Source organism: Dokdonia sp. Asnod1-B02 (assembly GCF_045063955.1).
Lineage (GTDB): Bacteria > Bacteroidota > Bacteroidia > Flavobacteriales > Flavobacteriaceae > Dokdonia.
The window spans coordinates 633,813-864,498 of record NZ_JBEFNW010000002.1; the positions used below are offsets into that span (position 1 = coordinate 633,813).

The 230,686-nt window shown below is 37.8% G+C and carries 187 protein-coding genes, 4 tRNA genes and 3 pseudogenes (1 of these 194 running past the window's edge); 111 read left to right on the plus strand and 83 right to left on the minus strand.

The annotated features are described in order from the left end of the window. Positions 1–144, minus strand: the start of a protein-coding gene (locus ACJJVU_RS02965; protein WP_405222138.1) for an SCO family protein. The gene continues 561 nt to the left of window position 1, outside the view; only the first 144 of its 705 coding nucleotides appear in the window; its start codon is at positions 142–144; its stop codon lies off the left edge, out of view. Between the two features lie 143 nt (positions 145–287). Here ACJJVU_RS02965 and rseP point away from each other — a divergent pair, with 143 nt between their 5' ends. From rseP to ACJJVU_RS03015, 10 genes and pseudogenes are all read left to right on the plus strand, one after another. Beyond that, positions 288–1,595 (plus strand): RIP metalloprotease RseP, encoded by a 1,308-nt coding sequence (gene rseP, locus ACJJVU_RS02970; RefSeq protein ID WP_405227444.1) that lies wholly within the window; start codon positions 288–290, stop codon positions 1,593–1,595. A 715-nt stretch (positions 1,596–2,310) separates the two neighbouring features. Then, positions 2,311–5,754, plus strand: a complete 3,444-nt coding sequence (locus ACJJVU_RS02975) for a beta strand repeat-containing protein (RefSeq protein ID WP_405222141.1) — start codon at positions 2,311–2,313, stop codon at positions 5,752–5,754. A 77-nt stretch (positions 5,755–5,831) separates the two neighbouring features. Next, a pseudogene (locus tag ACJJVU_RS02980) lies at positions 5,832–6,485 on the plus strand (Calx-beta domain-containing protein); the annotation flags it as partial. A gap of 57 nt (positions 6,486–6,542) precedes the next feature. Continuing rightward, positions 6,543–7,238: a gliding motility-associated C-terminal domain-containing protein gene (locus tag ACJJVU_RS02985; protein WP_405227447.1), complete on the plus strand. Its 696-nt coding sequence runs from the start codon at positions 6,543–6,545 to the stop codon at positions 7,236–7,238. 55 nt (positions 7,239–7,293) lie between these two features. Then, on the plus strand, positions 7,294–8,241 hold the full coding sequence (locus ACJJVU_RS02990; protein WP_339846537.1) for a type IX secretion system membrane protein PorP/SprF: 948 nt from the start codon (positions 7,294–7,296) through the stop codon (positions 8,239–8,241). Positions 8,242–8,276: 35 nt separating this feature from the next. After that, the gene (locus ACJJVU_RS02995; protein ID WP_405222144.1) at positions 8,277–10,226 is read left to right on the plus strand and encodes an OmpA family protein; all 1,950 of its coding nucleotides are present in this window, start codon (positions 8,277–8,279) and stop codon (positions 10,224–10,226) included. Positions 10,227–10,680: 454 nt separating this feature from the next. Then, positions 10,681–11,040: a BlaI/MecI/CopY family transcriptional regulator gene (locus tag ACJJVU_RS03000; protein WP_405222147.1), complete on the plus strand. Its 360-nt coding sequence runs from the start codon at positions 10,681–10,683 to the stop codon at positions 11,038–11,040. A gap of 2 nt (positions 11,041–11,042) precedes the next feature. After that, positions 11,043–12,638 (plus strand): M56 family metallopeptidase, encoded by a 1,596-nt coding sequence (locus ACJJVU_RS03005; protein ID WP_405222150.1) that lies wholly within the window; start codon positions 11,043–11,045, stop codon positions 12,636–12,638. A gap of 3 nt (positions 12,639–12,641) precedes the next feature. After that, a complete protein-coding gene (locus ACJJVU_RS03010) occupies positions 12,642–13,844 on the plus strand; it encodes a tetratricopeptide repeat protein (RefSeq protein WP_405222153.1) in 1,203 nt (400 codons plus the stop codon). Between the two features lie 84 nt (positions 13,845–13,928). Then, the gene (locus ACJJVU_RS03015; RefSeq protein ID WP_186439089.1) at positions 13,929–14,390 is read left to right on the plus strand and encodes a hypothetical protein; all 462 of its coding nucleotides are present in this window, start codon (positions 13,929–13,931) and stop codon (positions 14,388–14,390) included. 26 nt (positions 14,391–14,416) lie between these two features. Here ACJJVU_RS03015 and ACJJVU_RS03020 read toward each other — a convergent pair whose 3' ends face one another. Together ACJJVU_RS03020 and ACJJVU_RS03025 are read right to left on the minus strand one after the other, a co-directional pair. Next, positions 14,417–15,553, minus strand: a complete 1,137-nt coding sequence (locus ACJJVU_RS03020; protein WP_405222156.1) for a glycosyltransferase — start codon at positions 15,551–15,553, stop codon at positions 14,417–14,419. Between the two features lie 3 nt (positions 15,554–15,556). Further along, positions 15,557–16,516, minus strand: a complete 960-nt coding sequence (locus tag ACJJVU_RS03025) for a lysylphosphatidylglycerol synthase domain-containing protein (RefSeq protein ID WP_405222159.1) — start codon at positions 16,514–16,516, stop codon at positions 15,557–15,559. Positions 16,517–16,559: 43 nt separating this feature from the next. On the opposite strand from ACJJVU_RS03025, the gene ruvC reads away from it, so the two are divergent. From ruvC to pbpC, 6 genes are all read left to right on the plus strand, one after another. Next, positions 16,560–17,114, plus strand: a complete 555-nt coding sequence (ruvC, locus tag ACJJVU_RS03030; protein WP_405222162.1) for a crossover junction endodeoxyribonuclease RuvC — start codon at positions 16,560–16,562, stop codon at positions 17,112–17,114. A 16-nt stretch (positions 17,115–17,130) separates the two neighbouring features. Then, the gene (gene hemW, locus ACJJVU_RS03035) at positions 17,131–18,264 is read left to right on the plus strand and encodes a radical SAM family heme chaperone HemW (protein ID WP_405222165.1); all 1,134 of its coding nucleotides are present in this window, start codon (positions 17,131–17,133) and stop codon (positions 18,262–18,264) included. An 81-nt stretch (positions 18,265–18,345) separates the two neighbouring features. Further along, positions 18,346–19,104: a cyclase family protein gene (locus ACJJVU_RS03040; RefSeq protein WP_405227450.1), complete on the plus strand. Its 759-nt coding sequence runs from the start codon at positions 18,346–18,348 to the stop codon at positions 19,102–19,104. Continuing rightward, complete coding sequence (locus tag ACJJVU_RS03045) at positions 19,104–19,418, plus strand: antibiotic biosynthesis monooxygenase (RefSeq protein ID WP_298329736.1); 315 nt, start codon at positions 19,104–19,106, stop codon at positions 19,416–19,418. The genes ACJJVU_RS03040 and ACJJVU_RS03045 overlap by 1 nt, the downstream gene beginning before the upstream one ends. 212 nt (positions 19,419–19,630) lie before the next feature. Further along, positions 19,631–25,222 carry an alpha-2-macroglobulin family protein gene (locus ACJJVU_RS03050; protein ID WP_405222168.1) on the plus strand — a complete coding sequence of 1,864 codons (5,592 nt, stop codon included), beginning with the start codon at positions 19,631–19,633 and terminating at the stop codon, positions 25,220–25,222. A gap of 2 nt (positions 25,223–25,224) precedes the next feature. Further along, a complete protein-coding gene (gene pbpC, locus ACJJVU_RS03055) occupies positions 25,225–27,594 on the plus strand; it encodes a penicillin-binding protein 1C (RefSeq protein ID WP_405222171.1) in 2,370 nt (789 codons plus the stop codon). A gap of 3 nt (positions 27,595–27,597) precedes the next feature. Here pbpC and ACJJVU_RS03060 read toward each other — a convergent pair whose 3' ends face one another. The 5 genes from ACJJVU_RS03060 to ACJJVU_RS03080 are packed head-to-tail and all read right to left on the minus strand — an operon-like array spanning position 27,598 to position 29,976. After that, on the minus strand, positions 27,598–28,080 hold the full coding sequence (locus ACJJVU_RS03060) for a YciI family protein (RefSeq protein WP_405222174.1): 483 nt from the start codon (positions 28,078–28,080) through the stop codon (positions 27,598–27,600). 1 nt (position 28,081) lies between these two features. Continuing rightward, positions 28,082–28,549 (minus strand): CYTH domain-containing protein, encoded by a 468-nt coding sequence (locus ACJJVU_RS03065; RefSeq protein ID WP_405222177.1) that lies wholly within the window; start codon positions 28,547–28,549, stop codon positions 28,082–28,084. 23 nt (positions 28,550–28,572) lie between these two features. Next, a complete protein-coding gene (locus ACJJVU_RS03070) occupies positions 28,573–28,950 on the minus strand; it encodes a VOC family protein (protein WP_405222180.1) in 378 nt (125 codons plus the stop codon). A 5-nt stretch (positions 28,951–28,955) separates the two neighbouring features. Further along, positions 28,956–29,324: a VOC family protein gene (locus tag ACJJVU_RS03075; protein WP_405222183.1), complete on the minus strand. Its 369-nt coding sequence runs from the start codon at positions 29,322–29,324 to the stop codon at positions 28,956–28,958. Next, entirely contained in the window at positions 29,308–29,976 is a 669-nt protein-coding gene (locus ACJJVU_RS03080; protein ID WP_405222186.1) for an NAD(P)H-binding protein, read from the minus strand. Before ACJJVU_RS03080 ends, ACJJVU_RS03075 begins: the two co-directional genes overlap by 17 nt. Before the next feature lie 57 nt (positions 29,977–30,033). Between ACJJVU_RS03080 and dinB the strand changes: the two genes are divergently transcribed. After that, the gene (gene dinB / locus ACJJVU_RS03085; RefSeq protein WP_405222189.1) at positions 30,034–31,146 is read left to right on the plus strand and encodes a DNA polymerase IV; all 1,113 of its coding nucleotides are present in this window, start codon (positions 30,034–30,036) and stop codon (positions 31,144–31,146) included. On the opposite strand, the gene ACJJVU_RS03090 is transcribed toward dinB, so the two are convergent. From ACJJVU_RS03090 to ACJJVU_RS03115, 6 genes are all read right to left on the minus strand, one after another. Continuing rightward, positions 31,143–31,577: a YybH family protein gene (locus ACJJVU_RS03090; RefSeq protein WP_405222192.1), complete on the minus strand. Its 435-nt coding sequence runs from the start codon at positions 31,575–31,577 to the stop codon at positions 31,143–31,145. The two genes, dinB and ACJJVU_RS03090, sit on opposite strands and share 4 nt — an antisense overlap. Positions 31,578–31,629: 52 nt before the next feature. Then, on the minus strand, positions 31,630–32,733 hold the full coding sequence (locus ACJJVU_RS03095; RefSeq protein WP_405222195.1) for a DUF4407 domain-containing protein: 1,104 nt from the start codon (positions 32,731–32,733) through the stop codon (positions 31,630–31,632). A 213-nt stretch (positions 32,734–32,946) separates the two neighbouring features. Further along, positions 32,947–34,218, minus strand: coding sequence for a mechanosensitive ion channel family protein (locus tag ACJJVU_RS03100; RefSeq protein WP_298352644.1), 1,272 nt, complete (start codon positions 34,216–34,218; stop codon positions 32,947–32,949). Between the two features lie 85 nt (positions 34,219–34,303). Next, on the minus strand, positions 34,304–36,391 hold the full coding sequence (locus ACJJVU_RS03105; protein ID WP_405222199.1) for a M56 family metallopeptidase: 2,088 nt from the start codon (positions 36,389–36,391) through the stop codon (positions 34,304–34,306). Further along, on the minus strand, positions 36,388–36,759 hold the full coding sequence (locus ACJJVU_RS03110) for a BlaI/MecI/CopY family transcriptional regulator (RefSeq protein ID WP_405222202.1): 372 nt from the start codon (positions 36,757–36,759) through the stop codon (positions 36,388–36,390). The genes ACJJVU_RS03105 and ACJJVU_RS03110 overlap by 4 nt, the downstream gene beginning before the upstream one ends. A 263-nt stretch (positions 36,760–37,022) precedes the next feature. Beyond that, entirely contained in the window at positions 37,023–38,411 is a 1,389-nt protein-coding gene (locus tag ACJJVU_RS03115; RefSeq protein WP_405222205.1) for a dipeptidase, read from the minus strand. A gap of 287 nt (positions 38,412–38,698) precedes the next feature. Here ACJJVU_RS03115 and ACJJVU_RS03120 point away from each other — a divergent pair, with 287 nt between their 5' ends. Together ACJJVU_RS03120 and ACJJVU_RS03125 are read left to right on the plus strand one after the other, a co-directional pair. Then, on the plus strand, positions 38,699–40,084 hold the full coding sequence (locus ACJJVU_RS03120; RefSeq protein ID WP_405222208.1) for a cell wall anchor protein: 1,386 nt from the start codon (positions 38,699–38,701) through the stop codon (positions 40,082–40,084). A gap of 166 nt (positions 40,085–40,250) precedes the next feature. Further along, a tRNA-Leu gene (locus tag ACJJVU_RS03125) sits at positions 40,251–40,332 on the plus strand. A 146-nt stretch (positions 40,333–40,478) separates the two neighbouring features. Here ACJJVU_RS03125 and ACJJVU_RS03130 read toward each other — a convergent pair. Continuing rightward, positions 40,479–41,423: a carbohydrate kinase gene (locus ACJJVU_RS03130; protein ID WP_405222211.1), complete on the minus strand. Its 945-nt coding sequence runs from the start codon at positions 41,421–41,423 to the stop codon at positions 40,479–40,481. Further along, positions 41,413–42,761 (minus strand): annotated as a pseudogene (locus tag ACJJVU_RS03135) (sugar porter family MFS transporter). Before ACJJVU_RS03135 ends, ACJJVU_RS03130 begins: the two are co-directional and overlap by 11 nt. A gap of 275 nt (positions 42,762–43,036) precedes the next feature. Between ACJJVU_RS03135 and ACJJVU_RS03140 the strand changes: the two are divergent. The 3 genes from ACJJVU_RS03140 (at position 43,037) to ACJJVU_RS03150 (ending at position 47,196) form a co-directional block, all read left to right on the plus strand. Further along, positions 43,037–44,077 (plus strand): LacI family DNA-binding transcriptional regulator, encoded by a 1,041-nt coding sequence (locus ACJJVU_RS03140; protein ID WP_405222214.1) that lies wholly within the window; start codon positions 43,037–43,039, stop codon positions 44,075–44,077. A gap of 81 nt (positions 44,078–44,158) precedes the next feature. Then, on the plus strand, positions 44,159–44,815 hold the full coding sequence (gene pgmB, locus ACJJVU_RS03145) for a beta-phosphoglucomutase (RefSeq protein ID WP_405222217.1): 657 nt from the start codon (positions 44,159–44,161) through the stop codon (positions 44,813–44,815). A gap of 89 nt (positions 44,816–44,904) precedes the next feature. Beyond that, a complete protein-coding gene (locus ACJJVU_RS03150; RefSeq protein WP_405222220.1) occupies positions 44,905–47,196 on the plus strand; it encodes a glycoside hydrolase family 65 protein in 2,292 nt (763 codons plus the stop codon). Positions 47,197–47,272: 76 nt separating this feature from the next. Here the strand turns inward: ACJJVU_RS03150 and ACJJVU_RS03155 are convergent, their stop codons facing one another. From ACJJVU_RS03155 to ACJJVU_RS03195, 9 genes are all read right to left on the minus strand, one after another. Beyond that, positions 47,273–47,878, minus strand: coding sequence for a DUF4230 domain-containing protein (locus ACJJVU_RS03155; RefSeq protein WP_405222223.1), 606 nt, complete (start codon positions 47,876–47,878; stop codon positions 47,273–47,275). Positions 47,879–48,048: 170 nt separating this feature from the next. Further along, a complete protein-coding gene (locus tag ACJJVU_RS03160) occupies positions 48,049–48,618 on the minus strand; it encodes a pentapeptide repeat-containing protein (RefSeq protein WP_405222225.1) in 570 nt (189 codons plus the stop codon). A 1-nt stretch (position 48,619) separates the two neighbouring features. Further along, the gene (locus tag ACJJVU_RS03165; protein WP_405222228.1) at positions 48,620–49,510 is read right to left on the minus strand and encodes a GyrI-like domain-containing protein; all 891 of its coding nucleotides are present in this window, start codon (positions 49,508–49,510) and stop codon (positions 48,620–48,622) included. A gap of 11 nt (positions 49,511–49,521) precedes the next feature. Beyond that, complete coding sequence (locus tag ACJJVU_RS03170) at positions 49,522–50,874, minus strand: vanadium-dependent haloperoxidase (RefSeq protein ID WP_405222231.1); 1,353 nt, start codon at positions 50,872–50,874, stop codon at positions 49,522–49,524. After that, positions 50,874–54,113 carry a VCBS repeat-containing protein gene (locus tag ACJJVU_RS03175; RefSeq protein ID WP_405222234.1) on the minus strand — a complete coding sequence of 1,080 codons (3,240 nt, stop codon included), beginning with the start codon at positions 54,111–54,113 and terminating at the stop codon, positions 50,874–50,876. The genes ACJJVU_RS03170 and ACJJVU_RS03175 overlap by 1 nt, the downstream gene beginning before the upstream one ends. Positions 54,114–54,116: 3 nt before the next feature. Beyond that, complete coding sequence (locus ACJJVU_RS03180; RefSeq protein WP_405222237.1) at positions 54,117–57,455, minus strand: CRTAC1 family protein; 3,339 nt, start codon at positions 57,453–57,455, stop codon at positions 54,117–54,119. Between the two features lie 5 nt (positions 57,456–57,460). Continuing rightward, positions 57,461–60,745 carry a VCBS repeat-containing protein gene (locus ACJJVU_RS03185; protein ID WP_405222240.1) on the minus strand — a complete coding sequence of 1,095 codons (3,285 nt, stop codon included), beginning with the start codon at positions 60,743–60,745 and terminating at the stop codon, positions 57,461–57,463. Positions 60,746–60,827: 82 nt separating this feature from the next. Beyond that, on the minus strand, positions 60,828–62,444 hold the full coding sequence (locus tag ACJJVU_RS03190; RefSeq protein ID WP_405222243.1) for a RagB/SusD family nutrient uptake outer membrane protein: 1,617 nt from the start codon (positions 62,442–62,444) through the stop codon (positions 60,828–60,830). A 17-nt stretch (positions 62,445–62,461) separates the two neighbouring features. Continuing rightward, on the minus strand, positions 62,462–65,596 hold the full coding sequence (locus ACJJVU_RS03195) for a SusC/RagA family TonB-linked outer membrane protein (RefSeq protein WP_405222245.1): 3,135 nt from the start codon (positions 65,594–65,596) through the stop codon (positions 62,462–62,464). Positions 65,597–65,921: 325 nt separating this feature from the next. Here ACJJVU_RS03195 and ACJJVU_RS03200 point away from each other — a divergent pair, with 325 nt between their 5' ends. Continuing rightward, entirely contained in the window at positions 65,922–67,364 is a 1,443-nt protein-coding gene (locus tag ACJJVU_RS03200) for an alpha-amylase family glycosyl hydrolase (protein WP_405222248.1), read from the plus strand. Next, the gene (locus ACJJVU_RS03205) at positions 67,357–68,598 is read left to right on the plus strand and encodes an NAD(P)/FAD-dependent oxidoreductase (RefSeq protein WP_405222250.1); all 1,242 of its coding nucleotides are present in this window, start codon (positions 67,357–67,359) and stop codon (positions 68,596–68,598) included. The genes ACJJVU_RS03200 and ACJJVU_RS03205 overlap by 8 nt, the downstream gene beginning before the upstream one ends. Before the next feature lie 2 nt (positions 68,599–68,600). Here ACJJVU_RS03205 and ACJJVU_RS03210 read toward each other — a convergent pair whose 3' ends face one another. Continuing rightward, complete coding sequence (locus tag ACJJVU_RS03210; protein WP_013750940.1) at positions 68,601–69,077, minus strand: TspO/MBR family protein; 477 nt, start codon at positions 69,075–69,077, stop codon at positions 68,601–68,603. Positions 69,078–69,172: 95 nt separating this feature from the next. Here ACJJVU_RS03210 and ACJJVU_RS03215 point away from each other — a divergent pair, with 95 nt between their 5' ends. Genes ACJJVU_RS03215 through ACJJVU_RS03225 form a run of 3 tightly spaced genes read left to right on the plus strand, consistent with a single transcriptional unit; the run spans position 69,173 to position 72,161 of the window. Then, positions 69,173–70,255, plus strand: coding sequence for a diphosphomevalonate/mevalonate 3,5-bisphosphate decarboxylase family protein (locus tag ACJJVU_RS03215; RefSeq protein WP_405222253.1), 1,083 nt, complete (start codon positions 69,173–69,175; stop codon positions 70,253–70,255). A 30-nt stretch (positions 70,256–70,285) separates the two neighbouring features. Continuing rightward, positions 70,286–71,224, plus strand: a complete 939-nt coding sequence (locus ACJJVU_RS03220; RefSeq protein ID WP_379952819.1) for a mevalonate kinase — start codon at positions 70,286–70,288, stop codon at positions 71,222–71,224. Positions 71,225–71,255: 31 nt separating this feature from the next. Continuing rightward, a complete protein-coding gene (locus ACJJVU_RS03225; RefSeq protein WP_298329635.1) occupies positions 71,256–72,161 on the plus strand; it encodes a geranylgeranylglycerol-phosphate geranylgeranyltransferase in 906 nt (301 codons plus the stop codon). Between the two features lie 89 nt (positions 72,162–72,250). Here the strand turns inward: ACJJVU_RS03225 and ACJJVU_RS03230 are convergent, their stop codons facing one another. The 3 genes from ACJJVU_RS03230 to aspS all read right to left on the minus strand — a co-directional run bounded on the left by ACJJVU_RS03230 (position 72,251) and on the right by aspS (position 74,723). Next, positions 72,251–72,442, minus strand: a complete 192-nt coding sequence (locus ACJJVU_RS03230) for a cold-shock protein (RefSeq protein ID WP_013750944.1) — start codon at positions 72,440–72,442, stop codon at positions 72,251–72,253. Positions 72,443–72,533: 91 nt separating this feature from the next. Continuing rightward, positions 72,534–72,800 carry a hypothetical protein gene (locus tag ACJJVU_RS03235; RefSeq protein ID WP_035335508.1) on the minus strand — a complete coding sequence of 89 codons (267 nt, stop codon included), beginning with the start codon at positions 72,798–72,800 and terminating at the stop codon, positions 72,534–72,536. Between the two features lie 165 nt (positions 72,801–72,965). Continuing rightward, the gene (gene aspS / locus ACJJVU_RS03240) at positions 72,966–74,723 is read right to left on the minus strand and encodes an aspartate--tRNA ligase (protein ID WP_339846657.1); all 1,758 of its coding nucleotides are present in this window, start codon (positions 74,721–74,723) and stop codon (positions 72,966–72,968) included. Positions 74,724–74,940: 217 nt separating this feature from the next. On the opposite strand from aspS, the gene ACJJVU_RS03245 reads away from it, so the two are divergent. After that, positions 74,941–75,714: a DUF3050 domain-containing protein gene (locus tag ACJJVU_RS03245; protein ID WP_405222259.1), complete on the plus strand. Its 774-nt coding sequence runs from the start codon at positions 74,941–74,943 to the stop codon at positions 75,712–75,714. A 79-nt stretch (positions 75,715–75,793) separates the two neighbouring features. Here ACJJVU_RS03245 and ACJJVU_RS03250 read toward each other — a convergent pair whose 3' ends face one another. Beyond that, positions 75,794–76,540 (minus strand): uroporphyrinogen-III synthase, encoded by a 747-nt coding sequence (locus tag ACJJVU_RS03250; protein WP_013750948.1) that lies wholly within the window; start codon positions 76,538–76,540, stop codon positions 75,794–75,796. A gap of 23 nt (positions 76,541–76,563) precedes the next feature. Further along, the gene (locus tag ACJJVU_RS03255; protein ID WP_405222263.1) at positions 76,564–77,223 is read right to left on the minus strand and encodes a DUF4271 domain-containing protein; all 660 of its coding nucleotides are present in this window, start codon (positions 77,221–77,223) and stop codon (positions 76,564–76,566) included. A gap of 109 nt (positions 77,224–77,332) precedes the next feature. On the opposite strand from ACJJVU_RS03255, the gene ACJJVU_RS03260 reads away from it, so the two are divergent. From ACJJVU_RS03260 to ACJJVU_RS03270, 3 genes are read left to right on the plus strand one after another with little or no spacing between them, the layout of a single operon-like run. Next, on the plus strand, positions 77,333–78,055 hold the full coding sequence (locus ACJJVU_RS03260; RefSeq protein ID WP_405222266.1) for a polyprenol monophosphomannose synthase: 723 nt from the start codon (positions 77,333–77,335) through the stop codon (positions 78,053–78,055). A 2-nt stretch (positions 78,056–78,057) separates the two neighbouring features. Continuing rightward, complete coding sequence (locus tag ACJJVU_RS03265; RefSeq protein ID WP_339846665.1) at positions 78,058–79,398, plus strand: dihydroorotase; 1,341 nt, start codon at positions 78,058–78,060, stop codon at positions 79,396–79,398. Beyond that, positions 79,398–79,913: a DUF4296 domain-containing protein gene (locus ACJJVU_RS03270; RefSeq protein ID WP_405222269.1), complete on the plus strand. Its 516-nt coding sequence runs from the start codon at positions 79,398–79,400 to the stop codon at positions 79,911–79,913. The genes ACJJVU_RS03265 and ACJJVU_RS03270 overlap by 1 nt, the downstream gene beginning before the upstream one ends. On the opposite strand, the gene ACJJVU_RS03275 is transcribed toward ACJJVU_RS03270, so the two are convergent. After that, positions 79,897–81,024 carry an NAD-dependent epimerase/dehydratase family protein gene (locus tag ACJJVU_RS03275; RefSeq protein WP_405222272.1) on the minus strand — a complete coding sequence of 376 codons (1,128 nt, stop codon included), beginning with the start codon at positions 81,022–81,024 and terminating at the stop codon, positions 79,897–79,899. The genes ACJJVU_RS03270 and ACJJVU_RS03275 overlap by 17 nt on opposite strands. On the opposite strand from ACJJVU_RS03275, the gene tyrS reads away from it, so the two are divergent. Next, positions 81,024–82,319, plus strand: coding sequence for a tyrosine--tRNA ligase (gene tyrS / locus ACJJVU_RS03280; RefSeq protein ID WP_298329596.1), 1,296 nt, complete (start codon positions 81,024–81,026; stop codon positions 82,317–82,319). The genes ACJJVU_RS03275 and tyrS overlap by 1 nt on opposite strands. Positions 82,320–82,419: 100 nt before the next feature. Here the strand turns inward: tyrS and ACJJVU_RS03285 are convergent, their stop codons facing one another. After that, entirely contained in the window at positions 82,420–82,869 is a 450-nt protein-coding gene (locus ACJJVU_RS03285) for a YHS domain-containing (seleno)protein (protein WP_339846677.1), read from the minus strand. Between the two features lie 63 nt (positions 82,870–82,932). Beyond that, positions 82,933–83,910: an acyl transferase gene (locus ACJJVU_RS03290; RefSeq protein WP_405227453.1), complete on the minus strand. Its 978-nt coding sequence runs from the start codon at positions 83,908–83,910 to the stop codon at positions 82,933–82,935. A 315-nt stretch (positions 83,911–84,225) separates the two neighbouring features. Here ACJJVU_RS03290 and ACJJVU_RS03295 point away from each other — a divergent pair, with 315 nt between their 5' ends. Both ACJJVU_RS03295 and ACJJVU_RS03300 read left to right on the plus strand, forming a co-directional pair. Further along, a complete protein-coding gene (locus ACJJVU_RS03295; RefSeq protein WP_298329587.1) occupies positions 84,226–84,909 on the plus strand; it encodes a response regulator transcription factor in 684 nt (227 codons plus the stop codon). Then, entirely contained in the window at positions 84,909–85,964 is a 1,056-nt protein-coding gene (locus ACJJVU_RS03300; RefSeq protein ID WP_298329585.1) for a cell wall metabolism sensor histidine kinase WalK, read from the plus strand. The genes ACJJVU_RS03295 and ACJJVU_RS03300 overlap by 1 nt, the downstream gene beginning before the upstream one ends. Before the next feature lie 111 nt (positions 85,965–86,075). On the opposite strand, the pseudogene ACJJVU_RS03305 reads toward ACJJVU_RS03300, so the two are convergent. Beyond that, a pseudogene (locus tag ACJJVU_RS03305) lies at positions 86,076–86,558 on the minus strand (glycosyltransferase); the annotation flags it as partial. A 506-nt stretch (positions 86,559–87,064) separates the two neighbouring features. On the opposite strand from ACJJVU_RS03305, the gene trmB reads away from it, so the two are divergent. The 7 genes from trmB to ACJJVU_RS03340 all read left to right on the plus strand — a co-directional run bounded on the left by trmB (position 87,065) and on the right by ACJJVU_RS03340 (position 91,784). After that, positions 87,065–87,739, plus strand: coding sequence for a tRNA (guanosine(46)-N7)-methyltransferase TrmB (gene trmB, locus ACJJVU_RS03310; protein WP_298329583.1), 675 nt, complete (start codon positions 87,065–87,067; stop codon positions 87,737–87,739). A gap of 9 nt (positions 87,740–87,748) precedes the next feature. Continuing rightward, entirely contained in the window at positions 87,749–88,378 is a 630-nt protein-coding gene (locus tag ACJJVU_RS03315) for a LysE family translocator (protein WP_298329580.1), read from the plus strand. Then, the gene (locus ACJJVU_RS03320; protein ID WP_405222279.1) at positions 88,375–88,725 is read left to right on the plus strand and encodes an MGMT family protein; all 351 of its coding nucleotides are present in this window, start codon (positions 88,375–88,377) and stop codon (positions 88,723–88,725) included. Before ACJJVU_RS03315 ends, ACJJVU_RS03320 begins: the two co-directional genes overlap by 4 nt. Before the next feature lie 168 nt (positions 88,726–88,893). After that, a complete protein-coding gene (locus tag ACJJVU_RS03325; RefSeq protein ID WP_405222282.1) occupies positions 88,894–90,030 on the plus strand; it encodes a P-loop NTPase in 1,137 nt (378 codons plus the stop codon). A gap of 2 nt (positions 90,031–90,032) precedes the next feature. Next, positions 90,033–90,275, plus strand: coding sequence for a NifU family protein (locus ACJJVU_RS03330; protein WP_108877190.1), 243 nt, complete (start codon positions 90,033–90,035; stop codon positions 90,273–90,275). Positions 90,276–90,350: 75 nt separating this feature from the next. Next, complete coding sequence (locus tag ACJJVU_RS03335; RefSeq protein WP_339846697.1) at positions 90,351–91,403, plus strand: NAD(P)/FAD-dependent oxidoreductase; 1,053 nt, start codon at positions 90,351–90,353, stop codon at positions 91,401–91,403. Between the two features lie 51 nt (positions 91,404–91,454). Next, positions 91,455–91,784, plus strand: a complete 330-nt coding sequence (locus tag ACJJVU_RS03340; RefSeq protein WP_298329566.1) for a 2Fe-2S iron-sulfur cluster-binding protein — start codon at positions 91,455–91,457, stop codon at positions 91,782–91,784. A 43-nt stretch (positions 91,785–91,827) separates the two neighbouring features. Here ACJJVU_RS03340 and ACJJVU_RS03345 read toward each other — a convergent pair whose 3' ends face one another. After that, entirely contained in the window at positions 91,828–92,724 is an 897-nt protein-coding gene (locus tag ACJJVU_RS03345) for a serine/threonine protein phosphatase (RefSeq protein WP_405222287.1), read from the minus strand. A 94-nt stretch (positions 92,725–92,818) separates the two neighbouring features. After that, a tRNA-Pro gene (locus ACJJVU_RS03350) sits at positions 92,819–92,893 on the minus strand. Positions 92,894–93,030: 137 nt separating this feature from the next. Here ACJJVU_RS03350 and ACJJVU_RS03355 point away from each other — a divergent pair. Then, positions 93,031–93,477, plus strand: a complete 447-nt coding sequence (locus ACJJVU_RS03355; protein ID WP_298329561.1) for a hypothetical protein — start codon at positions 93,031–93,033, stop codon at positions 93,475–93,477. A gap of 74 nt (positions 93,478–93,551) precedes the next feature. After that, positions 93,552–93,626, plus strand: a tRNA-Pro gene (locus tag ACJJVU_RS03360). A gap of 162 nt (positions 93,627–93,788) precedes the next feature. Here ACJJVU_RS03360 and ACJJVU_RS03365 read toward each other — a convergent pair. The 14 genes from ACJJVU_RS03365 to ACJJVU_RS03430 all read right to left on the minus strand — a co-directional run bounded on the left by ACJJVU_RS03365 (position 93,789) and on the right by ACJJVU_RS03430 (position 105,168). Further along, positions 93,789–94,730, minus strand: a complete 942-nt coding sequence (locus ACJJVU_RS03365; protein ID WP_405222289.1) for a DUF3078 domain-containing protein — start codon at positions 94,728–94,730, stop codon at positions 93,789–93,791. A 154-nt stretch (positions 94,731–94,884) separates the two neighbouring features. Next, positions 94,885–95,841: a DUF3078 domain-containing protein gene (locus ACJJVU_RS03370; RefSeq protein WP_405222292.1), complete on the minus strand. Its 957-nt coding sequence runs from the start codon at positions 95,839–95,841 to the stop codon at positions 94,885–94,887. 65 nt (positions 95,842–95,906) lie between these two features. Beyond that, on the minus strand, positions 95,907–96,416 hold the full coding sequence (locus ACJJVU_RS03375) for a DUF2480 family protein (RefSeq protein WP_405222295.1): 510 nt from the start codon (positions 96,414–96,416) through the stop codon (positions 95,907–95,909). A 66-nt stretch (positions 96,417–96,482) separates the two neighbouring features. Next, complete coding sequence (locus tag ACJJVU_RS03380; protein ID WP_013750977.1) at positions 96,483–96,800, minus strand: DUF59 domain-containing protein; 318 nt, start codon at positions 96,798–96,800, stop codon at positions 96,483–96,485. Between the two features lie 87 nt (positions 96,801–96,887). Continuing rightward, on the minus strand, positions 96,888–97,313 hold the full coding sequence (locus ACJJVU_RS03385) for a SufE family protein (protein ID WP_013750978.1): 426 nt from the start codon (positions 97,311–97,313) through the stop codon (positions 96,888–96,890). A 2-nt stretch (positions 97,314–97,315) separates the two neighbouring features. Continuing rightward, entirely contained in the window at positions 97,316–97,744 is a 429-nt protein-coding gene (locus ACJJVU_RS03390) for an META domain-containing protein (protein ID WP_298329549.1), read from the minus strand. Between the two features lie 43 nt (positions 97,745–97,787). Continuing rightward, positions 97,788–98,264 (minus strand): GNAT family N-acetyltransferase, encoded by a 477-nt coding sequence (locus ACJJVU_RS03395; RefSeq protein WP_405222298.1) that lies wholly within the window; start codon positions 98,262–98,264, stop codon positions 97,788–97,790. 107 nt (positions 98,265–98,371) lie between these two features. Continuing rightward, entirely contained in the window at positions 98,372–99,586 is a 1,215-nt protein-coding gene (locus tag ACJJVU_RS03400; RefSeq protein ID WP_405222301.1) for an aminotransferase class V-fold PLP-dependent enzyme, read from the minus strand. 124 nt (positions 99,587–99,710) lie between these two features. Then, the gene (gene sufD, locus ACJJVU_RS03405; RefSeq protein ID WP_339846715.1) at positions 99,711–101,024 is read right to left on the minus strand and encodes a Fe-S cluster assembly protein SufD; all 1,314 of its coding nucleotides are present in this window, start codon (positions 101,022–101,024) and stop codon (positions 99,711–99,713) included. 81 nt (positions 101,025–101,105) lie between these two features. After that, positions 101,106–101,858 (minus strand): Fe-S cluster assembly ATPase SufC, encoded by a 753-nt coding sequence (gene sufC, locus ACJJVU_RS03410; RefSeq protein WP_013750983.1) that lies wholly within the window; start codon positions 101,856–101,858, stop codon positions 101,106–101,108. Between the two features lie 23 nt (positions 101,859–101,881). Beyond that, a complete protein-coding gene (locus ACJJVU_RS03415) occupies positions 101,882–102,301 on the minus strand; it encodes a hypothetical protein (protein ID WP_405222303.1) in 420 nt (139 codons plus the stop codon). 3 nt (positions 102,302–102,304) lie between these two features. After that, positions 102,305–103,192 (minus strand): N-acyl homoserine lactonase family protein, encoded by an 888-nt coding sequence (locus ACJJVU_RS03420; protein ID WP_405222305.1) that lies wholly within the window; start codon positions 103,190–103,192, stop codon positions 102,305–102,307. Between the two features lie 48 nt (positions 103,193–103,240). Continuing rightward, positions 103,241–104,686, minus strand: a complete 1,446-nt coding sequence (gene sufB / locus ACJJVU_RS03425; protein ID WP_108877176.1) for a Fe-S cluster assembly protein SufB — start codon at positions 104,684–104,686, stop codon at positions 103,241–103,243. Between the two features lie 152 nt (positions 104,687–104,838). After that, the gene (locus ACJJVU_RS03430; protein ID WP_013750987.1) at positions 104,839–105,168 is read right to left on the minus strand and encodes an iron-sulfur cluster assembly accessory protein; all 330 of its coding nucleotides are present in this window, start codon (positions 105,166–105,168) and stop codon (positions 104,839–104,841) included. Between the two features lie 493 nt (positions 105,169–105,661). Between ACJJVU_RS03430 and ACJJVU_RS03435 the strand changes: the two genes are divergently transcribed. Together ACJJVU_RS03435 and ACJJVU_RS03440 are read left to right on the plus strand one after the other, a co-directional pair. Continuing rightward, entirely contained in the window at positions 105,662–106,939 is a 1,278-nt protein-coding gene (locus ACJJVU_RS03435) for a ribonucleotide-diphosphate reductase subunit beta (protein WP_298329525.1), read from the plus strand. Continuing rightward, positions 106,940–108,730, plus strand: a complete 1,791-nt coding sequence (locus ACJJVU_RS03440; RefSeq protein WP_298329522.1) for a ribonucleoside-diphosphate reductase subunit alpha — start codon at positions 106,940–106,942, stop codon at positions 108,728–108,730. It begins immediately after the preceding gene. A gap of 135 nt (positions 108,731–108,865) precedes the next feature. Here ACJJVU_RS03440 and ACJJVU_RS03445 read toward each other — a convergent pair whose 3' ends face one another. Then, positions 108,866–111,247, minus strand: coding sequence for an alpha/beta hydrolase family protein (locus ACJJVU_RS03445; protein ID WP_405222311.1), 2,382 nt, complete (start codon positions 111,245–111,247; stop codon positions 108,866–108,868). 85 nt (positions 111,248–111,332) lie between these two features. On the opposite strand from ACJJVU_RS03445, the gene ACJJVU_RS03450 reads away from it, so the two are divergent. From ACJJVU_RS03450 to ACJJVU_RS03460, 3 genes are all read left to right on the plus strand, one after another. Beyond that, positions 111,333–113,384: a TonB-dependent receptor family protein gene (locus tag ACJJVU_RS03450; RefSeq protein ID WP_405222313.1), complete on the plus strand. Its 2,052-nt coding sequence runs from the start codon at positions 111,333–111,335 to the stop codon at positions 113,382–113,384. Between the two features lie 4 nt (positions 113,385–113,388). Then, entirely contained in the window at positions 113,389–114,147 is a 759-nt protein-coding gene (locus tag ACJJVU_RS03455) for a sulfite exporter TauE/SafE family protein (protein ID WP_405222315.1), read from the plus strand. A 75-nt stretch (positions 114,148–114,222) separates the two neighbouring features. Then, a complete protein-coding gene (locus ACJJVU_RS03460) occupies positions 114,223–115,284 on the plus strand; it encodes a ThuA domain-containing protein (RefSeq protein ID WP_405222317.1) in 1,062 nt (353 codons plus the stop codon). Between the two features lie 16 nt (positions 115,285–115,300). On the opposite strand, the gene ACJJVU_RS03465 is transcribed toward ACJJVU_RS03460, so the two are convergent. Then, a complete protein-coding gene (locus ACJJVU_RS03465) occupies positions 115,301–115,522 on the minus strand; it encodes a hypothetical protein (RefSeq protein WP_013750994.1) in 222 nt (73 codons plus the stop codon). Between the two features lie 268 nt (positions 115,523–115,790). Here ACJJVU_RS03465 and thiL point away from each other — a divergent pair, with 268 nt between their 5' ends. After that, complete coding sequence (thiL, locus tag ACJJVU_RS03470; protein ID WP_405222320.1) at positions 115,791–116,843, plus strand: thiamine-phosphate kinase; 1,053 nt, start codon at positions 115,791–115,793, stop codon at positions 116,841–116,843. Here thiL and ACJJVU_RS03475 read toward each other — a convergent pair. Both ACJJVU_RS03475 and ACJJVU_RS03480 read right to left on the minus strand, forming a co-directional pair. Next, positions 116,840–117,094 (minus strand): hypothetical protein, encoded by a 255-nt coding sequence (locus ACJJVU_RS03475; RefSeq protein WP_298329502.1) that lies wholly within the window; start codon positions 117,092–117,094, stop codon positions 116,840–116,842. The two genes, thiL and ACJJVU_RS03475, sit on opposite strands and share 4 nt — an antisense overlap. A 174-nt stretch (positions 117,095–117,268) precedes the next feature. Continuing rightward, the gene (locus tag ACJJVU_RS03480; protein WP_405222324.1) at positions 117,269–118,057 is read right to left on the minus strand and encodes an alpha/beta fold hydrolase; all 789 of its coding nucleotides are present in this window, start codon (positions 118,055–118,057) and stop codon (positions 117,269–117,271) included. Between the two features lie 35 nt (positions 118,058–118,092). On the opposite strand from ACJJVU_RS03480, the gene brnQ reads away from it, so the two are divergent. After that, the gene (brnQ, locus tag ACJJVU_RS03485) at positions 118,093–119,367 is read left to right on the plus strand and encodes a branched-chain amino acid transport system II carrier protein (RefSeq protein ID WP_405222327.1); all 1,275 of its coding nucleotides are present in this window, start codon (positions 118,093–118,095) and stop codon (positions 119,365–119,367) included. On the opposite strand, the gene ACJJVU_RS03490 is transcribed toward brnQ, so the two are convergent. Continuing rightward, on the minus strand, positions 119,364–120,020 hold the full coding sequence (locus ACJJVU_RS03490) for a hypothetical protein (RefSeq protein WP_298329493.1): 657 nt from the start codon (positions 120,018–120,020) through the stop codon (positions 119,364–119,366). The two genes, brnQ and ACJJVU_RS03490, sit on opposite strands and share 4 nt — an antisense overlap. 99 nt (positions 120,021–120,119) lie before the next feature. Here ACJJVU_RS03490 and ACJJVU_RS03495 point away from each other — a divergent pair, with 99 nt between their 5' ends. Further along, the gene (locus tag ACJJVU_RS03495; protein ID WP_405222330.1) at positions 120,120–121,445 is read left to right on the plus strand and encodes an aspartate kinase; all 1,326 of its coding nucleotides are present in this window, start codon (positions 120,120–120,122) and stop codon (positions 121,443–121,445) included. 84 nt (positions 121,446–121,529) lie between these two features. On the opposite strand, the gene ACJJVU_RS03500 is transcribed toward ACJJVU_RS03495, so the two are convergent. Beyond that, positions 121,530–122,822: an aminopeptidase P family protein gene (locus ACJJVU_RS03500; RefSeq protein ID WP_405222333.1), complete on the minus strand. Its 1,293-nt coding sequence runs from the start codon at positions 122,820–122,822 to the stop codon at positions 121,530–121,532. A 213-nt stretch (positions 122,823–123,035) separates the two neighbouring features. Between ACJJVU_RS03500 and ACJJVU_RS03505 the strand changes: the two genes are divergently transcribed. The 4 genes from ACJJVU_RS03505 (at position 123,036) to ACJJVU_RS03520 (ending at position 129,751) form a co-directional block, all read left to right on the plus strand. Then, the gene (locus ACJJVU_RS03505) at positions 123,036–125,906 is read left to right on the plus strand and encodes a WD40/YVTN/BNR-like repeat-containing protein (RefSeq protein WP_405222336.1); all 2,871 of its coding nucleotides are present in this window, start codon (positions 123,036–123,038) and stop codon (positions 125,904–125,906) included. A 398-nt stretch (positions 125,907–126,304) separates the two neighbouring features. Further along, complete coding sequence (locus ACJJVU_RS03510; RefSeq protein WP_108877161.1) at positions 126,305–126,973, plus strand: succinate dehydrogenase cytochrome b subunit; 669 nt, start codon at positions 126,305–126,307, stop codon at positions 126,971–126,973. An 11-nt stretch (positions 126,974–126,984) separates the two neighbouring features. Next, positions 126,985–128,997 (plus strand): fumarate reductase/succinate dehydrogenase flavoprotein subunit, encoded by a 2,013-nt coding sequence (locus ACJJVU_RS03515; protein ID WP_405222339.1) that lies wholly within the window; start codon positions 126,985–126,987, stop codon positions 128,995–128,997. A gap of 7 nt (positions 128,998–129,004) precedes the next feature. Then, a complete protein-coding gene (locus ACJJVU_RS03520) occupies positions 129,005–129,751 on the plus strand; it encodes a succinate dehydrogenase/fumarate reductase iron-sulfur subunit (protein WP_108877159.1) in 747 nt (248 codons plus the stop codon). A gap of 267 nt (positions 129,752–130,018) precedes the next feature. Here the strand turns inward: ACJJVU_RS03520 and ACJJVU_RS03525 are convergent, their stop codons facing one another. Beyond that, positions 130,019–130,171, minus strand: a complete 153-nt coding sequence (locus ACJJVU_RS03525) for a hypothetical protein (protein WP_013751007.1) — start codon at positions 130,169–130,171, stop codon at positions 130,019–130,021. Positions 130,172–130,457: 286 nt separating this feature from the next. Continuing rightward, positions 130,458–132,698, minus strand: a complete 2,241-nt coding sequence (locus tag ACJJVU_RS03530; RefSeq protein WP_405222343.1) for an inorganic phosphate transporter — start codon at positions 132,696–132,698, stop codon at positions 130,458–130,460. A gap of 321 nt (positions 132,699–133,019) precedes the next feature. Here ACJJVU_RS03530 and ACJJVU_RS03535 point away from each other — a divergent pair, with 321 nt between their 5' ends. Then, on the plus strand, positions 133,020–133,385 hold the full coding sequence (locus ACJJVU_RS03535) for a toxin-antitoxin system YwqK family antitoxin (RefSeq protein ID WP_041295652.1): 366 nt from the start codon (positions 133,020–133,022) through the stop codon (positions 133,383–133,385). Between the two features lie 94 nt (positions 133,386–133,479). On the opposite strand, the gene ACJJVU_RS03540 is transcribed toward ACJJVU_RS03535, so the two are convergent. Together ACJJVU_RS03540 and ACJJVU_RS03545 are read right to left on the minus strand one after the other, a co-directional pair. Then, positions 133,480–136,314 carry an outer membrane beta-barrel protein gene (locus ACJJVU_RS03540; RefSeq protein ID WP_405222346.1) on the minus strand — a complete coding sequence of 945 codons (2,835 nt, stop codon included), beginning with the start codon at positions 136,312–136,314 and terminating at the stop codon, positions 133,480–133,482. 84 nt (positions 136,315–136,398) lie between these two features. Then, a complete protein-coding gene (locus ACJJVU_RS03545; RefSeq protein ID WP_405222349.1) occupies positions 136,399–137,661 on the minus strand; it encodes a hypothetical protein in 1,263 nt (420 codons plus the stop codon). Between the two features lie 247 nt (positions 137,662–137,908). Between ACJJVU_RS03545 and dgt the strand changes: the two genes are divergently transcribed. After that, a complete protein-coding gene (gene dgt, locus ACJJVU_RS03550) occupies positions 137,909–139,240 on the plus strand; it encodes a dGTP triphosphohydrolase (RefSeq protein ID WP_405227459.1) in 1,332 nt (443 codons plus the stop codon). A gap of 53 nt (positions 139,241–139,293) precedes the next feature. On the opposite strand, the gene ACJJVU_RS03555 is transcribed toward dgt, so the two are convergent. Continuing rightward, positions 139,294–141,057, minus strand: coding sequence for a 1-deoxy-D-xylulose-5-phosphate synthase (locus tag ACJJVU_RS03555; protein ID WP_405222352.1), 1,764 nt, complete (start codon positions 141,055–141,057; stop codon positions 139,294–139,296). Positions 141,058–141,110: 53 nt separating this feature from the next. On the opposite strand from ACJJVU_RS03555, the gene ACJJVU_RS03560 reads away from it, so the two are divergent. Continuing rightward, entirely contained in the window at positions 141,111–141,560 is a 450-nt protein-coding gene (locus ACJJVU_RS03560; RefSeq protein WP_108877153.1) for a nucleoside deaminase, read from the plus strand. 60 nt (positions 141,561–141,620) lie between these two features. On the opposite strand, the gene ACJJVU_RS03565 is transcribed toward ACJJVU_RS03560, so the two are convergent. Together ACJJVU_RS03565 and ACJJVU_RS03570 are read right to left on the minus strand one after the other, a co-directional pair. Continuing rightward, entirely contained in the window at positions 141,621–142,391 is a 771-nt protein-coding gene (locus ACJJVU_RS03565; RefSeq protein WP_405222355.1) for a TIGR03915 family putative DNA repair protein, read from the minus strand. 1 nt (position 142,392) lies between these two features. After that, positions 142,393–143,679, minus strand: coding sequence for a putative DNA modification/repair radical SAM protein (locus ACJJVU_RS03570; protein ID WP_405222358.1), 1,287 nt, complete (start codon positions 143,677–143,679; stop codon positions 142,393–142,395). A gap of 169 nt (positions 143,680–143,848) precedes the next feature. Between ACJJVU_RS03570 and ACJJVU_RS03575 the strand changes: the two genes are divergently transcribed. After that, positions 143,849–144,808, plus strand: coding sequence for a carbon-nitrogen hydrolase family protein (locus ACJJVU_RS03575; RefSeq protein WP_405222361.1), 960 nt, complete (start codon positions 143,849–143,851; stop codon positions 144,806–144,808). Between the two features lie 61 nt (positions 144,809–144,869). Here ACJJVU_RS03575 and ACJJVU_RS03580 read toward each other — a convergent pair whose 3' ends face one another. Further along, positions 144,870–145,493: an ExbD/TolR family protein gene (locus tag ACJJVU_RS03580; RefSeq protein ID WP_405222364.1), complete on the minus strand. Its 624-nt coding sequence runs from the start codon at positions 145,491–145,493 to the stop codon at positions 144,870–144,872. A 323-nt stretch (positions 145,494–145,816) separates the two neighbouring features. Here ACJJVU_RS03580 and ACJJVU_RS03585 point away from each other — a divergent pair, with 323 nt between their 5' ends. Genes ACJJVU_RS03585 through ACJJVU_RS03600 form a run of 4 tightly spaced genes read left to right on the plus strand, consistent with a single transcriptional unit; the run spans position 145,817 to position 149,674 of the window. Then, on the plus strand, positions 145,817–146,707 hold the full coding sequence (locus ACJJVU_RS03585) for a pseudouridine synthase (RefSeq protein ID WP_298329443.1): 891 nt from the start codon (positions 145,817–145,819) through the stop codon (positions 146,705–146,707). 6 nt (positions 146,708–146,713) lie between these two features. Next, positions 146,714–147,433: a glycosyltransferase family 2 protein gene (locus ACJJVU_RS03590; RefSeq protein WP_405222367.1), complete on the plus strand. Its 720-nt coding sequence runs from the start codon at positions 146,714–146,716 to the stop codon at positions 147,431–147,433. Then, positions 147,426–148,046, plus strand: coding sequence for a lipid-A-disaccharide synthase N-terminal domain-containing protein (locus tag ACJJVU_RS03595; RefSeq protein WP_035335594.1), 621 nt, complete (start codon positions 147,426–147,428; stop codon positions 148,044–148,046). The genes ACJJVU_RS03590 and ACJJVU_RS03595 overlap by 8 nt, the downstream gene beginning before the upstream one ends. Further along, positions 148,043–149,674, plus strand: coding sequence for an ArnT family glycosyltransferase (locus tag ACJJVU_RS03600; protein WP_405222371.1), 1,632 nt, complete (start codon positions 148,043–148,045; stop codon positions 149,672–149,674). Before ACJJVU_RS03595 ends, ACJJVU_RS03600 begins: the two co-directional genes overlap by 4 nt. Before the next feature lies 1 nt (position 149,675). Here the strand turns inward: ACJJVU_RS03600 and ACJJVU_RS03605 are convergent, their stop codons facing one another. From ACJJVU_RS03605 to ACJJVU_RS03620, 4 genes are read right to left on the minus strand one after another with little or no spacing between them, the layout of a single operon-like run. Further along, positions 149,676–151,112, minus strand: coding sequence for a mannosyltransferase (locus ACJJVU_RS03605; protein ID WP_405222374.1), 1,437 nt, complete (start codon positions 151,110–151,112; stop codon positions 149,676–149,678). Continuing rightward, the gene (locus ACJJVU_RS03610) at positions 151,109–152,599 is read right to left on the minus strand and encodes a cellulose synthase family protein (protein ID WP_405222377.1); all 1,491 of its coding nucleotides are present in this window, start codon (positions 152,597–152,599) and stop codon (positions 151,109–151,111) included. The genes ACJJVU_RS03605 and ACJJVU_RS03610 overlap by 4 nt, the downstream gene beginning before the upstream one ends. Beyond that, positions 152,596–153,306 carry a glycosyltransferase family 2 protein gene (locus tag ACJJVU_RS03615; protein WP_405222380.1) on the minus strand — a complete coding sequence of 237 codons (711 nt, stop codon included), beginning with the start codon at positions 153,304–153,306 and terminating at the stop codon, positions 152,596–152,598. The genes ACJJVU_RS03610 and ACJJVU_RS03615 overlap by 4 nt, the downstream gene beginning before the upstream one ends. Positions 153,307–153,310: 4 nt before the next feature. Continuing rightward, positions 153,311–153,793, minus strand: a complete 483-nt coding sequence (locus ACJJVU_RS03620; protein ID WP_298329424.1) for a toxin-antitoxin system YwqK family antitoxin — start codon at positions 153,791–153,793, stop codon at positions 153,311–153,313. 67 nt (positions 153,794–153,860) lie between these two features. Between ACJJVU_RS03620 and ACJJVU_RS03625 the strand changes: the two genes are divergently transcribed. Together ACJJVU_RS03625 and ACJJVU_RS03630 are read left to right on the plus strand one after the other, a co-directional pair. Further along, positions 153,861–154,973, plus strand: a complete 1,113-nt coding sequence (locus ACJJVU_RS03625; RefSeq protein WP_405222383.1) for an NAD(P)/FAD-dependent oxidoreductase — start codon at positions 153,861–153,863, stop codon at positions 154,971–154,973. Positions 154,974–155,056: 83 nt separating this feature from the next. After that, a complete protein-coding gene (locus ACJJVU_RS03630) occupies positions 155,057–155,515 on the plus strand; it encodes a hypothetical protein (RefSeq protein ID WP_013751029.1) in 459 nt (152 codons plus the stop codon). Here the strand turns inward: ACJJVU_RS03630 and ACJJVU_RS03635 are convergent. Further along, on the minus strand, positions 155,499–156,455 hold the full coding sequence (locus ACJJVU_RS03635) for an ABC transporter ATP-binding protein (RefSeq protein WP_405222386.1): 957 nt from the start codon (positions 156,453–156,455) through the stop codon (positions 155,499–155,501). The genes ACJJVU_RS03630 and ACJJVU_RS03635 overlap by 17 nt on opposite strands. An 89-nt stretch (positions 156,456–156,544) precedes the next feature. Between ACJJVU_RS03635 and ACJJVU_RS03640 the strand changes: the two genes are divergently transcribed. From ACJJVU_RS03640 to ACJJVU_RS03650, 3 genes are all read left to right on the plus strand, one after another. Beyond that, the gene (locus ACJJVU_RS03640) at positions 156,545–157,516 is read left to right on the plus strand and encodes a type I phosphomannose isomerase catalytic subunit (protein WP_405222389.1); all 972 of its coding nucleotides are present in this window, start codon (positions 156,545–156,547) and stop codon (positions 157,514–157,516) included. A 110-nt stretch (positions 157,517–157,626) separates the two neighbouring features. Beyond that, on the plus strand, positions 157,627–158,853 hold the full coding sequence (locus ACJJVU_RS03645) for a metallophosphoesterase (RefSeq protein ID WP_405222391.1): 1,227 nt from the start codon (positions 157,627–157,629) through the stop codon (positions 158,851–158,853). Between the two features lie 63 nt (positions 158,854–158,916). Continuing rightward, positions 158,917–159,216: a co-chaperone YbbN gene (locus ACJJVU_RS03650; RefSeq protein WP_298329410.1), complete on the plus strand. Its 300-nt coding sequence runs from the start codon at positions 158,917–158,919 to the stop codon at positions 159,214–159,216. A 5-nt stretch (positions 159,217–159,221) separates the two neighbouring features. On the opposite strand, the gene ACJJVU_RS03655 is transcribed toward ACJJVU_RS03650, so the two are convergent. The 3 genes from ACJJVU_RS03655 to ACJJVU_RS03665 are packed head-to-tail and all read right to left on the minus strand — an operon-like array spanning position 159,222 to position 164,164. Next, complete coding sequence (locus tag ACJJVU_RS03655) at positions 159,222–159,887, minus strand: polysaccharide deacetylase family protein (RefSeq protein WP_405222394.1); 666 nt, start codon at positions 159,885–159,887, stop codon at positions 159,222–159,224. After that, positions 159,888–160,832, minus strand: coding sequence for a TerC/Alx family metal homeostasis membrane protein (locus tag ACJJVU_RS03660; RefSeq protein WP_339846809.1), 945 nt, complete (start codon positions 160,830–160,832; stop codon positions 159,888–159,890). It lies immediately after the preceding gene. An 8-nt stretch (positions 160,833–160,840) separates the two neighbouring features. After that, the gene (locus tag ACJJVU_RS03665; protein WP_405222398.1) at positions 160,841–164,164 is read right to left on the minus strand and encodes a protein O-mannosyl-transferase family; all 3,324 of its coding nucleotides are present in this window, start codon (positions 164,162–164,164) and stop codon (positions 160,841–160,843) included. A 253-nt stretch (positions 164,165–164,417) separates the two neighbouring features. Here ACJJVU_RS03665 and ACJJVU_RS03670 point away from each other — a divergent pair. Further along, positions 164,418–164,490, plus strand: a tRNA-Gln gene (locus tag ACJJVU_RS03670). Between the two features lie 221 nt (positions 164,491–164,711). Beyond that, complete coding sequence (locus tag ACJJVU_RS03675) at positions 164,712–164,981, plus strand: Rho termination factor (protein WP_405222401.1); 270 nt, start codon at positions 164,712–164,714, stop codon at positions 164,979–164,981. Positions 164,982–165,080: 99 nt separating this feature from the next. Here the strand turns inward: ACJJVU_RS03675 and ACJJVU_RS03680 are convergent, their stop codons facing one another. Continuing rightward, on the minus strand, positions 165,081–165,914 hold the full coding sequence (locus ACJJVU_RS03680; RefSeq protein ID WP_298329399.1) for a universal stress protein: 834 nt from the start codon (positions 165,912–165,914) through the stop codon (positions 165,081–165,083). A gap of 214 nt (positions 165,915–166,128) precedes the next feature. On the opposite strand from ACJJVU_RS03680, the gene rimP reads away from it, so the two are divergent. From rimP to infB, 3 genes are read left to right on the plus strand one after another with little or no spacing between them, the layout of a single operon-like run. After that, positions 166,129–166,593 (plus strand): ribosome assembly cofactor RimP, encoded by a 465-nt coding sequence (gene rimP, locus ACJJVU_RS03685; protein ID WP_339846815.1) that lies wholly within the window; start codon positions 166,129–166,131, stop codon positions 166,591–166,593. An 11-nt stretch (positions 166,594–166,604) separates the two neighbouring features. Further along, positions 166,605–167,837, plus strand: coding sequence for a transcription termination factor NusA (gene nusA, locus ACJJVU_RS03690; RefSeq protein ID WP_298329393.1), 1,233 nt, complete (start codon positions 166,605–166,607; stop codon positions 167,835–167,837). A gap of 52 nt (positions 167,838–167,889) precedes the next feature. Further along, complete coding sequence (infB, locus tag ACJJVU_RS03695; protein WP_405222406.1) at positions 167,890–170,709, plus strand: translation initiation factor IF-2; 2,820 nt, start codon at positions 167,890–167,892, stop codon at positions 170,707–170,709. Positions 170,710–171,034: 325 nt separating this feature from the next. On the opposite strand, the gene ACJJVU_RS03700 is transcribed toward infB, so the two are convergent. Beyond that, the gene (locus ACJJVU_RS03700) at positions 171,035–171,430 is read right to left on the minus strand and encodes an SPOR domain-containing protein (protein WP_035335615.1); all 396 of its coding nucleotides are present in this window, start codon (positions 171,428–171,430) and stop codon (positions 171,035–171,037) included. A gap of 221 nt (positions 171,431–171,651) precedes the next feature. Here ACJJVU_RS03700 and ACJJVU_RS03705 point away from each other — a divergent pair, with 221 nt between their 5' ends. The 22 genes from ACJJVU_RS03705 (at position 171,652) to ACJJVU_RS03810 (ending at position 205,575) form a co-directional block, all read left to right on the plus strand. Further along, positions 171,652–172,950, plus strand: coding sequence for a c-type cytochrome (locus ACJJVU_RS03705; RefSeq protein ID WP_405222408.1), 1,299 nt, complete (start codon positions 171,652–171,654; stop codon positions 172,948–172,950). Between the two features lie 89 nt (positions 172,951–173,039). Further along, on the plus strand, positions 173,040–176,111 hold the full coding sequence (locus ACJJVU_RS03710) for a TAT-variant-translocated molybdopterin oxidoreductase (protein ID WP_405222410.1): 3,072 nt from the start codon (positions 173,040–173,042) through the stop codon (positions 176,109–176,111). 31 nt (positions 176,112–176,142) lie between these two features. Continuing rightward, positions 176,143–177,906 carry an NrfD/PsrC family molybdoenzyme membrane anchor subunit gene (nrfD, locus tag ACJJVU_RS03715; RefSeq protein ID WP_405227462.1) on the plus strand — a complete coding sequence of 588 codons (1,764 nt, stop codon included), beginning with the start codon at positions 176,143–176,145 and terminating at the stop codon, positions 177,904–177,906. A gap of 6 nt (positions 177,907–177,912) precedes the next feature. Continuing rightward, complete coding sequence (locus ACJJVU_RS03720) at positions 177,913–178,443, plus strand: DUF3341 domain-containing protein (RefSeq protein WP_298329377.1); 531 nt, start codon at positions 177,913–177,915, stop codon at positions 178,441–178,443. 9 nt (positions 178,444–178,452) lie between these two features. Next, positions 178,453–179,148: a cytochrome c gene (locus ACJJVU_RS03725; RefSeq protein ID WP_298329375.1), complete on the plus strand. Its 696-nt coding sequence runs from the start codon at positions 178,453–178,455 to the stop codon at positions 179,146–179,148. Between the two features lie 32 nt (positions 179,149–179,180). Further along, entirely contained in the window at positions 179,181–180,572 is a 1,392-nt protein-coding gene (locus ACJJVU_RS03730) for a quinol:cytochrome C oxidoreductase (protein WP_405222413.1), read from the plus strand. A gap of 28 nt (positions 180,573–180,600) precedes the next feature. Next, on the plus strand, positions 180,601–181,683 hold the full coding sequence (locus ACJJVU_RS03735) for a cytochrome c oxidase subunit II (protein ID WP_405222416.1): 1,083 nt from the start codon (positions 180,601–180,603) through the stop codon (positions 181,681–181,683). A gap of 37 nt (positions 181,684–181,720) precedes the next feature. Further along, on the plus strand, positions 181,721–183,544 hold the full coding sequence (locus ACJJVU_RS03740; protein WP_405222419.1) for a cbb3-type cytochrome c oxidase subunit I: 1,824 nt from the start codon (positions 181,721–181,723) through the stop codon (positions 183,542–183,544). Positions 183,545–183,709: 165 nt separating this feature from the next. Further along, positions 183,710–184,732: a Holliday junction branch migration DNA helicase RuvB gene (ruvB, locus tag ACJJVU_RS03745; protein ID WP_298329362.1), complete on the plus strand. Its 1,023-nt coding sequence runs from the start codon at positions 183,710–183,712 to the stop codon at positions 184,730–184,732. Between the two features lie 113 nt (positions 184,733–184,845). Further along, on the plus strand, positions 184,846–186,171 hold the full coding sequence (locus ACJJVU_RS03750; protein WP_405222422.1) for a cytochrome P450: 1,326 nt from the start codon (positions 184,846–184,848) through the stop codon (positions 186,169–186,171). A 2-nt stretch (positions 186,172–186,173) separates the two neighbouring features. Then, on the plus strand, positions 186,174–187,103 hold the full coding sequence (gene queG, locus ACJJVU_RS03755) for a tRNA epoxyqueuosine(34) reductase QueG (RefSeq protein WP_405222425.1): 930 nt from the start codon (positions 186,174–186,176) through the stop codon (positions 187,101–187,103). Between the two features lie 122 nt (positions 187,104–187,225). Then, positions 187,226–188,563, plus strand: a complete 1,338-nt coding sequence (locus ACJJVU_RS03760; RefSeq protein WP_405222428.1) for an MFS transporter — start codon at positions 187,226–187,228, stop codon at positions 188,561–188,563. Between the two features lie 61 nt (positions 188,564–188,624). Then, positions 188,625–189,578: a carbohydrate kinase family protein gene (locus tag ACJJVU_RS03765; RefSeq protein ID WP_405222431.1), complete on the plus strand. Its 954-nt coding sequence runs from the start codon at positions 188,625–188,627 to the stop codon at positions 189,576–189,578. Positions 189,579–189,665: 87 nt separating this feature from the next. Beyond that, positions 189,666–191,969: an NADP-dependent malic enzyme gene (locus ACJJVU_RS03770; RefSeq protein ID WP_405222434.1), complete on the plus strand. Its 2,304-nt coding sequence runs from the start codon at positions 189,666–189,668 to the stop codon at positions 191,967–191,969. A gap of 231 nt (positions 191,970–192,200) precedes the next feature. Continuing rightward, a complete protein-coding gene (gene ruvA, locus ACJJVU_RS03775) occupies positions 192,201–192,782 on the plus strand; it encodes a Holliday junction branch migration protein RuvA (protein ID WP_405222437.1) in 582 nt (193 codons plus the stop codon). A gap of 7 nt (positions 192,783–192,789) precedes the next feature. After that, entirely contained in the window at positions 192,790–200,262 is a 7,473-nt protein-coding gene (sprA, locus tag ACJJVU_RS03780; RefSeq protein ID WP_405222440.1) for a cell surface protein SprA, read from the plus strand. 104 nt (positions 200,263–200,366) lie between these two features. Continuing rightward, positions 200,367–200,747, plus strand: coding sequence for a glycine cleavage system protein GcvH (gene gcvH / locus ACJJVU_RS03785; protein ID WP_405222443.1), 381 nt, complete (start codon positions 200,367–200,369; stop codon positions 200,745–200,747). Then, entirely contained in the window at positions 200,740–201,129 is a 390-nt protein-coding gene (locus tag ACJJVU_RS03790) for a VanZ family protein (protein WP_405222446.1), read from the plus strand. Before gcvH ends, ACJJVU_RS03790 begins: the two co-directional genes overlap by 8 nt. A 59-nt stretch (positions 201,130–201,188) precedes the next feature. Then, positions 201,189–201,917, plus strand: coding sequence for an energy transducer TonB (locus ACJJVU_RS03795; protein ID WP_405222449.1), 729 nt, complete (start codon positions 201,189–201,191; stop codon positions 201,915–201,917). Between the two features lie 161 nt (positions 201,918–202,078). After that, the gene (locus tag ACJJVU_RS03800) at positions 202,079–202,870 is read left to right on the plus strand and encodes an energy transducer TonB (RefSeq protein ID WP_405222452.1); all 792 of its coding nucleotides are present in this window, start codon (positions 202,079–202,081) and stop codon (positions 202,868–202,870) included. 99 nt (positions 202,871–202,969) lie between these two features. After that, entirely contained in the window at positions 202,970–205,099 is a 2,130-nt protein-coding gene (locus ACJJVU_RS03805; RefSeq protein ID WP_405222455.1) for a gliding motility protein RemB, read from the plus strand. Positions 205,100–205,161: 62 nt separating this feature from the next. Then, positions 205,162–205,575: a hypothetical protein gene (locus ACJJVU_RS03810; protein ID WP_405222458.1), complete on the plus strand. Its 414-nt coding sequence runs from the start codon at positions 205,162–205,164 to the stop codon at positions 205,573–205,575. A gap of 69 nt (positions 205,576–205,644) precedes the next feature. Here ACJJVU_RS03810 and ACJJVU_RS03815 read toward each other — a convergent pair whose 3' ends face one another. Beyond that, entirely contained in the window at positions 205,645–206,019 is a 375-nt protein-coding gene (locus ACJJVU_RS03815) for a glyoxalase (protein ID WP_405222461.1), read from the minus strand. 8 nt (positions 206,020–206,027) lie between these two features. Further along, positions 206,028–206,912 (minus strand): MBL fold metallo-hydrolase, encoded by an 885-nt coding sequence (locus ACJJVU_RS03820; RefSeq protein WP_298329322.1) that lies wholly within the window; start codon positions 206,910–206,912, stop codon positions 206,028–206,030. Positions 206,913–206,987: 75 nt separating this feature from the next. Between ACJJVU_RS03820 and cyoE the strand changes: the two genes are divergently transcribed. From cyoE to ACJJVU_RS03865, 9 genes are all read left to right on the plus strand, one after another. Next, positions 206,988–207,959 (plus strand): heme o synthase, encoded by a 972-nt coding sequence (cyoE, locus tag ACJJVU_RS03825; protein WP_013751072.1) that lies wholly within the window; start codon positions 206,988–206,990, stop codon positions 207,957–207,959. Next, positions 207,960–208,541, plus strand: a complete 582-nt coding sequence (locus ACJJVU_RS03830; protein WP_298329316.1) for a cytochrome c oxidase subunit 3 — start codon at positions 207,960–207,962, stop codon at positions 208,539–208,541. 120 nt (positions 208,542–208,661) lie between these two features. Further along, positions 208,662–209,639: a cytochrome c oxidase subunit 3 gene (locus tag ACJJVU_RS03835; RefSeq protein ID WP_339846862.1), complete on the plus strand. Its 978-nt coding sequence runs from the start codon at positions 208,662–208,664 to the stop codon at positions 209,637–209,639. 25 nt (positions 209,640–209,664) lie between these two features. Further along, positions 209,665–210,048, plus strand: coding sequence for a cytochrome C oxidase subunit IV family protein (locus tag ACJJVU_RS03840; RefSeq protein ID WP_298329310.1), 384 nt, complete (start codon positions 209,665–209,667; stop codon positions 210,046–210,048). A 129-nt stretch (positions 210,049–210,177) separates the two neighbouring features. After that, positions 210,178–210,861, plus strand: coding sequence for a hypothetical protein (locus tag ACJJVU_RS03845; protein ID WP_405222467.1), 684 nt, complete (start codon positions 210,178–210,180; stop codon positions 210,859–210,861). Between the two features lie 13 nt (positions 210,862–210,874). Then, a complete protein-coding gene (locus tag ACJJVU_RS03850) occupies positions 210,875–211,609 on the plus strand; it encodes an SCO family protein (protein WP_298329305.1) in 735 nt (244 codons plus the stop codon). Positions 211,610–211,612: 3 nt separating this feature from the next. Further along, positions 211,613–212,158, plus strand: a complete 546-nt coding sequence (locus ACJJVU_RS03855; RefSeq protein ID WP_405222470.1) for a DUF420 domain-containing protein — start codon at positions 211,613–211,615, stop codon at positions 212,156–212,158. Next, positions 212,159–212,437, plus strand: coding sequence for a hypothetical protein (locus ACJJVU_RS03860; RefSeq protein ID WP_405222473.1), 279 nt, complete (start codon positions 212,159–212,161; stop codon positions 212,435–212,437). 154 nt (positions 212,438–212,591) lie between these two features. Beyond that, entirely contained in the window at positions 212,592–215,093 is a 2,502-nt protein-coding gene (locus ACJJVU_RS03865) for a TonB-dependent receptor domain-containing protein (RefSeq protein WP_405222476.1), read from the plus strand. 101 nt (positions 215,094–215,194) lie between these two features. Here ACJJVU_RS03865 and ACJJVU_RS03870 read toward each other — a convergent pair whose 3' ends face one another. Further along, positions 215,195–217,414 carry a TonB-dependent receptor gene (locus ACJJVU_RS03870; RefSeq protein WP_405222479.1) on the minus strand — a complete coding sequence of 740 codons (2,220 nt, stop codon included), beginning with the start codon at positions 217,412–217,414 and terminating at the stop codon, positions 215,195–215,197. Between the two features lie 94 nt (positions 217,415–217,508). After that, positions 217,509–217,892: a hypothetical protein gene (locus tag ACJJVU_RS03875; protein WP_405222482.1), complete on the minus strand. Its 384-nt coding sequence runs from the start codon at positions 217,890–217,892 to the stop codon at positions 217,509–217,511. 325 nt (positions 217,893–218,217) lie between these two features. On the opposite strand from ACJJVU_RS03875, the gene ACJJVU_RS03880 reads away from it, so the two are divergent. From ACJJVU_RS03880 to tsaB, 7 genes are all read left to right on the plus strand, one after another. Further along, complete coding sequence (locus ACJJVU_RS03880) at positions 218,218–218,919, plus strand: ABC transporter ATP-binding protein (RefSeq protein ID WP_298329288.1); 702 nt, start codon at positions 218,218–218,220, stop codon at positions 218,917–218,919. Continuing rightward, the gene (locus ACJJVU_RS03885) at positions 218,912–220,156 is read left to right on the plus strand and encodes an ABC transporter permease (protein WP_405222485.1); all 1,245 of its coding nucleotides are present in this window, start codon (positions 218,912–218,914) and stop codon (positions 220,154–220,156) included. The genes ACJJVU_RS03880 and ACJJVU_RS03885 overlap by 8 nt, the downstream gene beginning before the upstream one ends. A gap of 101 nt (positions 220,157–220,257) precedes the next feature. Then, positions 220,258–221,517: an ABC transporter permease gene (locus tag ACJJVU_RS03890; RefSeq protein ID WP_405222488.1), complete on the plus strand. Its 1,260-nt coding sequence runs from the start codon at positions 220,258–220,260 to the stop codon at positions 221,515–221,517. Positions 221,518–221,539: 22 nt separating this feature from the next. Beyond that, positions 221,540–222,709, plus strand: coding sequence for an efflux RND transporter periplasmic adaptor subunit (locus tag ACJJVU_RS03895; protein ID WP_405222491.1), 1,170 nt, complete (start codon positions 221,540–221,542; stop codon positions 222,707–222,709). Between the two features lie 139 nt (positions 222,710–222,848). Further along, the gene (locus tag ACJJVU_RS03900) at positions 222,849–224,306 is read left to right on the plus strand and encodes a TolC family protein (RefSeq protein ID WP_405222494.1); all 1,458 of its coding nucleotides are present in this window, start codon (positions 222,849–222,851) and stop codon (positions 224,304–224,306) included. 5 nt (positions 224,307–224,311) lie between these two features. After that, the gene (locus ACJJVU_RS03905; protein WP_405222497.1) at positions 224,312–225,598 is read left to right on the plus strand and encodes an efflux RND transporter periplasmic adaptor subunit; all 1,287 of its coding nucleotides are present in this window, start codon (positions 224,312–224,314) and stop codon (positions 225,596–225,598) included. Positions 225,599–225,601: 3 nt separating this feature from the next. Continuing rightward, a complete protein-coding gene (gene tsaB, locus ACJJVU_RS03910; protein ID WP_405222500.1) occupies positions 225,602–226,279 on the plus strand; it encodes a tRNA (adenosine(37)-N6)-threonylcarbamoyltransferase complex dimerization subunit type 1 TsaB in 678 nt (225 codons plus the stop codon). 76 nt (positions 226,280–226,355) lie between these two features. Here the strand turns inward: tsaB and ACJJVU_RS03915 are convergent, their stop codons facing one another. From ACJJVU_RS03915 to ACJJVU_RS03930, 4 genes are all read right to left on the minus strand, one after another. Continuing rightward, positions 226,356–227,174 carry a mechanosensitive ion channel family protein gene (locus ACJJVU_RS03915; RefSeq protein ID WP_298329268.1) on the minus strand — a complete coding sequence of 273 codons (819 nt, stop codon included), beginning with the start codon at positions 227,172–227,174 and terminating at the stop codon, positions 226,356–226,358. Between the two features lie 143 nt (positions 227,175–227,317). Beyond that, positions 227,318–228,163, minus strand: coding sequence for a mechanosensitive ion channel family protein (locus ACJJVU_RS03920; protein ID WP_298329265.1), 846 nt, complete (start codon positions 228,161–228,163; stop codon positions 227,318–227,320). A gap of 66 nt (positions 228,164–228,229) precedes the next feature. Next, a complete protein-coding gene (locus tag ACJJVU_RS03925; protein WP_405222504.1) occupies positions 228,230–230,269 on the minus strand; it encodes a thioredoxin domain-containing protein in 2,040 nt (679 codons plus the stop codon). A gap of 148 nt (positions 230,270–230,417) precedes the next feature. Then, positions 230,418–230,621: a dodecin family protein gene (locus ACJJVU_RS03930; RefSeq protein WP_013751093.1), complete on the minus strand. Its 204-nt coding sequence runs from the start codon at positions 230,619–230,621 to the stop codon at positions 230,418–230,420. Positions 230,622–230,686 lie beyond the last annotated feature (65 nt).

Below are 230,686 nucleotides of genomic sequence, written 5' to 3' on the forward strand. Positions count from 1 at the left end.
GAGTTCTTTGTCAACCATATCTGGTTGGTAGACCGGTAAAGTAGGAGCTACTTTGAGTTGGCTATATATTAAGGTCATAATAATGACAGAAAGAATACCAAGGGTAATAAACAGTGTTTTATAGCGAGCTAGATGATGTGCCATAGTGCATTTTTTTACAAAGTTACAATCCAAGTGGCAGTTATATAAAGTATGGCTTGAAAAATGCTATCCTACGCGCATATAACTTTAGTATGCGCATCTAAAAGCCTATTTTTGTGCGTTCAAAATTTGACTTATATCCTTCTATGGAGACTTTTATACAGATTGCCCAGTTTACGCTTGCTATTTCTATCCTTGTAATTTTACATGAATTTGGTCACTTTGCACCAGCTCGTTACTTCGGGATTAAAGTGGAGAAATTTTTTCTCTTCTTTGATGTAAAGTTTGCATTGTTCAAGAAAAAAATAGGAGATACTGTTTATGGAATCGGCTGGCTTCCACTTGGAGGTTATGTGAAGATTGCTGGAATGATTGATGAGAGTATGGACAAGGAGCAAATGGCAAAAGATCCAGAACCTTGGGAGTTTAGATCAAAACCAGCATGGCAACGTCTTATTGTGATGATAGGTGGTGTGACGGTAAATGTCCTTCTTGCATGGTTTATTTATAGTGCAATGCTTGTGTATTATGGTGATGAGTATGTGCCTGCAGACCGTCTTAAGTATGGTATTGCTGTAGGTGAAGTAGGAGAGGAGATAGGATTGCGCAACGGTGACCAGGTTATAAAAATAGACGATAAAACGGTAACTCGTTTTGACGATGTACAGATTGATATTCTTTTAGGCGATAATGTTACTGTAGTGCGTGATGGTAATGAACTTACATTCCCTATCCCAGACGAAGCAAAAAAATCTGTACTTGATGCAGAGGAGCGTTTTATAAGACCACGTTTTAGTAATACAATAGGTCTTGTGGCGAAAGACTCAATAGCTTATAATAATGACGTTCTTGTAGGTGATAAAATTGTAGCTATTAATGGAAATGCTATTAATGAGTGGACGGAGTTTCAATCTATTTTTGATCAAGCAAAAGGTGGAGATGTTGCTATGACACTTGATAGAGACGGGCAACGTATAGAGAAAACCTTTGCAGTGGGCGAGGGGCGTTCCTTTGGAGTAGGTGCAAACGTAGAGGAGTTGCTAGTAAAAGATGAGTATAGTATAGGAGCAGCAATTCCTGCTGGTCTTACTAAAACTTGGGACGTACTTTCTAAACAAGTGCGCCAGTTTAAATTAATCTTTAATAGAAAAGTACAAGGTTACAAGAAAGTAAAAGGTCCTATAGGTATTGTAGAGATGATGGCGCCAGAGTGGGACTGGTATAAGTTCTGGGGATTCACAGCGATGTTTTCTGTTTGGCTTGGTTTTGTAAATATTCTTCCTATTCCAGCACTTGATGGAGGTCATGTTATGTTTTTATTATATGAAATGATTTCTGGAAAGGCTCCTTCAGAAAAAACATTGGAAAGAGGTCAAATTATTGGTTTTGTCATTGTGATGGGATTAATGGTTGTGATTTTTGGAAATGACATTTGGAACCTGATTAAAGGATAATTTTATTACGCTTTCGCGAAAATTTGATTCATAATTTTATTCTATTACCTTGCTATTTTTGAATAGTAAAAAATTATGCAGACGTAATTTTGATTGCCCTCAGGACTTGTTTTAGGGTGTTTTTCGGAAATCATGAATACACACTTGTCTTTTTGAATATCTATCCAGAAAAGCCCTTAAAATCGTTATTCTTCTTTTTTTTTAAAAATTTACAATTTTAAGCTAAACTCTTTTTTTGCTTAAACATAATGAAAACGCTTTTTCAATAAAGCGTAATTGTATGTTCATTATTGGATGAAAATCTGTTAATTATCTTCAATATTCACGCTCTTTACCTCGCTGACTGCTAGAATATTAACATATTTTAAGAGGCCATTTTTATATCGTTTTGGGGTGGTTTTTTAGAGCGTGAAGCCGCTTATCCCTTATCTGCACTGATGTTCAGAGAATTAGATAAATTAACTAATCTTATTTTTCCAAAACCTTAGCGCAATTTATTGCGTACATAGGTGGAAATGTGTTGTTGAAAATTTTAATTGTTTATAACGTGTGTATAACATCGAATTATTTGCTTCGTTAATCGAATTTTTGGTGAAGATACGTAGTTCTGAAATCCGTTTTTTAAGTCCATTGTATTTTTGTAATGGTTTTTATAGTTACACCCCATTAATTGCAACTAAAACAGAAAGCTTATGCTTTCAGCTATCTATAGTTTATGATAAAATTTACTCTTAAGCATTTAAATAATGTAATCGTAGTCCTTCTAGTAGCCTTCGGAGGATTATTTCTTAGTGGAGACATCCACGCTCAGTCTGTTGCGAGATCGTGCGATGATGATCCTATTGTTTTAACATCTGCAGATTTCATTGGAGCAAACGCTACTGTAGAATCAGAGGCTGGTTCAGCAACGGTGGTTGAAGTAGGTGATATCTTTCGATTTAATGATGTATCTGCTGGTATTGACTGTTTAGTCTCTGTAGATGCCTTTATTAATGGAGCTTCTATTAATAGTATAGATAACCTAGATGCTACAACGGGTGCTATTGGTGGTTTTGATAGAGCCTTTCAGCCGGTTATTGAGGGAGATCCTGGGGTTAATGGGCAAGAGGTTGTTTTTACATTCAATTTTGTAGTAGCAAATACTAATATTAGTCAGGCAGTATCGGTGTATCTTACGGCATTAGACCTAGATAGTAATGTTGCTGGGGATGTTGAGAGAGTTAAGTTGGAGATTCCTGATGCTTACTATACAAATGGTGCAAATTCTCAAATTAATATTACACAAACACCTACACAAATTATAGGTGAGTCTAATGGGTCTGGAATTGTTAATGGTATTAATGTAGATGATTCTTATTCATTTACAGGATATTATAACTCGTTCTCTTCTATTGAATATACGATAAGTAAAGATGGTTATAATGGAGGTTTAGGTTTTGAAGATAGACAGTTTTCTTTATTATTTGAAGATGTGCCGTACAGTCCTGAAGAGTCTGTACTTCTTACTAATCCTATTATTTGCGGTCAAGTTTTTGTAGACGGTGCTCCCAGAGCAGGCGTTGCTGTTAATCTTACGGGAGATTCAACTCAGACGACTACGACAGATGCAAATGGTCAATATAGTTTTACAGTTTCTGGTAATGGTAATTTTACCATAACAGAGACAGATTTGTCTGGTACTGTGTCACTAAGTGATGTGGATGCGGGTAATGATAATATCATCAATGTTGCGATTACTAACTTCGAATCTTCTCAAGAAAATGATTTCTTTGATTCTATATTGGTAAGTGTTGGTGATGTAACGGTAGTTGAAGGTGATGATGGTTCGACGGTTGTTGCAAATTTCCCTGTGACTTTAGGTGCGCCAGCAGATGTAAATACAACTGTGACTTTTACGGTTTCTAATGGTACAGGTACACTCGGTGATGCAGATTATGTGGCTCCTACAGTCTTAACAGTGGTTATACCAGCTGGACAGACAAGTGGAGTATTTCCTGTTACTATAAATGGAGATGATAAGATTGAAAATAATGAGCAATTTTCGGTTAGTATAGCTAGTGTGTCTAGCGGAACAATCAATCCAGCAGCAAATACTGGAGTGGGGACTATTACTAATGATGATACTCCTGGAGTTGTATCAGTATCAACGGAAGAAGAATTAGAAGGTACTTCATTAGTACATGATGTTGTTGTTACTGAGAGTATTGTTGCTGAAGTATATCCATTTGTTATCTCAAATAACAGTACTGAGGATGAGGATTACACGCTACCAACAAGTGCAGAATTCACTAACGGTGTTGTGTTAAATAATGATGGTACGATTACAGTTCCTGCTGGAGTTACTGATTTTACAGTTACAGTACCAACAACTGACGATGCAATTGATGAAGAAGCTGAAGTTTATGATCTTACTGTTGGCGGAGTAGCTGCTACAGGAACGATTACAGATAATGATGATACAGTTGTAAGTATTGATGATGTGGTTGTTGTTGAAGGTGATGCTGGAGCTGTGAATGCAGATTTCACAGTATCCCTAACAAACCCTGCAGATACTGCAACTACGGTGACTTTTACGGTGACAGATGATAGTGCTGAGAATGCTGGTAACAGTGTTGAGGGAGGTAATGATTATGAGGTGCCTACTACTTTAACAGTAACTATACCTGCTGGTGAAACAGAAGGAACGGTAACGGTTGTTGTAAATGGAGATGAGACTGTTGAGGCAGATGAAGATTTCTTAGTAACCTTAACAGCTACGGACAATGGAACAATCACCACTACTGTTGGTGATAATATAGGAACTGGAACAATAACAAATGATGATGCTACAGTTGTAAGTGTTGGCCCAGTAACGGTAATAGAGGGTAATGACGGAACTACGGTTTTGGCTGAATTCCCTGTAAGCTTAACTTCGCCTGCAGATACCGATACGGTAGTAACATTTACAGTTACAGATGGATCAGGAACACTTGGTGGTGCAGATTATGTAGCACCAACGGAATTAACGGTAACAATCCCTGCTGGACAAACTACTGCGGTATTCCCAGTTACAGTAAATGGAGATGATGTTGTAGAGTCTGATGAAGAATTTACAGTAACGATTGTAAGTACAACAAATGGAAGTATCGATCCTTTAGCGTCAACTGCAAAAGGAACGATTACAAATGATGATACTGCTGGTGTAGTATCGGTATCAACGGAAGAAGAATTAGAAGGTACTTCATTAGTACATGATGTAGTAGTTGTAGAGAGCGCAGATGCTGAAGTATATCCATTTGTTATCTCAAATGATAGTACTGAGGATGAGGATTACACGCTACCAACGGATGCGGAATTCACTAACGGTGTTGTGTTAAATAATGATGGTACGATTACAGTTCCTGCTGGAGTTACTGATTTTGCAGTAACAGTACCAACAACTGACGATGCAATTGATGAAGAAGCTGAAGTTTATGATCTTACTGTTGGCACAGTAGCTGCTACAGGAACGATTACAGATAATGATGATGCTGGTGTAGTGTCGGTATCAACGGAAGAAGAATTAGAAGGTACTTCATTAGTACACGATGTAGTAGTTGTAGAGAGCGCAGATGCTGAAGTATATCCATTTGTTATCTCAAATGACAGTACTGAGGATGAGGATTACACGCTACCAACGGATGCGGAATTCACTAACGGTGTTGTGTTAAATAATGATGGTACGATTACAGTTCCTGCTGGAGTTACTGATTTTGCAGTAACAGTACCAACAACTGACGATGCAATTGATGAAGAAGCTGAAGTTTATGATCTTACTGTTGGCACAGTAGCTGCTACAGGAACGATTACAGATAATGATGATGCTGGTGTAGTGTCGGTATCAACGGAAGAAGAATTAGAAGGTACTTCATTAGTACACGATGTAGTAGTTGTAGAGAGCGCAGATGCTGAAGTATATCCATTTGTTATCTCAAATGACAGTACTGAGGATGAGGATTACACGCTACCAACGGATGCAGAATTCACTAATGGTGTTGTATTAAATAATGATGGTACGATTACAGTTCCTGCTGGAGTTACTGATTTTACAGTAACAGTACCAACAACTGACGATGCAATTGATGAAGAAGCTGAAGTTTATGATCTTACTGTTGGTGGAGTAGCTGCTACAGGACGGTAGACGGAACAGTAACAAGTGGTAACACTGATAATACAGATCCAAGTGGAACAGTAACACTTACAGATAACGATGGTGCACCAACAGTGACTATCGAAGATGTAGTGGTAGATGAAGATGCTGGTACAGTAACAGTTCCTGTAACCTTAAGTAACCCAAGTGATGAGGATACAGTTATCGAGATTGTAACTACGACTGGTACTGCTGGGGAGGATGATTACACAGAAACTATTGTTACAGTAACGATTCCTGCTGGAGAGACTACTGGTGAAGTTGTGATTCCTATTACGGATGATACATTAGATGAAGACGATGAGATCTTCACAGTAGACGGAACAGTAACAAGTGGTAACACTGATAATACAGATCCAAGTGGAACAGTAACCATTACAGATAACGATGCTCCGGTTACAACACCTAATTTAGATCTTGTTAAGGTGGGCGTTTTAAATGACTCAAATGGTAATAACGTAGTTGATGCTGGTGATACTATCACTTATACTTTAACAGTTACAAATAATGGAAACGAAGACCTTACTAATGTTATCGTTGTAGATCCATTAATCATTATCAATGAAGGTCCAGTTGCGGTATTAGCAATAAGTGAGAGTGCTACGTTTACTGGAACATATACAATCACTCAAGGTGATATTGAAGCTGGAGGAGTTGTAAACGTTGCAACTGCAGAAGGAACTGATCAGGCGGGTAATACAATTACAGATCAATCTGATGATCCAACTGATACAACAAACGTAGATGTTGATGGTGATGGAGATTTTGAAGATCCTACAGTGACTATCTTAGATCAGTCTCCAGATATCATGATTACTAAGAATGGAGTTTTCCAAGATTTTAATCAAGATGGGTTTGCAAATGCAGGTGATCAGATACTTTATACCTTTGATGTTATTAATACTGGTAACGTGATATTGAATGATGTTATAGTAACAGATGAGATGGTAGAAGTGATAGGTGACGCAGTAAGTTTACTTCCAGGTGAATCAGTTACCTTTACAGCAGTATATATTATTACTCAACAGGATGTTAATAACGGTGAGGTTGTAAACACTGCACTAGCGATTGGATTAACTAATGACGGTCTAGAAATATCAGATGTATCTGACGATGTAACAGACACGACTGGTGATGATGATCCTACAGTTACTGTACTGAGCCAAAGTTCTGGTCTTATCTTTAACAATGGTATCTCTATGAACGGAGATGGTCGTAACGACTCATTCAGAATACAAGGAATAGAGAACTTCCCAGAAAATAGATTAAGAATCTTTAATAGATGGGGTGTAGAAGTATATAATGCAGAAGGATATGGGTCTGATGGTAAAACTTTCATAGGATTATCAGAAGGTAGAACTACGATATCTCAAGATAAGTTCTTACCTGTAGGAACGTATTACTGGATACTAGAATACGTTAATTCTGTAGGAGAGACTATCAATAACTCTGGGTATCTATACTTAACTAGATAAATAATTTTAAATCGTTGAGTGCATTACGCACTCAACGATTTTATTAGATGTATATATGAAAAATATAATATTAACAGTTGCTTTCTTAGCAATACTAGTACTAAGTACATTTACGCTAACTGCACAACAAGACCCGCAGTATACTCAGTATATGTACAATACAGTTGCTATTAATCCAGCTTATGCTGGAAGTAGAGGTGTTACGAGTATTGTGGGACTTCATAGAAGTCAGTGGGTTGGTCTTGAAGGTGCTCCTAGAACGCAAAGTTTAAGTATTCACTCACCTATAGGCGAAGGTAAAGTAGGGTTAGGATTATCTATAGTAAATGATGCATTAGGACCAGCTCAAGAAACGTACATTGGTGCAGACTTTAGCTATACAATAAATACTTCAAATTCAGGAAAATTAAGTTTTGGATTGAAAGCGGGAGGTCACGTTTTAGATGTAGACTTTTCTAAATTGTCATTGTTTGATGTTACAGACCCTAGATTTTCTCAAAATATAGATAATAAAATTTCTCCTGTAATTGGTGCTGGATTATACTATCATACAGATAGATTTTATGCTGGTTTAAGTGCGCCTAATCTAATTCAAACCGAGCATTTTGATGAAAGTAATAACAGTAATTCCGCTAGCTTTATTGCAGAAGAGCGTATCCACTATTATGGGATAATGGGATATACTTTTGATATTAACGACCAACTTAAATTTAAGCCTAGTACTCTCGTAAAATTAGTTGCAGGTGCGCCACTTCAAGTAGATCTTACAGCAAACTTTCTTGTAATGGAAAAATTACACTTAGGAGCAGCTTACAGATGGAGTGCCGCATTAAGTGGTCTGGTAGGTTTTCAAGTTTCAGATAGTATGCTTATAGGTCTCGCTTACGATCGTGAGAGCACAGACCTTGGAGAGACTGTGTATAATGATGGGAGTTTCGAAGTTTTTCTTCGTTTTGAACTCTTTAATGAGTATGATAGAATGCTTACCCCTAGATTCTTTTAATACGTATACTCTAGCAGTATATCTAATTTGATTACATGATGAAAAATATAATTTGTTTTTGCCTTAGCCTCCTATTCCTAGGAGTTCTTACAGTAAATGCTCAAGAAGGAAAAATTGATAAAGCAGATAAAAAGTTCGATCAATATGCCTTTGTAGATGCTAGAAAGATATATTTGGAAGTAGCAGAGAAAGGATATAAATCTGCCGATCTTTTTCAAAAGATAGCAGATAGTTATTACTTCAATGCAAAGTATGTTGAAGCAGAAGTATGGTACAATAAACTTGTAGGTAACTATGCAGAGGAAATAAAACCAGAATACTATTTCCGTTTTGCACAAACCTTACGTGCACTTAAAAATTATGACCGTGCAGATGCAATGATGGCTAAGTTTAATGAGGTTAATAGTAATGATTTAAGAGCAGAGCTCTTTACAGAAGAACCTAATTACCTTAGTAATATTGATTACAAAAAGAGCAAATATACTATAGAGGATATACGTAGCATAAACTCTAGATACTCAGATTTTGCACCTACAGAATATGAAGGTAAATTGATTTTTGCATCATCACGTGATACTGGTGGTACAACAAAGAAAATACACAAATGGAATAACGAGCCTTTCTTAGATTTATATGAATCAAGAGTAGGTGAAACTTCGGGTTCATATAGTAAGCCAAAAACTTTTAGCAGAGAACTCAATTCAAAATTTCACGAGAGTACCACTACGTTCACAAAAGATGGTAATACTGTTTACTTTACTAGAAATAATTTCAATAAAGGAAATTACCGTAAGTCAAAGAATGGAACGAACAAGCTTAAAATTTATAAGTCTAAAAAAGAAAACGGTAAATGGTCTACACCTGTAGAAATGCCATTTAATAGTGACGAGTATTCTACAGCACACCCTACACTTAATGCAGATGATAGCAAACTATACTTTGCATCAGACATGCCTGGTACCGTAGGACTTTCAGATATATGGGTTGCAACAGTAAATGAAACAGATTCTGTAGGAACACCTATAAACTTAGGACGTCCTATAAATACAGAAGGAAGAGAGACTTTTCCATTCATGAGCTCAAAAGGAGTATTGTACTTTGGATCAGACGGTCATCCTGGATTTGGAGGTCTTGATGTATTTGCAACAACGCCTAGAACAAATAGTAATGAAAAAGAGGTTATTAGCAATATAGGTGAGCCTATTAATAGTTCTTTTGACGATTTTACTTTTATATTGAATGAGAATACGCAAGTAGGTTACTTTGCTTCAAACCGTAAACGTGGTCAGGGAAGTGATGATATTTATAAGTTCTTAAAAGAGGAAATACCATGTGATATTAAACTAGTGGGTGTTGTCACAGATAAAGATAGTGGCAATCCTATTCCAGAAGCAACAGTCCAGCTTATAGATAGTGAAGGTGAGGTAATTGAGGCGGTTCAGGCAACAGCTGCAGGAGCATATGCATTTGAGGCAACATGTGTTACGCAGTATGTTATACGCGCTTCAAAAGAAGAATATAGTACTGCAGAGGCTATAACTACAACTCCAGATGTAACAGGCACACTTACAAACGACTTAGTATTGAGCCTTCTCCAAAAACCAATCAATGTAGGTGATGATCTTGCAAAGGTTTTAGAACTCAATCCTATTTACTTTGATTTCGATCGATTCAATATTCGTCCAGACGCTGCGCTTGAATTAGAAAAAGTAATAGCAGTAATGCGTGAGTATCCCACTATGGTTTTAGATGCAAGATCTCATACAGACAGTAGAGGTAAGGATTCTTATAACCTAAGCTTGTCAGATAAGCGTGCAAAATCAACAGTTGCATATATTATTGAACAAGGCATAAGCTCTTCTAGAATCACCGGACAAGGTTATGGGGAAAAGCAACCAGTAAATACATGTTCTAACGGAGTTAAATGTTCAGAAGAGGAGCATCAACTTAACAGACGTTCAGAATTTATAGTGATAAAGAACTAGTCTTTAGTTTCTTTTCTTAATACAAAGTCCCCTTTTCTTTTGAAGAGGGGGCTTTTTTTATTTGTACGCTTTCGCGAAAGCGTTATATAAACCAACCTAGTACTTCACTAGACGATGTATTTTCATTATATAGAAATCTGTCAAAGAGAAATCTTCACTCAAGAAGGTTTTAAGCCCATTTAATGAAGTTGAAGGTGGTCGAGCTATCAATTGTCGTAATCTATGAGTAATGTCACAACGAGCGTCCTACTAAGCCATAGAGGATTAGCATTCTGCTGCACATAGCTTAAAATTTATTTTTCAATTATCTAATTGCTGATAGTAAGCCGAAAAGCATATTTTTAAAATGTTAAACTAAAACATTAGTTTAAACTAATGTTTTAGTTATATTTGAGTAATTAATAGAAATAAGGATTATAAGTTATTGTGATCTAAAGGAATACAAAGCTCGACTATGAAACAACTTACAAAGGCAGAAGAAGAGGTGATGCAGCTATTATGGGTAGCCAAAAAAGCAAATGTCGCAACTCTTATTGATAAAATGCCAGCGCCAAAACCAGCATACAACACCATCTCAACAATCATAAGGATATTGGAGAACAAAGGTTTTGTAGGCCATGAGAAAGAAGGAAGAGGATACCTCTACTATCCCTTAGTTACAAAAGAGGTGTATAGCAATGATTCTATGCATAAAATGATGGATAGCTATTTTAATGGAAGTTTTAAAAGCATGGTGAGCTTCTTTGTAAAAAAGAATGATGTAGGTGTACAAGACCTAGAAGCCATACTCAAAGAAATTAATAAAAACGACTAGTCATGATAGCATATGTAGTCCAAGTCATCTGTTTTCAAGCAATATTCTTAGCAGTGTATTATCTCCTATTAAGAAAGGAAACCTTCTTTGTATATAATAGAATTTACCTTCTATTGACACCTCTCATAGCGCTTTTATTACCATTTATAAAAATTGCAAGTTTACAAACCGTAGTTCCCGTAGAGGTGATGTCTGTCATGTTACCAGAAGTAGTAATAGGTGAAGCAACTACGAGCCAAACAGAACATACAAACTCCTTTGTCATTCCGTGGTTGAGTATTTACTTCGTAGGTGTGGCAGTAAGTGCATTATTTCTTGTGATAAAAATCAGAAGTTTCATTAACTATTTATCGTTTAAACGACGTGGTGAACACATCATTAACGTCCCTAACAGTACAGAAGCTTTTACCTTTTTTAAGTACATATTTATTGGAGAGGATATAGATACGCTTTCGCGAAAGCAAATTCTTACCCACGAACAGATACACGCAAAACAGGGTCATACTTGGGATCTTATCTTTTTTGAGATCATGAAAATTATCTTTTGGTTCAACCCACTAATATATTTTAATCAAAAGCTGATAAGTACCGTACATGAATACTTAGCCGATCAAAAAGCAACAGCAGCCACGTCAAAAAAAGCATACTACGAAGAGTTATTAAATACTGCCTTTGGCACTAACAACCTCTCTTTTACAAATACATTTTTCAATCAATCATTAATCAAAAATCGAATCATTATGTTACAAAAATCAAAATCAAAAAAGAGTGCATTAATCAAGTATGTCGTTATAGTGCCTCTTGTGCTAGCAATGCTAGTGCAAGTTTCTTGGGCACAAAATTCTGAACAAAAAAGTAGTAATAAAAATTTTACATTAATTGTGTCAAAATTTGAGAACGGTAATGGCTTATATAGTGTTATAGTTACAGATTCTACAAAGCTTTCATCTAATGAAATGAAATTTATTAAGGAACTTCGAGATGATAAATCACTAGAAATTAATGATATCGTAGAACAAGTAAAAAACAAAGGGGGCAACGAACAGGATGGTACTGGCCCCAATATATTGTTGATGATGTCTTTAAAAGAATCAGTAACCAAACTTGCAGAAAGGTATAATATAAAGGCCTACACTTTTGAGGAGTTAAAGGAAATGAGAAAGGGAGATCCTAGCTTTGCAGCTTCAGGAATTTATTCCTCTGAAGAAGTAGAAGTTGTCGAAACTCAAGAGGAACTCGAAATACCATTTGCAGTTATAGATAATGTCCCTACTTACCCTGGTTGTAATGAACTAGAAGGGAATGAAGATAAAAAGACATGTATGTCAGATAAAGTCTCAAAATATGTAAATGCTAATTTCAATACAAGTATTGCAAAACCACTAGGTCTTACAGGAGTTAATAGAGTGTTTGTGTCATTTAGAATTAATAAAAGGGGACAAGTAGATAATGTTAAAGCACGCGCATCACATCCAGATATAGCAGAAGAGGCCAGAAGAGTTATTTACAACCTACCTCAAATGAAACCTGGTAAACACAATGGCGAAGAAGTTGGTGTTCTGTATAGCTTACCTATTACGTTTAAAATAGCGGAGTAACCTATGAGAAAACTAATTATACTTTTAAGTATCATAGCATTTTCAAAAGCCGGAGCACAAGCTCCGGCTTTGGCTATTGCAGATAGTTTATATGCTGTGGGAGATTATACAAAAGCAATTGCTCAGTATGAATCTATAAAAGATCCTTCGGCTAGAACATATTTGCAAATAGCAAGAGCCTATAACGGTAAAGGAGTGAAAACTGACGCGCTTTTGTATTATAAAAAGTCGTTAGAGCTTAATGACAGGCAACCCATAGCTCAAACAGAGTACGGTAGACTATTACTGTCAAAGTCAAAGCATCATCTTGCAGACTCAATTTTTTCTGATTTGGCAATGAGATACCCTACCAATCCTGAGTATTACTATCAATGGGGACGAGCGCTTAAAAAGACCGCGGTAAAGGATACCTTAGTTTTAAATAAAAAAGTAGATGATGAAAAGATAGACACTTCAGAAAAAGCTTTTGCAAAGGCAGTACAGCTAGATTCTACTCACCAAAATGCCATGTATGAACTTGCATTACATCATTTAAGTCATAAAGAATACGATGTCGTAGAAAAGATTTCTGAGAAAGCACTTGAGAGTTACTCAGATAATATTAAGATAGCTAATATTCTAGCTCAAAACTATTACATAAAAGGATGGTGGGTTGAGGCCATAGCGTGGTTTAATAAATTACTAGATTTAGGTATGGATACTGCGTTTGTGAGAAATAAACTAGGGCGTGCCTACTACGAGAAAAGAATGTATCCAGAGGCTATAGAAGCTTATGAAAAAGTACTCGCTTATGATGACGAAGACTGGGGTACACTTATAACCCTTGCTAGGTTATATAACTTTAACAGAGAATACGATAAGGCCGTTGATTATTCGACCAAAGCGCTTAGGTATAAAGATTTGCCGCTTGATGATGTGTACTTTACATTAGGTAGAGCTTACGAGTTTAAGAAAGAGTTCACTAAGGCAATGAAGCACTATCAACTAGCAGTTAAAGAAGATCCTGATAACCTTGATGCCGTATATGCCATTGCCGTAGCAGCCGATAATTATTATGAAGATAAGGAAAAGGTTGTCCAATTGTATGAGAAGTTTGTGGCTCAATCTGAAAAATCAAAATCAAAGCCATATTTGATAAGAATAGCTAAGGAGAGAATTGTAATCCTCAAAAGAGAAATTTTTGAAGCAAAAAAAGCGCAGGACTAACCCTATTTACAGCACTTTTAAACGAGATTTAAAAATCGTACTTTCGAAGTACGTATGAGAGGCTTATTACATCGTGGTTTAGTAATGATTACAGCAATAGCTGTAATGACTTCTTGCGACCGTATAGAAACAAAGAAGATCTCATCTTCGGAGTATCTTTCAGAAAGCTGGAAGGCCATAGATCTTCATAAAGTGGACGGGTATCCTACTTTTGATACATGTAGTTCACAAGCAGAAGGGGAGGCGTTGAGAGTATGTTTTGAAGAGACAGTAACGAGCACGTTTTATGAGTCTTTTGGTAAACACACGATTGTTGTAAATAGAGTACTCAACGATACGATTGTAGTAAACTTTGTGGTGAATGAAAAGGGTAAATACTGTATTGATACCCTTGCCATTACGCCAGAAATTCGCGCAGAAATCCCAAAACTAGAGCAGTGGATTCATGAAGCGGCCAAACAACTTCCTCAAGCTAAAGCAGCCACAAAACAAGGGGTTCCTGTAAAGACAAAATTTAAAATTCCCGTAGTACTCAAGGTGGAGTAAATAACTTTAGATAGTGTTGTCGGCTATTATTTTGTGTAGATCCTATCTTTCCATTGGTAACTACTAGTAATTGATTTTATGGCTATATAAGAACTTAAAAACGGGTAACAAATCATCACGATTGGATACCATTTTAAGTAGGAAAGTTTCTTGTAAAACTGTGCTTCGGTTGAGATGAGAATTCCATCGGCGATTATTTTGAGTAACAGTGCGATGATAATTAGAGATTGGGTTTCCGCTTTCGCGAAAGCGAGATAAATCAAACCTAAGCCACTCATAAGATTAACGCTCACGACCAATAAACCCATAAGTTTTGAGAACCAAAACGTGAAAGCGCTAGACTTAGCTGCCCATCGCGTGCGCTGCGCTATAAATGTACTCCACAACTCTTGTGGCTGTGTGATTACAATGGCATCTTGAGAGCGTAGATAGCTTATCTTATCTTTAAACCTTTCTTGAAATTTTTCTAGTAAAAAATGATCATCGCCACTAGCTATATGATCATTATTAGAAAATCCTTGCACTTTTATAAAGGCATCTTTATCATACGCAAGGTTTGCTCCGTTACATAAAAAAGGAAGACCAAAATAAAAGCTTCCAGCGGTTGCTCCCATTAGACTTAAAAAGTCAAGTTGCTCATATGCAGTTAAGAAAGAAGGACGCGCCGTGGTAGCGATAGCAACCGGCATAATGACCATAAATGATTGCTCTTGTTGTATCGTAGCATCTAGTGTGGCGAGCCATTGTGTTGGGACGTAGCAATCTGCATCTGTAGTAACGATCCAGTTATGTTGAGCCTTGTTAATGGCGGTTTGCAGCGCATCTTTTTTTGGTGAGGCTGTAGTACGCACGTTGTTTATAATGCTCACATTAGAAATAGGATTATTCTTGAGGCATTGATCTATAACCTCAAGGGAGTTGTCTGTAGACTCATCATTTACAAGAATAAGTTCCCAATTATGAGATGGGTAATCTATGGCGGCTAGTGAGGTTAATAATCGTGGGAGGTTCTTAGTTTCATTTCTAAAAGGTACAATTACCGTAAATCCGTTTTCATGCACTGTAGTACGATTATTAAAAGTACCAGCATACGTTGTTTTAATGGTGAAGCCAAGTATGATAATACCGTAAAAAATAAAAACGAAAAGCAGTATCCAGATCATTTATTATAAGGCTACGCTTGAGCGCTTTTTATTTTTAAATAGGTAGATAGCTCCTGGCAGAAGCGGCAACACGACATTGCACAACCACATGATGAGCACGGTGCTTAACACAATTTCTTCCGGTACAAAATACCAGCCAAAAACAAGTACAGCAACTCCGCCGCGCACCAAAACATCAAGTAGTTGCATCACGGGTATTACAGAACTTAAAATATACATTGCAGCGATACACGACATGGCAAATACGTAGGGGATATCTGCTCCCAACATCAGTAGAATAATATAAAATTGATGTGCAAATATCGCATAACGTATAAAGGAATATAAGCGAGTCTTGCGTTTGATATCTTTAGGTATAGCCTTCCAGAAGCTTTTGATTTTATACCATGCATTTCCTTTTAATGACCAATTAAAACGCTTGAGAACTTTTGGTAATATTTGATAAAGTACCAGTGTCATAAAAATACTTAGACCCCAGAAAAAGATTGCAGTGCCACTTGTAAATAACGCTAGTATACCTAAGCCTACAAAACCTACAACAAGCGTTACCAGCAGCTGGTACATGTTTCCTATAAAATTTAAGAAGAGGGTTTTTTTGCGTTGCTCTTTTGGGTAATACAGCGCTTTGGCTCCATAATCACCCGCTTTTGCTGGAGTTACAAAACCAGCAAGATGAGCAGTAAGGGTTTGTTGTACGCTTTCGCGAAAGCTTAACTGGCTAAAGTAACCTACTAAAACTTGCCATTTTTTAAACTCAAAAAACCAATTGGCAACCGTAAATAATAGTACTATTATAATATAGAAATATAACAATGACGTGTTTATTTCAGAAAGTTGAAACTGGAGATTAATTAGTGCGCTTCGGTTGAGTTTGCTATAAATAAAATATCCAGCGAGTACTACAATGAGAATCTTAAGAGTCGCCCAGAGTAATTGCGTAGCTTTGTGAGATAATCTAGGCATTCATTTCTTTGTTAAGGATGAGCACAAAGTAACAATAAAAGCATTGGCAGACGAAAGAATCATATTAGGGATTGATCCAGGAACCACAATTATGGGTTTTGGACTCATTAAAATAGTGGGAAAGAAGATGGAATTCATGCTGCTTAATGAGTTGTTGCTTCAAAAGTATAATGATCCTTATGTAAAACTCAAACTTATTTTTGAGCGAACTATCCATTTAATTGACACCTACCACCCAGATGAGATTGCGATAGAGGCGCCATTTTTTGGAAAGAATGTACAAAGTATGCTCAAGCTAGGTAGGGCACAAGGTGTTGCGATGGCTGCAGGATTATCTCGTGAAATCCCCATCACAGAATATCTTCCTAAAAAGATAAAAATGGCAGTTACTGGAAACGGTAATGCAAGTAAGGAGCAGGTGGCAAGAATGCTGCAATCATTACTCAAACTAAAAACCTTGCCTAAAAACCTAGACTCCACAGACGGACTCGCAGCCGCAGTCTGTCATTACTATAACTCTGGTAAAGTAGAAATAGGTAAAAGCTATTCTGGCTGGGAGAGCTTTGTAAAGCAGAATGATAAGCGGGTTAAGAAATAATATTCTTTTAGAAATTATGGCATCCATCTACATTCACATACCATTTTGCAAGCAAGCATGTCACTATTGTGATTTTCACTTTTCGACCACCATGGGTAAAAAGGAGGAAATGATAACGGCAATCATAAGCGAACTTGAGATGCGTAAAGCCGAGTTTGAAAATGATGAAGTGTCTAATGTTTACTTTGGTGGAGGGACACCTTCTGTTTTGAACACTGAGGAGATTGAACAAATTATAGATGCCTGTTATAAGCATTATACGATTGAAGAAGATCCAGAAATTACCCTAGAAGCAAACCCTGATGATCTTACTCCAGAGAAAATAAGCGAACTAGCCGCGTCAAGAATTAACAGGTTGAGCATAGGCGTACAATCGTTTTTTGAAGAAGATCTCAAATTAATGAACCGTGCCCATAATGCTCAAGAGGCACTAGACTGCCTGAGATTAACTAGAGCAAGCTTTCCTAATAGTTCGCTCGATCTTATTTACGGAATCCCTGGGATGACTAATGAACGATGGGAAGAAAATATTGATCAAGCGTTAAAACTTAATGTACCTCATATATCTGCATACGCACTTACCGTAGAACCTAAGACAGCATTAGAAAACTTTATCAAAAAAGGAATTGTTCCACCCGTAGAGGACGAGGTTGCTCAAGAGCATCATGAGCTTTTAATACGTAAAATGGAAGAAGCAGATTATGAGAACTATGAGTTTTCAAACTTTGCAAAGCCTGGTTTCCACTCTAGAAACAATACGGCCTACTGGCAAGGGAAAAAATACATTGGGATAGGCCCTTCTGCACATAGTTATGATAATAATCGTCGCGCGTGGAATGTTAATAACAACCCGAAGTACATAAAAGCAATCACTGCTGGAGAGTTGCCACAAGAGGTGGAAGAGCTCTCACTTACAGATCAATACAATGAGTATGTGATGACTAGATTGCGCACGCAGTTTGGGGTATCACTCATAGAGATAGCCACTTTATATGGCGAGAAGTACAAAGACTATTTTGTTGAGTATTCGCAAAAGCATGTAGAAGAACACCTCTTGTTTATGGAAGGCGATCGTGTGTATGTTTCAAAAAAAGGGAAATTCTTAAGTGATGGTATTGCAAGTGACTTATTTATACTCAACTTAAAGTAGCATAGCTTGTAGCAATGAGCTTAATGAGTCTAGGTAAATCACTTGAGTATTTTTATCTTTAGTTTTCTTTGGAACTACTATATGCTGGCAAAAATCACTCATAATAAAGAAACCTTTACGGTAGACCTTTTAAAACCTATTGATCTCTCGATTCCTCTTACATCTAAGAAGAATCCGCTGGCTTGGTATATTGATCCGCCTACGTTTGAGACAGTCACAGATGGCGATTGGGTAGGTAAAGTGAGTGAAGGTGGTGATGTGAATTTTACCACTATTACTTTTAATCCGCACGCGCACGGAACCCACACAGAGACCGTTGGCCATATTACAGAGAAGGTACACAGTATCAATAAAAATCTCAAAACTTTCTTTTTTGTGGCAGAGGTGATTACAGTAATTCCTGAACCCTTAGATAATGACGAAGACGATTTTATACTAAGAGATAAGCAGTTCCACAGTATACTTAAAGGGAAATCTCCAGAAGCTTTGGTCATACGCACACTGCCTAATGCACGCGAAAAGAAATCAATGAATTGGTCTCACACAAACTGGCCGTTTATAGAAGAAAAAGCAATGGTACGCTTTCGCGAAAGCGGAATCAAACACCTTCTCATAGATCTTCCAAGTGTAGATAGAGAAAAAGATGGCGGTGCTCTTAAAGCACATCACGCCTTCTGGAATGTAGAAGAAAATATACGCCTGGATGCCACCATTACAGAGATGATTTATGTGCCGCACAAAGTGGCAGATGGTAGGTATTTACTCAATTTACAAATTGCTTCTTTTGAGAATGATGCCACACCAAGCAAACCCGTGCTGTACAAAATAGAAACCGAATAATGCAAGCACCTTACTACGCTGTAATTTTTACATCTACACAAACCAGTAGCACAAGAGGCTACAAGCAAGCCGCAGATCTTATGGAAGAGCTGGCGGCAACAATGCCTGGTTTTCTAGGAGTAGAGGGCGCTAGAAATGATAGCGACCATCTCGGGATTACTGTTTCTTACTGGAAAACATTAAAGGATATCGCTCACTGGAAAGCACAAGCAGAGCATCAAGGTGCCCAGCGCATGGGTAAATCAGATTGGTACGACAACTATACAGTGAGAATTTGCAAAGTAGAACGCGAGTACTCTTTTGATAAAAGTTAAAATCCTCCTAAAAGTTAATTGCCTTATACTAGTTGTTTTAACATTTCCGTTGAACAAGTAACCACACTACCAGAATTCTATATCAATCAGTCACTAACTTGTTTAATATGAGCTGTTTTCGGCTTAAATTTAAGCACTCATTATTTAAGCGATTTACGTTTTTTTATCAATGAGTAAACATTAGTTTTGGGCACCTAACACAATCACTATCAATGCGTAAAAACCATCTACTCGCCTTTCTCGCCGTACTACTAATTGTCATTTCTTGTGATAAAACTCCATCTGCAACAGATAACCTTTTTAAGTTTAAAGACTATATTTCATACACAACAGAGGGGCGCCAGTCTGTAAAGAGTACTATAAGAGTGGAGCTAGCAAAGGCACTCACGCAGTTTGAGCTAGATCAAGAAATACCTGCAGATATATTAAAAATAAGTCCAAGTGTCTCTGGAAAGTTAACCGTGCGTAACCAGCGATTACTAGAATTTGTGCCTAGTGAACCACTAGAAGCAGATGTGGAGTATGAGGTGACTGTTTTTCTAGACAAACTCTATGATGATCTAGAAAAAGGGATGGATGAATTTCACTTTTATTTCAAGACTATCACGCCAGATTTTAAAGTGAATCTGCGTGCATTACAGTCGTATAGTAAAGAATATAACTATCTAGAAGGACAGATAGAGGGAAGTGATGATATCGCTTTCGCGAAAGCGCAACAACTCATAAATGCTACACAAAATGGAAACGCACTATCTATCAAATGGTTTAGCCAAGATGCTTATGCTAGATTTCATTCCTTTAGAATAGACAGTATCTCTAGAGCCGAAGAGGACTCAAAAATTGAAATATCATGGAATGGTAAAGCGATAGGAGCAAAAGAAACTAAAGGAGAAAATACCGTAGAAATCCCTGGTCGTAATAACTTTAAAATTATAGGTATTGATCAAACTAGAGGAGCAAATGCGTCATTAGCAATTAACTTTTCTGACCCTATACAAGACAAGCAAAATTTTGCCGGACTGGTAACTATCCAGCAAGGTGGTAATCTTCGTTTTGAGGTAAATGGTAATGTACTTACCGTATATCCAGAGACTAAAATTGTAGGAAATGCACTGGTTGAGGTTTTTGAAGGTATTAAAAGCACAGATGGATATAGGCTTAAAGAGCAGTTTCAAGAATCAATAAGTTTTGAGCAGGTAAAACCTGCTGTGCGCGCTATAACTAACGGGGTGATTTTACCTAATTCAGCAAGTACTCCTTTTTATTTTGAAGCCGTAAGCTTGAGCCACGTAGATGTAAGAATCATTAAGATTTTTGAAAATAATGTGTTACAGTTTTTACAAGATGGACAACTCAATGATGCAAGTACCTATAACCTAAAAAGAGTAGGTCGCAGGATAGCAAAGAAGACCATACAAATAGCAAATAAAGAAGACCTAGATAATGGGCAGTGGAAAGCTCATGGTATTGATCTATCAACGGTGTTTAAGGCAGATCCAGGAGCACTATATCGTATAGAGATAAGTTATAAACCAGCATACGCAATCTTTGAGTGTACAGATGATACATCTACCGCTGTAGATGATGATAGCTATGATGATTATTACTATGAAGAAGATTATTATGACAACTCAAATACAGAAGCAGAAAGTGCAGATGAAGATACGAGAGAGGAACAATACTGGGATAACCGTATCTATAGATGGCGTAAGCAAGTGTATAACTGGGAGCAAGAAGATAATCCTTGCCACCCTGCTTATTATCAAGAAGGAAGATTTATCAATAGCAACCTGCTAGGTTCTGACCTTGGTCTTATTGTTAAGAAAGGAAAAGACAATTCTTACCTTTTTGCAGCGGCAGATATTATTACAACTACCCCAGAAGCAAATACAAAAATCACATTATATAACTATCAGAAACAAGCTATAGGTACTGTAACTACAGATGCGACAGGTATAGCAAGAGTTACGCCAAAAGGTTTTCCTGTGTTTGCCATAGCAGTAAAGGATAACAATTATGCATATTTAAAACTAGAAGACGGGCATAGTTTGTCTATGAGTAAGTTTGATATTTCTGGTAACCAGTTAGAAAAAGGTCTTAAAGGCTTTACATATTTAGAACGCGGTGTGCATCGTCCAGGAGATACGATACATCTTACATTTACACTAGACGATAAAGCAAATCCATTGCCTAAAGATCATCCAGTAAAACTTGAAGTTACAGACCCTAGAGGGAAGTTGATGTACAGAAAGGTACTCACTAGTAAAGAGGGAACATCTCAAAATAATGAACGCTCGCTTAATAATTTTTACTATTTCCCTGTCCCAACAACACAAACGGCTCCTACTGGAAATTATAATGCGACCATCTCTGTAGGAGGAGCAACATTTTATAAGTCTCTTAAAGTAGAAACTATAAAGCCTAACCGACTCAAGGTTAATTTAGAATTTAAGGATGAAATACTAGATGCCAGTGGTAGTATAGAAGGTACTGCAACCGTAAAATGGCTCCACGGAGCACCAGCACGCAATCTCAAAATTGTAAGTGACGCTACCATCCGCAGTTCAAATAGCGGTTTCAAGAAGTTTCCTAAATATAATTTTTATGATCCTATCCGTCGTTTTGATGAGGTAGAAATTAATGTGCTAGATGGTAAACTAGATAATGAGGGAAGTACTAAAATCAATAAGAAATTAGAACTCAGTAAGCGCGCTCCAGGAATGCTTAAAGCTACGTTTGTGACAAAGGCCTATGAAGGTGGTGGTGATTTTTCACTAGATGTCGTTAGTAAAGATGTCTCGCCTTTTGAGCATTTTGTAGGCTTACGCTCACCAGAAAGTAGAGCCTACGGCAGCTACTATACAGATGAGAATACAGCATTTGATCTTGCGACAACAGATGCACAAGGAAATCCAGCGGGCAATCGTAAGCTGGAAGTAAAAGTCTTTAAAATGGAATGGCGCTGGTGGTGGAATCGTAATAATGATAATTACTCAAGCTACGAGACAGGAACAGTGCACACGCCCGTGCAAAACTTCACAGTTACTTCTGGAGCAAATGGAAAAACAAGTTTTAATGTAAATATCCCAGAAAAAGAAAGCGGTCGTTATCTCATTAGAATTTTAGACCCAGAGAGTGGTCACGCTACGGGACGCATCGCATATTTCTATAGAAACTGGAGTGGTTTACAAAGTGATCCTGAGAGTGCAAAGATGCTCGTATTTTCTGCAGACAAAGAGAAATATAATGTAGGAGAAAAAGCCATCATTAAATTCCCGTCATCATCGGCAGGAAGAGCGCTCGTAAGTATTGAAAATGGTACAAGCGTACTAGAAACGTACTGGGTAGATGCGGTGAAAGGAGAAACAGAAGTACGCATTCCTGTTACCTCAGAGATGGCTCCTAATGTGTATGTAAACATTGCATTATTGCAGCCCCATGAACAGTCGGCAAATGATTTGCCTATCAGGTTATACGGTGTGATTCCGTTGCTTGTGGAGGATGTTAATACGGTGTTACAACCACAAATATCCATGCCAGATGTTCTCAAGCCAGAGGAGAATTATACGATAAAGGTAAGTGAGAAAAACAGCAAAGCAATGACTTATACCATCGCTGTGGTAGATGATGGCTTGCTGGATCTTACGAGATTTCAAACACCAGAGATTCACAAGCATTTTTATAGTAGGGAAGCGCTCGGAGTAAAGTCGTTTGACATGTATGATTATGTAATCGGTGCATACTCGGGTAGTGTAGATAATATTTATGCAATAGGTGGAGGTGATGCAGGAAGTGCTGCCAAAAACCGAAAAGCAGAACGTTTTAAACCCGTTGTTAGCTTTTTAGGTCCTTTTGCTTTAAGCGAAAACGAAACAAAATCACACACTATAAAAATACCAAATTATGTAGGCTCTGTACGTGCGATGGTGATTGCTGGAGATGCCACAAAAAGCGCCTACGGTAAATCAGACAAAACGGTGGCTGTGCGTAAACCATTGATGGTGCTAGGTTCGCTTCCGCGAAAATTATCTCCGGGAGAGCACGTGACTTTACCCGTTACCGTGTTTGCCATGGAAAGTAAAATCAAGCAGGCTAAGATTACGATAAAAACTTCTGAAGCTTTTAAAGCGTCTGACGGGAATGTGAAAACGGTAAATTTCACGCAAGTGGGAGAAAAAATAGTGCCATTTGAGTTTGATATGCAAGCCGCAACAGAAGTGCAAACGGTACAGATTATTGTAGAAGGTCACGGAGAACGTGCAACCTATGAAGTAGAAATCGATGTAGAAAATCCAAACCCTATCACGCAACAAGTAACCGATTATGAACTAGACGCTAGCGGAGATCTTACCATTGATTATTCAACCTTTGGTGTAGCAGGAACAAATGAATGCGCTTTAGAATTTTCGACATTACCACCTATGGATTTTACAAAGCGTATGCAATATTTGATACGCTATCCACACGGTTGTGTAGAGCAAACTACGTCTGGCGTATTTCCGCAATTATTCTTGAGTGATATTTTTGATCTGACTTATGAGCAAAAAGCCGAATCACAAGAACACATCAAAAATGGAATTACCCGTCTAGGAAGATTCCAGAATGCAGATGGAGGTCTTGGTTACTGGCAAGGAGAATCAGAAGCAGATGACTGGGGCACAAGTTACGCAGGTCATTTTATGATAGAAGCACAAAAGAAAGGCTATGCATTGCCACTTACTTTTATGAGTAACTGGTTGCGTTTCCAGAAAAAAGCTGCCCGCGAGTGGCGATCAGGGCAGTATGCCTATAATGCCACCTTAATGCAAGCGTATCGTTTATATACCCTTGCTCTAGCTGGACAACCAGATCTTGCGGCAATGAACCGCTTGCGCGAAAACGGAAACCTATCAAACGAGAGCAAATGGAGACTAGCAGGAGCCTATGCACTTGTGGGGCAGGAGAAAGTAGCTCGCGAACTAACAGTAACGGCAAATATTGATTTTAAGCCCAAAAATTATGACTACCACACCTATGGTTCTGTGTATCGTAACAGAGCGATGGCACTAGAAACAATGGTGGTTATGAATGATGCTAAGCAAAAAGAATTGGCTATATCAATTGCCAAAACGCTAGCGTCAGATAGATGGTTGAGTACGCAAGAAACAAGTTATGCGTTACTCGCTATGGCAAAAATGGTGACTAAAAACGGTGGTAAAGCCATGCAGCTGTCTATTATGAAAAACGGTAAGGAAGTGGTGATAAACACGCCACAAGCCATAGCGCTCAGAGATCTTAAGACACAAGATGGTAAGAATAGCATCACACTTAAAAATCAGAAAGAAAATACTGTGTTTGTGCGCTTAGTACAGAGCGGAAAATTACCACTAGGTAAAGAGCTTACAGATAGTAAAAATCTGAGAGTGAATACCACCTTTGTGGATGGGTCAGGAAATCCTATTGCGATTAATAAGCTACGTCAAGGAGAGGAGTTTACTGCAAAAATTACAGTAAGTAATAACAGTCGCGACTATGTAGATAATATCGCGCTCACACAAATCTTTCCAAGCGGGTGGGAAATTGTAAATACACGCTTTACAGATGCACAAGGCGGTACAGAAGGCAGCGCACGCTACACAGATATAAGAGATGATAGAGTCAACTTTTATTTTGATATGAGTAAAGCCAGCACAAAAACGTTTACGGTACGTCTCAATGCAAGTTACTTAGGTACGTATTACTTGCCGGGCACTCAGGTAGAAGCAATGTATGATGCAAATTATTATGCAAGAAACCAAGGTAATTGGGTATTGACTGAGAAGTAGTAATGACCAAAACCTCCATCATACAGTTTTTAAAATCTCATAAAGTCAAGCTCATTATATTGACGGGATTTTTTATGTATTGGTTGTTCTCCTTGCCTTCACCATTGTTTGAAGATCCGCATGCGACGGTGGTGGAGAGTGCAGAAGGTGAATTACTGGGTGCGCGTATTGCGGGTGATGGGCAGTGGCGTTTTCCTGCGCTAGAAAGCGTTCCTGTAAAGTTTGAGAAGTGTATTCTTCTTTTTGAAGATGAGTACTTTTATACGCATCCCGGGTTTAATCCCGTGGCTATGGGGAAGGCAATCTGGGGAAATATCACCACAGATAAGCGTCGTGGTGGCAGTACCATTACACAACAAGTAATTAGACTTTCTAGAAAAGGAACAGAACGTTCTTACATGGAAAAGCTAGTCGAACTCATAAAGGCAACAAGGCTCGAAGCTGGATATGCTAAAGATGAGATTCTTAATATGTATGCGACCTATGCGCCTTTTGGCGGTAATGTGGTAGGATTAGAGACTGCCGCTTGGCGATATTTTGGACTTCCAGCAGATCGTTTGAGCTGGGGGCAAATGGCTGCCCTAGCTGTTTTACCTAACAATCCTAGTATGGTGCGACCGGGTAAAAATGAGGTTACGCTTTCGCGAAAGCGTGATGAACTCCTTAAAAAACTCTGGGAAACTGGAGAAATAGATGAGATAACCTATGAGTTGTCACTCCTTGAAAAACTCCCAGGAAAACCCTATCCATTACCACAACTAGCGCCACACCTGGTAGAGCGAATAAAACAAGAGTCTGAAGGAAAGCGCATCCAGACCACTATAAAAGCACCACTGCAACGCTCATTAAATAGACTGGCCAAAGAGCATTACGGACAGTTAAAGCAGAATGAAATTTACAACCTTGCCATGGTTGTGATAGATGTAAATACTAAGGAAGTAGTGGGTTATGTGGGAAACGCACCTACAGATGCGGCACATCAAAAGGATGTTGATATTGTAACAAAGTCACGAAGCACAGGAAGCACGCTGAAACCTTTTTTATATGCCGGAATGCTAGATGAAGGTATGCTCTTACCTAAAACGCTGGTGGCAGATATTCCCACGAGTATTAATAATTACCAGCCACAAAACTTTAATAATGAATACAGTGGCGCAGTAGCTGCAGATGTTGCTTTGGCTCGATCGCTTAATGTTCCTGCTGTGCGTTTGTTACGACAATACGGTCTTGATAAATTCTATGGCAATCTTAAGGAAATGAACCTAGGCGGAATTAATAAACCGGCTTCTCATTATGGACTTGCTATGATACTAGGTGGTGCAGAGAGTAGCCTGTTTGAGTTGACAAAAACCTATGCAGGAATGGCAAACACGCTGCATACATTTAATAAGTCGAGTAGTGAGTACTCGGCGTCTTCATTTGAGGAATACACGTTGCGCAAGGGTTGTGCTACCTGTGATAAGAAAGAAGAGAGTTTGCATAGTGAGCCAAGTGTCTTTTCTGCTGGAGCAATATATAATACGTTAGAAACTTTACGTACGGTAAATAGGCCTAATGGTGAGGAGAACTGGCAGTTTTATGAAGATGCGCAGCCCATAGCTTGGAAAACTGGGACAAGTTTTGGCTTTAAAGATGCCTGGGCAGTTGGTGTTACACCTCAATATGCCATAGGTGTTTGGGTGGGAAATGCAGATGGAGAAGGCAGACCAGGCATCACGGGTATTCAAGCAGCGGCTCCATTGTTTTTTGATATACTTCGTAGCTTACCCATGAGCGGTAATTGGTTTGACACGCCTTATGATGCTCTTGCCGAAATAAATGTATGCACAAAAAGCGGAATGAAAGCGAGCGTCTATTGCCCGCTTACAGAAAGTATTCTGGCTCCTGTTGCTGGAAAGCATAGTGCTGCCTGTCAATACCATAAACAGGTATATGTAGATCATAGTGAGACCTATCGCGTTAATTCTGATTGTTATGAACTCGATAAAATGAAGGCTAAGAATTACTTTGCGTTACCGGCTTCATTAGCTTTTTATTATTCAGCAAAGCATCCAGATTATAAAGAGTTACCACCCTATCTCCCTAATTGCGGATTCTCAGGAGAGCAACCGATGGTTTTTATATATCCCAAAAATAACGAAGGCGTTATTTTACCTAAGAATTTTGATTCGGAAATAAATGATGTGGTGCTTAAAGTAGCTCATCGCAATCCAGAGACGAAGCTCTTCTGGTATTTAGACAATAACTTTATAGGCAGTACAGAAGTTTTTCATGAACTAGCCATTGCACCAGAAGTAGGAAATTATACACTCACCGTAGTAGATGCTCAGGGTAATGAACTCAAGAAGCAAGTTGAGGTTTCTAGAGGGTAATGTCTATCTCAAAGCAAAGCCTTTTCCAGCCCAAAGCGGTTTTATGTCAACCACCAGCTTGCCACTTTGTACTGCGGGATCTAGGCGTACTAGACTATCTGCTGTAGCAAGGTTTGGGACATTGTAAATTGTAATTCCCTGTGTAATACCTAAGCTATCTTCTAGAGGTCCAGATATATCTGCATAGCCTAACTCGTACATACGACCTAGATGTGCGCGGTGTCCTTTTTGAATTTTTGAAGCTTCTTCCTCATCTTGTGATCTATTAGGTCCCGTATTGAGAAAAGCTAGAAAATACTTTTGCATAATTACCGTGTCCTGAATATCATTATCGTAATAGTCGAATATCTCAAAACCATTGGCTTTAAGATCTGCAATTTGTTGTGCTTTACTAGGTGAAGCTGCGACTGCGCTAGTGTTTGTCTCAACCTTAGATTGACAACCTAATAGTAGTACGAGTACTAAGAAAGTGAATGTAATTTTCATATTACCAGGTTTTAAATGGATTCTCAGATAGCTGCGAGTTGTAATATTTGTTATCTCCTGTCACTTCGCTGTCTATCCATTCTGGTGTTGTAAAATCTTCTTTTTCAGCGTTGAGTTCTATTTCGGCAACGGTGAGTCCTTCGTTTTCTCCATAAAACTCGTCTATTTCCCAAGTGTGGTTACCTACAGTATACTCGTAACGTGTTTTATCTATAACTCCAGGAAGACATAGTGATAGAAGCGTTTGCGCCTTATCTACTGCGATTTCTTCTTCTACTTCTACACGCGTAGTACCGCTATCGTTTGATTTTCCTTTAATCGTAAGAAAGCCTTTCTCGCCTTTAATTCGCACTCTAACAGTTCGCTCAGGATCTGTACTTAGATATCCTTGAGTAATGCGAGTTGCCTTTTGAGCAACATCTTTAAAAGCTGCTGAGGTTACTAGGAATTTTCGTTCTATTTCTAACATAATATTGCTGTTATATCTAGCCTTTAGTTAATGCGCCACGGCGGATTTTTGCGATTATCACCAGCGTAGTAAAGAATAATTTGATTTCCATCTGGATCCTTAAGTCTTGCCTCTCGCCACAACCACGACTGATCTGTGGGCAATAGGTCAAAAGTAACATTCTCCCCTTGTAATCGTGACACTTCTTGGTCTAAACGCTCTGTTTCAAAATATACCGTTACTCCAGCACCTGCAGGTAGCTCATCTACAAGATGTATAGAAAACGTAGCATCTCCCTCCAAGCACTCAAAGCGTGCATAATGTGGCAAGGCTTTTACAATAAGACGCAATCCCAGTTGCTCATAAAAAGAAATGGAAGTTGCAAGATCTAGTGACGGTACGGTGATTTGGTTGAGGTTCATAGCGTTTATTTTTGCCAGGGAGTTATGGTCGTAGGGGTGTCCTTTTGGTAAAGCACCACATTATTCCCATCGGGATCTTGTAGTGTTAAGTCCTTTCCACCCCAGTCTCTGTATATGGTGGGGCTGAGTACGCTTTCGCGAAAGCGTAATTCAAACACCTCAATACCGTCTGTTTCAAAATAAACGGTTACTGGTTGTTCTGGAAGTTTGGGATTATAATAAGCTGTAAAAATGACTTCGTGCTCCTTGTTTTCAAAATGTGCGTGATGCTGAGGCTCGTGTTCAATAAGTTCCATACCAATGCCTGTATAAAACGCAATCGCGGCTTTAAGGTCTTGGGAGGGAACGGTGATGTGGTTAAACGTGGTAGGCACTGCTTAGTTCTTTAATCTCAATATTTGTGATGTCTGTGTGGGTTACTGTTTGTTTTGCAAGTTGTGCCATTGCTCTAGCAATATCTTTTGCTTGTGTAGACTTCCACTTTTTGAGCGGTCCCACCATAAAAAAGTCCATAACGGCCATCATCATTTTAAGAGCTTTCTCGCCTTTGCGAGCGTCATCTGGGCGGCCATTTATAAAAGCAGGTTTAAGAATGTGCGTGTTCTCAATGCCTACCTTACTCAAGTCGCGCTCCATCTCACCTTTTGTACGCACATAGAAAAACGGACTCTTAGCCGAAGTTCCCGCAGAAGAAATAACCATATAACTTGCTATCCCGTGTTGCTTTGCCAGTTGCGCCGTTTCAATCGGGATGCCGTAGTCTATAGCTTTATATTTCTCCCTGTCTGGCGTTTGGGCCTTCGTTGTGCCTATGCAGCAAAAAATAACATCACCTGTAAATTGCTCCTTGAAGGTACTCGTGTTTAGTAAATCACAAATAATCTCTTCTACTTTGTCGTGTGTAAAAGAGGTAGGCCGCCTTGTAAAAATTTTCACTTTAGAAAATGCTGGGTCTTTTATGACTAACTCTGTTAAAAGTCCGCCAGTAAGACCTGTGGCGCCGAGTATGATTGCTGTTTTAGACATACTCAAAGTTACGATTTATACTACAAAACCTTCTGAGTACTTTGTAACTTGCATACAATGTCTGAGCTGCCTATAAAAAAGATAATTCACGTAGATATGGATGCATTTTATGCATCTGTAGAGCAGCTGGACAACCCAGATTTACGAGGTAAAGCTATTGCTGTAGGTGGCGGTGGTGAGCGTGGGGTGGTAAGTGCAGCGAGTTATGAGGCTCGTAAATATGGCGTGCGGTCTGCTATGGCGGGTGCGCTTGCGCGAAAACTATGTCCCGACCTCATATTTGTAAAGACTAACTTTGAGCGATACCGAGAGGTCTCTGCTCAGATACGCTCCGTTTTTCACGAGTTTACAGATCTTGTAGAACCCTTATCACTAGATGAAGCCTACCTAGATGTTACCCAAAATAAAGTAGGAATGCCTAGCGCAACCGTTATTGCCTCGTGGATACGACAACGCATAAAAGAAAAAACAGGACTAAATGCCAGCGCAGGAATAAGCATCAATAAGTTTATTGCAAAAGTTGCCAGTGACATTAATAAACCTAATGGCCAGAAAACCATACCGCCAGAGGAGGTAATCACCTTTCTTGAGGAACTAGACATCAGAAAGTTTTACGGTATAGGAAAAAAGACTGCCGAAAAAATGTATCTACACGGCATTTTTACAGGGATGGATCTCAAATTAAAATCAAAAGAATATCTGAGTGACAACTTTGGAAAAAGTGGAGCTTACTACTATGATATTGTGAGAGGTATACAACATAGCGAAGTAAAGCCTAACCGCATACGCAAGTCACTTGCAGCGGAGCGCACTTTTAGAGAAAACATCACTTCGGAGATTTTTATGCTTGAAAAGCTAGAACATATAGCCGAAGAAGTGGAGAGAAGATTAGAAAAAAGTAAAGTAGCAGGTAAGACCATTACTCTCAAAATAAAATACTCAGACTTTACACTCCAGACCCGCTCAAAAACGCTGGACTTATACGTGAGGTCTAAAGACATCATACTAGAAACCGCAAAGGATTTACTGTATCAAGAAAAAATGAAAAATAGCGTGCGTCTTTTAGGCATCTCACTATCTAACCTCAATACCGAAGACCGTAAAAAGAAGGATGCAGCAAAAGCTGTAAAAGAAGAAGAGATCGATGTACAGATGCGATTTACCTTCTAGCAAGACATATCTGCTACAATTTTCCAAACGCCGTTTATACGCTTAAAGATGATGATAAAAACACCGTCTGCATTTCCTACTTTACGTTTGAGATGATATTCTCCCATCACGTAATAAGCGTTTTCTTCTATGAGTGTCATATCATTTATCACAAATTGCAACTCACCTGTGTGATCTAGCGTAGGGTATCCTTTTTTATAATTTGCTAGTGTGTTTTCCCACCCATAGGTAAGGCCTTTACTTCCATAAAACTTTAAGGAATCACTCTTCCAGTAGCCTTGCATAAAAGCTTCTAGATCCCCCTGTGACCAGGCTTCTTGTTGTGCTCTTAACACAGCTGTAATGGCTGCCTTATTTTGAGCAACTGTAGGTTGTTGCTGGCAATTTATTAATAAGAAACTAGCAAGCAAGAGCGTGATAACGATTTTCATAATAAGCCTATTTCCTATAAAGATACATTATAGCACATAGGACTAAATGTGACTATCCTAAAATTTTAGTCTGCCGCCTGTAGAAGGCATCTTGCTGTCGTTTTAAAATCTCTTTAGCCATCTTTTTCTTGTAGTTGTAAAGCTCTTCATCTTGAGCGATATCTGTATACACGCGATCATTTACAATATGATCTGTCTCGGTAAGTATCTTGCGTTGTAAGGCTTTTTGTGCACTCCATTCTTTTATGGTGAGCTCGTGGTCTGCAAGTTTTATATCATACTCACCCATAGGCGAGATGAGCTTAGAAAATATAGGTGCCGTCTCTATGGCAAGAAAGAGTAAGAAAATAAACAACGAGGGTAGCCACGGGAGTTCTTTCATCGCATCTATGCGCGCCATTAATCCGTCAAAGTTATTTATAATGGGCTGACTCGTGCTTACAGCAGTGTTGAACTCGTCGCGCAGTTGTATTTTTTGCGCTTCGGCTTGTGCTATTTTTTCTGCATTTGTGGCTTTGAGAGTAGTGAGTTCTGCAAGAGCCGCATCGTGTTTATCTCGCTTTTCTTGATAGACTGGGCCTTTGCCTAGTAGCTCTGTGCCAGCAGTACCTTCTGCCTCGTCTATGTAGATTTCATATAGGTTATTTACTTCTGTTTCTTTGGAAGTGATTTCTTGTTTTGCGGCAGCTATTTGGGCATCCAGTTTATTGATTTCTGGCGTGTATTGTGCGAGTATCTCGCCTTGATTTTGCACGGTGAACTCATTTTTTTGACTGAGCATCACGCGGTCTATCTCTTTCTCAAATATTTTAAGCTCTAAGGGTTTTGAAATCACCACAGCAATAATTACCGCAAGAATAAGGCGCGGAATTGCCATTCCAAATTCTTTCCACCAGTTGTTTCGCTTTTTGAGTGTAGAAACAATAAAACGGTCTAGATTAAAAATAACCAGTCCCCATAATAAACCAAAAAGTATGGCTCTATATACATTATCAAAAACGGTAAAAAGCGCATAGGTTGCTGCGATGGTGGCTAGTACGGCTGTAAAAAATACGGTAGCTCCTATGCCAGCATATTTATTCTTTTCTCCGCGAGAGCAGGTGTCTAAAACGTCACGATCTGCACCAGAGCAGAGAATAAAAAAGGATTGAATCATAATACGGTTCGTTTAGTTAGTTTTTGAGTGGGTGGTTGTTATGCAACCGGCTGATTGATGAGGGTGTGGAGTACTACAACGACGGTTTTCTGCTTTTTCGTATGTATTACACAACAAGGTGCAGGCGTAGGTGAGTCTCTTGCTTTAAGAGACTCATAAAATATGAGATTGTTGCAGTTGTGTGTGTTACGCTTTCGCGAAAGCGTAAAAAACCTATTGAGAAACGTCTATAAAGTTATCACGATTAGGACTACTAGGGTATTCAAAGAGTTCAAGATCAAAGTAAGGTACGGCGGCCAAAAAATGGTCAAAAAGATCTGCCATTATGTACTCGTAGTTTTCCCATTTTTTGTCCTTGCTGAAGCAATACACCTCTAGTGGGATACCTTGTGCAGTAGGAGCCAGCTGGCGACACATAAGAAGCATCTCTTTGTGTATGGCGCTGTGGTTTTGAATATAGGTCTCCATATATTTTCTAAAAAGACCTACGTTAGTCAGGTTGCTACCATTAATCTGGATAGACTTATCAGAATCATCTCGCTCGTTAATGCGAGCCAGTTTTTCCTCCATATTTGTGAGGTAATCTGTGATGAGTCCTATTCTCTTAAAGCGTTGTATATCCTCGTCAGTAAGAAACTTTATGCTGTCTTGTTTTATATATAAAGAACGTTTTATACGACGACCAGGACTGTCTGTCATACCACGCCAGTTCTTAAAAGAATCTGAGATAAGGGCGTAGGTAGGTATGGTGGTGATGGTCATATCAAAGTTTTGAACCTTTACCGTTGCGAGGTTAATCTCTACCACATCACCATCTGCTCCATACTTTTCAAAAGTGATCCAGTCGCCTATGCGCACCATATCATTTATAGCAACCTGAATACTTGCTACAAACCCAAGAATAGTGTCTTTAAAAATGAGTAATATAATGGCTGAGGCGGCACCAAAAGTTCCCAAAGCTTGCCCTAGTGATACAGGCGTGAGAAGACTTATTGCATAGAATATAGTAAACACCCACGCAAAAATCATAAAGACCTGTATGTAGCTATCTATAGGTTTATCACGTAAACCTGGTACCGTTTTAAAGTAATCTCTCAGGGTGTGTAAAAGGGCTCTTATAATACGTAATGCAAGAATGACTCCTATAAGATTGAGTATGACACTAAAGACGTGCTCAATTTCAAGAAAATCATCTAGTACAAATGGAAGCGCTCCTATAAGTAAGTATAATGGGAGTATGTGTGCTAGTCTTCTAGGTACACGGTTTTTGATGAGGAGATCATCAAAATTTGTTTTTGAACTTTTTGAAATATATGCAGCGAGGTTGCGCAGTACTTTACGCACGAGCATATCTGCCAGAAAAACCAACACTAGCACAATAATGCCTAGTACAAAGGCATTGAGATACTTAGAGAAGGTTTCTGATAGTCCCCAATCAATAAAATGATCAAAGAAAAAACAGCTTATTTCCTTTTTATAATCCATTGCCGCAAAGCTACATATATCTGTATTAATGGCTTTGCTATTGGCTTTGTTTTAAGAAATAAGCTGTGTGAAGTATAGCTTGTAATTATTCTTTGATTTTCACAAATTTGAAAGATGGTTTCTCTTTTTCAGAACCTTTTGAAATGAGCTGCATAGTATACAAAGGGTTTTCAAATAATTCAATCATCTCGTCGTCTGAGAGTAACTTGTCATTATAGTAATAAAGTACTTTTTGTTGAAGTAAATCCTTATGGATAATCATTTTATTATGTAAGGTAGAAGTCTGCGTGCTAATATTAGGTTCCTTAGATTTAAGTATCGCTTCTTCTTTTGAGATTTCTTTTCCTTCAAATTCAAAAGTACCGCCATTTAGGGCGTGCTGTTCAACGTCTTCTGATAAAGAACCATCTTCATCATAACTTGCTTTAACTTCAAAATGATTGCTTTTTTGGTTGATTGGATAAGGCTGATTTTTATCTATCTGTTCATTATTCATATCATTATAAATAATTTGAATTGTTTTTAAATCAGCAGCAGGAATTTGTTCAATAGTTTTGTTTTTATATTTTGATGTGAGGCGATTGTAAATTTCTAATTGGCGTCCATCAACTCCTGCATTTTCAGGAAGCTTATCTATAATAACTCCATTCTTGTTATTATTCATCACAGCTAGTGCTTTTTGACCAGTATCAGTTACAGTGATTGTTAGAGTATCACCTTTTTTAATTGCTGGTTTTTGTGGCACATTATTATCCTTGCTTCCTATAAAAGTTTTGGGTGGCTTGCTGTAAGGATACGGTGTTTTAATTTCTGTTACACCACCTTTTGCAAGACGCACAGCTTCTTCATAGGTTACTTCTTTTCCATTATAGATAAAAAGGCTACCCAGTTTGTGCATTTTAAGTAAATGTTCTTCTGGAGATGGCGGCGGTGGCGGTGGAGGAAGCTCTCCTCTAGTTGCCGGTGGAGCAGGAGGCGCTGGCGGGATAAGGCGTAGACTGTTATTTGCCTTATACAATTGCGTTTGTCTAAAAACAGCTTCGGCTTTATTTATAAACTCTTTTGAGTTACCCTTAAAGATCATAGATCTTACCGGCTCTGCAAACTCCTCATTTGTCCACTGTGCGGTGATGTTATCTACGCTTTCGCGAAAGCTGTCAAGCGGACTATATTGTCCATTTATATAGATACTATCATTTCGTACCTCTATAACTAGTGCATTTTTCCCATTACGTGCTGCTCCTTCTACAAACTGTGTGGCGTATGTTGAGGTTTGAGGTGCCTTTTGCTCTTTAGGTTTTTCTTGAGCAATGATACCTTGATTAAAGAGTAGTAGGCAAATTGTAACTACTGGAATGAGTAGCAATGCGCGCAGCACTACTTTTTTACGACTAAATGATTGTGATAACATAACGATTCGTTTTTTGGTTAATGAATAATTAAAAGGACTCTCGAGCGCAGTGTGATGAGTACTGCTTGCATAACTTAAGAGTATTTTTTGATATATAGCAATATTACTTTTATCTGCTATAGCACCTTGATCTGCTAGAAATTCGTGGTTTAATTTTATAGAACTTTTAAAGAGCCACGCCAGCGGATTAAACCAGAAAATGACCTGTATAAACTCTATGGCAATAATATCTAGGGAGTGCTTTTGGCGCACGTGAGTTGCCTCGTGAGCAAGTACTTCTGGGGCTATTTCCTGTTGTGTGTATGATTGTCTGTTTACAAAAATCCACTTGAGAAAAGAGTGTGGTACCATCACTTGCTCTAATAGGGCAAGCGTAAAGTGTGATGATGGGTGAAGCTCTGCCTGATGTATCTTTCGCTTTAAGCGCACAAGATTTACAATAAAACGTGTTCCAAAAATGAATATTCCTAGAAGGTATATTCCCCAGATAACGGTGTTTGTGTAATCTACTTCGGTAACCTGAGGCACTTGGTTTGGAGCAGAAACTGTCTCTACATACTCTTGAAATATGGGAGTAATCTGCGGTGCTTCTGCTGCTTGGTATGTAAAGGTTACAAGCGGTATGGTAAATGAAAACACAAGACTTGCCAGGAGGTAAAACCTTTTAAAGTGATGCATCGCTTTTCCTTCTAGCGCTAGCTTATAAAAGCCAAATAGGATGCCTAAACATAAAGCGCTTTTTAAGAGATAGATGAGTATCATTTCTTTTTGGCTTTAAGTTGGTTATCTATGATTTGTTTTAACTCCTCTAGTTCTCGCTGTGAGAGATCTGTCTCACGGGTAAAGAATGAAGCAAACTGCCCAGCGCTATCATTAAAGAAATTTTTAATCAGGCCATTTACGTGTTTTGAGAAGTAGTCTGTCTTCTTTACGAGAGGGAAGTATTCTCTAGAACGGCCGTATTGTGTATAATCTACAAACTTCTTGTCTTGCATACGCTTAAGTAGCGTTGCGATTGTCGTCGTCGCTGGCTTTGGGTCTGGATATGCTTCTATGAGATCTTTCATAAAAGCCTTTTCCTGTTTCCAGAGCAATTGCATAAGCTGTTCTTCAGAAGTGGATAGTGCCATAATGTTCTACAGTATTAGAATATACTCTACAAATGTAGAATAATATTTTAATTCTACAAGTGTAGAGTTAAAATATTTTAAGATAAGTGTCTGTAAGTGTGTCTTTTTGCGCTTTCGCGAAAGCGTAATTACCCTCGTTCATATCAGTAGGGAATAGGCTTCTGTCTATTGTATGGCTTCGTTTTTTTTAAAATATTGATATAAAAAAACGCTTTAGTAATCTGTAAATTACCAAAGCGTTTTTAATTAAATAAGATGTAGTACTATTTACTCATCTCTGTAAAATACTGGTAGAAATAAGGGATGGTTTCTATTCCTTTTAAGTAATTCCATACGCCAAAATGTTCGTTTGGTGAGTGTATCGCATCACTGTCGAGACCAAAGCCCATAAGGATTGTTTTACTTTTAAGCTCTTTCTCAAAAAGCGCCACAATAGGAATACTACCTCCACTACGTTGCGGGATAGGTGTTTTACCAAAAGTTTGCTCATACGCCTTTTCGGCAGCTTGATAAGCCACATTATCTATAGGAGTAACATAACCTTGACCTCCGTGGTGAGGTGTTACCTTAACTTTTACGCCTGCTGGAGCAATACCCTCAAAATGCGTTTTAAATAGTTCTGTGATTTCTTCCCACTCTTGGTGTGGGACTAGTCGCATTGATATTTTTGCATATGCCTTGCTTGCAATCACTGTTTTGGCTCCTTCTCCAGTATATCCTCCCCAGATACCATTTACGTCAAGGGTAGGGCGTATAGAGTTACGCTCGTTTGTAGTGTAACCTTTTTCTCCATACACAGCGTCTATATCTAGCGCTTTTTTATACTCATCTAGTGAGAAGGGTGCTTCGCCCATTTTATCGCGCTCTGCCTGTGTGAGTTCTTCTACCTTGTCATAAAAGCCTTTTACAGTGATGTGATTATTCTCATCGTGTAGTGAGGCAATCATTTTTGATAAGACATTAATAGGGTTTGCCACAGCACCTCCATACAATCCAGAATGCAAGTCACGGTTAGGTCCTGTAACTTCTACTTCTACATAGCTCAAGCCACGTAGACCTGTTGTAATAGAAGGAATATCATTTGCAATCATCCCTGTGTCAGAAATAAGGATAACATCATTTGCAAGTTTTTCTTGGTTGCGCTCTACATACCAAGCAAGGTTTGCGCTTCCTACTTCTTCTTCACCCTCAATCATAAACTTCACATTACAAGGAAGTCTATCATTTGCAACCATATACTCAAGCGCTTTTACGTGCATATACATTTGCCCCTTGTCATCACAAGCGCCACGTGCAAAGATGGCACCGTCTGGATGTTTATCTGTTTTTTTAATTATAGGTTCAAATGGTGGAGAATCCCATAGTTCTATAGGATCTGCTGGTTGTACATCATAATGACCATACACAAGAACTGTAGGTAAGTTTTTATCTATAATCTTATCTGCATACACAATTGGGTATCCAGGGGTCTCACAAATTTCTACTGTGTCGCAACCAGCATCACGTAAACTCTGTGCTACAGTTTGTGCTGTTTCTTTAGTAGAGGAGGCAAATGCTGGATCTGCACTTACACTTGGTAATTTTAATAACTCAATAAGTTCGTTTAAAAATCGATCTTTATGTTCAGCTATATATTCTTTAGAATTTTTCATCAAATAGTAATTTTTTCAAAAGTACAAATAAGAGTAGTTCTATAAGAGCTTGGAATTTATAAGTCATAAATCTTTCGTTCATATCGTCAATTTTATTGAAAATATTACTAGTAACAAATCAATATAAAAATGCATTTTTATTTGAAATAATAAAATATTGTGCATTTCATCGATTAAAGTGTTAATTACAACGTGGTTATTAGTGTTAAAATTTACATTTAAACAAAAACATCATGAGGTATACAATTACATTTTTGTCTTTTTTGGGCTGTTTTTTAACATTGAATATGACAGCGCAGGTTGGAATCAACACAACTAGTCCTGACCCTTCTTCGGTTCTTGATATACAATCTGAAGTAGGAGGTCTTTTAACACCTAGAATGACTACTACCCAAAGACTGGCTATACCAAGTCCAGCCCAAGGGTTATTAGTATATGATACTACTTTGGATGCATTTTATTACTATGGAGGTGCTTGGCAAAAAGTTAGTATTAATAATTCTAGAGAAAATTATAAGCTAGTCAAGGATATATCTGATCTGGCAGAAGAGCTAGCTGCCGGAGGTGGGTCTAGCTATTTGTTGAGCTCAAATTTTCTATATGAAATCAATGGAGCCATTGTTTTTAATGCTCCTATAAATATGAATGGAGCTTATATCGAAGGTGTTGATTCTTCACAAGATATATTAGTTAATGCTTCTGGCGTAGCACTCTTTCAAGGGTCTCCAGGTAGAATAAGAAATCTCACCATATCAGGAGGAAGCGCTCCTGTTTTTGATATTACAGGAACAGGGTCAGACCTATTACTTGTTAATAGCACTGTGTTTACTGGAGCTAGTACTATGGGGACATTACATTCTCTAGGAACAGCTTTTTTTAGTATTACACAGTACGTGGGTAATAATGATGGTTTTGAGTTCTCTGATATTGGTTCTTTTTTTATGAGTAATGTTTTTTGGACTACTTCTAATTCAGGAACATTTGCAACTGTTTCAGGAACTTTTGATAATTTTCAAATTGCTAGTGGTAGGATAGAGGCAGACGCAGGTGAAGTAGGAATAGATGTAAGTGCAAACCCTACAATCGTAAATGAGGCTAGTTTAAATGGACTAAGCTTTGTAGGTGCTGGAACATTAGTGTCTGGTTATACTGTTGGAAGTTATACAGATTTTAGTTTTACTACAGACTGGAACGTTAACTGTTCAGGTATTCCTACAGAGACTGATGATCAATCTACTGCCAATTTTTACAGTACTTCGGCAATAACTACTGGATTTTCTCAAAGCATAACTAGTAGTACAGCGGTTCCAATAGTAGGTAATGGAGCTTTTGATAATACAGAGTTATTTCGTTTTCAGTCAAATACGGCAAATAATAGATTGATATATGAAGGTAAGAAAATTAGAAATTTTCAAGTTAGTGCATCATTATCCGTGCGCGTCTCAGGCGCTGCAGATAACTTTTATAGTTTTATTATTGCAAAAAATGGCGTTGTAGTAGATGACTCAGATGCTCTAGTGCTCATTGTAAGTGATGCACAAATACAGTCTGTATCTATAAATACTGTTGTTACTATGGACAGTGGAGATTTTATAGAAATATACGCGCAACGATTAACAGGAAGTGGGACAGATACACTTGTTGTATTTTCAGAAAATCTGACTATTAGGTAATTTTTTCATTTAACTCATAGTCAATAATCTAGCGCTAAAATCTTCTAGTGTCCTCCTAAAATGCGGAAATAAAATGTTATTTTTTTTAATTATTTATTTTGAGATTGAAAAAAAGTATTATATTTGCACCCCGTTACGAAGTTATTACGTGACGATGTATTGAAATGCGGGCGTGGTGGAATTGGTAGACACGCCAGACTTAGGATCTGGTGCCTCACGGTGTGGAAGTTCGAGTCTTCTCGCCCGTACAAAAACCTCTCAAGAAATTGGGAGGTTTTCTTTTGCAGTAAACTTTCATATTTATAAACAACAAAGCCGACTTTAAAAAGTCGGCTTTGTTGTTTTGTATGCGTACTAAGTGTGTTGAATTCAAATTTTCGCGAAAGCGTAATTACTAAACATCATCAAGTAAGTCATTTACTTCATCATTATGCACTGTTGGATTTGCACCAGCTTTACTAGCGACTAGGCTACCCATAGCACAAGCAACCTCAAGTGCATCTTCTGCCGTTTCTCCAGATAATAAACCGAAGACTAGGGTTGCTAGAAAACTATCTCCTGCGCCTACGGTGTCTGCCACTTTAGTTTTAAAACCTACTTGAGTGTGGATGCCACCTTTATGTAGTAACATCGCTCCCTCTGAACCTAGTGTAACGCAAACGGTAGGAGTCTCTGTCATTGCACTAAGCATTTTGAGCTCATCTTCCAGCGTCTCGGCCTCTATACCCATTGCTAGTACAACAAGCTCTAGCTCTTCATCGTTGAGCTTTATCATATCGGCCGCTTCCATAAGCCCTACAACGACCTCAAGATCGTAATGGGGAGCACGAAGATTTAAGTCAAAAACTGTAAACTTAGATCGTTCTATGAGTACCTCTATCGCTTCCAGATTTACCGGAGGTGTAATCTCTTCTTCTGTGTCAAGTAACATAGCGTCTAGATTTACGCTTTCGCGAAAAACGAGACTGCCTATAATCAAGGCGTCTGCATTTGTGACTGCTGCTACATTATCTTCTGTCCATGCAATTGCATCCCAAGCAGCATTGTCTCCTATTTCATAAGAAGCAACACCTTTCTTATCAAGAGCAACGGTTACTTGACCCGTAGGTTTATCATTGCGTTGAATATATTTGGTCTTTAGGCCAAGCTCTTTAATCTCGGCAAGTGCTTCTTTGCCTAAAGCATCATTACCTAGTGTGGAAATCATAGCTACATCTACTCCAAAAGAGTGTAAGCGCAATGCCACATTGAGTGGAGCGCCACCTAGGTGTTTTTTATCTGGAAATACATCCCAGAGGATTTCGCCATAACAGGCAACTTTAAGTGGATTATTTGGCATGGTCTACGAGGTCTTTTTCTAGTTCTTCTAAGGTACGTCCTTTTGTTTCTGGCATGTATATAATTGCCCATATCAATTGGAGTACCATCATACCTGCAAAGAAATAATAAATATTCCAAAGATTGTCCCTCATGATCCCTTCTTTATCATCTATAAAGAATGGTGTTACGAGTGTAATGATAGCTGCAAATACCCAATGGGTACTTGTTCCCCATGATTGACCATAGGCTCGCACGCGATTTGGGTATATTTCTGAGAGAAATACCCATATTACAGCTCCTTGACCTATAGCGTGTGATGCAACAAATGTGCAAATAAATATAAGTAGTAGTGTAGCGCTTAGCTCCATCTGGAAACATATACCTACCATAACTAGGCTTATGATGTAGCCTATGGAACCTATAATAATAAGCTGTTTTCTTCCTAATTTATCCAGTAAACGCACTCCTATAAAAGTAAGATGAGATTTACAATCCCTATAGAGATGGAGTTAAAAAGTGACTCGGCTCCCCCTAAACCTGCTTGTTCTAAGATTTGAGGCGCGTAGTATAGCACAAAGTTGATTCCTGATAGTTGATTGAAAAATGCGATAAGAAATCCTAACCATAATACACGAGCGTACTTTTTTTGGAATAGATTTTCTGAACTTGTTTTTTGTTGTAAGTCTAGCTTAATTTCCTCAAGTCGTTGTTGTGCAGAAGCGGCTCCATTATATATTTTTTGCAGCACGAGCATCGCTGCTGCATCGTCTTTCTTTTGTAAAACTAACCATCGCGGACTATTAGGAACCTTCATTACCATAAGTGTATAAATAAGCGCAGGTATTGCTTCTATACCAAGCATCCATCTCCAGTCATTTGCGCCATCTACACCTTTGAGTAACCAGTTTGATACAAAGGCTATGAGAATACCAAAAACTAACCAAAATTGGTATAAACCTCCCAGCTTACCACGGTTAGACTCCGAGCTTATTTCTGTGATATAAATAGGAGCCGCCACAGAGGATACTCCTACACCTATGCCTCCTATAAATCGAAAGGCAGAAAAGGTATAAGGGTCTTGAGTAAGTGCACACCCTAAGGCAGAGACAAAAAATAAAATACCTATCCAGAACAGCGTTTTTTTACGTCCTAATATTTTGGTGGGAAAACCACCTAGTAAAGAACCTACTACCGTTCCCCATAAAGCCATACTCATGATAAAGGTACCGTGCATGAATGGAGATAAGTTCCATAGTTCTTTAACAGGAGAATTTGCCCCACTTATTACAACAGTATCAAAACCAAATAAAAATCCGGCTAGGGCTACTGTGATACTCCATTTTGTAATTTCTTTCATATAGGTGATATAGCGTTAATGGTGTAACGTTAAGTGTTTTAGTTGATTAGTAGCATAGTTAACACTTATTATGAGTTGTATTTTTTCAAAAAACGTGTTTTTTAAAGGTGCTGTAAGCAAACTCGTATTTTGCATAAAATGCTTTAAAGTAGAAAGAAAAATAACAAATTCGTGTAAATAATAATAACTTATTAAGAATACATCGTTTTCGTACCCAAAAGGTTTTAACTAAATTGTACTCTAGCCACTAGTAATCCTATTTTTACAATACCATTATGAAAAGAAAACTCACCTTAAAATTAATTGCCAAAGAACTTGACGTCTCTATCTCTACTGTTTCTAAAGCATTGCGAGATAGTGCAGAGATAAGTGAGGACACTCGCCAGAAGATCAAGGCCTTTGCAAAACTCTATAATTATAAGCCTAATAATATTGCATTAAGTCTTAAAAATAGGAAGACGCGCACAATTGGGATAATTATACCACAGATTGTACACCACTTTTTTACCACGGTGATACGAGGGGTTGAGCAAATGGCTAGGGAGCATAATTATAATGTAATTATAACGCTGTCAAATAATGATTTTGACAAGGAAGTTCTTAATATGGAACTTCTCGCAAATGGAAGTACAGACGGTTTCATCCTATCTCTGTCTAAGGAGACTATGCAAAAGGATGACTTTAGACACCTTACAGAGGCTATTGATCAAGGAATGCCAGTCGTAATGTTTGACCGTATTGTGGATGAAATCCCATGTGATAAAGTACTCATAGATGATAGGGAAGGTGCAAAACTAGGAGTGAATCATCTTATAAGAACAGGATGTAAAAAAATTGCAATCATTACTACAGATGATTATATAACAATAGGTAAACTAAGAACCAAAGGTTACATAGAAGCACTAGAGTCTGCAGGAATAAAAATAGACACAGATCTTATTTTAAAGTTAGACGCAATAGATGACCTTAGTGATAAGACTATGGCGCGCATCAAGCATTTCTTAAAGGGAAAGGACATAGATGGCGTGTTCACCATAAATGAGATTTTTGCAGTAACTGCTGCAAAGTATATCATGGAGGCAGGTAAATCAATTCCTAATGACGTTGGTATTGTGAGCTTCTCAGATGGTGAGTTGTCTAAGCATTTTGTACCTAGCTTGACTACGGTAAGTCAGCACGGTGAGCAAATGGGGCGTAAGGCAGCAGAGCTTCTCATTAATAAACTAGAACGTCCGGAAGAGGAGATAGAAGAGTACACAACGGCTTACATAGAAACGAGCCTTGTAGAACGAGAAAGTACGAAGCGAATTAAATAGTATCGCTTTCGCGAAAAAATGAAAATCAACACAAGCGTTTGCCTTTCATTAAAAAGCAATACGCACGAAAATAACTTAACATTGAAAAAGAAAGCATTCCTATTTGACCTAGACGGAGTCATCGTAGATACAGCAAAGTTTCATTACCTCGCATGGCGTAATCTTGCCAAAGAAATGAACTTTGATTTCACCGAAGAGCAGAACGAACTTTTTAAGGGAGTAAGCCGCGTGCGCTCACTTGAAATCCTCTTAGATCTAGCTTCTTACCAGGCTACAGAAGAACAAAAAGAACGCTGGCTTATACAGAAGAATGAAGAATATCTCAAGTATATAGAAGCAATGGATGATAGTGAGATTCTTCCAGATGTAGTGCGTGTATTAGATTTTTTACATGAAAGAAATCAAGGTGTCGCTCTTGGAAGTGCTAGTAAAAATGCTAGGCCCATCTTAACAAAGCTTAATCTTATACAGAAATTTGAAGCTATAGTAGATGGTAATGATGTGACGGCTGCAAAGCCAGATCCAGAAGTATTTTTAAAAGGAGGAGAAGCTTTAAAAATTGAACGTACAGATTGTATCGTTTTTGAAGATTCTATTGCGGGAGTACAGGCGGCAAATGCTGCTGGAATGGTAAGTATAGGTATAGGAGAAAAAGATGTATTACATGAGGCAAATCATGTTTTTACAGACTTTACAGAAATGAGTGATGCATTTTTAGAGTCACTTATTGAGGCATAAGAGTACTACAACACAACAGTTATTTAAGTAAACGGTTTACAGTGCCAATTTATAAGTAGAGCATTATTGTTTAAAATTTTATTGAGAGTATGCATATAGATTATATCACACCAAATCATTGGTCCATTATAGAAGAGGGATGGAATCCGGATAATGTAAAATCTTCAGAAAGCTTGATGGCACTAGGAAATGGAGCTATGGGACAACGCGCAAATTTTGAAGAAGATTACAGCGGAGCCACTTTTCAAGGAAGCTATATAGGAGGTGTGTATTATCCAGATAAAACCCGCGTAGGCTGGTGGAAAAATGGATACCCAGAATATTTTGCAAAGGTGCTCAATGCTCCTAGCTGGATAGGTATAAAAGTAACAGTAAATGGTGAGAGCCTAGATTTACATACGTGTAAAGAGGTAAGAGATTTCCGTCGCGAACTTGATATGAAAAGCGGTGTATTGTACAGAAGCTTCAAAGCGACCTTACAAAATGATGTAGAGATTTCAGTAAAGTCTACACGCTTTTTGAGTATGAAGATGGATGAGGTGGGTGCTATTAACTACGAAGTAACACCTATTAATGAGGATGCAACTATAAGTTATGAGCCGTATTTAGATAGCGGCATAACTAATGAAGATTCTAATTGGGATGATAAGTTTTGGAACACGCTAGAGGTTTCAGAGGATGGTGATATGGCTTTTATTACGTCACACACCATGAAAACAGAATTCCACGTGTGCACTATGATGCATAATAGCTTTAATATAGATGGTAGAAAAGTTGCGCTTTCGCGAAAGCGTACTATTACTACAGAAACATATATTGGACATATTTATGAAACAGAAATCTCTCAAGGAGAAACCTTCAGTATTCATAAATTAGGAGGTTATGTAAGTAGCCTTAATCATGAGCAAGATAATCTTGTAAACGCTGCTACGACAGTAATTAATGAAGTAGCTGCAATTGGTTTTGAAGCCTTACAACAACTTCAAAAAGAGTCGTGGGTACAAACTTGGGAAATGTCTGATATCACCATAGATGGTGATGTAAAGGCGCAACAAGGTATACGCTTTAATATCTTTCATCTCAATCAGACATACACGGGACAAGATAGCCGCCTTAATATAGGTCCTAAAGGATTTACAGGTGAAAAATACGGAGGATCGACCTATTGGGATACAGAAGCATATTGTATTCCATTTTACATGGCGACTAAGGATCAACAAGTAGCTAGGCAGTTACTCACCTATCGCTATAATCAGCTGGATAAAGCCATTGAAAATGCAGAGAAGCTTGGCTTTTCAGGAGGTGCGGCATTATACCCTATGGTCACAATGAATGGGGAAGAGTGCCATAACGAGTGGGAGATTACCTTTGAGGAAATACACCGTAACGGCTCTATGGTATATGCTATTTATAACTATGAACGCTACACAGGCGATACTACTTATATCCCAGAAATGGGGCTAGAAGTGATCATAGCCGTAGCACGTTTCTGGAGACAGCGAGCTACTTTTTCTAAAGCTAAGAATGCCTATGTGATTCTAGGAGTTACAGGGCCTAATGAATATGAAAACAACGTAAACAATAACTGGTTTACAAACTATATTGCAAAGTGGTGTATGGAGTTCGCTTTCGCGAAAGCTGAATTGATAAGAGACACTCAAAAGCAGGACTGGTCACGTATATCTGGTAAAACTCATCTGTCTTATGACGAGATGCTCTCTTGGAAATCTACTGCAGAACAGATGTATTTCCCATATTCTGAAGAGCATGACGTATTCTTACAACAAGATGGTTTCTTAGATAAAGAGTTAATCACCGTAGCAGATTTACCAAAATTAAACCGACCTATTAATCAAAAATGGTCTTGGGATCGCATCTTGCGTTCGCCTTACATTAAACAAGCAGATACATTACAAGGTTTTTACTTCTTTGAGGACCACTTTACTCAAGAAAATCTAGAAAAGCACTTCGATTTTTATGAACCATTTACGGTACATGAAAGTTCGCTGTCGCCATGTGTGCATGCTATACAAGCAGCTAAGCTAGGAAGAATGGATCAGGCATATGAATTCTACTTACGCACATCAAGGCTTGATCTAGACGATTATAATAAAGAAGTAGAAGAAGGTTTACATATCACGAGTATGGCTGGAACCTGGCAGAGTGTGGTAGAAGGTTTTGGGGGAATGCGTGTGAAAAATGATACGCTATCTTTTGAAACTAAAATCCCAGATGCATGGGAAGCTTATTCATTTAAAGTAAATTTTAGAGGACAGATTCTTAAGGTTGAGGTCAATAAAAGTGAGACGGCATTTACACTTATGAGCGGAGAAGCACTAGATATTATTGTAAACGGTAATAAGCAAACAGTAAGCGCATAAGTCATTTTTAATATACTTAAAAACGCATCATAGAGATTCACTTTATGATGCGTTTTTATTTTATAAAACTGGTTTGTTAAGGTTTAATAGGGTTTGCTTCATCTATAATATTGCCATTATACTCTAGCGTCCATTCTAGCGAGCTAGTAAGAAGATAAATTTTAGAAAGCTCTGAGATGAGTCTGTTTTGTGCATTTGTATACAGGTTAGAATTTTTAATTTCCTTTTCAAGGCTATTTTGTACGCGTGACTTTATAATATTATAGTCTCGAGCATTAAACTGGTTGAGGTAGTCTTGTTGCACATCATAATATTCTATATTAGGATTAATCTTTAACTCAGGTTCTAGAATATTAGTAATGCGAACAGTTTTTGTGAGCTCATCGATTTCTGTAGTAACTTTAGAAAGATCGTAGGCGATGGTTGCTTCTGCATTTACAACAACCAGTGCTTTTTTTGTAGCAGATAGCACATCTACATAGAATTTTTTTGAATCTTCATAAGTAAAGACTTGTGCATAGTTACCTTCTGTAACAATGAGCTTACCTACATTTTTGATTTGTTTTTCTATAAGAGCGGTGTTTGCTCGTAGCTGTTCTTTCTCACTTTGAGTATGCTCGCAATACCGTAAGCCAAAAACAATAAGTAAGGTGAGTATTGCACCAAAAAGTATGTTACGCATAGTTGTGTTTTTCCATAACTAAGGTACATAAAATAAAAAGCCACACGTTAGTGTGGCCATATGAGTTTATAAATCCCCCAATTTAATCCCTCATTGATTATTGATGTAAATATAGTTTGAGGGATAGATTTTTAGTAGGGGCATTTACCCCCTTTTATGTATTACAAATCTCACTTAAGATTGAGCTGTAAGTGTGCTACGAGTCCTTCTAAGTTGTCTTTAGAAAACATAGCGCCTTTCATATTGTTATTCGTAGTGTCAATAGTAAAATCGAGCGCTTCTATAAAATCTACTTTAGTAAGATTTGTATTATCAAAAATAGTTTTACTCAATGTTGACCCAGTGAATGTAGCCTGCGATAAATCTGCATTAGTAAAATCTACCTCGGTAACTTGGCAAGAAGTAAAAGATGTTCCTTTTAAAGGCAATTGTGTAAAATTTGCTAGCTGTAGTATGCTTTCGCGAAAGCGTATATCCAACATAAACGGCTGGCAAACACTGAAATCTGCGCCTAGTAATTTACACGACTCAAAAGTAACTTGGTTGAGTGTTGTACCGCCAAATTTTACGTTAGTAAGATTGCAATCTATGAATGTACATTCAAGAAAGCTTGTATTTGAGACATGAAGATTTTCAAAATTACAGTCTGTAAATGTGCAATTGTCATACTCACCTTTTTTAAAGGATTGTAGGGTGAAATCTATAGAGACAAAATCTTGGTCATCAAAAAAGTCAGACATACTAGTTCTTTATCGGCATGTAGATTTCTGTTTTCCAATTGCTCTCGTCTCCACCCATGTTAGGATTATTATAAAACACTTCAGTTGGCTTTGGATCTACGTTGATGTTATTACTTTTTGCATAATTAAGTAAGGCATACCAAGCGCGGTCTGAAGTAATATAATTGCCATTATAGATAGCCTTAATAGCTCTTGTCGCGGGTCTTGATCCATACTTTATATCTTTTACCTCGGGTAGCGAGTCGCGCTCAATTATAGGAAAAGCAAAGTGATATTTTATACTATCTGTATCACGGTTCCAGTCTGTGATTTGTACAAATGGCCGACCATCAAGTGCTATGTTATAAGACGCCATTGTGCCCTGTAGGTGGTTTATGTCACGCATCATGCCGCCAGCTTTGAGAATTTGTAATCCCTCTAACGTTGTATAGGCATAAAACTTTGCTGGTAACTCTTCTTCACCTATGATAGTTACTGTAATTCTATCTAAGTGATCTTGCAGTAGTTCATTAAATTCTAAAACTGTTGCCGTGGCACTTTTCTTAAAGTCTGTAGTTTTAAAAACACCTTGTAAACGGTTACTTAATGAATGTATAGGATCTGTTACGTGTACCGTGATTTCAGAAAGCGAGTCGTGTATTTTAGCTACATGCCACTTATAAATATGAGTGGAGTCTTGCCTTGTGAATTCTTGAGTAATTTGGATATTTTCCTCTCCTAGTTTTACATCAGTAATAAGAGCTCCGTCTTTCCAGTTTTTTATAGATTGCTCTATGGTGCCTAGGGTAGTTTTGGCTTTGATTCGAGCAGTAAAGTCTCCTGGTTTCAAAAAGAAATACCAGCCTGCAGCTGCAATCAAGGCAATAAATAATACCGCTATAATTTTTTTCATTATTCCAAACCTTAGTTAGTTGCAACCATCGTTTCATTTTTCATCTCAAGTGCAGAGACAACAAACTTTCCTAGTTTTTGACCTTGTTCTAGTCCTACTGCTACTGCAGCACGATAGTGTATTCCTCCATACATGCGGCTTACAGCAGCTTCCTCAGCTGCGGCTTTAAATGATGTGAAGCTACGCACCGGAAGTCCGTACGCTATTTCTGTATCATCATCAAAAGAAAAGTCATCGCCAAAAATACTAGTCAGTGTCTCAGATGCTGCACCAGATACTACAGAGTGTCCACTCACATATTCTGGAAACGGAGGCGTTTGTAATATAGGTTTCCAAGAGTCATCTATGTGATTGTTGATGAGCGTTTCTGGGCGTATCAGGTTAGAGCGATATTTTTCATCCCAGCAAGAAATAAACGCATCGTTCATGGCGATAGATGTTTTTGCATAAGCATGTAATGTATTCATTACATCAAAACCTGCCTTCTTTGAAGCAATCTTTGTAATACCGATCCAGTGTCCTCCAGGAGTAATCTTTTTAGTTGCAAACATTAAATGACCGCGAGTTACAGATACGTATGGGTTACAATCCCAAAACTGAGCAATCGCAATCTCTTCTGAGGTGTCGCCATCTTTTGTGATTTGCTTGCTTATGTCATAAACCTCTTTAAGCTCCTTATAAAAATCTGAATCTTCTTCTAGGGAGAATGGAGGTGGCGGTACAGGCTTAAACTGGTCTGCAGATGTAAGTGTAAATGGTCTAATTTTATTCCAGTGAGGTTCTATACCGTCCATGTATGCTGGAGGCGTAGGTTGCCAGCGAGAAGGCTCATCTGCATACACAGAAAACTTTGGCATTGTACGCGTCTGTTTATAGTTATCTCCATCCATCCATTGTGCTATATGGCTTGCAACCTTTAGCCCATAATCTCGGGACTGTACAAAAACATCTTCATTGCGCTCTTTCCATGTTGTGTAAAGACTATCTCTATATGTCTCAATTTCTTGCTCAGAAAATATGAGGCGCTTGCTCATTTCCATGTGAGCAACCAGTGCTGCAAGTTCAAAGTTTATAGTTGTGTCCTTTGATGGAGTTGGAATACTTTTAAGACCTGCAAGCTGTCCAGCAAGAGAGTTAAATTCAGTATCATTTACAGCTAGTATTTCATAAGCTGCAATATTAGGATACGCATAAATACGACTCGCAACAGGTGGTGAGAAAATGTCGTGTATAATAACCTCAGTAACCTTGTCTATTGCATTGTGAAAATGTTCAGGAGTAATTACAATAGGCTCATCTTTTGAAGCGCATGAAGTGATTCCTGTGGCAACAATGAATAATAGAATGTAATATGCTGTTTTCATTAATCAGGGATTTGTATGTTATAAACTTGTGCGGCTTCGTTATTAAAAGTCACGAGCAAGTATGAAATATTGTTAACGGTTATAATGTCTAAATGTCTTATCGATTTTTGTGCAAAATCTAGGCCTAGCTCATATCCTAAGGTTACTTTATTTTCGGACGCTATTAGTGCCCCAGAAAACGAATCTAGCCTACCGTGATATGGTTTTGTGCCAAAATAATTTCCTCCTGCTAGTACTTCCTTGGTGCCATCGCCATTAAAGTCGTGAACGACGAAATCCATAATAGGAGCTACTTGCAATGCACCAGTGAAAGGTACAAAAGTAAAAATTCCTTTTTCATTTTTTAAATATCCGGAGGCCAAGGTGTTTACTTCAAATCGCTGAGCGGTATTGAGTGCTTTTTCTCCAAAAATCTGGGACACGGTATCTCCAGCAAAATCATTATTATTTGCATATTTCTTTTTGAGAAATACAAGTTGAGTTCCAAGCTCTTGGAGATTTTGAATAGGGTAGTAGTTTCCGTCTTTTTCCGTAGTAAGAATAGTTTCTGTTTGCCCATTATTATCAAAATCTGAGTAATACATTGTCATGGGAAACGCTGTAGATGCTGTAAACTTACTGTTTGTTCCCCAGTTCCCAAGTAGGTAGTCCATATCACCATCATGATCTATATCAAACGGTTGTATGCTTTGCCATAAACCATTGAGCGTAGCGTCTAGTACTTCTTCTTTTTTAAGAATACCATCTTCATTTTTATAAAAAAGCGGCTGCATCCATTCTCCTATGACAATTAAATCAGTGGAGCCATCAGCATTAAAATCTGTCCAGACGGCATCTGTGACCATTCCTATCTTACCTAGAGGGTTGTCTTGATCTTCTACAAACTTACCTCCATCATTCTTTAAAAGAAACGATGCTGGAATTTTCCCAAAGTCACCTGTAACGGCATGATTACCTGCAAAGAGATCCTTGTCTCCATCATTATCATAGTCGCTTGCGATAATGATGGAGGTGTTAGCTCGCATGCCTGACATCTCGCTGGTTAGGGTATCTGATACTTTTAAATAATAGTTTTCTAAAGCCTCGTTCATTTCGGAAAAATCACCACCTGCTGTACCTACGATAATCTCATTATTGAGGATAGTAGCCGTTACATCCTCTGTTTTTGAAAGAGATTTTAATGGGGTTGAGTACGCTTTCGCGAAAGCGTTAATTCCTCCAGTATACATGGCCGAAGGTATAAACTTAGAGCTACCAAAATAGATGTCGTCATGACCATCACCATTTATATCGCCAATTGCTGTTGCAGGACCACGGTCGGATATTTGATAAGGAATTAGTTGCTGCCTGTTGAAGTCTATATAAGCATCTTCCTTGTGTACATAGTCTATACCTAGATTTCCTGGTTCTTTAGTAAATAGCGTCTTGCTTTTTATTTGAAGTAAACTATAGTCAAAAGTGGTTGTGTTTTGCGGTGATAAGGACAATGTTTGATTTGTTGGGATATCGTATACCACTTGCTGCTTGTTATCTGGCCAAATAATGAGAAGTGAGTCTATTGAAGTGTTCTTTTTGAAACCAAAATGAACAACCGGCTCAGAGGATGCTTGAAATCCTCGGGCAGTATACAATTCTTTGTACTGTAACGTTCCATTTTGATATGCAAAAACTTTAGTACCTATACCGAGCGAATTAGCTTTAGAATATTTAAACTTTAATTTTAAAAAGGTTGCTGTAGTGTCTGTTTGGTTCACATAAATAGTTGCCTCTTGATTGATGTTATTTACAACAACATCAAGGTCTCCATCATTATCAAGATCTGCCAGCGCAGAAGCACCAGACACCGTAGGTTTTTTGTCAATCCACACTCCAGATTGATCTGTAAATACGAGGTCTTCATTTCCTTGATAGACATAATTATGTGAAGCACCATCAGGCATAAGATTAAGAGCTTCGTTATCTAGAAGCCTAGTCTCGTTGAGTCTGTTTTGAATCTTACCGCTAGAAATAAAATTAATGAAATCAAGATTATTAGGTCGTTTTGGGATACCATTTGAAATAAACAAGTCTTGATTCCCATCCTGATTAAAATCTGCAAAGAGAGCACTCCAGCTCCAGTCTGTTGCCGCAACTCCAGAGGAAAGGGCACGTTCTTGAAATTGATATCCCGGCTGATTTACAAATAGCATATTGCGGGTAAACTGGTAGTGATACCCAAAACGTTCTGTACGGAGTTTTTGTGTTTGGATATTATCATCACCTTCGGAAGCCTTTAGAACATTCTCGTCTTCTGGTAACATATCGAGTGACATGAGATCAGGGAAACCATCATGATTAACGTCGGCCACGTCATTACCCATTGAAAATCTTGAGGTGTGTGGAAATTGTTCTTTTAAGCTTTCGCGAAAGCGTAATCCTCCTTCATTGATATAGTAATAGTCGTCCTCATGAAAGTCATTACCTACGTAAATATCTGGATAACCATCCTGATTAAAATCTGCAATAGAAATCCCTAGGCCATACCCATTGATACCACCAAAAATGCCCATTTCCTCACTGACGTCTGTAAAAATGTTTCCATCGTTTCTAAGAAGTTTGTCTCCTGTTTGCTCGTTACGTTCTAAACGTAAATCTGCATGACCAAATGAGGATTCTGTATGTACCGCATGGTTGAGTATATACAGGTCGAGATCGCCATCTTTATCATAATCAAGAACGGCGGCCGTGGTTCCATAATTTTGAAAATCAAGACCAAACTCTGCAGCGCGCTCTGTAAAGGTCTCATCACCATTATTTATAAAAAGCTCGTCGTGTCCCTGGAAATTGTTTATGCCTACTACGGCACGTACATAGATATCTAAGAGTCCATCTGAGTTTGCGTCAAACATTATCGCTCCAGTGCTCCACGAGTTGTTGCCTTCTACACTAGCACTAGCCGAGATATCTTTAAACGTAAGGTCGCCATTATTGAGGTAGAGCTTATTTTTCACTTGATTTCCAGAGAGGTAGATATCTGGTAACCCGTCATTGTTAATATCTCCTACAGCGGTGCCACCACCATTATAAAAGTACAAGTAGTCGAGTATATTGAGACTATCTGTCTCTGTGAGATTGTTTGAAAAAGTGATTCCAGTACTCGTGCTTGTGGGGTTTAAAAAAAGTGCAGGCGCTTCTTGTACTGGTTGATTATTACAACCAATAAGCAGATAACACAGACCTAATAGAACTCCCCACTTCATGAATTACTTGTTTGCTGTGAAAATTCTAGGTTTTCCATCATTAATTGCCGCTACAAGAAATACATTGCCTTGAGCATCCTTAAATGATTCTAGATGTTTCATTTCTTCGCGAACAAAGAAGCCAGTGTCTGTATAATCTTGCCATTCAAAATTTGCTTTACCGTCACCTAATAACACATGAGCATATCCAGCATCAAGCTGGGAGTACTGAGGTTTGAATTCAAAATTATTACCTCCCATTAAAATATCAAGATTGCCGTCATTGTTTACATCTGTACACGTAATGCCACAAATGCAAGATAGTTGCACTCGCGTAGGTAATGCTTTGGTGGTAAAGTTTCCATTTCCTTCATTTATAGCAATTAGAGTCTCGGCAGTATTAACTTCTTTTACAATAGCATTAGCTAAGATATCTTCAGAAAAAAGCTCATCAATAGAGCGCTTTGCATAATCTGATGCTTTGAGATTTTTCTTTTTGAGAGAAACTATTTGTGATGTGATTTCGCTTTTTTGATGTATTGGAAAGTCTTTGCCACCCTCTGAGTAGGTGGTGATTTGTTCTATCGTACCATTTCCATCAAAGTCTGCGATAAACATTTTAAGCGGGCCGTCACTTCCTGGTTTGTAATGCACATTTGTTCCATCATTACCGAGTATAAGGTCTAAGTCGCCATCATTGTCAAGATCTGCGCTTTGTATAGCATTCCACCATCCTGCATAAGATGATAGTCCAGTATCTATAAGTTTAATGGACTCGCTTGTGACTTTAAATGCAGTAGGAGTTCCCCAGTCTGAAACCGTTATTAATTCTTTGTTGTTGTCACCATCAAGATCTAACCATAGCGCGTCTGTTACCATTCCAGCAGGATTAAGCTGCTTAGACAGTAGATTGTCTTTAGTGAAATTCCCTTTTCCGTCATTAATTAAGATTGCGTGCGGTGGGTCAATACCATAAACACCTGCGACGCTTCTACTTCCAATAAATAAATCTAAATCTCCATCGCCATCAATATCGTTAGATGTAATTACAGATGCACTTTGATGTGCAGATGGTAAACTACGTGCGTCTTTAAAAGTTCCATTGCCGTTGTTTATGTAAAGTCTAGAAATGTAATAAGCCTCTGCATCTACTTGACCACCTCCAGTGGATACAATAAGATCTAAAAAGCCGTCACTATTTACATCTACAAATGTGGCTGCTGTGTCTTCAAATAATGCAGCCTTTTCAAAAGTAATTTTACTAGATGGAACAAGATTACCTTTTCCTTTATGAAGATAGAGCATACTAGTTTGTCCTTTGGCTCCACCTATGAAGATATCATCATTGCCATCATTATCTATATCTCCTATTGCAATTGCAGGACCTTCTTGAGAAAGTTTTTTGGCAATGAGTCCCTCAAAATCAAAGTCACTATAATTATTCTCTTTGTGGGCAATAAGTGTAGGGTTTGTAATTTCCTTAAGTAATGTAGGCTTATTCTTTTTTACAGGAACATAGGTTTCAGATGCGTCTGTGATTGATAATTTGAGTGTTTGGTTTGCTTTTACTTTTGTTAAAAGCTGAGTTTTATCATCGGGCCATATAACGCGAAGTGAGTCTATAGTAGTAGAGCTTCCTAGTCCTATAGTCATATCATGGTCCATAGATGATTGGAATCCTCGAGAAGGTATAAGTTCTTGTAATACAGAAAGCTTATTGTGGTATAACCTTACAGTGGTGCCTACTGCAAACTTGTTTTTGTCACCTCCTTTAAATGTAAGTTTAATATAGTTATGATCTTTATCGACTTTCGTATTGTTACGGTAAATAAAGGAAGGCATATTTACGTTGTTAACCACGATGTCTAAGTCACCATCATTATCAAGATCTGCGTGAGCTGCACCATTACTCATACTCGGTGTCGCAAGTCCCCAGTCTTTAGATTTATTTTTAAACGTGATGTCTTTTTGATTGTGATAAGCATAATTTGCCAGAGGTTTGATAGGCATTTTATTGATTATAGAATCTACAGGATGTGTTTTGCCATTAACCTTACTTCTAATGAGTTCGTTTGCAAAGAAGTCTACAAAGTCAAGATCTGTTAGGTCATGATTTATACCATTTGTAACATAAATATCTCTGAAACCATCATTATCCATGTCAAATACGAGTCCAGACCAGCTCCAGTCTGTAGCATTCACCCCACTATGATATGCAGTTTCAGAAAATGAACCATTACCATTATTTATTTGTAATGTGTTCTGTATAAACTGCTGGTAAAAATCATCACGTTGTTTGCGCTTGTAAATATTGTACCCATCAAACTCCATAACAGACTTAACACGTTGCTCATTTTCGGGCAACATATCTGTGATAAAAATATCTTGTAAACCATCGTTATTTATATCAGAAATATCAATTCCCATCGCTGATAGGGATAAGTGAGAGGTCCATTCTTTTATTTCTTCTGTAAATGTTCCATCCTGATTGTTGATGTATAAATAGTCACGCTCAAAGAAATCATTTGAGATGTAAATGTCTGGCCATAAATCTTGGTTAATATCAGTAACTACGACACCCAGCCCAAAGCCTATCAACGAACCATAAATACCTGCCTCTTCACTTACGTCTGTAAATATCCCACCGTCGTTGCGCATTAGTAAGTCTCCCACGCCGCGTATATCTTCTTTTACATTTGCCCAGTCTTGGGCACGCTTATCTCGCTGTCCTCTGTTACCTAAACTATTTACAGGAACATTACTGTTATTAAGGATGTACACATCAAGATCACCATCTTTGTCGTAATCAAAAAAGGAAGCCTGGGTAGAAAATCCTGAAGTCGCTAGGTTGTATTCTTTTGCTTTTTCAGTAAAGGTTAGGTCGCCATTGTTTATGTATAAATCATTATCATGACTGTCTTCTTCGAGGTTTCCTGCGTTACTTACATAAATATCAAGAAGTCCATCTGCATTTACATCTGCCATTGTTACTCCTGTAGACCAAGGCTTGTTACCTTCAATTCCTGCAGCTGCTGAAATATCTTCAAATTTAAAATCTCCTTTATTTAAAAAGAGCTTGTTCTTACCCATATTTGCCGTTAGGTAAATATCTGCTAGGCCATCATTATTAATGTCACCTATAGCAACACCACCACCATTATAGAAGTTTCGGTATTTAAAAATATTGAAGTCAGATTCATTTTTGATGCTATTTATAAAATTGATACCAGTACTGTCTGAGGGCATCTCCGTAAATAACGTATCGCTCTCTGTATTATGGGTTGTGTTAGACTGCTCATCACAAGAAAGTAATAATAGGGGAAGGACTATTAATAAAAGCCCATATTTTTGTAGTGTTTCCATAAAGTTTAGTCGTCTTTTCTAATGAATAATGGGGTGTCATTATTCCTTCCTATGGGGTAATAGGTGGTTCCAGAAATAGTAATTTTTTGTATACTTCTAGAGGCTCCTAAAATATTAAATTTTGGTTGTTTTTCTATGCGGAAGAACCCCTTTTTATCGTTGATAAGCAGAACGCCTTGTGATCCATCCAGTCTTCCTATTTGAGTGCTTATTTCATAATCATTACCTACTAGCAATACATCTTTATAACCATCGTCATTTACATCATCTACTAGGATATCATGTACAGAGGAGATTTGAGAAAGTAGTGGTAGCTCATGTGCTGTAAATGTATTGTCTCCATCGTTTTCAAAATACATGGATGCAAGATTTGTGACAGACTTTACTTGAGCATCTCTTAATTTATCTTGAGGTAGTATTTCTTTAAATCTCGCTTTCGCGAAAGCGTTATAAGACAAGTATTTCTTATTGAGTTGAGGTAGCTGTTTTACGAGTTCATCTTTTGTTGCAATGGTAGTTTCTTCTCCTTGATAATAATAGGTTACAATAGGGTCTTGAGTTCCGTTGCTGTCAAAATCTTGAATATATAATTGTAACGGTTGATTTGTCGAAGCAGTAAGTCTTGAATTAAGTCCCCAATTTCCGGCAATGATATCTAAATCTCCGTCATTGTCAAAGTCTGCTACTTTTAATGAATTGAACCAGCCTGTAGATTCTTCTAATCCGTTATTATCTTGCTTTGAAAGCTTGGCTCCATCATTGAGAAAAATTGCAGGAGACATCCAGTGCCCTACAACCACAGCGTCCTTGTATCCGTTGTTATCAATATCTATCCATTCAATATCTCGGACGTTTCCTAAACGTTGAAACGATGTGCTGTACTGAGTTGTAGCATCCTTAAAAACACCTTTCCCATTGTTCTCAAGAATATATTGCAGTGGAGTAGTGCCAAATTGTTGAGGAACCACGTCACTAGTTATAGAGATATCGAGATCTCCATCATTATCGATATCTATGGCTTTTACTGTAGATGCGTTTACTGCTATATCTGAGAATGCAGTCGCGTCATAGGTTAATGATGTTTCATTATTAATATATAATCTTGGTTGAAGAGGCTTGCCAGATTTTATTTCATTCCCACCGCTTACTATAATTAAGTCGTTTAAGGAATCTCCATTTATATCTGCAATGACAGCATCAATGTCCTCATGTATTTGATGTTTATTACTCTCCGGTAGATGTACTTCGTTAAATGTACCTGAGGATGTCTGTACATAAGTGGTAGATTCTCCTATTTTAGAACCAAGAGCAACCATATCATCAAGTCCATCATTATTTAAATCTCCTGCAACAATTGCTTTACTCAGGTTAGTAGATGCATAAGGTACAAGAGGATTCCTGCTGAATTCTAGCGTTGCGTTATCTATATGTTTAAAAGGTATAATGCTATCAGTTATTTGTGCTTTTAATGTTTCCTTTTGGCTAGATGGGAGTACAGAAGAAGCATTATGTGTTAGGGTAATAAGTCGATTTGTGTTTATGTTTTTCAAGGTTTGCGTCTTGCTGTCCGGCCATACAACAGTGAGAGAATCGATACTTTTGTGTTTTCCCAAACCAATTGATAACTCGGGCGCTACAGAAGATAAGTATCCTCTAGTAGTGTAGTTTTCAAAATATTGATAGTCTGTTGAGCTATACACATGAACTTGTGCTCCAATGCCCAAGGTATTTTGTTGAGACCCTTTAAAACGAATCTTCAGATAATGCACACTATCTTTTAATTGTTGGGTTCTGTTTTCTAGCAGATACGCTTGTTCATTTACGTTATTTACGATGAGATCTAGATCACCATCGTTATCTAAATCTGCATAACTACTTCCGTTACTAAAGGAGATAGTACTCTTTATCCACGATTTTGAGGTGTTCTTAAACGTGCCATCACCATTATTTGAGAAGAAATAGTTTTCTGTTTTCTTTTGTGGTATTTCTTCTAATAGCGGAAGCTCTTTATCAGTCATGCGGCTTCCTATTCTTTTTTGAATGTTTTCGTTAGAGATAAAATTAACAAAATCCATATCGTTTGTTGCACCTATGATACCATTTGTAATGTATATGTCTTTATCACCATCGTTATCAAAATCTGCAAGTAGGGGAGACCAGCTCCACTCCGTACTTGATATACCGCTCAAAAAAGCAGTTTCAGAAAATTGCTCTTTCCCTTGATTGATATGCAAAGTGTTTTGCATGAATTGAGGTCGATATCCTTGACGTAACTGATTTTGGAATATAGGGAAGTTAAATTCCGTTCCAGAAGATTTTAAGGTTTCTAAATTCTCTGGCAGCATGTCTACAGATAGAATATCAGTAAAACCATCATTATTCACATCTGCAATGTCGTTACCCATAGAGAAATGGCTAGTGTGACCTAACTTTCCTTCTGTGGTATTGACCTCTTTAAAAGTTCCGTCAGTTTGATTAATGTAGAGATAGTCATCTTCAAAGAAATCATTACCTATATAAATGTCAGGATAACCATCATTGTTTATGTCGCTTATGGCAAGCCCTAGTCCGTAACCTATTCTTGATGAAAATATATTCGCTTTCGCGGAAACGTCTATAAAAACACCGTCTCGATTTTCTAATAGTTTGTCTCCATTGATGCTATCCACCTTTGTACGCTGACTTCCACGTCCAAAATATGCGTTAGGATATAACGAATGCCCCATGATATAGGCATCAAGATCGCCATCATTATCGTAATCAAAAAATGAAGATTGAGTAAATAATCCAGATAGATCTAATTGGTATTTTTTTGATTCTTCTTTAAAAGTAAGTTGGCCATTGTTGAGACCTTGATTTACGTAGAGAAGATTATGCCCTTTAAGCTTTAAATGCCTGGCTACTTTGGATATGTAGATGTCTAGTAGTCCGTCATTATTGATGTCTACAGTAGTTACACCCGTAGTCCAGCCAGTATCATTAGAGATGCCAGCTTGTGTTGTAATATCTTTAAAAGTAAGATTAGCTTGATTGTGATATAGCTTATCTGGTCCTTGATTTGAAGTGAAATAAATGTCTATCAATCCATCATTATCAAAATCTCCAGTTGCTACGCCTGCACCGTTATTGTAGTAGAGATAATTTAAAATATTTAAATCTGAGTCAGGAGATAAATCATTCTTGAAGGTTATACCTGAATCCGTTTTAAGTGTAAAGCGTACATCTGTTTTCTTGTCCTTACATGAAAGTATGAAGAACATTAAAGCTATAAATGTAATAATCTGTTTCAAGATGATGTACGTCTAAGTTGTATATATAAAAAGAGGGCTAGATAACATCTAACCCTCTTTTAAGCTAATTAAATCACCAAGTTTAGTAGCCTGGATTTTGTGTAAGATTAGGGTTTAATGTTACCTGACTTGCTGGAATAGGGAAGAGGTTTCTAGTCTCATCGCCTACAGCTCCCGGAGCTTTAAGTTCCCAGTCTGCAGTAAATTGTCCAAATCTAATTAAGTCATTACGTCTCCATAATTCTGCATATAATTCACGTCCTCTTTCGTCTATAAGCTCTTGAGCTCCTACAGAGCCAATTGGAGTAGCTCCCCTCAATACACGAAGTTCATTCACTAACGGTGTAGCATCACCTCCAGAACGGAAAAGTGCTTCTGCCTTCATAAGGTGCGCATCTGCGTATCTAAAGAAAATCTCGTGAGTGTTGAAAGATCCATAACGAGCAGCATACTTCTGTAAGCGTATACCTGTAGTCTCATCATTGTTTATAAGACTTACGTTACCATCTCCATCTTTAAAATCTCTTTTGAAAGTTAATGGAGCACCAGCTCTGTCTTGTAGTGCCGATCCATCTGCACCATATTGTTGTCCTATTAAGAATCCAACACCAATATGTGATGCATCTGCTATGCCATCTCCATTATTGTCAGTACATCCATCACATGCTCCAATAGGCTCACCAGATGTAGGTACTACACCTCTACGTTCCTCTTGGCCACTTCCTTCTACGTTAATTTCAGGATCTCCTTCAAAAAGATCATAATAAGAGGATAATGTAGCAAAACCATTCCATCCACCACCGGTGTTGTCACGCTCACTAGTTTGCGCGTAGTGAAGTCCATTCCATATTCTGTTACTTACACCAGCTCCTAAGAACCAGATAGTCTCATTATCTCCAGAATCACGGAAGAGATCAAAATAACCTTCTTGTAAATCGTAACCTTCTCCGTTAATTTGGTCTACAAGAGATACTACTTGATTCATGTCTGCACTTGCAGCTTCAGTATCTAAGTAAATGTGCTTGTTAAGGAGTACTTTAGCTAGAAGATATCTTGCAGCAGCCTTATTTGGTCTATTGTTATTTGTCATTGGTGCTCCAGCAGGAAGCTGGTCAATGGCTTGATTCAAATCAGATACAATTTGATCAACGGCTTCTGCACCTCTAAGTACGATAGGATCTTCAAATAATGAAAGTTCTGGATCACGTACAGGTACTTGACCCCAGTTGTCAAGAACAAACCACATTCCTAATGCTCTTAAGAAGTATGCGTTAGCACGATCTTCTGCTGTAGCATTTACTGATAGGTCAGAAAGAACTTGTGCCGCTTGAAAGTGTGTTGTGTTCCACTGTAAGAACGCAGTTTGAATAAACTGGTGACTAGTTAACCAGTTGTGCTGGTGTAACTGTCTCCAGATACCATTATCTCCCCAGTCAGATCCTCTTGTCGGTATGAGCGCTGCATCTGTTGTCACTTCTTGAAGTGCAAAGATGTTTGCTTGATCACCTATTTGACCATTAATTGAGTTGAACATATTATCTAAAAAAGATGAAGGCTCAAGTACTCCGTTAAAGGTTTCTCCAGTAATTACCGAATCTGTGCTTTCGATTTCTAGATCAGTACACGATGTCGCCAGCGCTCCGATCATAAATGCTCCTGCTATGAAGCGGGTTGCATTTAGTTTAATGTTTCGTTTCATAATTTTTCTTTTTTTTATTAAAATCTAGCATTTACACCAAGTGTAAAAGTACGAGCTCTTGGGTATGGTGCATAATCGATTCCTGCTGTTGGAATAGCTGAAGCATTAAGTGATCCTGTATCAGAACTGATTTCTGGGTCAAGACCGCTGTATCCTGTAATTAAGAACAAGTTTTGACCAGTAAAAGATAAACGTAAAGAATCAAACATTCCATCTCCACTTAGTGGCCAGTTGTAACCTAAAGATGCAGATTGTAATCTTACGAAATCTCCTTTTTCAAGAAAACGTGTAGATACAGCTACAGATGAGCTAGCGTTCTCAGCACTATTTGCAGCATCTTGTGTTATATTTCTTCCAATGATTAAAGCAGACTTAGTAAAGAATGCATTGTCTGTAGCGTTATATACTGAGAATCCAAATTGACCATTGAAGTAAGTGCTAAGATCAAAGTTTTTGTAACGAGCACTGAGTGATAAACCTGAGGTAACTTTAGGTACAGCATTTTCTCCTACAAAAAATTTATCTGAATCTGGATCACCTACACCGTCACCATTAGCATCTAAGTAAGTAGGTTCTCCACTTTCATCAAATCCTGTAAATTCTGCCATATAGAATGAGAATAGTGGCTGTCCAGCTTCTAGTTGTTGAGCAAAAGCTCCAGTAAGACCATTACCACGTATAGCTCCAGTTTGAATAATACGTTTAGTGTCTTGCACCTCATTTTTATTATAAGCAACGTTGAATGATGCGTCAAACCCAAAGTCTTCAGTATCTATAAAGGCATAATTTAGAGCAAATTCCACACCTTGGTTAACAACAGTTCCATCACTCAAGTTACCAAATGCTGTTTGCACGTTTGATGGTGCAGCTGTTTCTGCAAGTAATAAAAGATCGTTAGTTTCTTTGCGATATAGGTTGAAAGATCCATTAAGACGATCATCATTAAAACCAAAGTCAAGACCTACATTAAAATCTGTAGTCTCTTCCCATTTTAAGCCTGCGTTCACATCTCCTACTGGAGAAGTTCCAGGTATATTATCACCACCACCAATAATGTTAAGTCCGTTATCTATAGCAGTGAAGTTTGCTTGAGTTCTAGTAGTGAATTGGCCATAACCTAATCCTTCTTGTGAGCCTACGATTCCTGCTCCAAGGCGAAGCTTAAGTGTAGAGATGTTGTCTCCTACAAAGTCTTCTTCATCAAGCTTCCAAGCAAATGCTCCTGAAGGGAAGTATCCATAACGTTCTGCATCTCCAAAAGTTGAAGATCCATCTGCTCTAAATGTTGCAGTAAGTAAGAACTTCTCATTAAAGGTTAAGTTGGCTCTTGTAAAGAATGACTGTAATTCATCTGTGTTGTCATAGCGACCTGCAATATAAGCTGTTAACACGCGATCAAATCCTTCAGGAATAGTGAGTCCTGTTTGAATTTCTGGAAGAAGGGTTGTAACAAAGCTACCGTCATTACCGTATCCAAAAACTTGAGCATTACCAGGTACAACACGGTTTAAGATATTATATTGATTAATAAGCTGTCCTCTCATAGCACCAACATCAGAAGTGTTAAATCCTGCGCCGTTAGAAAATACTCCATCTCTTTGGAATTCTTGATAAGAGAATCCTCCTAAAAGGTCAAGGGTTACATTACCGAAATCTTTCTTGTAGTTAAGCGTTGCTTCAAGAAGCTTGTTTTCGTTATTATTAATGTTGTAATCTCCACGGCCTATATTACTTAATCCTTCTGCATTTAAAATAGTAGAAGCCACTACACCTGTCGTGTTCGATTCTGTTTTGTCATAACCTACCGTTACTTTAGCACTAAACTCGTCAGTAAAATCATAATCTAGGGACACGTTGGCAAGAATACGATCACTTTCAGAAAGTCCTTGAAAACTATTTAAATAGTTTACAGGGCTGAAAAAACCTGGTGTTTGTAAAAAGAATTCTTCGTCGAGTGGGAATGTTGGGTTTGCAGAGATAGACGCACCTATTATGTCACCTCTTGATCCTGCACCACCATTTAAAGGTGCCGTCTCTGTATTAATACGAGAGATACTACCAGTACCAGTTACAGTCAATTTATCATCAAAAAACTTCTGAGAAAAATTAAGTCTTCCAGATATTCTTTCTAGTGAAGAATTTTCAACAACACCATTGTTATTTCCATATCCAAAAGAAGCGCGTATGTTACCTCCAGTATAACTCTTAGAGTAGCTTAAGTCTGTCTGTCTTGAGAAAGAGTTACGTAAGTAAACATCTTGCCAGTCTGTATCTGCAGTACCAACTATTGGAGTATTTGGAAGATCTGCAATTGCTTCAAGATATTCAGCTCTGTTTAGTAGATCATATCGTTTTGCAGCATTTGAAGAACTTACAGATGAATTAATTTCCCAAACACCTTTAGAGGCTCCACGACCTCCTTTTGTTTGTACAATAATAACTCCGTTTGCTCCACGTGAACCGTAAATTGCAGTTGCAGAAGCATCCTTTAATATAGAGATACTCTCAATATCATTAGGATTGATAAAGCTTAATGGGTTACCACCACCAGCTTGAGCAATACCTCCAGTAGTTACTCCAGGAGATCCACCTCCAGCAAGAGGCACGCCATCGACTACAAATAAAGGATTGTTTCCAGAACGTATAGAGTTATTACCACGTATACGTATGGATACTCCAGCACCAGGCTCTCCAGAAGATTCTGAAATTTGAACCCCAGCAGTTTTACCTTGTATAAGTTGTTCTGGTGTTTGTATTACACCTTGGTTAAAGTCTTCCGAACCTACATTGTCTACGGCTCCCGTAGCATCCTTAATAGTTGTTGATCCATAACCGATAAGTACCACTTCATCAAGTGCATTATCTGAAGCAAGAGCAATGTTAATTGTGCTTCTTCCACCTACAGCTACTTCTTGAGTAGCATAACCTACGTAACTAAAAACGAGTGTCGCATCGTTTGGTACGTTATTAAGACTGTAGTTTCCATCAAAATCGGTAGTTGCACCGTTTGAAGTACCCTTTACAATAACATTTGCTCCCGGTAATGGGCCGTTTTCCTCAGTAACTGTTCCAGTCACCGTCTGGGCTTGGGCAATTCCTACAAAGAGGATTGCAACAAACAAGAGCATACTTTTAAGTATTACTTTCTTCATAAGAATCTTGTTTAAAATTAGTTTGCTTAGTTTATTTGAGTGTTTGTACACTTTATAAGGGTTAAAAATATGCAAATTTTATGTTAAGATAGTGTGTGTACCCCCATAAAGTTACGAAAACGATTTCGTGTGAACAAGGTTAGATTTGTAAGAATACCATAATATTTGATTGCTTTGATTGTCATATTATGATTTAAATAGCTCAACTTTTTTTATATAACTACTCAAAATTGTGTTTAAGTCATATGTCACCCCAGCTGCATAGCATTTGGTTAACTTTGATTAGGTTGTATTATTAGCCTAATTTCACACAAAATGGAAACTTATGAAAAAGCATTTTTTAAGCTTAGCTGTAATTGTTACGACACTATGTTCTTGTGAATTCAATACTTCAAATGAAACTCCCGCTTTCGCGAAAGCGTTATCAAAAACCTCTTTTCAGTTTGCTGAAACCATGGAAGAGTCAGGCGTAATTTATGAAGTGAATATAAGGCAGTATTCCCCCGAAGGAACTTTTACATCTTTTACAAAAGATATACCTGTATTAAAGGAGCTAGGGGTTAAGATACTCTGGGTGATGCCTATTTTTCCTATATCTGAAACTAATAGAAAGGGAAGTTTGGGGAGCTATTATGCTGTCTCAGATTTTAGAGAAGTGAATCCTGAGTTTGGGACTTTGCAAGATGTGGAAGATATGATTAAGGTTGCTCATGAACATGGAATAGCGGTTGTGCTTGACTGGGTGCCTAATCATACGGGATGGAATCACACGTGGATTACAAAGCACCCAGAATGGTATACACAAAATGATAAAGGAGAAATTGTTGATCCTATAGATCCAGCAACTGGTAAATCGTGGGGATGGACTGATGTGGCAGATCTTAATTATGATAATCAAGCGATGCGCGATGAGATGATTGCAGATTTATCTTACTGGGTACTAGAACATGATGTTGATGGTTTTAGAATGGATGTTGCTCATAAAGTGCCAGTACCATTTTTTAAGAGAGCAATAGATTCTCTTGAAAAGATAAAGTCACCACTCTTTATGCTGGCAGAAGCAGAGCAAGAAAATCTCATGGCAAATGGTTTTGATATGCACTACGCCTGGCAGATGCATCATTTACTTAATGAAATAGCCAAAGAAGAAAAAAGTGTAGATGACTTCTGGACACTACTCGCGCAGTATGATCAAACGCTAGCTCAAGATGATATGAATATGTACTTTGTTACAAATCATGACGAAAATAGCTGGGCAGGAACGCTAGGTGAGCGCTTGCCAGACAATAAAGAGATCCTTACCACCCTTACCTATATGTTGCCTGGCATGCCTCTCATATATAGTGGACAAGAATATGATCTCGATAAAAGGCTACAGTTTTTTGAAAAGGACAGTATTCCAAAGGAGAAAGGAAGTTACTTTGAATTGCTTAAAAAATTAGGAGAGTTAAAGAATAATCGTAAATCTCTACACGGCGGAAAAACTAAAGCGTCTCTTATTAAAATAGAAGCTAGCAATCCTGAGATACTTACCTTTGGCAGAGAGAAAGAAGACGATCAACTTTTATTTATAGGTAACTTTTCAAGTTCATTAATAACTACAAAAATACCGCTGTCTGGAGCTTTTTTCAATGTGCTCACTGGTGAAGATGTAGCTATAAGCGAGACACAAGCAATTCCATTAAAGGCTTGGGAGTTTTATATTCTGAGCCCTAAAACTCATCTTAATTTTGACACTCGTGTCATACCAAATACTGTAAATGAATAAATTTGACGTCCTTATTGTAGGTGGTGGTGCCGCTGGTTTTTTTACTGCAATTAACATAGCAGAAAAAAAGCCGACACTCAAAATTGCTATTCTAGAGAGAGGAAAAGAGGTGCTTACTAAAGTGAGAATTTCTGGTGGTGGGAGATGTAACGTCACGCATGCAGAGTTTATACCTAAAGAACTTTCAAAAAAATACCCTAGAGGACAGAAAGAATTATTAGGGCCTTTTCACACGTTTATGACGGGAGATACTATTGCTTGGTTTGAAGAGCGAGGTGTCGAACTCAAAATTGAGGAAGATGGGAGAATGTTTCCCATCACAGATTCTTCATCTACCATTGTAGATTGTTTTTTAAAAGAGGCTCATAAGCACAACATTGAAGTGCTTACTAATCATTCTGTGCAAGATGTTGGTTTTGATTCCGCTTTCGCGAAAGCGAGAATTTCAAATGAAGATTCGTTTTATGTAAAGACTAATAAAGGGGATTTTATATGCAATCACCTTGTGATGACTACTGGAAGTAATCCTAAGATGTGGTCATTATTGCAAAAGCTAGGTCACTCTATTACAGATGCAGTGCCATCACTTTTTACATTTAATATTAAAGATGAAAAGATAGAGGGCCTCATGGGGCTGGCAACTAATGTCACAGTAAAGGTGCTAGGAACCAAACAGAAATCTGAAGGGCCTTTGCTTATCACCCACTGGGGAATGAGCGGTCCAGCCATTTTAAAACTCTCTGCATGGGGAGCAAGAGAACTTGCCGATTTAAAATATCAATTTGAGATTCAAGTAAACTGGCTACAGTTTCTCACACAAGAAGATGCTTTAGATGAGCTTTTAGAGCTCAAGGTGCAACACGCAAAACAGTCTCCGTTTAGCTATGCACAACTAGAGCTGCCTAAGCGTTTGTGGCATAATTTATTAATCGCCTCAGGGATTCAGCAAGCTACTAAGTGGGCAGAACTCACGAAGGCGCAATTACAGTCATTAAGCCGAGAGCTCACGCAATCCCGTTTTCGCGTAAGCGGTAAAAGTACTTTTAAAGAAGAGTTTGTAACTGCGGGAGGTGTCAACTTAAAAGAGGTGAATTTTAAAACCTTTGAAAGCAAAAAAGTACCAAATCTTTATCTGGCAGGTGAGGTGCTCAATATAGATGCAATTACAGGTGGTTTTAATTTTCAAAATGCATGGACGGGAGGCTATTTTGCTGCTCAGGCAATTGTAGAATAAAACTAGTTAAGACGCCAGATTTCAAAATTAAGAGCCGTCGCAAAGGCAAGCCATAATATATAAGGAATAAGTAATGCTGCGCTCCATCTGTCTACAACCTTAAACCATTTTATCGTTAATATGACTAAGATAAAAAGGCCGCAAATGGTGAGTAGTGCAAAGAAGGGTTGTTCTAGTCCAAAGAATATGATGCTCCACAGTCCATTAAGTATAAGCTGAAAACCAAAATGGTATAAAGCTACTTTTACCCACTTGTGGTAAAAACCTCTATTCCATACAATACCGGCGGCTATACCCATCATGATATAAAGTATAATCCATACGGGTGCAAAAATCCAGTTAGGCGGACTCCAACTAGGTTTCATAAGACCTACATACCACGTATCTATACTGCTTTGGGTTGCTAGAGCGCCTATAGTGCCTACAAGAAGGCAAATGATTATACTCAGAACAATGCGAATTAATAAATCTTTGTCCATAAAATAAATTGGTTAAGACTTAAAGGTAGTGAATAATCTTAGACGTCTCTAAGCGTTGATATTGCTATCTTTGTATAAATTTCTACTCAAACTCAATGACCGAAAGCGATTTTATACCCTCTGGTGATTACCAAGTTTTACCTGCAGGATCTGTAAGTTATCAATCTCCTAGTAATATAGCCCTTGTTAAATATTGGGGTAAATATGGCGAGCAGTTACCTCAAAATCCAAGCATAAGCTTCACCTTATCTAACTGCCATACAACAACAACGCTATCTTATAAAAAGAATAGTAATACATCTGGCGAGATTCCTTTTGAGATCTTTTTAGATGGAGAAGCAGCGCCAGATTTCAAGCCGAAAATTGCAAAGTTTTTTGAGCGTATAGCTGTTTATATGCCTTTTGTAAAGGAGTATGAATATAAAATTGAGACATCTAACTCTTTCCCGCATAGTTCTGGTATTGCGAGTTCTGCATCTGGTATGAGTGCACTTGCGCTCTGTCTTATGGAAATGGAGCGAGGTATGGAGGTAGCCATGACAGATACTTTCTTTAATGAGAAGGGAAGTTTTCTTGCTAGATTAGGTTCTGGAAGCGCATGTAGAAGTATAGAAGGTCCTCTTGTGGTTTGGGGTAAGCATGCAGAGATAGAAGGGAGCACAAACTTTTATGGAACATCTTACGAAGGAGAAATTCATGAGAAATTCCACAATTATCAAGATACCATATTGCTAGTAGATAAAGGTGAGAAGCAAGTGAGTAGTACTGTAGGGCATGATTTAATGCATGGTCACGCTTTCGCGAAAGCGAGATTTACCCAAGCACATGAAAACTTATCAAGCTTGATGCAAGTTTTTAAGCAAGGTGATGTAGATCAGTTCATAAAAATCGTGGAAAGTGAGGCACTCACACTGCATGCTATGATGATGACGAGTCATCCATACTTTATCTTGATGAAGCCTAAAACACTCGAGATAATAAATGAAATCTGGGCTTACCGTAATGAAACAGGTTCAAAAATTTGCTTTACACTTGATGCTGGAGCAAATGTTCATGTGTTATATCCAGAAAATGAAAAGGAGTCTGTTCAGAAATTTATAGCTAGCGAACTTTTAAAATTTTGCCAAAACAGCCACTATATTGATGATTGTGTGGGTAATGGAGCAAAAAAACTGTAAATTTGTGTAACTCATTAGGAGATCCCCATTATGAAAGGTCCACTTTTTTATTCAAAAATTTTATTGTTCGGCGAGTATGGAATCATAAAAGATTCTAAAGGTCTTGCTATTCCTTATAACTTCTATAACGGAGCCCTTAAAATAGAAGAGAATCCTAATGATGATGCTATTGCATCAAACGGGCATCTTGCACGTTTTGTTATCTATTTAAAAAACTTACAAACTGAGCAGCCAGAGCTTGTTTCATTTGATATTGATCAAATGCAAGAAGATGTAGATGCAGGTATGTATTTTGATTCTAGTATACCTCAAGGTTATGGGGTAGGAAGTAGTGGTGCACTAGTAGCGGCTATTTATGATAAATATGCAGTAGATAAAATCACGGTGTTAGAAAATCTTACACGCGAGAAATTGCTTAATTTGAAGCAAATTTTTGGCGGTATGGAGTCCTTCTTTCACGGTAAATCTTCTGGGTTAGATCCCCTGAATAGCTATTTAAGTTTACCTATTCTCATCAATAGTAAAGATCATATTGAAGCTGCTGGGATTCCTTCTCAAGCGCAAACGGGTACAGGTGCTGTATTCTTATTAGATAGTGGTATCGTAGGTGAGACTGCTCCTATGGTAAACATCTTTATGGAAAGTATGAAGCAAGATGGTTTTAGAGCAATGCTTAAAGACCAGTTTGTAAAACATACAGATGCTTGTGTAGATGATTTTTTAAAGGGAGACGTAAAGTCGCTCTTTGGCAATGTGAAGCAATTATCTAAAGTGGTGCTTAGCAACTTTAAGCCTATGATTCCTGCAAAATTTCATGATCTATGGAAGCAAGGGATAGATACTAATGATTACTACTTGAAGCTTTGTGGCTCAGGAGGTGGTGGTTACATGCTTGGGTTTACAGAAGACTTAGAAAAGGCACAACAGGCTCTTAAAGGACACAAGCTAGAAGTGGTTTACACCTTCTAATAATTCATACTATTTACTTAAAAGGTAACTAATGCTTTCGAGAAAAAACAAACGTTTTATCCTTAAGTTAATTAGCCTCTTTTCTGTGGTGCGTGGTTACAATATTCTGGTGATCGTCATTGCACAGTATCTCACATCTATATTTATACTAGCGCCAGATCTACGCTTACGCGAAATCATATTTGATCTCAATCTCTTATTCCTAGTGCTTGCTGGCGTTTTTACAATCGCAGCAGGTTACATCATCAATAGCTTTTACGATTCTGAAAAGGACTTGATTAACAGGCCTAAAAAGACCATGTTAGACAGGCTCGTGAGTCAAAACACAAAGCTGTCTATATATTTTGTGCTCAACTTTCTAGCTGCGATAGCTGCTAGTTATGTGTCCTTTAGAGCGGTGATATTTTATGCGCTTTATATTTTTGGAATATGGATTTACTCACATAAACTCAAAAAATATCCTTTTGTAGGTAATCTAGTAGCGGCAACACTCGCGATTACTCCATTTTTTGCCGTGTTTATTTACTACGGAAATCTTGCTCCGGTGATTTTTGTGCACGGATCTTTTTTGTTTCTAGTAATTGCTATGCGCGAGATGGTAAAAGATCTAGAAAATTTAAAAGGTGATCTCGTTCAGAACTATAGAACAATACCTGTTATATACGGAACTACTACCTCAAAGTGGTTGCTTACTATTCTAGGAGGTCTTACAATAGTTCCTATCTTTTTTTTAATAAACCACTTTAAGTTAGGGTATATGAGCTATTACTTTTATGGGAGTGTGGCTTTGTTGTTATTGTTTCTAGCCATCTTATGGAGGTCTGTGGCAAGACCTCACTATGTGCTACTTCACAATATTTTGAAGTTTATTATTGTAGCTGGGGTGTTCTGTATAGTACTTCTAGATGCGAGTGTGGTACTTAATAGAATATTCTAAACTATACTTTTATAAAGTTGTTGTAAACGAAAAAGCCCGCCATAGGCGAGCTTTTGTAATCGTAAAAAAGTATCTATCTATCTTGATAACTACAGTACACGTACTTGTGCAGCAGTTAATCCTTTTCTTCCTTCTTCTTCTACGTACTCAACTTTGTCTCCTTCGTTGATAGTTTCCCCGTTAAGACCTGTAACGTGTACAAAGATGTCTTTACCGGTGTCGTCGTTAGTTATAAAACCATAACCTTTTGACTCATTGAAAAATTTTACTGTTCCTTCCATTATAAAATATGTATTAATAAAGTGCAAACTTACACTTTTATTTGGTAACCAAAACTTTTGCTAATATTATATTAATGTAAACTCTTTAAATTCAGCGCTTTTTATCTTTGGAATTGTTAAATTCTTTCATTCTTTTAAAAGCGTCATCTGTGAGCATATAGTCTGCCACTTTGCGATCTTTCCAGCGGTGATAAATAAAAGTGGGCATTAAAATGAAAAAACCACCTGCAATAGAAAGGCCAATAAACTTATGACCCAAAGCTGCGTCTACATTGTCTTTGCAGTAAAAGCCATATGCAAGCATCGCTGCTAGAATAAAGAAAAGAACAATGATGAAAATACGTCGAGCTTTGTTCATTTATTCAAAGAATGTAATGGTTATAAAAAAAGCAATGATAGCTAGTACCAAGATGCTAACCATCGTGATTGCTATCGTTTTTAAAACAGTTTTAAATACTTTAGAGTTGCTTTGATTTTCTTCTGTTTCCAAGACTTGGTTTTGTTAAGTAGGAGTTTGTTAGTGTTATGACTTTTGATCACGTAACTTCAAATTCAATTCCTTCATTTGCTCATCATCAAGAAAAGCAGGTGCGTCTATCATGACATCACGACCACTATTATTTTTAGGGAAAGCAATAAAGTCACGTATAGTTTCTTGTCCTCCAAGAATAGCAACAAGTCTATCTAGCCCAAAAGCAAGACCTCCGTGTGGTGGCGCTCCATACTCAAAGGCGTCCATAAGGAAGCCAAACTGAGCCTTAGCTTCTTCTTCAGAGAAGCCTAAGTGGCGTAGCATGATAGCTTGCGTTTCTTTATCGTGTATACGTATAGATCCTCCTCCTATTTCGTTACCGTTAAGTACAAGGTCATATGCATTTGCTTTTACCTCTCCTGGTTTTGTATCTAGTAGTTCTATCTGTCCAGGCTTAGGAGATGTAAATGGGTGGTGCATTGCGTGGTAATGCCCAGTCTCTTCATCTAGTTCAAGTAATGGGAAATCTATTACCCATAATGGAGCAAATACCTTAGGATCTCTTAATCCTAAACGTGTTGCTAGCTCCATACGTAATGCACTCATTTGAGCGCGAACTTTTGAAGTTTCTCCAGAAAGGATGCAGATAAGATCTCCTTTTTGAGCTCCAGTTACTTCTGCCCATTTTGCTAGATCTTCTTGGTCATAAAATTTATCTACAGAAGACTTAAATGATCCATCGTCATTACAACGAGAGTACACCATTCCTAGTGCACCTACCTGCGGGCGCTTTACCCAGTCAATGAGTTTATCTATTTCTTTACGAGTATAGCTATTTCCACCTGGGACAGCAATACCTACTACAAGCTCTGCATTATTAAAAACGCCAAAGTCTTTATGTTGTGCTACTTCATTGAGCTCTCCAAATTCCATCCCAAAACGGATGTCTGGTTTGTCATTACCATATAAACGCATTGCATCATCATACAGCATGCGAGGGAATTTTTCAATCTCAACACCATTTACTTCTTTAAGTAAGTGGCGTGTAAGTCCTTCAAAAATATTCAAGATATCTTCCTGCTCTACAAAAGCCATCTCACAGTCTATTTGTGTAAATTCCGGCTGTCTATCTGCACGTAAATCTTCATCACGGAAACACTTTACAATCTGGAAGTATTTGTCCATTCCTCCCACCATAAGCAATTGCTTGAAGGTTTGCGGAGATTGTGGTAATGCATAAAATTGTCCTTCGTTCATGCGAGAAGGAACTACAAAATCACGAGCTCCCTCAGGAGTCGACTTGATTAAGTATGGTGTTTCTACCTCAATAAAATCTTGATCAGAAAGATATTTACGTACTTCTAATGCAACTTTATGTCTAAAGATCAAGCTGTCACGCACTGGCTTGCGGCGTATATCTAGGTAACGGTATTTCATACGTACATCCTCACCACCATCAGTTTCATCTTCTATGGTAAAAGGAGGAGTAAGTGAAGCGTTAAGCACTTCTAGTTTTGATACTAAAATCTCGATATCTCCAGTAGCAATATTTGGATTTTTTGAATCACGCTCTATAACGGTTCCAGTAACTTGAATTACAAATTCGCGTCCTAGTTTACGTGCTTGCTCCATGATAGATGCATCGGTACGCTCCTCGTCAAAAACAAGTTGCGTCATTCCGTAACGATCACGTAGATCTACCCAAATAATAAATCCTTTATCTCTAGATTTTTGAACCCATCCTGCGAGGGTAACTTCTTTATTTACATCGGCAGCTCTTAGGCTTCCATTATTGTGCGTTCTGTACATTTCTTGCTCTGTTTGAGATGTGCAAAAATAAATATATCAAAGGGGATTTAAACAGTAACTGTCTATAAATGTTAAGGAAGTGTTTTTTATGGTTTAATTACGCTTTCGCGAAAGCGTAAAAATTCAATTTACCTTCTTAAAAACGTAAATTTGATGTCTGTCTACAAGAACCACAGTGCGATTATATACGTATTATATATATTAAAAAAGATTACAAATGATTTCACACGTCACACAAGAAATACAACCGCTTCAAGAACAATTGCTTAGCCATCCTTTGTATAAAGAGATAAAAACTCCAGATGATCTTTTGGTCTTTATGGAGCATCATGTGTATGCTGTTTGGGATTTTATGTCTTTACTGAAGGCTTTGCAAAATGGATTAACGTGTACCCAAACTCCATGGAGACCAGTAGGAAGTGCCGAAACTAGATATTTAATCAATGAAATTGTTCTTGCTGAGGAGACAGATATAAATGCAAAAGGGGGGCGACAGAGTCATTATGAGATGTACATCGATGCTATGCAAAAAGCTGGTGCGAGTACGGTTGCAATAGATAGTCTTGTTGCTACAGATTTTGATGTAATCGCAATACATGAGGCTATCGAAAATCTGCCAAATAGCGTACGTCAGTTTTTGAAATTTACATTTGATATTATAGATGGGGGTAACTTACATGAGATAGCTGCGGCATTTACTTTTGGTCGTGAAAACCTAATTCCAGCAATGTTTACCGCAATTATTGGAGAGATAGAGGAGAACTTCCCGGCAAAGGATTTATCTGATTTTAAGTATTATTTTGATCGCCACATTGAGCTAGATGAAGATGAGCATGGGCCTATGGCGCTAAAAATGATTGAACATTTATGTGGTGATGATAACAATAAATGGGATGAAGTAGTTGCTGTGTCTAAGGAAGCATTAAAAGTGCGATTAAATCTTTGGGATGGTATATTAAGTGAGATAAAACGCGAGGAGGTTTACGCTTAGCTAGTTGGTACATTTCATTAACAAGCATAAAAAAACCTGCTCATCGAGCAGGTTTTTTTATATATACGATAGAAGAATATTACTTCTTGTTTACGTCTTTAATGTACTTCTCTAAAGCCATTGTCATAGAAGGAGTCTCTGGAGTAGGAGCTTGAATATCTACTTTAAGTCCTGCTTCTTCGGCAGCTTTTACTGTGGTGTTCCCAAAAGCGGCAATACGTGTGTCGTTTTGCTTAAAGTTAGGGAAGTTTTCAAATAATGATTGAATACCACTCGGGCTAAAAAATACTAATATGTCGTAAAATACATTTTCATATTCAGAAAGGTCACTTACTACTGTCTTGTAAAAAGTAGATTGCATCCATTTTACACCTAAAGCATCTAGAAGTTCTGGAACGTTAGGTTTGAACTTATCTGATGATGGCAATAAGAATGTCTCATTCTTATGCTTTTTAATTAATGGAATAAGCTCTGGGAATGTGCGTTTACCTACATATATTTTACGCTTACGATACACCACGTATTTCTGTAAGTAATAAGCAACAGCTTCACTCTGACAAAAATATTTTAAGGTATCTGGCACTTTAAAACGCATTTCCTCTGCAATTCTAAAGAAGTGATCAACGGCATTACGACTTGTAAGTATGATTGCAGTGTAGTCTTTAAGATCTACTTTTTGTAATCTAACTTCCTTACCAGAGACACCCTCTACATGGATGAAAGGGATGAAGTCTATTTTAACGCGTTGTCTTTGTTCTAGCTCAAAATAAGGTGAGTTTTCAACCTTAGGCTTTGGTTGCGAAACGAGGATAGTTTTCACTTTCATAAACACTCATTTTTTTAATTGGGCTACTGTTTTGCGATGAATGAGTACAAAATAAAGTAGGGTCCAATTTCGAGAGTGCAAAAATACAAAATAAAATAAAAAGGAAACCTAAAAAAGTCACTCTTGTATTTGCGGATGAGCCAAAATTGCGAAATAGTGTAAATAGTAATGACTATACCTAGGATGCTGTAAATGAAATAAAAAGGAATTTGCAGTTGGTACACAATAAAGGCGCTTCCTAAAAGCGCAAATAGGCCTAAAAGGTGCTTCACATTAAGTCGTTTGTAAAAAAAGGACTGCATTTTTTTGTCAAAATTTAAAACATATGCTATAAATCGTTCTAGCAGGAATTTTACAATCTCAAAGATGGAGTATCCCAAAAAGATATACTTAAAAATGTCAAAGTTCTCAGAATAAGGAAGGCCTGTTATGGAGCAGTAGGCTAGGTAAAACAAAAGGGAGATTCCTGTAAATTGTATCACGAGTAACACGATCTGTAAAGGATGTAATATAAAAACCCCCTTAGATCTTGTGCTAAAAAAGCGATCTGCACCTACTACATTTATAAAATCTGAGAATCTTGCTTGATAAAAAAACTTGATAGCGGCTAGTAATATCACACAACCTACAATGATTATTGTTATCCAGTTTTGATATGTAATAAGACGTAGACTGCTTTCCAAATCGAGGAGTTTTTTTAGAGCGTTAAAAATACTACAAATTATACCAAAAGGTGCTCCTGAGGTGTAATGACCTTATTAAAATAAGTACATTTGCCTCAAACAAGATTGCATGGCAAACGCTGTAGTTATCATACCCACCTACAACGAAATCGAAAATATAGAGAGGCTGTTGCGCAATATATTTGCGTTACAACGCGCTTTCCATATTTTAGTGGTTGATGATAACTCTCCAGATGGAACAGCAGCCAAGGTAAAAGAACTTCAGGAATTATATAAAGGGAAATTATTTCTCTTAAATAGACCCAAAAAAAATGGGTTAGGTACAGCATACATAGCGGGTTTTAAATGGGCGCTTAATCAAGAATATGAATATATTTTTGAGATGGATGCAGATTTTTCACACAACCCAAATGATTTAATAAGGCTTTATAATGCTTGTGTTAAAGATGGTGCAGAACTTGCTATTGGGTCTCGATATGTAACGGGAGTTAATGTGGTAAACTGGCCAATGGGGAGAGTTTTACTTTCTTGGGGAGCCTCAAGATATGTGAGGTTTATTACAAGGATGGATATCTATGATACTACGGCGGGATTTATATGTTATCATCATAAGGTGCTTAGAGCAATAGATCTAGAGAATATTAAATTTGTAGGATATGCGTTTCAAATAGAGATGAAGTATAAAGCATATCTTAAAAAGTTTAAAATAGTTGAGGTTCCTGTGGTGTTTACCGATAGAACTAAAGGGGAGAGTAAAATGAGTTCAGGTATTATTTCTGAGGCGATTTTTGGTGTTGTTAAAATGCGATTACAACATCTTTTTAAAAAATAATTATGGAAAAGATTTTAATAAAAGATGCTCATATTGTTAACGAAGGAACCATTTTTAGAGGTGACGTGTTAGTACATAATGGCATTATAGAAGAAATTGCAGAGAGTATAAGTGCAAAATCTGGTGATGTGCATATTTTTGATGCAGAGGGTACTTACCTTATACCTGGAATTATTGATGATCAAGTGCACTTTAGAGAGCCTGGGCTTACTCATAAAGGAAATATAGCTACAGAATCTAAGGCTGCCGTTGCTGGAGGTATTACGTCATTTATTGAAATGCCTAATACAGTGCCTCAAACCACTACGATTGAAAAACTCGAAGAGAAGTTTGAGATTGCAGCAAACTCGTCTGCAGCAAACTATTCTTTTATGTTTGGGGGAACTAACGATAACCTAGAAGAAATTTTAAAGGTAGACAAGAAGAATGTTGCAGGACTTAAATTGTTCTTAGGTAGCTCTACAGGTAATATGCTTGTTGATAATGAGGCTGTGCTTGAAAAGATCTTTAAGTCTACAGACATGGTTATCTCAACCCACTGTGAAGACGAAGAGACTATTAGAAAAAACCTAGCTATATACAAAGAGCGCTATGGTGATGATATACCTATGAATCTTCACCCTATAATTAGAAGTGAGGAGGCTTGCTATATATCTTCATCTAGAGCAATAGAGCTAGCAAAGAAAACGGGAGCGAGACTTCACGTTTTTCACTTATCTACGGGTAAAGAAACAGCGCTCTTTGATAACAGTATCCCACTAGCCGAAAAGAAAATTACAGCAGAGGTTTGTATTCATCATCTTTGGTTTTCTGATGAAGATTATGATGAGAAAGGATCTAAGATTAAATGGAATCCAGCAGTAAAAACTTCTAAGGATAGGGATGAGTTATTCCAAGCGTTGCTAGATGATAAGATTGACGTCATAGCCACAGATCACGCTCCACATACTCTAGAAGAAAAAAACAACGTCTACACAAAAGCTCCTAGTGGCGGGCCACTAGTACAACATGCTTTACCAGCAATGTTAGAGTTTTATCATCAAGGGAAAATCTCTTTAGAGAAGATTGTAGAGAAGATGTGTCATAACCCGGCAATACTTTTTCAAGTAGAAAAAAGAGGATATATACGTAAAGGTTATAAAGCAGATCTTGTGCTTGTAGACCTCAATGCACCATGGACGGTACAAAAAGATAATATTCTTTATAAGTGTGGCTGGTCTCCTTTTGAAGGGACTACGTTTAAGTCTAGAATAACACACACCTTTGTAAATGGACGCCTTGCGCATAAAAACTTTAAGGTATACGACGAACTTTTTGGTGAACGTCTTACGTTTGATAGATAATGAGAGGATTATATGCTTTATTTCTAGGTCTTTTATGCTTGATAAGTTGTCAAGACATTCCACCTGTAGAAAAGCCAGGTAACTTTATTGATGAGAATACCATGGAGAGCATATTATATGAATCTGTACTTGTATCTAGTGCTAGAGGTTATAATGTTGCGCAACTTAAACTTTTAGGAATTCAGCCAGAAACTTACATTTATGATAAGTTTGATATTGACAGTCTTACGTACGCACAAAATCTAGCGTATTACACAGCAGATGTAGATTTATACAAAGGAATAAACGCAAAAGTACTTGCAAGAGTACAGGCAGAATTAAAAGTAAATGACTCTATAGAAACAGTGCAGAAAAAAGAGCAAGATTCTCTGAGGACTTTAAAAGCAAAAGAGGTAAAAGCAAAGTTCAAACAAAAAGATTCTACTAAGTTTAAAGAGATCCCGAGGCGTTTGGTTACTGATACTTTTAGTAGAAAAATTATACAAGTTAAAGAAGATTCTAGCGAGCTTGATTAATATGTAGCGCTATACGTGACAAAGTCACATCTAGCGGAGTGGGAATGTAATCAAACGCTTCTATTATTTTATTATTACTGTACAATGTCTGTCTTTGCAATGACTTGTAGCCTATTTTAGTTATTTGCCTTTTACGAGTAAATATGCCTCTTATCGAGTCTAAGAAGTTTAAAAATTGCAGTAAGCCGTTGCTTAAAGGGCTACTAGGTGCTTTCTTACCTAAGGTCTTTGCTATTTCTTCTAGTAAATCACGATAAGTGACATTGTAAGCAGTCGCAATATACCTTTCTTGTGCTAGGGTGCTATTGATAGCTTTCTCCATTAATGCTACTAAGTCTTTTACATCTATCACTGCGCTACCTCCAGTGGGATATAAAGCTTTTCCTTCAAGAATATGATTAAAGAACTTTCCGCTACCGGTCTGGTAGTTTCCTTCACCTATTACGATTCCGGGATTTAAAATAATTGCGTTTAATCCTTCTTGTGTTCCTCTCCATACTTCCATCTCTGCGCCATTTTTTGTGAGCGCATATACTGAGTTTTGGGCGTCTGGATCCCAGAAATTATCTTCTGTAATTGGATTGTTTGGTGTGCTTGCCAGCGTGGCAATAGAGCTTACATGCACTAGTTTTTTGATATTATTTGCTAGGCTTAGATTTACAACATTTGCTGTTCCTTCAATATTTGTTTTAGTGAGCTCCTTAAATTGGTAAGGGTCAAATGAAATGAGTGCCGCGCAATGGTATACATAGGTTACATCTTCAAAAGCGGCAGTGAGGCTGGGTATTTCTGTAATATCTCCTTGAACCCAATCTATACGGTGTAATTGAGATTCCGCTTTCGCGAAAGCAAAAAAAGAAACAACCTCCGCCTTCTTAGATTCGCTTCGGTACAAAGCTCTAACGCTTTGATCTTTTTGTGTGAGGCTCAACAGTAAATGTTTGCCTACAAGTCCAGTACTCCCAGTAACTAAAATCATATGGTAAAGATACATCTCATGAGTTAATTCTTGATTATATGGAGTGTATACATGATTTGTCTTTTTAATAGAAACAATAGCCATGGTCACATCCTTCTTTTTATATTTGCTACTGCCTAAATACAATAGCAATGATTAAGAATTTTGTAGAAGAATTAAAGTGGCGTGGGATGATACACGATGTGATGCCACAAACCGAAGAACATTTAATGGAAGCAATGCGCTCTGCATATGTAGGTTTTGACCCTACGGCAGACTCATTACACATTGGAAATTTAGTTCCTATTATGTTACTGGCACATTATCAGAGATCTGGTCATAGACCTGTTGCACTAGTAGGAGGAGCTACGGGTATGATAGGAGATCCATCTGGAAAATCTTCTGAGCGTAATCTTCTTGATGAAAAAACATTACGTCACAATCAAGAGTGTGTGAAAAACCAATTGTCGCAATTTCTTGACTTTACTTCGGGTGCAGAAAATCAGGCACTTTTAGTGAATAACTATGACTGGATGAAGGAGTTTTCTTTTCTAGATTTTATCCGTGACATAGGTAAGCATATCACTGTTAATTATATGATGGCAAAAGATTCTGTAAAAAACCGACTTACTGGTGAAGATGCAGATGGTATGTCATTTACAGAGTTTACCTACCAGATGGTACAAGGGTATGACTTCTTGCATTTATATAAAAACGAAGGAATTACACTTCAAATGGGAGGAAGTGACCAGTGGGGAAACATTACTACTGGTACAGAATTAGTTCGTCGCATAGGAGGCGGAAAAGGATATGCACTTACATGCCCGCTTATCACCAAGTCCGATGGAAGTAAATTCGGAAAAAGTGAAGGAGGTAATGTATGGCTAGATGCAAAAAGAACATCTCCATATAAATTCTACCAGTACTGGTTAAATACAACAGATGAGGATGCAGAGAAGTATATTAAAATCTTCACTTTTTTAGATAGAGAAGAGATTGAAGCACTTGTTGCAGCTCATAAAGAGGCACCACATCAGAGAGCTTTACAAAAGAGACTAGCAGAGGAGGTAACCACTACGGTTCATGATGCAGAGGCGTTAGAAAAAGCAATCGCAGCTTCAAATATATTATTTGGTAAAAGTACAAGTGATGATCTAAAGTCTCTTGATGAGGCAACATTTTTAGATGTCTTTGAAGGTGTACCACAAGCAGAGATAGAAAAATCTGAAATAGAAGGTGGGTTGGATATTATCGCAGCACTTGCAGAAAAGACTGGATTTTTAAAATCTAATGGAGAAGCGAGACGTGCACTTAAAGAAAACTCAATCTCGATAAATAAGGAAAAAGTAGGAGAGGATTATACTATCCAGACTACAGATTTAATAAATGGAACCTTTGTACTGCTTCAAAGAGGTAAGAAAAACTACTTTGTTATTAGAGCAATCTAGTTGAGATAAAAACTTTACTATTAGAAATATGAAAGCCCCAGTGTTCAAGTGAACATCTGGGGCTTTCTAACTAACTAACCAATCTATTATAAAGTCGTTCTTAATTTTTAGTCCTTACACGCTCCCACTCAATATCTGCTTTTTTCTTTAAAGTGGCTGCTCCCTCTTCATTCCAGCTCTCAAGAGTATTAGTTCCCCATGAATTATAAAAAAGGTATAACTTGCCATCAAGTATTTGAAAAGTTTCTGGATCTATAGATACTTTCTTTCCTTTATCTGCAATGGCATATGCACAATACCCTCCATATTGAGGAATAAATTTTTCTGGAGATTTTTTAAAAGCCTCTAAGTTTTTCTGGCTTGCAAATTGGAATTTTGCACCATCATAGGTTGTGGTAAACTCTTTATCTCCTTCTATCGCTTTATTGTTAAAATATTCTGTCACGTCATATCCTTCGGCTACATATCCTTTTTTGAGGTTGTAATCCGTTTTTTGAGCGGTAGCGACAATTGTAAATAATGCTACGAGAATAAATGATAGTGATTTCATAAACTTGCTATTTTAGTAATACGTACGTAAAGTAAGTCGTATTAGTTTTAGCAAGATTACATTTTACAGAGACATTAGGTTGCAGCCTCGTATGTCTGAGTTGTCAAAACGACCTATTACGGTAAAGCTGCCATCCTCGTATACTCGTCCAAGATCTTGAGTGGCTATAAAGGGGCAAGAAAATCTATTGGCTAAGTCAATTACATTGAGACCACCAGTTTTTGTGCCGTCTAATAAGCTTAGGGCATCTTCTGTATCTCGAGTGAAGATTTTCATCCATGGAGGTGTGGTGAATATCCCGTTTCCATTAGAATAACCCTGACTTAATAGCTCGGTCATCCCATATTCACTATGTATTGAAGACACGCCAAAACCGTTGCAAAGTATTTCATGCAGCTCATCACGCACTAATTCTTTGCGACGTCCTTTCATACCACCAGTTTCCATTATGATGGTGTTTTTGAGATTAAAGCGATGGGATTCAACTAAGTCTAATAGTGCAAATGATACACCTATAAGTAATACTTTTTGCCCTGCCTTGTCTAGTGAGTCTAGTTTATTTGCAAGTTCGTTGAGGTTGTTTAAATAAAAACCACTGTCAGGGTGATCACTGGTCTTTATTAAATCATCTACCATGTAAATAAGTGAAGACCCAGATCTTTCTAGATAGGAGGGTAGTAATGCTAGGATTACATAATCTTTTGGGTTACCGTACGCTTTCGCGAAAGCGTGCCTAAAACTATCCTCATACAAGCTTAAGTCGGCAACATGGTGCTTGCTAGTGATGCTCCCCGTAGTACCACTACTACTAAATACAACCGAAGTCTCTGATCCAGTTGTTAGAATGGTATGCGATTTAAAAAATTGAATAGGTAAAAAAGGAATGTCTCTGCTTCTTTTTATTTCACTAGGGTGTTTGTAGAGCAAGTCACAAAAAGATCTGTAGGTATTATTATTCTCAAATTGAAAGCGAAATGCCTCCAGCGCAGCTTCTTCAAATTGTGCATCTGTAGTGATATCAAAAATAGACCGTTGGGGCATTGAGAATAGTGTTTGTGCAAAGATATAAAACATATCTACCCATATTCAAGCTAGTTTTTTATGAAGTTTGATGACGGGTGAGTGGTTCTAATGATTAAAAATGGCTTGTGATAAAATATTTTTTTAGAAGTGATGTGTTGTGAATCATGTAGTTAAATGATTTAATTTTACCTTGCCAATAGTTGTGATTATAGAAAAACTTAACAAAATCTTAATGCTCTTAACATGAGTACCGGCAATTTTGCTAATACATTGCAGTGTATATCAAAAGACTAAAACAACGTATATTTACACTAGGCGTATAATATTTAAAGCATGAAAAAAAAGGACCTAAAAATTCTTCTTGTAGACGATGAACCGGATATTCTTGAAATAGTAGGTTATAATCTATCTAATGAAGGTTACCAAGTTATAACTGGGTCAAACGGAGTAGAGGCTGTAAAGCTTGCAAAAAAACACTCACCTCATTTAATTATTCTTGATGTGATGATGCCAGAGATGGATGGTATAGAAGCTTGTGAAGTAATACGTGCAAATAGTGATCTAGATCAAACTATCATCACATTCTTCACTGCTAGAGGAGAAGATTATTCTCAAGTAGCAGGATTTGATGCTGGTGCAGATGATTATATCACAAAGCCTATTAAGCCTAAAGTGTTAGTAAGTAAAGTAAAAGCATTACTGCGCAGGTTTAAAGAGGAAGAAGTTTCTTCTCAAATTACAAAAGTGGGTAACCTAGTAATAAATAGAGAAGAATATAAGGTGTATAAAGGCAAAGAAGAACTGTCACTGCCGCGCAAAGAATTTGAATTATTATCATTATTAACCTCAAAACCAGGTAAAGTATTTACTCGTGAAGATATACTTGATAAAGTCTGGGGGCTAGAAGTAGTAGTAGGTGGTAGAACGATAGACGTACACATACGTAAGCTTAGAGAAAAAATAGGTGATGAGTCTTTTAAAACCGTAAAAGGTGTAGGCTATAAATTTGTGATTTAATGGCCGCAGGAGATAAGCAGTCTTACTCATTCTCTCTTATTACAGCGAGTTACATATCGATAGTATTTGCGATACTAATTGTAACGCTTGAGTTATTCCGTGATGGTGAGCCATCTTGGGAAGCGCTAGTTGTTGGGATTGGACTATGTTTTGTAGTTTCTTTTTTAATTATTCATTATAGAACGCAGTTTTTCATTATCAGGGGAGTAAAAGAGATTTATGATAACATAAAACTCCTTGAGGATGTAAGTTTTACACCAGATAATATAACTACAGACATGGCTTCCTTATCTGAGGAAGTAGAGCGTTATGCAAAACGTAAGAAAATAGAAATATCATCTCTGCGCATTCAAGAAGAGTATCGACGTGATTTTTTAGGAAATGTAGCTCATGAATTAAAAACCCCGCTGTTTACAGTACAGGGTTATATTCTTACATTACTAGATGGGGCTATTAATGATAAAGCCGTACGTAAAAAATACCTACAACGTGCCGAAAAAGGTGTGGAGCGTCTCATATATCTAGTTAATGATCTAGATATGATTACAAAGCTTGAAGTAGGCGATCTTAACATTAACTACGAGTATTTTGATATTATTGAGTTAGTAGGCAGCACTTTTGAAATGCTAGAAATGAAAGCTGCTAGAAGAAATATTACGCTTGCTTTTGACGCGCCTTATGATGAAGGTGTGATGGTCAATGCAGATAAGGAGCGCATACAGCAGTTGCTTACTAATCTTATAGAGAACTCTATTAAGTACGGTAAAGAAAACGGAACGACAGAAGTAAGTGTACAAGACCTAATCCAGAATAAAGTGCTCGTGCGTATTACAGATAATGGAGAAGGCGTAGAAAGTGTACACATACCTAGGCTTTTTGAGCGTTTTTATCGTGTAGATAAATCTGGTAACCGTAAAGTGGGTGGATCGGGATTAGGACTCTCTATTGTAAAGCACATCATTGAAGCGCATGAAGAAAGAGTGTATGTTGAAAGCGAATTTGGAGTGGGTTCTGAGTTCTCCTTCACCATTGAAAAGGCCGAAGAATTGAGTTAAATTATAAAAAGGTATCCCTTGCTCAAAGCCAGGATATACTTTTAATCTAGGTAGCTCCTTGCTCTTAAAACTGTCTTGTGTACAGTAGGGAGCAATCTTTTTTGATTTTAATAATTCGGCGAGATATTCTTGTTCAGTTTGACCAGGCGTAGGTATAAAAAACACCTTTTTCTTCATTATAGCAAGGTCCATAATTGTGGTATATCCAGATCGTGCAATTACATACCTACTCTGATTAATCGCTTTTTCTAATGCAGCAGTTGTTAGAAAATTTACAACCTTAATATTAGCGCCTATTTTATCAACCTGCTCTTCAGTGGAGACCTTTCCTTGCACAATAAGTAGTTTTACACTCGCTTTCTTAAAAACCGCGATAATAATACCTTCCAGCATGGTGCGCTGTGGTTCTGGTCCAGACAGCACAGCGATATAGTCATATATAATTTCTTCCTCAGAAGATTTCATTCTGCTCAAAGGGCCTATATATTTAGTAGGGATAGATAATTTTTTTTGTGGATGTCCTAAGACGCCACTTAAATTTATATCACCGGCTACATCAGGAACCCAGCATTCGTTAAATCTTTGGAGATACATTCTATGAGCAGCAGATGAGAACCAAGTGGTTTTGCCACTCAAGACCTGCAGCTGGTGGCTTATAATCACACAGGGCACCTTCTTAGTATATAATCCAAGTCTATTATCAGAAATCACACCATCTATGCCCAACTTGTAGATAAGTTCTTCAAGGTCTCTGTGTTCCTCTTTTATGGTTCTTCTTATGGAAGGCAGATCTGCAATCAGTTTTCTTTTAAAATGTGATCCTTTCTCAGAATACTCAATATTATATGACGGTAAAGTGACGGTCGCAAGCTCTGGAAATTCCTTAGTAAGCAGTTTCAAGGCTTGACCATCACTAGCGATGGTTACCTTATACTGTTGAGATAATAGGGTGTGAATTATAGGGATGCATCGCGTAGCGTGACCCAGTCCCCAGTTGAGGGGTGCAACTAGTATGTGTTTTTTATAATTCACAATGCAAATATCTAACACTTCTAACTACTAAAAGTTTCCTTAATTTTACCAAAACATTAAATATACCTGTGGGAAGTAAAAATAAGCTTAAGCGTTTTAGAGAAAATGAGACTTTTTCAAATGTAGTTCAACCTACGAGAGAAGAACTCGTAGATGGTACATTCCCATTAAAGGGTAAATGGAATAAAGACTTTTTTAAGAATGATAACCCTATTGTGGTCGAGCTAGGCTGTGGTAAAGGGGAATATTCTGTGGGTCTTGCACAATCATATCCAGATAAAAACTTTGTAGGTATTGACATCAAAGGTGCTCGTTTTTGGAGAGGAGCAAAAACCGCTATCGAAGACAACTTGACTAACGTAGGTTTTATGCGTACGCAAATTGAGTTGATAGAGTACGCTTTCGCGAAAGCGGAAATAGATGAAATATGGATAACTTTTCCAGATCCTCAAATTAAGTACAAGCGTACAAAACACAGAATGACTAATACAGAGTTTCTCCAAAAGTATAAGCGTGTTCTTAAACCAGGCGGTTGTGTAAACTTAAAAACTGACTCTGAGTTTATGCATGGTTATACCTTAGGGCTACTTCATGGCGAAGGTCACGAGATTTTAGAGGCAAATCATAATGTATACAAGAATGAATATTCTCCCAAGGAAGTGGTAGGTATTCAAACTTTTTATGAAAAACAATATCTAGAACAAGGAAAACCAATTACTTATATTAAATTTAGAGTTAAGTAAACGCTAGCCTTGGAGATAACAAAACTCTTCTTAATCACATTCTTTGCTGCTTTAGCAGGAGTTATACCTCCTGGTCTAATCAATATGTCGGTTGCAAAAACTTGCGTTGAGCGTGGTCGTAATAATGGATTACTGGTCGCGATAGGTGCTTCGTTTATTGTTATTATACAAGCACTTATTGCGGTATTACTGGCTAAATATATTTTTGGCAATCCATTTGTACAGAATATGTTATTAAGAACAGGGCTTGTAATCTTCTTGATTATGGCAGTGTTCTTCTTTATGAAGGCAAAGCGCGGTAAGGTTCCTAAAGTCAAGCTTTCTAAAAATAGAGGCATCAAGAGTCTTGGTAAAGGGATGATGATTTCGGCGCTTAATATTTTACCTATACCTTATTTCTGTGCATTAGGAGCTGCATTAAATGTGAGTGGCAAAGTAGAATATGATATTGTGGCTATTGCTCTATTTGTGCTAGCTGCTGCACTGGGTACCTTTACAGCATTGTATTTTTATGTAATATTTTTTGCTAGAATTCAAAACAGGGCAACCACGTTTACAAAGTATTCTAATTACTTTATGGCGTGTCTCATGGTGATATTGATGATTATCACACTGATAAGAACCATTTACTTCGAATGAATTACGCCCCAAAAACCGAAAACTTTTTTACAAAGGTCTATGCTGTCGCAGCCCTAATACCTTATGGTCGTGTAACCAGTTATGGTGCTATTGCAAAGTACCTAGGAGCTGCTAGAAGCAGCCGTATGGTAGGTTGGGCAATGAATGGTTCACATATACATAGTGAAGTACCTGCTCATAGAGTTGTAAATCGTGTGGGACTACTTACCGGTAAGCACCACTTCCCGCAAACTAACCTCATGCAGCAGCTACTAGAAAATGAAGGGGTAGAAGTGGTAGATGATAAAATTGTAGCTTTTAAAAAGCACTTTTGGGATCCTAGTGTGGAGTTGTCTCAAGACTTATGAAACTTGAGGGAGAACCTTTAAAATACAATGTATTATTTAAGGATTAATTAAACTTGAAATGTCAAATAATTTGAAATTTCAAAGGTTGGAATATACCTCCTTGCGGTTGTATCTTTGCATTTAGAATCAGTCTAATTAGAGATTATTCAGAATTGCTTAAACACGACAATGAAACTACAAAAAAACGATATTCTTGAGGCTTTAAAAACCATAACAGCTCCAGGTGCTGGAGAAAATATGGTAGATAGTGGTGCTGTTACAAACGTACTTACATTTGGTGATGAGGTGATAGTAGATATTACTATCAATAACCCAACACTACAAGCACGTAAAAAAGCAGAGGTTGATATTATGAAAACCATACACGATAAAGTGTTTGCAAAAGCACAAGTGAAGGTTAATGTAAAAGTCAACGCACCAGCCAAAGATGAAAGTAACGAGATAAAAGGAAAGGACATTCCTGGTATTAAAAATATTGTAGCTATTGCTTCTGGAAAAGGAGGTGTAGGTAAATCTACAGTAACATCAAATATCGCAGTAACACTTGCAAAGATGGGGTTCAAAGTAGGAATTCTAGATGCAGATATTTACGGTCCTTCTGTCCCTATTATGTTTGATGTAGCAAATGAGAGACCACTTTCTGTTACTGTAGATGGGAAGTCAAAAATGAAGCCTGTAGAGAGCTACGGAGTAAAAGTACTTTCAATCGGATTTTTTACTAAGCCAGATCAAGCAGTAATCTGGAGAGGACCTATGGCGGCAAAAGCTTTAAATCAAATGATTTTTGATGCTGCTTGGGGAGAACTAGATTTCTTACTGCTAGACCTTCCTCCAGGAACTGGAGACATACATTTAAGTATTATGCAATCACTACCTATCACTGGTGCTGTAGTTGTAAGTACACCGCAAACGGTTGCACTTGCAGATGCAAAGAAAGGTGTAGCAATGTTTCAGCAAGAGAGTATCAATGTACCAGTACTTGGTATTGTTGAGAACATGGCTTACTTCACACCAGATGAGTTGCCAGATAATAAATACTACATCTTTGGAAAAGAAGGAGCAAAGCACCTTGCCGAAGATTTAGGAGTGCGCTTACTAGGGGAGATACCATTAGTGCAAAGCATACGTGAAGCTGGAGATATAGGTCGTCCAGCTGCATTACAAGCAAATACGCCTACAATGCTAGCCTTTGATGAGCTTACTAAGAATGTAGTGGAAGAAACTGTACGACGCAACAAGAGTTTGCCAGCTACAGAGGCTATAAAGATTACTACCATGGCAGGTTGTTCTGCTGTAAAGAATTAATTATGACCGGAGCAGAGTTAACCCAGAAAGTAGAAGATGCACTAGAAGAAATTCGTCCATTTTTACAGAGTGATGGTGGAGATATTACCCTTTTAGGTATAGAAAACGATACTATTGTACGTGTTCAATTACAAGGAGCTTGCGTAGGATGCTCTGTAAATCAAATGACCCTTAAAAGTGGTGTGGAGATGACTATTAAAAAATTTGCTCCTCAGATAGAAGAAGTTATTAATGTTAAGGCGTAAGACTGATAAAGGTCATTTTCTTAGATAGGGGATGTATTTATTTTTGCTTTCGCGAAAGCGTATTAATAAGAATCAATGATTAAAACAGATATACTCATTATAGGTGCTGGTCCTACAGGGCTTTTTACCGTTTTTGAAGCAGGATTATTAAAGTTAAAATGTCATCTTATTGACGCACTTCCTCAACCAGGAGGGCAGTGTTCTGAAATTTATCCTAAGAAACCTATTTATGATATCCCTGCATTTCCAGAAGTGCTTGCAGGAGATCTTGTAGATAATTTAATGAAACAAATAGAGCCTTTCCAACCAGGTTTTACACTAGGTGAGCGTGCTCAAACTATAGATAAACAGGAGGATGGGAGCTTTATAGTAACCACAAATAAAGGAACAAAACACCACGCGCCAGTTGTAGCAATTGCAGGAGGTTTAGGGAGTTTTGAGCCTCGTAAACCGCCTATTCCTAATATTGCGAGTTACGAAGATATAGGGGTAGAGTATATTATACGAGATCCTGAGTTGTACCGTGACAAGAAAGTGATAATTGCTGGTGGCGGAGATAGTGCTTTAGACTGGAGTATTTTTCTAGCAGATGTTGCTAGCGAGGTTACACTAGTGCACCGTCGTAATGAATTCCGTGGTGCTCTTGATAGTGTGGAGAAAGTCCAAGAACTTAAAAACCAGGGGCGCATTAAATTAATCACCCCAGCAGAGGTGGTTGATGTACTAGGGGATACGCATGTAAACGGAGTGACTATCAAACAAGGTGAAGATACTTTTAATGAGCCTTGTGATCACTTTATACCGCTTTTTGGACTTGCACCAAAACTTGGTCCTATAGGAGACTGGGGGCTAGAGATTGAGAAAAATGCCATTAAAGTGGATAACAGTTTAGACTACCAAACGAACATTCCAGGTATTTATGCAATAGGAGATGTAAATACATATCCAGGTAAATTGAAGTTAATACTTTGTGGTTTTCACGAAGCAACGTTAATGTGTCAGAGTGCTTACCAGCGTATCTTTCCAGATAAACGTTATGTGATGAAATATACAACCGTAGGTGGAGTAACAGGTTTTGACGGAACAAAGAAAGAAGCTCCTAAAGCTGTAGTTAAAGCTATAGACTAACCATACGACCATTCATTTATTACAAGGGTACTAACGCATAAATCGCTATCCATGACAGATATTAAAATTACAATCACAGATCGCGATGGCGTTGCTCACGAGATTGATGCCCCTACAGATATGAATATGAACTTAATGGAGGTTGTGCGCTCTTATGAGCTCGCTCCAGAAGGTACCATAGGTATTTGTGGAGGTATGGCGATGTGTGCTTCTTGCCAGTGTTATGTTGAGAGTGATCACGTGTTGCCGGAGATGAGTGATGATGAGGAAGCAATGCTTGCAGAAGCCTTTCATGTAGAGGATAATAGCCGTTTAGGTTGCCAGCTTCATATACATCCAGATATGGATGGATTACGAGTAACACTTGCGCCAGAGGAGTAGAACTAAATTATTTTATTAAAAACTATATTGAGGGATTATAAAACTAGCTAGTTTTATAATCCCTTATTTTTTGAGGTCCTTCCAGTAGCACGCGATTTACATGCAGGTGGCCTTCTTCTGTGGTAGTAATATGCCATTTTATAAGAGAGATAGCGCCATTTTCTATTTCTAAGCCTGTGATACTACGTGGGTGAACACAACTACCATCATTAAAAAAAGCAATATCTCCCGGTTCTGGAAATCGAGGTCTATGTGTATGCCCTACTATGGTGAGTAGATTATTATTTTCTGTGATCCACTTTTTAATACGTCGCTCTACTTTTATGAGCTCTTTGTAATTTTTTGCAGGACTCGTAGGGTCAGAGATGCCAAATATTTGAAGTGGTTTCCATAAGATTCTCACGAGAAATCTATTAAAGCGCCATCCATGATAATTGAGCCAGTCGGCTTGATGACCATGGCATAAAAAGAGTTCTTGAGCGCTTTCCTGATGTTTTAAGATCAATGCCTCGTGATACTCTAGATTTTTAAATAAAACCTCTTCTCTGCCATCTTTAGGATCAAAATAAGTGCTCAAATGTTTTTGAACATAGTTCTTATCGCGATAAACCATATCGTGATTTCCCCAGATGAGGTGAAGTCGTTTTTCAAAGTGAAACTTCTGCAGTAATGTATAGACATTTTTATGTGCACGCAAGATGCTTTCAAAGGAGCTATTTTCCCATAGCTCATCACCATCCCCTAGCTCGTAGTATGTAAATCCTTCTTTATAGTAATGTTTTAAGGCGTGGTAATAGATATTCTCATTTCTAGCAAAATCATCGGCAAAGCTTTTGTCTCCACGGTGACAATCGGAAAAGAAAACTAGTTTATCGGCATCAGAAAATGGTATTTCCTTTGCTGCTTTGTAAGCTCTGTCTAAACGCTGTCTTGTATTCACAGGTTAAATATCTTAAAAAAGACTGAGATTAATAGGGTTGAGAGGAGTACGCTTTCGCGAAAGCGTAAAATAAACACCACGTATCTACTTTAAGTCGGGTAGAGAGGATTCGAACCTCCGATCTCTGGTCTCCCAGACCAGCACTTTAACCGGACTAAGCTACTACCCGTTTTTATGCGCGTAAATATAATAAAGCGTAATCATTAGGGAAATAGCATGGTTCAAAAAAACGTTCAACGCATATCTTATTAATTTTTTCGTACCTTAAAGTGTTGAAAAATAAATTATTAACTAAACTCAAATATTATGAAAACACTAATGATGCTTTGCTTTTATGTGATGGGTGCTACACTTTTAACAAGTGATGGATTGAATACGGATGAACCTGCGATGATCTTAGAAGGCGTGTGGGAATTAGAAAACCAGCAGATGTATGAAAATGGGATGCTCTCAGAAATGTTGCCCAATGAGAATGGCTATAGGCAGGTGAAGATGTATAGTAAGGGAAAGGTGATGTGGACGCGTAACGATCCTTCAGATAGTAATGAGTGGTTTGGGTATGGGACCTATAAGGTGACAGATGGTTTTCTAGTAGAGCGGTTAGAATACGCTTCTGGTCCTATGATGAATATAGTAGATACGACTCAGATTTTTAGATTTGAGCTAGTGATGGGAGCAAATAGCTACCAGCAAATACAGCTAGATGAAGATGGAAATAGGGCCGAAGGCGAGAGTTATATAAGAATAGAGTAAAATTTAAAATTATTGATCAATAAAGTTTGTGATTATATAATAGATTTTATTATATTTGCACCCCGTTAAATACTCGGGGTATAGCGTAGCCCGGTTATCGCGCCTCGTTTGGGACGAGGAGGTCGCAAGTTCGAATCTTGCTACCCCGACAAAAACCAGCCTTTTTAGGCTGGTTTTTTCATTTTAAAAGGTTTTGGGTATTCATAATCTTTTATATTATGAAGTTGCTACAACGCAAAAAATGCGAGCCTGTGAGGGCTCGCATTTTTATTATGTATCACTAGCCTTAAAGCTAGTAGTATTGCAATTACTTAGAATGCATACGTAAGTCCTAAAAGGTAGTAAGATTGTATCTTGTTATCTACAGCGCTATCACCTACTTCAAAAGTAGTAGCAGCTGGATCTACAGCAAGTAAATTGTTATTAGCAAAGTTTACTGCCTCTTGTCTGTTTCCTCTTAAACCAAATTCAAAACCAACACCAATTTGGTTCCATAGTTTGTAGCTGAAAGAGTTAATCCATGTAAAGTTTGATAAGTCGCTAGACTCATAGCTTTGGAAAGCAGATAAGTTAGACTTGAATGCAATTTTACCAATCTGACGCGTATAATCTGCAACAATTTTTGCTCCTAAAGAAGATTCAAAAACAGAATCACCACTACTAAATACAAAATTATAGTTAAGTGGGTGTACCACAACAATAAGATTAGGAATAGGAGTCCATGTAGCACCAACACCTAGATCTAAGTAACCTGGATCGTTAAAGTTATTTAATATCGTAGTTCTGTACTCACCTAATGCAGATACAGCGATCTTGTCAGTTAGTTTGTAACCATATAAAGAAGAAACATTAAAAACATCTGTAGCTTCTTGAAAGCCTTCTTCTTCCTCACCTTCTTCATCAAATTTTACCCATCCTAAGTTTACGCTAAGGCTATTTCTCCAGAAGTATTTTTCTTCTAGTTTGTTTGCAAAAGCATTACCAGTAATACCTATGTTACCTGAAGATACGTTAGGTGCACCTTGAGAATACCAATCATTAAACTTCGAGAAATTTCCTCCTATAGTTCCAAATGCTCCGTATTTCCATCCTGGAAGGGCATCGATTTGTGCTTGTAATCCGTTTACTTCTCCTTGAAGTTTTGCAATTTCTGCTTTCTTAGGAGCTTGTTGCGCCTTTAATTCTTCTTCTGTTTGTGCTTGCGCGCTGATTGTGAGGAGTATAGCTGCTCCTAAAACAATAAGTCTTTTCATAATAATTATTAGTTAAGATTTGTAGCGCAAAGATATAATTAAATAAAAACTGCGCTGTTTAATCCCATGTAAATTAATGGTATTATCTCTTTATCGATTAAATGTGACATTAATCGTTAGCTAGTAAACATAGTTTTGTAAAGTGGTGTGCTATCTAAGATTTCCACTCAAGAAAAGCGTACTTAAGTCCTACTCCAAGTACTTCTCGCACTTGTAAACCGCTCACTGCATTTTCATCATAAATGAGTTGGAGTGCAAGATTAGTTGTAACATACTTATTTACTTGCATGGCGATATTTAGCGTGTAATCTAAGTCGACATTTTTCACCTTCTCCAGATAATCTGCATACAGGTTTAAGGTGTTTTCAAAAACCACATTTTCAAAAAGCTCTTCTTTGTAATACACGCTTAATGATGATCCTAATTCAAAACGGGTATTCTCATTTGCAGCTACACCAAAGAATGGTTCGTAGGCAGCTAAGGCTACAGGGTCTGTCTCGTCTACTCTTGTAAATTTAGAATGTACAAAAATGAGTCTAGACGTAGCGGGTGCTAGGTTTATTGTAAAGTCATTGCTTTTTTTCCAAAGTATACCAGGTCCTGCCTGAATATAGGCTGGAGAAAAGGCGTCTGTTATTTCTCTTCTATCTTGTACAGTGGTGATAATCTCTCCATCATCATCAAGAATATTGCGGTCAAAAAATTCATAACCAGGCGCCATTTGCGTTCTAAAGTTAAAAACTCCGGAGTAGTACCAGTTAGATTTATTGATTCTACTACCTACAAGGCTGTTTAACTCCAGTCTGTCTGTTGTTTTACGTACAAATTTTTGATCTTTTGTGGCAGCAAGACCAAGTATAGATGTGAGTCTAGTATCCCACGTAAGTTTATTGCGTTTATAGTTGAGATCCCAGCTTATATTAAAGTTACCAGCGATGTTAGAAGTACCTCCACCTTGCCATTCCTTATTAAAGGCACTTTGGCTAAAAAGTAATTCTGCAAGTCCTTTGCTTTTCCATCCATCAGGAAGAGAATCTTTTTTCTTGGTCTTCGTCTGGGCGACTAGAATGCTACTTGTGGCTAGTAGCAGTAAAAAAAGATATGTTCTCATAGGGACTTACTTATAAATTAAGAAAGTAAATATACACAGGGAGTGTATGGATGTCAAGACAATTTTTAAGCGCGCTTCTTAAAGAGGGGAACGGTAGAGCAAGCTTCTCCAAACATAATACTGCGTGCCACAGGCTGAAGTTTTTCTATGAGCAGTAAGTATGCGTTAGGAGGTACTGGTTTATTAGAGCACCCCTTTATAATCAATGGAACACCTTGATAAGGTGTCGTATCAAGATTTGCAATAGCTGTGGTGTAAAGAATAGTTTCTAGAAGTTCTAGAGATCCTACGATGGTCTTTTGTGCAATATCTTGTAAATGGGTAGAAACAAGCATATAAGCCCATGCTGGAACAATAGCATCTGTGCTGCAATGTAGCGCTACAAATGAGCCCGAATATTGCTGCCAATCGTGATTTTTTATGCTTTCGCGAAACTGAGTTTCACGTAAAATAAAACCTTGGTCTAACCATTCAGAAATGTCTAGTGTTTCTCTATTTCCTTTGGGATATAAATCTTCCAAATCAAAAGTGATGAGTTTACTCCCTGCGACTCTATTTATGATTTCTTCTGCCATAATAATGTAATTAAAAAGTATTGTGATGCGTTTTAATCTATAAGTTTAAAACGCATCACAATACTTTTACAACATTCCTAATTCTAGTTTTGCTTCTTCACTCATAAGGTCTTGTGTCCATGGTGGGTCAAACGTGATTTCCACTTCACAATCTTTTACTTCTTTGAGAGATTTTACTTTCTCTTCCACCTCAAGTGGTAGTGTTTCGGCTACTGGGCAGTTAGGTGTAGTAAGCGTCATAAGGATTTTAGTATCCATGTCTTCATTTACAAAAACATCATAAATCAATCCTAACTCATAAATATCTACAGGAATTTCTGGATCGTAAATGGTTTTCAGTACTCTTACAATCTTATCTCCTAACTCTTCTGTGTTTACTTCCATATGTATTGTTGTACTGCAATGCAGTCTCTTTTATTTAATTAATAATGGTGAATTGCATCACATTTTCGCGCAAGCGTAATTTGTAATCTAATTCAGTTGTGTTTGATAAGCTACAGCATATAGCTTTATCTGCTTGATCATGCTCACAAGTCCATTTGCACGGGTAGGAGAGAGGTGATCTTTAAGTCCTATCTCGTCTATAAACGAAGTGTCTGCATCTATAATTGCTTGTGGCGGTTGTCCAGAAAAAGCACGTATAAGTATCGCTATGATTCCCTTTGTTATAATTGCATCACTATCTGCAGTAAAGGCAATCTCACCGTCTGTCATATCTGCGTGTACCCATACTTTGCTCTGACAACCTTTTATAATATAATCATCAGTTTTAAACTGATTATCAATCATGGGAAGTGATTTTCCTAGGTCTATCATATACTCATAACGTTGCATCCAGTCTTCAAACATGCTGAACTCATCAACGATTTCATCTTGTATTTCTTTTATACTTGCCATAATTATATTGCTGTTGATGTTGCTTTAAAAAGTACCTGATCTTTATTGTATAAAGTAAGTGTTCCGTTTTTAAGAGTGTACCTATTTACCTTGATGAGATTTTTAAATACTTTTTTCTCTAAGTCCATAGCCTCTGCAGGACATGCTTTCTTAGTAGATAACGGATCTGTAATATCTAATTTATCCTTAGTAAGCGTAAACGCAGCGTTATAGGAATTGCATCCAGAAAAACCAGTTATTCTTCTTTTTTGACTTTCTATATTAAAGGTGATTCCTTGTTTTGTAATAGGTGTCTCTTCTATACTCGTAAGTGTGTAGTATCCAGAAAATCTAGGCGCTTTTACATCAGGTTCACTTTCCTTTTTTTCGGTAGCACAGCTACTTAAAAAGAGGCCTATTGTTAAAGCGATTATGTAATATGTGTGTTTCATAGTAAAAGAGTATTTGCAAAGATAGTGCCCAGAAGATTAACTGTCATTCTGTCGAGTCTAGCATTTTATGCATAAACCACATAGGACGATGCTCGTCATGTAATAATGGGAAATCTAGTCTTTGTTTTTCTGTCTTTTGAAATCCTAGTTTCTTGTAAAATTGTTGTGCTTGTGCGTGTTTATCCATCGCATCAAGCCAGATGAGGCTGTGTTTTTGCGCTATTGCAACTTCTTGTGCATAATCCATCAAGGCGTTACCTACGCCTTTACCTTGAACAGAAGGGTCTAGATAAATACGATGTATCTTAAAACCTTTCTCAGAAGCTAGTGGAGGATACTGACAATTTTTAATAAGCTTTAAAATCCCTACTGTCTCATCGTTATAATGCACAAAGTAATACATGCTATTTGCATCACTAAGCTCCTGTTCTAAGTTTTCCTTACTATAAATCTGACTGAGATACCATGAGCAATCATCTTTCCAAAAATGCGCATATGCAGAAGGATACACCCTTTTCATCAAATTGTATAATCGCTCTTGATCAACTAGGTTGACGGGCGATAATGTGATATGTGAATTTACCTGTATCAATATAACAATGTCTGAAAAGGATGTTCTGCTAGATATTACGAGAGCATGGTGACCGCTCGTTTTAATCCAGCTACAAAGGTGTCTATCTCTTCTTTAGTGTTATAAAAAGAAAAAGAAGCGCGTACCGTTCCTGGTATTTTATAATACTCCATAATAGGCTGTGCACAGTGATGACCGGTGCGTACTGCAATGCCTAGTTTATCAAGTATAGTCCCTATATCATAGGGATGTATATTGCCTACATTAAAAGAAATAACGGCAGTTTTATGTGCAGAAGTACCATAAATCTTTAGGCCTTCTATTTCTAGTAATTTCTCTGTTCCATATTGCAATAGCTCATCTTCGTAGCTTGCAATATTGTCAAAACCTATAGCATTCATATAGTCAAGACCTGCGCCCGTTGCAATCCCTCCACAAATGTTAGGCGTTCCTGCTTCAAATTTGTGAGGTAAACCAGCATAGGTTGTTTTTTCAAAACTTACTTGATCTATCATCTCGCCTCCACCTTGATAAGGAGGTAATTTAGTAAGCCATTCTTCTTTTCCGTATAGAATACCCACTCCAGTAGGACCGCAAATTTTATGAGCAGAACATACGTAGAAGTCGGCGTCTAGTGCTTGTACATCTGGTTTGATGTGTGGCGTAGCTTGTGCGCCGTCTATAAGAACTGCAGCGCCTACTTTGTGAGCTTCTTTGATAATATGCTCTATAGGGTTTATAGTTCCTAAGGCGTTAGATACATGGTTTACAAAGACTAGCTTTAAGTTAGGAGATAACGCTTTCGCGAAAGCGTCCATATCTAGTTCACCACTTTCTGTCTGAGGTGTCACTTTGAGGATGGCTCCAGTTTTCTCACAAAGCATTTGCCACGGTACAATATTACTGTGATGCTCTAGAGCCGAAACTAAAATTTCTTCACCTTCTTTTAGTATGGAAGCAAAACCATGTGCCACAAGATTAATAGCATGTGTCGTTCCTGCAGTGAGAATGATCTCGTAAGGCTTTGCTGCGTTAAAATGCTTTTGAATTTTAATACGCGCCTCCTCATAAGCATCTGTAGCTTCCTGAGAAAGTGAGTGTACGCCGCGATGGATATTTGCATTATAGTTTGAGTAGTAGTCTACAATAGCATCTATCACCACTTGTGGAGTTTGTGAAGTGGCGGCATTATCAAAATAAATAAGCGGATTTCCATTTACTTCTCTTTTGAGAATAGGGAAATCTTCGCGTATTTTCTTAATGTCTAGCATAGCATTTTTCTTTGTTACAAAGATACAAACTGGACTACTTTTAGACTACTCCAGTACGTATTGTGTTTAAAATGAAAAAGCCGTTACTAGAGAGTAACGGCTTTTAATATATGGTACTAATTTCCTACTGCTCGAAGCCGATGTTTACACCGATTTTCTTAGCAATAAGTTTTGTGATTCTTTCCTTTAACTGAGGAATTTTTACACTTGATAATACTGTGTTTGCAAAGGCATACATCAATAATGCGCGTCCTTCTTTTTCTCCAATACCACGAGATTGTAAATAGAAAAGAGCACTTTCATCTAGTTGTCCTATAGTACAACCGTGAGAACAACGTACATCATCTGCAAAAATCTCTAATTGAGGCTTTGAGTTGATAGTTGCAGTGTCATCTAATAAAATATTATTATTAGATTGGTATGCATTTGTTTTTTGAGCTTCTTTCTCAACAACTACTTTTCCATTAAATACTCCTACAGATTTATCTGCAAAAATACCTTTGTAATCCTGGTGGCTCTCGCAGTTAGGAGTAATGTGGTGTACTAGTGTGTTGTGATCTACATGCTGTTTTCCTTCTATAATCGTAATACCTTTAAGGATAGAGTCCATGTACTCTCCTTTTTGATAAAAGTTAAGGTTGTTACGAGTGATGTTTCCACCTAGAGAAAAAGTATGCACAGAAACAATACTTTCTTTGTGCTGCTCTATCTCAGTAGTATCTACAAGGGAAGCACTTAGGTTGTCGTTCTGAATCTTATAGTAATCTACAAGCGCTCTTTTATCTGCAAAGATCTCTGTAACAACGTTAGTAAGTACTTTCTTTTCTGTAAGACTCTGGTGGCGCTCTATAATTTGTACTTCAGAATTTTCTTCGGCAACAATAAGGTTACGTGGCTGTAGCATCATTGCATCATTTGCTCCTGTAGCAAAGTGTACAATCTGGATAGGCTTTTGTGCTACTTTTCCTTTTGGGATGTAGATGTAAGCGCCATCTTTTGCAAATGCAGTGTTAAGAGAATCCATAGATTCTCCTTTTGCAATCTTATTAAAGTAAACGTCTATAACTTGTTTGTACTTTGGCTTTGATAGTGCTGCACCCATGGTGCATACATCAATACCATCATGCGTAGTTTCTGAAAGAAATGAGCTATACACCCCATCTACAAAAACGATTTTATAAGTATCTACATCATTAAGAAAATACTGCTTTACATCTTTAAAGTCTAGTGCAGCTTCTTTACTAGGGAAGATGTTATAATCCTCCTTAAGAATGCTGTTAAGAGATGTGTATTTCCAGTTTTCTAATTTCTTTGTAGGAAACCCTTCTGCTTCAAAAGTCTTGATGGCCTCGTTACGAATGTCGTATATAGGAGAATCTGCATCAATACTTTCTTGAAGTACGATATGGTTACTTACTAATTTATCTTTTAAACTCATCTTTTCTAAGTTATGAATTTAGACAGTTAAGTATAAGGGATATTTTTATTGGGAATATCTCTTATGAGTTGTCTAAACGTATTACGCTCCCACTTCTTCTTTTAACCAGTCGTATCCTTTTTCTTCAAGTTCAAGAGCAAGCTCTTTTCCTCCGGAACGTACAATTTTTCCATTCATAAGAACGTGTACAAAATCAGGAACGATGTATTCTAGAAGACGCTGGTAGTGAGTGATCACTAGTACTGCGTTATCTTTACTCTTTAATTTATTTACACCATTTGCAACAATGCGTAGTGCGTCAATGTCAAGACCAGAATCTGTCTCGTCTAGAATAGCGAGTTTAGGCTCTAGCATCGCCATTTGGAAAATCTCATTACGCTTTTTCTCTCCTCCAGAGAATCCTACGTTTAATGATCTAGAAAGAAACTTACGATCCATCTCAAGAAGTTCTGCCTTCTCTTTGATTTTTTTAAGCATCTCACTAGCTGGCATATTTTCTAGGCCTTTTGCTTTGCGAGTTTCATTTATCGCAGTCTTGATAAAGTTAGTTACAGAAACTCCAGGGATCTCTACAGGATATTGAAAAGATAAGAAAACACCTTCGTGAGCTCTTTCTTCTGGATCCATTTCTAGTATTGATTCTCCTTCAAGTTCGATGTCTCCACCGCTTACTTCATACTCTTCTTTTCCTGCAATAACAGAAGCGAGTGTACTTTTTCCAGAACCGTTTGGTCCCATGATAGCGTGCACTTCGCCAGCTTTTATCTCAAGATTAATACCTTTAAGGATATCTTTCTCTTCAATTCGTGCGTGTAAATCTTTAACTGATAACATAATTCTACGTTCTTATTGTGCGATTATTTACCGCTTTCTACTTTAATGGAACCACCCTCTGTCTTGAGTTTGTCTCCTGCTTCTAATTTAATTGAAGTGTCAGCCGTTGGTGCTTTAACTTCTACTATTTCTTTAATGGTTACTATAAAATCCCAGCCTTCTTCATTAGTAGGCTTAGGATTAATAATACCCTTTATAACAACTGGCGCCATATCATATTCATCACGTTGTAATGGTTTGACTATGGTTGCTAGTTCGTGCATTTTATCATCTAGAGCTACGCCATAAATAAAGGAATCACCCTTAATGATTGCAGCATCTACTAGATATATAAACTCACCTTCGATAACTTCATATGAGGTAGAAGACGAGTCTTCGGTAGATTTCTGATTACAGGATACAAGTGCAAGACTTGCTATCAATAAAAAGACAATCTTTTTCATACCTTAATTAAGTATCGCTGGCGTTTGTGCAAAGTTTCCTGCATCGTGCTGGATAATCACCTTTGCATTTTCCGCTTTCGCGAAAGTTTCAAAATCCTTTATACTTTGATCTGTTGCTGGAATATCATAATTAAACTGAGGTACAATCGCATCTTTTCGGTTTTGCTCAAAATGATAAACATCTCCAGATAGTAATGTAGGTCCGTTCTCTTTTAAACGTAAAAACAACACTTGGTGACCCGGTGTGTGCCCTGGCATAGATTTGATAACTACAGTGCCATCTCCAAAAACGTCTTTATCTCCATTCAGTTTCTCTACGTTTGTAAGCTTGTTAAAGCTATCTGGCGCATAAAATGAATTTCCTTTGATGTCTTCTCCGTTTGCAAAATCATATTCTGATTCTTGAACCAACCATGTAGCTTTTGCAAAATGATTCGCAGCACCTGTGTGATCAAAGTGAATGTGAGAAAACGCAATCATATCGATATCCTCAGGTGTCATCCCGATACCTTTAAGTTGGGTTGTTATAGAGTCCTTACGAGAGATTGTAAAAGCACCTCCTTCTGGAGTATATGGTTCTTGACCTACTAGCATTTCTGGTAAACCTGTATCCCATAATAGAGTTCCTTTAGGATGCTTGATTATAAAAAATGCATCTGCAAGCTCCTTTGATTCTCCTTTGTACGTGTCGCCTTGTGCAAATAAGTTTAAGTTATTTGCCATTACAGTACCACCGTCTAGTTTATATAAAGTTACCTCAGGAAGTTCTGCAGCGGCAGCTGTTTCCTTTTGGTCTTCTGCTTTTTGCTTTCCGTCTTCATAACCTTTCTTGAATTCTTCACAAGAAATTGTAGTGATGGCAAGAGCAGCAATTAATAGTATGTTTTTCATTATTTTAATAATCTTCATTTAGTTATTAATTGTAATAGTAAATAAATATTATCCTACAGATCCTTCAAGGCTAATTTCAAGTAGCTTTTGAGCTTCTACAGCAAACTCCATAGGGAGTTTGTTAAGTACCTCTTTTGAGAATCCGTTTACAATTAAAGCAATTGCCTTTTCTGTATCAATACCACGCTGGTTACAGTAAAATATTTGGTCTTCACCTATCTTACTAGTAGTTGCTTCGTGTTCTACTTGAGCAGTTTTATTTTTAGTCTCAATGTATGGGAAAGTGTGTGCTCCACATTCGTTACCCATTAATAGAGAATCACACTGCGAGAAGTTACGAGCGTTTGTAGCTCCTGCATTAATCTTTACAAGACCTCTATATGAGTTCTGAGATTTTCCTGCAGAGATACCTTTTGATATAATCGTACTCTTGGTGTTTTTTCCAAGGTGGATCATCTTAGTACCTGTGTCTGCCTGCTGGTGATTGTTTGTCACTGCGATAGAGTAAAACTCACCTATAGAGTTATCTCCTTTAAGAATACAAGAAGGGTATTTCCATGTCACCGCAGATCCTGTTTCGACTTGTGTCCATGAGATTTTTGCATTCTTCTCGCAAAGACCACGCTTTGTTACAAAGTTGTAAACTCCACCTTTACCTTCTGCATTACCAGGGTACCAGTTTTGTACGGTACTGTATTTAATCTCTGCATCGTCCATTGCGATAAGTTCTACAACGGCAGCGTGCAATTGATTCTCATCGCGACTAGGAGCAGTACAACCTTCAAGGTAACTTACATAACTACCTTCGTCTGCTACAAGTAGTGTTCTTTCAAACTGTCCAGTTCCTCCTTGATTAATACGGAAGTATGTAGAAAGTTCCATTGGGCATTTTACACCTTTAGGAATGTAGCAGAAAGAGCCATCAGAAAATACTGCGCTGTTTAATGCTGCGTAGTAATTGTCTTTTACTGGAACGATAGTTCCTAAGTGCTTACGTACTAGTTCTGGGTGCTCTTTAATAGCCTCAGAGATGCTCATGAAAATAATTCCCTTCTCTGCAAGCGTCTTTTTAAATGTAGTTGCTACAGAAACAGAATCTACCACGATATCCATCGCGACGTTGTTCATTTTCTTTTGCTCATCTACAGAGATTCCTAATTTCTTATACATAGCGAGTAGATCTGGATCTACATCATCTAGTGTTTTATTAGGGTCTACAGCTACGGGAGCAGAGTAATAAGCGATTGCTTGAAAATCTGGCTTCTCGTAATTTACGTTTGCCCAGTCTGGCTCTTCCATAGATAGCCAAACCTTGTATGCCTCAAGTCTCCACTCAGTCATCCATTGCGGCTCATCCTTTTTCTTAGAAATAGCTCGTATAATGTCTTCGTTTAATCCTACAGGAAATGTCTCAGACTCAATGTCTGTAAAAAAACCATATTCGTATTCTTTGGTTTTTAGTTCTTCCCTTAAATCATCTTCAGTATATGCCATGTTTCTTTTTTCAATGTGTGATAGAAAAGTATTCCTGCCCTAAGGGTGACTTTTCATGGTATGCTAGTTTTCTTGTTCTAGGGTGTCATCAAGAAAACTGTAATAGGTTTTAAATTGATTACGCTTTCGCGAAAGCGTAACCAACTAAGTTATTATAGAGAAAAGCTTTCTCCGCATCCACAGGTGCGCTGTGCATTTGGGTTGTTAAAAACAAATCCTTTTCCATTAAGTCCACCACTATATTCTAGTGTAGTGCCTATTAAATAAAGGAAGCTCTTCTTATCTACGATTAGCTTTACATCATTATCTTCAAAGACTTTGTCATCTTCTTGATGCGTTTTGTCAAAATGAAGATCGTATGATAAACCACTGCAACCACCACTTTTCACGCCTACGCGCACATAGTCTGTAGTTACATCAAAACCGTCTTCCTGCATGAGGCTTGCGATTTTAGTTTTTGCTTGTGAATCTACTTTAATCATATCGTTATAAATAGTTTGCAAATATAAGGTTTAGGTCTCGTTTTTACACGATTCCTAACATATAACTAATGCATAGTACGATAGGGTTTTCTTATAGGTGTATAGGAGTGGTTATATTAGTTTCTGGCAGGCAGTGATGGTTGATATGGTGTGGTACGCTACTGCGATAAGTCTAACGCTTTGCGTTTGTGAGTGTGTAAGAAAGCGAGGTGTCATTTCTACTTGAAATGACTGTGAGAACCTAATATAAAAGCTAAGATTTTTGACTAAGTTTTCCACACCCTAATGTTGATAGATTTGTGTAAATCGTGTCATCATATGCAAATAGACTTGATGACAGAGATGAGCGTGAAAATGAAACCTTTGTGAAGCCTAGTAAAATGGCAATTGTGAATATCCTGTTGAAAACGTTGAAAGATAAACGGTGGTTTGAGCCCATAAAAAGTAGACCTTTATTATCCGCATAATTCTAATTATTATACTCAATATAGCTATGGAAATTACCCACATCGTCAAGCGCGACTTTCAAACGAAACCGTTTCACCAAGAGAAGATTACAAGTGCCATTCTTAAGGCCATGACAGCTATTGAACATGGAGGTCCTGAAGATGCACAACGTATTTCTGATATGGTTTATAGCGACCTTAAGAAGAGAAAGGAACTTGACGCTGGTTACATTCCTACTATTGAGCAAATACAAGATCTTGTAGAGCGCAAGTTAATGCTAAGTGAGGAGTTTGTAGATGTTGCAAAAACGTACATTTTGTACCGTGATGAACAAGCGCAAAAGCGTAAAACAAACATCTTTGAAAAGCGTATCAATCTTAAGCCTTACGAGTATCCACAATTATATGATTACGTTCCAGCAATAAGACACTCTTACTGGATACATACAGAGTATAACTTTACGAGTGATATTCAAGATTTCAAAACTCGTATTACAGATGTAGAGCGTAGTGCTATTAAAAATACAATGCTAGCAATCTCTCAAATAGAAGTTGCAGTAAAAGGATTTTGGGGAGATATCTATCACAAAATGCCTAAGCCAGAAGTAGGAGCGGTAGGAGCAACATTTGCAGAGAGTGAAGTGCGTCACGCAGATGCATACTCACACCTTCTTGAAATACTAGGACTTAATAAAGAGTTTAAATTACTCAAGAAAAAGCCAGTAATGATGAAGCGTGTGCAGTACCTTGAGACGGCACTTAAGAATGCAAAAAGTGAAGACAATAAAGAATACTCAGAGTCTATCTTATTATTCTCTCTATTTATTGAGCACGTATCACTGTTTTCTCAATTCTTAATTATCATGGCATTTAATAAGCATAAAAACATGCTTAAAGGAATATCAAACGTAGTAGAGGCAACTTCTAAGGAGGAGCAGATACACGGTGATTTTGGTATTGATATTATAAAAATTATTAAAGCAGAAAATCCAGAGTGGTTTGATGCAGAGCATAGCGCAACCGTACAAGAAATGTGTAAGGAAGCATTCAAAGCAGAAAGCAATATTGTAGACTGGATTTTTGAAGCTGGAGAATTAGACTTCTTACCTAAAGCGCTTGTAAACGAATTTATAAAAGACAGATTCAATAAATCTCTTGTGAGTATTGGTATTGAGCCTGTCTTTGAAGTTGACCAGACTTTATTAAAAGATGCAGAGTGGTTTGATGATGAAATCATAGGAACCAAACATGGCGATTTCTTTGTTAAGAGATCTGTCAACTACACAAAAAGAGCACAAAGTATAACCGAAGACGACCTATTTTAAATGAACGATCAAGAACTAATTAAAGGACAAGTTTCTGCAACGACAGCAGGAAAAGAAAATGAACTACTAGCTGCTCGTAAAGAAGCGTTGTCTAATAAAACAGAAGGTGAAGGAGCCGGATTTGAATGGCTTACAGAAAATAGTCGCAAGTTTTTAGGTGCAGGATATTTAAGCCCTGGAGTATCTCCAGAGCAACGTATACGTGAAGTAGCAGATAGAGCAGAAGATATTTTAGGGATGCCAGGATTTAGTGATAAATTCTATGGGTATATGTCTGAAGGTTTTTACTCACTAGCTTCTCCAGTATGGTCAAACTTTGGAAAAGAAAGAGGTCTTCCTATAAGCTGTTTCGGGTCACATATCTCTGACGATATGGGTAACATCTTGTACACACAGTCTGAAGTAGGAATGATGTCAAAATTAGGAGGTGGTACTTCTGGTTATTTTGGTAAAATAAGACCAAGAGGGGCAGATGTAAAGAACAACGGGCAAGCGTCTGGTTCTGTACATATCATGCAACTTTTTGAATCTATGGTAGATGTAGTGAGTCAAGGATCTGTAAGACGTGGTCGTTTTTCACCTTACTTACCTATCGAGCATGCAGATATTGAAGAGTTCTTAGAAATAGGAACAGAAGGAAATAGCATCCAAGAGCTTACTCACGGTGTAACTGTGACAAACGAGTGGATGGAAGAAATGATTGCAGGAGATAGTGCAAAGCGTGCATTATGGGCAAAAGTATTGCAGTCTAGAGGAGAGATGGGGTACCCATACATCTTCTTTACAGACAACGCAAACAATGGTGCTGCCGATGTGTATAAGGACAAAGATCACAAAATCTATGCAAGTAACCTTTGTACAGAGATCATGTTACCTTCTAATGATGACTGGTCTTTCGTATGTGTACTTTCTTCGGTTAACGTATTACACTACGATAAGTGGAAGGATACAGATGCTGTAGAAACTATGGTGTATTTCTTAGATGCAGTAATTACTGAGTTCTTAGAGAAATTAGAAAGATATAGAGATTCAGATTCAAGAGAAGATCGCCAGACGTTCTTATTTATGGAGCGTGCTTACAACTTTGCAAAGGCTAACCGTTCATTAGGTTTAGGAGTACTAGGATGGCACTCATTATTACAATCAAGAATGTTACCATTTAATAGTCAAGAAGCATTTAATCTTAACAGTGAAATCTTTAAAGTAATTAAAGAGAAATCTTATAAAGCATCAGAAGAGCTTGCCGAAACTTTCGGAGAGCCAGAAGTACTTAAAGGATATGGTAGACGTAACGCGACACTTAATGCGGTTGCACCTACAACCTCATCTGCTTTTATACTAGGTCAAGTGTCTCAAGGAATTGAGCCTATCTGGTCTAATATTTATGTAAAGGATATTGCAAAAATTAAGACTACTATCAAGAACCCATTCTTAGTAGAACTTCTTGAGGAAAAGGGAATGAATACTACAGACGTGTGGAGAAGTATCCGTGATATGGATGGGTCTGTACAGCACTTAGAGTTCTTGAGTGAGAATGAGAAGGATACTTTTAAAACGTATTCAGAAATTGACCAGATGGATATTATCTATCAAGCAGCAAACCGTCAAAATCACATTGATCAAGGACAATCTGTAAACATTATTGTGCACCCAGAGATGCCAGTAAAAGAGATTAACAAGATCCACGTGACGGCATGGAAGCTAGGGTTAAAATCTTTATACTACCAGCACAGTATGAATGCAGCACAAAAATTCAAGCAGAAGAAAGACTGCGCGAGTTGTGAAGCGTAATCTGTAAAAGATTAAGAGTATTGCTTAATGTATGTTGAGCAAATCATATTAAAAGGAAAGATCTGCTGTGATAGCGGGTCTTTCTTTTTTGTGTTTATACTGTTTTTTATACGCTTTCGCGAAAGCGTACCTACATCACAATCGTTTCATAAAACCAACATTGTCCAAAACAACTACACCTTCTGAAGTTTTGTCAAAAACGAACGAGATAGTCACAATTTCTTTTACATCAAGAGCCTTGTTGCGATCTTGGAAGTCCGCTAGTGGGAAATAATAGGTCTGGAATACATTTTCTGAAAGGGTTTCCTCATTGATAAATTGAGACTTCCAAACTCGCACACCTATTTCCTTTTGTAATGCAGAGAAGTCACTTAAACACATAGAAGCGGTGTTTCCAGTGGCGTCCTCTATGGTGATTGTAAAGTCAATAGGTTCTTCTGGGAACTCTGTGCCTTCACTATCATTTATACTATCTTCGGTAGGTTCCTCACTGTTGTTAGCGATATTGTTAGTCGGTAATGGCTCATTGTTTGAATTGTTGTTTTCATCGTTTATCCATTTTCCACCAGATTTTGGATTTGTATTTTCAGTGGATTCTGCTAGTGAAAATGTAAATACCTTGCTACTGTCTATGGTGCTGAGCGGTTTTTTGAAAACAAATGAATAACTAGCAACGATGCTATCGGGAAGTGTTGTTCCTTCTTCAATATCACCATAGTGCCAACCTACATATGCCGCGCGACTACCTTTCTCTCCCCATTTTAGTGCTATTTCTTGTTCTCTCCAGACGCTTAGATGTTGCGTTGTTATAGTTGTGGTAGTATCTACCGTAGTCAAGACATCAAAATCTTCATCATAAGTTGCGATAGCTTCAAAGGAACTATCTTCATATTGGTTAAGGTAGACGGTCTCTGGAAGCCATTCTTTCCCTTTGCGAGCATCTATAAATAGTGGTAAATATTCCTTACGACTTTTGAGTGTTGTCTCAAGAAAGGCACTTATATAGACTTTGGCGATTTCTTCTTGATCTTTTTTGGGAAGCAATTGCTTGTTATTTAAAAACTGCGTTACAGCAAGCCCTGCATCATTAGCTCCCCAGCTAGTATTAAATTGTCCGTGATTTGCTCCGTGTATATAAAGTCCGCTTTTTATGTAATCTGTACTGTCAGAAAATGTGATGCGTTCATATTGCTTGGATCCTGCATAAGAACTTACATCACCATCTTGAGCGCCGTGCATCACAAAATAGTTGATGTCCTTGAGTGATGTGCGGGTATTCCCAGGTTCGTACTGTCCGTCTACAGGAGCAATCGCAATGATAGTGTTGATATTATAGTTGTAATCCATAGCGATGGTTGCATCATCAGGGTAATGTGTAAGCTTGTTTAGTAAGGCGGCGTGAGCAACGGCCTCACCACCTCGAGAGTGACCTAGTAATGCTATCTGCATGGTGTCAACTTTTTTATAAAACTTACTTTCTAAATCTTTATTCCACTCATGCCATGCTTTTAGATGTTCTAGAAGTATCCAGCCGCGAGCATCATTTTCTTCGTCAAGACCTTGAGGAATATCTGACCAACTGCTATTGATGAAATTTTGATCTACAGATGCAAAAATGAATCCTCTTGATGCCATTAATTCTCCTAGATACGCATACCCTTTGTCTGAGAAGTCGTGCATGGAGTGATTACCGTGAACAATTAATGCAAGCGGGAATGGGCCTTCTCCCTCTGGATACCACACCCGACCATTAACAGGGAGTTTTCTAGCGTCAAATCCCCAAAAACGTTCTCTATACCATCCGCTCATTCCTTCCCAATCATCTAAAAACGGTACTCCATCTATAGTATTTGTGATCATAGTGGCGTCTTCTCCATATTCAGGTCTGTGTTTGTCGGTACCGCTACCGTACGTTAATGTCTGTACTTTATAATTGCCATTTAAAGATGGAGAGGGAGCTTCAATTGGTGCAATATTATTTGAACTTAGTGCAGCCGCATTTGCTATTGGTTTCATGTCAAATCCGTCAGGCGCGAGTCCCAAAATCGCGAGCGTACATCCAGTAATTGCGAGTACTCCTCCCAGAAGTGTTATTATTTTTTTTATAATAGTCTTCTGTCTAAATCCTTTGCTAGTAAGGACAGCAATAGCAGCTCCTGCGGTTGCAAGTGTAATCACAGCCCATAACCAGTAAACAAGTTCTTCTGATAATGATAGCAGAAGGAGTGGTGTAGTGATCAGTAGTGCTAGCTGGAGAATTTTAGGAATGCGAGTGAGCTTTTTAAGCACCCATAGTCCTAAGTATACAGATAGTACAATCCCTATAAGAATAGCGAGCTGTAATAGTATGAGTGTAGTGTCCCCCATCGTTTGTATAGCGTGGATCGCAAAAATCAAAAAGATAATGGAGGTCCCTGTAAAAAGTCCTCTTGCGGCACCTCTAGTGGCAATAGCACCAGGAGTTATTGCATTTAATTGCTTATAAATCCATTTTTTAAGTTGTAATAATCGTTTCATATCATGAACATGTTTACATAAGTAAATGTAGCTTTATTTTGAGTTTCTTCTTATAGGCAGTACTTTTCGCCAAAAATTGCCACCCTTGAAAAATATTATCACCTCTTTTATCTGTTCGATTGCATTCTTTTATGGTGCCTATAGTCAGACGGGATCTATACCTAATCAGACTATTGATACAATTATAATTTCCTCATCGAGAATTAAGAGTTATGTACAGCAGATACCGGCAGCCGTTTCGGTGATTACCACGAGCAAGGAAGATGCTACTAGACAGCAATTATCCTTACAAGAGTATGTGCAGCAAGTGCCAGGTGTGTTTACTCAAAATGCAAACAACTTTGCTCAGGACTTGCGAATATCCATTCGTGGTTTTGGAGCACGGTCTAGTTTTGGGATACGAGGTATAAAACTTATTGTAGATGGGATTCCTGAGACTACTCCAGATGGGCAAGGACAACTAGATAATATTAACCTTGGGATTATTGATCGTATTGAGATTACAAAAGGTGCAAGTGCTAGCCTTTATGGGAATGCATCTGGTGGTGTAATTGATATTGCTACAAAATCTTTTGACACCCTGGCGGGAAATAGCACCTCAGTAAAAGCTGGAATAGGTGCTTTTGGATTTCAAAATTATCAAGCCACGGCTACCATAGGAGATGCAAATACAAACTATACCTTCCACGGTAATTATGCGACTAGCGATGGTTACAGAGATCAAAGTGGTTTTGAGCAAATAAACACCAATTTTAAAGGGCAATTTAAAATAGGCGAGAATACTTCTCTAACGGCTATTCTTAATTATGCAGACTCACCACAGGCAGATGACCCTGGCGGATTGACGCTGGAGGAAGTTAACGCTAATAGAAGACAGGCAAGAGATAGAAATGTGCAGTTTAAAACTGGTGAGGCTATAGAGCAGTTTAAAGTAGGAACCAGCCTAGCGTGGAATAAGAATGAGAATACCACCGTAAATGCCTATGCTTTTTATAGCAACCGACAGTTTAATGGGCTGTTGCCATTTGAATTTGGTGGTATTGTAGACTTATCACGCAATTACTTAGGGCAAGGAACGAGTATTACTTACAAGAAAAATAAGAATACCATACGCGCAGGATACGACTTTGCTTATCAAAATGATCGCAGAAACAGGTTTAGAAACCTTGATGGAGAAGAGGGAGGTCAAACGCTAGGACAGCGCGAGAAATTTACTAACCTAGGTATTTACGTTACAGACCACCTTTCGCTAGGTAAATTATTGATTACAGCCGGAGCGAGGTTTGATTACAACAAACTTTCGGCAGATGATGATTTACTGGATAATGGGGATGATTCTGGAAGTCTTACATTAAATTCTTTTAACCCTAGTGTTGGTGTTAGTTACGCTTTCGCGAAAGCGTTATCTGCATACATGAATGTCGCAACAAGTTTTGAGACACCATCATTATCAGAATTATCATCAAATCCTGATGGTTCTATAGGATTTAATGAAAATCTAAAAGCTCAAAAGGCAGCTAGCTTTGAAGTGGGTTTAAAAGGGACTATTGCAAGTAAGTTGCAATATCAACTCGCTGCGTTTTTGATAAACACAAAAGATGATTTAGTGCCTTTTGAGTTGGCGCAATTTCCAGATCGTGAGTTTTTTAGAAATGCAGGAAAAACTAAGCGTCATGGTGTTGAGGTTGAGGCTTCATACAGAGCATTACCCTTAGGAAACGGTTGGCTAAACGCTACGGGTTCTTACACCTACTCAGATTTCACTTACGATGAATTTGAAACGCCAAACGGAGATTTTGACGGTAATTTCTTGCCGGGAATTGCAAAGCATATGTCTAGTGTAGGATTACAATATGCAGGGAGCAATGGTTTTAACGCGAGCGTGAGCACAAACTTTATAGGAGAGCAATTTGCTCAAGATAGCAACGAGACTACTATAGATGGATATGAGCTTGTTAATGTGAGAGCAAGCTACGAGACATTATTTAGAGAGGTCAGGTTAAAGCCTTACATTGGGGTAAATAATGTGCTAGATCAAAAATACACGGATAATGTGCGCATTAATGCCTTTGGAGGAAAGTTTTATGAGCCTGCACCGGGACTCACTGTTTTTGGAGGAATCACACTTGAATTTTAATATTGTGACAGAAGTACAAACATATATTATTGCTATAATAGGAGGTCTTATCGCTGGGGGGATCAATACCCTCGCAGGAAATGGAAGCGCCATTACCTTAACGATTCTTACGGAGGTGCTTGGGCTGTCAGGCAATATTGCAAATGGAACTAACCGTATTGGGATTTTTACCCAATGTTCGGCAACCTCGTGGGTTTTTTACAAGAATGGGAGACTTGATATCGCAAAGAATAAAAAATATATCATTCCTATTTTCATAGGTGCTATTGCGGGAGCTATTCTTGCCATAAATGTAAGTAATGAGCAGTTTAGAGCAGTGTTTAAATTTATGATGGTGTTCATGCTGCTAGCTGTATTGGTGAAGCCTAAGCGCTGGCTCAGAGAAACAGATCTTACGTTTAAACCTAAATGGTACATTTATATCCCATTGCTTTTTGCACTTGGGTTCTATGGAGGATTTATCCAGATGGGTATGGGCGTGTTTTTCCTTATAATCATGGTGTTAGGAATGCGCTTTAACATCATAGAAAGTAATGCGCTCAAAAGTTTTGTAATAGGACTTTATACGCTCTTTGTAATTGCAATTTTTCACTACCAAGGGCTCATTGATTGGAAACTGGGAGGCATTATGGCAATAGGACAGACTACAGGAGGATTTCTTACTGCTCGTTTTGCTAGTAAGAATAAATGGGCAGATCAAGTAGCATATTACGTCCTTATTATTGTGCTCATAGGTGCCATAGGAAAGATGTTTTTATTTTAAAAGTACGCTTTCGCGAAAGCGTGCTTATCCACTTAATTATTTTGTAAGTATTTTTAGGAATCTAAATAAGATATTATGCGTGTCAAAATTTTACTCAAAATAAGTTTCTGTATACTATTTATTACTAGTTGCAATCAGGCTGAAGATAAGAAGCAGGTGATAGATGAACCAGTTAAGCAACTTAGAGCACTCATTGTAGACGGTCAAAACAACCATGGAGTATGGCCCAAGACAACAATGATGATGAAATCATATCTAGAAGAAACAGGTCTTTTTCAGGTTGATATTTATAGAACCGCTTATACGTATCAAGGTCCACATCACGGTATTGTAGACGGACTCAATCACGATAGTATCACACAATTGGTCGAAAAGTATAGAGTAGATGATGCACGAATACATGAAGTAAAAGATAGCATCATTGCCGATGCTTCTTTTAAGCCCGAATTTGATACATATGATGTGATTTTATCAAACTTTGGTGACAAAACTGCAAATTGGCCTGAGGATACAAAAGAAGATTTTGAATCTTATATGAAGAATGGTGGAGGTCTTGTGGTTGTGCATGGAGCCAATAATTCTTGGGGAGACTGGCCGGCTTTCAATAAGATGATAGGTGTAGGTGGCTGGGGAAATCGCCCACACGATGGACTTAATCAGATGTACATTAACGAAGAAGAACAACTTAAGATTGAACCAAGTAATGGTGAGGAATCTTCACACGGTCCAGAAAAAGAATTTGTTCTTACAGCTTGGGATACATTACATCCTATCACAAGAGGATTGCCTAAACAATGGATGCATACTAAAGATGAGCTCTACGATCGTTTACGCGGCCCTGCCGAAAATGTAAATGTGTTATACTACGCATATTCAGACATAGAGGGAAACGCACAACCTTGGGCTCCAGAAAATAAAGGTTCAGGTAGAGGAGAGCCTTTACTAATGGCTATAGATTATGGAAAGGGACGTGTATTCCATACTGCCTTAGGACATATGGATATTTCTATGGAGAGTGTCGGCTTTATTACGACCTTTCAGCGAGGAGCAGAGTGGGCAGCTACGGGGAAAGTAACACAAGAAGTGCCAAGTGATTTTCCAACAAAAAAGAGCGCCGTAAAGCGCTCTTGGAAATAATTATATAGTTAACATATTATGCAGCTAGTCTGCCCTTAATACGTTTTTCGATTTTCTTCTTTTTTACAGTAAGACGTTTCATAACGTCCATAAGTTTACTGTCTTTTGTTTTCTTGTATATTTCATTAATAGCAAGAATCAATTTTTTGCCTTCGCGTGATGCTGCTACTCGATCACTAGTAGACATATGACTCATCGTTCTATTTTCATATACTTCTGCTTGTTGTAAGAGGTCCATAGGAAATTGTTTAATTTTAGGTTAAATTACTTAAACAATTCTAACTAACCTACGCAATTGCTGGCTTTTAAGAATACTTTATGAAAACATGGCTGTTTTATCTGTGATATCCTAGTTTTTCACCTCTTTTCTCCCTTAAAATTAAATAATCAAGAAAATATTTAATTTCACTTCTAGATGAAATTGGAATAAGTGTTTCTATATTTTGTAATACTAGCTGTCCTATTTTGAAAGTGATAAAAGAAGATGTTTAAGTATCTTTGCAGCTATGTTAGAAGATAAAAATCAAGAGCGCACTTCGCTTTCAGAATTAGGAGAATTTGGTCTTATTGATCACTTAACAAAGCACTTTAAAATCCATCATAAAAGCACGGTAGTAAGTGTAGGTGATGATGCTGCAGTGTTGAAATTTCCTAAAAGCCAGGTTATTGTTACTACAGACCTTCTTGTAGAGGGTGTACATTTTGATTTAAGTTACGTGCCATTAAAACATTTAGGTTATAAGGCAGTGATGGCAAATCTATCTGACGTGTATGCTATGAATGCAGAGGCGACTCAGATTACAGTTTCAATCGCGGTTTCAAATCGTTTTCCACTAGAGGCACTTGAAGAATTATATGCAGGGATTCAAACTGCGTGTACTAACTATAAAGTAGATCTTATAGGTGGAGATACTACCTCGTCTAACGTAGGTTTAGTAATAAGTGTTACGGCAATAGGCCACGCAGCACCTAAGAAAATTGCAAAGAGATCTACTGCCAAAGTTGGAGATCTACTAGTAGTGACTGGAGATATAGGGGCAGCTTATATGGGGTTACAGATACTAGAGAGAGAAAAGGCAGTTTTTAAGGTAAATCCTAATAACCAGCCAGATCTTGAGCAATATAGTTATTTGATTGAGCGCCAACTAAAACCAGAGGCTCGTAAAGATGTAAGAGGGATTCTAGAATCTTTAGAAGTACAGCCTACGTCAATGATTGATATAAGCGATGGTCTCTCATCTGAAGTACTGCATATTTGTAAAAACTCTGGTGTAGGATGTAATCTTTATGAAGATAAAATTCCTTTAGATCCTCAAGTTATAAGTAGTTGTGAGGAGTTTGAACTTGATAGTACTACCATCGCATTAAGTGGAGGAGAAGATTACGAGTTGCTATTTACTATTAGTCAAGACGACTTTCCAAAAATAAAAGCAAATCCTAATTTTTCTATCATAGGTCACATGACAGAAGAAAAAGAAGGCATACACCTCATCACACGAGCAGATACTAAAATACCTCTAGTTGCCCGTGGATGGAATGCTCTTCAAAAAGAAGACTAAGAGGTGCGAGCAAGTTTACGCATGTAAAACTCTTCATATACCTCATTAATACGACGTAACTTAGGTGTCAATGGTGTGTAATGACCATAGCCATCTAGCGTGTATTGTTTTTTACACTGTGAGCATTCAAATTCCTTTAGATTAGACTCGTAACGCTTTATGATTCTATACTTATGTCCAAATAATTTACAGCCTACAGTAGTGAGTGGGTTGATGTTTTGTTTTTTTGAGTTGAGGTCAATTGTTTTCATTATAGGGGTTGATTTGGGATACACAAATTAAGAATTAATCTATGAAATACACAAATTTACCGATTAAATACTTAAAATTTTAACATTTAACCTCAGCCATCAAAATATCTATTCCCCCTTAATTAGTGCTTCCTCATGCGAGAAGATTGCCTAATCATCTTGATAACTAACTTGTCAAGTGCTAGACGAGGCAGATAGAAAGTCAAGTATATTATTAATAGTCTCTGCAGCATTAGTAATATGTGACATGTGCCCACTATCGATAATAACAAAGAAATTTGTGTCCTCTTTATAGCTTTGCTCGTGAATTTCAGCATCAATGAGCAAATCAGACTTTCCTAAAATCATTCCAGTGGTTATAGAGGTTGTTTTCCAAAACTCCGAACTGTCTGGTCTATCTTTCATTCCAGAATTTGCAGCGATATATCCTTGCACAGGTGTGTTGAGTGCTTGTGCAAGTGCATTGTTTATTTCTGCCGTATGATTTGTACTTGCTTTTTTGTCAAAAAGATTTACAAATGACATTCTAACAAGTTGTTCATATTGTTTTTTTGCCATCACATTTGCCCGTGATCTCAATTTTTTTCTAGCGTCGTCATCAGGTTCTGGAGTGGAGTTAAGAAGACATAATTTTGATACAAATTCTGGATACGCTTTCGCGAAAGCGATACCCACATAACCTCCCATAGAGTGTCCTATTATCGAAATGTCTTTAAGCTCTAATTGACTTGTAACGGCAGCAACTGCTGCAGCCATTTCTTCCATGCTATGCACGTAACCCACCGACTCCGAAAATCCGTGGCCTAATAAATCAATGCAGATAATGCGGTGTTGCTCACACAAAACACTAAGGAAATGGTCCCACATCTGGTGATTTTCTAAGAATCCGTGTAGTAAGACTACGGGTGATCCTTTTCCTTGATCTGTATAAAATATGGAAGCACCTTTGTGGTTAATAGTCATTAGTTCTATATTGGTGGGCAAATATCACGCAACCTATGAGAATGACCAAACAAACCTTCATCACAGCCTTTGCTTTATTTTCACTTTTTTTTGGTGCAGGGAACTTAATCTTGCCATCCTTTCTAGGTTATAATGCTGGGAGCTCTTGGTTATTTGTGCTGGCAGGTTTTCTTATTTCTGCAGTGGTAGTACCTATTCTTGCAATTTATGGCCACGCAAGATTGCAAGGAACGTTGATTGATTTTGCAAATAAAGTCTCACCACTCTTTGCGCTCTTATATGCAATTGTAGTCTATGCTATTTCTATTGCACTACCAGGCCCACGTACAGCTTCTGTGACCTATGAGATGGCAATAGCTCCATATTTTGATATTTCTAGTTGGCTGTGGAGTACGATATACTTCGGGCTAGTCTTATTATTTGTGCTTAATAGATCTAAGATGATGGATCTTGTGGGTAAGTATCTTACACCTGCTATTCTCATTATTCTGGCATTGGTGATTGGTATTGGGATATTTGGAGAGTATGAACCTATGCGTACATCTATTTTTGATAGTACGCTCACTAGTGGGATTTTAGAAGGTTATCAAACTTTTGACGCCATAGGTGGAGTGGTTGTAGGAGGAGTCATTGTGATTTCTCTTGGTTTTAAAAAGGGTTCTAGTAGAGCAAAACAACGTTTATTAACTAGAGCGGGCATCATCGCAGGTATAGGATTATTATTAATATATGGAGGACTTATCTATCTAGGTGCTCTAAGAAGTGGCGGTATAGAGATGACAGATCGTACGGCACTTCTCAACCTTCTCAGTACAGATACCTTAGGGGTGATAGGCACAAAGGTACTTGCTGTTTTAGTAAGTTTAGCTTGTTTTACTACAGCCGTAGGAATCGTAACAGGAACTGCAGATTTTGTCAAAGGAATCCTAGGAAACTCGCAAGTAGCTTATACAATCACAGCAATTCTAGGAGCCATACTTGGTGTTGTAATGGGGCAACTAGATGTAAATTCTATCATTATAGTTGCTGTACCAGCACTTATGTTTATTTACCCTATCACTATCGTGTTAATATTACTTAACGCAATGCCTAGAAGGTGGACGGCACCAGTTGTATTTAGAGCAGTAGTAATTGCTACCATACTTTTTAGCGCACCAGACTTTTGGGCCTCTGTAGGTTTTGGCGATCAGATGAAAGTGTTACAAGAAATGATTCCGTTAGGTACCGTAAGTTTAGGCTGGTTATTACCTGCTGTGGTCACTTATATAGTGGTGAGTGCTATTACGCTTTCGCGAAAGCGTACCATCTAAGACTGTAACTTCTTAATAGTAGAAAACGCACGATCAACAAGATGGTCTTCTACGAGAATAATAAATTCATTAGTGGTCGAAATAACCTCTTGTAATGAAATACCCTCCCAAGCCAAACGCTTAAATATCTGGTAGTATAAACCTGCAACAGCAGTGTTACCCTGTGGAAGCCTTATGCTTATAGCAGATAAGTTACCTTGAAATCCAAGAATACTTTCTGTCTCAAAATGATTGCGAATGTTCTCCTCCTCACTTGAAGAGCTTATGAGTGTGCTTTCATGAATACCACGTGTAAACGTATAGAATACCTGCGTATTTTTAGCAATAGTGCTCAATATTTGAGCGTGATTCTGGATAAGTGTACCAGAATTTTGAAAAGTAAACACAATAAGCTTAGAACGTACTGTGATATCACCTAGCGTACTAAGTACTTCCTTTAAGCGTAGCGATTTCTGGGTGTCTGTAGGTGATGCATAACGACGTAGCGCCATTAATATAGCCCCGTCCTTTACAGGCTTCTTAAGTAATTGTGAGACCTGAGGATTAAGATTCTCAGCGAGAGCGGCATAGTTAATAATCTTCTGTGATAATGCCTCTTCTAGATAAGGTTGTTGTGCGATAATCTCTGATACGCAGTCGGATATAGTATTCAAATCGTTATATAGTTAACATTTTGTTCAAAATTAGTCTATTTTCTTCATTTATGTGGTGGTAATCTAACTCTGAAATACTTTTACCTAAAAATAACACGTATGCAAGTTTTAAAATTTGGGGGTACCTCCGTTGGATCTACAGAAAATATGATCTCTGTAAGACATATTATTGATACGACAACTCCTAAAATAGTAGTGCTTTCTGCAATGTCTGGTACTACAAATGCTTTAGTCCAAATTGCAAATGCCGCAAGAGCTTCAAATCTTGCCGAGGCAAATGAGCTACGCAGCAGCCTGCAGTCTAAGTATGACGATGTAGTAGAGCAGTTAATTACAAATAAAAGGCTAAAACCTCTTGTAATAGGATATGTAGATGAGATTTTTGCAGAGATAGAGCGACTTTCATCAGAAGATTTTAGTGATCAAAAAGCCGAGGCAATTGTAGCGCAAGGAGAATTACTTTCTACTTTTATATTTTGTCATTTCCTAGAGCAAGAAGGGCTTAAAGCTGTTTTGTTACCTGCGCTAGAATTCATGCGAATTGATAAAGAACATGAGCCGGATCAATTTTATATCGCACAGAATTTACGTCGAGTAATTGAGCAGACTGATGACAGTGTTGTGTATATCACCCAAGGTTTTATATGCCGCAATTACTACGGTCAGATTTCAAACTTGCAACGTGGAGGAAGTGATTATACAGCAACTATAATAGGAGCTGCAATACAAGCGAGTGAGGTGCAGATCTGGACAGATATAGATGGCTTTCATAATAACGACCCTAGGGAAGTTGAGAAAACAAAAGCTATAGGTGCACTCTCTTATGATGAGGCGGCAGAGTTGGCTTATTTTGGAGCCAAAATTTTGCACCCGCAAACAGTGCAGCCATTACGAGAGGATCGTATACCGTTAAGACTTAAAAACACGATGGAGCCAGATGCCCCTGGCACAGTGATTACTCATAGATCTGAAGGGGAAGGGATAAAAGCAATTGCTGCTAAGGATGGAATTACAGCGCTCAAAATAAAATCTAGTAAGATGCTACTAGCGCATGGATTTTTAAGTAAAGTGTTTGCAATCTTCCAGCGCTATGAGACATCTATAGATATGATTACCACTTCAGAAATTGCGGTGTCACTCACGATTGATGATACTACGCATCTTGATGCCATACAAGCAGAGTTGTTACAATTTGCACAAGTGGTGGTAGATAAAAATCAGACTATTATCTGTCTCGTAGGTAATGAGGTAAACCGCCATGCAGATACACACAAGTTATTCCAAGTACTCCAGGATGTGCAAGTGCGCATGATTTCTTACGGAGGAAGTGATCATAATATATCATTGCTAGTCGCAACAGAAGATAAGCGTAGCGCTCTAGAGCTTTTGCAGCGTTATGTATTTTCTCTTCCCGTAGCAAACTAAGAAGTTCCTTTGATTGTAAAAGCCCGTTTTCATTATGAAAACGGGCTTTTGTTGTTTGGTAGCTTTCGCGAAAGCGTACTTATTTTACTTATTCATAAGATCTTCAATCTCCTCAACGGTGATAGGAATGTCACCCATAAGATTTACTGGAGCTCCATTTTCTTGGATTACCAGATCATCCTCTAGACGTATCCCAAAACCTTCTTTAGGAATGTATATTCCAGGCTCTACAGTAAACACATTGTTAGCTTGCATAGGTTCGTGTAGCAATCCGTAATCATGAGTATCAAGACCAATGTGGTGAGAAGTACCGTGCATGAAATACTTCTTATAAGCAGGCCAGTCTGGATTCTCATTCTGTACATCTACCTTGTCTAGTAAGCCTAGACCCAATAACTCAGAAGTCATTAGTTTGCCTACCTCTACGTGATATTGCTCCCACATAGTGCCAGGTACAAGCATTTTTGTAGCCTCATCTTTTACGCGTAGCACTGCATTGTAAACATCTTTTTGTCTATCAGTAAACCTTCCGTTTACAGGGATTGTCCTTGTCATGTCACTCGAGTAGTTTGCATACTCTGCACCTACATCCATTAATATAAGTTCTCCATCTTTACACTGATTTTTATTTTCAATGTAATGAAGCACGTTTGCACTATTACCAGAAGCTATGATTGGTGTGTACGCAAACTTCTTAGAGCGATTGCGTAAGAATTCGTGCATGTACTCTGCTTCAATCTCATACTCCCAAACTCCAGGTTTTACAAACCCAAGCACGCGACGGAAACCTTTGTTAGTAATATCACAAGCTTTCTGCATTAGATCTAGCTCGATAGGATCTTTTACAGAACGTAAGCGCTGTAAGATTGGGTTACTTTTTGCAACACTATGTGCTGGGTATTTTGCTTTCCACCGTTTTGTAAAACGATCTTCTCTTGTCTCAAGTGCTACAGACTGGCGATAGTGTTCATTAGTGTTTACATATACAGTATCTGCATACGTCATAAGCTCTCCAAAAACTTTTTCTAAGTCTTGAAGCCAGAAAACTGTTTTAACTCCAGAAGTTGCTAGTGCTTTTTCTTTTGTGAGTTTCTCTCCTTCCCAAACTGCGATGTGATCGTTAGTCTCTGTTAAGAAAAGGATCTCGCGATATTGCTCTTTAGGACAGTCTGGAAATAGAACAAGAATAGACTCTTCTTGATCAACGCCGCTTAAATAAAAAATATCACGGTGCTGCTCAAAAGGAAGGGTGGAGTCTGCGCTTACTGGGTAAGTATCATTACTATTAAAAACAGCGAGACTTTTAGGCTTCATTTGAGCCATAAAGTTCTTGCGATTTTTTATAAAAAGGGTATTATCTATTAAGTCGTATTTCATAATTGTGACCTTTTGCGGTGTATCTATTATTCATTAATCTACTATTGTAAAAGTACAAATTTGGATACGCTTTCGCGAAAACATGCTATCAATACTTCCTATCTATTACCTTAATAATGCCTACTATTCGTAATGACGTGTTAAACAAAAACCAAAAGTTTTCTTAAAATAAGTCCTTTCCGTATTTTCATTGCCTTATAAAATCCAAACCAAATGAAATTACGTTATTTCCTTGCCTCAAGTGCGGTTCTTTTTGCACTTACTAAAGGGCAGTCACAACAACCAGCGACCTCGATACAATTACAAGAACAGGCAGTGCTTCAAAAAGAGCAGTCGCTTAGTAATAGTATTGTAAAAAACATACCTTTTGAAAACATAGGGCCTTCGGTAATGAGTGGTCGTATTGTAGATATTGCAGTAAATCCAGATATGCCTTCAGAGTTTTATGCAGGCTATGCAAGTGGTGGTTTATGGTACACTAATAATAACGGAACTACTTTTACTCCGGTAATGGATAATGCGCCTACGCAAAATGTAGGAGAAGTTACTGTAGACTGGAAAAGCGGAACTATATGGGTAGGTACTGGAGAGAATAACGCCTCTAGATCTAGTTATGCGGGTATCGGATTATTAAAATCTACAGATAAAGGTGCAACGTGGCAAAATATGGGACTTATAGATAGTCACCACATTGGACGTATTTTAATAAATCCGTCTAATCCAGATGAGGTTGTCGTAGGAGCGCTAGGTCATCTATATTCAGAAAACGAAGAGCGAGGAATTTATAAAACAAAGGATGGTGGTGAGACCTGGAAGAAAACCTTATTTATTGATAATAAAACGGGAATTATAGATATAGATAATGATCCGGCTAACTTTAATTTGATGTATGCCTCGGCATGGCAAAAGGATCGCAAAGCGTGGAACTTTGAAGGAGCGGGCGCTGGATCTGGAATTTATAAGAGCACAGATGGTGGAGATACGTGGCAACAGCTCACTAATTTTCCATCTGGCGATGGTGTTGGTAGAATAGGGATTGCAGTATACGATGAAAATACAGTGTATGCTGTGCATGATAGCCAATTTCGACGTGAGGGTGAGGGAAAAAAATCATCTTCAAATAAGTTAGAAAAAGACGATTTTAAAACAATGTCTAAAGATGCATTATTAGTACTAGATGACAAGAAACTAGATGATTACCTAAAGCGCAATGGTTTTCAAGAAAAATATCGTGCTGCAAATGTGAAATCTATGGTGCGTCAAGGAGATGTACAACCAGTAGATCTTGCCACGTACTTAGAAACTGCAAACACACAAATGTTTGATACACCTGTAGTAGGAGCAGAGGTGTATAGATCTAATGATGGTGGAGCAACTTGGAGTAAGACCCACGAGGGATATATAGAGGATTTGTATTACAGCTACGGGTATTACTTTGGAGAGATTAATGTAAACCCATCAGATGCTCAAGATATTTACATTTACGGTGTGCCTATTGTAAAGTCTAAAGATGGCGGAAAGACGTTTACAAGTATCAATGCTCCTAACGTGCACTCAGATCATCACGCCCTGTGGATTAATCCTAAAAATGAAAATCATCTTATTAATGGAAACGATGGAGGTATAAATATTTCATATGATGATGGTGCTAGCTGGATAAAGGCAAATGATCCATCTGTTGGTCAGTTTTACTTTATTCAAGTAGATAATGAGGAGCCTTATAATATATATGGAGGATTACAAGATAATGGTGTGTGGGTAGCTCCTAGTACTGCACAAGAAAGTAGAGGCTGGTTGCAAAGCGGGCAGTATCCTTGGGAAAGTATCATGGGTGGTGACGGTATGCAAGTTCAAGTAGATAGTCGTGATGCAAATATTGTGTACACAGGATTTCAGTTTGGTAACTACTTCAGGATTAATCGCGAGACGGGAGAAAATAAGCGATTTGATATAAAGCATACACTAGGAGAGAAGCCATATCGTTTTAATTGGCAAACGCCTATTTTACTAAGTTCTCATAACCAGGATATTTTATATCTAGGAGGTAATAAACTCATGAGATCTATGGATCAAGGTGATAGCTGGACTGCAATAAGCCCAGACCTTACACATGGCGGTAAGCCTGGTAATGTGGCTTATGGAACTCTTACTTCAGTTTCAGAGTCTCCTTTTCAATTTGGGTTGATATACACAGGAAGTGATGACGGTAAGATTTCGGTTACAAAGAACGGCGGTAGTGATTGGCAAGTGATAAGTAATACATTGCCTAAAGATTTGTGGGTATCACGTGTCGTGGCTTCAGAGCATAAGAAGGAGCGAGTATATGCTACCTTAAATGGATATCGCTGGGATGATTTTGCAACATATATCTATGTATCTGATAATTACGGACAGACATGGAAGAATATTTCGGCAGGGATTCCTATGTCTCCTGTTAATGTGATTATCGAAGATCCTGTAAAAGAAAATATCATTTACGTAGGTACAGATAATGGTGCTTACGTGAGCATGAATGGCGGTGAGAGTTATAACGCTTTCGCGAAAGCGGTATCAGATAAAACCACTGCGCCACTACCGGCAGTAGCAGTTCACGATATGAAAATACAGAAAAAAGCAAATCACCTATTACTAGGAACGCACGGCCGAAGCATATACAGAGCAGATCTAGCACCTATACAGCAAGTAAATACAGGGGCAAATGCTCAAATATTTGACATTGCTAGTGTAAGATCAAGCGGGAGATGGGGCAATAGTTGGAGCAGCTGGTCTGAACCAAACGAGCCAAATGTTGCAATCAATTACTACACAAGCAACGCAGGTAAATTTTCCATGGTCATTAAGGATGCAGAGGGGAAAGAAGTGCAACGAGTAGCATTACTACCTTCGGCGGGACTTAATGTGTTTAATTACGATCTTTCTATAGCAGAAAAAGGGAAGAAGATACTTGAGAAGGCAAACTCTTCATTAGACATACAGAAAGCCAAAAGTGGTAAATATTATCTCCCAAAAGGAGTTTATACAGTTTCCCTTGATGGTGGAGGAGGTAATAGTAATGCAGCGCGAACTACCTTAGAGATTAAATAATATAATTAGACAAGATTTTTTAAAACCCTGTATCTAGTGTACGGGGTTTTTAGTTTTAAAAAGACACTGAATACCGAAGAGATGATGTAATCCTTGGTTATGTAACGTCTTTTTATAAGTTTATAATGTCATAGTAAATCTGACTGAAATAGGTCTTTTTGATTGAATTTACGCTTTCGCGAAAGCGTAAAAATTTATAAATCTCTCTTAAAAGTTTTCAATAATATTGAAAATGTTGAACGTAAAATGATGTTTTTGCAATGTCTAGCTTTTAGTGTTGAACATAGTTGTTGTTTTTCTTATAATCATTCTAAATAATAGCAATGCTTTCCTTGTATAGTTGCCAAAACAACGTTTGCGCCGTATTTTTGTATAGATTATTCCAAACCAAAAATTAAATGAGCGGATTATTAAAATCTTCGATTGGCCGAAAGGTAGCCATGGCGCTATCAGGTCTTTTTCTAGTTGTCTTTTTAACACAGCACTTTGTAATTAACAGTACAGCGGTTATTGCGCCAGATACATTTAATGCGTGGTCGCATTTTATGGGGTCTAACCCGTTAGTACAATATGGATTGCAGCCTGTACTTATATTCGGAGTGGTTTTTCACTTCGTGATGGGGTTTGTGTTAGAATTGCAAAACAGAAAAGCACGTCCAGTAGGATATGCACAGTACAAAGGAAGTGCAAACGCACCTTGGACATCTCGTAACATGATTCTTTCGGGACTTGTGGTGCTTGCTTTCTTAGGGCTTCACTTTTATGACTTCTGGATTCCAGAAATGATTCATAAATATGTAGAAACGCATCCAGAAGATCCTACAAGATATTATGCAGAGACTGTTCACAAATTTGAAAGCCCTGTACGTGTAGTACTATATGTGATTTCTTTTGTGCTACTAGCACTTCACTTATGGCACGGATTTGCATCGACATTCCAGTCGGTAGGATTTAATAATAAATACTCTGCTGGACTTTCAAAGTTTGCTAAAGTTTGGGCAATTACAATACCTGTAGGATTTATAATTATTGCAGTATACCTGCACTTTAATCAAATTCCTCACTAAAAAATAAAGCTATGGCATTAGATTCTAAAATACCCCAAGGACCACTAGCTGATAAGTGGACTAACTATAAAAATGAAATTAACCTTGTAAACCCTGCAAACAAGCGTCTTATTGATGTGATTGTAGTAGGTACAGGTCTTGCCGGAGGATCTGCAGCAGCAACGCTTGCAGAACTAGGCTATAACGTAAAAGCTTTTTGCTTTCAAGATTCTCCACGTCGTGCGCACTCTATTGCAGCACAAGGAGGTATTAACGCAGCAAAGAACTATCAAGGTGATGGTGACTCTACCTACCGTTTGTTTTATGATACGGTAAAAGGTGGTGATTACCGATCACGTGAAGCAAACGTTTATCGTCTTGCTGAGGTTTCTACAAACATTATTGATCAGTGTGTAGCACAAGGAGTTCCTTTTGCACGTGATTATGGTGGTTTGCTAGATAACCGTTCTTTTGGTGGTGTACTTGTAAGTCGTACTTTTTATGCAAAAGGACAAACAGGACAACAATTACTACTAGGAGCATATTCTGCTATGAACCGTCAGATAGGTCGTGGTAAAATAAAAATGTATAACCGTCACGAGATGCTAGACGTCGTAAAGGTAGATGGTAAAGCTCGTGGTATCATTACTCGTAACCTTGTTACAGGAGAAATAGAGCGTCACTCTGCACACGCAGTTGTGTTAGGAACTGGAGGTTACGGAAACGTATTTTACCTTTCTACAAACGCAATGGGTTCTAACGTAACGGCAGCATGGAAAGCACACAAACGTGGTGCTTACTTTGCAAATCCTTGTTATACTCAGATACACCCTACATGTATACCAGTTTCTGGTGATCACCAGTCTAAGTTAACGCTTATGTCTGAGTCACTACGTAATGATGGTCGTATATGGGTGCCTAAGAAAAAAGAAGATGCCATCGCAATACGCGAAGGGAAGAAGAAGCCTACAGAGCTTAAGGAGGACGAGAGAGATTACTATCTAGAGCGTCGCTACCCAGCCTTTGGTAACCTAGTGCCACGTGATGTAGCATCTAGAGCTGCAAAAGAGCGTTGTGATGCTGGTTTTGGAGTAAACAAAACTGGAGAAGCAGTATACTTAGACTTTGCTAGCGCAATCGAGCGTTACGGTAAGGAACAAGCATATGTACAGCATAAAGATGCAAATGATAAAGCGGTTGTAACGGCATTAGGAACAGAAGTGGTACGTAACAAATACGGAAACTTATTCCAGATGTATGAAAAGATTGTAGATCAGAATCCATACAAAACACCTATGATGATTTACCCAGCGGTACATTATACAATGGGAGGATTATGGGTAGATTATAACTTACAGACTTCTGTAGAGGGATTATATGCGATAGGAGAAGCAAACTTCTCAGATCACGGCGCAAACCGTTTAGGAGCTTCGGCTCTTATGCAAGGTCTTGCAGATGGATATTTTGTATTACCATATACAATAGGTGACTACTTATCTCATGATATACGTACAGGACCTATACCAACAGATACTCCAGAGTTTGAAGAAGCAGAGCAAAACGTGCGTAAGCAGGTAGATGCTTTAGTAAATAACAATGGAACAAAATCTGTAGACTACTTCCACAAGAAGTTAGGTAAGATTATGTGGAACAAATGTGGTATGTCACGTAATGCGACAGATCTACAGAGCGCCATTGATGAGATTGCAGAACTACGTAGTGATTTCTATAAAGAAGTACGTGTACCTGGAGGACAGAATGAGTTTAACGAAGAACTTGCAAAAGCACTTCGTGTAGCAGATTTCTTAGAGCTAGGTGAGTTATTTGCAAAAGATGCATTAACACGTAACGAATCTGCCGGTGGACACTTTAGAGAAGAGTCTGTTGAGCTAGATGGACCACAAAAAGGAGAAGCACTTCGTGATGATGAAAACTTCACATTTGTATCTGCTTGGGAATATAAAGGAGCACCTAAGGATGCTGTTCTTCATAAAGAAGAACTAGAGTTTGAAAATATTGAGTTAAAACAAAGAAGCTATAAATAAGAAGACGATGAAACTAACGCTAAAGGTATGGCGCCAGAAAAACGCCACAGCTAAAGGAAGCATAGTAACGTACCCAATCGATGGTATCGATGGAGATATGTCTTTCTTAGAAATGATGGATATGCTTAACAATAAGCTTATCCTCGAAGGAGATGAACCTGTAACATTTGATCACGATTGTCGTGAGGGAATTTGTGGTTCATGTTCTATGTTTATTAACGGTGAGGCGCATGGTCCAGATAGACTTGTAACTACTTGCCAATTACACATGCGTAAATTTAAGGATGGTGATACTATCACTATAGAGCCTTTTAGAGCAGCGGGATTCCCTGTTATAAAGGATCTTATGGTAGATCGTTCTTCTTTTGACCGCATACAGCATGCTGGAGGATTTATCTCTGTAAATACTTCTGGTAACACACAAGATGCAAACTCGATTCCTATCGAAAAGGAAAATGCAGACGACGCTTTTGCGGCGGCTACATGTATCGGTTGTGGTGCGTGTGTTGCAAGTTGTAAAAACTCTAGTGCTATGCTATTTGTAGGAGCAAAGGTGAGTCAGTTTGCATTACTTCCACAAGGAGAAGTAGAGGCAACTACTCGTGTTCTGAACATGGTAAAGCAAATGGATGAAGAAGGTTTTGGTAACTGTACAAACACTGGTGCTTGTGAGGTTGAGTGTCCTAAGGGAATATCTCTAGAAAACATCGCACGTATGAACCGTGAGTACCTTTCTGCTTCACTAAAAGGATAATTTATATTCGCTTTCGCGAAAAAGTTATAGATAATAAAAAGCCCGAATTCCATATGGAATTCGGGCTTTTTTATGTTTTGCATTCTTGTTCAAAAGGTTTGATTTCGATTGGATTAGGGGTAAATACCCCGTTAATTTTTAATAAATGAGGTGCATATTTGCTATGTATAAATCCTCAAAATCATAATTATGAAAATTACAATCATTATTATTGTGTGTATCCTTTTAGCAATCGCATTTATACCTTAGAATTTCCGTTTAAATATATTATAATCCTAACGCAAAGTAAGTAGCTACCACTGCAATGATTAGGATTACTAATGTTATAATTATAAAAGTCGCGCCAAAGCGTGTCTTCTTATTATCTTGAAGTAAATACTCATCTGTTGGATCTTTTTCGTCCTTAACTATATCTGCCATACTATTAATTTTTGGTTAGATGATAATATTAAGGATTACTGCTGCTATTTCATTTTGTCTTAAGTAAGATTAACAGACGTTTTTAGTAAGCTTTAACGCTTTGAGCCGTTTTTAGGTGTTATCCGACTACATTGCCTTACTTAAATAATAAACAAGCCTTAAATCAATTGATAATGCCTTTTGCTGGTTATGATTACGCTTTCGCGAAAGCGTATCTACATCACAAATAAAAAATGCCAGAAACAAATAATGTTTCTGGCATTTTGGTATACATGTGTGATACACTTTATTTTGATCTTTTGTGCTCTGTGTTATAGAGTTCAAGTAAGTTCATAATCTCTTCTATAAGATCTTTAGTTTCTAATAATAGACCAAAGTACAAGGTGGTATTTTTAGGACTAGACTCTTCAGATCGTGTGCGCTCTACTTGCTTCTGAATCTTATCTGTTACGTGACCATAAAGCTCTTGTTTTCTTCCTAAAAGCTTCTCTATTTTGTTGTAATTACGGTCTTTAAAAGCTTGAGCTGTTTCTTGTAAGAAGTCACACAGCTTGTTGTCTATTTCTTGTAAATCTCTAATTTGATTAAAACGTAGCGGTTTGTGATTATTGTTAACGTGCTTGTAACTCACTTTTGCTATGTACTCAAGCGATTGAGTGATATCTTCAAGATATCCCAATATCTCTATGTAGAAGTTTGATCCTCGTACACTTGTTTCCTCTAGGTTTTTAATGAAATAGAAAATATTATTGCGCAACTCATCTATCTCTTCATTAAGTTTTTCGACAGTGGCTCTGCTCTTTCTGAGGCTTCCTACCTTATTTTTAGCAAGACCCTTTAGAGTTCCTGTATAAATTTTGTCAGTACGAATAATCGTTTTTGCAATGTTATCAGCGCTTTCTTCGATGATACCAGAAATGGTTTTACTTTCTGCTTTACGAAGATCTTCTTCAATTTTTGCTTCCTTATTTTTCTTTTTAGTAGATAAATAATTTCTTACCAGCATGGCAATAGCAAGGAAGAATAAGCCTATGATGGCAATATTCCCTCCTAGATACATTAAGTATGCTAGAATACCTGCCGCCGTAAATGCGCTAAATGCTGTCAAGAACCATCCGCTTATTACATTAAGAACACCAGCAACTCTATAAACAGCGCTTTCTGCTCCCCAAGCACGATCTGCTAGGGAAGTACCCATAGCAACCATAAAAGTAACATAAGTTGTAGATAATGGAAGCTTAAGTCCAGTAGCTACTGATATAAGAACACTCGCAATTACAAGATTTACTGCAGCTCTCACCATATCAAAAGCGGGTGCTTCTGATGCTTTTGTGTGGATTACAGTAGATGGTTCAAAGCTCTTGTTTATGCTTTGGCGCAGCTTTGCAGGGAGTATTTTATTAACACCATTATTTGCAATGATAACTCCACGTACTAAGTGTTGTGAAACCCAGTTAGGCTTAAATCGCTCTTTCACCTCATCTTGACGTGATAAATCTACAGAGGTTTTTACAACGCGTCTTGCTTTTTTACTAAACCACAATGTAAGAACCATGATTAAACCAGCAACCAGAAGTAAAATAGGTTGTGTAGGTACTTTTTCGGCAAGCTGCTCCATGCTGAATGCACTTGGTAATATTCCAGAACCAGACCAAGCTATAAATGAATTATAGGCAGCCATAGGAACGCCTATGAAGTTTACTAAGTCATTACCAGCAAAGGCCATTGCGAGCGCAAAGGTTCCTAAGATGATAACAAGTTTGTATATATTTTGTTTAAGAATTGCATGAAACACCCAAGAGACTACGGTCCAAAGAATAAAGTTAGCTCCTAAGAATTGGATTAGATGATCATTTGCCCAGCTACTAAACTCAGGTGGTAAAATATTTGCTCCTTTTAATCCTTTAATAATTATAAAGTATGAAATAGATGAAACTGCAATACCTCCAAAAACAGCAGCAATCCAAGATGGTTTTTTCTCAAAATTGAAAGTCAAGAGGAATCTTGTTAAAAACTGTATAATGGCTCCAATAGTAAAGGCGATAAAAACAGAGAGTAGTATACCTAATATAATCTCCGTTGCCTTATCTGTATTTATATATTCACCTATCTGGGCAAGAGAATCACTATTGTTTGATATTTTAATAATGGACATAACCACAGAAGCTCCAAGTAGTTCAAATACTATAGAGACCGTTGTAGAGGTAGGCATACCAAGGCTGTTGAAGATATCAAGCAATATAATATCTGTAATCATGACAGCCATGAAGATGATCATAATCTCATCAAAATAAAACTGACTAGGATCAAAAATCCCTTTCCTAGCAACCTCCATCATACCACTAGAGGAGAGCGCGCCAAAAGCGATACCCACACTAGCCACAATCATCACTGTTTTAAAAGTAACTGCCTTAGATCCTATTGCAGAATTTAGAAAGTTTACTGCGTCATTACTCACTCCGACTACCAAATCTGCAATTGCAAGAATTGCCAACGCAGCAATCATAAAAATGTAAATATTTTCCATAAAATGTAAGCTGAAAAGCCAAGGTGGCAAAAATCTTAATTAAAAAAAGATTAAGCGTTATGTAAAGGTTATATCGAGCGAAAGATAATAACTTTTTACGTTGAACTATAATGCAAATTTATAGTATTCGCAGTACACTAGCAGCTTGTGAACAATAAAGAGATGTAGATTAAAATGTGATTTAAAACAAATTTAATCCATTGTAAATCAGTGGTTTATGAGTCTAATGTTAATTCAATGTAAATAAAATGTTATGTAAAAGTTTGTTTTATGTAAATTTTGTGTTACATTTATATCATAGAAAAATTAAAATCCCAAATTATGAAAAAGATAATGATGATAGCAGTTGCATTTTTAATGGTTGTTTCAATGCAAGCTCAAGAAAAAAACAATAAGCCTACATATGTAGAAGTAGGAGACCTAGTTAAGGCAACTTTATATTTTGATAATGGTGAAGTTAGTCAAACAGGTTTTTATACTAAGGAAGGACAGGTTACTGGACAATGGATTAGTTATAACCGTGATGGAGATAAAACTGCCAAAGCTCAATATGACAATGGAACTAAAGTAGGTACTTGGTTCTTTTGGTCAAGTGATAAACTAACTGAGGTAGACTATCAAGATTCACGAGTAGCTTCTGTTAATACTTGGAAAAATGAAGGTTCCAAAGTAGCTAGTAATAGATAATAGCGCTTTCGCGAAAGCGTAAAACGATACTAATAAAAAAAGGTCTCCAATATGGAGACCTTTTTTTGTGGCTAATTTAGATAATAATAGTTCATTAGAACTTAAAGCTATAGCTTAAGCTAAAATCTTGTCCAGGACTCCACTTAGAGTATAACTGATCTTCTGCTTTGTAAGATTGAAAAACACTCTCACGATCATCATTAAGTAAGTTTCCTGCTTTAAATGTGATTGTTTGATTTTGATCTTCTCCAAATGACTTTGAAATATTGAATTTTAAGTCATTAAAAGGAAGTGTATATACATCTGCAATTTCTCCTGCTCCTACAATTTGAAGTGTTTTACCTTGAACATTGTAAGACAGACTTGATTTCCATGCAGAATCTTCAGATTCGAAAGCAATACCAGCATTTAATAAAAATGGTGATTGTCCTTGTAAAACTCTTCCAGAGTCAAGAGTTTCTCCATCTCTCAGTAAGTTTTCTCTCAACAATCTCTCGTCTTCATTGTATGTTTCGTCAGACTCAATAATAGAGTAGTTTACATTTAGCGAGAAGTTGTTAAGTCCTATAAAATCAAGGTTTTTACGTAGCTCAATTTCTGCTCCTATTACATTTGCATCTCCTAAGTTTCGTGGTGTTACCTGTCCCGTTGCCTCAGCAAAAAATGTTAGTTCAATAGGGTCTTTGAAGCTTTTGTAAAAACCACTAATTGCTGCAAAATCTCCTATGTTAAACTTCTTATCACTAGCCCCATAAATCTCATATCTTAGGTCTAAGTTGTTTATGTAAGTAGGCTGTAAATTTATATTACCTATAAAAAGTTCGTTTTCAATAGGATTAAATATTTGTGCAAGTGAAGCTTCTTTAAATGAAGGGCGTGCTGTAGTTCTAGAGTATGATGCTCTAATCTTTTTATTCCCATCCTCGTTAAGATCAAAAATTAAATTTGCAGAAGGAAATAAATCTGCTTTATCTAAGATTCTTTCGTCATTAAAAACATTTCCTTGTTGATCTTGTCCCGTATAAATCAGGTCAAATTTTTCAAAACGTAATCCCACAATTGCTGTAAACCATGAAGCAGGTCTAAGTTCTTCTGATACGTATAATGCACCTACATTGATATTTGAATCGTACTGATCATTATCATTAGAATCTCTTCTCACAAAGAAACCACTATCAGAATCTGGATTATATATGTTTTGTCCTAGTATTGCATTAGGGTCTCCGTTTAAAAGAGCGCTATTGAAGTTTCTAAAAGGTGTTGCAAAACGTACTGTTTTGAAATCACGTTGCTTGTAAGTATATGCCGCACCAAATTTCAATTTTGCATCCTTTGCAAATAGTTCATGTTTGCGGGTCACATCTAATTTACCAGCTAGGTTTATCTCATCAAGATTTCTGAAAAAACGTGAAGCATCACCAGATTCACTCGGGCTTATTGTAAAGCTCCCATCTTCATCATTAACTAGAAATGGAGTTGTACGGAAGTCCTTATCGTCTACTCTTGAAAAAGTAGGAGATAGTTTCCACTCCGTTGTCCAAGTGGCATCTTCATTAGTGTGTTTTCCACTTAAAAGTACATTTGTAAGAGCGCGTTCTGTATAAATTAAGATGTCCTTCTTAATGGTGTTACTGTTGTCTATTCTGTTAGTTTGACTAAGTAGTGAAGCACCAGATTCACCATTTTGAATGTGTAGTACGTTAAGGCGGTATTTAGAGTTGTCAGTTTTATAAGACAATCCACCTAGTGCACTTATAAGAACATTGTTTTCTCCTCTTTCACCTTGTTGTGTTCTGTCTGTATTTAGTTCAAAAATGCTTGCATCGGTATCTTTTCTAAAACGTTGTCCATCTACATAATCATCATAATACGTGGTTTCATTACGGTAAGAAACAGAAGCAAGGTATCCAAGTTTGTTATCACCTACATCATAAGAGTTTCCTGTAGTAAAAGATAAGTTGAAGTCTGCCCCACTGTTTTCTCTCTGTGCAGCTAGTACAGGATTAAGTCTACCTGCTAGAAAAGAAGCAGTGTTAGGCGTGTTTGTAGGAAAGTCAAATACCTGATTTTCATTAAAAGGGTTAGTTCGCTGTCCATTATCATAACCTAGAAAATCTGTTCCACTAGATTCGTTACTTATGTAGCTATCATTAAAGTGAAAATTAGGATTATAGCCAAGGCCTATAGAAGCACTAGTTTCTTTTCCGTTAGGGATGTCTTTAGTAACTATATCAACTACACCACCAGTAAAATCTGCTGGTTGATCTGCTGTAGAGGATTTTACAACGATAATATTCTCCAAAATTGAAGAAGGGAAAATGTCAAGTTGTAGTGTGTTTCTGTCTGGATCAAGTCCAGGTACATCTACACCATTGAGTATGGTTTTTGTATAACGATCGCCTAGACCTCTTACATATACATACTTTCCACCCTGAACAGATACTCCAGGAATGTTCTTTACTGCAGCAGCAACATTACTAGCGCCACTTTTTTTAATACTCTCTAATGACAATCCATCGAGCAACTGAACCGATTTTTTTTGAAGATTTAAAACTGATTGCTCTGTATTTTGACGACTAGTAGATGTGATGATAACTTCGTCTAATGATGCTCCAGATAATGTGACATCAAGATTTGTAGTATTATTTTCAGTGACAATCACCTCAGAAATTTGCTGTGTATTATATCCAACAAAAGAAAATTCTATGACATAGGTTCCAGGAGCAATCTCTAGAGTGTATTTCCCATCAAAGTCTGAAGTAGTACCCTTTGTTGTTCCTTGAACAATAACATTTGCAAATGGCAATATGTCATTGAGCTGTCCATCATTAATAGTACCAGCGATAATTCCCGTTTGAGAATTTGCAGTTATTGCAGACAGTAAAAGTAAGAGTGAATATAAAACGGTTTTCATTATGTTATAATTCATAAGATTGCCCACCATTAATGGCGGGCAATCTATATTATTGTATAGTTTGTATGCGTGTGGGATGTTAAAGCCCCTTTGTATTATTTAGTCAATTACACCAGATGTAGTTGCTGCAGCAAATGTCCAAGCAAATACAGTAAGATCTGCACCTCCAGTTGTTCCAGCTGTTGTCCAATCTGCAGCTTGATCTGTAAATGATGGAGAAATAATAGTTTCTTCACCGTCTCCAGTTTTTTCAACAAAAATTGAATTTGCAGGAGTAACTCCTTCTACGATCCAGTTTGTAAATGAAATTAATCCACTAATGTAGTTTTGAGCAACTCCATTATTATCTAATTCTACGTCTTTACCATCTTGGAATCCTGTTACAAAAACATTGTTAGTTGCTCCTTGTGCACCATCTCTATAGTCTGCATATTCTCCGTTTGGAGCAGTTGCACTTCCTATTAGCGTAATGTTGTTAAGTGTGAAAGCACCGTTTAAAGATCCTTCTGGTCCATCTATTTCTAAAGCGTGATCAGAGATATCTCCAGCAATTACAACTGCATTTGTTACAGTTCCTGCATATGCTTGGTCAATGTCAAGACCATCATCTCCTTGAGCCCAAACTAAAAGGTTTGAAGCATTAACAGTACCTCCAAAAAATTCGATACCATCATCTACATTTCCTACAACCTCTACGTGATCGATAGTAGTTCCTGTTCCTACACCACCTAAAGTAAGTCCGTTAATTTCGTTTCCTTCTCCTATTAAAGTCCCTCCGTGACGGATAGAAACATAAGTAATAGTTCCTGAGTCATCTGCTGCATCAGTACCTCCATAAAGACCGTTAGTATCACTAGCAGGTATTCCTTCAATTTGAGAAGCTTCTACATCACCATCCTCAGAGATAGGTGCGTTACCTAATACGATAAGTCCTCCCCATAAGCCACGAGTGTTTTCATCAAGAGTTCCTTCTGTTTGTCCTAACTGTATACCATCTGCACTAGATGTCATAATAATTGGAGCAGTAGCTGTTCCATTTGCTTCTATTTTTGCATCACGTGCAATAATTAAAACAGACGCATTTGCTTCTTGACCTGCAAATGCTTTAATGATTGTTCCTGGCTCTATTGTAAGCGTATTTCCAGCTGTTACAATAACACGCCCATCTAGTTGCCATATAGCGTCATTTGTTAATGTCATGTCTTCTGTGATGTTTCCAGAAAGTGTAGTGTCTACGCTATCTGTATCATCACCTCCTCCAGTTCCAGGAACTTCAGTTACTACGATAGGTTGATCATCATCACTTGAACATCCCGCTAAAATTCCACCTAATAAGGCTAGACTAAAAATTAATTTTTTCATGTTGGTTTTCGATTTGATTGTCATTTAAAATCTTCGATGCAAAGATGCTAGCATTATCTTTTTTTGAAGTTACCTCATTGTTATAGTTGCATTAGCTTCTTGTAATTTTAGTGTTATCTCAACGTTAAGACTGTTATGCAATTCTTTAGGTGTCATGTTTTTTACGCTTTCGCGAAAGCGTAAACCAATCAAAAAAAAGTAGAAAAAGACTATCTTTCCCCTTGCTAACAAAGGATTGAAAAAAATGATGCAATGGGAACGACTGCTTTCACTTAAGAGGCAAGGAGATACAAACAAACGCCTTCGTGCCGAACAAGACGAATCGCGACTAGGTTTTGAAGTAGATTATGATCGTATTATATTTTCTTCGGCTTTTAGAAGTTTACAAGACAAGACGCAGGTAATCCCTTTATCTAAAACTGATTTTGTTCATACACGACTCACTCATAGTCTTGAGGTCGCTGTTGTAGGAAGATCATTAGGGAGGCAAGTAGGGAAGCAGATTCTAGAAAAATATCCACACCTTTCTGAGGTACACGGTTATAAGATGAATGATTTTGGGGCAATTGTAGCTGCCGCTGCACTAGCACATGATATTGGGAATCCTCCTTTTGGTCACTCTGGGGAAAAATCTATTGGTGACTATTTTAAAAATGGTGGAGGTAAGCGATTTGAAGCAGAGCTCACAGATAAGGAATATCAAGATCTATGCACATTTGAAGGAAATGCAAATGGATTTAAAATATTAACGGAATCTCGTCCTGGTGCAGATGGAGGTTTAAGACTTTCATATGCTACTTTAGGTACGTTTATGAAGTACCCAAAAGAATCGCTCCCACACAAACCTACAAAGCATATTGCAGATAAAAAATATGGTTTCTTTCAAGATGATAAAGCCTCTTTTCAAGATGTAGCCGAAGAACTAGGTCTTATCCAGACTAGATCAGGAAATGATATAAGCTACGCGAGACACCCACTTACCTTCTTGGTGGAAGCGGCAGATGATATTTGCTATACCATCATAGATTTTGAAGATGGTATTAACTTAGGTCTCATTCCAGAAGAATATGCTTTAGAATATCTTATAAAACTTGTTCCTCATATAAATAGTTCTAAATATTCTGCACTTACAGATAAAGCGGCAAGAGTAGGTTATTTAAGAGCACTCGCAATAGGAACTCTTATAGATGAAGCAGTTGCTATTTTTATGAAAAATGAAGAAGCTATCCTAGAAGGAGTATTTGATAAGGCATTGCTGGATAAATCTAAATATGAAGCGCAAATCAATGACGTTCTCAAAATAAGTATTTCAAATATTTATGAGAGTGACGAGGTGATTTCAAAAGAAATAGCGGGTTATGAAATTTTAAACACTTTATTATCTGCAAGATGCAATGCAATTACAGCAACGCCCACACATTATGACAAGCTTGTTTTAAAGCTGTTTAAAACAAGGTCAGAGGGTGATTATACTTCGTATCAAGAACTCCTAGAGATTTGTAATCAAGTGTCTGTTATGACAGATAGTAAGTCTGTTAAAATATTTGAGCAACTTCAAGGAATGAACATTAATGGGTAATACTTAAGCTTAAGACTTTAGAATCGGCAGACTCATATAGTCTGCCGATTTTTTTATGCAAGATTTTTAAGAAATCTTGTGATTGCGTTTACAGATATTCCAGCTTCTTCATATTGCTCTTCTACGGTGGCATGTTCTATAAACGCGTCTGGTATTCCTAGGATGGTGAGTTTACCTTTGTACGCTTTCGCGAAAGCGTAATCACCCACAACACTACCCAGTCCACCTATTTTTGAGCCATCTTCCACAGTAACGATATGATTGTATTTTTCAAAAATCTTGTCTAATAAGTCGGTGTCAATTGGTTTTAAAAAGCCAATGTCATAAATACCGCATTCATTTTTAGATTGTTCTACTGCTGCTATAACATTCTTTAGAATGCTTCCTATACTTATAATGGCAACATTTTCACCTTGCTGAATACAGTGCCCTTTGCCTATTTCAATCTTTTTAAAAGGAAGCTGCCAGTCTATATGAATCCCGCGACCTCGTGGATATCGTATGGCAATAGGGTGATCTAATCCAAGCTGTGCTGTATATAAAATATTGCGAAGTGCAATCTCATCACTTGGAGCATATATAATGAGATTAGGAATGCAATTGAGATATGCTAGATCAAAGACACCTTGATGAGTTCCGCCGTCTTGCCCCACGAGGCCAGCGCGATCTAAACAAAAAATCACAGGTAGATTTTGCAGCGCCACATCATGAATAATTTGGTCGTATGCCCGTTGTAAAAAAGTAGAGTAAATGTTGCAAAAAACTACCATTCCCTCTGTAGCCATTCCTGCGGAAAGGGTTACGGCATGTTGCTCTGCAATACCTACGTCAAACGCACGATCGGGAAAAGCAGCAATCATGTACTTAAGGGAACTTCCTGTAGGCATGGCAGGTGTAATACCTATAATTTTTTTGTTAAGTGTTGCGAGCTCCACAATGGTATGCCCAAAAACATCTTGGTATTTTGGAGGCTCTGCTATTTCCTCTTTTTTTACTCTAATACCAGTAATGGCATCAAATTTACCAGGAGCATGATAGGTGATCTGTTCCTGTTCGGCGAGGGCTAGTCCCTTTCCTTTTGTGGTAATTACATGTAAGAATTTTGGACCTTTTACTTTTTTAAGAGCATCTAAGGTTTCTAGTAGTTTAGGTAGATTATGACCGTCTACTGGGCCAAAATATTTAAAATTAAGCGCTTCAAAGATGTTGTCTTCTCTAGCAGTGCCTTTCTTTACATTAGTTAGATACTTTTTAAGAGCTCCCACACTTGGGTCAATTCCTATAGCATTGTCGTTAAGAATCACTAGTAGGTTAGCATTAGTTACTCCGGCATGATTGAGTCCTTCAAAAGCCATTCCGCTCGCTATAGAGGCATCTCCTATTACTGCTATGTGATGTCTATCTTTTTGACTTTTTAATGTTGCAGCCATCGCCATACCTAACGCTGCAGAGATGGAAGTGCTACTGTGACCTGTGCCAAAGGTGTCATACACACTCTCCATACGGTTAGGAAAACCACTTATGCCGCCCTTTTGCCTGTTAGTATGAAAAACATCTTTACGTCCAGTTAGTATTTTATGTCCATAAGCTTGGTGACCCACGTCCCAGATAAGATTGTCTTCTGGGGTATTGAATATATAGTGTAGGGCAATTGTAAGTTCTACAACTCCCAAACTAGCACCTAAATGTCCTTCCTTAGTTGCAATAACATCAATAATAAAACGACGAAGCTCTACGGCAAGTTGGGGTAGTTGCTCTTGCGTCAATAGACGCAAATCGCTCGGTGTTTTTATAGTATCAAGAATACTCTCTGGCATGTTACAAAGGTACATCTTGAATATGTATTTTTATATTATTAAAAACAGGATACATGCTAGAACCTTATGATGATGCTTACTTTATGAAGAAGGCTTTGCAAGAAGCGCAAGCCGCTTTTGATCAAGGTGAAATCCCTGTTGGTGCCGTGGTGGTAATTGATAACATGATTATTGCCAGAGCACACAATCTCACAGAGCGCTTGACAGATGTAACCGCACATGCAGAGATGCAAGCGATTACAAGTGCTTCTAGTTTTATAGGTGGTAAATATCTTCAGCAATGTACGTTGTATGTTACTTTAGAACCTTGTCAGATGTGTGCTGGTGCTCTCTATTGGAGTCAAATCGGGAGAATTGTTTATGGTGCAAAAGATTTGAGGCGTGGTTATGATGTGATGGGTACCACCTTACATCCTAAGACAAAGGTAGAAAGCGGAGTGCTCGCTCAAGAGTGTGAAAGTATCATGAAGCGCTTTTTTGTAGATAAGCGCAATCTCAATTAGGAATACAGTACTGTTTTTATAAGTACTAGTTCCGCCTTCGCGAAAGCGTAATTATCCAATCTACGGCTGCTTCTCACTTAAATACTTCCAGTACCTCTTAGGTACATGTTGTAAGTGTAATCTCATGTTTTTACGAGACGGAATGTTAGTGCTTTTAAAATAGTTTTTCCATAAGTCTTGATAGTGCATTTCATCATGTGTGAAGTAAAATGGCGCAGCAAGACTACTATTAATATCATTTGAGATTTCAAGCTGCACATAGTTGACAGTCTTTAAATCATAAAAAATCCCATAATTTCTACAGCGATCATAGATGAGCCACTTCTGATCTGCATATCTATTTTTAAAGTGGATGGCATTGAGTGGTAAGGTGTCAAAATCTGGTTCTACCTCTGCAAAATATACATTATCCTTAGTGAGTCTAAACCGGATAAAGGCATCCATTCTGTGCTTTTCTCGCCCTACAATTTTAACCAAGTTGGTAAGTCTCAAAACGTCGATATCTGCAAAGTTGTCTGTTACATTTTCGCCTTTAAATCCCTTTTTAATGATACGTAAAAGTACTTGCTCTCTATCTGATTGCTCACTTAAAAACGCCTTGTAAATGAGGTTTCCAGCCTTCTTTCCTATTTTATCTTCAATACCTTTCCACACACGATCAGATTTTGCTTGATCTGTGTAAATTGTGTGTTCTTCATCAAAGAAATTTACGGTGACTAGTCGCTCGCTTACAATTTTCACTCGTATAGGTTTGCGGTCATAAACTTCAAATACTGCAGTGAGAAAACCTTCGAAAGTTCCATCATAGATGTATTGATCTATCATTCCCATCTTACGACACAGTTACATTTGCATTAGATTCAAAAAGGTTAAGTTGGCTGCTGTAAGCACCTCGCCATTTACTAGCAGATGTTCCCATGATTAAACTTTTAAGTTGTGCAGCGGTACGGTCTTTCGTCTCAAATTGTGAAGAAGCGCAAACGAGAAAATACTGAGCGCGATTCATAGAAATGCCTATAGCCTTTAGATGTTCCCAGCCTAGTTTTCGATATCTACGAGCGTTAATAATTTTATCTACAGAGCGCATTCCTACACCAGGAATGCGAGCGAGCAATCTGCGGTCTGCATGATTTACATCTACAGGGAAATGCTGTAAGTTGCGTAGTGCCCAACTTAATTTTGGGTCGATATCTGTTTCAAGATTAGGATGTTCTTTGTTAAGTAATTCTTGTATGCTAAATCCATAAAAACGCAATAGCCAGTCTGTTTGATACAACCTATTTTCTCGTAACATGGGCACATCTGTACCTATAGAAGGTAATCGCTCGTCATGACTTATAGGGATGTATCCAGAGTAGTACACCCTTTTCATCTGGAATTCTTTATAAAAGTATGCGCTTGTGTACATGATTTGTGCATCTGTCTCGCCCGTAGCACCTATAATCATTTGGGTGCTTTGTCCGGCAGGCGCATATATAGGAGTACTTTTTATAAGCTTCTTCTCGCTTTTATACTGTATGATTTCATTTTTCACTTTACGCATAGGCTTGATAAAGTCTTCGCGCTTTTTATCTGGAGCAAGTAATTTGAGACCTTGCTCGGTGGGTATTTCTATATTTACAGAAAGTCTATCGGCATAAAGTCCTGCTTCTCTCATTAACTCGTCGCTTGCTCCAGGAATAGATTTGAGATGGATATAGCCATTAAAGTTTTCTTCAAGACGTAGTTTTTTTGCAACAAGAACTAGACGCTCCATCGTATAGTCGGCATTTTTAAAAATACCGCTACTTAAGAATAGGCCTTCAATATAATTTCTACGGTAAAAGTTGATGGTGAGATCTACTACCTCTTGCACTTTGAAAGCGGCACGTTTTACATCATTACTTTTGCGAGTCACGCAATATGCACAGTCAAAAATACAATGATTAGTAAGTAAGATTTTCAATAGCGATACACATCGTCCATCTTCTGTATAGGTATGGCAAATTCCCATGCCACTAGAATCTCCTAGGCCTTTATTTTTATTTGCACGCTTACTGCCGCTAGAAGAACAAGACACATCATATTTTGCAGCATCTGCGAGGATGTTGAGCTTTTCTTTAATACGTTCAAAATTCATAGCAATAGGATTTAAAACAAAATTATGGAATAATTCCTAATATATGGACTGTGTCTCAAATTTTGTGAATGGTATTGAAAGAAATAAGTACGCTTTCGCGAAAGCGTAACCTCATGAAGCCGACTACTATTTAGTACTTTTAACATCATCACTTTTTTAAACTATACATATGTCACAGCCTAATCATTTAAAAGTTGCTCTTGCCCAAATTGCTCCCGTCTGGGGTAATAGGGAAGAGACGATTAAAAAAATAAAAATCGCCATTCAGGAAGCCGCCGAAAATGAGGCAGAACTCATTGTCTTTGGAGAAGGGTTATTGTCTGGATACCCTTATTGGTTATCACTCACAGATGGTGCGGCATGGGATACAAAAGTGGTGAAAGAACTACATGCACATTACGCACGAAATGCGGTTGATATAGAGCGTGGCGATCTAGATGAAATATGTACATTATCGAAACATTTCAATATTGCAATATATCTTGGAATAATTGAAAAACCAATGGATAGAGGAGGGGCAAGTTTATATTGTTCTCTAGTTTATATCAATCAAAATGGAGAAATACAATCTGTGCATCGCAAATTGCAACCTACCTATGACGAGCGATTAACTTGGGCGCCAGGAGATGGTCACGGTCTAAAAGTGCATCCCCTTAAACAATTTACTGTAGGTGGTCTTAATTGCTGGGAGAACTGGATGCCTTTACCACGTGCTGCTATGTATGCACAAGGTGAAAACTTGCATATTGCCGTATGGCCAGGAAGTGATTACAATACGAAAGATATCACACGATTTATTGCCAGGGAATCTCGTAGTTATGTAATCTCTGTGTCCAGCAGAATGGCAATCGCTACAGACTTTCCGGAAGATACCCCTCACCTTAATGAAATTTTAAAATGCGCTCCAGAGCGTTCATCAAACGGTGGTTCTTGTATTGCAGGGCCGGATGGCGAATTCATCTTACCTCCAGACATTGAAACAGAAGGTAATATATATCACACCTTAGATTTTAATAGGGTGTATGAGGAGCGTCAAAATTTTGATCCTTCTGGGCACTATTCCCGTCCTGATGTAACAAAGCTTACAGTTAACAGAGAACGTCAAAGCACGGTAACCTTTAATGACTAATTGAAAACGGCAGAAATCACTTGAAGATTTCTGCCGCTTTTTTATTGTTTGAATACGTATTTTAAATCCTTAACTCTTTTGAAGTCTCTGCCTCTGAGATAAGCATTGGGAACATAGCTCGCACTTGTTTTAATTGAGCTGTTTTTTTTAATACATCACCTTTGTAAGTGCCATTCTTTACGGCCTTATCTGTAGCTGTAAAGTCAATGCCAAATAAGCGTTGTGCTTCTCTATTTCTTAAAAACTCATAAGCACTTGAAATCTCATTTTGTACCGCGATATACGTATTGTAGTTTGTTAGTCTATCTGGCGAAATAGAGATTACAGCTTTCTGAGGGTTATCTGACGAGAGTAGGTCTCTACTGCCATTGCAGTAGTCACAATATTCATCTTGACCTGATGGAATGCCGCCGTTATCAAGAAAGTCAATGGTTAATTGTCTTAAAGCTTCAAGCGGTATACGTTCATTTTCTACCATTAGCATATTATCTGCGTTCACAATGATTTCAAAGAGGTTTTTGTTTTTGATAGGAACCTCGGTGTTGTCTTTAATCGCTGGCGGGAGTTGCCGTGCGATGCCTTTGTCTTTTTCTATAGTTGTGGTAACCAAGAAAAAAATAAGCAAGAGGAAGGCAATGTCTGCCATAGATACTGCATTTACTTCGGGAGTAGTGCGTCTTCTCATAATGTATAAAGTTTTAAAAATGTTGAACAGTTTGGGAGAATCAAGTTCTGTGCCAGTAGGCTGTTTTTTGAAAATGGAGAATGTCTAAGCTTTTAGCGAGTGTGTTTTATAAGCAGCTTTAGGATTTTAATTGTCAGTATTTATCCAGACGTTTATATGGTTTTAGATGTAATGAGAGTAGTATGTTGGGCTTGTTTTACTTCATAAAAGCTTCTTTGTAATGCGGTCAAATTTTCGCGAAAGCGAGCAACTTATTATTATGCTCACTAGGTAGTAAAAGAGTACGGAGTAAATCTTACCTTTGCAGCTTAAACAATAATGTAATGAGCAGAGGAGCAGATAATAGAGGAAAAGGAAAACCATCTGGGCGTAGTGGCGCTGGCGGAAAGCAAAAGAGTGGTTCTAGAGGGACACAACCCGTGCGTAAACAAGCGAATAAACCAGTAGGAAAACCTAAGGATATAGCCTTTGATGCACCAAAAAGACAAGCGCCTAGAAAGAAGGATGACGGAACGATGCGCCTTAATAAATATATAGCAAACTCAGGTATTTGTTCTCGTCGTGAGGCAGATATGTATATCTCTATAGGTCAAGTTACCGTAAATGGTAAGGTGGTTAATGAGATGGGTTATCAAGTAAAACTAGAGGATGATGTTCGTTTTGATGGACGTCGTATCAATCCTGAGGCAAAAGCTTATGTGTTGCTTAACAAGCCTAAAGGCTTTGCAACTACAACAAGTAATGATAAAGGAAATACAGTTATGGATCTTGTTGCAGGATCCACTAAATCTCGTATACAACCTATAGGTAGATTAGGTCGTAATGCGATGGGATTATTACTTTTTACTAATGATGATGAACTTGTACAGAAATTTACAAATTCTAAAAAAGGAGTAGATAAGTTATACCACGTAGAGCTTTCTAACAACTTGAAAGGTGCAGATATTGAGCGAATCAATGAAGGTCTTAAGATTGATGGCAAAACAATTACCGTAGACGAAATAAGCTATGTAGATGGAGCGCCAAAAAAGGAAGTAGGTCTTCGTATTAGAAATACTGGAAATAGTGTTATACGCACTATTTTTGAACACCTTAACTACGAGGTGGTACGTGTAGATTGTGTTACTATCGCTGGACTTACAAAGAAAGATTTACCTAGAGGTCACTGGAGACACTTAACAAAACAAGAGGTTGTAAATCTTAAAAACGGATAGGTTTTTATGGAGTATCGTCTTACCATCGTAGTCCCAGTTTATAACGAAGAAGATAACCTCGCAAGGGTAGAGTCTGAGTTTGAAACTTATTTTAAAACGGCCTCTGCAAAGAGTAAGGTGCTGTTTGTAAACGATGGTTCTAAGGATACCAGTCTTGATATCATCAAGGAGATTTGCGCTAGAAATGCCGACTTTGAATATATAGCATTTACAGAAAATTGCGGACTAAGTGCCGCAATTAAAGCCGGATTTGATCACGCAGATACAGAACTCGTAGGTTATATAGATAGTGACTTACAGACGTCTCCAGAAGATTTTAATGTGCTTATTAAAAAAATAGGACCCTATGATCTTGTGACTGGCGTGCGTGCAGATCGTAAGGATAAGTTTGTAAAAAACATGTCTTCTAAGATCGCAAATGGGATACGCCGTTCGTTTACACATGATGGGATGGATGACACTGGTTGTCCGCTTAAAATTATAAAAACGGAGTACGCCCAGCGCATACCTATGTTTAAAGGATTGCACCGTTTTCTTCCTGCAATGATTTTATTGCAGCATGGAAAAGTAAAACAAGTTCCTGTAAGACACTTCCCGCGTATTGCTGGAGAGGCAAAATTTGGTGTTTGGAACAGATTATTGGGTCCACTTATGGATTGCTTTGCCTATCTCTGGATGAAGAAAAAGTACATCAATTATAAAGTAGGTAGTACAAGCCGTGGATAGTCTGTCGCTACTTGCCGTACTTGCGCAGCTTCTCTTTGGAGGGCGTATGTTATCGCAGTGGTTGTTATCTGAAAAGAGAAAAAAAGTAGTTACACCGCTTACGTTCTGGTGGCTTAGTCTTTCTGGATCTTTTGTACTATTTATTTATGGTTATTTCCGTACGGACTTCCCGCTCATGCTGGGTCAGGTGCTGGGATATATCATTTACATAAGAAATTTACAAATCCAAAAGCAGTGGAAATTGTTACCTAAATGGTCTCAGTTTTTAATCATTGCCATTCCTATCGGGATTATTGCATACGGGTGGAATAATGGTAAGTTTGACCTCGCAGCATTGTTCTCAAAAGAGGAGATGAGCACCTGGTTACTTACTCTTGGAATCGTAGCACAAGTATTATTTACACTTCGTTTTGTGTACCAGTGGTTTCATGCAGAAAAGAATAAAGAAGCAACACTACCTCTTGGGTTCTGGTTGTTTTCTTTTACGGGAGGACTTCTCTCGTTGCTGTATTTCTTATACCGTGTAGATTATGTAATGGTGCTCTCTTATGGGTTAGGAACCTTTATCTACGCACGCAATATTTATCTTCATTATAAATCTCAAAAGGCTTGATCAAACTCATAGAAAAGCGGCCTGTTCTCACAATCATTATCGTGGTTGGAGTTTTGTTATTGCCTTTTCTTGATGTACTAGAAGTGACGATCATGGAAGCTCGCAACTTTGTGACAGCCCGAGAAATGCTTACTGATGGTAACTGGATACTGACCACTATGAATGGTGAACCTCGCTATGAAAAGCCTCCTTTGCCAACATGGTTAACGGCAATTTCGGCTGGAATTGTTGGTGTGAACAGTGTGTGGGGAATGCGTTTTCCAGCAGTACTAATGGTGATGTTGTTGGGGAGTATGATATATACGCTTTCGCGAAAGCTGACTCTTACTAAGCGCAATAGTCTTATTAATGCACTCGTAACTATAACGTCATTATATGTTATTCTTATAGTTTTTGAAGCGCCATGGGATATATATGCACATGCATTTATGCTCACGGCAATCTACTGTATTTTCAAAGGATTAAGTCAAGATATATTAGAAGGGAATATAACAACTTGGCTTCTCGCTGCTTTATGTATAGGAGCTTCTGTGTTGAGCAAAGGTCCTGTTTCTTTATATGTATTGTTTTTGCCATTTCTGATTGCTTATGTCGTAATCTATAGAAGAGAAACAGAACGTAGAAAGTGGTTGCCAGTAACGGTTGTTTTGCTAGGAGGGTTATTATTAGGTTTTAGTTGGTACGGTTATGTACGTGCTATAGATCCGGAAACTTTTGCAGCGATAGCATCAAAAGAAACAGGAAACTGGACGAGTTATAATGTAAGGCCTTTTTATTACTACTGGAGCTTCTTTGTACAAAGCGGATTATGGACAATTCCAGCCTTTATAAGTCTATTGTATCCTTATCTGAAGACTAGGGTTTCTAATAGAAAAGCATATCGCTTTACATTTTTGTGGACCATTATCGCTGTCGGACTACTTTCTATTATTCCAGAGAAAAAGTCTCGATACCTCATGCCTGTGCTTATACCACTAGCTATGAATGTTGGTTTTTATGTCACTTATCTCGTAAAACGTTTCAGCGAATTAAAAGATAGAAAAGAGATTATCCCCGTGTACTTTAATGTTGGCTTATTGCTTTTAATATTTATAGCTGTACCTCTTGCATTTGTATATTTTGCCATAACGAACTCAATAGCCATACATGTTATTGCTATAATCGCTTTTCTGATAGTCCTTATAATTGCAATTTATATCATGCGTGCTTTGATGCGTAAAAGCATATACCATGTTTTTCTGCTTATAGTGTTCGCTGTTATTTGTACAGCGATAGGAAGTCTATCTGTCCTTAAAAACAACCTGTTTAATGAATATTACAGCGCATTTAACGATGAGATACTAAAAAGCAGCACACCATTGTACAGTTTTGAAATGGGTGCACCTGAGGTATTCTGGGAAGCTGGGAAGAAAATCATTATGCTTGACTCTGAAGAGCCTGTACTGGTAGATGAAAGATTCTACTTGTTATTATGTTCAGATTGTGAAACTGTTCTTGCAGAGAAGTTTAATGGCTATCAAGCAACGTATATTCAAGACTTTGATTTTAATTATAATGCCACAAGTAGTAAGGCTTATAAAGATAGGAAGTCTGGAAAAGTGTATGAAATGATTAAGGTGGGGAAATAATCTAGCTCTTAATGGCGGTCTTTGTCATTACAGTAACCTTAGAAGGTCTATAAACTTCCCAGATAAAAAATACGATTACAATAATATATTCTATTGCCACTAGCCATAAGTTTTCATTGAATCCATTTGCGCCGTATGCGGCATAGCTTAGCATCACGGTTGCACTCCATACTAGTGGAAAGCGATAGCGTGTAAACACACACAAAAGTAAAGGAGTAGCCACATACCAAGGATGAACAGTGGTAGACATTAAAAAGTAAAAGGAGATACCAATAAGTATTGCTGTAATGGTTGCTTGTAATGATCTGTTATTTCTAAAAAAGGCTATAACTATCAGAAAACCTAACACAATCTTAGGGAGTAAAGGACCTACGTCTCCTATGATGTTCCAACCTATCGTTTGATAACCTATGTATCTAATAATATAGTAGACGCTAGCATTAAATTCAAATTTCTTAAACCATAACGCAATGGATGCTCCAAAGTTTTCGGCAAACTCATTTGTGAGAAATGGTAAGAAGGTCAATATGACTACTCCAATCACAATCAAATAGAAATAAACGAGACGAGGTAGGTTTTTTGTTATTTCGCGAAAGCGGACTTTCCAAGGATAAGAGCTTCTAAAGTGGGTTGTTTTTCTATCACCACGAGTTAAGAAGTATTGCATGAAAAATGGCAGAAAGAGTAAAGGTAATAACTTAGTAGATATAGATAATGCTATCATAATAGCACTTAATATCCACTTACCTTGAGCCAATAAATACAAGGATAAGACGACAAAAAATAGCATTACAGACTCAAAATGCAGATTGCCCGTCATCTCAATAATGATAAAAGGATTAAGCGCATACCAGAAGATATTATGAATGGGTAAGCCTAACTTTTGTAACAATTTCTTACCGTAAATGATAATCCCAACATCTGCTAGAATAATGGTAATTCTAAAAACGATAGCTGCGCCAATGATGCTATTGCCAGAGAATAATCCTGCAATTCCAAATATAAGTTGGTTTACGGGTGGGTAATTTGTAAAGTGACTTCCGTTAAGTGCTCCCATTCCCTCATAGAGCTGTCTTGCTTGCGCTACAATCTGGAGATTGCCTGCTTCTATATAGCTTTGAGGAGTTGTTAAATATGGATTGAGACCTTGTGTAAACATGCGCCCGTCCCATATAAAGCGATAAAAATCTTGAGAGAGATTTGGGATTACAGGTATAAATATGAGTCTTAATGCTACTGCAAAGACGAGTAGTAAAGAGAAGTCATTTTTGCCTTTGCTTACTATGAAGTAAAAGCAAGCAAAAAGTATGCTGTACAGACTTAGTAGGAGTACGGTGTTAGCTCTTTCTAGTTGAAAAGCAAAGAGGTAATAGGTAACTAAGGAAACAATCGCTAGTGCGATAGGAGTTTTTTGATATTTCCAAAGACGTGCTATCACGCTTTACTCGTAAGAGATTTAAAAAACACAAAACCAAATCCCATGAATAACATAAAGTGAAAAGGGAATAATCCAAAATCACCACCTTGATCACCTACGACAGATGCATAGTACATCCCAAAACCAAAGTACAACATCAAAAGTCCTTCAAAAATTACATTGATAGATATGTTCTTTTTGAGATATTTATTGCCTTTCCAAGAGTCTTTGAGTTCGCTTATGTTAAACTTAGGCGTACGTATAAAATCACTTCGTTTACCTAGGTGACCTTCTATTACTGCTATAGAGTTATGAAGTGAGAATCCCATGGCAATACTAAAGAACACAAAGAACATCCCCGTGTATTTTAAAAATTGCTTGAAACCTCCACCATATATACTTTTAAACATAAACCAGTAGCAGATAAAGAAAATCACACTACTTATTACAAAGAAAGACATCACATAAAAATATGGCTTTAAATGTGCGTATTCGTTCTTGATGTGTAACATAGGTATGCTCAATATTGCTACAATAAGAACATTTAAAAACATGGTACTATTTAAAAGGTGTAGTAAGCCATGCATTTTTGTTTTTGGAGAAATAGTTTTGCTAGTCAAAACTTTTCTAGACATTTTCTGGAAGTTCTCTGCCCCTCCTTTATTCCATCGAAACTGTTGAGAGCGTGCAGCACTTATTACTACTGGAAGCTCTGCAGGAGTTTCTACATCCTCTAGGTATTTAAATTTCCAGTTTTTGAGTTGGGCACGGTAGCTTAGGTCAAGATCTTCTGTAAGGGTATCACCTTCCCAGTTTCCTGCATCTTCTATGCACTGCTTGCGCCATAAGCCAGCAGTTCCATTAAAGTTTATAAAATGTCCTTTACTATTTCTACCTACTTGTTCTAGTGTAAAATGTGCATCAAGTGCAAAAGCCTGCACTTTCGTAAGCAAAGAATAATCTCTATTTATATGTCCCCAGCGAGTTTGTACAACGCCTATATTGCGATCCTTAAAGTAAGGAACGGTGCGCTGTAGCCAGTTAGGTTCTGGAAGAAAATCTGCATCAAATATGGCGATAAATTCGCCTTTTGCAACTTTAAGTCCTTCCTTTAAAGCACCGGCTTTAAAACCTGAACGGTCTGTACGAGTAACATGTTTTATGTCTAGTCCTTTATCGCTAAGGCGTTTTATGTGATTTCTTGTAGTTTCAAAAGACTCATCTGTACTATCATCTAGCACTTGGATTTCAAGCTTATTTGCAGGGTAGTCTAAGAGCGCAATATTATCTAGTAGACGTTCCATTACATACAGTTCATTATATACTGGAAGCTGTATCGTTACAAATGGAATTTGTGCTGGATCTTTAAAATTAAATAGGACAGCGTCATCTTTCTTGCGCTGTGCGCGCAAGTAATTAAAAAGTAAGTTGAGCTGGGATAAGCTATACGCAAATATGATAATAAGCGAAATCGTGTAAATAACAATAATAACGGTTTCTAATATCATTTCTTAAAACTGTATTTGAAAATCCATCCTAGTATTTTAACTCCTGCCATTACTGCACCTTTTACTGTACCAGAGACTTTAGAAACACCTATGCGATTGCGATAAGTTACCGGGACTTCTATATAATTCATTTTTTTCTTTAAAACCTTGAGTTGCATTTCAACCGTCCAGCCGTAGGTTTTGTCTTCCATCTGTAAGGCGAGTAAGCTATCATATTTCATAGCTCTAAAAGGACCTAGATCTGTAAAGTTTGCTCCAAAGAATAGCGTCATTAATGAAGTAGCAAGCCAATTTCCAAAAATCTGTGGAGTGGTCATTGATCCGCTTTCGCGAAAGCGTTTGTCTCTAGCACCTATAACCATGTCGTAATCTCCATTAATAATAGGAGTGACTATCTTAGTAAGCTCTTCTGGATAATCACTATAATCACCATCCAGAAAGACGACGATGTCTGGGCGTTGTGCAACATCATCTACACCCACGGTTGCTATATATTCCATACCCTTGAGGCAGGCATATCCGTAACCTTTGCGTTCTTCTCTTAGTACTGTAGCGCCATTTTCTCTCGCGACTTGTTCTGTATTATCTGTAGAGGCATTGCTTACTACAATAACTTCACTCACAGCAGTAGGAATGTCTCGTAGCACATGACCTATGGAGTCTTGCTCGTTGTAAGCTGGTATTATTACTTTAATAAGGGGAGTCATAACGCTAGTAGAGTGATACATCAGGATTATCGCGGCGGAAATCACGTATGCTTGTCCACGCGCCTTTTAATTGATTCTTCTCGTATTTTTCTACCTTAAAAAGTTTTTTGTTTTTATATACGAGACAGAAACCATGTAAATGATTGTCAACGTACTGGCTTTTTCTAGTTTCTTGGCGCGCAAGGTCGTAAAAAATCCACCAATTTTGGGCAATTCCGTCCTCATAATGCCCTTCCTTAGTCAGTTTTCCTTGATTATCGTAATAATGCCAGTACTTTGATTTCTTATTAGTTTGATAATGTCCCTCGGCGGCGATGGTTCCATTCTCGTGATAAAATTTCCAGTATTTTACCTTTTGCTCTCCCATTATCCATCCTTCTGCTTGAATGGTGCCATCATCATGATATAGCTTGCTATACATTCTCGGCTCTGGGAGTGAAAATGCTATAAAAGCTAGTAAGATCGTAGTAATTGCCTGCGCTGTCATACGAGTGTTAGACGAGAGAAATTTGAGGCACTAACATAGAACACGTATTTTTAATGAAAAATATCTAATGAATCTAAGTTTCTGGGAGCGAGAATCGTGGTTTAATAATGTAGATTACACCATTGTAGGCAGCGGTATTGTGGGTTTAATGTGTGCAATACGCTTACGCGAAAAAAATGCCAACTCAAAAATAGTTATTCTAGAAAAAGGTTTACTTCCTAATGGGGCGAGTACAAAAAATGCTGGTTTTGCATGCTTTGGAAGTATTTCAGAATTACTAGAAGATCTCAAAACACACTCAGAAGAAGAGGTGATCTCTCTAGTTAAACAACGTGTGGAAGGTTTACAACTGTTGAGAAGTATGCTTGGAGATGAACAAATAGACTATCAAGAGCATGGAGGTTATGAGCTTTTTACTTCAAATGATACCGTGCTGTATGAGGAATGTGTACAGAATCTAGCTCACATAAATAAGTTGCTATTTCCTACTTTTAATAAAGAAGTGTACACGCTGCAGGATGATGCATTTGGTTTTGATGATATAGAAAATAAGGTGATTTTTAATAATTGCGAAGGCCAGATAGATACGGGAATGATGATGAGTGCACTTCTCAAACTCGCACATGCTAAAGGGATACTCATATTAAATAGTATGACCGTAAACTCTTATAAAGAAGAAGCCGAGAGCGTAGCAGTTGTAACTGCTCACAATACATTCTCTACAAAAAAGCTCTTCATTGCTACAAATGGTTTTGCAAGCACGCTAGGACTTAGCGAAGTAAAACCAGCGAGAGCACAGGTGTTAATCACACATCCTATTCCAGAACTCAAAGTGAAAGGCACTTTTCATCTCGATAAAGGATACTATTACTTTAGAAATATAAATAACAGAATTCTTCTAGGTGGAGGGAGAAATCTAGATATACAAGGAGAGGAAACGATGGTGATGTCTCAAACAGCACTTATTCAAAATGAATTAGAACGACTGCTGGCTGAGGTGATTTTACCTAATACCCCTCATACTATAGATCACAGATGGAGTGGTATCATGGGTGTGGGTATTCAAAAAAAGCCCATCGTTAAGAAAATATCTCAACATACTTATTGCGGAGTACGGCTAGGAGGAATGGGAGTTGCCATAGGAAGTACCATAGGTAAGAATCTAGCAGATTTAATTTAGAATTTTATAGCTAGCAATTGTAACCTTTTATGTGTTTACACGTATAATAGGTTTATTGTCACATAACCATAGGCAAGTAATTTATGAATCATCAAGAAATAAAATTAGAACTCTTTACAAAGTGCACGCAGTGGATTGTAAACCGTCGCAATAAGGTGGAAACCGTGATTGCAGATATCATGGAATCTCTAGAAGATGAGACTAAGAGTTCAGCAGGAGATAAGCATGAGACTGGAAGGGCAATGCTACAGATAGATCGTGAGCAAGCGGGTGAGCAACTTAAAGAAATAGGCAAGATAGAAGATGCCTTATCTAAAGTTGATATAAAGGTGAAGAGTGATTACGTGCGTCTAGGTAGTGTAGTGCATACCTCTACAAATCGTTTCTTTATCTCAGTTTCGGCAGGAGAAATAAAAATAGAAGGAAGACCTTATTATGCGATAGCACTTGCATCGCCTATGGGGCAGTTATTACTGAGTAAGAAAAAAGGTGATGTAGTACGCTTTCGCGAAAGCGATATTACCATTACTTCGGTGTATTAATTCTTAAGCCTAGTGTGACATCTGTATGCGTGGGATATGAAACTGATGCGTTAAAAAGAACAGTTTTATCTCCTACCATAGCGGTTACCAAATAGTGTGAACCCATAAAATAGCAATCTATAACGGTTGCTATTTTTCCATCTGGAACTGTAGTAATCTCGTGAGGATGTAATAAGAGGGTAGCATCACCTTGATAATCTTTGAAAAACCAAGTTTTAGGTAGTTCATTAATATCTCCAAAAAGCGAACCAACATAATAGTTGGGCGGGTTTTTATATAGTTTTAATGTTTCCTCATGGGCGATTACTTTTCCGCTTTTCATCACTACTGTTTTATCCATAAATGCAAGTACATCTGTACTATCATGCGTGGCAACAAGGCAGGTGATTTGTTGTTTTTTCAAGTAGCTAAACAACCTACGACGTAATTTGTTTTTTCTAAAGTTGTCTATATGTGAGAATGGCTCGTCTAGCAGTAGTAATTCTGGTTCTTTGGCTAGCGTTTGTGCGAGTGCAACACGTTGTTTTTGACCGCCAGAGAGTGTTTTTACGTGAGCATTTGCATATGCCGTCATTTCTACCACTTCCATGAGCTCATCTGTACGCGCCTTACTCGCTTCAGGCTCTAATCGGCTTAAATATTTATTAATATTTTCTGCTACCGAGGTGAAAGGCATGAGGTCGAAATCCTGAGAAAGATATTTAATAAAAGGCATTCCTGGTATGAGATGATCCTCTGGGCCTGTGATTTTTTCTTCATTCCACGTGATAAATCCTTCATCTAGGTCATAAAGTCCATAAATCATTTTGAGTAAGGTAGTCTTACCACAACCACTTTCTCCTATGAGCGCGATATGATCACCTTGGCTGATAGACAAGTTGATAGGACCTATTGTAAAGCGATTAGAAATATGAAATAGTACATCTTTTAATTTAAGCATAGTGTTTACAAAAATACAGATAGCGAATCAAGAAATAGAAGTGATAGAAAAATTTAAGGTAAGCTGTATATTTGCGACCTATTTAGACTATGAAACTATATCCCCTTTTTTTTACTCCACACTTTAAATACCGCCTATGGGGTGGTGATAAGTTGCGCACAGAGCTCAATAAAGAATTTAGTGGAGATCAGATAGGTGAATCTTGGGAGGTTTCTGATGTAGAAGGCAGCGAGACACAAGTGTCAAATGGAGCGCTTGCTGGAAATACGTTACATGATCTTATTACCACCTTTGGAGCTCAATTTTTAGGAACGTCTGTGCTTGAGAGATTTGGTACAAATTTCCCTTTGCTTATTAAGTTTCTAGATGCCAAAACTCCGCTTTCTATACAAGTTCACCCGGATGATAAGGTAGCAAAGGAGCGTCATAATTCTTTTGGAAAAAATGAGATGTGGTATATCATGCAAGCAGATCATGATGCAAGTATTATTGTTGGTTTTGAAGAGGACACCTCAAAAGAACAATATGAAGAAGCTGTAAAAAGCGGAAACATAGTTGATCTGTTACATACAGAATATATAAAAGAGGGCGATATCTTCCACATACCTACGGGTAGAGTACATGCTATAGGTGCAGGAGTATTACTTGCCGAGATACAGCAAACCTCTGATGTTACTTACCGCATATTTGATTACAATAGGATAGATGCAAAAACTGGAGCTTTGCGAGACTTGCATAGTGAGGAAGCTATCGATGTGGTAGACTTAAAAGGATATGACACTTACAATACTCCTTATAAAACGGAGGTAAACACTGCTGTGTCTATCATGGAAACACCATACTTCCAGACAACATTATTAGCCCTAGAAGGAGAAGCAACAAGGGATTACAGTAATAAGGATTCTTTTACAATCCTTATGTGTGTAGATGGTAGTGCAACGTTCTCATGTGATGATGAGGTGTATGCATTTAAAAAAGGACAAACAGTAGTGCTGCCGGCGGTTGTAAATGAACTTTCATTTGCAAGTAGTCATGCAAAAATTCTAGAAGTTACTGTTTGATAGGTACGCTTTCGCGAAAGCGTATGTAAATAATACCTTTATAGTTAAAGAAACGTGAAACGGAACTCTACTAATAGTTCACCCTCTATTTTTGCCTAAATTCATAAACTGTGCTCAGATTTATTTTTATTATCCTATTTGTGATTGCCTTAGATATATATGCCTACCAAGCATTTAGATTTCTTGTAAAAGGCCGCTGGGGAACCATTTTATACTTTCTTATTACCGTTTTTATTATAGGAGGGATGATTTATCAATTCTCAACTGGTGGACGACGCAATATGAGTGCGTTGACGCAATTTTTTGTGGTGTCATTTATCATTCTCATTGTTTGCAAGCTAGTAATTATTGCAACTATGTTTGGTGAAGATATCTTTAGGCTCATACGCGGTGGTGTGAATAAAATCTCGACAAGCTCAGAAGGGAAAGCAATCCCCTCCCGCCGTAAATTTGTAAGTCAGATTGCATTAGGGCTAGCAGCAATACCATTTGCATCTATTTTATATGGTGTTATAAAAGGACGTTACAACTTTAAAGTCCTCAAGTATACACTCACCTTTGATGATCTTCCAGCGGCCTTTGATGGTTATAAGATTACTCAGATAAGTGACATACATAGCGGAAGCTTTGATAATAAGGAGAAGGTAAATTATGCCATAGATCTTATCAATGAGCAGGCGAGTGATGCTATCTTATTTACTGGAGATATGGTTAATAATGAAGCGCGCGAGATGGATCAATGGCAAGACTCTTTTGCTCGTTTGCGTGCAAAAGATGGAAAGTACTCTGTCTTAGGAAATCATGATTATGGTGATTATGTAGAGTGGCCTACGCCTCAAGCAAAAATAGATAACCTCAATAGGCTCAAAGAAATCCAAAAAGAAATGGATTTCAAGCTATTACTTAATGAACATCATTTCATTGAAAGAGGAGGTGAGCGACTTGCAATTGTAGGGGTAGAAAACTGGGGTGAGGGCGGATTTAAAAAAGCAGGAGATCTTAATAAAGCAATAAGCGGTCTAGATAAGGAAGACTTTAGGATATTAATGAGTCATGATCCCTCACACTGGGAGTTTGAGGTAAAAGATCATCCAGACCATTTTCACTTAACGCTCAGTGGTCACACCCATGGCATGCAATTTGGTATTGAGATACCAGGTTGGTTTAAATGGAGTCCTGTAAAGTGGCGTTATAAATACTGGGCAGGTATCTATGAAGATGCAAAGCAGTATATAAATGTAAACCGTGGTTTTGGGTATCTTGCTTTTCCTGGAAGGGTAGGAATATGGCCTGAGATAACTGTTATAGAGTTGAAAAAAGGTAGTGCAAACGCATAATACCAAGAATGTGCTATCTTTACTAAGCACGTAATCCTTAATTGATTAATAAAATCCATAGGTATGTCAAAATTTGGAGAACTTATAGACGTAAATATTCCGATACTGTTAGACTTCTATACAGACTGGAATGAGAATTCAATGGCAATGCATCCTGTACTTAGGGAAGTAGCTGCTGCAATAGGCGATAAGGGAAAAGTGATTAAGATAGATGTAGATAAGAATAACAAGCTTGCCGAAGCACTGCGCATTAAAGCTTTGCCTACACTTATTATTTATAAAAACGGAGAGATGATATGGCGTCAAAGCGGGGAGCTAGATGCAAATACCATTATTGGTATTATGGAAGAGTATTCTTATTAACATCATTATAATTTCCCAAAGCTAAATCCAGCATTTTCAAAATACTCAATAACTTTAGGAAGTGCATACTGCAAGTTCTTATATGCTTTTACACTGTCGTGAAAAACGATAATATCTCCATCCTTTGCAGTATCAATTACATTATGTAAACATGCTTCTGGAGTAAGGCTTGATTCCCAGTCATAAGCAACTACACGATACATTACAATTTTATATCCCATCTTGCGCAATGCAGATGCTTGAATGCGCTTTATTTTTCCATATGGTGGTCTAAATAGCGAACTTGATAATGTATCAGGATTACGTTCTATATGCTTGCTCATCTCAAGTTCGGCGAGCTGTGTGTTTTTTAAATACGTATCGTTATCTGTTTTCCATCCCTGTAAGTGATTGTAGGTGTGATTTCCTATGGCGTGACCTTCGGCAAGGATTCTTTTAAACACCTCTGGATGCTTACGCACATTATCACCTATGCAAAAAAAAGTAGCAGGAATGGGTTTGTCTCGCTTTCGCGAAAGCGTATCTAAAACAAAATCGGTCACCTCAGGAATGGGTCCGTCGTCAAAGGTGAGATAGATGGTTTTCTTGCCTTTTGGTTTGCTCCATAAATACCAACTTGGATATAACCAAGTAAAAATAGAAGGCACTCGCGAAGGTTTTAAAAAGCTCATCTATAGTCGTGTCTGATCTTTGCTAAGAGAATACATAACTCCTGCGCCTAGACATACAAAAATAACAACGAGTGATAACCATTCTGGGAACGGATAGTAATGACCTACAATAAGTTTTGCAGCGACAAATAGCAGTATTACAAAAACACTATACTTAAGATACTTAAATCGCTCTAGCATATTAGCTAGGAAGAAATAGAGTGATCTTAAGCCCATAATGGCAAATATATTTGAACTATATACTATAAATGGGTCTTTTGTGATAGCTAGTATTGCTGGTATGCTGTCTAAGGCAAATAATAAGTCTGTGAGTTCTATAGTAACCAGTGCGCCAAATAGCGCTGTAAAAACTCGCTTTCCATCTACTGTAGTGACCCAATTATCTCCGTCTATTATTTTTGAAAATTTAAACCATTTTGCAAGCCCTTTTGGCTCCTCATTCTCTACAGGCTCCTGGTCATCTTTAAGCATCTTAAACGCTGTAAAGAGTAGGATGCCTCCAAAAATGAAATGCATTCCAGGTATTTTATTAATAAGTGTAATGCCTACCCCTATAAGTAGCGCTCTAAATATGATGGCGCCTAAAATCCCTAAAAACAACAGTCTATGTTGGAACTGGCTTGGTATCTTAAAAGAGGTGAAGATTACTGCAATCACAAATAGATTATCTACACTGAGCGATAGCTCCACCAGATAACCTGTTAAGTAGGTGACTACTGCTTTTGTGCCGGAATAATCATAAGGATTTGCTACGAGTCCTGAGCTATAAAACCAATAAATAAGCCCTCCAAAGAGAAGGGCGTTAGTTATAAAAAAGATAGTCTCGTACGATGCTTTTTTAACGCTTATGGTTGTTCCTTTTTTATGAAGTACAAAAAAGTCTATAAGCAGTAGGATAATTATATAGCCTATTAATAAAGCCCATGGTAAAATACGCTCCTGCATCGTTGAGGTTAATTTAAGTCTGTTAGTACTTCATCTTTTACACTGTCTTGCGCTGGGATCTCAATGGACGGTTCAGGTAGTGTTTCAAGTAATTCTTGAGGAACTTCTTCTCCTTCATCATCATCGCCCATTAAATATGGGAACGTGCGCATGTAGTTATCAAAGACTTTTGCTTCTTTTTCAAACAGTTCTCTATCATCATTTATAATAAGAAGATCTACAAGACTTCTATACTTCTCAATATTAGTCAAGATCTCTTCATAATATTTGTATTGAAGCTCTTCATCTACATTGCTAAAGTAGGTGAGCTGCTCTTGATACTTAGTAGCAACTTCTTTCCATATTTCTTGAGCACGTTGTGTTTCTCCTATCTCATAATATCCAGTAATATATGGCTCGACAAGCGTATAAAATTCAAAAATATCTACTGGCATTTTTTCCATAGCGAGATCCATGATTTCCTTAGCTTTTTCTGGCTTATTCTCTGCTAGAAGTTGCTCTACTAGACGTGCCATGTTACCTCTGTAGGTAATAGCATTAGTGCGCGTCTCACGATCGTGATAGATATCTAGGCTTCCGCTGTTACCCCAGTACCATTTCTTTACGATGTCATACATCTTATCTGCATCTACACGTCCCATATCATATGGATTACGAGGATCGATAGGAGTTCTTATAGGAATAAGTTTATAAGCTACACCATCTAGTTGCAAGTAGTCTTTCATCCAGAGGTAGTCATCATCACCAAAGCTTCCACCAGTAAAGTAAATAGGTCGTTCCCAGTTATTGCTAGCAATGATGTCTAGCATAAGAAGCCTATTTTTATAAAGAACATTCCCTTTAAGTTCAATGTCTATGTACGGTACAATTTTATCTGCATCATCCATAGGTACTATCTTATTCTTAAGTACAGTTTCCTTATCCACAGGAATACGTACCTTTTTACTAGGGAAGGTGTTAAAAAACTGTCCTTTAGTGTATTCTACTTTTGTTCTAGGATCATCACTAGCAACAAAGTTCATCCATTGTGATATAGGGATAATAGAGTCCTTGGTTTCTTGATAAAATAGTGCCTCACGATTAGAGGCTGCATACTTATCATGTGTAAGCGAGCTAGGCACCGGCGGACTTTTATATGCCGCTCTCTTCATCTGGTCATAATACCAGTCTGTATTAATCAAACTCGTGTTTACAATACGTACATCGGTGCGATATCCTTCAATTTCTTGAGCATACCAAAGAGCAAACGTATCGTTGTCACCTATTGTAAATATAATGGCATTCTCATCTACAGAGTCTAGATACTTCTTTGCCATGGCAAGTGCCGTTTTCCTTCCTGAGCGATCATGGTCATCCCAGTTTTGTGAGGCAAGCAATACAGGAGCAGCTAGTAAACATATAACAGCCACAATAGGCATTGCTATTTTAGGTTTTATAAAATCTTTTACAATATCAAATAGCGCATACACTCCAAAGCCTATCCACATCGCAAAGACATAGAAGGATCCTACTAAAGCATAATCACGCTCACGAGGTTCAAAAGCACGTTCATTTAGATATACTTTTAATGCTAAGCCTGTAAATAAGAAGAAGACTAGTAATACTGCAAAACGTTTCCAGTCTTTACTTGCGTGAAAAAGTAGACCTAATAATCCAAGTAATAGGGGAAGGAAGAAATAGGTGTTGCGAGCTTTATTATCGGCAACATCAGACGGTAGGTTGTCTTGTGGTCCCAAGAACATACTGTCAATAAAGCCTATTCCAGAAATCCAGTTTCCGTTAAAGTCATCGCCTTTACCTTGTATATCATTTTGTCTTCCTACAAAGTTCCACATGAAGTAACGCCAGTACATATACCCAAACTGGAAGCTGAACATATAATTCATGTTTGCTCCAAAAGATGGTTTTTCTACATCTAGGTAACTCCCTATCTGGCTCTTTAAAAAGGCATCATAACCTTCATAATTTACCTTTCCGTCTCTGTAATCTATCTTGAACTGCGTTACAACATCTTGAAGATACTGGCGATCTTCCTCTGGCATATCAGGATCATACTTGATACTGAATTTCAAAGGACCCGTATATTGCATGTAGTTTGCATTGTTTTCTGGGCTCCACATTCTTGGTAAGATGGCATTGTGCGCATCATCAAGATTTTGCTTTGCATTACGCCATTCATTTACTACAACATATTTTCCAAGCGCTTCGTCTTTCTCGTATAACTTCGGTTTATCGAGGTATGGCGTATCTGGATCTAGCCCAGAATAATCTGAGGTAAATTGTGGTCCATAAAAGAGTTTTGTTTCGGCATATTGCTCACGGTTATAGTAAGCAAGTAATGATCGAGCGTTTGATGGGTTGTTCTCATTAATAGTAGTACCAGCATTTGCACGTATAGGAAGCATCATCCAGCTAGAAAACCCTATAAAAATGTAAAGCATGCAAAGTAGCATGGTGTTGAGAAGTGGTTTGTTGCGCTTTCGCGAAAGCTTAAATCCGTAAACAAATAATCCTATAAGAAGTAAACCTGCTATAATGGTACCGCTATTAAAAGGTAGTCCCATAGAGTTTACAAAGAACACTTCTAAATATCCGAATAATGATAAAGTATAAGGTAGTAGTAACTTGAAAATAAACATCAATATGGCTACAACGATAACGAGTGCTATGATAAGATTTTTGGCAGTTACTTTTTCTGTGTTCTTGAAGAAATAGAGTAAGCCAATTGCTGGGATGGTAAGTAATCCCATAAAGTGAATACCAAATGAGAGTCCTACAATAAAGGATATCAATATGAGCCAGCGATTACCTCTTGGTTCGTGCATGTCACGCTCCCACAATAATCCCAAGTAGAATAAAAGAGAGAGTACCACGGCTGCTGGGGCATATACCTCTGCTTCTACGGCATTAAACCAAAAACTATCTGTAAACGCAAATGCAAGAGCGCCTATAGCCGCACTAGCAAGAACTGCTTGTTGCTTTGTTTTTGTGATAAGTTCTGCATTAATAGTAAGCGACCTTGTGATTAATAAGGTGAGCGACCAGAACATGAAAAGTATGGTAAACGCACTTGTGAGGCACGAGAGATAATTTACAGTAAGTGCTATGTAGGTGGCGTCTGGTGCAAAAATAGAAACAAAGGCTCCTAGTATTTGATATAGTGGTGCTCCCGGTGGGTGGCCTATTTCTAGTTTTGAGGAGGTGGATATGTACTCACCTGCATCCCAAAAACTCGCTGTGGGCTCTACAGTAAGAGAGTAAACAATAAGGGCAATGGCAAATACTGCCCAGCCTAATATCTTATTATACTTCGCAAAATTGAAGTCGGTCATATTATATATTTTGTAAAGGGACGAAGTTAAGCAATACGTGTGATTTGTGGTAACGCGATAGAGGCATTAATTATTGGCCCTACAAAAACTTTTTTTTCTGTCTAGAGTCGCATATTTAATTCAATTTCAAACATTTGAGTAGCATGCTTTGCGTTGGGTGATGATTTGTCATAAAAAAAATCAGATTTTTTTTAAAATAATGTTTGGATTATTAAAACTTTGGTTTAAATTTGCACTCGCTATCAAAAAATAGTGGCCTATGGTGTAACTGGCAACACGTCTGTTTTTGGTGCAGAAGAGTCTAGGTTCGAAACCTAGTGGGCCAACAAGAAACCCGACCTTTAATTAGGTTGGGTTTTTTTATGTGCTTAAGTTTTTAATAATATTCTTACTTATAATACTACGCGCTCAACTATATCTAGATGGTTATGTAGTGCTAGTTTGTGTTCCCTTTAGCCATCGTCATCTTCAATTTCACAAAGTCTCTTAAAAAAGTTATACTATTCTAAAAGCTAATAGCTTTAGTGAGTCAAAAGAGTAACTTTAGATGAAAAGACAAACAATTGTGGATAAGGACAGTAGACCATCAGTTATGAATGAGAAGCAATACGAAGCATTAAAGAATGAGGGAATGAGTAAGGAGAAAGCTGCGCGTATTGCTAATACTCCTGACGCTGGTAAGAAGGGAGGCGCTTCAAAGCCTTATGAAGAGCGCTCTAAAAAGGAGTTGTACAAGCAGGCTCAAGATCTAGACATAGACGGCCGTAGTAAAATGGATAAGGAGGAATTAATTAATGCTTTGAGGGAGGGTCATTGATTTATTTTACGCTTTCGCGAAAGCATAAAAAATCTAGAGCACATCAAGAGTGAATATTCCCTCAAATATTCAGTAATGAATTGTGCTCTAAACTATATTTTAAATCCTGAAAGTGATCACGGGTCGTTTCGCGTGATTTACAAGTCCTTCACTTAGTGATCCATTTAAGAAGTGAGCGAGACCTTTGCGGCCGTGGGTTGCGATACCTACAAGGCCAGAGTCAATCATTTCTGCAAAATGAAGGATCCCACTTTCTATCGTATTGTCATTATAAATATTTAAGGTGCAGTTTTCTACATGTCCTTCTATATCCATAAACTTTTTCATTTGTTCTTCAACTTCGTGAGTTGATCTAAAATCTCCTGGGGTATTTACGTAAAGAGAGTGGAGTTGTGCATTATTTGTTTTGGCGAAGGCAATAGCTTGTTTGAATGCATTGTGATTCTCAGCCTGAAAGTCTAGTGCATAAATAAAATTTTTAATCTCAAATTGCTCGTGCCTATTCTTGATAATCAATACAGGGATTTTAGAATTACGCACAACCTTTTCTGCATTTGAGCCAACGAAGAATTCGTGTAAACCGCTATCACCATGAGATCCCATTACTATAATGTCTGATTGATATTTATTTACATAATCCATTATTCCTTCAAAGGCGCCATCAAACTCGGCGCTTTCCTCGATGGTGACTCCGTCTAAGAAAGGTGCGCTCATCATGGATTCAAATCTTTGATGGGCTAGTTTCATGAAGAAAATTGCTTCGGGAAGTTCGCTTTGATTTCCAGTGACCGCATCTACAAGAGTCATGGGTAGGTCTACCATATGCAGTAGATTGATTGAGGCATTGTGTTTCTTTGCTAGATCTGCGGCAACTCGCAATGCGTTTTCGGCCTGTTCAGAAAAATCTGTGGGTACAAGTATTTTTTTAATCATGCTAACAATTATTTAGTTAATTTGACTATCAAGATAGACGCCTTGTCGTCTTGTAGAACAGATGTAAATGCTCATTAAGTAAGGCATCTTAAATTTACAAAATAATACGCAGGGTTTTAGGCTTTTAAAAACGGATAATTTGTAGTATATTTGCACCGTTGAAAGACGAAGTGAATACAGAGGGGACAGCGGTCCCCTCTTTTTATAGGCTTATATGTTGAAGGAAAAAGTAACCAATTTACTACAGGAAGCACTGGATGAAAATCCAAGTTTATTTTTGATTAGTCTTGATATTCAGGGGAATAACGAGGTTAAAATCATTATAGACGGTGATAGTGGTGTGACAGTTGAGGATTGCATGGCGGTGAGTCGTAAGGTAGAACATAACTTAGATCGTGAGGAGGAAGACTTCTCGCTAGAAGTGATGTCTGCTGGTGCAACAAGCCCTTTGGAAATCCCTAGGCAGTACAAAAAGAATATAGGTAGACACCTAGAAGTGAAGACGCAGGATGGTGAGAAAATCGAAGGATTGATGACCGAGGCGACAGATGCAGAGATTACGCTTACTTGGAAAACAAGAGAGCCTAAGCCTGTAGGTAAAGGAAAAGTAACTGTCGAAAAGATAGAAACGTTCCCTTACAGTGAGATAGTTCAAGCAAAAGTGATGATTAAATTTTAACAAATGTTGATATGGAGAATTTAGCGTTAATCGATTCTTTTTCAGAATTCAAGGACGATAAATTAATAGATCGTGTAACCTTAATGGCCATCTTAGAAGAGGTGTTCAGAAGTACGTTAAAGCGACGTTTTGGTAGTGATGATAACTTTGATATTATTATAAATCCTGATAAAGGAGATCTTGAGATCTGGCGTAACCGTGTGGTTGTAGCAGATGGCGAGGTTGAAGATGATAACGAAGAGATCTCATTAACTAATGCTCGCAAGATTGAAGAAGATTTTGAAGTAGGAGAAGATGTGTCTGAGGAGGTGAAGCTTTTTGACTTAGGTCGACGTTCTATTTTGGCATTACGTCAAAATTTAATTAGCAAGATTCACGAGCACGATAACACTAATATCTACAAGCAGTTTAAAGAGCTTGAAGGTCAGTTGTATACTGCAGAGGTGCACCATATTAGACATAGAGCTATCATTTTACTTGATGATGATGGAAACGAGATTATCTTACCAAAAGATCGTCAGATACCTTCAGATTTTTTCCGTAAAGGTGAAAATGTACGTGGAGTAATTGAGAGTGTAGAGTTAAAAGGTAATAAGCCTTCAATCGTTATGTCTCGTACTTCTCCATTGTTCTTAGAGAAGTTATTTGAATCTGAAATACCAGAGGTTTTTGATGGTTTAATTACTGTTAAGAAAGTTGTGCGTATTCCAGGTGAGAAGGCAAAAGTAGCAGTAGACTCTTATGATGATCGTATTGATCCTGTAGGAGCTTGTGTTGGAATGAAGGGTTCTCGTATTCACGGTATTGTACGTGAGTTAGGAAATGAGAATATTGATGTGATAAATTACACAACAAACCTTAACTTGTACATTACTAGAGCTTTGAGTCCTGCGCGTATTACGAGTATTAAGATTAATGAGGAAAATAAAACCGCACAAGCAGTTCTTAAGCCTGAAGAGGTGAGTAAGGCTATAGGTCGCGGTGGTCATAACATTCGTTTGGCTGGACAGCTTACTGGATATGAGATTGACGTTTACAGAGAAGGTGTAGAGGAAGACGTTGAGCTTACAGAATTTTCAGATGAGATAGAAGCGTGGGTAATTGAAGCTTTCGCGAAAATTGGTCTTGATACCGCAAGAAGCGTATTAGAGCAAGATGCAGAAGATCTAGTACGTCGTACAGATTTAGAAGAAGAAACAGTTCTTGATGTGATGAGAATCCTCAAGGCAGAATTTGAAGAATAGAGTACCCTACAAGCGGAAGTAAGTAGGTTAAGAATAAAATTTAGAGCAGTTTATGGCAGCAGCAACAATGCGATTAAACAAGGTATTACGAGAAATGAACATTTCTCTTGATCGTGCCGTTGAGTTCCTAGGAACCAAAGGTATCGAGATAGAGGCGCGTCCGACTACGAAAATCACTACGGAGGTTTACGAGGTGCTTTCGGGGGAATTTCAAACGGATGCCAATAAGAAAGTAGCTTCTAAGGAAGTTGCCGAAGCAAAAGAGAAAGAGAAGGAGGCACTGCGCGCCGCTCGAGAAGTTGAGATCGAAGCAAAAGCTGAGGCAAAAGCCGAAGCGCCTAAAAAGCAGGAGGTTGTTAAGGCTAAAGCACAGCTTAGCGGACCAAAGCAAGTGGGTAAAATCGATCTTAGTAAACCAGCAGGAAATATAGCTGACCGTAAGGAGGCTAAAAAAGAAGCTGTAGAAGCTGTGAAGCCAGTGGAAGAGGTTAAGCCTGTAAAAGAGATGAAGACTGAAGAAGCGGCTACTCCAAAGGTGGAAGTGAAAGAAACTCCAGCTCCTGTGGTCGAAGCAAAGAAGGAAGAGGTTAAATCTGAAATCAAAGCTAAAGCGCCAGAGAAAAAGGAAGATCCAGTAGCTAAAAAGGAAGAGGCAAAACCTGCGGATTCTAAAGCTAAGAAAGAGGAAAAAGAAGTGCGTTTAGGAGACGAAGTTCTTAAGACGGATTATAAAAAACTTAACGGTCCTAACTTTACAGGACAGAAGATTGATCTTTCTAAGTTTAAAAAACCTGAGAAAAAATCATCTGCTTCAGATGATAAGAAAAAACGTCGTCGCCGTATTACAAAACCAGGAACTACTACAGGTGGTTCAAAACCTGGAGGAAATAATACGCGTGGAGGTAATAATTCTCGTGGAGGAAATAACGCTGGTAAAGGTAGAGGTCGTGTTGTCAAAGCAGAGCCTACTGAAGAAGAAGTACAAAAGCAAATTCGTGAGACTCTTGAAAAACTTCAAGGAAAGTCAAGCAAAGGAAAAGGAGCAAAATATCGTCGTGATAAGCGTGATCAACACCGTCAAAAGACAGAGGATGATCAGGCACAGCAGGATATAGAAAGTAAAATCCTTAAAGTAACAGAATTTGTTACGGTAAGTGAGGTTGCTACTATGATGGATGTAGGTGTTACTCAAATTATATCAGCGTGTATGTCACTTGGTATGATGGTGACAATGAACCAGCGTCTTGATGCAGAAACTATTTCTATTGTTGCAGATGAGTTTGGATATACAGTAGAATTTGTAAATGCAGACATCGAGGATTCTATCGAAGAGGTAGTGGACTTGCCAGAAGATCTTGTTGAAAGAGCTCCTATTGTAACTGTAATGGGTCACGTAGATCATGGTAAAACATCTTTACTTGATTACATACGTGAAGAAAACGTTATTGCAGGTGAGAGTGGAGGAATCACACAGCACATTGGTGCTTATGGTGTGCAACTTGAAAATGGTAAGAAAGTAGCATTCTTAGATACTCCAGGTCACGAAGCCTTTACGGCAATGCGTGCACGTGGTGCTCAGGTTACTGATATTGCAGTAATTGTAGTTGCAGCAGATGATAGTATAATGCCACAAACTAAAGAGGCAATCTCTCACGCACAAGCAGCGGGAGTGCCTATCGTTTTTGCAATTAACAAGATAGATTTGCCAGCAGCAAATCCAGAGAAAATAAAAGAAGGACTTGCTCAAATGAATCTTCTAGTAGAGGATTGGGGAGGTAAAATACAATCACAAGAAATTTCTGCAAAGAAAGGAACTGGTGTTAAGGAATTACTTGAAAAAGTATTACTTGAAGCAGAGCTACTTGAGCTTAAGGCAAACCCTAATAGAAATGCAAATGGAACCGTAGTTGAAGCTTTCCTTGATAAAGGACGTGGATATGTATCTACTATTCTTGTGCAGGCAGGTACGCTTTCAGTGGGTGATTATGTATTAGCTGGTACAACATCTGGAAAGGTGAAGGCAATGCATGATGAGCGCGGTAAGAAAATTAAAAAGGCGGGTCCATCTACTCCAGTTTCAGTTTTAGGACTTGATGGAGCTCCACAGGCTGGTGATAAGTTTGTTGTGATGTCAGATGAGCGTGAAGCAAAAGATATTGCAACGAAGCGTACGCAACTACAGCGTGAGCAAAACGTGCGTACACAACGTCATATTACACTTGATGAAATAGGCCGTCGTATCGCATTAGGAGACTTTAAAGAGCTTAATATTATTCTTAAAGGAGATGTGGATGGATCTGTAGAAGCACTTACAGATAGTTTCCAGAAGCTATCTACTGAGGAGATTGCAGTAAACATTATACACAAAGGTGTTGGTGCTATTACAGAGAGTGATGTGTTGCTAGCTTCTGCTTCAGACGCGATAATTATTGGATTTAACGTTCGACCAGCAGGTAATGCGAGACAGGTTGCAGATAAAGAAGAAATCGATATCCGTACATACTCAATTATCTATGATGCGATAAACGATCTTAAAGATGCAATGGAAGGTATGCTTTCTCCAGAGATGAGAGAAGAGATAACTGGTACTGCAGAGATCCGTGAGACATTCAAGATATCTAAAGTGGGTACAATCGCGGGTTGTATGGTTATGAATGGTAAGATCTTTAGAAATTCAAACATTCGTCTTATCCGTGATAGTGTAGTAGTGTATACTGGTACTCTTGCAGCCTTAAAACGATTTAAGGATGACGTTAAGGAAGTATCAAAAGGATATGACTGTGGTATGCAGATTAAGAATTACAACGATATTAAAATTGACGATGTAATCGAAGCATTCCAAGAAGTAGCTGTAAAGAAGAAGCTTAAATAGAATTACAGAATACTTAATTATATAAATCGCTTAGGAGTAATCTTAAGCGATTTTTTTATACGCTTTCGCGAAAGTGTTACAGGCTAATTATAATGTTGCTTGCGTCATCTGTCGTTATCTCAATTAAGCGTAGTTTTTGATTGCAATAGTAGGTTTGGTAAGGCTTAGGATGAGCTGTTAGAGAAGTTGTGGTTGATGCGATTTGGCCTTTATGAGTCCCTTCTAATGCGTTTTACTGGAGGGAACTATGTTTTCTGAACTAAGCATAAAAAAACCCTTAAAAACAGTTATGTTAATAAGGGTGTGTAATTGGTGTCGTGATTGATTAGTCGCGACCATCTGGTTTGAAGATGAAAGCGCTTGGAAAGTCTTTCTTAATTTCCATAAGAGCTCTGTCTGCCTCGCGTCTGTTTCTAAAACTTCCTATCCATACTTTATAGTTAGGGGTTTCGTGCTTTATAGACGAAGACCACGTCCCTACACGATTTCTGTATTTTTTTAATGTTGAGCTTGCAGTATTTAAGCTTCCAGAATAGAGTTGTATTTTATATCTATCTGTTAACTTACCTTCTTTCTCAAGGTTACTTTTCAAATCAAGAAGTTCGGTGATTCTTTCATCTTGATTTATAGTGGATTGTGCGGTTTGTGCTTTCGCGAAAGCGAATGAAAACACAGCGGCGGCTAGTGCTAATTGTATGTTTTTAAACGTAATGCCGTTCATAATTGTTTTATTTTTTGTAAAGGTAAAAGATTAAAACTTAAACAAATTAAAATTATTATTTAGAACTGTTATAAATTAATAAGAACCCTTGTAAGGTGTCTTTGAGAATGCAGTTTGTGTAGTATTTTTGCTAACCATTTTGCGTGCGAGATTAACAGGCTCTTAACAATCTTATTTGTCTAAAAATCGTGCCATCTTTTTGAAGCTAATTCAATATTAATATGATACAGGTTAAACGCCAAAATTCATTCTCAAGAGTCCTTACCCTAGCCGTGGTGGTGATTCTTACACTTTCTAGTTCTCTTTTTGCGCAAGACGCGCCTGTTGCTGATGCTAAGGCTGGTGAAGCTTTATTCAAGGCAAATTGTGCTGCTTGTCATAAACTGTATAAGCCTATGACGGGTCCATTACTTCATCAGGTTTCTGAGAAGTATGACCGTGAGTGGTTGTATAAGTGGATTAAGAATAGTCAAGGGCTTATCAAGTCTGGAGATGCACTTGCGGTAAAAGTGTATGAGGAAAACGGTAATAAAGTGATGAACTCTTTTCCTGCATTGTCTAATGCAGATATAGATAACATCCTCGCTTACACGGATACGCCAAAACAAGAAGCGCCAGCTGGAGTTGCTCCAGTAGGGGGTGCGGATGGAAATCAAGGTGGTGGTGTTTCAAATAACTTGATTCTTGCAATTCTTGGATTTGTACTGTTGCTTCTTATTGCTGTATTGTTTTTAGTAAACAATACGCTTAATAAGTTTGCGTCGGCTCAAGGAATCGAATTGAAGGCAGAAGAGAAGCGTAAGCCTATCTGGAAAGCATTTGTTGAAAATCAATTCTTAGTACTTGTTTCTGTAATATTCCTTTTATTGGGTAGTGCATATTTTGCATATGGATGGATGTCTCAAATAGGGGTTGATCAGGGTTATATGCCAGTGCAGCCTATTCATTATTCACACAGAATTCACGCTGGTGAAAATGCTATTGAGTGTAAGTATTGTCACTCATCTGCGCGTGTGTCTAAGCACTCGGGAATACCTTCGTTAAATGTATGTATGAACTGTCACAAGTCTATTGCAGAAGTTGCTGGGCCTGAGTCCGAGTTTACATCTGTAACTGAGGATTACTCAAAAGAATTTTACGATAAAGAAATCCAAAAGCTTTATAAGGCTGTAGGTTGGGATGAGTCAACACAATCTTACACTGGGGAAACTCAGGCGGTAGAGTGGGTTCGTATTCATAATCTTCCAGATTTTGCATACTTTAATCACTCTCAACACGTAAGTGTGGCAGGTATTGAGTGTCAGAAGTGTCACGGTCCTGTAGAAGAGATGGAGGTTGTGTATCAACATGCTCCTCTTACAATGGGATGGTGTATTAACTGTCACCGTGAGACTAACGTGAAAATTGAGGGTAATGAGTATTACACGGAGATTCACGAGCAACTTGCAAAGAAGTATGGTGTTGAGAAAGTAACTGCTGCTCAAATGGGTGGTCTAGAATGTGGTAAGTGTCACTACTAGAATAGTATCTAGCATGCCTTAATGTGGTGTGTGTGTTAACCAAAACGAATTATCGATCTAAAGAAGATCACAATTAATAAATTAAGTATATGTCATCAAACAAGAAATACTGGAAAAGTGTCGATGAGCTCCAAGGAGACTCGTCTATCGAGGCGCTAAGACAGAATGAGTTTGTACAAGAAATTCCGACAGATGAATTTTTAGGTGATAAGGAAACGCTTGAGGCTTCAGAAACAACACGTCGTGATTTCTTGAAGTATGTAGGTTTCTCTACTGCCGCAGCTTCCCTCGCAGCTTGTGAAGGTCCTGTTATTAAATCTGTTCCTTACGTAGTGCAGCCGGAGCAAATAGTTCCTGGTGTAGCAGACTATTATGCAACAACAATTGCAGATGGTTTTGACTTTGCAAGTGTTCTTGTAAAGACACGCGAAGGTCGCCCTATCAAGATTGAGAATAACGATCTTGCTAAAGGTGGTTTCGGAGCAAATGCTCGTGTTCATGCATCTGTATTAGGAATGTATGATACTAATCGTGCGCAATTCCCTACTGCAGCTGGTGAAGAGGTTTCTTGGTCAGATATAGATAAGGGTGTTGTAGGTGCGCTTGAAGGAGGGAAGAAAGCAGTGTTGCTTACGCAAACATTTGCAAGTCCGTCTACAGATAAACTTATAGAAGAATTTAAAGCTAAGTTTCCTAATGTATCGCACGTAGCGTACGATGCTGCTGGAGAACAATTTGCTTTGGATGCTTTTGAAATGAAATACGGTTTCCGTGCATTACCAGATTATGACTTTGCTAAAGCAGATGTTATAGTTGCAGTAGGTGCAGACTTTGTAGGAGATTGGAATGGTGGTGGATATGATTCTGCTTACGGTAAGAAACGTGTTCCTAAAAATGGAAAGATGTCTAAGCATTTCCAGTTTGAGGCAAACATGTCTCTTTCTGGTGCAAATGCAGATGTTCGTGTGCCATCTACACCATCGCAACAAAAATTAATAGTACAAGCTCTTGCTGGTGGTTCTGTATCTGGTTTACCAGAGGGAATAAAGGCAAAAGTTGCTCAAGCTCGTAAGGCATTACTTGCTGCTGGAGATAACGGGCTTCTTATAACGGGAGTGCAAGATGTGGCAACTCAAAAAATAGCGATTGATTTTAACGCTGGTAAGTCTGTAATGGACACTGCTAAGCCTAAGATGACTCGCTCTGGAGATGCGCGCAAGATGATGCAGCTTGTAAAAGATATGAATGCTGGGCAGGTAGGAACTCTTATTATGGCGGGTGTAAACCCTGCATATAGTTTACCTAATGCTACAGAGTTTACAGAAGGTCTTAAGAAGGTAGAAGTTTCTGTCGCTTGTTCTATAAGAGCAGATGAGACTGCAGCTTTATCTACTCATATAGCTCCTGTGCCACATTACCTAGAATCTTGGGGAGATGTGCAAATCAAAATGGGAGAGGTAAGCCTTCAGCAACCTACGATAAAAGAAATTTTCAACACACGTCAATTTCAACAGAGTTTGTTGACTTGGATGGGTGAGGATAAAACATATTACGAGTATCTTAAGGATACAATGACTTCGGCTGGACTTCCTTTTAATAAGTCTGTTCAAGCTGGTGTTGTTGAAACTAACGCTTTCGCGAAAGCGGTTACATCTTCAAATATATCAATCACTTCAGATGCTGGATTATCGAGCACATTACAAGAAGGAGCTGGTGATTTTGAATTGACGTTGTACACAATGACATCAATGGGTGACGGTACGCAGGCAAACAACCCATGGCTGCAAGAGATGCCAGATCCGTTAACACGTTGTACTTGGGATAACTACTTGACAATGTCTGAGGCAGATGCCAAAGAGAAAGGATTGTGGTTTGATAGAAGTACATTCTTCACAGAAGCACGACACAATGCAAACGGTGGTCTTAACGGTCATTATGCAAATGTTACTGTAAACGGTGTGACCTTAGAGAATGTTCCTGTAATGATTCAGCCGGGTCAGGCTAAAGGATCTGTAGGACTTGCGGTAGGTTATGGTCGTAAAAACGGAATTCAAGAGGAGATGCAAACGGGTGTAAATGCATTCCCGTTAATGCAGAACTTCCAGACAACTCAAAAAGTATCTATTGAAAAAGTAGGTGGTGTACATGAATTTGCATCTGTGCAACTTCACAATACATTGATGGGTCGTGGTGATATTGTAAAAGAAACTACACTTGAGATCTTTAATACAAAAGATAAGCACTCTTGGAATGTAATGCCAGAAGTGAGTAAAGGTCATATAGAATATGAAGTAACTTCACCAGAAGTTGATCTTTGGGATGAATTTGATCGTTCTGTTGGACATCACTTTAATCTTGCTATAGACTTAAATGCATGTACCGGTTGTGGCGCCTGTGTGATTGCTTGTCACGCTGAGAACAATGTTCCTGTAGTAGGTAAGTCAGAAATACGTCGTAGTCGCGATATGCACTGGTTACGTATTGATAGATATTACTCTTCTGAGGAGACGTTTGAGCTTGATGATACTAAGAAAAACGATTTTAGTGGTTTAGGTGGAGATAAAGGTTCTCTTGGAGGATTTGGTGAGCTAGAAGATCCAGCGGCAAACCCGCAGGTGGCTTTTCAGCCTATCATGTGCCAGCACTGTAACCATGCACCATGTGAAACAGTTTGTCCAGTTGCAGCATCTGCACACGGTAAGCAAGGTCAAAACCATATGACGTACAACCGTTGTGTAGGTACTAGATATTGTGCAAATAACTGTCCATATAAAGTACGTCGTTTTAACTGGTTCCTATATAACGGGAATGATGAGTTTGATTACCACATGAATAACGACCTTGGTCGTATGGTAATTAACCCAGACGTAACAGTTCGTTCACGAGGAGTTATGGAGAAATGTTCTATGTGTATTCAAATGACACAGAAGACTATTCTTGATGCAAAGCGTGATGGACGTAAAGTAAAAGACGGAGAGTTTGCTACAGCTTGCTCTAACGCTTGTACGAGTGGAGCTCTTGCCTTTGGAGATATAAACGATAAGGAGAGTGAAATTGAAACGCTTAGAACAGATGATCGTATGTATCACTTGCTTGAGCATGTAGGAACAAAACCTAATGTATTCTACCAGACAATGGTACGTAATACAGAAGAAGCATAAAAACAACTAATCTAAAGACTAATTATATAGGATTATGGCGCATTACGAAGCACCTATACGAAGACCACTAGTTACCGGAGATAAAACTTATCACGATGTAACTTTAGATATAGTCGCTCCTGTTGAAGGACGAGCTAATAAATCATGGTGGATCGTATTCTCTATCGCACTTGTTGCTTTCTTATGGGGAATAGGCTGTATTATCTATACTGTAACAAACGGTATTGGTAGTTGGGGTCTAAACAAAACCGTAGGATGGGCTTGGGATATTACCAACTTTGTATGGTGGGTAGGAATCGGGCACGCAGGAACATTGATATCTGCAGTACTATTATTATTCCGTCAGAAGTGGCGTATGGCAATTAACCGTTCGGCAGAGGCGATGACTATCTTCTCTGTAGTACAAGCTGGTTTGTTTCCTATTATTCACATGGGGCGTCCATGGCTAGCGTATTGGGTATTACCTATACCTAACCAATTTGGTTCTCTATGGGTAAACTTTAACTCACCGCTACTTTGGGATGTATTTGCAATATCTACATATCTTTCTGTATCACTAGTATTCTGGTGGACTGGATTGCTTCCTGATTTTGCGATGATTCGTGATAGAGCTGTAAGGCCTTTCCAAAAGAAGATTTACAGTCTACTAGCCTTCGGTTGGTCAGGTAGAGCAAAAGATTGGCAGCGTTTTGAAGAAGTGTCATTGGTACTTGCAGGTCTTGCAACACCATTAGTACTTTCTGTACACACGATTGTATCTTTTGACTTTGCAACTTCGGTTATACCGGGATGGCACACCACTATCTTCCCTCCTTACTTTGTTGCGGGAGCTGTATTCTCTGGTTTTGCCATGGTAAATACACTTCTTATCATAATGCGTAAGGTTGTGAGTTTAGAAAACTATATAACAGTACAGCACATCGAACTTATGAACATTGTAATTATGATTACAGGTTCTATAGTAGGTGTTGCTTATATTACTGAGTTATTTATGGCTTGGTACTCTGGTGTAGAGTATGAGCAGTATGCCTTCTTAAACAGAGCAACTGGACCTTATGCTTGGGCATATTGGAGTATGATGATATGTAATGTATTCTCTCCTCAATTTATGTGGTTCCCAAAATTGAGAAGATCTATAATGTTCTCTTTCATTATTTCAATTGTAGTAAACATAGGAATGTGGTTTGAGCGTTTTGTGATTATTGTAACTTCACTTCACCGTGATTACTTACCATCATCATGGACGATGTTCTCACCTACATTTGTAGATATAGGTATCTTTATAGGTACAATAGGTTTCTTCTTTGTATTGTTCTTATTGTATGCTCGTACTTTCCCGGTGATTGCACAAGCAGAAGTAAAGACAATCATGAAGTCTTCTGGAGAGCGTTACAAGAAATTACGTGAGTCGGGACAATCATTAGTAGGTACAGGGGCAGATCCTCGTACTTCTGGTGGACCTGTAAAAATTAATCTTGACGGCGCATACATTGCAAAGCCACAAGAATTATCTAAAGGGGAAACTGTTATCGCTGAAGATAATCATGGTGCTGATTCATTAACTGACCGTCTAGGTTCATTTGATGCTGCAACACAGAAAGCAGACGATCTTAAAGTGATTAACGGTATTGGACCTAAAATGGAGGAGAAGCTTAATGTTCTTGGTATTTATACTTATGAGCAGGTAAGCAGAATGACTTCTAATGAGTACACGTTACTTGATAATCTAACTGGATCATTTCCTGGTCGTGCAGAGCGCGATGACTGGGCTGGTCAAGCTAACAATCTTAAATAATTAAGTATGGCATCTACAGTTATACACGCAATATACACGGATGATGATGTTCTTATGAACGCTGTCAAGGAGGTAAAGAAGAAGCATCTTCATATCAATGATATCTTTACGCCATTCCCTGTGCACGGACTTGATAAGGCTATGGGTCTTGCACCTACTCGTCTTGCTATCACAGCATTCCTTTATGGGTGTGTTGGGATTACAGTAGCGACATTAATGATGAACTTTATAATGATTGAGGACTGGCCACAGAACATTGGTGGTAAGCCTTCTTTTAGTTACATTGAGAACATGCCGGCTTTTGTGCCTATCATGTTTGAACTTACTGTATTTTTTGCCGCTCACTTGATGGTAATTACTTTTTACTTAAGAAGTAAATTATGGCCATTTAAGAAAGCTGAAAATCCAGATGTACGTACAACAGATGATCACTTCCTTATGGAGATTGACGCAACTGGTAAGGATGGAGAAGAGCTCGCAAACTTTTTAGTTACAACAGGAGCCGTAGAGATTAATTTAATTGCAAACGAAGCATAAGCCAACGCAATGAAGAATATATTTAAAATAGCTGTTTTGTTAATTGCCTTTGCAAGTGTAATCTCTTGTCAAGATGATAATAAACCTAACTATCAGTATATGCCTAATATGTATGAGTCTGTAGGTTATGAGACTTACGGTAAGTACGAGGTTTTTCCTGATGGTTATGAAGCACTAGAGCCAGCAGAGGGATCTGTAATGAGAGGTTGGATGCCTTACGATTTTGAAAATACTCCAGAAGGTAAAGCTTCCGCAAAAGCGAACTTGAAAAATCCACTTCCTCTTACAGAAGACAATTATGTAAAGGGTAACGAACTTTATAATATTTATTGTTCAATCTGTCACGGTGTTAAAGGTGACGGTAAAGGAAATCTTGCTAAACGCGAAAAGATCCTGGGGGTGCCTGCTTACAATGATGCAGGTAGAGCTGTTACTGAAGGTAGTGTATACCACGTAATGTACTATGGTATTAACTCTATGGGATCATATGCATCTCAAATGACAGAAGATGAACTCTGGATGGTTGATCATTATGTAATGGGTCTTAAAGATGCATTAGATGGTAAGCCACAGAAGGAATTTACAGCCTCTGAAATTATCTCTGAGATGACTGAAGGTAAAATTGACACTGATTTAAACGAGGGTGCAGTAGATGCAATTCCTGGTCCAGAATCAGAGCCAATGAATGCTCAAGGTCACGAATAAAACTAATTAACGGAACAACCGATATTTAAGATATGTACACATTATCTAAGAACTTAAAATTATCAGCTATCATTTTTATGGTAGTAGGGGCGTTATTATTTGCAGTTGATGCGATGTATATGCCTTCGTCAATAGCAGATATTGAAGCTATGCACGCTGGTGATGATCACGGAGAGAGTCATGATACAGCCGTATATGGTGAAGGTCATGATACACACGAAGCTATTGCTACTGCAAAAGGTCACGGTGAAGATCATGCAGTTGCTAGTCATCAAGCTGAAGAAGGTCATGCAATGAGCGAAGCTGAACATAATCAACACCTTTTAGACGGTTATAAAAATAAGCCATGGTCTGCAGTATATGTTGCGGCATTCTTTTTCTTTATGATTTCATTGGGATGTCTAGCGTTTTACGCTGTTCAATATGCAGCACAAGCTGGATGGTCTCCTTTATTGCTTAGAGTTATGGAAGGTATTACTGGGTACTTGTTACCTGGAAGTATTATCATGTTGATTTTGTTAGCTCTTTCTGGTTTTCATTTCAACCATATCTTCCACTGGATGGCAGATGGTATTACAGATCCAACTAGTGAAAACTATGATAAATTAATTGCTGGTAAATCAGATTGGTTAAATGTTCCATGGTTATTAATTAGAGCTGTAATATTTATCGCAGGTTGGAATGCATATAGATTCTTTGCTGTAAAGTTTTCTAAAGAGCAAGACGAAGCAACAGATAACAAATCACATAAAAAGTCATTTAAACTTGCTGCGGCATTCTTAGTATTCTTTTTATATACTGAGTCAATGATGTCATGGGATTGGATTATGTCTATAGACCCACACTGGTTTAGTACGCTATTTGGATGGTATGTACTTGCAGGAATGATGGTTTGTGGTATCACAACTATCGCCTTAATAACTATGATACTAAAAGGTGCGGGTTACTTACAAAGCGTAAATGATAGTCACATTCATGACCTTGCTAAATTTATGTTTGGATTTAGTATTTTCTGGACATACTTATGGTTCTCTCAGTTCATGCTTATTTGGTATTCAAACATTCCAGAAGAAGTAACATACTACATACAGCGTATAGAAGATTATAACTTACCATTCTTCGGAATGCTTATAATGAACTTCTTATTCCCATTACTAATACTTATGAACAGTGACTTCAAACGTGTAAACTGGTTCGTTGTTATGGCTGGTATTGTTATCTTATTAGGTCACTATGTGGATATATATAATATGGTTATGCCTGGTACAGTTGGGCAAGCTTGGTCATTTGGATTTGTAGAGTTAGGATCACTTATGTTCTTCTTTGGATTATTTGTATTGATTGTATTTACGTCGCTTACAAAACGTCCATTAGAGCCTAAGCGCAATCCGCTTATTGAAGAAAGTAAACACTTTCATTATTAGAATATTGATATAAAGAAGTTAGAAAACAATGACAGGTTTATTAGCACTCATCGTAGTAATTCTATTTGTAGTCACACTTTGGCAAATGTCGAAGATCTTTAAACTATCACAGTTTAATAAGAAGACTAATAGCGAAACAGCTCAAGTAGCTGACGACAAAGACAATCGTATCAATGGTAAATTGATGCTTTGGTTTGCGGTTGTATTTTATTTTATAATGGCATACTGTTTTATTAATTACAGTAAATTTTATTTGCCAGAAGCGTCTTCAGAACATGGAGCAGATTATGACAATTTGTTATTTATCTCATTAGCACTAATTATGTTTGTGCAGGTTATCACACAAGCATTGTTGCATTATTTTGCTTATAGGTATAGCGGTAAGAAAGGGCAGAAGGCACTTTTTTATGCAGATAACGATAAATTAGAGTTTATCTGGACGATAATCCCAGTAATCGTTCTTGCAGGTTTAATTATATATGGACTTTTTACTTGGTCAGATATTATGAACTTTGAGGAGGATGAAGATGCTATCGTAGTTGAGCTTTATGCAAAACGTTTCGGATGGCAAGCTAGATATGCCGGAGAAGATAATACCTTAGGTAATGCAAACGTAAGATTCATTGAAGGAGCAAATACTGTCGGAGTAGATGAGAGTGATGCAGATGCAATGGATGATAAGATTACTACTGAGTTACACCTTCCTGTAGGGCGTCAGGTGATTTTTAAGTTACGTTCTCAAGATGTACTTCACTCTGCTTACATGCCGCATTTTAGAGCGCAAATGAATGTAGTGCCAGGTATGATTACTCAGTTCTCATTCACACCTTCAAAAACCACTGCTGAAATACGCGATACGGATTACATGAAGGATAAGATGGCTACTATTAAGGATATTAGAAAAGAGAAAAACAAACAGTCTATTGCAGCTGGAGACGGTCCAATAGATGCTTATGACGAATTTGACTATTACTTGCTATGTAATAAGATTTGTGGAGCTTCGCATTATAACATGCAGATGAAGATTGTTGTTGAAACCCAAGAAGAGTATGATGCTTGGATGTCAGAACAAAAGACATTTGGTAGTTCTTTAGCAACGGCTCAAGAGTAAAAAAAAGAAAAAGAAAAATTAACTAAAGAATCAAGGTATGGCAGCACACGCACCAACAGCAGATCATGGTCATGACGATCACGAGCACCACCACGAGCAAACATTTGTAACAAAATATATCTTTAGTACAGATCATAAGATGATCTCAAAGCAGTACTTAATTACTGGTTTGATAATGGGTATTATAGGTATTGGAATGTCATTGATATTCCGTCTTCAACTTGCTTGGCCAGATCACCAGTTCACTATTTACGAAGTACTCTTAGGAGACTGGGGTAAAGATGGTGTTATGGATCCAAATATTTATTTAGCACTTATTACGATACACGGAACCATCATGGTGTTCTTTGTACTTACCGCTGGTTTGAGTGGTACATTTAGTAACTTATTGATTCCACTTCAAATTGGAGCTCGAGATATGGCTTCAGGATTCTTGAACATGGTTTCTTACTGGTTATTCTTCCTTTCTTCAGTGATCATGGTTCTTTCTCTTTTTGTAGAGTCTGGTCCAGCTGCAGCAGGATGGACAATTTACCCTCCATTATCAGCTTTACCTAACAGCATCCCTGCTTCAGGTATGGGAATGACACTATGGTTAGTTTCAATGGCTATTTTCATTGCTTCTTCACTAATAGGATCATTGAACTACGTGGTAACTGTAATAAACTTACGTACTAAGGGTATGTCTATGACTAGACTTCCTCTTACCATTTGGGCATTCTTTGTTACAGCAATTATTGGTGTTGTTTCATTCCCAGTATTACTTTCTGCGGCATTAATGCTTATCATGGATAGAAGTTTTGGAACATCATTCTTCTTGTCTGACATCTATATCGGTGGAGAAGTATTACATAATTCTGGAGGTTCACCTGTATTATTTGAGCACCTTTTCTGGTTCTTAGGTCACCCAGAAGTATACATTGTATTATTACCAGCATTAGGAATATCATCTGAGATTATATCAACTAACTCACGTAAGCCTATTTTTGGTTACCGTGCGATGATTGCTTCTATTCTTGCGATAGCATTCTTGTCAACTATAGTATGGGGTCACCATATGTTCATCTCGGGAATGAATCCTTTCTTAGGATCGGTATTTACATTTACAACTTTACTTATTGCGATACCATCTGCAGTAAAAGCTTTTAACTATATAACGACCTTATGGAAAGGTAACCTACAGTTCAACCCTGGAATGTTATTCTCTATAGGTCTTGTATCTACGTTTATATCTGGAGGTCTTACAGGGATTATCCTTGGAGATTCTACATTAGATATTAACGTACACGATACTTACTTCGTAGTTGCTCACTTCCACTTAGTAATGGGTATATCTGCCCTTTATGGATTATTTGCAGGAGTGTACCACTGGTTCCCAAAAATGTTTGAAGGTAAGATGATGAACAAAAACTTAGGTTACGTTCACTTCTGGATCACTGTGATTGGAGCATACGGTATTTTCTTCCCTATGCATTTTATTGGAATGGCGGGTCTTCCAAGACGTTATTATACAAACTCAGCCTTCCCATATTTTGATGATTTACTAGACGTAAACAAGGCTATAAGTATTTTTGCATTCATAACTGCAGGAGCACAATTAGTATTCTTATATAACTTTATCCATTCTATGTTCTATGGAAAAGTAGGAGCGCAAAACCCTTGGAAGTCTAATACATTAGAGTGGACTACGGGGCATAAGCATATTCACGGTAACTGGGTTGGAGCAATTCCAGAAGTACAACGTTGGCCATATGATTATTCTAAATTGAATAAAGATGGTTCAGATTACGTAATACCTGGTCAAGATTTTATCCCACAGACCATGCCTCTTCAGCCTAATGAAGAAGAAATGAATCACTAGATTATAATATATAGTATTAAAAACCCACTCAAATGAGTGGGTTTTTTGTTGTTACGCTTTCGCGAAAGCGTACTTATGCAATGGAAAATTTTGTGAGTGCTCATTGTTAGGAATTCATCATGACCCAACACTATTCCTTATCTTTGATTGAAATCACTGCTACGTATGAATGAACATTTAGACCCCACAAACGATGGTTTTTCTAGAGAAGATGTAGATGTCGAAAAGGCATTGAGACCGCTATCCTTTGATGATTTTGCGGGACAAGATCAGGTGCTAGAAAATTTGAAAATATTTGTTCAAGCAGCAAACCAAAGAGGAGAAGCTTTAGATCATACATTGTTTCATGGTCCTCCAGGTTTAGGTAAAACGACACTTGCAAATATTCTCGCCAATGAACTTGATGTAAATATTAAGATCACATCAGGTCCAGTACTTGACAAGCCAGGAGATCTTGCGGGATTACTTACTAATCTCGATGAGAGAGATGTCCTCTTTATTGATGAGATACATAGATTGAGTCCAATAGTAGAAGAGTATCTATACTCAGCTATGGAGGATTATCGTATCGATATCATGATTGAAACAGGTCCCAATGCTCGAAGTGTTCAGATTGATCTTGCTCCATTTACACTAGTGGGTGCAACAACGCGTTCAGGACTGCTTACAGCACCTATGCGCGCACGTTTTGGTATCTCAAGCAGATTACAATATTACACTACAGAACTGCTTACTACTATCGTTGAGCGTAGCTCTAGCATATTAGGAGTGCCTATCTCTATGGAAGCTGCTGTGGAGATTGCAGGAAGAAGTAGAGGAACTCCTCGTATCGCAAATGCGTTATTGAGACGTGTGCGTGATTTTGCTCAGATCAAGGGTAACGGGCGTATAGATATTGCTATTGCAAAATATAGTCTTGAGGCATTAAACGTAGATGCACATGGTCTTGATGAGATGGATAATAAAATACTTGCGACTATTATAGATAAGTTCAAGGGTGGACCGGTAGGTATAACAACCCTTGCAACTGCAGTATCTGAGAGTGCAGAAACAATTGAGGAAGTATATGAACCATTCCTAATACAACAAGGTTTTATAATGCGTACACCTAGAGGTAGAGAAGTGACCGAAGAAGCTTATAGGCATTTAGGTCGTGTAAAAGGACCTGTGCAGGGCGGACTCTTTTAATTATAGTGGTAAAGTATGTTTATTGAAAGTGGATGATTCATATTTTTTGAAAGCCTGGATTATCTTAATTTTAATCAAGCCGTATCTTTATAATTGATCCTATAAAACATTATATGCCAGATAAAATTCCAGCAGTATCCGTGTTTAGATTTCTTGCCAATGCGGGAAGTATCCTTAAAAACCCTCTGCCTTTTCATAAAGAAAACTTTGAGTTAAAAGGTGATACTTTCAAACTAAAGCTTGGTTTTGGTAATGATGTAGTCTTTTCAAGAGATCCGGAATTTGCCAAATATGCACTTCAAAAAAATCAGCGCAATTATAGTAAATCACCTATCCAAACTAAGGATTTAGCAAAGTATGTTGGGGAAGGTCTGCTCACCGCAGAGGGCGACCACTGGAAAAAACAACGCAAACTTATACAGCCAGCTTTTCATAAGAAGCAGCTAGCACAATTACTTGATGCAATGCATGAGGTAATTAAAGAAGAACTATTGCGTGTTGAAACGCATAAGCCTTTTGATGTGTTTGAGGTTTTTAATGATCTTGCATTTATGACTGTCGTTAAGGCATTGTTTAAAACTGATGTAGATCGAGACAAAATAAATAGATTACAATACATCACAGAGCAAGCACAAAAGATGCTTGTAAAAGAACTTCGCCAGCCATTTAAGGCATGGTATTTTAAATATGGTGGACCTATAGATAAGCATCTTGCTCTTACAAAAGAGGCGAGGGTTATTCTAAAGGAACTTGTACAAGAGCGTAAGGATAGCGGTGACAAGCCTGGTGATTTACTTGATATGCTGCTAGATTCTCAATATGAGGATGGCGGATTTATGGAGGAAGAACAGCTTATAGATGAAATTCTCATTTTGTTTTCGGCGGGTCACGAGACTACTTCAAACGCGCTTACATTTACAGCCGAGCTACTTGCTAGAAATCCTATCTGGCAAGATAAGATTTATGAAGAATACGCTTTCGCGAAAGCGAACTCCACCACTCTCAATGAGTTTTTAAGACAATGTACGGTTACTAAGCAAGTGCTGGAGGAAACCATGCGTATGTATCCACCGGCATATTTTATAGATCGTGTGAATATTGAAGATGATGAGCATAACGGTATGGAGATTCCTGCGGGTTCTAATTTGCTATTTTCTGTGATAGAAATACATAAGCATAAAGACTTTTGGGATCGAGCAGATCAATTTGATCCTACTAGATTTGATGATAATGCAGGAATGAAACATCTGGCATATTTCCCTTTTGGCGCAGGACCTAGAATGTGTATCGGTAATAATTTTGCTATGTATGAGATGATACTAGCCGTTACTGAGCTAGTGGCTATGTTCAAGATTGCTCCAAAAAGTACGCCCATTGAGATATTGCCGCTTATTACATTAAAGCCTAAAAATGCATTGCTGGAGTTTATACCAAGATAGTAATGATTGAAAATCGAGCAAAACATACAGCATTCATTAAAGCCGAAGCTACTCGCCTAGGTTTTATGTCTTGTGGTATAAGTAAAGCTGGTTTTTTAGAGGAAGAAGCACCTCGACTTGAGTCATGGCTTAAGCAAAATATGAATGGTGAGATGCAGTATATGGAGAACTACTTCGATATGCGTCTTGACCCTACGAAGCTCGTGGAAGGCTCAAAAAGTGTTATTTCTCTACTGCTTAATTATTATCCTCACGAAACTCAAAATGAAGATTCGTACAAGATATCTAAGTATGCTTATGGCCGCGATTATCACTTTGTGATAAAGGATAAACTCAAAGAATTTTTGCATAACATTCAAGAGGAAATAGGGGATGTGCATGGCCGTGCTTTTGTAGACAGTGCTCCAGTGCTTGATAAGGCATGGGCAAAAAAAAGCGGATTGGGCTGGATAGGAAAGCACAGTAATCTACTCTCAAAAAAGACAGGGTCTTTTTATTTTATTGCAGAGCTAGTGATTGATCTGGATTTGGACTACGACACACCTGTAACAGATCACTGTGGGAGTTGTACTGCTTGTATAGACGCGTGTCCCACAGATGCTATTGTTGAGCCTTATAAGGTAGATGGTAGTAAGTGCATAAGTTACTTTACGATAGAGTTAAAAAATCAAATTCCTGACTATGCAAAGCCACATCTAGATGACTGGATGTTTGGTTGTGACGTGTGTCAAGACGTGTGTCCTTGGAATCGTTTTTCAAAAGCGCATAGTGAGCCGCTTTTTGACCCTCATCCAGAATTACTCTCTAATTCAAAAAAGGACTGGGAAGAAATCACCCAAGAAGTATTTTCAGAAATCTTTAGAAAATCTGCAGTAAAACGGACAAAGTTTTCAGGTTTACAGCGCAATATAGACGCACTTAAAAAGCAGTAGAGTTTATATGTTACGCTTTCGCGAAAGCGTGATTGTAATAATTTTTTAAACCTGGTAAAAGGAATTTTAATAATTATTACGGATATTACTGTCGCTACACTGCAATAACTACGCGCTATCTTATGAATAAAATACTAAGCTCCATTAAAAAGCCTAACCTCTCATTCTGGCAAATTTTTAATATGAACGTTGGTTTCTTAGGGATTCAATTCTCTTTCGGACTTCAACAAACAGCTATTAATCCAATATTCTTATATCTAGGAGCTGCCGAAGATTTGCTGCCTATTCTCAATATTGCAGGCCCTATTACAGGATTGATTGTACAACCTATTATAGGTGCGATAAGTGACAAAACATGGTCGCCAAAATTTGGAAGAAGAAAGCCATTTTTTCTTATAGGTGCTCTCATAGGTAGTATCTGTTTGTTTGCATTTCCTTTTAGTCCTGTGTTATGGGTAGCGGTTGCATTGCTTTGGATACTCGATATAGGGAACAACATGGCTATGGAGCCATATAGAGCACTAGTAGGAGATAAGTTACCTCAAAAGCAATTAAGCCTTGGTTATCAAATGCAAAGTCTATTTGTAGGAGCAGGAACGGTAATTGCGATGCTATCAATCATATATTTTCAAGAAATTTTAGGGGTAGCAGAGGAGATTGTAGGAAGTATACCTCAGTGGTTGTATTATTCATTTTTTATAGGTGCGATATTATCTATTACTACCATTTTATGGTCTGTGAGTAAAACCAAAGAAATACCACCTTCTGAAGGTGAGATGGTGGAAATAGAAGCATTTAGAGGATTAACATTTTTACAAAAATTTAAACATCCTTTTGTCGAGATTGCTCAAACTGTAAAGACTATGCCTGCATTTATGTGGAAGGTAGCTGGTGTGTATCTTTTTCAGTGGTACGCATTATTTGTATACTGGCAGTTTAATGTGCCTATGTTTAGAGATACCTTAAATTTTACTATCGGGGAAGCTGCATCACAATCTGCAAAAATGAGTTTAACCTACAACTCTGTGACTATGGTCGTTGCGCTTGTGCTCGTACCGCTCACGTTAAAATATGGAGGTAAGAAGATTTATGCAGCAAGTTTACTAGGGACAGCACTTGCTATGTTTTTGATCCCATATATAAACGATGCAAATTTAGTGGTGTTACCTATGATTCTATTCGGAATAGGCTGGGCTGCAATGATGGGAATTCCATACACAATGGTTTCTAAGATTGTGCCGCAAACTAAACGTGGTATTTATATGGGTATTTTAAATATGATGATTGTAATACCTATGGCTATTGAGACTGTGACTTTTGGACCTATCTATAAATATTTATTAGGTGGTAGTGCTATAAACGCCATATTATTTGCTGGTGTATTTTTCTTAATATCGGCTACTCTAGCACTTAGGTTGACACCTAAGCAAGCGCAAGAAGTATATAATCAACCAGAGTAATTAGTAGTTTGTTACGTAATAATAGATAGCATCTTAGGATGTATTAAAATACTAGAAAGGCGTGAGTAGAGATATTGATATCATATGTGTAGGCGAAGTTCTGATAGACTTCATAGGTCACCAAAAAGAAGTGAGAATTGATCAAACTAGAGATTATCACAGGTATCTAGGTGGCAGCCCTACAAATGTGGCAATGAACTTAGCGCGTCTAGGGATGAATGTGAAGCTTGCTGCAACTAGAGGTGATGATGGTTTAGGTCTTTATATAGAAGAGAAGCTTGCCGAGAATGGAGTGCAAACAGATCTTGTGAGAACAGATGCTGTAAATCCTACTAGTGTAATTTTTGTATCGAAAACTACGGGAACACCAGATTTTATTCCCTATCGCTACGCAGACACAAAAATCACCGAAGATCAAATTCCAGATGAGCTTATTGAAAAGACCTCCGTTTTTCACACCACAGCTTTTGCATTAAGTAAAAATCCTGCGCGGACTACTATTTTAGCCAAAGCAAAAAAGGCTTTTGAGGCGGGATGCACTTTGAGTATAGATCTTAATTACTCTCCACGCATTTTTCCAAAGCGAGAAAAAGCATTAGAAACCTTTAGAAAATACTGTTCATATAATCCGCTAGTGAAGATAAGCGAGGATGATATGGAGCGCTTGTTTGGAGAACGTAAGTCTCATGATGAGATATTTGATTTCTTTCACAACGATTTTGGTGTTGAGCTTGTTTGTCTCACGCTTGGTTCTGATGGGGTTAAGCTTTCGCGAAAGCGTAAAAAAGATTCTCAAGAAATAATTGAACTACCGGCAGCAAGAGTAGAAAATATTCTTGACGCTACAGGTGCAGGAGATGCCTTCTGGAGTGGCTTTTTATTTGCATACATCAAGGAGTATGAAGTCGAGCGATGTCTCAAAATCGCACTATCACTAGCTGCAATAAAACTACAGCACGTAGGGAGACTTCCTCAAAATGTAGATATCTTAACGCAATTATTAGATTTTAAATAGAACCCTACCTCATAACTATAATGTGTTATAGCTTATGTGGCGTATTAGGAAATCTGTATTTTTGTAAGTCAAATACAAATCAACTTTATGAGTCAAAACAGCAACAAGCGTAGAGAAGCTCTCGTGTATCACGCAAAGCCTAAACCAGGTAAAATTGCCGTAGTTCCTACGAAGAAGTATTCTAGCCAGCGTGATCTCGCGTTAGCATATTCTCCTGGTGTAGCAGAGCCTTGTCTAGAGATTGCAAAAGACGTAAATAACGTTTATAAATATACTGCAAAGGGTAACCTAGTTGCCGTAATCACAAATGGTACCGCAGTTTTAGGACTGGGAGATATAGGGCCAGAAGCCTCTAAGCCTGTAATGGAAGGTAAAGGACTTTTGTTTAAGATATTTGCTGGTATTGATGTGTTTGACATAGAAGTGGATACTAAGGATGTAGACGCTTTTGTAGAAACTGTAAAAAATATAGCTCCCACTTTTGGAGGTATTAACTTAGAAGATATTAAAGCTCCAGAAGCTTTTGAAATAGAACGCAGACTTAAGGCAGAGTTGGATATCCCAGTAATGCATGATGATCAGCATGGTACAGCAATTATTTCTGCTGCGGCAATGCTTAATGCATTAGAAATTGCAGGTAAACGTATTGAGGATGTAAAGATTGTGGTAAGTGGTGCGGGAAGTGCTGCTATCTCTTGCATGAACTTATATCACTTACTAGGTGCTAAGCTAGAAAATATATCAATGTTTGATATAAACGGTTTGCTAAGAGCAAATCGTACAGACCTTTCTCCAGAGCAGGTGAAATTTAAAAGTAACAAGGATTACAAGAATCTTGCAGATGCCATGGTAGATGCAGATGTGTTCTTGGGACTTTCTGTAGGTAATATTGTATCGCCAGATATGATTAGATCTATGGCAAATGATCCTATTGTTTTTGCAATGGCAAACCCAACGCCAGAGATCGACTATAACGTAGCAATTACTTCTCGACCAGATCTTATTATGGCGACGGGACGTTCTGACCATCCTAATCAGGTTAATAATGTGCTTGGTTTTCCTTTTATTTTTCGTGGAGCGCTTGATGTAAGAGCAACGGCAATAAATGAAGAAATGAAAATGGCTGCTGTAAAAGCACTTGCTCAACTAGCAAAAGAGCCAGTTCCAGAGCAGGTGAACATTGCATACGGAGCAACACGATTTACCTTTGGGCGAGATTATATCATTCCGAAGCCTTTTGACCCGAGATTGATAACAACAATTCCTCCAGCAGTTGCAAAAGCTGCTATGGATAGCGGAGTTGCACTTGAGCCTATAACAGACTGGGATTCATATAACGATGAGTTATTAGAACGCCTAGGAGAAGATAATAAGATAGTAAGATTACTGCTTGATAGAGCTAGGCTTGATCCTAAGCGTATCATCTTTGCAGAGTCAGACCAGCTGGATGTATTAAAAGCTGCTCAAATTGTACATGAAGAAGGAATTGCAATTCCCGTGTTACTAGGTAATAGAGAGGTGATACTTGAGCTCAAGGAAGAAATAGGTTTTGAGGCAGATGTAGAGATTATAGATCCTCTATCTAATGAGGAAAAAGATCAAGTAGATCGCTATGCAAATATTTACTGGAACACACGTAAGCGTAAAGGTATCACGTATCTTGATGCAAGGCGTCAAGTAAAGCGTCGCGATTATTTTGCCTCTATGATGGTAAATGAAGGAGATGCAGATGGTATGTTATCTGGTTATAGCCGTAGTTACCCTACTGTGATAAAGCCTGTGCTTGAAGTTATAGGTACTGCGCCTGGAGTGCAAAAAGTAGCAGCTTGTAACTTGATGGTGACATCAAGAGGGCCTTTGTTTCTTGCAGATACTTCAATAAATATCAATCCAACAGCAAAGGAGCTTGCTAAAATTGCTCAAATGACTTCCACTACCGTAAAAATGTTTGGTCTTGAGCCTGTTGTTGCAATGGTGAGTTATTCAAACTTTGGATCTTCTGGACATGAGAAAGCTACAGAGGTGAGTAAGGCGGTATCTTACTTGCACCGCTACTATCCAGATCTTGTGGTAGATGGTGAAGTACAAGCAGATTTTGCTCTTAACAAGGAAATGTTACAAGCAAAATTTCCTTTCTCAAAACTAGCAGGAAGAAAAGTAAATACACTTGTATTTTCAAATATAGATAGTGCAAACATTACCTATAAAGTGATTAAGGAGCTTGAAAAGGCAGATAACATTGGGCCTATTTTATTAGGTATGCGCAAGCCTGTACATGTACTTCAACTAGGAGCAAGTGTAGACGAAATGGTAAGTATGGCTGCAATTACGGTTATTGACGCTCAGAAAAAGCAAAAACAAGAAGTGCGCCGTGCGCAAGAACAGAAGTAATATATTGATTTCGCTTTCGCGAAAATTTGATACAAAGAGGTGTAAAATGTAATGTTTACACCTCTTTTTTTGTGAGTTCTTTTGTTGATGAAATGAGAAAGAGTTAATCGTTAGTTTTTATTGAAGAAGCGTGGTTTTGAGTGGTTTCATTTTCGCGAAAGCGTAACCATTAAAATTGGCAATCTCCTAGACATAATTTTCTTACATTTACGCTCCTTAATTATTTGTTAAATGATCACTCACTTAAGCGGAAGACTTATAGAAAAAAATCCAACTCACGTAGTACTAGACTGCAACGGAGTAGGATATTTTATTAATATTTCATTGCACACTTTTGGGCAGCTAGGAGATAGCGAGGCTTTAAAGTTACACACCCATCTACAAGTTAAAGAAGATAGCCATACACTTTTTGGGTTTATGGAGGTGATGGAGCGTGAGATTTTTAGATTATTACTGTCTGTTTCTGGTATAGGAGCAAGTACGGCAAGGACAATGTTGTCCTCTCTAGATCCTAACCAGATAAAACAAGCTATTGCATCAAATGATGTAGCAACCATACAAAGTATTAAGGGAATAGGAGCAAAAACAGCCCAGCGAGTAATACTCGACCTCAAGGATAAGATCCTGAAGGTGTACGATATGAGTAGTGAAAGTGCTGTGCAAAGCAATACTAGCAAAGAAGAGGCGTTATCTGCTTTAGAGACATTAGGTTTTGCGCGTAAGCAAGCAGAAAAAGTCTGTACGGCTATCGTAAAAGAAAAGCCAGACGCAAGCGTAGAAACGATTATCAAAGAAGCATTAAAAAAACTGTAGGCATATTTTGAAGCAACACTATTATTTAAATGTACGTATAGCGATATTGTTTGTAGTTGGATTTTTCTTTCTAGGAAATTCCGTAGCAATGGCGCAGGAAGAAGAGGAGGATGCAGCAGCTCAAGACTCTACAGCCACAACCTTCTCGTTAGGTAGCCTGGTGTTGCCTAACCCTAACAGTATTGTGTCAAAATATACTTATGATGCTGTGCTCGATAGGTATATTTTCACGGAGGAATTAGGGAGTTTTAATATTACATATCCTTTAATTTTAACCCCAGCCGAATATCAAAAAAGAGTACGTGACGAGCAGATGCGTCAGTATTTTAGAGAGAAAGTAAATGTAGTAGATGGTAGGTCTGAAGAGGATGATACCCGCAATAGCTTAGTAAAATCACTATATGTTGAGAATGATTTATTTAAAAGCATTTTTGGTGGAGATAAGATAGAGTTTACACCTCAGGGATCTGTAGAGATGGATCTTGGGCTGTTATTTACAAAACAAGATAACCCAGCATTTTCACCACGTAACCGTAGCAATTTTACCTTTGACTTTGATCAACGAATAAGCTTGAGTTTACTAGGTCAAGTGGGTGAGCGCTTACAGATTACAGCAAATTACGATACGGAGTCTACCTTTAATTTCCAAAATCAAATTAAGCTAGAATACACTCCTACCGAGGATGATATTATACAGAAAATTGAAGTAGGTAATATCTCGATGCCGCTCAATAGCGCACTTATTCAAGGTTCGCAGAGTTTGTTTGGTGTGAAAACTGAGTTACAGTTTGGAAAGACGCGAGTAACGGCTGTGTTTTCTGAGAACCAATCACAACCTAGAACTGTAACTGCAGAGGGTGGTGCAACTGTGCAAGACTTTGAAGTGCCTGCATTAGATTATGATGAAAACCGTCACTTCTTCTTAGCGCATTACTTTAGAGATACGTATAATGATGCTCTTAAGAACTATCCATTTATTGATAACAGAGGAGTTCAAATAACTAGGGTAGAAGTTTGGATTACAAATAGACAAAACCAAACTACAAACGCACGAAATATAATTGCATTACAAGATATAGGTGAATCTGACCCAGCAAACTTAGGGATTGATGCAGGAGCAAACCCTGGCTTTATCAATAACTCTGCAAATGCATTTCCAGATAACCGTAATAATGATTTTAACCCACGTGGCATAAATGATCAGTCTGTGCAGTCTGTTCTTACACCTGCCATAAGAGACGTGGCGACGGCTAGTCAAGGTTTTGGTAACGTTACAGTGCAGGATGGAACTGACTACGTATTACTTGAAAATGCTAGACAATTACAAAGCTCTCAGTTTACATTATACCCAGCACTAGGTTACATATCTCTTAGCCAGCGATTAAATAATGATGAAGTACTTGGGGTAGCCTTTCAATATACAGTAGGAGGTCAAGTGTATCAAGTAGGAGAATTTGCAAATGACGGTATTAATGCTACCGAGGGTAGCCGCCCAGATGCAGATGGAGATGGAAGACCAGATATTATTGATGCAGATTTTGGACAAGGTCGTCCAGATGAAGATGGCGATAACATTGCAGATAGTGCAGATGCAGATGTGAATGGTGATGGTATTTTAAACGGTCAAGATGTAAATGGAGATGGTATTTTAGATACCGTAATTCCTGCTGGACAAGCTGGAAGCCCCGTTAATCTTGTGGTTAAAATGCTTAAAAGTAACCTCACAAATGTACAAGAGCCTATATGGGACTTAATGATGAAAAACATCTATCCGCTAGGTGCTTTTCAATTAGAGCAGGAAGGATTTAGATTGAACATTGTATACTCAGATCCCTCTCCTATTAACTTTATAACTCCCGTGGGTGGTGCACCTTTACCAACATTGTTTGATGGGACTAATAACGACAACACTATGGATGAAGGTCAAGATCGTGGAGATCTTGAGAGTAATACGTTGTTACGATTATTTAATCTTGATAGACTAACCACCTTTGGAGATCCGCAAGTAGGAGGAGATGGTTTCTTTGATTTTGTGCCAGGAACAACAGTACATGTACAAAATGGAAGTATCGTATTTACAACTGTAGAACCATTTGGAGAGACATTATTTGATTTACTGAGCGTAAATGATGGTGCAGAAACTTATGAGAATACAGAGACTTATAATCCGCATCAAGACAAGTATGTTTATTCTTCTTTGTATCAGTCTACAAAAACAATAGCTAGAGATAATGCCGAGAAGAACAAATTCTTATTAAAAGGACGTTATAAATCTGCTCAAGAGCAGGGTATTCCATTAGGAGCTTTTAATGTGCCACAAGGTTCTGTGACAGTAACTGCAGGTGGAAGAAGACTAGTAGAAGGACTTGACTATACGGTTAATTACCAATTAGGTCGTGTTATTATTTTAGATAAATCTTTAGAAGCGTCCGGTATTCCTATCTCTGCATCTGTAGAGAATAATGCTATTTTTGGACAGCAGAATAAGCGTTTTACAGGGATTAATGTAGAACACCAGTTTAATGAGAATTTTATCGTAGGAGGTACTTTTTTAAATCTCAATGAGCGACCACTTACTCAAAAAGCGACATATAGCTTTGAGCCAATAAACAATACGATTGTAGGGTTAAATGCAAGCTACTCTACAGAACTTCCTTTCTTAACAAGATGGGTGAATAAGCTTCCTAATATAGATACTGATGTTCCTTCCAATCTATCAGTTAGAGGTGAGGTAGCATATCTAATTCCTGGGCAACCTAAAGGAACAGATTTTAATGGCGAGGCAACCTCTTATGTGGATGATTTTGAGGGATCACAAACTTCAATAGATATTGGAGGAGCTTTACAGTGGAGTTTGTCATCTGCACCGTTAGGTTTTGGTGGTGAGCTAGCAAACGGTGATCTCGCTACGGGATATAGAAGAGCGAAATTTGCTTGGTATTCTATAGATCCTATTTTTTATAACAATCAGCGTCCTGGTGGTATCTCAGACGACGATTTGTCCCTAGCAGAAACAAGACGTGTTTTTAGAGATGAGATATTTCCTCAACAAGATATTATTGCAGGTCAAACACAGGCACTTTTTACACTTGATTTAGCTTATTTCCCGCAAGAGAGAGGGCCTTATAACTTTAGTCCTGATGCGCAAGACGGCATGCTTTCTAATCCTCAGCAAAATTTTGGAGGAATTACAAGGCAGTTAACTTCTACAGACTTTGAACAAGCAAATGTAGAGTTTGTTGAATTCTGGTTACTAGATCCATTTTTTGGAGATGGTGACACAACAAATGCTGGAGGAAACCTTACGCTTAACTTAGGTAGTATCTCTGAAGATATTCTTAAGGATGGAAGAAAACAATATGAAAACGGACTTCCTAATGAAGGAGGAGACGAGTCAACCTCAGAAACCGTATGGGGTAAAGTACCTACTAATCAATCTTTAGTCTATGCTTTTGACACAGAAGGCCAGCAGCGTACTAATCAAGATGTAGGTTATGATGGACTAAGCGATGTAGAGGAGGCAATGGAGTTTCCGAACTTTGCAGGACTCCCAGATCCTGCAGGTGACAACTACAATTACTTCTTAAATACTGAAGGTGGCGTTATAGAACGATATAGAGATTATAATAACAATCAGGGTAACTCTCCGGTAGAGGTAACACAAACTAATCGTGGTTCAACTACTTTTCCAGATGTGGAAGATGTAAACCGTGATAATACAATGAACACGGTAGATGCATATTTTGAATATGAATTACCTATTAATCCAGCATCTTTAAGTATAGAAAATAATCCATTTGTAACTGATGTAAGAGAACTTACTGTCACTACTCAAAATGGAAATCAACTACCTACAAGATGGGTGCAGTTTAGAGTGCCAATCAACCAAGCGACAAATGTAGTTGGAGGAATTAATGACTTTAGGTCTATACGTTTTATGCGTATGTACATGAGTGGTTGGCAAGAAGATGTTGTACTTCGTTTTGGAACATTAGATTTAGTACGTGGAGATTTTAGAAGATACCTACTAACGTTAGATCCTAATGAGAACACGCAAATCAATGATGCGGATAATACGCAGTTTGAGGTAGCTGCCGTAAATATAGAGGCAAACGAAACAAGACAGCCAGTTCCTTATGCATTACCTCCAGGGGTAGAGCGTGAGAGGCTCAATAATAACAATAACAATATCAGGCAAAACGAGCAGTCTCTTTCTTTGAGAGTTCAAAATCTTGAAGAGCAAGATGCAAGAGGGGTTTATAAATATTATAATCTCGACATGCGACAGTATAAAAATCTTAAGATGTTTATGCACGCAGAGCCTATTGTTGAGAATGGTCTTGATAATCAGAATCTAGTAGGTTTCATAAGAATGGGAACCGACCTTAATTCAAATTTTTATCAAATAGAATTACCACTACAGCCTACTGCATTTAATGTGTCTAACCAAGATAGAGATGCTATCTGGCCAGCGGCAAATGAGCTCGATCTTCCATTAGAATTACTACAGATTATTAAATCAAAAGTTATTGCGGGAGATGTAGAATCAGATCCAGATGATATCACATATTTTGATCAAAACGGGGATCGTATTCTCAATCCAGAGTCTATGTGTTATGAAGAAGGTCAATTGCGTATAGGTATTCAAGGTCTTCCTAGTTTTGGTGATGTAAGAACATTAATGCTTGGTGTAAAAAATGGAAACCCAACGAGCAACCAAGCTATGGGTTGTTCTCCAGGAGAAATAGGTGGAGAAGTTTGGTTTAATGAGCTACGCTTATCAGATCTTACTAATGATGGTGGATATGCTGGGGTATTAAGTGTAGATGGAAATATTGCAGACTTTGCAAATGTATCGGCAACGGGACGTTTAAGTACTGTAGGTTTTGGGAGTATAGAGCAAAACGCAGGTGAGCGTAGCTTAGAAGATGTGACTCAATATGATATTGTGACAAATCTTAACGCGGGCCAATTACTACCAAAGAAATGGGGATTACAGTTACCTCTTAATTATGCAATAGGTGAGCAGAGTATTACACCTAAGTTTAATCCGCTTTATGAGGATGTTGAGTTAGATACATCACTAGATAATGCGGCTAGTCAAGAGGAGAGAGATAACATAGAAGATTACTCTGTAGATTATACAAAGCGCCAAAGCTTTAATGCTATAGGAGTAAGAAAAGAGCGCACGGATACAGAGCGCAAGCCTATGCCGTATGATATTGAAAACCTTACTTTTTCATATTCTTACAACCAGACAGATCATAAGGATTTTGAGATAGAAGAATCTCGCGATCAGAATGTGAGATTAGGAGGTACTTATAACTATAGTTTTAACTCTAAACCTGTAGAGCCATTTGCTAAAAATGACTCTCTATTTACAGGAAAGTACTATAAGTTCTTAAAAGATTTAAACTTTAATTACTTGCCGTCTAATATTGCTATACAGTCTAATGTTGTGCGCCAGTATAATCAGCAGAAGTTTAGAGATGTATTTGCAAACGAAGGTGATATTGCGGTGCCACGTTTATTTCAGCGTAACTACTTATTTGATTGGGGGTATGCTGTCGACTTTCCTATTACTAAAAGTCTGCGACTTAATTATAATGTAAACCACAACCGTATTGTAAGAAACTATCTTGATAATGATGGGACACCAGCTTTCTTAGATGATGCAGGTCAAGAAGTAGATGGTTATGGTATTTATAGAGGGTTCTTTGATGTAGGTACGCCAGATACGCATTTTGGAGTATTACAACTCAACTATGACTTACCGTTCGATAAGATTCCGTTTACAGAGTGGATTACTGCTACTTATGCTTATACTGCAAACTATAGATGGCAGAGAGGCTCACAACAGTTTCAGGTCTTAGATAATATTCCAGAGATAGGAAATAGTGTGGAGAATACAAATACCCATGCTGTTAATGGAACCTTTGATATGGAGAAGCTCTATAAATATGTAGGCTTAACAAAGAAGAAAAAACAGCGTGCTACTAGCACTAGACCTAGAGGATTGCCATCACCAGAAGATGATCGTAATAGCAAGATTGATAAATTAAAAGAAGATGCTTCAAGTGATGGAACCACGAGTGGTTTAAGTACATCAGATAAGGCGCTCAATACAGGAGTAGGATTACTTACCGCGGTTAAGCGAGTGCAGCTCACTTATGAGGAGAGTAATGGTATCTATTTACCAGGGTATTTGCCATCAGTTGGGTTTGCAGGAAGTTTAAGACCTACGCCAGGATTTATTTTTGGAAGTCAGGCAGAGGTAAGAGAGCTTGCAGCGAGTAATGGATGGTTAACATTGTTTCAAGATTTTAACCAGCAGTATCGCGAGATAGAAAGTAGAGATCTTGCTATTCAAGCGAGAATAGGGCTCCTTAAAGATCTTGATATAGATCTTAACTTAAATCGTGTTTTTCAAGAAAACTATCAAGAAAATTACCGAGTTAACGAGCAGAGTTTAGCATATCAATCGCTTACTGGAAATAGCTTTGGTCGCTTTAATATATCTACGGTATTAATAGGTACTGCCTTTGCACAGAGTACATCTGAGTCTAGTAGTACATTTAATACGTTTAGAGAAAACAGACTGGCTGTAGCAAATAGACTGGCAAGAGAGTTTTACGGTACAAATACCTTTGAGGTAGATGCAGATGGGTATCCAGAAGGTTTCGGGCGTACTAATCAAAAAGTGTTGTTGCCTGCTTTCTTAGCTGCATACAGCGGTAAGGATGTAAATAAAACAGACACCGGTTTTCTTAGAAGTATCCCATTACCTAACTGGAATATAAAGTATACCGGTTTAATGAACATGAAATGGTTTAAGGATAAGTTTAAGAGATTCTCAGTTCAGCACGGTTACACGGCTGGATATTCTGTAAACAATTACTTGACTAACCTTGCTTATAATAGAAATACAGATAGAGACCCTGCGACCGCACAGCGAGATCAAGCAGGTAACTTTTTAAATCAAACGCTATTAAGTAATGTGACACTTACAGAGCAGTTCACGCCGCTAGTTCGTCTTGATTTTGAAATGAAAAACTCTGTAAAGATTCTTGCCGAAATTAAAAGAGATAGGGCATTAGGATTAAGCTTTGATAACAACCTCCTAACCGAGATTAAGGGTAATGAGTACATATTAGGATTAGGATATCGTATTAAGGACCTTAGGTTTGTTACAAACTTTGGTGGATCTCGTAGGGTTCTTAAGAGTGATCTCAACTTTAAGGCAGATTTCTCTCTTAGACAAAACGAAACTATCATCAGATATCTTGATATAGACAATAGCCAGACCACTGCTGGACAAGATATTTATGGACTTAGGTTTACAACAGATTATGCGTTGAGTAAAAATCTTACTGCGCTCTTCTTTTATGACCATACTTTTTCGACATTTGCAATATCTACAGCATTTCCGCAAACGACTATTAGGTCTGGATTTACATTGAGATATAATTTTGGAAATTAATTATATGAGTTCGCTTTCGCGAAAATTTGAAAATAGTAAGCATTAATCTATTAAAAAGAATATTTTCGCGAAAGCGGAATTAAATCAAACTAATACAGACTAAGATGAATATACCAGCAGAGTTAAAATACACGAAAGATCACGAGTGGGTACGCATAGAAGGTGACGTAGCCGTAGTGGGAATTACAGATTTTGCACAAGGAGAACTAGGAGATATCGTTTACGTAGAAGTAGAAACTCTTGATGAAACTCTTGATAGAGATGAGGTTTTTGGTACTGTAGAGGCAGTAAAGACCGTTTCTGATCTTTTCTTACCGCTTTCTGGTGAGATTGTAGCTTTTAATGAAGGTCTAGAAGATGAGCCAGAAATCGTAAACAGCGATGCTTATGGAGCAGGCTGGATGATTAAAATACAATTCTCTGATGCTTCACAGGTAGATGAGCTTTTAAGCGCAGATGCTTACAAAGAACTTATAGGTGGATAAGCTTATTGGTTTTACAGCGATAGCATATACCTGCGCATTAAGCATAGGGTCGCTTGTTAAGCCTGTAAAACTAGATACTAATATTTCAAATATAGATAAGCTCCTACATTTAGGAGCTTATTTTGGTTTAGCCATACTGTGGTTGAGTTATTTTCATATCGTGAAAACCTCGATAACTCAGAAATGGGCAAAGCCAATTTTTTATATAGCAATTGCTTTAGCATTAGTGGTATATGGCATAGTGATTGAGTTATTACAAGGCAGTGCAACTACATACAGAACGCCTGATGTGTGGGATGCACTTGCAAATAGTATAGGTGTAATACTCGGAAGTTTAACATTTCTACTATTTTTTAAGAAATTTAAAGGGTTAAAATCGTAATTTTAGTTTCACAACTGAGATTTATTTTGCTATTTTAGCTCTCTACTAATACTTTAATTATGGAACCCAAGAAAAATCCCAAAGCAGACCTTCGCAAGAGAAGCATGCTGTTTTTTCAGCTAGGACTCATTGCAGTACTCGCACTAACGTACATCACCATCGAGTGGAAGACTTATGATGATGTGGCTATTGATATTGGTCAGCTTGATCTTGATGATCTAGACGACGAAGAAATTCCAATCACGGAGTTGAATACTCCACCACCACCACCGCCACCACCGCCGCCACCAGCACCGGAAATCATTGAGGTAGTAGAGGATGAAGAAGAAATAGAAGAAACAATTATAGAGTCTACAGAAACAGATGCCGAAGAGGAAATCGTTGAAGTAGAGGAAGTAGAGGTTGTGGAAGAAGAAGAGGAGATTGCAGATGTACCGTTTGCAGTTATTGAAAATGTGCCTATTTTTCCTGGTTGTGAGTCTATGACTAACAATAACGATCGTAAGAACTGTATGTCTGAGAAGGTGAGCAAGCTTGTAAATAAGAAGTTCAACACAGAGTTAGGTTCAGATCTAGGTCTTTCTGGTATAAACAGAATCTTTGTAAGTTTTAAGATTGATAAAACTGGAAGAATTGTAAACATCAGATCTCGTGCTCCACACCCACGTCTTGCATCAGAAGCAGAGCGTGTAATTAAGTTATTACCTAAAATGACACCAGGTAAGCAACGTGGTAAGCCAGTAGGGGTTTTATACTCACTACCTATTACATTTAAAGTAGAAGACTAAGTCATAAAGACTTTTTAAATATTAAAAAAACCATCTCAGCAATGAGATGGTTTTTTTGTGCCTTATATCAAAAAAAAAGAGGCCGCCCTAAGGTGACCTCAATTTTGGCTTGCTTATTGATTCGTTTTAAGAATTGTTCAACATTTTTAAAACTATATCTTATGGAAAATTCCAAAGAAAGCACTGCTGTTCGCCAAAACAGCGTGTACAAATCAAGCCGCAAGCACGAGGCGAATTTACGAAGAAATCCCACGCTTCATTTTCAAATTGGGTTAATCTTAGCACTTCTAGCTTCCATCTTCTTTATCGAAATGCGTACTCCAGAAAAGAAACTGGCGATAGCGGTAGAGCGGGAAAACGTAGATCAAATTTTTACTCTTGACCAAGTGAAAGTAGAGCAACCTAAAAGGGAAGGTGTAAGGAAAGTACAGCTCCCAAAAATTGAAGAGCCTAAGATTCTTGAGAACGTCCAGACAAAGGAAGATGATTCCAAGTTCCTTGAAGATGATCTCAAGCCAACAGATGCCACAGATGATTCTATTGTAGACCCACGTATTCCTGATTATGATGATACGGTAGACGATGAGCCAATAGCTAAAATATTTTCTCTAGTAGAGACAGCTCCTTTGTATCCGGGTTGTGAAGGCTTAAGCTCAAATAATGAACGCAAGGATTGCATGAGTGCCAAGATTTCTAAATTTGTATCTAAAAAGTTTAGAGCAGAAAGAGGAGAAGGTCTAGGGCTCTCTGGAGTAAATAGAATCTTTGTGACATTTAAAATTGATGCTTCTGGAAAAGTAGTGGATGTAAATGCTAAAGCCCCTCATCCAAAACTTGAAGAAGAGGCTTTGCGAGTTACAAAGTTGCTACCTGACATGACTGCTGGAAAACAAGCAGGTGAGAATGTTGCGGTACTTTTTTCATTACCTATCTCATTTCAAATAGAAGATTAAATTATAAGAACATTTTTACTATAATCCCGTTGCCTCTGGCAACGGGATTTTTTGTGTATAAAACCCTATCTTTCGTGCGCAATTATTACGCCTACATCCATGCATAAATATGTATTTCTTTTGTTCGTTTTCGCTACTTGTAGTCTTACCGCTCAGGTAACCACTAGTGATTATGAAAAGTATCCCGTTTTTCCAGAATGTGCTGACTTGCCAGTGAGCGAAGTTGCGGCTTGTTTTAATGAAACTTTTATTTCCTTTATAATCGATAATCTTGAAGTCCCGGTAGAGGTTAATGAAGAGAATTACGAGGGTAAGATGGTGATTTTGTTTGAAGTTACTCGTGAGGGTGCTTTTAAGCTACTGTATACAGATGCGGTCTTTGCATCGCTTAAGACTTCGGCGCAAGAGGTTTTTGATAAACTACCTATTATTGATCCAGCTACTTATAATGGGGAGCCTACATATATGCAGTTTACCATGCCTGTGCTATTGCCGTTATCACGTAATAAAATAGGTGAGATGAATACTGGTGATAATGAAGGTGACGCTTTCGCGAAAGCAAAAAAAGAGTCACCGCTTAAAAACCCAATGCAGGATGAATATGACCGTATTCAAAATCAAAAATTTAATCCAGCAAATGAGTATACGAGTCAGCTGAATATTCCTTTCTCGCATCAGGTCTACAGTAGGTTTGATCAAGAGTTAAATCTTGTGGGGACAAATGCACACACGGCAAGTAAGCCTTACCTGTATCAAACAGTAAATCCGTATTATAATTTTCAAGAAAAGACAGACGCTCTTAAGAAAGAGAAGAAAACGTGGTTTGGGAGAAAATGGTCTAATGAGCACATGGTGCAAATACAAGGAGAGGATTACTGGATTACCCTAGACCCAGCAGCCGATTTACAACTGGGATATGAAACCGATGATTTGAAGTCTGATAGCTTTACCTACAATAATACACGCGCAGTGTATATTCAAGGTGGATTAGGAAAGAAGCTCAATTTTTTTGCTGCTGTATATGAAAGTCAAGGTCGTTTCCCTAGATATTTTGATGCTATCGCAAGGTCATTGCGCCCAGATGGAGGTAATCCAGGGGTTGTGCCAGGTCGTGGTATTGCAAAAGAAGGAACAAACGGAGATCTAGATTATCCAGTAGCCGAAGGTTACATTTCATACACGCCTAGTAAGTATTTTAATATCCAGCTAGGTCACGGAAAGCAGTTTATAGGAGATGGGTATCGCTCCCTGTTGCTTAGTGATAATGCGAGTTATTTTCCATATTTAAAACTTAATACGACCTTTTGGAAATTTAAGTACACAAATACGTGGACATCACTCCGTGATGTGCGTCCAGAAACCACAGCAGACGGTGCCTTTAGAACAAAATTCATGAGTAATCATTACTTGAGTTGGAACCTAAGTAAGAAGCTTAATGTGGGTCTTTTTGAATCTGTAATTTGGGAAGATGAAAATGGAAGAGGATTTGATTTCAACTTCTTAAATCCTGTGATTTTTTATCGTGCTATTGAGTTTTCTACGGGTTCTCGCGGTGGTAATGCGCTTATAGGGCTAACCGGAAAGTATAAAGTGAATGATCGCGTAAATGTGTATGGGCAAGTTGTTATAGATGAGTTTTCGGCTAGTGATGTGATAGGCGGAAATCAAAGCTATAAAAACAAACAAGGCTTTCAGGTAGGAGCAAAGTACTATGACGCCTTTGGGGTTAAGAATTTGACATTGCAAGGTGAGTACAATCAAGTGCGTCCTTATGTGTATTCTAATAATGAGATTCAACTTAATTATGGCCACGCAAACCAGTCGCTAGCACATCAATGGGGGGCAAATTTTAAAGAGCTTATTGGGATTGCTCGTTATGAAAGAGAGCGATGGTATGGAACAGCGAAGCTTATTGTAGGAGCTCGAGGTGTTGAGATAGGAGATATCAATGAAGTGTATTACGGAGGAAGTATTTATGGCAATGATGAGAATAGACCATCAGATGATGGGATTGCATTTTTTCAAGGAAATAAGGTTAATAGCCTGTATGCAGATCTTGAGTTAGGATATTTGATAAACCCTGCAACCAACTTAAAAGTGTATGCAAACCCTATCTACCGTAATGTAACCGCAGATATTCAAGATGCGCCAAATACATTTGATACAAACACGCTATGGCTCAACATAGGTTTTAGAACAGATTTGTTTAATTGGTATTATGATTATTAGATGAAAAGATGATAGATTTTAAAAAGGTTTTTCAAGCTTTGAGCTATTTACAATATCCTCTAATGGCAGTAGCTCTTTATTACATGGTTATTCCTTTTGTTTTAGGCTTAAATTCTTATGATCTAAACATCAATTTACTTTTTGATAGTTTTGGTAATGTATTGGTCTTTTTAGGATTGGCAATAAGTTTTTCAACATTGCAAGACACTTCAAAATCACAGCATAAATTTGCTAGAAAAATTTGGCAAGACCCTAAGAAAGGAAGAATTTTTCTACTTATTATGATGTTTAATGTTGTTGTCTATTTATCCTTTGGTACATGTGCATATCTGTTTTTGGACAATCCTCTTTTAAAAGAATTGGGCTTTGGGTCTATAATTTTAGGAATTAGCCTCATAGGTATGTTGAAAATGGGTGTGGAAATGCTAGAGAAGCAACGATTAGATAAGACTTCTAGGTCAAAGATTGTAGATTAAATACAACTAACAAAAAGCCGACTATGGTTGGTCGGCTTTGGTATATGATTCTGTAGAGTATATTGTAGATTAAGACGGGCGATTTGTAAACGACCCAATATGCCACAAGACTCCTGATGGATCGTGTAAGAAAAACTCTCTTCCCCAGTCATTCTCAACAATTTTTGAAATCTTAACGCCTTTAAATAATGTAGCCAAATCAAGCGACTCGAGGTGTGTGAGGTATTCATCTAGATGTTGCACTTCTAGAAACACCATCGTGTTGTCTATCCAGTCTTTTACATAAGCATCTTGCAAGTAAAACCCAAAGTCATCCATTGTGAATAGTGACATATTATAGGAGATGACAGTTTCTTTAAAACCAATGGAAGTGTAAAACCTTCTTGAGGAAATAAAGTCAGTAGCACCTATAAATGGTCTGATGGATTTAACTGTTGGATTCATATGATGTATTATTTATTGGTGTCAATATTCTCAAGGATGCTTTTATAAACAGTACTTCTGAATTTTGGACCAGTTATAAAACTTTTTGCAGACGCTTCGTCTGTAAGATATTCAGATGTGATTGACTCCATTGCGGTTACTTCTTCAAGGGTTTTATTGTTTTCCATTGCTTTGAAAACTGAAGTGTATACGTCTACTAGCATATCGTGATATTTTTGATAATCTGCTTTTGTTGCTAGATTTCCATGTCCAGGAATTATTTTAGTATCCTCATTGATAAGCATGAGTCCTTTCTTTGCTGCATCAATATCTCCCTGAATACTTCCGCCACGGTTTGTATCTATAAAAGGGAAGTTACCGTTAAAGAAAGTGTCTCCAGTATGTAGTACATTACTCTGCGCAAAATAAACAAGCGCATCTCCGTCTGTATGTGCATTATGTACATGGGTTAAAAATACGTCATCGTCATTTTGATAGAAAGTAGCATCTTCACTAAAAGTGATTACTGGGAGTCCCGCATTAGCCGTTTTCTCGTCGGCTGCTAGTCTCTTACGTACATTATCATGAGCTACAATCATTGCTCCAGTGGCTTCAAAATTTGCATTTCCTCCAGTGTGGTCACCATGAAAGTGAGTGTTGACCAAGAAACTCACAGGCTGATCAGATATGGTTTTAATAGCGGTTGTGATTTTCTTGCTAAGAGGTGCAAACTGATCGTCTATCATAAAAACGCCATCTTTTCCAGTAGAAATTCCTATGTTTCCACCAGCTCCTTGAAGCATATAGATGTGATCTGTAACTTTTTCAACAGTAATTTGTACATCGTCAAAACGTCCTTGTGCAGTAGCTGCAGCAGTTATTAGTGCGATGATAATGAGTGTAAAGTGTTTCATTTTTAAGTTTTTTTATAAAGGTAGTCGTATTGATGTAGTTGCGCTTTCGCGAAAGCGTAATTTTAACAACCTATTATGCTTGTCGTTTTGTTGTGCAGATTCCTTTTGGGCAGTATCTTTGCACCACTTAAAAAATTGCTAAACCTACTGTCTTTGAGCGACGTCGCCATACATACGAATACCTACTCTGCCTGGTACGATTTTAAAGAAATCACAAAGATGCGTTTATCTATAAGCGTAGTGTTTTCTAGTGTTGCAGGATATTTTCTTGGAGCCACAGAGATAGACTGGTTTATTGTGTTGCTGCTAGCTGTAGGAGGCTACTTTATGGTAGGCGCGTCAAATGCGTATAATCAGGTGCTAGAGAAAGATCTAGACGCATTGATGGATCGCACAAAAAATAGGCCTGTAGCTTCCGGAAGGATGTCTAAGCAAAAGGCGCTCTTAATAGCAATTACATTTACGATTCTAGGTTTAGGCACATTGTATTACATAAATCCTCAGACAGCAATGTTTGGAGGGATTTCTATATTTATGTATGTACTGTTATATACTCCCTTAAAAACGAAGACACCTTTATCTGTTTTTGTAGGGGCATTTCCAGGGGCGATACCTTACATGTTAGGTTGGGTTGCTGCTACTAACGATTTTGGGATAGAGCCTGGGACGTTATTTATGATACAATTTTTCTGGCAGTTCCCTCATTTTTGGGCAATAGGGTGGTTTCTTTTTGATGACTATAAAAAAGGAGGCTTTGCTATGTTACCTACGGGAAAACGTGATAAAGGAACTGCAGTTCAAATCGTGTTATACACGGTATGGACAGTACTTATCTCGATAATACCTGCATTTGGGGTAACTGGAGATTTATTTTTAACACCTGTGTCTGCAATTATCGTTGGGGCACTAGGATTATTTATGTTGTATTGGGCAATTAAATTGTACCAAAACAGAGATGCAAAAACAGCCAAACGACTAATGCTTTCAAGTGTGACTTACATCACGCTACTTCAAATTGTTTTTGTAATAGATAAATTTTTAAGATAGATGGATTATACTCAAGGAGGTGAAAAGTTGAAACTAGATCGTGCTAAAAAGCAGATGTTGTGGTTTGGGATTATAAGTTTGTGTATGACATTTGCAGGACTTACGAGTGCATATATCGTAAGTATGGAACGTCGTGATTGGTTAGAAAACTATGATTTTCCGCAGGCGCTTATAGTTTCTACAGTGTTAATCGTAATAAGTAGTATCACGATACATCTTGCCAAAAATGCAATCATAAGCGGTAAAAATTCAATGGGAACTTTATTTTTAATGCTTACACTAGCGCTAGGAATAGGATTTGTGGTTTCCCAGTTTGCAGGCTTTAGTGCATTTCAAGAACAAGGATATTATTTTACAGGAGCGTCTAGTAATATTACAACTACGTTTTTCTTTCTTATAATTGCAGTGCACATTGCACACCTTATTGCTGGTTTTATATCGTTAATTACAGTAATTATCAATCATTTAAGAGGTAAATATTCTGCGGCAGAACATTTAGGATTAACACTAGGGGTAACGTTTTGGCACTTTTTAGATATTCTTTGGGTATTTTTATTTGTGCTTTTATTTGTAACAAAGTAGACTAGCGATACATTGTTATATTGACACGTATCTAAAACGATTATAAATCGAGGGTTCAGTGTTGATATCTGAACATAAAATACTTATTTTTGCAACCATTAAATTAACCAATTCTTACGAATGGACACGACAGTGACAAACAACGACGCCGAGGGAACAACTTGGGGTGGTGGTAATAAACCACTAAGAGCGAGCTACGGAAAACTAATGATGTGGTTTTTCATCTTATCAGATGCATTAACCTTTTCTGGCTTTCTAGCCGCATATGGTTTTTCTAGATTTAAATTTATTGATGCTTGGCCAATAGCCGACGAAGTATTTACACACGTACCTTTCATACACGGAAACTTCCCTATGATATACGTGGCGTTTATGACGTTTGTATTGATTATGTCTTCTGTAACTATGGTACTTGCTGTAGATGCAGGACACCACTTAAAGCATAAAAGTGTAGCATTCTACATGTTCCTTACAATTATAGGTGGTATCATCTTCGTGGGATCACAAGGATGGGAGTGGGCTACTTTTATTAAAGGTGATTACGGTGCAGTTGAAACAAAGGGAGGTAAGATACTTCAGTTCGTTGATACAGATGGTAACCGTATGGCACTTGGTGATTTTGCAATTACGCAAGTGGGAGAGCGAGAGCAACACCTTAATAAAAATGGAGTTTGGTTTTCAGATGAGGCTGCACCTACTACATACTCAATTGAAGAAGTAAAAGCTGGTTTTGAAGCTACTCCTAATGCATTAATTCGTATCCAGACTCTTACAGAAAATGGAGAGAAGACGGTATTGTCAAGAGAAGAATCTCTTGCCAAACTAGCTAAGGATGGAAAACTTGTAGTAGAAGGAGCAAACCTTATTCACAATGAATATGGAGCGCCACTCTTTGCAGACTTCTTTTTCTTTATTACAGGATTTCATGGTTTTCACGTATTTTCTGGTGTAATGATTAATATCATTATTTTCTTTAACGTAGTTCTTGGAACATACGAGCGAAGAGGACACTATGAAATGGTTGAAAAGGTTGGTTTATACTGGCACTTTGTAGACCTTGTATGGGTATTTGTATTTACATTCTTCTACCTAGTTTAATTTACCTTTCAGACTATTATATATTATGGCACACGAACATAAACTTGCAATATTTAGAGGAACATTAAAGTTCAAGAATAACATTCAGAAGATCTGGGGAGTATTAATATTTCTCTCTATTATCACAGCTGTAGAAGTTGTTCTAGGTATTATAAAGCCAGAGTTTTTAATTGAAACTACATTTATAAGAATGAAACTCCTTAACTGGATCTTCATAATTCTTACCATTGTAAAGGCATATTACATCACTTGGGATTTCATGCACATGCGTGACGAAGTAAAAGGATTACGAAGAGCAGTAGTTTGGACAGGTATCTTCCTTATATCTTACTTGGTTTTCATATTACTTACAGAAGGTGATTACATCTTTGAAGTTTACAACACAGGATTCCAGAGCTGGAATTTCTAATAAATAATTAAAAGCGACTTTCGAGTCGCTTTTTTTATGTCTTGTAGTTACGCTTTCGCGAAAGCGTTATTTCATAAAAATTGAAACCAATTATAAGCTCGATTACTTCTTGAGATTTATCTTTGTAACATGAAAAAGAAAATCGTTCTCATATCGCTTTTTGTGCTGCCAGTGCTTATCTATCTCTTCTTTGCGTCTGGAGTTTACAACTTTGCAAACTTACCCTTACTTACCCCAGAGGTAGCAGATATTAGTATGTATGCAGATCAAGAAATTAGAACAGAAGCAACACCTGAAGCTCCACTTACATTTGATGATCACATAACTTTAGTTGGTTACCTAGGTGATGGACTTAAGGGGAATGAAGGCTATACGGCTAATTTGAATTTAATGATATTCAAATACTTTGAGCGTTATACAGATTTCCAATTAGTTTTATTTGTAAATGAAGGAAGTGAAGAAGTGATCGATAATCTAAGAGCAGAATTATCACGTATTTTTGACACTTCAAAAATGCGCTTCATCGTAGCATCAAAGCAACAAACTCAAGAGCATTTTAATACACTAGGTACCTCACTTTCTATGATGAATGATGGCGGACATCCTAATGTGTTTGTGATAGATAAGGCAAGAGCGTTACGTTCTGGTCACGAGGAAAAGAAGGCAAATGTGTACGGCTATGATTTTACACAAGCTGTAGAAATGGGTTATCTTAAGGATGACGTAAAAATATTACTGGCAGAATATAGACTGGCACTTAAGAAGAATAATAATGCAAGTCCTAAGATTGAGCAACGCAGAGATAACAAGTAATAGCTATTAAGTCATGAGAAAAAATACATATATAGGAATAGCTGCCATTGTGCTTATTTTTGGGATCATTGTAATCCCAAAGATTTACAAGCGCATAGCAAATGATGATGTATCCCGCGGTGGTAGAATGCATCAAGAGGGTGGTGAGAAGATTAATGATGCACCAGATGGTTTAATCTATATTAATCAAGGTGGAGTAGATAGAAAAGTCCCACCGTTTTCATTTGTAAATCAAGATAACGATACCATTACAAATGCAGATTACAAAGGCAAAGTATACCTAGTAGAGTTTTTCTTTACGAGATGTACAGATATTTGTATCCCAATGAGTCATAATTTGATTGAAATATCAAAGAGGTTTGAAGGTCGTGATGATTTTGGAATTGCTTCTTTCTCTATCGATCCAGAGCACGACCAACCAGAGGTGCTTAAAAAGTATCAAGAAGAATATGGAGTAACTAACCCTAACTGGAATTTCATGACTGGCGATCGTTCTGTTATTAGAAAGCTTTCTAATGAAGGTTTTTATCTTGCTACTAATGAAGAAGGAGATGAGAGTGACCTATACCACTCAGGACTGTTTGCACTTATTGATCAAAATGGTTTCATACGCTCTAGATTAGACCCATATGGCAATGCTAAACCTTATTACAGAGGTTTTGTCCCTATGAATGAGAACGTGCCAGAAGGAGGAGAAACGCCAGAGATAGATATACTTATTGAAGACATACAGAAATTACTTAAATAGATTATGAGTACACTTAACCCTACAGAGAAGAAATACAGAGTTTGGATTATTATATTGGCCACAGTAATACCTGTTGTCGTTGCAATCCTTTCAAGAATTAAGCTCAAAGATTTTGGGTTTGATGTGGAACCGCTTACTTTTTTGCCAGCTATATATGCTACTATAAATGGAATTACGGCTATTGTGCTCATTCTGGCGGTGGTTGCTATCAAGAAAGGGAATAGAAAAACGCACGAGCGTTTGATGAAAACTGCAATAACACTATCAGTCATATTTCTACTACTATACATAGCGTATCACATGACCTCCGACCCTACAAGTTTTGGAGGTGAAGGAGTTATTAAATACGTCTATAGGTTTATCTTAATAAGCCATATTTTACTGTCAATCATTATTATCCCTTTAGTACTTCTTACGTATGTTCGTGCACTTGCAGAGCGCTTTGATAAACACAGAAAACTTGCACGCATCACTTTTCCTATATGGTTGTATGTTGCAATTACTGGCGTTGTTGTGTATTTAATGATCTCTCCTTATTACATCCACTAGATGAAAAATCTTAAACAAGTACTAGTTGTAATATTTTTCTGTTGCGCTTTCGCGAAAGCGGACTTAAATGCAACAGTGGTAGCATCTACTACTCAGTGCGCCATGTGTCGTGCAGTCCTAGAATCTGAAGAGGATAACAGTACTGCCAAAGGAATAAATAATGGAATAAAGTACCTTATGGTAATTCCATATATCCTTGTGAGTGGTGTTTTCTACTTCGTTTATAAATCTAGAAAAAATGCTTCTAGTGAGTCACAAGAAGAGCATATTGAGTCGTAAAAGTTACTGTTTTCAACTCACTTGCTCTCAGTTGATTTTTCCTTTAGTTACTCCAAGGTTTAATACTTATTATTCTTTAACAAAACCTTAGGACAACCCGACTAAACCCATCCGTAATTTGCGTGTCTAATTTTAGAACCAAACTATCAAACGGATGAAAAATTTTATTACCCTTTTATTACTGTCATTTTCCTTAGTTGCTGTAGCACAGCGACCTGGTGGGGATCGACCAGATGTTGTTATTACTGGTACAGTAATGGAGGCAGAAACTAATATACCTTTAGAGTATGCAACAGTATCATTTGCCACTGCAGATGGTAAAGTGGTAACAGGAGGAATCACAGATCCATCTGGAAAATATCGCATAGAATTACCAGCAGGCGTATATGATGTGAAGTTTGAGTTTATCTCGTTTGAAACAAAAGTACTTTCTGCTCAACGTCTTATTAAGGACACTAACTTACCTACACAAACACTAGCCATAGATTCTCAATCTCTGGATGAAGTAATTGTGCGTGCAGAGACTACAGAAGTTCAAGTGCGACTGGATAAAAAGATTTATAACATAGGAAAAGATCTTACCACAAGTGGTGCGACAGTAAGTGATGCACTTAGTAATGTACCCTCTGTTACAGTGGATGTGGATGGAGCTATAGCCTTAAGAGGGAACGGAAACGTGCGTATTTTAATTAATGGTAGACCATCTGCAATTGCAGGTTTTGGATCTGTAGATGCGTTGAGTCAATTACCAGCAGATGCTATTGAACGTGTAGAGGTGATTACATCTCCATCTGCTCGTTATGATGCAGAAGGAACGGCAGGTATACTCAACATTATACTGAAGAAAGAGAAAACATTAGGTCTTAATGGTTCTATACAGACTAATGTAGGCTACCCAGAACGTTACGGAATCACAGGAAATATAAACCTAAGAACAGATAAGTTTAATATTTTTAATACCACAGGGTATAGTAAACGTACTTCTCCAGGAAATGCTTCTGCCGAAAATCAATATTTTGCATCAGAAATAGGGGCAGATGGTGAGCAAACTTTTACAAGTGAGATAGATCGTATTCTTAGAGAGGATAGAGATTTTGATAGAAACCGTGGAGGGTTTAATACTAACTTAGGTATTGAGTATTTTCTAACAGAAAAAACATCTGTAACTGCAAGTGGTTTCTTAAGATTAGGAGATAACGATTCTGGTACAGATAACTTTACCAGTGAGTTTACACCAGATAATGAATTGACAGTGTCAAGAACGAGACTTGAGCGCGAGAATGAAGAGGACATGACCTATCAATTCTCACTTAATTCTATTACAAAGTTTGATGAGTCTGGGCACGAGCTTACCGCAGCTTTACAATATGCTAGAGATGAGGAAACAGAGACTTCTCTTATTACAGAGTTTAACTCTTTCCCAACTTTAGAAAACCTACCTACAGAAGATATTACTCAGATTGAAGATCAAACAGAATACCTAGCGCAAATAGATTATGTACGACCTATAGGTGAGACTGCTCAATTTGAGATAGGATATAGAGGAAACTTTGAAGAAACAGAAACAGATTACACACTTCTAGAAGAAGATGTTGCAGGAGGTACATTTATAAGAGATGATGGCTTATCTAACATTTTTACTTACAAAGAAGATGTACACGCAATCTACACACAGTATGGAGATAAGTTTGGTGATTTTTCTTTCTTAGCGGGACTTCGTTATGAAAATACAAGACAGCAAGGAACGGTAGATGCAGTAATTTCTGATGATAACCCACTAGGGACTAATCTTGATTTTGACAACCAAACAGATGGTTTATTCCCTACATTAAATCTTACTTATGAGTTTAATGAGCGTGAGAATATTACTTTAGGTTTTAACAGACGTATTAACAGACCAAGAGGTCGTTTTATTAACCCTTTTCCATCGCGTTCAAGTGAAGCAAACATCTTCCAAGGAAACCCGGATCTTGTACCATCATTTGCAAGTGCATATGATCTAGGATATTTAAAAAGATGGGATAAGTTGACACTTACATCATCTGTGTACTACCAGTATGAGACAGATTCTTTTGAGCGTATTCAAGAAGATACAGGATTAGTCACTGCAAATGGAGTGCCTATCATTAGAACACTTCCTATTAACTTAAGTACAAACGAGCGTTATGGAGCAGAATTAGGTGTTCTGTACAATCCTAATAAATGGTTGCGATTAAACTTGAGTGCAAATGCATTCTTATTTGAAACAAACGGTTCTTTTAATGGTGTAGATTATGGGGCTAGTAACTTTAGCTTCTTTACAAGAGGAAGTGCAAAAGTAACCTTACCATATAAAATTGACTGGCAAACTAATATTTTCTACAGAGGTCCTAGCAACAATGCACAGACAGATACAGAAGGTTTCTTATTTACAAACCTAGCATTTAGTAAAGACATACTTAATGATAACGCGACACTTGCTTTAAACGTGAGCGACGTATTTAATTCAAGTAAGAGACAATCACTTACTACGACAGACTCTTTTACAAGTGATAGTGAGTTCCAGTTTAGAGTTCGCTCGGTTAATCTAGCATTTACGTATAGATTTAATCAAAAGAAGAAACGTGAGCGTGGTAGCCGAGGTGGTGGTGAAGGAGAAGATGATTTTGAAGGATAGACTTTTTTAGCTTTCGCGAAAGCGTAATTTTCCAAATAAAAAAAGGTGGACGGTATAACCGTCCACCTTTACTTTTTTAGGTAATAAAACAAATCGTTTGTTTAGAAAGAAACAGAGATTTTACCTCTTAAAAAGAAAGGGACACCAGGTGTAAAGTGAATCTCCTCTACAGATTGTGTCTCATTAAACAATCTGCTTTCTGTAGCAAATTGAGTTTCATTCCATTCAGTGTCAAATAGATTTTCGATCACAATTCCGTACGTCCAGTTTTTTACTTTATAGTTGAGATTCATATCTGTAACAAAATAACCGTCTGCTACGATTGAGTTGTCTTCATTTGCTGCTCTATCATCAATAAAGCGGTAAGAAAGCGATCCAGAAAATGCACCTAAGTTATCTACATTAATTCCTCCTACTGCCGTAAAGTCGGGTGCTAGTGGTATTAAATCTGCTCCATTAGGTTCGTCTGTGCTTCTAGCATACGTATAGTTTACATCTGAGTATGCGTATAACCAATCGTTAAACTGGTATCTAGCACCTAGCTCAATACCCACTCTGCGAGAGCGTCCACTAGGTTCTACAATTCCTGCATCACCTACATATACAAACTCTTGGTCTAGAAATAAGCTCCATAATGCAGCATTGACCACAAGGCGGTCGGCTGGTTTAATAATAGTACCTATGTCAAAACCATAAGCCGCTGGTAAAATATCTTCACCTTCATTTGCTACAACTACGCGTGTGTCATTAGAGTGAAAGCCTATACCAGTTTTAAGGAAATATTGAAATGTAGTAGATGGTGTGTAAATCACATTAAGCTTAGGGCTAAAGGCTACCTTGTTTTCGCTGCGATTATCATAAACAGGACTTAGCTCATTCACATAGTCAAACTTAAAATAGTCTAAGCGTACAGACGGATTAATGTTCCAATCTCCTTTTTTAAATTCGGCATTAAAGTAACCAAATGCGTTGAGCTCATCTACATCACCTAAGGATAGATTTTCCAGTGTCTCACGACGATTTTTTGTGCGTGATAATTCTACATCATTCACATCATCATATCTAAAACCTACACCCGTTTGATAATCTAGATTAAAACCAGCAACCTCTGTATCCTTACGTTCAAAAGAACTTTGAACACCCATTAATACGCGGTCTTCGTGCTGTCTTATCTGGTCACCATTTACAGGGTCTTCAAGAAAGAAGGTGAAGTTTGAATAAAGTTCAAAGTCATATTTAGATAAGAAGGCACTGGTCTTAAAAGTGTCACTATCATTTAAGTTTTTAGTGTAGTTGAGAGAGATATTACTTCTACTCGTAGTACCACCTTCGGTATCATCTATTGCTCCAAAACGGCCTATTAATCCAGCATCTACAGCTCTTTGTGGTATTTGACCAGAGGCATCCCATTTACTCTGAAAGTGTGATAATGTAATGTCCAGCTCTTCCTCTCCAGGTTTGGCATAAATATATTTACTCATCAAGTTAAGACGATTAAAGTTCTGTGGTGAGTCTACAGGTCCATCAGTAAGGTATATCTCTGATGCGAAGTATAACGAGCTATACTCTTTATTAAGCACTGGGAATAAACCCGAAAGGCGCTGGGTGTTAAATTGGCCAACTTCAAGAGTAATTAAATTGTCTTCTACAACATCTTTAAGTTTAAGATCAATATATCCCGCTGTTGCAAAGTTACCCTGCTGAGCATTAAAAGGACCTTTACCAAATTCTATATTCTGTATAGTTTCTGGAATCACAAAGTGTAAGTCTGAGTATCCTTGTCCGTGGGCATGAGAGACCATATTAACAGGGAGTCCGTCTACACTAAGCGCGAGGTCTGTACCATGATCAATATCAAAACCACGTAAGAAAATTTGCTCTGCTTTTCCTCCACCTGCATGCTGCCCTATAATCAGTCCAGGTACTTTACGTAATATTTCTTGTGATGACTTCACAGGATTGTTTTGCACGTCTATATCTACAATTCTGCTTAGTTGGTTTACTTCAGATACAATAAGAACCTGGTCAAGTGAAAATGACTTAGGCTCAAGCTTAATTTGTAACTGTTTTTCACCTTCTGATAATACATAAAGAAGGGTTTCATAGCCTAGGCTAGAAAAATATAGAGAGTCGCCTACTTTTGTTTTAGGAATACTAAAGAAGCCTGTAGCATTCGTATGTGCGTGCTGTCCGGATTCTTTATTAAATATATTTGCATTTTCTATTGGGCTAGCATTTTCATCTAGTACCACACCTTTAATAGACTGGCCGTATAATGGGATAATAAGGAGCATCGTGATGACTCCAAGAAAGAATTTCATATAATTATATTTGAGATTTGAATGTATTTGTGCGTGTTTATATGACTAGCCTAGCGATAGACGAGTATAAAAACAGTATTCCATAGTGAGAATACTACAGCCGTGGAGGCTGTATAACCAAATCTCTTTGTGAAGTGTACTTTTTCTCTAGGTACCACCAGTTATGTACTATCTCAATAGGAGTAGTACTTGCTAGAGTAGGGTAATAGGTTTGTGACAATTGTTTGTCTGTATTATATTTTTCGTCGCTTTTGAAATGCTCAGGCTGTTGGTCATTATCGTTAAAAACCAATTTAAGAAAAGTAAGAGCACGGTGACTGTGGTGTGTAGCAACATCATTCCCATGGTGATTGCTAGCTGGAGTCTCGTGGTGATGTGGTGGGTTGTCATGATTGTCCTGCGCGATGGCATGTTCAATATTGTGTGCAAGCTGGAAAACCACCTTTTGTATAGGTGATAGCAAGCAAAAGACCGCCATGCAAAAGGCGATAGTTTTGGTAATGGATGGTATGTAATGGTTAGTTTTCAGTTTGTATGTGTGAATCTACTATAGAACTTACGGTAATATGACCTCGAGGGTTTCGTTTTAAGAATAGTTTAAGAAAATTAGGGTTACGCTTTCGCGAAAGCATAAAATTATCTTTAACAAAACGCTAACATATGTTAGTGTAACAGAAACTCTCAAAAACAGTCTATTCAATACATTTCACAGCGTAAAGGCTTGCTTGTATCTCAGATAGTCTTAACAAGAAATTCACAGTATTTAAGTTGTTAAATGTTAATATTGTTATAAACCATTGACTATGATTGAAATAAAAGGTCTTCACAAATCGTATCAGATGGGGAGCAACTCGCTTCACGTTCTTAAGGGTATAGACTTTTCTGTAAAAGAAGGAGAGCTAGTTTCAATCATGGGATCTTCTGGGTCTGGAAAATCGACGCTTTTAAATATACTTGGAATGCTTGATGAGGCAGATGAGGGTGATTATACCCTAGATAATGTCCCTATCAAAAACCTCAATGAAAAAATAGCAGCCCAATACCGCAATAAATTCTTAGGATTTATCTTCCAGTCTTTTAATCTTATCAATTATAAGAATGCTTTAGATAATGTCTCTATGCCGTTATACTATCAAGGTATGAAGCGCGCAGAGCGCACAGACAGAGCCATGCATTATCTAGAAAAAGTAGGTCTTGCACAGTGGGCAACACACTTACCTAGCGAAATGTCTGGAGGGCAGAAACAACGTGTCGCAATAGCGCGTGCACTTGCGAGTGACCCAAAAGTATTACTAGCAGATGAGCCTACGGGAGCACTGGATACAAAGACATCTTATGAGGTGATGGATCTCATACAGGGAATTAATGATGAAGGAAAAACAATCTTAATTGTTACCCACGAGCCAGATATCGCAGAGATGACTAAACGCATTGTAAACTTAAAAGACGGTCGCATAATAGATGACACACTCGTAAATCAAGTAAAGGCAATCAATCATGTTTGATGTAGAACGCTGGCAAGAAATTTTTGAGACCATAGGAAAAAACAAACTTCGTACGTTTCTTACTGGTCTATCAGTGGCTTCAGGGATTTTTATCCTAGTAATCTTACTTGGTTTTAGTACAGGAATTCAAAAAGGTGTAAAAACCCAATTTGCTCAAGATGCCGAAAGCCGTGTAAATGTATGGACGGGCGTTACTACAAAGGAATATGCAGGTCTTAATCCTGGTAGGCGTATCCAGATGCATAACAGTGATTATGAAAATGTCAACACAAAGTTTGGTGAGGCCTTAGAGCATAAAACAGGATTATATAATATCTGGGGTGGTCAAGTAAACTATGGCAACGAGTCTGGTAATTATCGTATAGAAGGAGCAAACTATGGACAGCAATTTATAGAAAACGCAACACTCTCTGCAGGCAGATTTCTCACTCAAAAAGACGAAGACGAGGGCGTAAAAATTGCAATCATAGGTCAAAAAGTAAAAAATGATCTTTTTAAAGCTGAAGATGCTATCGGTGAAACTATTAAAATAAGTGGCATTAACTTTCTTGTAGCTGGAGTCTTTACAGATCCAGGAGGTGAACGCGAGGAATCTCGAATTTTCATTCCGCTTAGTACAGCGCAAAGAGTATTTAACGCTGGAGACAAATTGCGCTCTATGGCATTTACCGTAAAAATGTCTGAAAATTTTGATGAAGCCGTAGCATTATCTGCAGCAGTGAGTCAGGGTATTGAAGATGAGATTAAGTCACGCTATCAGATATCACCAGATGATAGAAGCGCAGTGCGTGTAAATTATAATCTTGAAGAAGCACAAAAAATATATAGCCTTATAGACACCATACGCATGGTATTTTGGTTTGTAGGCATAGGAACTATTATCGCTGGGGTAGTAGGAGTAAGCAACATCATGCTCATCATCGTAAAAGAGCGCACCAAGGAAATTGGAGTGAGAAAGGCGCTAGGCGCATTACCTAGTTCTATCATTGGGATGATACTACAAGAATCTATTTTTATTACCGCAATCGCTGGATTTTTAGGTTTGTTTCTAGGCGTAGGTTTATTGGAACTCATAGGACCACAAATAGATAGTGACTTTATTAAGTTTCCTCAAGTAGATTTTATAACAGCAATTTCAACAGTGATTATATTAATAGTTGCAGGTGCGCTAGCGGGTTATATTCCAGCTAGAAGGGCCGCAAATATTAGACCCATAGAAGCACTAAGAGACGAATAAAATTAACTATCACGCTTTCGCGAAAGCGTACTCATAAGATACTTCCATTATACAAGGAGGAACAAACGTTTAATTAAAAGCACCTTACAAGGTATAACAAGATGTTTAGCAAAGACCGCTGGAATGAAATATTAGAAGCCCTCAATGCAAATAAGTTTCGCACGTTACTTACTGCATTTGGTGTATTCTGGGGAATCTTAATATTGGTATTGCTTCTTGCATTAACCAACGGACTTAAGAACGGAGTTTCGGCAGATTTTGGTGACTTTGCCACAAACTCTATGTTTATGTGGTCGCAAGGGACATCTATATCGTACAAGGGACTACCTAAGGGTAGAAGATTTAGTTTTAAACTAGAAGATGTTGAGATCCTTAGAGAAAAGTATCCAGAACTTAAATATATATCACCACGTAATCAGCTGGGTGGTTTTAATGGTGCGAATAATGTGACGCGCAATGAAAAAACAGGAGCTTTTAGTATCTACGGAGATTATCCAGAATTTATAAAACAGCAGCCTCAAGACATTACTTCTGGGCGTTATATCTCATATTCTGATATTAATGAAAAACGTAAGATTTGTGTTATAGGAGAAGATGTAGTGAAAGGTTTGTATGATAATGGAGAAGATGTTCTCAACACCTACATTAAAATAAATGGTGTAAACTTTCTAGTGGTGGGCACTTTTAGAAACCCAAAAAGTAGTGGAGACGCAGAGGAAGATGCAAATACTATTTTTGTGCCTTTTACCACATTTTCACAAGCTTTTAATAGAGGTGATAACGTAGGGTGGATGGCAATAACTGCCAGTGAAGATGTCAACATTACAGACATTAAGGAGCAAGTATTTGCTACCATGAGAGAGCAGCGCTCTATACACCCTGATGATAAACGAGCGATAGGTCATTTTGATCTATCTGAAGCATATGGTCGTGTGATGGGGCTATTCTCTATCCTTACTTTTGTAGGCTATTTTGTGGGGTCATTAGTACTTCTTTCTGGAGTTATAGGGATAAGTAATATTATGCTTATTGTAGTAAAAGAACGTACTAAGGAAATAGGTGTGCGCAGAGCACTTGGAGCGACTCCATGGGAGATTAAATCTCAGATTTTGCAAGAATCTTTAGTGCTTACTATCATCTCGGGAATGGCAGGTATAGCAGTTGCCGCTGGATTTATATGGGTGATGAATACCATATTAGACCAAGTAGGAAAAGTAGATAATTTTGCAAACCCATCAGTAAATATAAATGTCATTTTTGTTGCACTCGCTATCCTGATAGTTTCAGGATTACTAGCTGGATTTATTCCGGCATCAAGGGCAATACAAATGAAGCCTATAGACGCATTAAGAATAGAATAAAACACAATCAACCACTCATACCATGAAACGCACAGGAACCATTATTACACTTATTGTAATCGTCATATTATTTGCAGCAGGCATTTGGTATATCTACACAAAAGATAAGCAAGACCCTATTGTTTATACTACAGAACAAGCCACTAGTCGTACAATTGTTAAGAAAACGGTAGCTACTGGAAGCATTGTCCCTAAGGAAGAAGTACTTATCAAGCCTAACGTGTCTGGAATCATTAAAGAGATTTATGTAGAGGCTGGAGATAATATCAAAGCTGGAGATCTTATTGCTCAAATTGAGGTGGTGCCTAATGCATCATCACTTACTAATGCAAAGAATAATATTGCAGGAGCACGCACGGGAGTGGAGACAGCAAAGCTTGCTCTGGCAAACCAAAAGAGTATATATGACCGTCAGAAGGCGCTCTTTGATAAAGGAGTAATCTCTGCAAATGATTTTGACGGCATTCAGAATTCATATAATCAAGCAGAACAGCGTGTAAAGCAGGAGCAAGTGAATCTTACAAGTGCTTCTCAAAATTATGATATTATAAAAACGGGAACTACCAGAGGACTGGGTAATGCTGCCACTACACAGATTAGATCTACCATTACTGGGATGATTCTTGACGTTCCAGTAAAAACGGGAAACCAAGTAATTGAAGCCAATAATTTTAATGATGGAACTACGGTGGCAACGCTTGCAGATGTAGATAAAATGATTTTTGAAGGAAAAGTGGACGAGAGTGAGGTAGGTAAAATAAAAGAAGATTTACCATTAGAAATCACCGTGGGAGCGATAGAAAATATGACTTTTAACGCGACTCTTGATTATATAGCACCTAAGGGCGTAGCCGAAAATGGAGCTATCCAGTTTGAAATAAAAGGTACATTAGATCGTACAAACACAGATACATTTATTAGAGCTGGACTGAGTGCAAATGCTAGTATTATTCTTGAGAAAGCGACAGATGTTCTTTCCATAAAAGAGGCACTTGTACAATATGATCCTAAGACTAAAAAGCCATTTGTTGAGGTCGCTACTGGCGATCAAGAATTTGAACGTCGTGATATTGAGGTAGGCGTGAGTGATGGTATTTTTGTAGAAGTAAAGAGCGGAATCACCGCAGAAGATAATATCAAAGTGTGGAACCAACTTAAAATCCCTACTGGATTTGGAGGAGGTAGAGGCTAGATAACCTTTTGTTTTATAGACTTGCAGAGGTGTTTTAGGTACGCTTTCGCGAAAGCGTAACAATCTCTCAAAAAAAATAATTAACAGTTTTTGTAACATATAACCGTTTCAATAGTCATATTGGACATCAATCAAGATTATGAAAAAAGCCATCTTATTTTGTATGACAGCGTTACTCGCTCTCACGACTTACAGTCAAGAGAAAAAGTGGACCCTGCAAGAATGCGTGCAATATGCGATAGATAATAACATCAATATCCAGCAAACGGAGTTAGATCTAGAGACTGCAGCCATAGACCGCTCTGATGCAATAGGAGCATTTTTACCTACCTTAAATGGTACGGCATCAAACTCTTGGCAAACGGGTCTTACGCAAAACGTGCTAACTGGAGTTCTAGAAACGCAACAAACACGTAACTCATCTTTTGGGGTAAGTTCTGGAGTGCGATTAATCAATGGCTTTAGAAACCATAAAGTACTAGACAGAGCAGAGCTTTCTAAAATCGCAGCCGATTATAATATTGCGAAGCTTAAAGATGATGTCGCGCTTAATGTGGCAGTGTCATATCTTCAAGTATTACTTGCAAGAGAAAGTGCAAAAGTAATTGTCACTCAAAATGCAGTGACTAAGGAGCAAATACAACGCACACAAGAATTAGTGGATGGAGGTGTATTGCCTAGAGGTGATCTATTAGAGATACGCGCAACTGACGCAAGCGAGAGACAACGTATAGTAGCTGCCGAAAACGGTGTTACCATAGGTCTTGTAAACTTAGCGCAACTATTAAATATAAAGGATATCGCAAACTTTGATATTGCCGAAGGGGAATATGAGGTGCGAGGAGAAGGAATATTAGACACGCAAGCGGATGTATTAATAGAGACGGCAAAGGAAACGCGCTATGATCTTAAAATTGCAGAACAAAATGAAGCAATAGCCAAAAAAGATTTAGAAATAAGCAAGACAGGTTTTTACCCTACACTAGATGCATTCTTTAATTATAATACTAGAGAGTCAAGTAGATCAAGCGGTTTTAATACTTCTATAGATCCTGATACTCCTTTTATAGATTCTGGAAATCCTATTGGAGTAGTGGGTAACACTGGTGATATTGTAACTAGCTTATCTCCTAATATTACAGGAGTTGATGAAGTAGGACCACTACCATTTATAGAGCAACTATATCTTAATGATGGAATCTCTTATGGGTTATCTTTGAGGGTTCCTGTGTTTAATGGATTTAGTGTAAAAAATCAAGTAAAACGTAGTGAGGTAAATGTAATGCGCTCAGAGTTTCAAAAAGAGCTAGCAGAGCAAAACCTTAGAACTGCGGTGTATCAAGCATACACAGATGCAAAAGCTGCAAGAGAAAGTTATGAGGCGGCCAAAATAGCTGTTGAGTCTCAAGAGTTAGCTTACGCATATGCAAAAGATCGCTATGATGTAGGTCTTACAAATGCCTTTGACTTTAGCCAGAGTAAACTGCGTTACGATAACGCACAGATTGAGATTGCGCGTTCTAAATATGATTATATTTTCCGTATTAAGGTATTAGAGCTCTATTTTGGAGTTCCCGTTACCGAACTAAAATTCTAACCAAAATGAGTAAAAAAACACTTTTCATTTTACTAGGTATTGTTGCTGTTGTAGTAATAGCATTAATCGCAGGTAAAAAATCTGGAGCTTTCGGTAAGTCGGGTAATTTCAAGGCTGTAGAGGTGCAGAAGCTAGAGCGAGCAACTATCATTGAGACGGTGGCCGCTACCGGTAAAATACAGCCAGAGATAGAAGTAAAGCTATCATCAGAAGTTTCTGGAGAAATCATAGATCTTCCTATTAAAGAAGGACAAGATGTAAAAAAAGGAGACCTACTTGTAAAAATCAATCCAGACTTAGTGCAGGCAGCAGTAAGCCAGAGTCGTGCAGCGTTACAAAATAGCCGTGCCGGATTATCACAAGCAGAAGCAAGTCTCAATCAAGCCAAGCTTACTTTTAATCGTAATAAGCCTCTTTTTGATAAAGGAGTAATTTCAAAAGCAGATTTTGAAAGAGCACAGTCTGATCTGGATATCGCACAAGCAAATCGTCAGAGTGCTTTTTATAATGTACAGAGTGTAGCTGCTCAAGTAAAGCAGGCTACAGATAACCTAGGACGAACTTCTATTTTTGCACCACGCGATGGTACAATCTCTATGCTTAATGTAGAACTGGGAGAACGTGTAGTAGGGACTGCGCAAATGGCAGGAACAGAAATCGTACGTGTAGCAAACCTCAATAATATGGAGGTTGAGGTAGATGTAAATGAAAATGATATTGTAAAAATTGCAATAGGAGATTCAACGATTGTAGAGGTTGATGCATACTTGAAAACAAAATTTTCGGGTATTGTTACAGAAATTGCAAACTCTGCTCAAGCAACACTTACTGCAGATCAGGTTACAAATTTTAAAGTAAAGGTGCGTATTCTTGAAGAATCATATAAGCACTTGCTAGAAGGTAAGAAGGATACATATTCGCCTTTTAGACCAGGTATGACGGCTACTGTGGATATCATTACAAAAAAGCGTAACGATATTCTGGCAGCGCCTATAAGTGCTATTGTTGTAAAGACAGATACGAGTGCTACAAGAAGCACTTCGCCTAAGTCTACAACAAGTGCAGGAGCGGCAGAGGAGAAATTTGAATGTGTATTTGTGAAGAGCGGTGGTGAAGCAAAGTTGAAAGTCGTAACTACAGGAATACAAGATGACTCTAAAATTGAAATCTTAACAGGTCTAGAAGAAGGTGATGAAATCATTATAGGCCCTTATAGTCTTGTAACTAAAACGCTCAAAACTGGAGATAAAGTTGAGGTAAAAGGAGAAGAAAAAAACGAATCTGAAGAATAAACAATGACACATATTTTATGTCTTGAGACAGCCACCACAAATTGTTCGGTGGCTTTGTCTATTAATGGAAATGTAGTTGCAATGCAGGAGGATAATGCTCAAAAGTATTCTCACGCAGAGCGATTACATGTATTTATCAAAGAGGTGCTTGATGCTGCAGGTATTACTAAAGATAAACTTAGTGCAATTGCCGTAAGTAAAGGCCCAGGGAGCTATACGGGACTTCGTATAGGTGTTTCGGCAACAAAGGGACTCTGTGCAGCACTAGATATACCACTTATCTCTGTAGATACTTTAGGTGCGCTTTCGCGAAAGCTTACTGTAAACGATGGCGAGCTCATTATACCAATGCTTGATGCACGACGTATGGAAGTGTACAGTGCCGTTTTTGATAATAGTGGAAATCGTCACAGAGAAACCCAAGCACAAATACTAGATGAAACATCCTTTACCGAATATTTAGATAAAGGAATTGTTCACTTTGTGGGTAATGGTGTAGAAAAATTCCAAGAGATATGTGAGCATCCTAATGCAAGATTTGTAATAGGAGAGTTGCCTTCATCAACTCAAATGGCATCGATGGCGCAAACAAAATTTGAAGCTAATGATCTTGAAGATGTAGCTTATTTTGAACCGTACTACCTCAAAGATTTTATTGCAGGTAAGCCTAAAGCAAAATAGAAATAATACTAAAGCAAAAAAAAATCCCGTGATACAATACTGTATTACGGGATTTTTACTTTTAAGAAAGAGCTTCTTAAGCTTCTTTGTGTATTTCGACAGCATGTGGATAAGGAATTTCAATCCCAGCTTTGTCAAGTTCAATTTTACAATTCTCGATAGTTTGGAAGTATACATCCCAGTAATTTTCTGGTGTAGCCCAAGGACGCACTTCATAATTTACAGAGCTATCTGCAAGCTCACCCATATTTACAGATGGAGCAGGTACTTGTAGTACATTTTCTTGAGAATGCATAGCGCGCATAAGAGCTTCTTTAGTCGCCTTAATATCTGCATCGTAAGATACACCTATTGTAAGGTCTACACGTAGTTCTCCTAGTTCTGTGTAGTTCTTGATATTACCATTAGATAAAACACCATTTGGTATAATAACTAGTTTATTTCCTGGTGTAGCTATCTTGGTAGTAAAGATTTGAATTTCAGATACAACTCCTACTTCACCTTGAGCTTCTATAAGATCACCTACTTTAAAAGGTTTGAAAAGCATAAGTAATACACCACCAGCAAAATTAGATAGAGAACCTTGTAACGCAAGTCCAACGGCAAGACCAGCGGCTGCAAGAATAGCAGCAAAAGATGCTGTATCTATACCTAATTGTCCTAAAATGGCTATAATAAGTAGAACTAGTAAAATAGTTCTCACGAGATTAGATAAAAACTTCTCAAGTGTCTTATCCATATTCTTATTTTTCTCGAGCACTTTCTTGAAAACCTTCATTAGTTTTCCAATAACCCATTTACCTACTACCCATATGACTAATGCCATAAGGATTTTGAGTCCGTATTCTGATCCTTTTTCGATAGCGAGGTCAATCCATTTTTGATAATCTTCCATTGGTTTTAATTATTAGGTTGTTAATGTTTGTAGCCTAAAAATAGAAAAACTCGCATATATCAATATATGCGAGTTTCTATATAATAATTATCACCATGGATGTATCGTTAATCGATACAAATGGGAGTCTTGTCTAGTTTTTCTTATTCAGCATTGTGAACGTGCACATCACGTTGAGGGAATGGTATTGTAATTCCAGCAGCTTCTAGACGTTCTTTTCCTTCCTCTAGTACTAACCAGCGTAAATTCCAGAAGTCTTCATTTTTTGCCCAATATCTTAGCGATAGATTTACACTGCTATCTCCTAGCTCTGCAAGAACGATCATAGGTGCTTTTCCTTCTTCTTGGATTACTTGTTCTTGTTCATTGACTAGTGTAAGTAAAATGTTTTTGGCAAGTTTTACATCATCACCATAATCAATTCCAAAGGTGATTGCTTCTTTACGTATACCTTCTTCTGTAAAGTTTACAATAGTTTCATTAGACAACTTTCCATTTGGGATAATAGCTAGTTGGTTTCCAAAAGTATTAAGCTTTGTCTGGAAGATTGAAATTTCTTTTACTGTTCCTTCTTGTCCTTGTGCTTTTATAAAATCACCTACTTTAAAAGGTCTTAGTAATAAGATAAGAACTCCTCCTGCAAAGTTTGCAAGAGATCCTTGTAATGCAAGTCCTATTGCAAGTCCAGCTGCTCCTATGATAGCTACCAGAGAAGTAGTTTGTACACCTACTTGTGTAATCACAAGTACAAAAAGCACGATTTTTAAGGTCCAATTAATGAGGTCTGCAATAAATTTTTCAAGTGTAGGTTCATAGTCCTTTCTTTTGAAAAACTTAGCTACTAGTTTTTTTATTATACGGATGACCCATAAACCAATAAATAGCAAAACCATAGCGCTCAAAAAGCCTGGGATGAAATCCCATATCCATTTTATGGCCTGATCTATATGTTCTTGGTATTCGCTTACTTGATCCAGAGGATTACTCATATTTAAATTTTTTACAAAATTGGATATAAGCAAACATGTTACATAATCTTCTAGGATAAACTTCTGTTAAACTTCCATGAGTTTTAACGCGGCTTTCACAGTCTCAACGGGGAGTTGGCAAGTATTATTCACACATACATAGATAAATGTTTTATCGTCATGGTATCGCCCCTTAAAGATGTCTTGATCACTTTTGATAGTGCTAGTTGCAATCAATTTATTAGGAATGTAATAGCCGTCCAACTCTTGTCTTAGGACTTCCGCATTTTTTCCCACGATGACAAGCTCATAAAAAGGCATGGTATAGTTAAGCATCCCATCCATCCAGTTTGAAAAACTAGTAGGGCTTTGATCAATAGATGGCTGAATGTTATGAAGCATTGCTTTAGCTGTATTTCCATAAGTATTATCGCCATAGTAATGAGATAACATAAAAATATTCTTCGCCATTATGGAGTTTGAGGACGGAATTACGTTATCATAAAACTCTGTGTTTCGACTTGCGAGGCTAGGATCTTGGTTTGATGTGAAGAAGAACAAATCATTTTCTTGATTTTGAAAATGTTCAAAGGTGCAATCGGTAAGTTGTTTAGCTTTATTAAGCCATTGCTTATCTGCTGTGACTTCATAGAGTGCTATAAAGGCATCTACTATGGCAGCATAATCCTCTAGATATCCATTTATAGTGCTCTTTTCATTTTTAAAGGTACGATTGAGACCGCCATCTTCTCTTATAAGATGAGTACTTATGAAAGTTGCATTTTTTAAAGCAGCAGTAAGAAATACCTCATCGTTAAAAGCGCGGTAGGAATCTACATACCCTTTTATCATTAATCCATTCCAAGAGGTTAGGATTTTGTCATCTAGGCGAGGTTTTTCTTTATTGCTTTCGCGAAAGCGTAATAAATCCTCATGCCATTTATTTTTCTTAGAAATGATTTCTTGTACTGAAATACCAAACTCTTTAGAAAAATCTTGATCTGTATCTTGTCTAATGAGTACATAGTTGTCTTTCTCCCATTTTCCATAGGAGTTGATGTTGTAATATTCTTTAAAAAGATCAAAATCATCACCTATCAAAGTTTGTAGCTCGTTTTTAGTCCACACATAATAAGCACCTTCTTCTAGAATTCCATCTGCAGTTAAGCTATCTGCATCTATAGCGCTATAGAAGGCTCCATCCTCTGTCGTCATCTCGCGGGCTATAAATGCTAAGGTTTGATAGACAGTTTCCTTGTATAAAAGATTTTTAGTCTTTGTGTAGGCTAGTGCGTATAGGCTAACTAGCTGTGCATTGTCATAAAGCATTTTTTCAAAGTGCGGTACATGCCACTTAGTATCTACACTATAACGAGCAAAACCGCCACCTACATGATCATTAACTCCACCAAAGGCAATTTGTTCTAGCGTGGTATTTACATATTCTAAAATTTCTTGATCTTGATTTTGGTGTGCATACCTAAGTAAAAACAGGTAGTTATTAGGCATCATAAACTTAGGCGCTCGGTTAAGGCCACCTTGTCTAGTGTCCCATTGTCGTGACCACTGGCTTATGGCATTTTGTAAGGTTTCTAGCTGGAAATCTGGATTGCTATCATTCGGGATAATTGCATCCATTTCTTGCATGCCTTGATCAAGCTTTTCTGCATATTCAATGAGTTTTTCTGGTGCTGTTTGATAGAGTTTGGCAATTTGCTCAAGTGCGCTTGTCCATTCCTCTTTTGGGAAATAGGTACCTCCCCATACTGGTCTTCCATCTGGTAATGCAATGGCATTAAGAGGCCAGCCACCTCTGCCTGTCATAAGTTGCACAGCATTCATGTATACATTATCCACATCTGGACGCTCCTCACGATCTACTTTTATATTTATAAAATGCGCGTTCATAAGTTGTGCGACCTCTGTATTTTCAAAGCTCTCGTGCTCCATGACATGACACCAGTGGCATGAAGAGTAACCTATGCTTATCAATAAGAGTTTGTTTTCCTTTTTAGCCTGAGCCAGCGTTTGCTCATTCCATGGTTTCCAGTCTACAGGGTTATGGGCATGTTGTAAGAGATAAGGACTAGTCTCTTGTATAAGATCATTAGTATAAGGATGTTCCATAGTGGGGTTGTTTTAATGCTTGCCGATTGAAAAAAAGGAGTGATATTATAGACGTAAGTGTGATTGTAAAACGGGTAGGCTTGTAAAAATACAAACAAAAAAAGTCCCATCTTGAGATGGGACTTTTATCAATATTTTAAAAAGAGATTTACTTTACTTCAAAAGTAATCTTACAGTTCATACGGTATTCTTTAATTTTTCCATCATCACCTACTACACAGTTTTGCTCGTTTACATAAAGAGATTTTATATTCTTTATTGACTTACTAGCGTGTTTAAGCGCATTTTCTGCTGCATTTTCCCAGCTTTTCTCAGAACTTGCTAATACTTCTATAACTTTTAATACTGCCATTTTATTGGTTTTAATGTGTTAATAATTAGTTGTTTCCTGAAAGTTACGCAATTCATTAGATAAGA

Bases quoted from the DNA above. Each gene is read 5' to 3' on its own strand.
- ACJJVU_RS03200 (WP_405222248.1), top strand. From the start codon at position 65,922: ATGAAAAAGCATTTTTTAAGCTTAGCTGTAATTGTTACGACACTATGT.
- ACJJVU_RS03880 (WP_298329288.1), top strand. From the start codon at position 218,218: ATGATTGAAATAAAAGGTCTTCACAAATCGTATCAGATGGGGAGCAAC.
- ACJJVU_RS03495 (WP_405222330.1), top strand. From the start codon at position 120,120: ATGCAAGTTTTAAAATTTGGGGGTACCTCCGTTGGATCTACAGAAAAT.
- ACJJVU_RS03640 (WP_405222389.1), top strand. From the start codon at position 156,545: ATGAAACTATATCCCCTTTTTTTTACTCCACACTTTAAATACCGCCTA.
- ACJJVU_RS03325 (WP_405222282.1), top strand. From the start codon at position 88,894: ATGAAACTACAAAAAAACGATATTCTTGAGGCTTTAAAAACCATAACA.
- ACJJVU_RS03515 (WP_405222339.1), top strand. From the start codon at position 126,985: ATGGCATTAGATTCTAAAATACCCCAAGGACCACTAGCTGATAAGTGG.
- ACJJVU_RS03430 (WP_013750987.1), bottom strand. From the start codon at position 105,168: ATGATTAAAGTAGATTCACAAGCAAAAACTAAAATCGCAAGCCTCATG.
- ACJJVU_RS03110 (WP_405222202.1), bottom strand. From the start codon at position 36,759: ATGGCACTATCCACTTCTGAAGAACAGCTTATGCAATTGCTCTGGAAA.
- ACJJVU_RS03835 (WP_339846862.1), top strand. From the start codon at position 208,662: ATGGACACGACAGTGACAAACAACGACGCCGAGGGAACAACTTGGGGT.
- ACJJVU_RS03065 (WP_405222177.1), bottom strand. From the start codon at position 28,549: ATGTTAGAAATAGAACGAAAATTCCTAGTAACCTCAGCAGCTTTTAAA.
- dgt (WP_405227459.1), top strand. From the start codon at position 137,909: ATGCAATGGGAACGACTGCTTTCACTTAAGAGGCAAGGAGATACAAAC.
- ACJJVU_RS03590 (WP_405222367.1), top strand. From the start codon at position 146,714: ATGGAGTATCGTCTTACCATCGTAGTCCCAGTTTATAACGAAGAAGAT.
- ACJJVU_RS03435 (WP_298329525.1), top strand. From the start codon at position 105,662: ATGGAAATTACCCACATCGTCAAGCGCGACTTTCAAACGAAACCGTTT.
- ACJJVU_RS03720 (WP_298329377.1), top strand. From the start codon at position 177,913: ATGGCATCTACAGTTATACACGCAATATACACGGATGATGATGTTCTT.
- ACJJVU_RS03900 (WP_405222494.1), top strand. From the start codon at position 222,849: ATGAAAAAAGCCATCTTATTTTGTATGACAGCGTTACTCGCTCTCACG.
- ACJJVU_RS03015 (WP_186439089.1), top strand. From the start codon at position 13,929: ATGATTACAGCAATAGCTGTAATGACTTCTTGCGACCGTATAGAAACA.
- ACJJVU_RS02975 (WP_405222141.1), top strand. From the start codon at position 2,311: ATGATAAAATTTACTCTTAAGCATTTAAATAATGTAATCGTAGTCCTT.
- ACJJVU_RS03355 (WP_298329561.1), top strand. From the start codon at position 93,031: ATGAAAACACTAATGATGCTTTGCTTTTATGTGATGGGTGCTACACTT.
- ACJJVU_RS03460 (WP_405222317.1), top strand. From the start codon at position 114,223: ATGCGTGTCAAAATTTTACTCAAAATAAGTTTCTGTATACTATTTATT.
- ACJJVU_RS03520 (WP_108877159.1), top strand. From the start codon at position 129,005: ATGAAACTAACGCTAAAGGTATGGCGCCAGAAAAACGCCACAGCTAAA.
- dinB (WP_405222189.1), top strand. From the start codon at position 30,034: ATGTCTGAGCTGCCTATAAAAAAGATAATTCACGTAGATATGGATGCA.
- ACJJVU_RS03760 (WP_405222428.1), top strand. From the start codon at position 187,226: ATGAATAAAATACTAAGCTCCATTAAAAAGCCTAACCTCTCATTCTGG.
- ACJJVU_RS03390 (WP_298329549.1), bottom strand. From the start codon at position 97,744: ATGAAACACACATATTACATAATCGCTTTAACAATAGGCCTCTTTTTA.
- ACJJVU_RS03770 (WP_405222434.1), top strand. From the start codon at position 189,666: ATGAGTCAAAACAGCAACAAGCGTAGAGAAGCTCTCGTGTATCACGCA.
- ACJJVU_RS03535 (WP_041295652.1), top strand. From the start codon at position 133,020: ATGAAAAAGATAATGATGATAGCAGTTGCATTTTTAATGGTTGTTTCA.
- hemW (WP_405222165.1), top strand. From the start codon at position 17,131: ATGGCATCCATCTACATTCACATACCATTTTGCAAGCAAGCATGTCAC.
- ACJJVU_RS03920 (WP_298329265.1), bottom strand. From the start codon at position 228,163: ATGAGTAATCCTCTGGATCAAGTAAGCGAATACCAAGAACATATAGAT.
- ACJJVU_RS03630 (WP_013751029.1), top strand. From the start codon at position 155,057: ATGAATCATCAAGAAATAAAATTAGAACTCTTTACAAAGTGCACGCAG.
- ACJJVU_RS03500 (WP_405222333.1), bottom strand. From the start codon at position 122,822: ATGAAATACGACTTAATAGATAATACCCTTTTTATAAAAAATCGCAAG.
- ACJJVU_RS03675 (WP_405222401.1), top strand. From the start codon at position 164,712: ATGAAAAGACAAACAATTGTGGATAAGGACAGTAGACCATCAGTTATG.
- ACJJVU_RS03480 (WP_405222324.1), bottom strand. From the start codon at position 118,057: ATGACTATTAACCACAAAGGTGCTTCCATATTTTATACAGATCAAGGA.
- ACJJVU_RS03475 (WP_298329502.1), bottom strand. From the start codon at position 117,094: ATGAAAACAATTGACCTCAACTCAAAAAAACAAAACATCAACCCACTC.
- ACJJVU_RS03230 (WP_013750944.1), bottom strand. From the start codon at position 72,442: ATGGAAGGAACAGTAAAATTTTTCAATGAGTCAAAAGGTTATGGTTTT.
- ACJJVU_RS03635 (WP_405222386.1), bottom strand. From the start codon at position 156,455: ATGCTTAAATTAAAAGATGTACTATTTCATATTTCTAATCGCTTTACA.
- ACJJVU_RS03120 (WP_405222208.1), top strand. From the start codon at position 38,699: ATGACAGCGCAGGTTGGAATCAACACAACTAGTCCTGACCCTTCTTCG.
- ACJJVU_RS03140 (WP_405222214.1), top strand. From the start codon at position 43,037: ATGAAAAGAAAACTCACCTTAAAATTAATTGCCAAAGAACTTGACGTC.
- ACJJVU_RS03165 (WP_405222228.1), bottom strand. From the start codon at position 49,510: ATGAAAAAAATTATAGCGGTATTATTTATTGCCTTGATTGCAGCTGCA.
- ACJJVU_RS03020 (WP_405222156.1), bottom strand. From the start codon at position 15,553: ATGATCTGGATACTGCTTTTCGTTTTTATTTTTTACGGTATTATCATA.
- ACJJVU_RS03650 (WP_298329410.1), top strand. From the start codon at position 158,917: ATGTCAAAATTTGGAGAACTTATAGACGTAAATATTCCGATACTGTTA.
- ACJJVU_RS03855 (WP_405222470.1), top strand. From the start codon at position 211,613: ATGAGTACACTTAACCCTACAGAGAAGAAATACAGAGTTTGGATTATT.
- ACJJVU_RS03420 (WP_405222305.1), bottom strand. From the start codon at position 103,192: ATGAAAAACATACTATTAATTGCTGCTCTTGCCATCACTACAATTTCT.
- ACJJVU_RS03805 (WP_405222455.1), top strand. From the start codon at position 202,970: ATGCATAAATATGTATTTCTTTTGTTCGTTTTCGCTACTTGTAGTCTT.
- ACJJVU_RS03045 (WP_298329736.1), top strand. From the start codon at position 19,104: ATGCAAGCACCTTACTACGCTGTAATTTTTACATCTACACAAACCAGT.
- ACJJVU_RS03080 (WP_405222186.1), bottom strand. From the start codon at position 29,976: ATGTCTAAAACAGCAATCATACTCGGCGCCACAGGTCTTACTGGCGGA.
- cyoE (WP_013751072.1), top strand. From the start codon at position 206,988: ATGCTTGTCGTTTTGTTGTGCAGATTCCTTTTGGGCAGTATCTTTGCA.
- ACJJVU_RS03250 (WP_013750948.1), bottom strand. From the start codon at position 76,540: ATGAAAGTGAAAACTATCCTCGTTTCGCAACCAAAGCCTAAGGTTGAA.
- ACJJVU_RS03820 (WP_298329322.1), bottom strand. From the start codon at position 206,912: ATGAAACACTTTACACTCATTATCATCGCACTAATAACTGCTGCAGCT.
- ACJJVU_RS03070 (WP_405222180.1), bottom strand. From the start codon at position 28,950: ATGAACCTCAACCAAATCACCGTACCGTCACTAGATCTTGCAACTTCC.
- ACJJVU_RS03585 (WP_298329443.1), top strand. From the start codon at position 145,817: ATGAGCAGAGGAGCAGATAATAGAGGAAAAGGAAAACCATCTGGGCGT.
- ACJJVU_RS03810 (WP_405222458.1), top strand. From the start codon at position 205,162: ATGGCAGTAGCTCTTTATTACATGGTTATTCCTTTTGTTTTAGGCTTA.
- ACJJVU_RS03370 (WP_405222292.1), bottom strand. From the start codon at position 95,841: ATGAGAACATATCTTTTTTTACTGCTACTAGCCACAAGTAGCATTCTA.
- ruvB (WP_298329362.1), top strand. From the start codon at position 183,710: ATGAATGAACATTTAGACCCCACAAACGATGGTTTTTCTAGAGAAGAT.
- ACJJVU_RS03610 (WP_405222377.1), bottom strand. From the start codon at position 152,599: ATGATATTAGAAACCGTTATTATTGTTATTTACACGATTTCGCTTATT.
- ruvA (WP_405222437.1), top strand. From the start codon at position 192,201: ATGATCACTCACTTAAGCGGAAGACTTATAGAAAAAAATCCAACTCAC.
- ACJJVU_RS03340 (WP_298329566.1), top strand. From the start codon at position 91,455: ATGACAGATATTAAAATTACAATCACAGATCGCGATGGCGTTGCTCAC.
- ACJJVU_RS03415 (WP_405222303.1), bottom strand. From the start codon at position 102,301: ATGAAAAAGATTGTCTTTTTATTGATAGCAAGTCTTGCACTTGTATCC.
- ACJJVU_RS03795 (WP_405222449.1), top strand. From the start codon at position 201,189: ATGGAACCCAAGAAAAATCCCAAAGCAGACCTTCGCAAGAGAAGCATG.
- ACJJVU_RS03895 (WP_405222491.1), top strand. From the start codon at position 221,540: ATGAAACGCACAGGAACCATTATTACACTTATTGTAATCGTCATATTA.
- ACJJVU_RS03295 (WP_298329587.1), top strand. From the start codon at position 84,226: ATGAAAAAAAAGGACCTAAAAATTCTTCTTGTAGACGATGAACCGGAT.
- ACJJVU_RS03565 (WP_405222355.1), bottom strand. From the start codon at position 142,391: ATGGGAATGATAGATCAATACATCTATGATGGAACTTTCGAAGGTTTT.
- ACJJVU_RS03395 (WP_405222298.1), bottom strand. From the start codon at position 98,264: ATGAAAAGGGTGTATCCTTCTGCATATGCGCATTTTTGGAAAGATGAT.
- ACJJVU_RS03265 (WP_339846665.1), top strand. From the start codon at position 78,058: ATGGAAAAGATTTTAATAAAAGATGCTCATATTGTTAACGAAGGAACC.
- ACJJVU_RS03170 (WP_405222231.1), bottom strand. From the start codon at position 50,874: ATGAAAACAGCATATTACATTCTATTATTCATTGTTGCCACAGGAATC.
- ACJJVU_RS03130 (WP_405222211.1), bottom strand. From the start codon at position 41,423: ATGCCAAATAATCCACTTAAAGTTGCCTGTTATGGCGAAATCCTCTGG.
- ACJJVU_RS03575 (WP_405222361.1), top strand. From the start codon at position 143,849: ATGTCACAGCCTAATCATTTAAAAGTTGCTCTTGCCCAAATTGCTCCC.
- brnQ (WP_405222327.1), top strand. From the start codon at position 118,093: ATGAGAATGACCAAACAAACCTTCATCACAGCCTTTGCTTTATTTTCA.
- ACJJVU_RS03290 (WP_405227453.1), bottom strand. From the start codon at position 83,910: ATGCCCCAACGGTCTATTTTTGATATCACTACAGATGCACAATTTGAA.
- ACJJVU_RS03115 (WP_405222205.1), bottom strand. From the start codon at position 38,411: ATGAAAAATTCTAAAGAATATATAGCTGAACATAAAGATCGATTTTTA.
- ACJJVU_RS03555 (WP_405222352.1), bottom strand. From the start codon at position 141,057: ATGCCAGAGAGTATTCTTGATACTATAAAAACACCGAGCGATTTGCGT.
- ACJJVU_RS02995 (WP_405222144.1), top strand. From the start codon at position 8,277: ATGATGAAAAATATAATTTGTTTTTGCCTTAGCCTCCTATTCCTAGGA.
- ACJJVU_RS03545 (WP_405222349.1), bottom strand. From the start codon at position 137,661: ATGAAAAAATTAATTTTTAGTCTAGCCTTATTAGGTGGAATTTTAGCG.
- ACJJVU_RS03090 (WP_405222192.1), bottom strand. From the start codon at position 31,577: ATGAAAATCGTTATCACGCTCTTGCTTGCTAGTTTCTTATTAATAAAT.
- ACJJVU_RS03830 (WP_298329316.1), top strand. From the start codon at position 207,960: ATGGATTATACTCAAGGAGGTGAAAAGTTGAAACTAGATCGTGCTAAA.
- ACJJVU_RS03400 (WP_405222301.1), bottom strand. From the start codon at position 99,586: ATGCTAGACATTAAGAAAATACGCGAAGATTTCCCTATTCTCAAAAGA.
- ACJJVU_RS03365 (WP_405222289.1), bottom strand. From the start codon at position 94,730: ATGAAAAGACTTATTGTTTTAGGAGCAGCTATACTCCTCACAATCAGC.
- ACJJVU_RS03060 (WP_405222174.1), bottom strand. From the start codon at position 28,080: ATGAAAATTACATTCACTTTCTTAGTACTCGTACTACTATTAGGTTGT.
- ACJJVU_RS03890 (WP_405222488.1), top strand. From the start codon at position 220,258: ATGTTTAGCAAAGACCGCTGGAATGAAATATTAGAAGCCCTCAATGCA.
- ACJJVU_RS03615 (WP_405222380.1), bottom strand. From the start codon at position 153,306: ATGACTCCCCTTATTAAAGTAATAATACCAGCTTACAACGAGCAAGAC.
- ACJJVU_RS03150 (WP_405222220.1), top strand. From the start codon at position 44,905: ATGCATATAGATTATATCACACCAAATCATTGGTCCATTATAGAAGAG.
- ACJJVU_RS03570 (WP_405222358.1), bottom strand. From the start codon at position 143,679: ATGAATTTTGAACGTATTAAAGAAAAGCTCAACATCCTCGCAGATGCT.
- ACJJVU_RS03735 (WP_405222416.1), top strand. From the start codon at position 180,601: ATGACAGGTTTATTAGCACTCATCGTAGTAATTCTATTTGTAGTCACA.
- ACJJVU_RS03320 (WP_405222279.1), top strand. From the start codon at position 88,375: ATGAATTACGCCCCAAAAACCGAAAACTTTTTTACAAAGGTCTATGCT.
- ACJJVU_RS03680 (WP_298329399.1), bottom strand. From the start codon at position 165,914: ATGATTAAAAAAATACTTGTACCCACAGATTTTTCTGAACAGGCCGAA.
- ACJJVU_RS02990 (WP_339846537.1), top strand. From the start codon at position 7,294: ATGAAAAATATAATATTAACAGTTGCTTTCTTAGCAATACTAGTACTA.
- ACJJVU_RS03330 (WP_108877190.1), top strand. From the start codon at position 90,033: ATGACCGGAGCAGAGTTAACCCAGAAAGTAGAAGATGCACTAGAAGAA.
- ACJJVU_RS03160 (WP_405222225.1), bottom strand. From the start codon at position 48,618: ATGTCTGACTTTTTTGATGACCAAGATTTTGTCTCTATAGATTTCACC.
- ACJJVU_RS03260 (WP_405222266.1), top strand. From the start codon at position 77,333: ATGGCAAACGCTGTAGTTATCATACCCACCTACAACGAAATCGAAAAT.
- ACJJVU_RS03655 (WP_405222394.1), bottom strand. From the start codon at position 159,887: ATGAGCTTTTTAAAACCTTCGCGAGTGCCTTCTATTTTTACTTGGTTA.
- ACJJVU_RS03380 (WP_013750977.1), bottom strand. From the start codon at position 96,800: ATGGAAGTAAACACAGAAGAGTTAGGAGATAAGATTGTAAGAGTACTG.
- ACJJVU_RS03205 (WP_405222250.1), top strand. From the start codon at position 67,357: ATGAATAAATTTGACGTCCTTATTGTAGGTGGTGGTGCCGCTGGTTTT.
- sufD (WP_339846715.1), bottom strand. From the start codon at position 101,024: ATGAGTTTAAAAGATAAATTAGTAAGTAACCATATCGTACTTCAAGAA.
- rseP (WP_405227444.1), top strand. From the start codon at position 288: ATGGAGACTTTTATACAGATTGCCCAGTTTACGCTTGCTATTTCTATC.
- ACJJVU_RS03285 (WP_339846677.1), bottom strand. From the start codon at position 82,869: ATGAAATCACTATCATTTATTCTCGTAGCATTATTTACAATTGTCGCT.
- ACJJVU_RS03870 (WP_405222479.1), bottom strand. From the start codon at position 217,414: ATGAAATTCTTTCTTGGAGTCATCACGATGCTCCTTATTATCCCATTA.
- ACJJVU_RS03095 (WP_405222195.1), bottom strand. From the start codon at position 32,733: ATGATTCAATCCTTTTTTATTCTCTGCTCTGGTGCAGATCGTGACGTT.
- ACJJVU_RS03375 (WP_405222295.1), bottom strand. From the start codon at position 96,416: ATGGCAGAAGAAATCATAAATAGAGTCGCAGGGAGTAAACTCATCACT.
- tsaB (WP_405222500.1), top strand. From the start codon at position 225,602: ATGACACATATTTTATGTCTTGAGACAGCCACCACAAATTGTTCGGTG.
- sufC (WP_013750983.1), bottom strand. From the start codon at position 101,858: ATGTTATCAGTTAAAGATTTACACGCACGAATTGAAGAGAAAGATATC.
- ACJJVU_RS03915 (WP_298329268.1), bottom strand. From the start codon at position 227,174: ATGGAAGATTATCAAAAATGGATTGACCTCGCTATCGAAAAAGGATCA.
- ACJJVU_RS03510 (WP_108877161.1), top strand. From the start codon at position 126,305: ATGAGCGGATTATTAAAATCTTCGATTGGCCGAAAGGTAGCCATGGCG.
- ACJJVU_RS03525 (WP_013751007.1), bottom strand. From the start codon at position 130,171: ATGGCAGATATAGTTAAGGACGAAAAAGATCCAACAGATGAGTATTTA.
- ACJJVU_RS03190 (WP_405222243.1), bottom strand. From the start codon at position 62,444: ATGAAACGAAACATTAAACTAAATGCAACCCGCTTCATAGCAGGAGCA.
- thiL (WP_405222320.1), top strand. From the start codon at position 115,791: ATGTTAGAAGATAAAAATCAAGAGCGCACTTCGCTTTCAGAATTAGGA.
- ACJJVU_RS03560 (WP_108877153.1), top strand. From the start codon at position 141,111: ATGCTAGAACCTTATGATGATGCTTACTTTATGAAGAAGGCTTTGCAA.
- ACJJVU_RS03540 (WP_405222346.1), bottom strand. From the start codon at position 136,314: ATGAATTATAACATAATGAAAACCGTTTTATATTCACTCTTACTTTTA.
- ACJJVU_RS03845 (WP_405222467.1), top strand. From the start codon at position 210,178: ATGAAAAAGAAAATCGTTCTCATATCGCTTTTTGTGCTGCCAGTGCTT.
- ACJJVU_RS03850 (WP_298329305.1), top strand. From the start codon at position 210,875: ATGAGAAAAAATACATATATAGGAATAGCTGCCATTGTGCTTATTTTT.
- ACJJVU_RS03440 (WP_298329522.1), top strand. From the start codon at position 106,940: ATGAACGATCAAGAACTAATTAAAGGACAAGTTTCTGCAACGACAGCA.
- ACJJVU_RS03215 (WP_405222253.1), top strand. From the start codon at position 69,173: ATGACCGAAAGCGATTTTATACCCTCTGGTGATTACCAAGTTTTACCT.
- ACJJVU_RS03665 (WP_405222398.1), bottom strand. From the start codon at position 164,164: ATGACCGACTTCAATTTTGCGAAGTATAATAAGATATTAGGCTGGGCA.
- ACJJVU_RS03885 (WP_405222485.1), top strand. From the start codon at position 218,912: ATGTTTGATGTAGAACGCTGGCAAGAAATTTTTGAGACCATAGGAAAA.
- ACJJVU_RS03750 (WP_405222422.1), top strand. From the start codon at position 184,846: ATGCCAGATAAAATTCCAGCAGTATCCGTGTTTAGATTTCTTGCCAAT.
- pbpC (WP_405222171.1), top strand. From the start codon at position 25,225: ATGACCAAAACCTCCATCATACAGTTTTTAAAATCTCATAAAGTCAAG.
- ACJJVU_RS03040 (WP_405227450.1), top strand. From the start codon at position 18,346: ATGCTGGCAAAAATCACTCATAATAAAGAAACCTTTACGGTAGACCTT.
- ACJJVU_RS03385 (WP_013750978.1), bottom strand. From the start codon at position 97,313: ATGGCAAGTATAAAAGAAATACAAGATGAAATCGTTGATGAGTTCAGC.
- ACJJVU_RS03860 (WP_405222473.1), top strand. From the start codon at position 212,159: ATGAAAAATCTTAAACAAGTACTAGTTGTAATATTTTTCTGTTGCGCT.
- ACJJVU_RS03335 (WP_339846697.1), top strand. From the start codon at position 90,351: ATGATTAAAACAGATATACTCATTATAGGTGCTGGTCCTACAGGGCTT.
- sufB (WP_108877176.1), bottom strand. From the start codon at position 104,686: ATGGCATATACTGAAGATGATTTAAGGGAAGAACTAAAAACCAAAGAA.
- ACJJVU_RS03875 (WP_405222482.1), bottom strand. From the start codon at position 217,892: ATGGCGGTCTTTTGCTTGCTATCACCTATACAAAAGGTGGTTTTCCAG.
- aspS (WP_339846657.1), bottom strand. From the start codon at position 74,723: ATGTACAGAACGCACAATAATGGAAGCCTAAGAGCTGCCGATGTAAAT.
- ACJJVU_RS03925 (WP_405222504.1), bottom strand. From the start codon at position 230,269: ATGGAACATCCTTATACTAATGATCTTATACAAGAGACTAGTCCTTAT.
- ACJJVU_RS03300 (WP_298329585.1), top strand. From the start codon at position 84,909: ATGGCCGCAGGAGATAAGCAGTCTTACTCATTCTCTCTTATTACAGCG.
- ACJJVU_RS03530 (WP_405222343.1), bottom strand. From the start codon at position 132,698: ATGGAAAATATTTACATTTTTATGATTGCTGCGTTGGCAATTCTTGCA.
- gcvH (WP_405222443.1), top strand. From the start codon at position 200,367: ATGAATATACCAGCAGAGTTAAAATACACGAAAGATCACGAGTGGGTA.
- ACJJVU_RS03625 (WP_405222383.1), top strand. From the start codon at position 153,861: ATGAATCTAAGTTTCTGGGAGCGAGAATCGTGGTTTAATAATGTAGAT.
- ACJJVU_RS03740 (WP_405222419.1), top strand. From the start codon at position 181,721: ATGGCAGCACACGCACCAACAGCAGATCATGGTCATGACGATCACGAG.
- nusA (WP_298329393.1), top strand. From the start codon at position 166,605: ATGGAGAATTTAGCGTTAATCGATTCTTTTTCAGAATTCAAGGACGAT.
- ACJJVU_RS03105 (WP_405222199.1), bottom strand. From the start codon at position 36,391: ATGATACTCATCTATCTCTTAAAAAGCGCTTTATGTTTAGGCATCCTA.
- ACJJVU_RS03840 (WP_298329310.1), top strand. From the start codon at position 209,665: ATGGCACACGAACATAAACTTGCAATATTTAGAGGAACATTAAAGTTC.
- ACJJVU_RS03710 (WP_405222410.1), top strand. From the start codon at position 173,040: ATGTCATCAAACAAGAAATACTGGAAAAGTGTCGATGAGCTCCAAGGA.
- ACJJVU_RS03620 (WP_298329424.1), bottom strand. From the start codon at position 153,793: ATGACAGCGCAGGCAATTACTACGATCTTACTAGCTTTTATAGCATTT.
- ACJJVU_RS03505 (WP_405222336.1), top strand. From the start codon at position 123,036: ATGAAATTACGTTATTTCCTTGCCTCAAGTGCGGTTCTTTTTGCACTT.
- ACJJVU_RS03705 (WP_405222408.1), top strand. From the start codon at position 171,652: ATGATACAGGTTAAACGCCAAAATTCATTCTCAAGAGTCCTTACCCTA.
- ACJJVU_RS03220 (WP_379952819.1), top strand. From the start codon at position 70,286: ATGAAAGGTCCACTTTTTTATTCAAAAATTTTATTGTTCGGCGAGTAT.
- infB (WP_405222406.1), top strand. From the start codon at position 167,890: ATGGCAGCAGCAACAATGCGATTAAACAAGGTATTACGAGAAATGAAC.
- queG (WP_405222425.1), top strand. From the start codon at position 186,174: ATGATTGAAAATCGAGCAAAACATACAGCATTCATTAAAGCCGAAGCT.
- ACJJVU_RS03225 (WP_298329635.1), top strand. From the start codon at position 71,256: ATGCTTTCGAGAAAAAACAAACGTTTTATCCTTAAGTTAATTAGCCTC.
- ACJJVU_RS03270 (WP_405222269.1), top strand. From the start codon at position 79,398: ATGAGAGGATTATATGCTTTATTTCTAGGTCTTTTATGCTTGATAAGT.
- ACJJVU_RS03235 (WP_035335508.1), bottom strand. From the start codon at position 72,800: ATGAACAAAGCTCGACGTATTTTCATCATTGTTCTTTTCTTTATTCTA.
- ACJJVU_RS03155 (WP_405222223.1), bottom strand. From the start codon at position 47,878: ATGCGTAACATACTTTTTGGTGCAATACTCACCTTACTTATTGTTTTT.
- ACJJVU_RS03930 (WP_013751093.1), bottom strand. From the start codon at position 230,621: ATGGCAGTATTAAAAGTTATAGAAGTATTAGCAAGTTCTGAGAAAAGC.
- ACJJVU_RS03050 (WP_405222168.1), top strand. From the start codon at position 19,631: ATGCGTAAAAACCATCTACTCGCCTTTCTCGCCGTACTACTAATTGTC.
- ACJJVU_RS03175 (WP_405222234.1), bottom strand. From the start codon at position 54,113: ATGAAGTGGGGAGTTCTATTAGGTCTGTGTTATCTGCTTATTGGTTGT.
- ACJJVU_RS03800 (WP_405222452.1), top strand. From the start codon at position 202,079: ATGGAAAATTCCAAAGAAAGCACTGCTGTTCGCCAAAACAGCGTGTAC.
- rimP (WP_339846815.1), top strand. From the start codon at position 166,129: ATGTTGAAGGAAAAAGTAACCAATTTACTACAGGAAGCACTGGATGAA.
- ACJJVU_RS03000 (WP_405222147.1), top strand. From the start codon at position 10,681: ATGAAACAACTTACAAAGGCAGAAGAAGAGGTGATGCAGCTATTATGG.
- ACJJVU_RS03730 (WP_405222413.1), top strand. From the start codon at position 179,181: ATGTACACATTATCTAAGAACTTAAAATTATCAGCTATCATTTTTATG.
- ACJJVU_RS03195 (WP_405222245.1), bottom strand. From the start codon at position 65,596: ATGAAGAAAGTAATACTTAAAAGTATGCTCTTGTTTGTTGCAATCCTC.
- ACJJVU_RS03700 (WP_035335615.1), bottom strand. From the start codon at position 171,430: ATGAACGGCATTACGTTTAAAAACATACAATTAGCACTAGCCGCCGCT.
- ACJJVU_RS03180 (WP_405222237.1), bottom strand. From the start codon at position 57,455: ATGGAAACACTACAAAAATATGGGCTTTTATTAATAGTCCTTCCCCTA.
- ACJJVU_RS03445 (WP_405222311.1), bottom strand. From the start codon at position 111,247: ATGAAACGATTATTACAACTTAAAAAATGGATTTATAAGCAATTAAAT.
- ACJJVU_RS03660 (WP_339846809.1), bottom strand. From the start codon at position 160,832: ATGCAGGAGCGTATTTTACCATGGGCTTTATTAATAGGCTATATAATT.
- ACJJVU_RS03210 (WP_013750940.1), bottom strand. From the start codon at position 69,077: ATGGACAAAGATTTATTAATTCGCATTGTTCTGAGTATAATCATTTGC.
- ACJJVU_RS03725 (WP_298329375.1), top strand. From the start codon at position 178,453: ATGAAGAATATATTTAAAATAGCTGTTTTGTTAATTGCCTTTGCAAGT.
- ACJJVU_RS03245 (WP_405222259.1), top strand. From the start codon at position 74,941: ATGATTTCACACGTCACACAAGAAATACAACCGCTTCAAGAACAATTG.
- ACJJVU_RS03580 (WP_405222364.1), bottom strand. From the start codon at position 145,493: ATGAGAAGACGCACTACTCCCGAAGTAAATGCAGTATCTATGGCAGAC.
- ACJJVU_RS03010 (WP_405222153.1), top strand. From the start codon at position 12,642: ATGAGAAAACTAATTATACTTTTAAGTATCATAGCATTTTCAAAAGCC.
- ACJJVU_RS03465 (WP_013750994.1), bottom strand. From the start codon at position 115,522: ATGGACCTCTTACAACAAGCAGAAGTATATGAAAATAGAACGATGAGT.
- ACJJVU_RS03865 (WP_405222476.1), top strand. From the start codon at position 212,592: ATGAAAAATTTTATTACCCTTTTATTACTGTCATTTTCCTTAGTTGCT.
- ACJJVU_RS03905 (WP_405222497.1), top strand. From the start codon at position 224,312: ATGAGTAAAAAAACACTTTTCATTTTACTAGGTATTGTTGCTGTTGTA.
- ACJJVU_RS03025 (WP_405222159.1), bottom strand. From the start codon at position 16,516: ATGCCTAGATTATCTCACAAAGCTACGCAATTACTCTGGGCGACTCTT.
- ACJJVU_RS03005 (WP_405222150.1), top strand. From the start codon at position 11,043: ATGATAGCATATGTAGTCCAAGTCATCTGTTTTCAAGCAATATTCTTA.
- ACJJVU_RS03100 (WP_298352644.1), bottom strand. From the start codon at position 34,218: ATGGATTATAAAAAGGAAATAAGCTGTTTTTTCTTTGATCATTTTATT.
- ACJJVU_RS03815 (WP_405222461.1), bottom strand. From the start codon at position 206,019: ATGAATCCAACAGTTAAATCCATCAGACCATTTATAGGTGCTACTGAC.
- tyrS (WP_298329596.1), top strand. From the start codon at position 81,024: ATGATTAAGAATTTTGTAGAAGAATTAAAGTGGCGTGGGATGATACAC.